The organism is Actinomadura sp. 9N215 (assembly GCF_044326345.1).
Lineage (GTDB): Bacteria > Actinomycetota > Actinomycetes > Streptosporangiales > Streptosporangiaceae > Spirillospora.
The window spans coordinates 1-230,686 of sequence record NZ_JBIRBA010000005.1; the positions used below are offsets into that span (position 1 = coordinate 1).

Here is a 230,686-nt window from a genome sequence, read left to right on the forward strand (position 1 = left end):
CCGCCCCGCCGAACGTCCAGGTGTGGCTCGGCTCGCAGTGGTTCACGGTCGTCGGGATCCTGAACCCGAACCGGCTCGCGCCCGAGCTGGACTCCGCCGCCCTCGTCGGCTGGGACGCCGCCGCGGCCCGCCTCGGCTTCGACGGCCACCCGACCACCGTCTACACGCGGGCCCGCAAGGACGCCGTCGAGAAGGTGCAGGGCCTCCTCGCCGCGACCGCCAACCCGCAGGCGCCGAACGAGGTCGAGGTCAGCCGCCCGTCGGACGCGCTCGCCGCGCAGAACGCCACCGACCGGGCGTTCACCGGCCTGCTCCTCGGCCTCGGCGGCGTCGCGCTGCTGGTCGGCGGCGTCGGCGTCGCCAACACGATGGTGATCTCGGTCCTGGAGCGCCGCGCCGAGATCGGGCTGCGCCGCTCGCTCGGCGCGACCCGCGGCCAGATCAGGCTCCAGTTCCTCACCGAGTCGCAGCTGCTCGCCGCGCTCGGCGGCGCCGGCGGGGTCGCGCTCGGCATCGCCGTCACCGCGGTCTTCGCCGTGACGCAGGGCTGGCCGACGGTCGTCCCCGCCTGGGCCATGGCCGGCGGGATCCTCGCCACCCTGCTCATCGGCGGCGTCGCCGGCCTCTACCCCGCGATCAGGGCCGCCCGCCTCCCCCCGACCGAGGCGCTCGCCGCGCCGTGAGCGCGTATGCGAACATATGTTCGTGTCGAGCGCCGCCACCATCCTGCATGCCGACCTGGACGCGTTCTACGCGTCGGTCGAGCAGCGCGACGATCCCGGCCTGCGGGGGCGGCCGGTGATCGTCGGGGGCGGGGTGGTGCTGGCGGCCAGCTACGAGGCGAAGGCGTACGGGGTGCGGACGGCGATGGGCGGCGGGCAGGCGCGGCGGCTCTGCCCGCGCGCGGTCGTCGTCCCGCCCCGCATGAACGCCTACAGCGCGGCGAGCAAGGCCGTGTTCGCGGTCTTCCGGGCCACGACGCCGCTGGTGGAGGGCCTGTCGATCGACGAGGCGTTCCTCGACGTGGACGGCCTGCGCCGCCCCCCGGTGGACGTCGCCGTGCGGCTCCGCCGGGAGATCGCCGAGGAGGTCGGGCTGCCGATCACGGTCGGGGTCGCGCGCACCAAGTTCCTCGCCAAGGTCGCCAGCGGGGTCGCCAAGCCCGACGGGCTCCTGGTCGTCCCGCCGGACGGCGAGCTGGAGTTCCTGCGCCCGCTGCCCGTGCGGCGGCTGTGGGGGGTCGGGCGGGCCACCGCCGAGAAGCTCGCCCGCTTCGGCGTCACGACCGTCGGCGACGTCGCCGACATGCCGGAGTCCACGCTGGTGACACTGCTCGGCCCGGGCGCGGGCCGCCACCTGCACGCCCTGGCCCACAACCGCGACCCGCGTCCGGTGCGGACGGGGGTGCGGCGCCGGTCGATGGGCTCGCAGCGGGCGCTCGGCCGCCGCCGTCGCTCGCCCGAGGAGCTGGACGTCATGCTCGTCGGGCTCGTCGACCGGCTCGGCGGGCGGCTGCGCAAGGCCCGCCGGGTCTGCCGGACGGTCACGCTCCGCCTCCGCTTCGACGACTTCGCCCGCGCCACGCGGTCGCACACGCTGCCGCAGGCCACCGCCGACACCGACCGGCTCCTGGAGACGGCCAGGGAGCTCCTCACGGCCGCCGCGCCGATGATCGAGAGCAGGGGGCTGACGCTGATCGGCGTCTCGCTCGGCAACCTCCACGACGACCGGGCCGTCCAGCTCGCGCTGCCGTTCGACCAGGCCATGCAGGTGGACGGCGCCGTCGACGGCGTCCGGGCGCGGTTCGGGTCGTCCGCGATCACCCGCGCGGTCCTGCTGGGCCGCGACCAGGGCATGTCGGTCCCGATGCTTCCGGACTGAGCGGCCCGCCCGACGGTCAGGACGGCTCGGCCGGCCCCGCTAGGAGGGCTCTGCGGCGCCCGTGTTGTCGACGATCCCGAGGCCGTCGGCGCCGACCTGCACAGCCGACTCGTCCAGCACCGAATCGTTGATCGGCTGGATGCGCCCGTCCAGGTCGAGGACCGGACTGGCCTCCTTGTACCAGGACTCGATGACCGCGTTGCCCCAGAAGTCGCGGCGGCGGTCGTCGTGCACGTTCCACCGGTACGTCTCGTGGTCGGGGTCGCCGGTGTAGTAGTCGGACGTGTAGATCTCCACCCGGTGCCCGTCGGGGTCGCGGAGGTACACGTAGAAGGCGTTGGACACCCCGTGCCGCCCGGGGCCCCGCTCGATGTGGTGCTCCTTGCGCAGCGACCCGAAGATGTCGGCCGTGTGCAGGACCTGGTGGGACTCGTGCGTCGCCACCCCGAGATGGTGCAGGCGCGGCCCGGCGCCGCCCGTGAACGCGACGTCGTGGACGGTCTGCTTCCGGTACATCCACGCCGCGTACAGCTCGTGCTCGTCGCCCTCGATCGTCTCCGAGCAGCCGAACCCGAGCGACTTGTAGTGGTCGTAGGCGGCGGGGATGTCGGGCGTGCAGATGTTGAAGTGGTCGAGCCGCGCGATCTGCGCGCCGCGGTGCAGGTCGTAGCGCTGGATGAGGCGCTCGCCGCGGGCGATGTCGTGGAAGAACTCGACGGTGAAGCCGAGGGGGTCGATGGCGCGCACCGCGTCGCCGACGCCGTGGGTGCCCTCCCCGGCCGGGACGCGCCGGACGGGCCGCCCCAGCTCGGTGAAGAACTTCTCGGCCCGGTCGACGTCCTCGGGGGTGCGGACCCGGTAGGCGAGGTGGTCGAGCGCCGCGACCGGACCCGCGCGCAGCACCAGCGAATGGTGGGTCAGCTCGTCGGTGCCCCGCAGGTAGAGGGCGCCGGCGTCCTCGTGCTGGACGTGCAGCCCCAGCATGTCGACCCAGAACCAGCGGGCCGCGGCCAGGTCGGTGACGACCAGCTGCGCGTACGCGGAGCGGACGACGTCGGGAGGTGTGCTCATCAGTGCTCCTGAACGCCGAAGCGAGGCGTGTGCACCTCGCCGAGCATCACATGAACGATCTTGGACTCGGAGAAGAAGTCGATGCTGTGCGCGCCGCCCTCCCTGCCGACCCCCGAGTCCTTCATGCCGCCGAAGGGAGTGCGCAGGTCACGGACGTTGTGGGAGTTGACCCAGACCATACCCGAGGCGACTCCGTGCGCGATCCGGTGGCCGCGGCGAAGGTCGCTCGTCCACACGTAGGCGGCGAGGCCGTAGCGGGTGGCGTTGGCGAGTTCGAGCGCCTCGTCCTCGTCGTCGAACGGCGCGAGCGCCACGACCGGGCCGAAGATCTCCTCCTGGAAGATCCGGGCGTCGCGGGGGACGTCGGTGAACACGGCGGGCTGCAGGTAGTTGCCCTCGGGCAGGTGCGCGGGACGTACGCCGCCCGCGATCAGCTTGGCCTCCCGCTGCCCGATCTCCACGTATCCGAGGACGCGCGCGTAGTGCTCGGGGTGCACGAGCGCGCCGACCTCGGTGGCCGGGTCGGACGGCAGCCCGACCCTGACCCGCTCGGCCCGCTCGGCGATCCGCCGGGAGAACTCCTCGTAGACGGGCCGCTCCACCAGCACCCGGGACCCGGCCGTGCAGCGCTCGCCGTTCAGCGAGAACACGCCGAAGACGACCGAGTCGAGGGCCTCGTCGAGGTCGGCGTCGGCGAACACCACGACGGGCGACTTGCCGCCCAGCTCCATCGACAGCGCCTTCAGGCCGTCGGCGGAGCAGCGCATGATGTGCCGGCCGGTGTCGGTGGAGCCGGTGAACGACAGCACGGGCACGTCCGGGTGGTCGACCAGGGCCTGGCCGGCGACCTCGCCGATGCCGTGCACGATGTTGACGACCCCGGCGGGCACCCCGGCCTCGGTGAAGATCTCCGCCCACAGGGTCGCGGACAGCGGCGTCCACTCGGCGGGCTTCAGCACGAGGGTGCAGCCGGCCGCGATCGCCGGGGCGAGCTTCCAGCTCTCCAGCATGAACGGCGTGTTCCACGGCGTGATCAGCCCGGCGACGCCGGCGGGCGTCCGGACCACGTAGTTGAGCTGCTGGTCGCCGACGCGGTACGACTCCTCGCCGAGCGCGACGATCACGTCGGCGAAGTAGCGGAAGTTCTCGGCGGCGCGACGGGCCTGGCCGCGCGCCTGCGTGATCGGCAGCCCGGAGTCGAACGACTCGAACGCGGAGAGCCGGTCCTCGCGCGCCTCGACGGCGTCGGCGATCCGGCCCAGGATCGTGGCGCGCTCGCGGTTGCCGATGGCGGACCAGGCGGGGAACGCCGCGCGGGCCGCGGCGACGGCGCGGTCGACGTCGGCGGGACCGCCCGCGGCGGCGGTGGCGTAGGGGGCGTTGGAGACGGGGTCGAGGACGTCGAAGACCGCGCCGTCGGCGCTGTCGGCGAACTCGCCGCCGATCCAGTGCCGGATGCGCTCCGGGAGTCCGTCAGGGCGGGCGGGGGAGGAGGGGAGGGGCATCGTGCTCTCTTCCGGTTCGGTGTGGGACGGCGCTGGGCGCGGGTCTGGGCGCGTGGTCCGCGTCAGATCCCCGCGGTGAGGTCGCCGCCCTGGTCGAGCAGGGCGCGGATGCGCGCCTGGGCGTCGCCGGACGGCGCGGCGAGCGGCGGCCGGACGTGCCCGGACGGGATCCGGCCCTGCCGCTCCAGCACCCACTTGGCGGGCGCCGGGTTGGTCTCGACGAACAGCAGGTCCACGAGGGGATGCAGGCGGTAGTGCAGGTCACGGGCGGCGGCGTGGTCGCCGGCCGTCCACAGCTCGTACATCCGCGCGACGGCGGTGGGCGCGAGGTTCGTGACGGCGCTGATGAACCCCGCGCCGCCGAGGGCGAGCAGCGGGAGGCACAGCAGCTCGATCCCGGACCAGACGAGCAGTTCGGGCCCGCAGGCGTGCAGGACGCGCGAGAAGTGCTCGAAGTCCTTGGTCGTCTCCTTGATCCCGACGACGTTGCCGAAGTCGGCGTACAGCCGCCGGACGGTCTCCGGCGCGATGTCCACGGCCGTCCGGGACGGCACGTTGTAGATGACCAGCGGCAGGTCGGGGAACTCGCGCGCGACGGTCGCGTACCAGTCGTAGAGGGCGCCCTGCGTGGGCCGCGCGTAGTACGGGGTGATGATCAGGGCCGCGTCGGCGCCTGCCTCGCGGGCCGCGGCGGTGATCTCCAGGGTCTCGTCGAGCTTGGCGGACCCGGTGCCGGGCAGGAACGGGACGCGGTCGGCGACCTCGTCGGCGGCCGTCCGGATGGCGGCGATGCGCTCGGCCGGGGTCTGCGCGCTCGGCTCGCCGGTCGAGCCGCCCAGGGAGATCCCGTGCGAGCCGGACTCCAGCTGCCAGCGGATCAGGCCGCGCAGCGCGTCGTGGTCGACGGCCCCCCCGGCGGTGAACGGCGTGACGACGGGCGCGATGGACCCGCGGATCGTGGCCGGGTCGGTGCGGAACTTCAACGTCTGCTCCTCAGTGGTCTGAGCTGTGGTCTCAGCTGTGGTCGCGGCGCCAGGTCTCGTAGGCCTCGCGCCAGCGCGGCCCGAGGGGGTACAGGCCGTCGACGGTCTCGCCCTCGGCGACGCGCTCGGTGATGAAGCGCTCCTGCGCCTCCTGCTCGGCGGCGTCGGCGGCGAGGCCCTCGACGATGTCCGGGGGGATGACGACGACGCCGTCCGCGTCGCCGACGAGGACGTCCCCCGGCTGGACGAGCGCGCCGCCGCAGGCGATCGGCAGCCCGGTGTCCCAGGGGACGTGGCGGCGGCCGAGCACCGCCGGGTGCGCGCCCGCGTGGAAGACGGGCAGGTCCATTCCGGCGACGGTCGCGCTGTCGCGGAGCCCGCCGTCGGTGACGACCCCGGCGGCGCCGCGCCGCTGGGCGCGCAGGGCGAGGATGTCGCCGATCGTCCCGGACGAGGAGTCGCGGCGCGCGTCCATCACCAGCACCTGGCCGGGGCGCAGCTCCTCGATGGCGCGTTTCTGCGCGTTCATGCCGCCGCCGTACCGCTCGAAGAGATCCTCGCGGAGCGGCAGGTAGCGGAGCGTGTGCGCGGTGCCGACCATCTTCACGCCGTCGCCGCCCGCCGGGTGGACGCCGTCGATCGACATGTGCTGGAGGCCCCGCTTGCGCATCTGGGAGCTGAGTGTGGCGGTCGAGAGGCCGCGCAGCGCCTCGGCGACGGCCTCGTCCAGAGTGGGCTTCGCCACATAGGCGGAACCCCAGGCGTCGGCGCGGGTGGCGTCGTCCACGCGGGGCATCGCGCCCCAGCGGTCGAGCGGGCCCGCCTCCGTGATCGTGTTGGACAGCCGTCCGGTCGAATCGGAGCTCGTGGTCACCTCGACCTCGACGGTGTCGCCGGGTTGCGCCACCGAGGCGCCCGCCGGGGTGCCGGTGAGGATGACGTCACCGGCTTCGAGTGTGACCGACCGGGACAGGTCGGCGACCAGCGTCGCGAACGGGAACAGGAGTGTGTCGCTGGTGTCGTCCTGGACGATCTCGCCGTTCACCCAGGTGCGGACGCGCAGCGCCGCCGGGTCGAGGCCGCGGGCGTCGAGGAGCCGCGGGCCGATCGGGGTGAAGCCGTCCGCGCCCTTGGACCGCAGGTTGGAGCCGCGGTCGGCGTACTTCAGGTCGTGCACGCCCGCGTCGTTCGCGGCCGTCACCCAGCCGACGTGGTCCCACGCGTCCTCGGGGGCGACCCGGTGCGCGCGACGTCCGATGACCAGGGCGATCTCGCCCTCGAACGTCATGAGCTCGCAGCCGGACGGGCGGGCGAGGGGATCGCCGGTCCCGGCGAGGGAGGACGGCGGCTTGAGGAAGTACGAGGGCTCGGCGGGGATCCGCCCGCGCTCCCTGGCGCGGGACGGGAAGTTGAGGTGGACGGCGATGATCTTCGAGGGCCGGTCGCCCAGCGGGTGCGGCACTGCGAGCTCTCCTGTGACGGTACGGGAACGGACCCGGCAACGGGCCTGAGCAAATCGTATATGAAGTCATGCACGATGACGAGGGTGCAATGTGTCTTGCTTCTACCGTTCCAACCCGTGGGACGGCCGAGAGCCGGATGCGAAGTTCCCGTGCAGTATGATCGCAAATCGTATGCGAAATCCTCTAGGAGGTGCTTGACGGATGGTCGACCTCGCCGTTCGCACGTTCGCGTCCGCTAATCCGGTGGACGCGCCGCCCGTGCTGCTCGTGCACGGCTTCTGCTCGGACGGGGAGGCCGACTGGGTCGGGACCGGCGTCGCCGACGCCCTCGCCGCCGCCGGGCGGACGGTCTTCGTACCCGACCTGCCCGCCCACGGGCAGAGCCCGTCGCCCGCCGCCTCCGCGGAGGTCACCGCTCCGGCCATCGCCGCCGACCTCGTCGCCGTCATGGACCGCGCCGGGGTCTCCGCCTTCGACGCGGTCGGTTACTCGCTGGGTGCCAGGATCGCATGGGAGCTTCCCGCGGCCGCGCCCGGGCGGGTGGAACGCACCGTGCTGGGCGGGTTGAGCCCCGCCGAGCCGTTCACCTCCGTCGACGTCGACCAACTGCACCGCGCGGTCCGCGAGGGGACCGAGCCCGCCGACCCGTTCACCGGCATGATCGCCGGCATGGTGAGGTCGCACGGCGACCGCGCCGCAGGGCTCGCGCTCTGCGTCGAGGGGCTGCGCGCGACCCCCTTCGCCGGAGGCGCGTGGAACGCGAAGGTTCCTCCCGTCTTCGTCGTCGGAGACAATGATGAGCTGACACGAGGAATCGAGGGCCTCGCCGGAGAGATCGGCGAGGCGCGACTGGTCACCGTGCCGGGCGCCCACCACGAGGTGCTGGGAGGGGCGGACTTCCGCGCCGCCGTCCTGAGCGCGCTGTCACGGTGACAGTGCCGTTCCGGGGGTGCGGGGGGTCGTCCCCCCCGCAGGCGACGGGGCCGGCGAACACGACCGGGGGGTGCGGGCCGATGATGAGGAGAACCGGGTGAACTCCGCGAAGAAGCAGGACCAGACCAAGGAGAGCAAGGCCGAGTTCTGCTACGAGCTGCTGCGGTCGCGCATTCTGGAGGGCACCTACGTGCCCGGATACCGGCTGGTCATCAACCAGCTCGCCCAGGAGACCGGCGTCAGCACCATTCCGCTGCGCGAGGCGCTGCGCCGCCTGCAGTCCGACGGGCTCGTCGAGGTGGTGCGCAACGTCGGCGCCCGCGTCGCGGTCTTCGACGCCGAGCAGGTCGAGCACACGCTGCAGATCCTGGCGCGGCTCGAGGGCTACGCCACCGCCATCTCCGCGCCGTTCATGAAGTCCGGCGAGATCGGCCGCTCCCGCAAGATCAACGACCGCATGGTCGAGGCGCTGGAGGAGTTCGACCCCACCGCGTTCACCGCGCTCAACCGGGAGTTCCACTTCTCGATCTACGAGCACTGCCCGGACGCGCACCTGAAGGCCCTCTTGGAGGCCGAGTGGACGCGCCTCGACCACATGCGCCGCTCCACCTTCACCTACGTCCCCGGCCGCGCCCGCCGCTCGGTCGTCGAGCACGAGCGGATCCTGGAGCTCATCGCCAAGGACGCCGACCCCGCCGAGATCGAGCGCATCGCCTGCGCCCACAAGAACGCCACGGCAGACGCCCTCCACAGCGCCGTCCCCCATAAGTGAGCCGAACGCCGAACGCGCCGTCCCCCAACAGAGGACGGCGCGTTCGGCCATCTCCGATGCTCTGAGACCAGCCGGGGCCACGGGTCGTGCGGCCGGAGGCGCCCGGCGCCGGAGGTCGCACGACCCGACGGGCGGCGGGCCGTTTCACGAGACGCGCCAGCGGCTCGGGAAACGGTTCGCCGCCCGCAACGGGGGTTCCAGGGGGTCGCCCCCCTGGGAGATCAGGTCAATAGCTGGCCGCCGTCTACCTGGATGATCGCGCCGGTGATGTGGTTCGCCTGGTCGGAGGCCAGGAACAGGACCAGGGGGGCGATGTCGTCCGTGGTGGCGATCCTGCTCAGCGGGATGCGGGACTCCCAGGCCGCGCGGGCCTCGGCGTTCTCCATGAGGCCGGCCGTCATCGGGGTGTGGACCGGTCCAGGCGCGACGCCGTTGACGCGGATGCCGTGGCCCGCGAGCTCCAGGGCGGCGGTGCGGGTGAGGGCGTCCACGGCCGCCTTGGTGGCCTCGTAGTGGCCGAGGCCGGGGGTCGGCTGCCGGGCGCCGATCGAGCTGATGTTGACGATGCGGCCCTTGGTGCCGTGCTCGATCATCTGGTTCGCCACCGCCTGCGTGACGGTGAACGTGCCGCGCAGGTTGACGGCGACGACCATGTCGAAGACCTCCATCGGCAGGGACGTCAGCGGCCCGCCGCCCGCGACGAGGCCCGCGTTGTTCACCAGGATCTCGACCGGGCCGACGGTCTCGGCGACGTGCGCGACCCCGGCGGCGACCGCGTCCGGGTCGGTGATGTCCACGGTGACGGCGTGGCCGTTCACCTCCTTGGCGGCCTTTGCGGCGGCCTCGGCGTCCCGGTCGGCGATCACGACCCGGTCGCCGGCGGCGGCGAACGCGGCGGCCACCCCGCGGCCGATGCCGCTCGCGCCGCCGGTGACCAGGACGACGCGTCCCGTGCTCATCGGGCCTCCGCGATGATGATGCGCGGGCTGCCGGGCAGCGCGCGGGTCTCCACGGGCTCCCAGCCGGCGGCGGTCAGCCAGCCGCGGACCTCGGACTCGGGGTAGACGACCGTGCCGTCGATGACCAGGTACTCGCCGGCGTGGAGGGCGTCGATGACGCGCTGGTCCGGGTCGTCGTCGAGGAAGAAGTCGAGCAGGACGAGGGTCGCGCCGGGCGCGGCGGCGCGGCGGGCCTTCTCGATCAGGGTCCTGTTCTGCTCTACGTCGAAGCGGTGCACGACGTGCTCCAGCAGGACGCAGTCGAACCCGTCCGGGATCTCGCCCGTCAGCGGGTCGGACTCGACGACGTTGCTGCGGTCGGCGAGGCCGGCGTCGTCCAGGGCCTTGCGGGTGAACTCCAGGAAGTCGCCGGGCGCGACGAAGGTGCCGTGCGCCTTCTCGGCCGTGCGCAGCGCCTCGACGAGGAAGGCGCCGGACAGGCCGCCGAAGTCCAGGATGCGGGAGAAGGGGGTGAAGTCGAAGTTCTCCGCCAGCATCTTGGCGTGCAGCGCGTTGTAGGTCATCACGCCGGTCATGAACGTCTGCATCCGGTCGCCGGAGAAGTCGAGCGGCTGCGGCTCCGCGCTGGCCGTGGTGGCGCCGAAGCCGAGCCAGTGCGGGTAGCTGATCGCGTCGAGGAAGGCCAGGAAGGGGCGCAGGTCGACGCCGTCCTCGCCGCCCGCGAGGTACGCGGCGGTGGCGGGGGAGTTGGCGTAGCGGCCGTTCTCGCGGGTCAGCAGGCCGAGGCCGGACAGGGTGTCGGCGAGGATCCGGGCGGTGCGTTCCGGCAGCCCGGCCCGGCCGGCCAGCTCGGCCGCCGTCGCGGGGCCGTCCGCGAGCGCGGCGAACACGCCGGCCTCACTCGCCGCGAACAGCTGCTTGGCGGCCATGTAGCCGGTGGCGACGCCGAGGATGGACGAGGGGTCGGCGCCCGGGGAGGGATGCGACATCAAAATGTCTCCTTCGCGGTAAGAATATGCAGGATGCTATACGATCTAACATCGAGACGGCCAGGGGTCCGCCCGGGGCCGACCACCCCCTCATCGGAGGTCACGATGGAGTTCGCAGAACGGGTGCCCAGGCGGCGACTCGGCGTGCACGGCCCTGAGGTCCCGCTCCTGTCGCTCGGCTCCTGGAACACCTGGGACCGCATGGACCGCGAGGACGCGGCGGAGCTCGTCCGGCTCGCCGTCGACCGCGGCGTCGACATGTTCGACGTCGCCCACTACAACTTCGGCCCGCACTCCGAGAACGCCGTGACGGACGTCCTTTTCGGGCAGGCGGTCCGGGATGCCGGAATCGCCCGCGAAGACTACCTTCTGTGCGGGAAGCTCTGGCTGTGGGAATACCCGGCGTCGTCGTTCGCCGAGCAGCTGAAGGTGTCACTCGGGCGCATCGGCACCGACCGCGCGGACACGGCCGTGGTCGGCGACTTCATGGAGCGGCCCGACCTGCAGGCCGTGGTGACGGACGTGTCCGAGCTCGTCCGGGCCGGGCGGCTCAAGTCCTGGGGCGTGAACAACTGGTCGGCCTGCGACGTGCTGTTCGCCTGCCGCTTCGCCACCGCCGAGGGCCTGGTGCCGCCGACGTTCGCCCAGCTCAAGTACAACCTGGCCCGGCGCTCGGTGCCGGAGGGCGCGCTGTACGCCAAGCTGTTCGCCGAGGAGGGCCTCGCGCTGCAGGCGTCGGACGTGCTGGAGGGCGGCATCCTCGCCGGCAGGCTCGACCCCGAGCGCAAGATCGGCGCCGACCCCGGCGGCATCCGTGACCGGATCCGCGCCGCCCTTCCCGAGATCCGCCGCATCGCGGACGGCTTCGGCGCCACCCCGGCGCAGCTCGCCATCGCGTTCTGCCTGGCCCACCCGGCGGTCGCGAACGTCCTGGTCGGCGTCTCCAGGGCCGAGCAGCTCGAGAACAACCTGGCCGCGCTCGGCCTGTGCGCCCGGCACGGCGACGAGCTGCGCGACGCCGCGGCCGGGCTGTGGCTGGACGAGGGCGTGGTGGACCCCGCGGCCTCCTGGGGGACCGACGCGCCCACCGCGGTCCTCCGCGAGGACGCCGTCCCGTGCAGCTGACGGCCCGCTGATCCGGCGGGCCGCCGACCCGGCCCGCCCAGCGCGTCCAGCCCGTCCAGGGCGTCGAGCCCGTCCAGGGCGTCCGGCCCGTCCGGGGCGTCCGGGCTCAGGGCGTTCAGGCCTCGTATACGATCTCGCCGTCCAAAACGGTCATCCGGACCGGCACCGACGGCAGCGCGTCCGGTTCGGCGCCGTACAGGTCGCCGTCGAGGACGCAGAGGTCGGCGACCTTGCCGGGCTCGATGGAGCCCTTGACGTCCTCCTCGCCGTCCTGCCACGCGGGCGTGATCGTGTAGGCGCGCAGCGCCTCGGCGAGCGCGAGCCGCTGCGCCTCCCCGCGGACGGAGCCGTCCAGGCCCCGGCGGGTCACGGCCGCCGCGACCCCGGCCCGCCAGTCCGGGGTGAGCACCGGGGAGTCCGAGCTGAGGCTCAGCCGGACGCCGGAGTCGAGCGCGTCGCGGGTCGGCCACGCGTCCCTGAGTGCGTCCTCGCCGAGCGCGTCCACGAGCATGGGCTCGGTCGCGACCGGGATCCCGGCCTGGGTGTTGAGCCCAATCCGGGCGGCGGACATGACGGTCAGCGTCCGCGGCGCGAGCAGGTCGCCGTGGATGATGTAGTGCCGGGCGTCGCGCTCGTCGCGGCGGAGCGCCGCCGCCAGCGCGTCGGCCACGACCCGGGTCGTGGCGTCGCCGGTGGCGTGCACGCCGATCTGGTGCCCGGCGTCGTGCGCCGCGTCGATCATCATGCGCAGCGCCTCCTCCCGCCTGGCGTCCGAGCGGCCGTCGACCAGCAGGGCGCCGTGGGTGCCGTCGGTGTAGGGACGGTCCGTCCACGCGGTGCGCATCGGCGGGATGCCGTCGGCGAAGATCTTCACGCCCGCGATCCGGAAGCGGCCGGGCACGCCCGCGGGCGGCTTGAAGTCGCGCAGGCCGTCGAGCAGGTCCTTGGCCGTGCTGCGTCCGTCCAGCTCCCCGAACAGCAGCAGCGCGGTGACCCGCGCCTTGAGCCGGCCCTGCGCGGCCAGCTCGGCGTAGTCGTGCAGGGCGGCGGAGCCGAAGCAGCCGGTGGCGCCGTCGTCCTCGCCCGGCCCGAGGCCCGGCTCGGTGTAGCTGGTGATCCCGAACGAGGCGAGCAGGTTGGCGGTGCGCAGGATGGCGCGGCGGCGGTCCTCGGCGGTCTCCAGCCGGGACGGTCCGGGCTGGCCAGGCTGGCCCGGCGGGGGCTCGTGGGAGTGGCCGGCGCCGGATCCGGCCAGCTGGTCCATGAGCAGATTGGGCCACATCGCCCCCAGCCACATACCGTGCAGGTGGGAGTCGTTGATGCCGGGCAGGACGGACCGTCCTTCCAGCCGGACGACCCGCGTGTCCGGCCCGGTCAGCGAGGCGATCTCCTCGGCCGCGCCCACGCGCGCGATACGGCCGCCGCGGACGGCGACCGCCTCGGCGACGCGGTCGCGCGCGTCGACCGTGTAGACCCTGCCACCGGTAAAGACAAGGTTCGCGAAGGAAACATCCTGCATATCGTGCTCCACCTCTGGACACCGTCGATGAGATGCAATTAACGTACACGGAATCAGATACGATTTTGGAGTGTCCGGCCCACGGGCACGGACACACCGGGCCTTCGGAGGTAAACGATGCCCCTGGATCCCGAGGCGCAGCGGATCATCGACCGCACCCCTGCCGAGGACCCGAACGCATCAGGACCGCTCGACGTCGTAGCCATGCGCGAGGGGTTCCGCCAGATGTGGGTCATGCCGGACGACCTGCCCGAGGTGGGCTCCGTCGCCGACACCAGGATCCCCGGCCCGGCCGGCGAGCTGCCCGTCCGCGTGTACACCCCCAAGGGCGCGGGCCCGTTCCCCACGTTCGTCTGGTACCACGGCGGCGGCTGGACCATCGGCGGCCTCGACGAGAACGAGTACTCGTGCCGCGCCGTCTGCGCCGCCGCCGACACGATCGTCCTCTCCGTCGACTACCGGCTCGCCCCCGAGAACCCCTTCCCGGCCGCGGCCGAGGACGCCTACGCGGCCGTCGCCTGGGTCGCCGAGCACGGTAAGGAGATCGGCGCCGATCCCTCCAGGATCGCCGTCGGCGGGGAGAGCGCGGGCGGCAACCTCGCCGCCGTCGCCGCTCTCAAGGCCCGCGACCTCGGCGGTCCCGAACTGGCCCTGCAGGTCCTCGTGTCGCCCGTCCTCGGCCACCCGGACGACGGCCGCCCCTCCTACGCCGAGTTCGCCGAAGGCTACTTCCTCTCCAAGTCGAGCATGGACTGGTTCTTCACCACCTACCCGGCCGATCCTAGCGATCTTGACGATCCGTATCTGCTGCCCCTGCGCTCCGACGACCTGAAGGGCCTCGCGCCCGCGCTGGTCCTGGAGGCGGAGTGCGACGTGCTCCGCGACGAGGGCGAGGAGTACGCGGCCCGGCTCAAGGAGGCGGGCGTGGAGACCGAGCTCGTCCGCTACGACGGCATCATCCACGCGTTCTTCGGCCCGCTCGCCACCGAGCTGACGGCCGCCAAGGAAGCCCAGGCCAAGGCCGCCGCCGCGCTCCGCGCCGCGTTCGGGACGGACGGCGCCTGATGACCGCTCCGGCTCTCGCCCTGGACGGCGTCAAGGTGAACCGGGCCGAGGTCCCGATCGTCCACGACGTCACGCTCGACGCGGCCCCGGGCGCGGTCACCGTCGTCCTCGGCGCGAACGGCGCCGGGAAGACGACCCTCATGGACGGAATCGCCGGCCTGGCCCCCGTCAAGGCCGGCACGATCCGGCTGGACGGGACCGCCATCGAGAAGCTCGCCCCCTACAAGCGGGCCCGGGCGGGGCTCGGCTACGTCGAGCAGGCCCGGACCACGTTCCGGACGCTCACCGTCGAGCAGAACCTCATCGTGTCCCAGTCGGGCGACGGCGACCTCGCGACCGTCTACAAGCTCTTCCCCGAGCTGGACAAGCGGCGCAGCCTCCAGGCCGGTTACCTGTCGGGCGGCGAGCAGCAGATGCTCGTCCTCGGCCGGGCGCTGGTGTCGGCGCCGAAGGTCGTCCTGATCGACGAGATGTCGCTGGGCCTCGCGCCGATGGTGGTGCGGCGGCTCATGGGGACGGTCGGCGAGCTGGCCGGGATGGGCATCGCGGTCGTGCTGATCGAGCAGTTCGCGAACCTGGCCCTCGACATCGGCACCCACGTCCACGTGCTGCGCAAGGGCGGCGTGGTCTTCTCCGGCCCGTGCGAGGAGCTGCGCGGCGACGAGCAGCGCCTCCACCGGCTCTACTTCGGCGGGCCGCCGCTGAGCGCGGCCGCCGGAGAGGACGCCGGCACGACAGAGAGCGAGCTTGAATGAACGTGCTGGACAAGCGGAGCCTCGGCACCGGCGTCGGCGCCGCGGTCCTCGCGTGCGCGGTGCTGCCGGTGGTGCTGCCGCCGTACTGGGTCTACCTGGCGATCAGCGCGGCCATCAGCGCGGTGATCATGCTGAGCTTCGGCGTGATCGTCGGCCGGGCCGGCGTCATGTCGCTGTGCCAGATGTCGTTCGCGGCGATCGGCGCGTGGGTCATGCTGCGGCTGAACGTGGCGGAGGCGCCGGGCGGCTTCTACCTGTGGCTGCTGCTCGGCGGGCTCGCCGCGGTGCCCGTCGGCGTCGCGATCGGGCTGCCCGCGCTGCGCATCCGCGGCGTCAACCTCGCCGTGGTCACGTTCGGGTTCGCGGTGTCCACCGACATCGTCCTGAACGTCAACGAGTTCCCGGGCGCCGACGACCTGACGACGCTGGACCGGCCCGCCCTGTTCGAGACCGACGGCGGCTACTTCGTCTTCTGCATGATCGTGTTCACCGTGCTGGCCGTCGCGCTCGGGATCATCGGCAAGACCCGGCTCGGGCTGTCCTGGTACGAGCTGCGGCACTCCGAGCGGTCCGCGGCCGCGCACGGCATCTCGGTGGCGCGCAGCAAGCTCGCCGCCTTCGCGATCAGCGCGTTCGTCGCCGGGATCGGCGGCGGGCTGCTGGCCGGCCAGCTCAGCCTGGTGGTGCCGCAGAACTTCGCGATGGGCCAGTCGCTGGCGCTGTTCGCGGTCGCCGTCATGATCGGCCCGCACCACCCGGAGGGCGCCGTGATCGGCGGGATCTTCGGCGCGATCATGGGCACGATCATGGAGAAGGTCTCGCTGCCGCAGGACTTCGGCGGCGTGCTGTTCGCCGTCGGCGCGCTGCTCGCGCTGCGCAGCGGGCTCAGCCACACCGACCTCACCCGGCTGCGCAAGCGGGAGGCCGGCGCTCGCAAGCTGCTGAAAGCCGCGGAGGAGACCTCCGGGGAACAGGCCGGCAAGGCCGCCGCCGACGGGCAGGCGGCCGACGGGAAGGCCGAGGCGGCCAAGGCGGCCGAGGCGGCCGCCGGCGTGCTCGCGCCGCGTCCCGCGGGCGACCGGGAGCCCCTGCTCACCGTGCGGGGGATGACCGTCAGGTTCGGGGAGGTCGTCGCGCTCGACGCCGTCGACCTGACCGTCCCGGAGGGCGGCGTCGTCGGGCTCATCGGCCCGAACGGCGCCGGCAAGTCCACGTTCATCGCGGCGGTCAGCGGCTTCGTCGGCTACCAGGGCGCGGTCGAGCTGGCCGGGCGGCCGCTGGACCGGTTCTCCCCGAACAAGCGCGCGACGCTCGGGCTGCGCCGCACCTTCCAGACCACCGCCATCGCGCCCGAGCTCAGCCAGTACGAGTACCTGACGATCGGCGCGGGCCGGCGGCTGACGCAGGCCGAGGCGGACGAGCTGCTGGAGTTCTTCGGCTGCCCGCCCGGGCAGGTCCCGGTGTCCATCGTGGACGCCGGCAGCCGCAGGCTCCTCGACGTCGCGGCGGCCGTCGCGGCGCGCCCCAAGGTGGCGCTGCTGGACGAGCCCGCCGCGGGGCAGTCCGCGGCCGAGACGCTGGCGCTCGGCACCAGGCTCGCGGCCGTCCCCGAGGCGTTCGGGGTGTCGATCCTGCTGGTCGAGCACGACATGGAACTCGTCCAGGCGGTGTGCGAGCAGGTCACCGTCCTGGATTTCGGGAATGTGATCGCTTCAGGCCCCACCGGCGAGGTCCTGGAGGACCCCGCCGTCAGGGCCGCCTACCTCGGGGCCGCGGACGTTCCGGCGTCCTGACCCCTTCCGTCGACACCACCCACCTTCTCCGCGAAACAAGGGCCTCTACGATGAAACGCACATACACGCGCACAGCCACGGGGGCGGCCGCGGCCGCGCTCCTCATCTCCATCGCAGGCGTCGGCTGCTCGGACTCGGGCGGCACCGACGGGCCGATCAAGGTCGGCGCCATCAACGGCATCACCGGACTGTTCCAGACGCCGGAGGTCCCGAAGGCCGTCAAGGCGGTCTTCGACGAGGTCAACGCGGCCGGCGGCGTCAACGGCCGGAAGCTGGAGCTGGTCAGCAAGGACGACGCCATGGACCCGGCGCGTTCCAGCCAGGCCGCCCGGCAGCTGATCAAGTCGGAGAACGTGGTCGCGCTCGCCGGCTCGTCCAGCGCGGTGGACTGCGGCGTCAACCGCGCCACCTACAGCAAGGAGGACATCGTCTCGGTGCCGGCGATCGGCGTCGACCCGTCCTGCTTCACCAGCCCGAACATCGCGCCGGTGAACCCCGGCCCGTACACGCTGACCACGGCGATGCTGTACTACGCGTCGGAGACGCTGAAGCGCGACAAGGTCTGCATCGCCTACACCGTCCTGCCCGGCAGCGGCGGCGGCATCGAGGCCGCGATCAAGGAGTGGACGAACCTCACCGGCAAGACCCTCGCGCACAAGAACCTCGCCGTCGGCCAGGGCGACCCGACCCGCTACCTGGTGGGGCTGAAGAACGCCGGCTGCCAGGCCGTCGCCTACAACTCGCAGGTCGGGCCGTGGTTCCAGCAGGCCAAGACGCAGGGCATGCAGAACGTCGACTTCATCCTCGCGGCGAACAGCTACACCGACGCCAACGCCAAGGTGATCCCGCCGGACATGAACGCCTACGCCGGCACCGAGTGGCAGCCGTACACCGACCCGTCGCTGCCCGGCAACGAGCGCTGGTCGAAGATCATCGAGAAGAACGGCATCCAGAAGACCGCGTTCAGCCAGGGCGCGGTGATGTCGGCGGACGTGTTCGTCCAGGTCCTCAAGGGCATCAAGGGCGACATCACCCGCGAGTCGGTGACCAAGGCGTTCAAGGAGATGAAGCCGATCAACTACCCGATGGTCGGCACCCCGTACGTGTTCGGCCCCGGCAAGGAGCACAACCCGATCAAGGGCAGCCAGTTCGTCAAGGCGGACAAGGGCGGCTGGAAGGTCCTGCCCGGCGGCTTCACCGTCCCGACCAAGAAGTAGCCGTGCGCACCGGGCGCGCGGGCCAGTCCCGCGCGCCCGGGCCCACCGGAGGTATCCGATGCTGAACTCTGTGATCGCCGGGCTGACCAGCGGCGGCGGTTACGCCCTGCTCGGCCTGTGCGTCGTGCTGACCTACCGGCTCGTCGCCGTCGTCAACTTCGCGATGACGGCCGTCGGCGCGATGGGCGCGTTCGTGATGGTGTCGCTCACCGACGAGGGCGTGAACGTCTGGCTCGCCCTGCTGATCGGCGCGATCTCCGCGGCGGCGCTGTCCGGCGTGTTCGGCGCGGCGCTCGTCCGCTGGTTCTCCGGGCACCGCGAGGGGACGAAGGCCGCCGTCACGGTGGCGCTGTTCGTGGCGCTGACCGCGATCGGGCTGCGGCTGTTCGGCGGCACCACCACCGGCGCGCGCCAGTTCCCGGACCCGTTCAGCGACCCCGTCTTCACCGTCGGGAGCGTCGTCGTCCCGCAGTCGGTGCTGGTGTCGCTGGCGTTCGCGGTGCTCATCACGGTGGGCGTCGGGCTGATGCTGACCCGCACCCGGCTGGGGCTGAAGCTGCAGGCGCTGTCGGAGCGGCCGGGCACCGCCGAGGTCGTCGGCATCCCGGCGCCGCGCCTCGCCGTCGGGGTCTGGGCCGGCGTCGGCGCCATCACGATGCTGGTGATCGTGCTGGTCGCGCCGCGGCTCGGCGGCGACTTCGGCACCCTGGCCGGGCTGATCAGCACCGCGCTCGCGGTGGCGATGGTCGGCGCGTTCCGCAACCTGCCGCTGACGCTGGCCGGCGGCCTCATCGTGGGGTGCCTGGAGGGCATGTCGTCCTCCGTCGACTCCATCCAGAAGTACCAGGGCGTCGTGCCCTTCCTGGTGATCCTCGTTCTCCTGTGGTGGCGCAGCCGCCGCGAGGTGTGGGACACCGCGCACAGCCGCTGAACGCGGCGCGGAAAGAGAAACGAGGAAAGATGCTCCACCCGACCTCTACCAGGGCCGCCGTGCTCCGCGAGCACGGCGCGGACCTGAGCATCGAGGAGCTCCCGCTGCCCGCCGAGTGCGAGCCGGGCGCGGCGCTCGTCCGGGTCGACTGCGCCACCCTGTGCGCGACGGACGTGCACCTGTGGTCCGGCGCCATGGCGTTCCCGGAGATGCTGCCGATCGTCCTCGGCCACGAGACGATGGGCACCGTCTGCGCCGTCGGCCCCGGGACGCGCGACGCGCTCGGACGGGACGTCAAGGTCGGCGACCGCATCGGATGGTCGGAATCGGTGTGCGGGCACTGCTACGGCTGCACCGTCCTGCGCAACCCCGTCGCGTGCTCCGAGCGCGGCTACGGGTTCCTGCTGCGCGCCGACCGCTTCCCCTACGCGACGGGCGGGCTCGCCCAGCACAACTACGTGACGCCGGGCGCGCTGAAGCTCGTCCTGCCCGACGAGGTGAAGGACACGTGGGCGGCGTCCGCGGGGTGCGCGGTCAAGACCGTCCTGCACGCCTTCGACCGGGCCGGGGGAGTGCGGCCCGGATCGTCCGTCGTGGTGCAGGGCGCGGGCGCGCTCGGCATCGTCGCGACGGCCGTGGCGAGCCTGTCCGGCGCCGGCAAGGTGATCACGATCGGCGCGCCGGACGACCGCCTCGACCTGGCCCGCCGCTTCGGCGCCGACGAGACCATCGGGCTGGACGGCGGCGCCGACGCCCGGGTCGCCGCCGTCATGGAGGCCACGCAGGGCCGCGGCGCCGAGCTCGTCCTCGACCTCGCCGGGGCGCCCGGCGTCGGCGCGGAGGCCGTCGGGATGGCCGCGTTCGGCGGCCGGTTCGTCATCGTCGGCAGCACGGGACCGAAGCCGGACGAGATCGTCCTCGGCGCGATCATGGGCAAGGAGCTGAACGTGCTCGGCTCGCTGAACGGCGACGCCGGCGACCTGTACCGCAGCGTCGAGTTCCTGCGCGGGTCCAGGGACCGCTTCCCCTGGGACGACCTGTTCAGCGCCCCCGACGGCCTCGCCGGGGCGTCCGGCGCGCTGTCGGCCATGTCGCGGCTGGAGCAGGTCAAGGCCGTCATCAACCCCAACAGGTAAAGGAAACTCCCCCCATCGTGTCTGCGCAGAAGGTCCCCCACCGCCGGCTCGGCTCCGCCGGGCCCGAGGCGTCCGTCCTGTCCCTCGGCTCCTGGCACACCTACGACCGGATGGACTTCGGCGACGCCGTGAAGATGCTCCGGCACGCCGTCGACACCGGCATCAACCTGTTCGACGTCGCCGTCTACGGGATCCCCGGCGTGCATCCGCCGGTGTTCACCGACGTGCTGTTCTCCGCGATGGTCCGCGCCGCCGGGGTCGCACGGGACGACTACCTGCTGTCCACGAAGCTGTGGCTGGAGGGCTACCCCGAGCACTCGATGCGCGACCAGCTGACCAACGCGCTGTTCCGGGTCGGCGCCGACCACGCGGACGTGGCCGTCCTCGGCGACATCCGCAGCGACGACCTCGACCTCAAGGTCCTCGCCGAGGACCTCGCCGCGCTGGAGCGGGAGGGCCTGCTCGGCTGCTGGGGCGTCAACAACTGGTCGGCCACCGCAGTCCGGACGATCCGCGAGCACGCCCTGGCCGCCGGGTCGCCGGGCCCGCAGCTCGCGCAGCTGAAGTACAGCCCGTGCCGGCGCTCCATCCCCGACGGCGAGCCGTTCGCGGCCGTCTTCGCCGAGGGCGTGTCGCTGCAGGCGTCGGACGTCCTGGAGGGCGGCATCCTGGCCGGCAAGTCAGGGGAGTCCCGGCAGATCGGCCGCGACCCGGGCGACATCCGCCCCCGCATCCAGGAGGCCGCCGCGGGCCTCGCCGAACTGGGCAAGGAGCTGGACGCCAGCCCGGCGCAGCTCTGCATCGCGTTCACGCTGACGCACCCGTCCACCAGCACCGTGCTGTTCGGCTCCACGAGCATGCAGCAGCTCAAGGACAACATCGCGGCGCTGGACGTCCTGGACCGCGTCGGCGCGTCCCGCCTCCGCTCCCTCATGGACCCGTTCTGGGTCGACCGCGACATCGTCGACCCCGAGGGCCCGTAGCACCGCGCGCCGGGGCCGGTCACCGGCCGGTCCCGGCGGCCGCCCGCCCCGCCCCGCGCCGGTGCGAGAGCGCGGCGCCCGCGGACGCGGCGGACACGCAGCCGATGGCCAGCCAGTCCGTGACCGCGAGGCGCTCGCCCAGCAGGATCAGGCCCGCGAGCGCGCCGGCGGCGGGTTCCAGGCTGACCATCACCGCGACCACCCGCTCGGGGAGCCGGCGCAGCGCCGCCATGTCCAGCGACCACGGGACGACGGCCGAGAGCAGCGCGAGGCCGAGCCCGGCGAGCAGGACGCCCGGCCGCAGCAGGGCGTCGCTGGCCAGCGGCGCCAGCGGCAGGACGAGGAGCGCCGCGAACGCCACCGCCCAGGCGAGCGGGGCGCCGTCCAGCGTCCCGGCGCGCTTGTTCAGGACGAGATACGCCGCCATACAGGCACCGGACGCGACGGCGAGCACGACCCCGGCGATCGGCAGCGACGCTCCGGACGGGCTCGACAGCAGCACCACGCCGCCGCCCGCGAGCGCGGCCCACAGCAGGTCGGCCGCCCGCCGCGCGCTCACCAGTGCGAGCGTCAGCGGCCCGAGGAACTGCAGCGTCGACGCGACCCCGACCGGCAGCCGCTCCATCGCCGGATAGATCAGGTGCATCCCGACGATGGCCGCGCCCAGCGCCGCGATCAGGCCGAGCGAACCGCGCCGCGGCAGGCTCGGACGCCGGAGGACGAGCAGCGAGAGCGCCGCGAACACCAGCCGCAGGACGATCACGCCCGGCACCCCGGCCATCCCGAACATCGCCTTGCCCGCCGTCTGGCCCGCCTGGATCGAGACGACGCTGCCGACGATGAGCAGCGGCGCCGGCACCCGCCGCGCGCCGCCTTCGCCGTCCGCGCGCTCAGCGCGTGCGGTGGGCTCCGTTCCGATCGCCATGCGGCCAGTCTGGGAAGCGGCGACCGTTCGGGTCCATCGAAAGATTCCGCACGGCATCGTGTTGAATGGCCACATGATCGACCATCGCCTGCAGACGCTGCGGGTGCTGCGCGAGCGCGGGACGGTGACCGCGACCGCCGAGGCGCTGCACCTCACGCCGTCGACGGTGTCGCAGCAGCTGCGGCAGCTCGCCCGCGACCTCGGCGTCGAACTGCTGGAGGCGCAGGGGCGGCGCGTACGGCTCACCGCCGCCGCGCACACGGTGCTGCGGCACGCCGACGTCCTGTCCGCCCAGTGGGAGCGGGCCCGCGCCGACCTCGCCGGGCACCGGGCCGGGACGTCCGGCCAGGTGCGGATCGGCAGCGTGTCGAGCGCGCTCGCCGCCCTGGTCGCCCCCGCCGCGGCGCTGCTGCGCGCCGAGCATCCGGGCCTCGCCGTGCACATGAGCGAGAAGGAGAGCGAGGACGCCGCCCACCTGCTCCTCGCCCGGCTCTGCGACATCGCCGTGGTGATCCCCAGCGCCGAGACCCCGGCCCCGGACGACCCGCGGTTCGCGCAGCGGCCCGTCCTGGACGAGCCGCAGGACCTGCTCGTCCCTGCCGGGCACCCGCTCGCGGAGCGCGGGACGGTCCCGCTCGCGGACGCCGCGTCCGAGGCGTGGATCGGCTCGCCCGGCCGCCCCGACCAGCACCAGCTCATGCTCGCCTCCTGCGCGGCCGCCGGGTACACGCCCCGCGTCGCCCACGAGGCCAACGAGTGGTTCGCCGTGTCGGCCCTCGTCGCGCGGGGGTTCGGCGTCGCGCTGGTGCCCCGGCTCGCCCCGCTGCCGCCCGCGGACGAGGTCGTCCGGGTGCCGCTGAGCGGCGGGATGGCGCCGTCGCGGCGCATCGTCGCCTGCGTCCGGAGCGGCAGCGAACGTCAGCCGCCCATCGCGCGGGCGCTCGCGGCGCTCCACGAGGCGTCCCGGACCCGCCGCGCGCCGAGCTAGCCCCTGTCAGCGCCCGGTCAGGGCGGCGACGGCCTGCTCCTGCGTCTCGTGGGCGATGAGGTGGCGGTCCAGGCCGCTGCGTTCGATGATCGTGCGGAACCGCCGCTCCGGGCGGGCGAGGACGAGTTCCCCGCCCGCCCCGCGCGCGGCCTTCCACAGCACGATCAGGGCGTTGAGCCCGGACGAGTCGCAGAACCCGACCCCGCCGATGTCCAGCACGACCCGCGGCGGCCCGTCGAGCCCGCGCATGTCCGCGAGGACGCGTTCGCGCAGCAGGTCGGCCGTGCGGAGCGTCAGCTCGCCGTCCGCCTCCACGAGCAGGCAGGGCCCGCGGACGCCGCTGCGGATCAGCAGCGGCTCGGGATCCGCGGCGCCGGACCGCGCCTCCGCGTCGTGCGGCACTCTGATCACCTTCTGTCCTCCGGGCAGGCGACTCGCGTACCCGCGACAGCGCAGGTCATGCAGCGTGGGCGTCGCCGGTTCAGAGGCCGACGGCGGCGGCGAGGAGGTCGACCTGGTCCGGGTCGGGGTCGTTGCCGGTGAAGATCAGTTCGTCGCAGCCGATCCGGGCGAACGCGTCGACGGCCGTCCTGATCCGCTCGGCGGAGTCGTACGCCAGGGAGACGCCGTACTCGGCGTACTCCGGCCCGGCGAATGAGTAGTACGGGCCGATGGCGTCGCTGAGGGACCGCCCGGCCCGCGGCCCGAGCGCGAACATCACCGACGCCACCAGCCGCGGCGACCCCGGCCTGCCCGCCTCCGCCCAGGCCTTCCGCAGGCCGGGCGCGAACTCCTGGACGTCCTCCACCGTCGCGTCGCCGGCGATCCATCCAGTGCCGCGGGTCGCGACGCGGCGGATCGCGGCAGGCGAGTGGCCGCCGAACAGCAGCGGCGGACCGCCCGGGGTGGCGGGGGCCGGCCCGACCGGCGCGTGCCCGTCCACGCCGCCCCGGCCGGCGACCTCGGCGAGGCGGTCCAGCAGCGCGTCGAACTGGCGGCCGCGGGTGCGGTAGTCGACGCCGCCCGCCGCGAAGTCGTCCTCCCGGATGCCGGGGGCGAGGCCGAGCCGGAGCCGCCCGGGCCCGGCGACCTGGTCGAGCGTGGTGACGGCCGTCGCGAACAGCGCGTGGTCGGCGCGCAGCGGCGCCAGCAGCACGCTGGTGAGCAGCCCGATGCGGGAGGTCGCCCCGGCCGCCGCGGCCAGGGTGATCAGGGGTTCAGGGGTCGTCCACACGAGGCGGTCGCTGGCGCTGAGCGTGGCGAAGCCGCGGCGCTCCGCGCGGCGCGCCCACTCGACCAGTGCCCTGCCGTCGGTCCACGGTGCGTGGCCGGGCAGTCCGATGCCGATGTCCATGCGGTCGAGACTGCAACCTCGACCACGGTCGAGGTCAACGCCCTGTCGCCCGAGGGCGCCCTTAACGTGCGGTTTAGCTTAGGCTAGCCTCATCTTGTGCTGTCCCCCGTGCGCAGGCGCCCGCCGCGAACCCCGGTGAAGGCGGACGGGACGCGCGGCCGCCGCACACACCCCGCGTGGCTGGCGCTGCTGACGGCCGTTCTCCTGCTGACGATCGTCGCGAGCCTCGCGATCGGGGCCGGGGACGTCCCGTTCGGACGCGTCCTCCCCGGCGTGTTCTCCCCGGACGGCACGTCGCGCCCCGACCTGATCGTCCACGAGCTGCGGCTGCCGCGCACGCTCCTCGGCATCGCCGTCGGGATGGCGCTCGGGCTGGCCGGCGCCGTGATGCAGGCGCTCACCCGCAACCCGCTCGCCGAGCCGGGCCTGCTCGGCGTGAACGGCGGCGCGGCGCTCGCGGTCGTCATCGTCATCGGATCGACCCAGGTGGACGAACCGCTCGTCTACGTGTGGGCCGCGTTCGCGGGCGCGGCAGGCGCGGCGGCGCTCGTCTACATGATCGGCGCGCGGGGGCGGGGCGGCGCGTCGCCCGCGCGGCTGGTGCTCGCCGGGGCCGCCGTCGAGGCCGTGTTCACCGCGCTCACGGCCGGGCTGATGCTGCTCAGCCCCAGCAGCTTCGGCGGCTTCCGGTTCTGGCAGGTCGGCAGCCTCGGCGGACGGGAGATGTCCGTCTTCCTCCGCATCCTGCCGTTCGTACTGGCGGGAACGATTCTGGCGCTGCTGCTGGCCCGTCCGCTGAACGCGCTGGGCATGGGCGACGAGGCGGGCAAGGCGCTCGGCTCCCGCCCGGGACGGACGCGTGCGCTCGGCGCGCTCGCCGTCGTGGTGCTGTGCGGGTCCGCGACGGCGGCGGCGGGGCCGATCGTGTTCCTCGGGCTGGCCGTGCCGTTCATCGTCCGGACGGCGGTCGGCCCCGACCAGCGGCTCGTGCTGCCGTACTCGCTGCTGCTCGCGCCCGTCCTGCTGCTCGGCGCGGACATCATCGGCCGGGTCATCGCTCCCGGCGAGCTGGAGACCGGGATCGTCACCGCGTTCCTCGGGGCGCCGCTGTTCGCGGTGATGGTCCGGCGGGGGAGGACGCGCGACCTATGAGAGTGATGCGCGCGGGCGCACTGTCGGTGCGCTGGGAGCCGCGGGCGGCGGCGGTGTGCGGGACGCTGGCGCTGGTCGCGGCGTCCGCGGCCGTCCTCGTCGTCGGGTCGGGCGAGTTCCCGATCTCGCCGCCGGACGTGGTGCGCGCCCTGATCGGGCAGGGCGACCAGGCCACCGAGTTCATCGTCACGACGCTGCGGCTGCCGCGCGCCGTCACCGGGCTGCTCGCCGGGCTCGCGCTCGGCCTCAGCGGCGCGATCTTCCAGAGCATCTCCCGCAACCCGCTCGGCAGCCCCGACCTGATCGGCTTCACCACCGGGTCGGCGTCCGGGGCGCTGCTGCAGATCCTCGTGTTCGGCGGCGGCGCGGTCGCGATCACGGTCAGCTCGGTCGCGGGCTCGGTGCTGACCGCGCTGGGCGTGTACCTGGTCGCGTACCGGCGGGGCGGCGGCGTCCACGGCGTCCGGCTGGTGCTGATCGGCGTCGCGGCGGCGGCGATGCTGCAGGCGCTGAACTCCTACCTGATCACCCGCGCGGAGCTGCGCGAGGGGTACGAGGCCGCGTTCTGGCTGACCGGCAGCCTGAACGGGCGGGACTGGGACCAGGCCGTCCCGCTCGGGATCGCGCTGGCGGTGCTCGTCCCGGCGGCGCTGCTGCTCGCCCGCCCGCTCGGCATGGGCGAACTGGGCGACGACGCCGCGCAGGCGCTCGGCGTGCCCGTCCAGCGGACGCGGGCGCTGCTCACGGTCGTGGGCGTGGGCCTCGTCGCGGCCGCGACGGCGGCGGCCGGGCCCGTCCCGTTCGTCGCGCTGGCCGCGCCGCAGCTCGCCCGGCGGCTGACGCGGCGGCCCGGCGCGCAGCTGCTGCCCGCCGCGCTGACCGGCGCGGCGCTGCTCGTGCCGGCGGATCTCATTTCGCTCCACCTGCCGGTCGCGATGCCGGTGGGCGTCGTCACCGGCGTCCTCGGCGGCGCGTACCTGGCCTGGCTGCTGTCGACCACCGGACGGAAGGGGATGGCGTGACAGAGCCGATGACACGGCTGCGCGCGGACGACCTCACCCTCGCGTACGAGCGGCGCGTCGTCGCCGAAGACCTCAGCGTCGAGATCCCCGACGAGTCGTTCACCGTCATCGTCGGGCCGAACGCGTGCGGCAAGTCGACGCTGCTCCGCGCCCTCGCCCGGCTCCTGCGCCCCCGTGCGGGCACCGTCTACCTGGACGGCGCCCCGATCTCCGCCCTCCCGCCGAAGCGGCTCGCGCGGCGGCTCGGCCTCCTGCCGCAGTCGCCGCTGACGCCCGAGGGCATCACGGTCGCCGACCTCGTCGCGCGGGGCCGCTACCCGCACCAGGGCCTGCTGCGCCAGTGGTCCCGCGAGGACGAGGCCGCCGTCGACGAGGCCATGGCCGCCGTCGGCGTCACGGACCTCGCCGGACGCGTCGTCGACGAGCTGTCCGGCGGCCAGCGGCAGCGGGTGTGGCTGGCGCTCGTCCTGGCCCAGGAGACCGGCGTCATGCTGCTGGACGAGCCCACGACCTTCCTCGACATCGCGCACCAGATCGAGGTGCTCGACCTGTGCGCGCGGCTGCACGAGGAGGGCCGCACGCTCGTCGCGGTGCTGCACGACCTCAACCACGCCTGCCGGTACGCCACCCATCTGATCGCGATGCGCGGCGGCGAGATCCTCGCGGAGGGCCCGCCCACCGAGATCGTCGACGCCGATCTGGTGGAGCGCGTGTTCGGCCTGCCGTGCCGCGTGATCCCCGATCCGGAGACGGAGACGCCGCTGATCGTCCCGGCCGACCGGCGGCGGGCGTTGACGGCCGGAAAACCTCTCAATTAGGTTTGCCTTACCTAAACTGAGGGGAGTGCCGTGCCGACCGCTCTGACCTGGGAAGACCTGCACGCCGCGCTGATGGACGTGCTCGGCGGGCCCGCGGAGGCCGACGACAACCTCATCGAGCTCGGGATGGACTCGATCCGGCTCATGCAGCTGACCGGGCGGCTGCGCCGCCGCGGCGTCGAGATCCGGTTCGCCGAGCTGGCCCAGCGCCCCACGCTCGCCGGCTGGTGGCACCTGCTCGCCGAGAGGGGCCAGGTCGAGCCGTCCGCCGGACCCGCCGGACCCGCCGGACCCGCCGGACCCGCCGGACCCGCCGGACCCGCCGGACCCGCCGAGCCCGGCAGCGACCCGGCGGACCTCGACCCGGCCGAGATCGAGCCCGACGGGCCGTTCCCGCTCGCGCTGATGCAGCACGCCTACTGGATCGGGCGCGACTCCGGCCAGTCGCTCGGCTCCGTCGCCGCGCACCTGTACGTCGAGCTGGACGGCCGCGCCGTCGACCCCGCCCGGCTGGAGGAGGCCGTCCGCGGCCTGGTGGCGCGGCACCCGATGCTCCGCGTCGCCGTGTCCGACGACGGCACGCAGCGCATCCTGCCCGAGCGTCCGGGGCCCGCCGTGACCGTCCACGACCTGCGGGCGTCCGACGATCCCGAGGCCGGGCTGGAGGCGATCCGCGCGGAGATGTCGGAGCAGCGGCTCCCGATCGAGGACGGTCGCGTCTTCGACGCCCGCCTGAGCCTGCTGCCCGCCGGGACGTCCCGCCTCCACCTGGACGTCGACATGGTCGCCGCCGACGCGATGAGCTACCGCGTCATGCTCGACGACCTCGCCGCCCTGTACGAGGGCGGGACGCTCGCGCCGATCCGCTACGGCTACGCCCGCTACCTCGCCGACGACCCCCGCGCCGAGGCCCGCGAGCAGGACCGCCGCTGGTGGTCCGGCCGCCTCGCCGACCTGCCGGGGCCGCCGGAGCTGCCCGTCGTCCCCGAGCCTGGGAACCGCGTCGAGCGCAGGCACCACTGGCTCTCCCCGGACGACAAGGGCCGCCTCATCGCCCGCGCGCACGCCGAGGGCGTCACCCCGGCCATGGCGCTCGCGGCGGTGTTCGCCGAGGTCATCGGCGCGTGGTCGGCGACGCCCCGGTTCCTGCTGAACCTGCCGCTGTTCCACCGCGAGCCCGTCCACCCCGACGTCGACAAGGTCGTCGGCGACTTCACCGGCTCCGTCATGCTGGAGGCCGACCTCACCGAGGACCTGACCTTCATCGGACGCGCCCGCGCCCTCCAGGCGAACCTGCACACGGCCGGGGCGCACAGCGACTACTCCGGCCTGGAGGTGCTGCGCGACCTGTCCCGGCTGCGCGGCGAGCAGGTCCTCGCCCCGATCGTCTACACGAGCGCGCTCAACCTGGGCGAGCTGTTCGGCGACCGCGTCCGCGGGCACTTCGGCGAGCCGGGCTGGATCGTCTCGCAGGGCCCGCAGGTGCTGCTGGACGCGCAGGTCACCGAGGTGTCCGGCGGCCTGCTGCTGAACTGGGACGTGCGCCGTCCCGCGTTCCCGGACGGCGTCGCCGACGCGATGTTCGCCGCGTACACGTCCGCGATCACCCGGCTCGGCGCGCCCGGTGCCGACTGGGACGCGCCCCTCGGCGTCGCCGCGCCGCCGTCGCAGCTCCGCGTCCGGCACGCACTGAACGCGACCCCGGCGCCGCCGCCGCGCACCTTGACCGAGGGCTTCTTCGAGCACGCCCGGCGCCGTCCGGGCGCCCCGGCGCTGCACTGGGGCGACGACGGGACGCTCACCTACGGCGAACTCGCCGACCGCGCGCTGCGCATCGCGTCCGGGCTGGTCGCGGAGGGCGTGCGGCCCGGCGACCGGGTGTCGGTCGAACTTCCGAAGGGGCCCGACCAGGCCGCGGCCGTCCTCGGCGTGCTCGCCGCGGGCGCCGCCTACGTGCCCATCGGCTCCGAGCAGCCCGAGGCCCGCCGCGCCAGGATCCGCGCGACGGCCCGCGTCGCCGCATCCCTCACCCCGGGCCGGGTCGCGGACGCCGAGCCGCTGGACGAACCGGTCGAAGTGCGCCCCGAACAGGTGGCGTACGTGCTGTTCACGTCCGGGTCGACGGGCGAGCCGAAGGGCGTCGAGGTGCCGCACGGCGCGGCCATGAACACCATCGGCGACCTCGTCGAGCGGTTCGCGCTCGGGCCGGACGACGTCACGTTCGGGATCTCCGCGCTCGACTTCGACCTGTCGGTGTTCGACCTGTTCGCGCCCTGGTACGCGGGCGGCGCGGTCGTCCTCCCGGACGAGGACGAGCGCCGCGACGCCGCACGCTGGGGCGACCTCGTCCGGCGGTGGTCGGTGACGGTGCTGAACTGCGTCCCGTCCGTGCTGGAGATGCTGCTGCGCGCCGGCCGCGCCGAGAGCCTGCGGCTGGTCCTGCTCGGCGGCGACTGGGTCGGCACGCACCTGCCCGCGCTGCTCGACGACCGCGCCCCCGGCTGCCGGTTCGTCGCGCTCGGCGGGACGACGGAGACCGCGATCCACTCCACCGTCCAGGAGGTCGCGGGGGAGGTGCCGCCGGACTGGCACGCCGTCCCGTACGGGGTCCCGCTGCGCGGCGTCGCCTGCCGCGTCGTGGACGAGCTGGGCCGCGACCGTCCCGACTGGGTGGCGGGCGAGCTGTGGATCGGCGGCTCCGGCGTCGCGGACGGCTACGCCGCCGACCCCGGGCGCACCGCCGACCGGTTCGTCGTCCACGACGGGGCCCGCTGGTACCGGACGGGCGACCTCGCCCGCTACCGCCCCGACGGGACCCTCGAATTCCTCGGCCGCCGCGACCACCAGGTCAAGGTCCGCGGGTTCCGGATCGAGCTCGGCGAGGTCGAGGCCGCGCTGCGCGACCATCCCGGCGTGGGCCGGGCCGTCGCGCTGCTGGCGAACGGCCGCCTGTCCGCCGTCGCCGAGGCCCCGGACGGTCTCGACCGGGACGCGGTGCTCGCGCACGTCCGGGACCTGCTGCCGCCGCACATGGTCCCCGAACTCCTCGTCCGCGTGGACGAGCTTCCGCTCACCGCCAACGGCAAGGTCGACCGGAAGGCGCTCACCGCCCTGGCCTCCGCCGAGGCCGGAGAGGCGGCGGGCGCCTACGCCGAGCCGCGGACGCCGCTGGAACGGGTGCTGGCCCGGATCGTCGCCGGGGTGCTGGGGGAGGAGCGCGTCGGCGCGGACGCCGACTTCTTCGCGCTCGGCGGCGACTCCGTCCTCGCCACGACCGTGATCGCGCGGCTGCGGGAGGCGCTCGACACGACCGCGCTGCCCGTCCGGGTGCTGTTCGCCGAGCGGACCGTCGCGCGCGCCTGCCGCCGTTTCGCCGAGCTCCAGGACACGCCGGGACGCCTGGAGGCCGTCGCCGCGATCTGGCTGGAGGTCGAGGACCTGAGCGAGGAGGAGCTCGCCGCCCGCCTCACCTGACGGATCACCCCGGCTCGGGTTCCGGCTCGGCCTTCGCCACGGGTCTCGCCTCCGCCTCCGGTTCGGGCTCCGGTTCGGGACGGAGCGTCGCCGTCCGGAGCCCGCCGAGGGTCAGCGCCAGGCACAGCGCGAGAACGGCGCTGACCGTCCCGTAGACGACGATGGCCGCACCCGGCGCGAGGTACCGGCCGAGGGCCCCGGCGCCCAGCGACCCGACCGCGCCGCCGCCCGTCTCCTGCGCGGCCCACAGCGCGTTGACCCGTCCGAGATGCGAGTCCGGCGTATGGGACTGGATCAGCCCGTACCGCAGGATTTCCTCGATCGACTGGGCGAACCCGAACGCGAACAGGATCGCGACCGCGAGCGCCGGATGGCGCGCCAGCCCCAGGCAGGCGAGCGCCGCGAACCCCGTGACGGACGCGACCAGCAGCGCCAGCCCAGGCGCCCGCACCGACCCCGCCCACCCGCTCGTGACGGACGCGAGCACCGCCCCGCACGCGGACGCCGCGAACAGCAGCCCGACCGTGGTCGCGCCGCCGTCCAGGCTCCGGGTCGCGAACGCGGGCATCAGCACCGGGATGCCGCCCGCCACCATGAACAGCAGCCCCAGCAGCATCAGCGACCCGACGACCCGGTGCGACGCGACGAACCTGAACCCCTCCCCGACGGCCTTCAGCGGGTTCGCCGGCTTCTCGTCCCCGAGATCGGGCCTGAGCGACGGCAGCCCGGTCAGCAGGCCGAGCGTGCCGAGCGTCCCGGCCGCCGCGGCCGCGTAGTTCCAGCCGACGCCGAACGCCGACACCACGACCCCGCCGAGCGCCGGGGACGCCATCGACCCGAGCCGGACGGTCAGCGCGTTCAGCGCGCCCGCGGCGACCAGCTTGTCCGGCGCCACCAGCGCGGGCGTCGCGGCCAGCAGCGCGGTGACGCTGACGCCGGTCGCGAGCCCGTCCCAGGCCGCGAGCACGTAGATCGCCGGAAGCCACGGCGACGGCAGGAACGCGTTCAGCGCCAGCAGGACGAACCCGGCCCCGGCGGCCGTCCGGGCGTGCAGCATCAGCCGCCGCCGGTCGTACCGGTCGGCGAGCACCCCGCCCCACAGGAACCCGGCCAGCAGCGCGAACCCCTCCGCCGCGGACACCGCGCCGACGTGCACCGTCGACCCCGTCAGGTCGTAGACCTGCACCGGGACGGCGACCGCCAGCATGCCGATCCCGAACACCGAGACGGTGCGGGCGATGAACACGTCCCGGAACGGCCTGCTGTCGCGGAGCGGGCCGACGTCCATGGCCAGTCGGCGGGCGAGTCGCCGGAGCATCCTCGGGGTTCTCCTCTGCCGGGGGGAATGGCTAAGGTAAGCCTAGCCTTAGCTGGTCTCGGGAAAGAGGGCGTACCGGTGCAGCGCATGCTGATGAACGGAAAGATCCACCGTGCCACGGTCACCCAGGCGGACCTGCACTACGTGGGCTCGCTGACCATCGACGCGGACCTCATGGCCGCCGCCGACATCGTGGAGGGCGAGCAGGTCCACCTCGTCGACATCACCAACGGCTCCCGTCTCGTCACCTACGCCATCACCGGCGAGGCGGGCAGCGGCGTCATCGGGATCAACGGCGCGGCGGCCCGCCAGGTCCAGCCCGGCGACCTGGTGATCATCATCACCTACGCGTCGGTGGCCGAGACCGACCGGCCCCGGCACCGTCCCCGCGTCGTCCACGTGGACTCCGCCAACCGCATCGTCGCGCTCGGCTCCGACCCGTCCGAGCCGGTGCCCGGCGCCCCGGCCCAGCTCGCCGGACGGTGACCCGCATGGACGGCTTCACCCCCTGGCCGGACGACTTCGAGACCCGCTACAAGGCCGAGGGCTACTGGGGCGACCGCGTGCTCGGTGACGTCCTGCGCGGCGACCCGGGCAAGACCGCCCTCGTCGCGGGCGGCGACCGGCTCACCTACGCCGAACTCGACGACCGCGCCTCCCGCGCCGCCTCCGGGTTCCTGCGCCTGGGCATCGGCCGGGGCGACCGCGTCGTCGTCCAGCTCCCCAACACCACCGGCTTCGTCGTGACGTTCCTCGCCCTCGTCCGCGTCGGCGCCGCGCCCGTCCTCGCGCTGCCCGCGCACCGCGAGAGCGAGATCCGCTACCTGTGCGAGCTGTCCGAGGCCCGCGCCTACGTCTGCGCCGACCGCGACGGCGACTTCGACTACCGCGCGATGGCCCGCGCCCTCCCCGTCGAGCACGTGATCGTGGACGGCGACGCCCAGGAGTTCACCGCGCTGTCCTCCGTCGACGCCGACCCTGTCGAGCTGCCCGGGCCCGGCCCGTCCGACGTGGGCGTCTTCCTCCTCTCCGGCGGCACCACGGGCCTGCCGAAGCTGATCCCCCGGACGCACCGCGACTACGTCTACAACCTGGAGGCCAGCGCCGAGGTCTGCGGGTTCACGTCCGCGACCGTCTACCTGGTCGTGCTGCCCGCCGCGCACAACTTCGCGCTCGCCTGCCCCGGCCTCCTCGGCGTGTTCGCGAACGGCGGCACGGTCGTCCTGGCCCCGTCGGGCTCCCCGGACGACGCGTTCCCCCTCATCGAACGCGAGCGCGCCACGGTCTGCGCGGTCGTCCCCCCGATCGCCCTGCTCTGGCTGGACGCGGTCACCTGGCAGGACGAGGACATCTCCGCCCTCGAACTCCTCCAGGTCGGCGGCGCCAAGTTCGCCGCCGAACGCGCCGCCGAGGTCCCGGACGCCCTGGGCTGCCAGGTCCAGCAGGTCTTCGGCATGGCCGAGGGCCTCCTCAACTACACCCGCCTGGACGACCCCCGCGACCTCGTCGAGCAGACCCAGGGCCGCCCCCTCTCACCCGCCGACGAGATCCGCGTCGTCGACGCCGAGGGCGAGGAGGTCGCACCGGGCGAGACGGGCGAGCTCCTCACCCGCGGCCCGTACACGCTCCGCGGCTACTACCGCGCCCCCGAGCACAACGCCCGCTCGTTCACCCCGGACGGCTTCTACCGGACGGGCGACCTCGTCCGCCGCCTCCCCTCGGGCCACCTCATCGTGGAGGGCCGCGAGAAGGACCAGATCAACCGCGGCGGCGACAAGATCTCCGCCGAGGAGCTGGAGAACCACCTCCTGGCGCACCCGGCCGTCCACGACGCCGCCGTTGTCGGCCTCCCCGACCCGATGATGGGCGAACGCACCTGCGCGTTCCTCATCATCAGGGACGGCGAGAAGACCCCGGACCTTCGCGAGCTGAAGGAGTTCCTCCGCACCCGCGGCGTGGCGGCCTACAAATACCCCGACCGCCTCGAAACGACCGATGCCTTCCCCCGCACCCCCGTAGGCAAAATCAGCAAGAAGACCCTCGCCGCCCGCCTGTGACCTAGCCGCTCTGTCCGGCCTCCTGGGCGAGGCGTTCGTCCAGGAGACGGAGCGTGAGAGCGGTCGCCGACGGTTCCGCGCCGGGAGCCACGCCGCTGCCGCCTCGGGCCAGCTTGTCTCGCGCCATGCGCAGGTGGTTCCGTACCGACCGCGCGGACACGTTCAGGTCGTCCGCGATCTCGCTGACGCCGAGACCGAACGTGGCCATGCCCACGACCTCGGCCTCACGATCCGACAACTGGTACCCGGGCGCATGGGGCCGAGCTTGGGCGGCGGGCACGGGAGCGTCCCCGAAAAGGCGCATCCACCCTTCGACCCTGAGCTTCTTGACTGTGCAGGCCACGGACTCGTAATCGGCGGGGTTCACCTGGCCGGGGCCGTGGGCGATGACGGATTCGTAGACGAACTGCGAGGTGATGAACCCGAGGTCGGCACCGGTCGAGGCGAGCCGGTCCTTCAGCGGCCGGGCGTCCAGGAGCCGGGCGGTGCGGATCAGGGCCCAGCCTGACACACCGGGCGGGTCCGGCATCACCGGGCCCACGTGGGCGGCGACCCTGAGCTGGATGCGAAGGGCCCGGCTGGAACGGTGATTGTGGCGCCGCAGCCGCGCCGCCAGCCAGGTGATCGCGGGGTCGATCACAGCGGCGGTCGGCACGTCGGGCGGGACGATGATGAGCGCGCCGTCGCCGCGGTCCTCAATGTGGCAGCTGTCCCACGGCACCTTCGACACGTCGAACGCCTCGCGCAGGACCTCGTACATCGTGCGCCGGATCTCGAGCCGGTCGACGTCGTCGCGGTCCGGTGAGCTGAACCCCGCGATGTCGGTATAGAAGATCGTGCAGTTCTGCCCGGCCCAAGAAGGAGCGCCCACGGTCGCCCCCGCGTCCTTGCCCGGTGCCACGGGCGGTGGCGGTGGCGGTGGCGGGACGTGAGGCGGAGGGTGGCCGGAGGCGGTCTGCTCGGTCATCCGGTCGTACAACTCGCGTTCCAGGACGGCCACCACGCGCGGGTTGTCGCTCAGGTAGGAGGCGAACTGCCGCGTGCTCATGCGCAGGCCGCGGACGGTGTCCATGGCGACGACGGTGGCCGACCGCTGCCCCAACAGCAGGGCCGCCCGTTCGCCGATGATGTCCCCGGAGCCGCGGAACGCGAGGATCCGCTGGCGCCCTTCGCGCTCGACGCTGACCCTGACCGAGCCCGAACGGATCACGACGGCGTCGTCCGCGGCCTGGCCCTCCTGCCACAGCACTGTGCCGACCGGGTAGACGACATCGTCGGCGGACGTGGCGAACGAGGCCCGCTCGTCGTCGGTGAGGGACTGCCAGAAGCCCGACCCGGTGGAGTGAGCGGCGCCCGGCATCGGCAGCGGGACGCCCGGCGACGGCGGGCGCGGGACGGCGGTGGTGTCGCCGCGATGGCCGTGCTCCAGCTTGACCCGCTCCCACACCTCCATCCAGGTGGCGATCTCGTCGGGATGGGCGCCGCACGCCCGCAGATACGCCTCAAGCGTCCATTTTCTGGGCATCCGGCGCCCGGCCAGCATGTCGGCGATCGTCGACCTTGGCAGGGGGGACCGGGACCGCCTGGCGGCGGCCTCAAGCTGGCGATAGGACGGCATGCCCGCACGGATGTGGAACGCCTTGAGCGCGGCGGCGAACTCCTCGGGAGCGGTCACCGACTCCAGGTCCGGCTCGTTGTCCCCGCCTCGGACCGGCGGCGGCGAGGTGTCCCCGCCGGACGGCGAGGCCGCCGCCGACGCCGGGTCACGGCGGGCGATGCTACTCATCAAGTGGCCCCTCCTCGCCGTCGGCGCCGTGGCGGGGGAGTGCGAGGTGGATGCGCCGCCAGGCGGTCGCCCACCGCTGCGCCTCCTCCTCGTCCCCGCCGCAGCCGCGGACGAACCCGCACAGGTAGCCCAGGCTCAGGTGCGGCTTCTTGGACCCGCCGCGCAGCAGCTTGCTCGCCGTGGTGTGGCAGAAGGCCCCGTGGGACGACTCGGCCACCTTGCGCGTGGACGGGGACCCGCTCCACTGCCAGTACAGCCGCAGTCTCTCCTCCAGTTCCGCCATGCTGCGGGCCGTCAGCGGGTCGGGTTTGAGGACATGGCCGGGGAGGTCCGCCACCACGGGCGGCAGCCGCCGGTCTCGGTCTCGTGATGTCACCGTCGGCTCCTGCGATCAGGCGCGGAGCCCGGCGACGAACGCGGTGACCTGGCCGTAGCCGCTCACGACCGCGAGCTGGACGGCCTCGCTCAGGGCCAGCTGATGCCCGAGCGCGATGTACAGGATCGCGGCGGCCGAGGTGACCGCCGACAGGACGGCGAGCAGCCTGGGCCCGCCCTCCACCGAGAATGTGATCTTCACGAACGTGCGCCTTCCGGTGCTGGGATCCGACGTCGACCTGCGCGCGGCCCCTCACGGTGCGTGACCGGCCCGGAGCCCGGTCTGCCAACCGGTTCCAAGCCCGCTCGCGGGACGCGCTCGCATGGTCATAATCCACTCCCGCACCCCGGCGGGCAAAGCGCATCCCCACAATTAGTCGTCAACTGGCGGCCTTCGCCATGGATGGACAGCGATGTACAGTGCCTCGGCGCGGCACGAGCCGTTCCGGGGGCCGGCGCTTCCGTCAAGGAGCGGTGAGCACTGTCCGAACCTGTCCAGACTCGTCCGGGACCCTGGCCGGACACCTCCGCGCCCCCCGATCCTGGGACGGTGAGATGGCCACGGCCACCTCCATCCCCGTGACCGGCTCGGTATGGGATCCGACAGCGACCGGGGAACGGCCGGCTCGGCTGCCACCGAGCCGGCCTCCAAACCTCCACGCTCTCCGGGGGATCAGGTGCGGGTGGGGCGGCGGGCGGTGGTGTCGCGGGGGATGAGGCGGTGGCTGAGGGCGGTGGTCTCGGCGGGGGCCGTGGCGGACTCCGGGGGAGTGTCGATGATGTGGCGGGCGGCCATGGCGCCCATCTCGTAGAGGGGGAGGCTGACCGTCGTCAGGCCGACGAACTGGGCGACGCGGAGGTCGTCGATGCCGGCCACGGAGACTTCGCCCGGCACGTCGATGCCCGCTTGGCGCAGCGCGTTGAGCGCGCCGACGGCGGCCTCGTCGTTGGCGGCGACGATGGCGTCGGGCAGGGGCGGGCGCGCGATGAGCCGCATGGTCGCGGCGTGCCCGGACTCGAAGTCGAACCCGCCGGGGAGGCACTGGGCGTCGTCGGCGAGGTCGGCGTTGCTCATGCAGGCGAGGAAGCCGTCCCGGCGCTGCCGGGTGGCGACCATGCCCTCGGGACCCTCGATGAACGCGATCCGGCGGTGGCCGAGCGAGACGAGGTAGTCGGTGATGTCGTACGCGGCGGCCTGGGCGTCGGCGGCGAAGACGGGGCAGCCGATGTCGCGGGTGGTGAGGGACACGGCGTGGATGCCCTGCTCCTGCGCCTGCCGGACGGCCTTCGCGAGCTCCGGCTCCCGCGGGTCGTCGACGTAGCCGCTGCCCGCGAAGATGACGCCGGCGGCACGGTAGTCGCGCATCGTCCGGACGCGGGTGATCTCCGTGGTGGTGCGGCGGTCGACGTTGCACAGCATGGTGACGTAGCCGGCGCGGCTGGCGACGTCGTCCACCCCGCGGGCGATGACGGAGAAGTACGGGTTGACGATGTCGCTCACGAGCACGCCCATGAGCCGGCTGCTGCGCGAGACCAGCGCGCGGGCGAGCGCGCTGGGGGAGTAGCCGAGCCGCTCGGCGACCTCGACGACCCTGGCGCGGGTCTTGGCGGAGATGGGGTGGCTGGACCCGGTCAGCACCCGTGACGCGGTGGACACCGACACGCCCGCAGCCCGGGCGACTTCCGCGAGTGAGCTCACGGCCACCTTCCTAGGAGAACGTTTTCCTGATTATGGCACGGGCCGCCGGTGGCGACAACGGATCCGGGCTGGACCAGGCCCATGTTTCTGGGAATCGGCCTTGACATTTCTGTGGTACGGCTCACTACGATGCGGCACAAGGAATACGTTTGCCTAGTCGATTACCTCGGCTTTCGAGCAAAGCCGGGGAGAAGCGGCGCGATCCGAAGGAGGAGGCTGTGTACGCCGGGAGACATCTCAGACGGCTTGCCGCACTCGCGACCCTCTTCACCCTGGCCGCGTGCGGAGGCGGAGGCGCGGCCGAGACCAACGGGGACGGGACGCTCTCGTTCAAGGTGGCGGTCACCGAGCCGGACATCACGACCGTGCCGATCCTCGCCGCGCTCGACGACCTGCGCGGGCAGGGCCACAAGATCAAGGTGGTCGAGCTGGCGGAGCCGGAACTGTCCATCGAGGGGCTCGCCAAGGGCGACTACGCGCTCTCGGCCGAGGCGACGAGCCCCGCCCTGCTCGCGGTCGAGCAGGGCGCCCCCATCAAGATCATCGCCGATGCCATCGGGAACCAGTGGGCGGTCTACGGCAAGCCCGGCGTCTCCTCCTGCGACCAGCTGGACGGCAGCCCGTTCGGGATCTTCAGCGAGGGCGCGACCGCGACCGCGATGGTCAAGGAGTGGGTGAAGTCGACCTGCTCGCCGGGCAAGCGGCCCAAGTACCTGACGATCGGCGGCTCCGACGTCCGCGCCCAGGCCCTCGTCACCGGCCGGATCGCCGCGACCGCGCTGGAGGTCTCCGACGTGGTCGCCCTGGAGTCCAAGGGCGGAAAGTTCGCCAAGATCGCCGACTTCGCGCAGAGCCTGCCCGACCTGCGCCCGCAGACCGTGTACGCCAACGGCGACTTCATCACCGAGCACAAGGACGTGACGCAGGCGCTGGTCACCGCGCTGACGCGCCAGCACGCGAAGATCAACGCCGATCCGAGGTACCTGGTGGGGCTGGCCGCCAAGTACCTGCCGGAGGAGGACGGCGCCGACATGGCGAAGGTCGCCGACCGGTACGCCAAGGCGCGGCTGTTCGACGCGGCGGCGCTGACGGAGAAGAACATGCAGGGCACGATCGACTTCTTCGTCCGGGCGGGCGTGATCAAGAAGGGCATGACCGCGCGGGACGCGGCCGACCTCACGTTCGTCAAGGGGGCGCGATGACCGCGGCTGAGCGAGGATCTTCGGGCCTCCGGCCCGGGGGCCTCCCCTGGAAGGGCGGGGCCCGATGACCGCGGCGACGAGGTCCCGGTCGCCGCGCCGGACGGGGGCGCCGACCGGGCCGCGTCCCGCGCGGCGTCCCGGCCTGCTGCGCCGGGTCGCCGACCGGAATCTGCCGTACCAGCTGCTCACGTTCGCCGTCTTCGCGGCGGGCTGGGAGCTCTACGTCCGGCAGCGCGGCGGCCTGCTCATCCCGAGCTTCACCGAGACCGTCGAGGCGACCGTCGAGCTGCTCGGCAGCGCGGAGCTGTGGCGGGCCATGTACGTCAGCAACCAGGCGCTGGTCATCGGCTTCGGCATCACCGTCGTCGTCGGCGTGCCGGCCGGCATCCTGCTCGGCCGGTTCCGCACGCTGGAGCGGCTCGCGGACGTGTACCTCAACATCCTGCTGGTCACCCCGATGGCGGCGATCATCCCGCTGCTGGTGATGTCGGTGGGCTTCGGGCTGGCGTCCCGGGTCATCCTCGTCACGGTCTTCTCGGTCGTGATGGTGGTGGTGAACGCCCGGGCCGGGGTCCGGCAGGTGGACCCGTCGCTGATCGAGATGGCCCGCTCGTTCGGGGCGGACGAGCGGGCCATCTGGACGCGGATCCTGCTGCCCGGCGCGCTGCCGGCGATCATGACGGGCATCAGGCTGGGCCTCGGCCGCGCGGTCACCGGCATGGTCATCGTCGAGCTGCTCATGGTCTCCGACGCGCTCGGCGGGCTGATCCTGGAGTACCGCGGCCTGTTCAAGGCCCCGCTCCTCTACGGCACCATCGTGATCATCCTGGCGGAGGCGCTGCTGCTGATCTCCGTCGCGCGGTGGGCCGAACGCAAGCTGACCCGATGGGCACGCACCACCACGGCAAGGAGCGTTCGATGATCGAGATCCGCGGGTTGCGGAAGACGTACGTCGGCCAGGACGGCGGCCTCGTCGAGGCGCTGCACGACGTCGACCTCGACGTCCGCGCCAACGAGTTCCTGACCGTCCTCGGGCCGAGCGGCTGCGGGAAGACCACCCTGTTGAAGACGATCGCGGGCCTCATCCCGTGGGACGACGGCGACATCCGCATCGACGGCGCGCCGGTGCGCGGGCCCGGCCCCGACCGCAGCATGGTGTTCCAGAACTTCGCGCTGCTCCCGTGGGCGACCGTGCTGGACAACGTGGCCTTCGGGCTCCGGATGCGCGGCGTCGGACGCGCCGAGCGCGAGGAGCGCGCCCGCGCGCTGATCGGCACCGTAGGCCTGGCGGGGTTCGAGACCAAGCGGCCCGGTGAGCTGTCCGGCGGCATGCAGCAGCGCGTGGGCCTGGCCCGGGCGCTCGCCGTCCAGCCGCAGGTGCTGCTCATGGACGAGCCGTTCGGCGCCGTCGACGAGCAGACCCGCCGCCTGCTCCAGGAGGAACTGCTGTCCATCTGGGAGGAGCGGCGGCTGACGGTCGTGTTCATCACGCACAGCATGGAGGAGGCGGTGCTGCTCGGCGACCGCGTGGTGCTGATGAGCGCGCGGCCCGGGCAGATCGCCGAGATCGTGCCCGTCCCGCTGGAGCGGCCGCGTTCGAGCGACGTCGGCGCGCTGGAACGCTCCGGGGAGTACGTCGACCTCACGGCGTACCTGTGGGACAGGCTGCGCGACATGCACGCGGAGCACCGTCCGGCCAAGGCGGCCGGATGAGCGCGGTCGTGGAACGCCAAGGCGGTGCGCGGGCGCGCGGGCGCTCGTCCTGGCGGCGGCTGCCGGCGGCGCCGGTCAGCCTGGCCGCCGCCGCGGCGGCCTGGGAGCTGGTCGGGCACCTGGCGGACGCGTCGTTCTTCCCGCCGCTGAGCACGGTGCTGGACCGGCTCGCCGACATGGCGTCCAGCGGGCTGATCTTCAGCAGCCTGCGCGACAGCCTGATCAACCTCGTCCTGGGCTTCGCCGTCTCGCTCGCCGGGGGACTGGCGATCGGGGTGGCGATGGGCCGCTACCGCAAGGTCGAGGCGGCGCTCGGCGTGTACGTCTACGCGCTGCTCACGGCGCCGTCGCTGGTCTTCGCGCCGATCTTCTTCTCGCTGCTCGGCGAGGGCCGCGGCTCGATCGTCGCCGTCGTCGTCATGTACGCGATGTTCGTCATGATCATCAACACGGCGGCGGCGATCCAGGCGGTGCCGGGGCACCTGGTGGAGATGGCGCGCTCGTACGGCGCGAGCGAGGGGAAGGTGCTGCTGCGCGTCATGCTGCCCGCCGCCGCACCCATGATCATGGCGGGCGTCCGGCTCGGCGTCGGACGCGCCGTCACCGGAATGATCAACGGCGAGATGTTCATCGCCGTGGTCGGCCTGGGCCGCGTCGTGACCCAGGCGGGCGGGCGCTTCGACGGCGCGAGCGTCCTGGCGGTGCTCCTGGTGATCATCGCCGTCGCGCTCGGCGCGGTGGCCCTGGTGCAGGCCGTCGACCGGAGGATCACCCGCTGGGTGCCGCGGACATCACGAGGAGACCGATGAAGATCGACGCCTACAGCCACATCCTGCCCGAGCCGTACTTCGCGCGGATGCGGGAGATCGCCGACCCGGCCGCGTTCAAGCGCTGGCTGGAGCTGCCGGCGCTGCACGACCTGGACGAGCGGCTCCGGATCATGGACGAGTTCGGCGACGGCTACCAGCAGGTGCTCACGCTGTCCTCGCCGCCGATCGAGCTGATCGCCGGGCCGGGTGAGTCGCCGGCGCTGGCCCGGCTCGCCAACGACTCGATGCGCGAGCTGTGCGACAAGCGCCCCGACCGGTTCCCGGCCTTCGTCGGCTCCCTGCCGATGGACCACCCGGACGCCGCGCTCGCCGAGCTGGCGTACGCGGTCGACGACCTCGGCGCCCGCGGCGTGCAGGTGTTCACCAACGTCAACGGGCGGCCGCTGGACGATCCCGCGTTCGCCGGCGTGTTCGCCGAGATGGCCGCGCGGGACCTGCCCGTCTGGATGCATCCGGCCCGCACGGCGGCGTTCGCCGACTACGCCACCGAGGACGCCTCCCGGTACGAGATCTGGTGGGCGTTCGGCTGGCCGTACGAGACCAGCGCGGCCATGGCCCGGCTGGTGTTCTCCGGCCTGTTCGAGCGGCACCCCGACCTCAAGATCATCACGCATCACATGGGCGCGATGATCCCGTACCTGGAGGGCCGGATCGGGGTCGGCTGGGGCCCCCAGCTCGGCAGCCGCACGTCCGGCGCGGACTTCGAGCGCCTCCGGGACGCGCCGCGGCGGCCGCTCGACCACTTCCGCAAGTTCTACGCCGACACGTCGCTGTCGGGCTCCGACATCGGGACCCGGTGCGGCCTGGACTTCTTCGGCGCGGACCATGTCGTGTTCGGCACCGACTGCCCCTTCGACCCCGAGGGCGGCCCCCTCTACATCCGGGAGACCATCCGCGTCCTGGACGCCCTCGACATCCCGGACGGCGAGCGCGACCGCATCTACCACCGCAACATCCTGCGCCTGATGCGGCTCTCCGACGGGTGACGCCGCCGAACGGCTGTGCCGCCGTCCCGGGAGGTCCGGGACGGCGGCACGGCCATGGCCTGCGCGCGGCGCGGGTGTCAGTCGTGCGAGCCGTCGTGGACGCTGCCGAGCAGGGCCCGCAGCGCGGACGTCTTGCGGCCGAACTCCTCGGCGCGCATCGTCGCGGAGTAGTCGCGGTCGAGCGGCAGGTCGACGTCCAGGATCTCCGCGACGCGGCCGGGGCGGGCGGTCATCGCGACGACGCGGTCCGACAGGTAGACCGCCTCGGCGACGGAGTGGGTGACGAGGAGGACGGTGGTCCCGGTCTCCCGCCAGATCCGCCGCAGCTCGACGTTCATCGCCTCGCGGGTCAGCGCGTCGAGGGCGCCGAACGGCTCGTCCATGAGCAGCACCGACGGCCGGTGCAGCAGCGCCCGGCACAGCGACGCCCGCTGCTGCATCCCGCCGGACAGCTCGTGCGGCATCGCGTCGGCGAACTCCAGCAGTCCGGTCATCTCCATCAGCTCGCGGGCCCGCCGCTCGACCTCCTTCTTCGGCATCCGCCGCATCTCGCCCTGGAGCGTGATGTTGCGGCGGACCGTGCGCCACTCCAGCAGCGCCGCCTTCTGGAACACGAAGCCGATCTCCGCGCTGGTCGCGCGGACCCGCTCGCCGCGCAGCGTCAGCTCGCCCCCGGTCGGCCGGACGAGCCCGGCGACCAGCTTGAGCAGCGTCGACTTGCCGCACCCCGACGGCCCGACGATCGAGACGAACTCCCGCGGCCGGACGGAGAACGACGCGTTCTCCAGGGCGACCGTGGTCTTGCTCTTCGTGGTGAACCGCACCGTCACGTCGCGGATCTCGATGTCGTCGCGCGTGCCGTCCGCCACGGCCGTTCCCTCCTTCGTCCTGCGTCGCGGGCCGGTCATCGGCCGACCGGCTTCCAGTAGGTGGCGGCCGGGCGGGCCGACTTGAGGACGCCGAGACCGGCGAACAGCTTGATGGTGTCGTTCCAGTCGGCCTCGTCGTTGACGCCCGGCGCCGCCGACCCGGTCCGCTGGGTGTGCAGGAGGCGGGAGGCGCGCTTCCACTGCTCGGCGAGCACCTTCTGCGCGGGCAGGCTCGGGCTCGCGCCCTCCATCGACGCGACGGCGGCGTCCGGCTCCTTGACGGCGGCGGCGAACGACTCGCTGGTGGCCTTCCAGAGCGACGCGGCCAGCTTCGAGTCCTTGGCGAGCGCCCGGTCGGACGCCACCAGCCCGGCGCCGAGCGTCTTCACGCCCCAGTCGGAGAACAGCAGGTAGCCGGTCGGCTTGCCGGTCTTCTCCGTGATGGTCGGGCCCTGGTCGCTGATGAAGCCGACCAGCGCGTCGGCCTTGCCGCTGATCACGGCGGCGATCTTGGCGGCCGGCTGCACGTTCACGGTCTTGACCTCGCCCGCCGGGACGCCGTTGGCCTTGAGGAACGCGGGCAGGACGTCGGCGTACGGGTCGCCGGAGGTGAGCGCGACCGTCCTGCCCTTCAGGTCCTGCGGCTTCGCGATGCCGGACCCGTTGAAGAACTGCACCGCGGACGGCGAGGTCTGGAAGAACGAGCCGATGCTCTTGACCTTGACGCCCGCGTCGACGCTGGTGAGGACGGCGGCGGTGTCGACGACGCCGAAGTCGGCCTTGCCCGCGGCGACGGCCTGCGCCACCGCGTTCGACCCCTTGCCCGGGACGATCTTGAGGTCGATGCCGTGCCTGTCGAAGATCCCCTTCTTCTTCCCGAAGTAGTACGGCACGTGGTCGCCGTACGGGTAGAAGTTCAGCATCAGCGTGACCTTCTCCTTGCCGCCGCCCTTGGCCCCGGCGGCGTCGCCGCAGGCGGCCGACGTGAGGACGACGGCGAGACCGGCGACGACCGCGGCGGACGACGTGAGCATGCGTTTCATGGGTTCTCCCCCCAGGGGTTCTGCGATGGGCCGGCGATGTCCGGCGGAAGGTGGCGTCCGGCGGAGGGCGTGGTGCGCGGAGGACGAGGTCCGGCGGACGGTCAGGTGGCGGTGGTGTCGCCGGGTTGACGGCGCGAGCTGTGCCACGGCATCAGCAGCCGCTCGGCGAGTTCGACCAGCATGAACAGCACCACGCCGATCAGCGACAGCAGGATCAGCGCGGCGTAGAGCATCGCGGTGTCCACGTTGCCGGTGGCCTCGACGATCACGTAGCCGAGCCCGCTGTCGGCGCCGACGAACTCGCCGACGACCGCGCCGGTGACGGCGAGCGTGACCGCGACCTTCAGCCCGCTCATGATGAACGGCAGCGCCGCCGGGAAGCGGAACCGGACGAACGCCTGCAGCCGGGTCGCGTTCATCGTCGCGGACAGCTCGATGAGGTCCGGGTCGATCGACTTCAGGCCGGTGAACCCGGCGACGACGACGGGGAAGAAGGCGATGAACGCGGCCATCAGTACCTTCGGCGAGAAGCCGAAGCCGAGCCACACCACGAACAGCGGCGCGACGGCGATCTTCGGCACGACCTGGGCGAAGACGAGCACCGGGTACACGGTCTTCTCCAGCGCGGGGGCGTAGGCCATCAGCAGCGCCGCGAGGAGCCCGAGGACGACGGCGGCCGCGAAGCCCGCGAGGGTCTCGGCGGTCGTGACGAGCGAGGCGTCCCAGAGGTAGCCGGCGTTGTCGGCGAACCGGTGCCAGGTGTCCATCGGGGCGGGGACGAGGTAGCTCTCGACGAGCCCCAGCGCGGTGACGGCCTTCCACACGGCCAGGACCGCGACGAGCAGCAGCGCGGGCCGCCACACGGCCGCGGCCCACCCCCAGCGGGGCCGGCGGAGGCGGGGACGGCGGAGGAGTGCGGAGTTCGCCATGGCAGACCCTAACGGTAAGCGCTTTCAATTTCAGGCGCTGGCAATGTATGCAGGTGATGAGACTCACGTCAAGGGTCAGAGTTGTAAGCGCTTACGGATTCCGCCACGATGTGGCGGACCGGGCCGTTGCGAGGGACGATCCCCGCACCCCGGAACGGACCCGCACCCGGGAGGAACCGACACCCATGGCCGATCGCAATCTGGTCCGACTGCAGGACGTCGCCGCGCGCGCCGGCGTCTCGATCGCGACCGCGTCGCGGATGCTGAGCGATCCGAACTACGGCGGCCGGGTCGCGCTCCGCGAGCGTGTCCTGGCCGCCGCGGCCGAGCTCGGCTACCGGGTCAACCCGCACGCCCGCGCGCTCGCGACGTCGTCCTCGACGAGCGTCGGGCTCGTCGTCCACGACGTCCGCGACAGCTACTTCGCCCTGCTCAGCGGCGGCGTCATCACGGTGGCCGAGCGCGAGGACCTCCTCGTCAACATGGTGTGCACCTACCGCGACCCGGCCCGCGAGCTCGAATACGTCAAGCGGCTCATCGACCAGCGGGTGCGGGCGCTGATCCTCGCCGGCAGCGCGTTCCGCGACACCGCCCACAACGCCGCCATGCGCGCCGAGCTGCGCGCCTACCAGGAGTCGGGCGGCTCGGTCGTGTCGGTGACGCGCGGACGCGACATCGGGCACCTCGTCCAGATCGACAACGCCGGCGGCATGCGCGAACTGGCCCGCGCGATGGTGGAGCTCGGGCACACGTCGTTCGGCGTCGTCGCGGGCCCGCTGCGGCTGCTCACCGTGCGCGACCGGGTGCAGGGCCTCAAGCAGGGCCTGAAGGACCACGGCATCGTCCTGCGCCGCGACGACATCGTCTACGCCGACCTGTCGCGCGAGGGCGGGCTGACCGGCGCGCAGACGCTGATGACCCGCCGAAACCCGCCGCGCTGCCTGATGGCCGTCGCCGACGTCATGGCGCTCGGCGCGCTGTCGTGGCTGCGCGCGAACGGGACCTCCGTCCCGGACGAGGTGTCGGTGACCGGGTTCGGCGGCCTGCCCGCGGCGCTCGACGCCGTACCGCCGCTGACCACGGTGGAGATCCCGCTGGAGCGGGTCGGCGAGACGGCGATGGACCTCGCGTTGCGTCCGCCGTCCCCCCGGCACGTGGTGGAGATCGAGGGGAAGCTCGCGCTCCGCGAGAGCGCCGTCGCGCCCACATAGGGGAGGGCAGGCCGGCGCGCCCGGCGAGCCGCACGGCTCACCGGGCGCGACCCGCCCGGTCAGGGCAGGACGTGGCGGGGGAAGCCCGCGACGACGGACGCGAGGACGTCGTCGGGGTCCGCCGCCCACACCTTCTCGTTGAAGATCTCCACCTCGATCGGGCCGTCGAACCCGGCGGCGCCGACGGCGCGGGTGATCGAGCGGAGGTCGATCGCGCCGTCGCCCGGGAGCCCGCGCCCGAACGTCGGATGCGGCTGCGGCACCAGCCAGTCGCACACCTGGTAGCCGATGATCCGGCCGGCCGCGCGGGCCAGGGACGCGTGGAGGCCGGGGTCCCACCACACGTTGTAGGTGTCCACGGCGAGCCCGACGTGCGCGGGGTCGAACCCCTCGACGACGTCGAGCGCCTGGTCGAGCGTCACCGTGACCGACCGCTCCGCGCACATCATCGGATGCAGCGGCTCGACCGCGAGCCGGACGCCCGCCGACGCCGCGTACGGCACCAGCTCCGCGATCCCCTCCACCACGGTGGCGCGCGACCGCTCCAGGTCCAGGTCGTCGCGGACGCCGCCGCTGACCAGGTAGAGGACGTCCCCGCCGATCGCCGCCGTCAGCTCGACGGCGCGGCGGTTGGCGTCGTGGTCGAGCCCGCCGCCGTCCGGGTTCTTGCCGGTGAAGAACCCGGCGCGGCACATGCTGGACACCCGTATCCCGTGGTCGCGCAGCAGCGTCGCCGCGCGCTCCGGGCCGTACTCCTCGACGGGCCCGACCCAGGCGCCGAGCCAGCCGATCCCGTGCCGCGCGAGCCCGCGCACGGTCTCCTCGAAGGACCACCCCTTCACCGTGATCTGGTTGATCGCGAGCCGTTCCAGCTGTTCGGGCCGTTCGGGCTGCTCGGGTCGTTCGGCGCTCATGTGGCGCTCCTTCCGTCGATCCCGGCCGTCGCGAGTACGGCGAGCATGCGGTCGGCCGCGAGCTCGGCGTCCTCGACGAGGCCCGCCTGGTCGGCGAGCCGGAACAGGCGGGCGAGATGGCCGATCGTCCGGGCGCCCTGGTGCCCGCCGAGCATGACGAAGTGCGGCTGGAGGCCGCGCAGGTAGGCGAGGAACACGACCCCGGTCTTGTAGTGGTACGTCGGGGCCTCGAAGATCGCCCTCGACAGCGGGACGGTCGGCGCCAGCACGCGGTCGAAGCCGTCCGCGTCGCCGTCGTCGAGCAGGGCGAGGGCCTCGGCCGCCAGCGGCGCGATCGCGTCGAAGATCCCGAGCAGCGCGTCGCTGTGGCCCTGGTCGTCGCCCCTGATGAGCTCGGGATAGTTGAAGTCGTCCCCGGTGAACATCGTCGTCCCGGCGGGGAGGCGGCGGCGCAGCGCGATCTCGCGTCCGGCGTCGAGCAGGGAGATCTTGACGCCGTCGACCGCGCCCGCGTTCTCCGCCATCAGCCGGACGACGGTGTCCGCCGCGGCGTCGAGGTCGGCGGAGCCCCAGTAGCCCGCCAGCCTCGGGTCGAACATGTCGCCGAGCCAGTGCAGGATCGCCGGACGCGACAGCGAGCCGAGCACCTTCCCGTAGACGGCCAGGTAGTCGTCGGCCGAGCGCGCCGTCCGGCAGAGCGCCCGGCTGGCCATCAGCACGACCTGGCCGCCCGCGTCCTCGATCCACCGGCACTGGCGCAGGTAGGAGCGCTCGATCTCCGCGAGGGTCGCGGGACGGTCGGCCGGGAGGTCGTCGGTGCCCGCGCCGCAGGCGATGGCCGCGCCGCGCCCCGCCGCCTCCCGGCACGACCGCTCGATCAGCTCCGGGACGAGCCCGGGCGGCAGCCCCATGCCGCGCTGCGCGGTGTCCATCGCCTCCGCGACGCCGAGGCCGAGGTCCCACAGGTGGTGCCGGAAGCTCAGTGTCGCGTCCCAGTCGACGGCCGGGTCGAGCACCGGGTCGGCGGTGGCGAGCGGGTCGGCCACGACGTGCGCGGCCGCGTACGCCCGGCGCGTGCGCGGCGCGTCCCGGCGGCCCGGGAGGGGCCGGGGCGCGCCGCGCATCGTGTACTTCTCCAGCGCGGCGCCGGAGGCCGAGGCCGAGGGCGAGGGCAGCAGCAGCGAGGTCACGCCGGCCCGGCCGTCAGCTCGGGCACGTCGATCCAGCGGCGCTCGCGCGACGACCGCAGCGCCAGCTCGGCGAGCTGGACGCCCTTGGCGCCTTCGAGGAGGTCCCAGCCGAACGGCGCGTCCTCGACCACATGCCGCAGGAACATCTCCCACTGGACGCGGAAGGCGTTCTCGAACTCCTCGTTGTCGGGCACCTCCTGCCAGCCCGCCCGGAAGTCGATCGGGTTCGGGATGTCGGGGTTCCACACCGGCATCGGCGTGTTCGCGCGCGACTGCGTCCGGCACTCGCGGAGCCCGGCGATCGCGCTGCCGTGCGTGCCGTCGAGCTGCCACTCGCCGATCTCGTCGCGGTAGGGGCGGGTGGCCCAGGACGTCGTGAACTGCGCGGTGACGCCGTTCTCCAGCTCGAACAGGCCGTAGGCGGCGTCCTCGGCGGTGGAGTCGTAGGGCCTGCCGTCCTCGTCCCAGCGCTTCGGGACGTGGATCGCGCTGTGGCACAGCACCGACCTGATCGGCGAGACGGTGTTGTCGATCAGGTAGCGCCAGTGCGGGTACATGTCCAGGACGAGGCCGCCGCCGTCCTCGGCGCGGTAGTTCCACGACGGGCGGTTGAGGTGCTGCCAGTCGCCCTCGAACACCCAGTAGCCGAAGTTCAGCCGGAAGCTCAGCATCGTGCCGAAGAAGCCGCCGTCGACGAGCCTCTTCAGCTTGCGGATGCCGGGCAGGAACAGCTTGTCCTGGACGACGCCGTGCTTGACCCCGGCCGCGTCTGCGAGCCGGGCGAGGTCGAGGGCCTCGTCGAGCGAGACGGCCGTGGGCTTCTCGCAGAAGATGTGCTTGCCGGCGGCGATGGCCTTGCGCACCGCCTCCGCCCGCAGGTTCGTCGTCTGGGCGTCGAAGTAGATCGCGTCGTCGTCGTTGGCGAGGGCCTCGTCGAGGCTGGTCGTCCAGCGTTCGACGCCGTAGCGGCGGGCGAGGTCCTCCAGCTTGGCGGGGTTGCGCCCGACGAGGACGGGGTCGACGACCAGCCGGCGGCCGTCCCGGAGGACGAGCCCGCCCCGGTCCCGGATCGCCGTGATCGAGCGGTCGAGGTGCTGCCGCGTCCCCATGCGCCCGGTGACGCCGTTCATGATGATGCCGATCCGCACCTGGTCCATGGAACCTCCCTGATTTCTGTAAGCGCTTTCTATTTCATGCGATTCGGGACTGTCAAGGCGCGGCGGCCGAGCAGCCCGGCGGCGGCGCCCCCGAGGACGTCCTCGCGCTGGGCCCCGCTCAGGCCCGGCGCCGCCGCCACCGCCGCGACCGCATCCGGATCGCCGGTGGGGAAGGGATAGTCGCTGCCGAGCAGCACGTGGTCGCTCCCGGCGAAGTCGACGAGCCACGCCAGCGACGTCGCCGAATGGGTGAGCGAGTCGTAGTAGAGCCGCCGCAGGGCCGTGCTCGGCGGGACGCGGTCGTCGGTCCAGTCGGCGCGGAGCCTGGCGATCGCGTCGAGCCTGCCGGCCTGGTAGGGGAGGAACCCGCCCCCGTGGACGACGCAGAGCCGCAGACTGGGAAAACGGTCGAAGACGCCCGCGAGGACCATGGCGGCGACGACCGCCGTGGACTGCGCCGGGTTGTCAACGATGTCGCCGAGCCGGTCGGCGCGCAGGCCCGCCGGCGACGCCGCCCGCCAGGGGTGGAGGAGGATCAGCGCGCCCGTGTCGGCGGCGGCCTTCCAGAGCGGGTCCCAGCGCTCGTCGTCGAGCCGGGGACCGGGCCCGCCCGCCGCCAGCTCGCCGCCCGCGAAGCCGGGCCTCGCCGCCGCGTGCCTGAGCCGGACGGCCGCCGACACCGGGTCGTGCCGGTCGAGCAGGGACAGGGCGAGCAGCCGGTCGGGACGCATCGCCACGACCGCGGCCATGGCCTCGTCCAGGGCGTTCAGGAAGCCGGTCGCGGCGTCGGGGGCGAGCTCGTCCGGGCTCAACTCCAGCCAGGGGGACACGACCTGGACGTCCACGCCGGTGCGGTCCATCTCCGCGATGCGGGTGCGCACGTCGGTGAGGGCGTCGGCGACGGGCGGGGTCAGCCGGGCGCCGAACCGCACGCGCCGGTCATCGGTGAGAACGGGCAGCTCCGGGCCGCGCCCGCTGCGTTCGCCGCGCCCGCCGCGCTCCAGCTCGGCGAGCAGGGCGGCGGGCACGGCGTGCGCGTGAACGTCGACGACGCGTCCGCCGAGGCTTCCGCCGCCCGGGTCACGGAGGGGGCTTGAAGTGGTCATCACGCTGTGAGATGGTAACCGAAAATTGAAAGCGCTTACAGGAGTTGGTTATGCCGGATCGAAACGAGTCGGGTCCGCTGCACGGCCGGGTGGTCGCGGTCACCGGCGGCGGGCGGGGCCTCGGACGGTCGATCGCGCTGGCCGCCGCGGCCGCCGGCGCCGACGTCGCGATCGCCTACCGGGAGAGCGAGGCCGGGGCGAAGAGCGTCGCCGATGAGGCCCGCTCCCTCGGCGCCGAGGCGGACGTCCACCGCTGCGACGTGACCGACCGCGACCAGGTGTTCGGGTTCGTCGCGGCGGCCGAGCGGCGGTTCGGCCGCGTCGACGGCCTGGTCAACAACGCGGGCATCATGCCCGAGACGCCGTTCCTCGAGACGTCCGCGGACGAGTGGGACCGCGTCATCGCCACCGATCTGACCGCGGCGTTCCACGCCAGCCAGGCGGTGCTGCCCGGGATGCTGGAGCGCGGGTCCGGCAGCATCGTGAACATCGCGTCCCGCCTCGGCCAGGTCGGCTGGCCGCACGTCGCGCACTACGCCAGCGCCAAGGCCGGGCTGATCGCGCTCGCCAAGTCGATCTCCCGCGAGTTCGGGCAGCGCGGCGTACGCGCGAACAGCGTGGCGCCCGGCGTCACCAACACCGACATGGGCCGGACCGTCATGGCGGGCGAGGTCGGCCGCAAGCGGATGGCCGAGCTGCCGCTGGGCCGGTTCGGCGAGCCCGGCGAGGTCGCCGACTGCGTGGTCTTCCTGCTTTCGGACGCGTCCGCGCTGCTCATCGGCCAGACCCTCAACCCCAACAGCGGGGGGCTGATGCCATGAGCCCGGCCATCGGGACCGTCCAGGACGCGCTCGCGCTCGTCCGCGACGGCCACGCCGTCTGGGTCGGCGGATCGGGCGCCGGGCACGGCGTGCCGCAGGCGTTCATCGACGCGCTCGCGGCGCGGTTCGCCGAGACCGGCCACCCGCGCGACCTGACCACCGTCCGCGTCGTCGGCATCGGCGACTTCGCCGACAAGGGGTTCTCGCAGCTCGGCCTGCCCGGCCTCGCGCGCCGGACCATCGGCAGCAACATCGGCAACGAGCCCCGGCTCGGAGCGCTGGTCGCGGACGGCGCGCTGGAGGCGTACTCGCTTCCGCAGGGCGTGCTCTCGGCGCTGTGCCGCGACATGGCCGCCGGGCGCCCCGGCCACATCACGCACGTCGGCCTCGGCACCTACGTCGACCCGCGGCAGACGGGCGGCAGGCAGAACGCGCGCACCACCGAGGACCTCGTCGAGGTGGTCGAGCTCGCCGGACGCGAATGGCTGCTCTACCGCGCGCTGCCCATCGACGTCGCCGTCCTGCGGGCCACCACGGCGGACGAGGACGGCAACCTCACGTTCGAGCACGAGCCGATCCTCGGCGACTCGCTCGCGCTGGCGATGGCCGCGCACAACAACGGGGGCAAGGTCGTCGTCCAGGTCGAGCGGCTGGCGGCGCGGGGCTCGCTGCGCCCGGCGGACGTCCGCGTCCCCGGCGCGCTCGTCGACCTCGTCTACGTGGACGCCGCCCAGCGCCAGACCTACGCGACGGCGTACTCCCCGTACTACTCGGGGGAACTGCGCGCCCCGTCCTCGGGCGTCGCGGCCTCACCGCTGGACGTCCGGAAGGTCATCGCGAGGCGGTCGCTCATGGAGTTCCGCCGCGGCGACATCTGCAACCTCGGCTTCGGGATCTCGCAGCAGATCGGGTCCGTCGCCGCCGAGGAGGGCGTCGCGGACGTGCTGACGCTCACCGTCGAGCAGGGCGTCTTCGGCGGGGTGCCGGCCTTCGGCGGCGACGGCGGCGCGGGGCACGGTTACCAGGCGCGCCTCGAACAGCCGTCGATGTTCGACTTCTACGACGGCGGCGGGCTCGACATCGCCAGCCTGTCGTTCGCGCAGGTCGACCGGCACGGGAACGTGAACGTGCACGCGTTCGACGACCGTCCGCGCGGGCCCGGCGGGTTCGTCAACATCAGCACGCGGACGCGGCGGCTCTGCTTCGTCGGCACGTTCACCGCCGGAGGGCTCCGCGTCGCCGTCGACGACGGGGCCCTGACGATCCTGCGCGAGGGACGCCACCGCAAGTTCGTCGACGCGGTGACGGAGATCAGCTTCAACGGGCGGCTGGCGGCGGAGAAGGGCCAGTCGGTCAGGTACGTCACCGAACGCGCCGTGTTCGAGCTGACGCCCGACGGACTGGCGCTGATCGAGGTCGCGCCCGGCGTCGACGTGGACAAGGACGTCCTGGCCCACATGGACATCGCGCCCGCCGTCCCCGCCACGCCCGCCCTGATGGACCCGCGCCTGTTCGCCGCCGCGCCGATGGGCCTGGCGGCCGACCTCACGGAGAAGGAGGCCGCGACATGACCGGCGACGGCGACCGCGACGGCGGCGGGAAGGACCTCGTGCACCTGGTCCCGGGGGCGTGCGCGGAGATCGTCCTGGACAACCCGCCGATGAACGTGGTGTCGCGCGAGCTGACGCGGCAGCTGCGCGCGGCGCTCCACGCGGTCGCGCGCGACCCGCGGGTCAGGGCGGTCGTCGTGCACGGCGCCGGGGGCAGGGCGTTCTGCGCCGGGTCCGACATCGCCGAGTTCCGCGACCTGCACGGCCGGGTCGCCGAGGACAAGCTGCTGCTGGAGCGTCTGGTCTACCGGCAGCTCGCCCGGCTCCCGGTGCCGACCGTCGCGGCGATCGAGGGCCACGCCCTCGGCGGCGGCCTCGAACTAGCGCTGTGCTGCGACTTCCGGATCGCGACCCGCCGGTCCAAGCTCGGGATGCCCGAGCTGAAGCTCGGCGTGACGCCGGGCAGCGGCGGCACGCAGCGGCTGCCGCGGACGATCGGGCTCGCCCGCGCCAAGGAGATGATCCTGCTCGGCGAGCCGGTCGACGCGGCGGCGGCGCTCGCGATCGGCCTGGTCACCCGCGTCGTCGACGACGGGCAGGCCGTGGACGCGGCACGCCGCATGGCCGGGACGCTCGCCTCGCGCGGGCCCGTCGCGATGCGGGTCGCGAAGCGGCTGCTCGACCTGTCCGCCGAGACCGCTCTGGAGGACGGTCTCGCCGACGAGCTCGACGGCTCCGAGACCGTGTTCGCGACCGACGACGTCCTGGAGGGCGCGGACGCCTTCCTCGCCAAGCGCCCCGCCCGGTTCACCGGCCGGTGACCACGACAGACTGGAGAAGCTGATGCGCACAGTCGCCCTCTTCGGCCGTCCCTTGCGGAGACGGCACTCGGCGGTCATGCACAACGCGGCGTTCGAGGCGGCGGGCGTCCACGCCCGGTACGAGCTGCGCGAGGTGGACGAGGCGGGCCTCGCCGAACAGGTGGCCGAGGCGCGCCGCAACGGATGGATGGGCTTCCAGATCACCGCACCGTACAAGCTGCTGGTGATGGACCTGCTCGACGAGATCGAGCCGGGCGCCCGCGCCATCGGCGCGGTCAACAGCGTCGCCGCCTCTGAAGACGGACGCCTGATCGGATTCAACACCGACGTCGTGGGCTTCATGGCGGGCGTCCGCGACTGCCTGGGCGGGGACGTGAAAGGACGGTCCGTGGTCGTCGCGGGCTCGGGCGGCGTCGGCCACGCGGCCGTCTACGGCCTGGCCACCGCGGGCGCGGGCCGCCTCACCGTCCTGGACCTCGACGCCGACCTGCCCCGACGCCTCGCGGACGATCTCGGCGACGCCGCGTCGATCGAGCCCCTCGCCTTCGACGACCCGCGCGCCCGCGACCGCCTGGCGGACGCCGACCTGTTCGTCAACGCGACCTCCGTGGGCATGCTGTCGCCGGGCCCGGTCGTCGACGTCGGCCTCCTCGCCCCGTCCGCCGCCGTGTTCGACGTCGTGTACATCCCGGCGGAGACCGAGCTGGTGCGCCAGGCCCGCGCCCGCGGCATGCGAGCGTCCAACGGCGACGGGATGCTGGTCGCGCAGGCGGCCGCCGCATGGTGCCGGTGGACGGGCCTTCCCGACCCGACCGAGACGATGCGGCGGGCCGTGGCCCCGCTGCTCGCGGAGGGAGACCCGCGCCCGTGACGCTCCGGGTGGTGCTGGCGCCCGACTCGTTCAAGTCGACCCTGACGGCGGCGAAGGCCGCCGAGGCGATGGCCGAGGGCTTCCGGCGCGTGCGCCCCGACGTGGTGACCGAACGCCTGCCCCAGGCGGACGGCGGCGAGGGCACGCTCGACACAGTGCTGGCCGCGCGCCCGGACGCGTCCGTCCACACCACGACGGTGACACTGCCGAAAGGCCCGCACACAGCGCGATGGCTCATGCTCGACGACGGCACGGCGATAGTGGAATTGGCGGAATGCTGCGGGCTGCCCCTAGTCGGCACCGACGACCCGTCCGGCGCCGACAGTGCCCCGCTCGGCACCGTCCTCCGCGAGGCCCTCCGCATGTCCGCCCGAAGGATCGTCGTCGGCCTCGGCGGCTCCGCCTCCACCGACGGCGGCTCCGGCTGCCTGCGCGAACTGGGCCTCCGCACGACCGGCCCGCACGGCGACGACGTCCCGCCGGGAGGCGCCGGGCTCCTGGCGGTGACCCGCGCCGACGCCGCTGACCTGCTGGATCCTCCGCCGGACGGCGTCCTCCTCCTCTGCGACGTCGAAGCGCCCCTCTTCGGCCCGCGCGGCGCCGCCGCGGTCTTCGGCCCGCAGAAGGGCGCCGACCCCGCGCTGGCGCGGGTCCTCGACGGCGCCCTCCGCCGGTGGGCGGACGTCGTCGGCGCCGACCCGGACGCCCCCGGAGCGGGCGCCGCGGGCGGGATCGGATACGGCCTGGCGGCCTGCTGGGGCGCCACGATGGCGTCCGGCGCCCGGCACCTGTCCGACCTGAGCGGCCTCCCGGACCGTATCCCCGGCGCCGCGCTCGTCGTCACGGGGGAGGGCCGCCACGACGAGCAGTCCTACACCGGCAAGATCACAGGCCACGTCCTCGGGCTGGCGCAGCGGCACGGCGTCCCGGCAGCCGTGATCGCCGGAACCACGACAGCCGGCCGCCCGGACGTGGCGACGATCAGCCTCGCCGACCTCGCCGGATCGGAACGGGAGGCGATGGAACACCCCGAGCACCACCTCCGCCGCGCCGCCGGACGCCTCGCGGCCGGCCTGCCCGGTTCCGGGGCGTAGCCGCGCCCGCGAGCCCTCCCCTCGACGTCACGGGAGGGGGACGATGTGGGGGGCGATGCTGGCGAGTTTTTCGCAGGTCTCCTCGTATTCGCGGTCGGGGGTGGACGCGTCGACGATGCCCGCGCCGGCGCGGAGCCAGGCGTGGCCGTCGCGGTTGTAGAGGGCGCGGAGGACGAGGGCCGAGTCGAGGGCGCCGTCGTGGGAGACGGTGAGGACGGCGCCCGAGTACAGGCCGCGGTGCTCGTCCAGGCGGGTGATGGCGTCGATCGCCTCGGGCTTGGGGATGCCGGACGCGGTGACGCCGGGGAAGAGGGCGTCCAGCGCGTCCCACGAGGTGCGGCCGGGCGCGAGGGCGCCGCTGACGGTGGAGCCGAGGTGCTGCACGCTGCCGCGCTCCTTGACGGCCATGAACCCGGTGACCTGCACGGACGCGGGATCGCAGACCCGGTACAGCTCGTCCTGGGAGGTGCGGACCGACACGGCGTGCTCGTAGATCTCCTTGGGGTCGGTCTCCAGGTCGCGGCGGGTGTGGGCGTCGGCGTCGGCGCCCAGGCCGAACGCGCGGGTCCCGGCGAGGGGCTGGGTCATGACGCGTCCGGCGGCGTCCACGCTGACGAGGACCTCGGGGCTGAAGCCGGCGGCCTGGAAGCCGCCCAGATCGAACAGGAAGGAGCGCGCGGGGGTGTTCGCGCGGCGGCCCCGTACGAACGTCGACACGGTATCGACGGGGTAGGGGATGTCCAGCCGCCGCGACACGATCACCTTCTGGTAGCGACCGGCCTTGATCTCCGCGACGGCCTCGGCGACCTGGGCGCGGTAGCGGCCGTCCCCGACGCGGACGTCGACCGGCGAGGGCGTGCCCACGGTGAGCGCGTCGGCCTTGGCCAGCAGCTTCGCGACCTGTTCGGCCTCGTAGGCGTCGACGCCGGTGACGCGGGCGCGGCCGGCCTCGGCGCGGACCTCGACGCGGGGGACGATCAGGTGCGCGAGCCGGCCCCGGGGCGGCGACGCGGCGAACTCGAACGCGATCCAGCCGTAGGCGTTCCAGGCGGGCAGCGGGACGTCGGCGAACACCTCGCGGAGCGCGTCGGCGGGCCGTCCCTCCGTCCAGGTCCTGGTGGCCGGGGGCCGGTCGGGCCACCGGACCCGCACCTCGCCGGCGTCGAGGACGACCTCGCCGAGCAGGCCGCCCGCGAACGTCCAGGCGCCGGGGCGCTCGTAGACGACGTAGTCGTCGAACAGGCCCGATCCGGCCAGCCTGGCCATCAGCGCGAGCGGGTCCGCGGTGTACTCGACGACCAGCTCGACGGGGTTCGCATATGCGCGCAGACCGGAGTACAAGGTAGCCAACTCCCTCTCATGGGCCGGAACGGTCCAAACTTAGGTAAGGCTAACCTTGTGGGATTTTAAGAGGCAAGGCTAACCTAACCGACGGCGGTGAAGCCGACAACGGAGAGGCGAGCGTGCAGGAGCAGACGACGACGGCACGGCGACGCGAACTGATGCGGCGGATGATGGCCGAGGCCGGGCTCGGCCCGGACACCGCCGGGCCGGCCCCGCGGGGATCGGACGGACCGGCGCCGCTGTCCTACGCGCAGCAGAGCATGTGGCTGCACCATCGCACGTTCCCGGACAGCGCCGCCTACAACGTCTGCCTCCTGATCCGCATGTCGGGGCCGCTCGACGCCGCCGCGCTGCGCGAGGCCCTGCGCGGGCTGATCCGCCGGCACGCGGTCCTGCGCACCGTCTACGCCGACGAGGGTCCCGTGCAGGTCGTGACCGATGACGACTCGCTGGAGCTGACGCCGGTCGCCTGCGCCGATCCGGACGCGCGGGCGGCGGAGCTGGCGGCCGTGCCGTTCGACCTGCGCCGCGAGCGGCCGATCCGGCTCGAACTGCTCGGGCTCGGCGGCGCGGACGAGCACGCGCTCGTCCTGGTCGTGCACCACATCGCCTGGGACGGCATGACGTGGGGCTCGCTGTCGCGCGACCTGTCGGCCCTCTACCGCGCGGCCCTCACGGGGGAGCCGGACGGGCTGCCCGCATTGGACGTCCAGTACGCCGACTACGCCGAATGGGAGCAGCGGCGGCCCGTCGACGAGGACGACCTCGCGTACTGGCGCGAGCGCCTCGACCCGCCGCCCGCGCCGCTCGACCTGCCAGCCGACCGTCCGCGGGGCGCCGCCGTGTCCGAGCGCGGCGGGCGGCGGGCGCGGCGCTTCGACGACGCCGTGACGGAAGGGATGCGGAAGCTCGCCGCCGAGGAGAACCTCACCCCGTACATGGTGATGACGGCCGGTTACGCCGTCCTGCTGCACCGCTACACGGGCGCCGTCGACGTGGCGATCGGGTCGGCGGTGATGAACCGGGAGCATGCCGAGATCGAGCGGCTCGTCGGCAATTTCGGCAACACGCTGGTGATGCGGACCGACCTGTCCGGCGCGCCGACGTTCCGGGAGGCGCTGCACCGCGTCGGCCGGACCGTCACCGGGGGCTTCGCGCACCAGGGCCTGCCCTACGACCGCATCGTGCAGGAACTCCGCCCGTCGCGGGGACGCGGACGCTCTGCGTTCTTCGACACCATGCTCCTGTTCCTCGCCCAGGAGATCGGCGAGCTGGACCTGCCCGGCGTCACGTCGAGCTGGACGCACGTCCACAACGGCACCACGCACTTCGACCTGTCGCTGGAGGCGTTCGTCCGGCCGCGGGGCATGACCGTCGAGGCGACGTTCCGCCGCGAGCTGTTCGACGACGCGCGCATCGACGCGCTGCTCGGCCACCTGGAGACGCTCCTCGGGGACGCGCTCGCCGATCCGGATCGTCCGATCGGCGCGCTGGAGCTCATGGACGCGGGCGAGCGCGCACTGATCGAACGCGCCAACGCGACCGAACGCGCTCTGCCGGACGCTCATGTCGTCGCGCTGTTCGAGGAACAGGTGGCCCGCACACCGGACGCGACAGCGGTCGAAGCAGGAGACCAATCCCTTACGTACGCCGAATTGGACGAACTTTCTTCGGCGCTCGCCGCGCACCTTCGGGCGAGGGGCGCGGGCCCGGAGCGTGTCGTGGCCCTGGCGGTGCCGCGCACGACGGAGCTGGTCGTCGCGCTGCTCGGCGTCCTGAAGTCGGGCGCCGCGTACCTGCCGCTCGACCTCGGCCATCCCGCCGACCGGCTCGCCTACATGCTCGACGACGCCGGGCCGATCTGCGCGATCGCCACGGACGAGACCGCGAGCCTGCTGCCCGACACGGCGGACCTCCTCGTCCTCGACGGCGCGCTGGAGGAGGCTGCGGCGGAGCCGTCCCACGAGCCGCGACGCGACGATCTCGCCTACGTCATCTACACCTCCGGCTCGACCGGACGCCCCAAGGGCGTGGCCGTCCCGCACGGCGCGCTCGCGAACTTCCTGCTCACGATGCGCTCGCAGCTGAGACTCGGCGCGGGCGACCGGCTCGTCGCGGTCACGACGATCGCGTTCGACATCGCCGCGCTGGAGGTGTTCGGGCCGCTGATCAGCGGCGCGACCGTCGTCCTCGCCGGGAAGGAGGCCGTCCGCGATCCGGTCGCGCTCGCCGCGCTGCTCGCGGACGCCACCGTCGTGCAGGGGACGCCGTCGCTGCTCGGCACGCTCGACCCGGCCGCGCTGAAGGGGCTGCGGGTCCTCGTCGGAGGGGAGGCGCTGCCCGCCGCGCTCGCCGACTCCCTGCACGCGTCCGCGTCGCTCGCGACCAACCTCTACGGGCCGACGGAGGCCACGATCTGGGCGACGTCCGCCGACCTGCCCGCGTCCGGCATCGGCGGGCCGTTCTGGAACACGCGTGCGCATGTCCTGGACGCGGCGCTGCGTCCCGTGCCGCCGGGCGTGCCCGGCGAGCTGTATCTGGCGGGCGCGCAGCTCGCCCGCGGCTATGCCGGACGCCCCGACCTCACGGCGGAGCGGTTCGTCGCCGACCCGTCCGGACCCCCGGGGGCGCGCATGTACCGGACGGGCGACCTGGCGCGGCGCGCCCGCGACGGGTCCATCGAGTACCTGGGCCGCACCGACGACCAGGTGAAGATCCGCGGCTTCCGGATCGAGCCCGCGGAGGCGCAGGCGGTGCTGGCGGCGCGGCCGGGCGTCGCGCAGGCCGCCGTCGTGGTCCGCGACGACCGGCTGATCGGCTACTACGTGCCCGACGGTGACGGCGACGGCGTGGACGAGGCCGGGCTGCGCGACGCGCTCGCCAGAGCGCTGCCGGAGTACATGGTGCCGTCCGCGCTCGTCGCCCTGGACGCGCTGCCGCGGACCGTCAACGGCAAGCTCGACCGCGCCGCGCTCCCCGCCCCCGAGGCCCCGCTGTCCGGTGGGGCGTCCGGACGGGCCCCGCGCGACCCCCGCGAGGCCGCGCTCTGCGCGATCTTCTCCGAGCTGCTCGGCGTCGACGGGATCGGCGTCGACGACGACTTCTTCGCGCTCGGCGGCCATTCGCTGCTGGCCACGCGCGTGGCGGCCAAGGCCCGCGCGGTCCTCGGCGGGGCGCTGTCCATCGCGGACGTGTTCGAGGCCCCGACCGTGGCCGCGCTCGCGCCCCGGCTGGTGACGGCGGAGACGGCGGCGGTCCGCGTCCGCGACGTCGCGCGGCCGGAGATCGTCCCGGCGTCGGCGGCGCAGCGCGGGCTGTGGCTGGAGGAGCGGCTGCGCGGGCCGTCCGCCTCGTACGCGCTGCCGCTCGGCCTCCGGCTCCGCGGCCCGCTGGACGAGTCCGCGCTGGACGCGGCGTTCGCCGACGTCGTCGTCCGGCACGAGGCGCTGCGCACGCTGCTCGTCGAAGGGCCGGACGGGCTGCCCGTCCAGCGCGTCCTGGAGCCGGACGTCCCCGTGCACCTCGCCGTCGCGGGCACCGAAGGCGAAGCCACCGGGCACGTCTTCGACATCGGCCGCGACCTCCCGATCCGGGGCAGCCTCATCCGGAACGGCGACGAGGACTGGTCGCTGATCCTGCTCCTGCACCACGCCGCCGCGGACGAGTGGTCGTTCACGCCGCTGCTCGCCGACCTGGCCCGCGCCTACGAGGCCCGGCGGGACGGACGCGAACCCGGGTGGGAGCCGCTGCCCGTCCAGTACGCCGACTACGCGGCCTGGCAGCGGGACGGCGCACCCGACGCGTCCGCGCAGCTCGACTACTGGGAGGAGGCCCTGGCGGGGCTGCCGGAGGAGACGGTCCTGCCGTTCGACCGGCCGCGTCCGGCGGAGGCGAGCCACCGCGGCGGGCTCGTCCCGTTCCGGCTCCCGGCCGCGGGGGCGCGGCGGCTGGCCCGCGACACCGGGACCAGCGTGTTCATGGTCCTGCACGCCGCCGTCGCCGCGCTGTTGCAACGTTCCGGCGCGGGCGACGACGTGGCGGTCGGGTCGCCGATCGCGGGACGCCCCGACGAGGACCTCGCCGACCTCGTCGGCGTGTTCGTGAACCCGCTCGTGCTGCGCACCGACCTGTCCGGCGATCCGTCGTTCGCCGAGCTGCTCGACCGGGTGCGCGGGGCCGACCTCGCCGCGTTCTCGCGCGCCGACGTCCCGTTCGAGCGGGTCGTGGACCGGCTCGCCCCCGAGCGGTCGCTGGCCCGCAGCCCGCTGTTCCAGGTGATGATCGTCCACCAGCGGCTGGACGACGTGCGCCTCGCGCTGCCGGACGTCCGCGCGGAGCCGTTCCTGCCGGAGACCGGCGGCGTCAAGTTCGACCTCGACGTCTACTTCGCCGAAGGCGACCAGGAGATCGAGGGGTTCGCCGCGTACGCGACCGACCTGTTCGACGCCGCGACCGTCGAGCGCCTCCTGGACGGCCTGAACGACCTCCTCGCGCAGGTCACGGCCGATCCGCAGCGCAAGCTGTCGTCGCTCGGCGCGCGAGTCGAGCACCCCGACACGACACGCGAGTTCCCCGTCCGGACGGCCGCCGCCCTCATCGAGGAGCAGGCCGCGCGGACGCCCGCCGCGACCGCCGTGGTCTTCGGCGACACCGTCCTGACCTACGCCGAACTCGACCGCCGCGCCGAGGCGCTCGCCGACCGGCTGGCCGCCGCGGGCGCCGGTCCCGAACAGGTCGTGGCGCTCGCGCTGCCGCGCTCGGACGAGTTCGCGGTCGCGCTGTACGCCGTGCTCAAGACGGGCGCCGCGTACCTGCCGATCGACCTGTCGTACCCGCCCGCGCGGGTGGAGGCGATGCTGGACGCCGTCCGCCCGCTGCTCGTCCTCGGCCGCGACGAGCCGCCGCCGGACGCGCCGCCCCGCGAACGGCCCGGGCTCCACCCTGATCACCCGTCGTACGTCATCTTCACGTCCGGCTCGACCGGGACGCCGAAGGCCGTCGCCGGGACGCAGCGCGCCCTCGCCAACCGGCTCGCCTGGGGCGCGGATCTCGCGCAGCCGGGCGTCCGCGTCGCGAAGAGCTCGCCCGCGTTCATCGACGGCACGACCGAACTCCTCGGCGGCCTCGTCGCCGGGGACGCGGTCGTCATCGCCGACGACGCGACGGCCACCGACGCCGTCGCGCTCGCCGCCTTCATCAAACGGCACGGCGCCCGGCTCGTGACCCTCGTCCCGAGCCTGCTCTCCGCGCTCGTGGAGAACGGCCTGCCGCCCTCGGTCACCACCTGGATCAGCAGCGGCGAGGCGCTGCCCGCCGCGCTGGCCGAGCGGGTCCCGGTCCGGCTCGTCAATCTGTACGGATGCTCGGAGGCCGCGGGCGACAGCCTCGTCGAGGAGGCCGGCGGGCTGGTCCCCATCGCCAACACGCGCGCGCACGTCCTGGACGCCGCGCTCCGCGAGGTCCCCGTCGGCGAGCTTTACCTCGCGGGCGACGGGCTCGCCCGCGGCTACCTCGGCGACCCGGCCCGCACCGCCGAGCGGTTCGTCGCGAACCCGTTCGGACCGCCCGGCTCCCGCCTCTACCGCACCGGCGACCGCGTGCGGCGCCGTCCGGACGGCGGGCTCGACTTCCTCGGCCGCGCCGACGCGCAGCTCAAGATCCGCGGCTTCCGGATCGAGCCGGGCGAGGTCGAGGCCGTCCTCGCCGCGCAGCCCGGGGTGCGGCGCGCCGCCGTCGCCGCGCGCGGTTCGCGGCTCGTCGGCTACGTCGTCGGCGACGTCGACGCCGAGGCCCTGCGCGACGGGCTCCGCGCGCTGCTGCCGGACTATCTCGTCCCGGCCGAGCTGGTCGTCCTGGACGAGCTGCCCCTCAACCCGAACGGCAAGGTCGACCGCCGCGCGCTCCCCGAACCGGGACGCCCCGCCGCCGGACGGGCGCCCGCCACGGAGCCGGAACGCGTCCTCGCCCACCTGGCCGCGACCGTCCTCGGACGCGACTCCGTCGGCGCCGACGACGACTTCTTCCGCGCCGGCGGCGACAGCATCAGCGCCGCGCTCCTCGTCGCCCGCGCCCGCCGGGCCGGGCTGTCGTTCACCGTCCGCGACGTGTTCAGACTGCGCACCGTCGAGGCCCTCGCGCGGACGGCCGCGCCCGCCGCCGCGGCCCCCGCGCGGGCGTCGGAGCAGGCCGGGGAGCTGCCGCTCTCGCCGCTCCAGGAAGGGCTTCTGTTCCACCTGATGCTGGCCGGTGAAGGCCGCGACATCTACGTGCAGCAGGCCGTGGTGACGCTGTCCGGGCCGGTCGACCCGGCGCGGATGGCGGACGCGGCTCGTGCCGTCCTGGACAAGTACCCCAACCTCCGCGCCGGGTTCCGGACGGACGGCGACCGCGCCGTCCAGTTCGTCCCGGACGACTTCGACACCCCCTGGACGCACGCCCGCGTGGCCCCGGACGGCCTGGACGCGTTCATCGACGCGCAGCGCGCCGAGCCGTTCGACCCGGGCGAGCCGCCGCTGATCCGGTTCGCGCTCGCCACCCTCGCCGACGACGACCACCGCCTGATCCTCACCTCCGAGCTGATCCTGCTGGACGGCTGGTCGGGCGGCCTGCTCGTCACCTCGCTGCTCGACTCCTACACCGACGCCGCCGCCGAAGCGGCTCGTCCCGTCGCGCCGTTCCGCGCGTTCCTCGACTGGGTCAACGACCGTGACAAGGCCGCCGCCGTGGAGGCGTGGCGCCGCGCCCTCGACGGCTTCGACGAACCGGCGCTCGTCCGGCCCGGCCTGGTCGACCGGCCCGCCGACCTCGCGACGGCGGGGGAGGTGCACCGCACGCTGCCGACCGGCCTCGCCGACCGGCTCGACGCCGTCGCCCGCGACCACGGCGTGACACCCGGCACGCTGTTCGAGACCGCGTGGGGCCTCGTCCTGATGAGCCTGACCGGACGCGACGACGTCGTCTTCGGCGCCTCCGTCTCCGGACGCCACCCCGACGTCGACGGCGTCGACGCCATGGTCGGCCTGCTGTTCAACACGATCCCCGTCCGCGTCCAGGCCGGAGCGGCGGACCCGCTCACCGCCGTGCTCGACCGCGTCCAGGCCGCCCAGTCGGAGCTGTTCGACCACTCGTTCGTCGCGCTCGCCGACGTCCAGCGCGCCACCGGCCTCGGCACGCTCTTCGACACGCTGTTCGTCTTCCAGAACTTCCCGGGCATGCCGACCGGCCGCGGCTTCGGCCCGGACGGCGCCGTCCGCGTCCGCGGCCGCGAGGTCCGCGACGCCACCCACTACCCGATCACCATGGTGGTCGAGCCGGGCGCCGGGCTGCGCGTCATGTACCGGGGCGACGCGTTCACGCGGGCCGAGGCCGACCGGATCACCGACCGCTACGTGCGGGTCCTGCGGACGCTCGCCGAGTCGCCCGCGACGCCCTGCCACCGCCTCGACCTGCTCGTCCAGGAAGAGCACGAACGGCTGCGCCGCGACTGGGCGGAGGCGCGACGTCCCGTCCCCGAGCTGACCGTCGCGGAACTGCTCGCCGAACGCGCCGCCGAGCAGCCCGGAGACCTGGCGCTCGTGTCGCTCCCCGACGTCCGCCTCACCTACGGCGAGCTGAACGCCGAGGTCAACCGGCTCGCCCGGCTCCTCATCGCCAACGGCGCGGGCCCGGAGCGGGTCGTCGCGCTCGCGCTGCCCCGCTCCGCGCAGATGGTCGTCGCGCTGTTCGCCGTCCTGCGGACGGGCGCCGCCTACCTGCCGCTCGAACTCGACTATCCGGCGGAACGCCTCGACTACATGCTCCAGGACGCCGCCCCCGCCTGCCTGCTCTCGCACCGCGACATCGCCGCAGGCCTGGCCCACCCCGGCGTCACCCTCGCCCTGGACGACCCCGACCTGGCGCGCACCCTCGCCGACCTCCCCGGCGCCGACCTCACCCCCGACGAACTGCCCGGCTTCGCCCCCGGCACCCCCGGCCGCCTCGACCACCCCGCCTACGTCATCTACACGTCGGGCTCCACCGGACGTCCCAAGGGCGTGGTCACCCCGTACCGCGGCCTGACCAACATGCAGTTCAACCACCGCGCCAACATCTTCGACCCGGTCGTCGAGTCCGCGGGCCGCCGCCTCCGGATCGCGCACACCGTCTCGTTCTCCTTCGACATGTCGTGGGAGGAACTGCTCTGGCTCATCGAGGGCCACGAGGTGCACGTCTGCGACGAGGACCTGCGCCGCGACGCCGAGGCACTCACCGCCTACCTGCGGCAGCACAGCATCGACGTCATCAACGTGACCCCCACCTACGCCCAGCAGCTCCTGGACGAAGGACTCCTCGACGGGGAGCACCGGCCGCCGCTCGTCCTGCTCGGCGGCGAGGCCGTCCCGGGCTCGGTGTGGGACCGGCTCGCGCAGGCCGACGGCGTCCTCGGCTACAACCTGTACGGCCCGACCGAGTACACGATCAACACGCTCGGCGGCGGCACCGAGGACAGTGCCACGCCGACCGTCGGCAAGCCGATCTGGAACACGCGCGGCTACGTCCTGGACGGATGGCTCCGTCCCGTCCCGCCCGGCGCGCCCGGCGAGCTGTACATCGCGGGCGCCGGACTGGCCCGCGGCTACCTCGGCCGCGCCGACCTGACCGCCGAACGCTTCGTCGCCGACCCCTTCGGCGGCGATCCGGGCGGGGGCGGGCGCATGTACCGGACGGGCGACCTCGTCCGGGTCCGCGCGGACGGCAACATCGACTTCCTCGGCCGCACCGACGACCAGGTCAAGATCCGCGGGTACCGGGTCGAGCTGGAGGAGATCGAGACCGCGCTCGCCGCCGAGCCCGGCGTCGGGCAGGCCGCGGTGGTCGCCGCGGACACCGAGGTCCCCGGCGTGAGGCGGCTCATCGGCTACGTCGTCCCGGACGGGACGCGCGAAGGCGCCGCCGACGAGCAGCTCGCCGAATGGCGGCAGATCTACGACGCCGAGTACACCGAGGTCGGGACCGTCGTCCACCAGGAGGAGTTCGCGGGCTGGAACAGCAGCTACGACGGCGAGCCCATCCCCCTGGACGACATGCGCGAATGGCGCGCGACGACCGTCGACCGCATCCGTGGGCTCCGCCCGCGCCGCGTCCTGGAAATCGGCGTCGGGGCCGGGCTCGTCCTCACCCGCCTCGCGCCCGAGACCGACGAGTACTGGGGGACCGACTTCTCCGAACCCGTCATCGCCAAACTCCGGCACGACCTCGGCCCGGAGTCGCACGTCCGGCTGAGCTGCCGGCCCGCGCACGACACCGGCGGCCTGCCCGAGGCGTACTTCGACACCATCGTGATCAACTCGGTGGTGCAGTACTTTCCGGGCGCGGCCTACCTCCAGGACGTCATCGCCAAGGCGATGCGGCTGCTCGCGCCGGGCGGGGCGCTGTTCGTCGGCGACGTCCGCGACCTGCGGACGGTCCGCTGCCTGCACGCCGCGATCCAGCTCGGACGCGGCGGCGGCGACCTGGACGCGGTCGAGCGCGCCGTCCGCATGGAGAAGGAACTGCTCCTCGACCCGGCCTTCTTCACCGCCGCCGCGTCCGCCTTGGACGGCCCTACCCGGGTGGACGTCCTGATCAGGCGCGGCACGCACCACAACGAGCTGACCCGCCATCGCTACGACGTCGTCCTCCGCAAGGACGCCGCCCCCGCCCCCGACACGCCGGTCATCGACTGGAGCACCCTCGACGACCTCGACGAACGACCACCCGGCCCCCTCCGCGTGAAGGGCATCCCCGACGCGAGGCTGACCGGCGAGCTGGCCGCCCTCCACGCCCTCCAGAACGGCGCCCCGCCGGACGCGCCCGAAGGCGTCGAACCGGAGACTCTGCACGCGCTGTTCCCGGACGTGGTCCTCACCCCGTCCGACCGGATCGGATGCTACGACGCGGTGTTCGGCGGGGGAGCGGCCTGCCTTCCGGCCGAGCCCGGACGCGCGCCCGCGTCCTACGCGAACAACCCGGTCGCCGCCCGCGACCACGGGGTCCTGGCGGCGCGGGTCCGGGAGGCGCTGAAGGGACGGCTGCCCGGCTACATGGTGCCGAGCGCGATCATGACGCTGGACGCGCTGCCGCTGACCGTGAACGGCAAGCTCGACCGCCGCGCCCTCCCCGACCCCGGCCGGGACGGCCCGCGCCGCGCCGGACGGGCGCCGCGCACCCCCGTCGAACGCCTGCTGTGCACGCTGTTCGCCGAGGTCCTCGACGCGCCAGGCGCGAGCGTCGACGACGACTTCTTCGACCTCGGCGGCCACTCCCTCCTCGCGACCCGGCTCGTCGGGCGAGCCAGGGCCGTCCTCGGCGCGGACCTCGCGATCCGCGACCTGTTCGAGGCGCCGACGGTCGCGGAGCTGGCCGAACGCGTGCACCGCAACGCGACCCCCGCCGGGGCCAGGCCCGTCCTGGAGCCGAAGGAGCGGCCGGAGCGCGTCCCGCTGTCGTCCGCGCAGCGCCGCCTGTGGCTGCTCGACCAGCTCCTCCGCGAGGAGGACTGGCCGGGCGGAGCTCGTCGTTTGACTGGTGGTGGGCGGGGGCTGGAGGACGGTGGGCCGCGCGGCGCGTACCACCTGCCGCTCGCCGTCCGGCTCCGCGGCGACCTCGACCTCGCGGCGCTCGAAGCCGCGGTCGCGGACGTCACCGCCAGGCACGAGAGCCTCCGCACCGTCTTCCCCGAGCACGACGGCGCCCCCTACCAGCGGATTCTCCCCCCGGAGGAGGCGCGGCCCGCGCTGGAGGTGGCGACCTGCGCGCCGGAGGACGTCATCGCCAGGCCGTTCGACCTCGCCAAGGACATCCCGCTTCGCGTCGCGGTGTTCCCCGAAGGGGACCGCGAGCACCTGCTGCTCGCCGTCTTCCACCACATCGCGTTCGACGAGTGGTCGTTCGGGCCGTTCGCGCGGGACGTCGCCGAGGCGTACACGGCCCGCCTGGACGGGGAGGCCCCCGGCTGGGAGCCGCCGCCCGTCCAGTACGCCGACCACGCGCTGTGGCAGCGCGAGCTGCTCGGCGACCCGCTCGACCCCGGCAGCGTCCACGCCCGGCAGCTCGACCACTGGGCGCGGGCCCTCGCCGATCTCCCGGAGGAGATCCCGCTGCCGGTGGACAGGCCGCGTCCCGGCACCGTCGGGCAGCGCGGCGGGACCCTGACCGCCGATTTCCCGCCCGGCCTGACGCGGCGGCTCCGCCAGGTCGCGCGCGACGGGAACGCCAGCATGTTCATGGTCTGCCAGGCCGCCGTCGCCGCGCTGCTGCACCGCGCCGGCGCGGGCGACGACGTCCCGCTCGGCAGCCCCGTCGCCGGACGCGCCGAGGAGGCCGCGCGGGACCTCGTCGGCTTCTTCGTCAACACGCTCGTGCTGCGCGCCGACGTGTCCGGCGACCCCGCTTTCGCCGAGCTGCTCGGCCGCGTCCGGGAGGCCGACCTCGCCGGGCTCGCCAACCAGGACCTGCCGTTCGAGGCGGTCGTCGAGGCGCTGCGCCCGCGCCGCGTGCCCGGCCGCAACCCGCTGTTCCAGGTGATGGTCGGCTACGAGAACCAGGGCGCCGGCGACGTGCGGTTCCCGGGCCTTGAGCAGCGCGAGGCGCTGTTCGGGCCGGGCGCGGCGAAGTTCGACATCGACTTCATCTTCCGCGAGGGAACGGACCCGGACGGCCTCCGCCTGATCGTCGACTACTCCGCCGACCTGTTCGACCGGGACACGGTCGCCGCTCTCGCCGACGGGCTGATCGCGCTGCTGGACGCCGTCGCGTCCGACCCCGGCGTGCGGGTGAGCGCCCTGCCCGCGCCCGCGGCGCTGGCCGCCCGCGCCGTAACGGCCGCGACGGCGGTGCCCGCGGTGCGGAGCGGCGGCGACGACGATCGGGAGGCGGTCCTGTGCCGGATCTTCGCCGAGGAGCTCGGCGTCGCCGAGGTCGGCCCGGACGACGACTTCTTCGACCTCGGCGGCCACTCGCTGCTCGCCATGAAGCTCGTCCGGCGGATCAGGAGGGAACCCGGATGCGAGTCCGTGAAGATCGCGGCCCTGATGGCCGCGCCGACGGTGGCGGGATTGCTCGCCGGAGTCCCGCCTGCCCCAGCCTTGCACGGTTAGGTGAGCCTAACCTAAGATCTCGGTCGATAAACCCCCGGAAAACCTGGAAGGACACCGGTCCTCTATGCGCACCATGATGCGGCGTCTGGCCGTCACCGCCGCGCTCGTCCTGAGCCTGGGTCTCGTCGCCGCGTGCGGCGACGACGAGCCCGCGGACGACGCCTCGGGCGGCAAGGCCGGAACCGGCGCGTTCCCGGTCACGATCACCCACAAGCTCGGCACCGCCAAGGTCGAGTCCGCGCCGAAGCGGATCGTCGCGCTCGGCGAGGTCGACCAGGACGCGCTGCTCGCCCTCGGCGTCACGCCCGTCGGCATGGCCGAGCTGACCGGTGTCCAGCCCGACGGGCTCGCCCCCTGGAGCGCGCCCAAGCTGACCGGCGGGAAGCCCAAGCTGCTCAAGGCCGGGGAGGCCGGGTTCAACCTGGAGGAGGTCGCGGCGCTGCGCCCCGACCTCATCCTCGCCGCCGGCGACTTCTACATCGACAAGGAGTACGGCAAGCTCTCCAAGCTGGCCCCGACCGTCGCGTACCAGACCGGGCCCGCCGAGGACGCCTGGCAGCAGATCACCATGCAGGTCGCCACCGCCGTCGGCAAGCCCGACGAGGGCCGCGCCCTGATCGGCAGGCTCGACACCAGCCTCGCCGCCGTGAAGACGCAGCACCCCGAGCTGAACGGCAAGCAGTTCGCGTTCACCAGCGTCTTCCCGAACGGGAACATCGGCGTGATGAAGGCCGACAACGACACCAGCGTCAAGCTGCTCAAGCAGTTCGGGATGGTGCTGCCCGAGCCCGTGAAGAAGCTGCCGGGCGAGGGCTTCGCCGCCGAGCTGAGCATGGAGAAGATCTCCATCCTGGACGTGGACGTCCTGCTCAGCCACTACAACGACGACCCGGCCACGCAGAAGAAGATCGAGGGCAACAAGCTGTTCGCCGACCTCGGCGCCGTCAAGCGCGGCTCGTACGTGGCGCTCGACCTGAAGTCGTTCTGGCCGCTGCGCACCCCGACCCCGCTGTCCGTCCCGTACGTGATCGACCAGATCGTGCCGAAGATCGTCAAGGCCGCCGCAGCGGCGAAGTCCGCCTGAGGCCCGCCTGATGCCGGAGGAGCGCATGCAGACCCCCGTCCATGACGTGGTGGGCATCGGGTTCGGCCCGTCCAACCTGGCGCTCGCCGTCGCACTCGACGAAGCGGACCGCGCGAGCGGCGGGGACGGGGCGGCCGGGGCGGCCGCGGACGCGCTGTTCTTCGAGAAGCAGCCGGAGTTCGGCTGGCACCGGGGCATGCTCATCGACGGCGCCACCATGCAGGTCCACTTCCTCAAGGACCTGGTGACGCTGCGCAACCCCGCCAGCCCGTACTCGTTCCTGGCGTACCTGCACGCCAGGGGCCGCCTCGTCGACTTCGTCAACCACAAGACGATGTTCCCGACGCGGGTCGAGTTCCACGACTACCTCGAATGGACGGCCGCCGCGTTCGCCGACCGCGTCCGCTACCGCTCCGAAGTGGTCGCGATGCGCCCGCACGACGACGACACCCTCGAAGTCGTCGTGCGGCGCGACGACGAGCTGGAGACGCACCTGACCCGCAACGCCGTGATCGGCGCCGGGCTCGAACCCGTCCTGCCGGAGGGCGTCCGGGCGGGCGAGCGGATCTGGCACACCGAGGACCTGCTCACCCGCCTCGCCGAACGTCCGGGCTGGAGCCCGAAGCGGCTCGTCGTGGTCGGCGCCGGGCAGAGCGCCGCCGAGGCCGTCGAGTACCTGCACCGCACGTTCGGTGACGCCGAGGTGTGCGCCGTCTTCGCCCGGTACGGCTACTCGCCCGCCGACGACAGCTCGTTCGCCAACCGCATCTTCGACCCGGAGGCCGTCGACCACTACTACACGGCCCCCGACGACGTGAAGCGGATGCTGTTCGAGTACTCCCGCAACACCAACTACTCGGTGGTCGACCTCGACCTCATCGACGAGCTGTACCGGCGCTCCTACGCCGAGAAGGTCGCGGGCGCCGAACGGCTCCGCATCCTCAACGTGTCGCGCGTCGAGGACGTCCGGGAGGAGCCCGGGGGAGTGCGGGCCCAGGTCCGGTTCATGGCGACCGGCGACGTGACCGACCTGGACGCCGACGCGATCGTCTACGCCACCGGCTACCGCGAGCGCGACCCGCTCGACCTGCTCGGCGAGGCCGCCCGGCACTGCCGGACCGGCCCGGACGGGCGCCCCGTCGTGGAGCGCGACTACCGCATCGCCACCGAGCCCGGCCCGCGATGGGGCGTCTACCTGCAGGGCGCCACCGAGCACAGCCACGGCATCGCGTCGTCGCTGCTGTCCATGACCGCCGTGCGCACCGGGGAGATCGTCCGCTCCATCGCCGGCCGCGCCGTCGCCCGCCGCTCCGTTCCCGTCGCCCAGGAGGCCTGAGATGACCAACCCGTTCGACGACCCCGACGGCACGTTCCTCGTCCTCGTCAACGACGAGGGCCAGCACTCCCTGTGGCCCGAGTTCGCCGACGTCCCCGCCGGCTGGACGACCGCGTTCGGCCCCGCGTCCCGGCCCGACTGCCTCGGCTACGTGACCGACAACTGGACCGACCTCCGTCCGCGGAGCCTCACCACCTGACGCCCCCGGCGGCGCGCCCCGCGCCCCGCCCCCACTGGTCCCGGGGAAGCCGCGCCGGGACGTCCTGCCTGGTAGACCACTATGACGGCCGGTCGTGTGACATTTCACGGCGGGCGGGCGCTGTACGGAGTGGGAGCCGGAGAGCGACGCCGCCGGCGGGCCGTGCAGGAGGGGGGCCCGCTCGGCGGGCCGGACGCACCGGCCACAGCCGGCGGGCTGGACGGTCCCGCGGTGCCGGGGCGGACGCCGCGGGACCGTCCCGCCCGCCGGCTCGGGGCACTCTCACGTCGACGGCGTCAGACCGTCGCGGGCCCCTTCCTTTACCGCACTGATTCCTTCACCGCACCGATTCGGCCGCTTCTTCGCGGCCCTCCGAGGCGTGCTCACCGGCGCCGGCGGCAACGCAATAAACAGGTTCTGGTCGTTGCTATGCCTGACGGGGAAAGATGATCGGTAGTGGGCGGGTGTGACGGACGAGGCGGGAGGGCGCGTTGATCCGGTCCGAAGCGGTCGCGGCCGGCGCGGAGGAGGCCGGTGAGGAGGACGCCACCGGGGGAAGAGCCGCCGCGGCGGCCCGCGAGGTCTCCGCCGCACTGGTCGTCCTGGCCGTCTACCTGACGTTCACCCACGTGTTCACCGGTCCCCGGGAGGTCAGCGACGCGCACGGGCGCTCGCTGCTCGACTTCGAACGCTGGGCGCGCCTGGACATAGAGCGCCCGCTCAACGACGTGCTCGTCCGGCACGAGTGGCTGGGCGCGGTCGCGGCGTGGGAGTACGCGACGACGTACGCGCTCGGCACGTTCGGGTTCCTCGCGTACCTGTGGTGGCGCAGGAGCCCGGCCTATCCGTGGGCCCGCAACACGCTGATCTGGCTGACGCTCATCGCGATCTGCTGTTTCGCGCTCTGGCCGACGACGCCGCCCAGGCTGCTGCCGGACGAGGGCTACACCGACATCATCGCCGTCCACCACCCGCCGGCGACCTGGGGGACCGGCGTGGTGTCCGCGGGCGCCAACCCGTACGCGGCGATCCCGAGCCTGCACATCGGATGGGTGGCGTGGATCGGCGCGGCGGCCGTCCGGGCCAGGAGCGGCGCCTTCGTCCTGTGGCTGTGCGGCCTGCACCTGGTCGTGACGGCCCTGGTCATCGTGTCGACCGCCGCCCATTACGTCGTGGACATTCCCGCCGGGCTGCTGCTCATCCCGGCCGCGGCGGGCGCCGAGCGGCTCCGCGTGAGCCTGGTGCGGCGGCGGCGCCGTCCGTCCGGCATCGTCCCCGGCGGCCCGCCCCGAGCCGCCCGCGGGGAGCAGCAGGTGGCCGCCGCCGACGCGTTCTTCCTGCACGTCGAGAGCGAGAACGTGCCGCAGGTCGTCGGCGGCGTCGCCGAGTTCGCCGGGCCGGGCCCGGCGGCAGGGCGGATGCGCGACCTCATGGCCGAGCGGCTGCCGCACCTCCCGCGGCTCACCCAGCGGATCGTTCCGGCGGGCCGGTTCCGGCGGGCCCGCTGGGTCGAGGCCGGCGCGATCGACCTCGATTGGCACGTCCAGGAGGTCGACCTTCCCGCGCCGGGCGGCCGCCGCGCGCTCGACGACCTCGTCGCCCGGCTGGTCGCCGACCCGCTCGACCACGACCGGCCGCTGTGGCGATTCTGGCTCGTCCGGGGCGGGACGCGGGGGCCGGACGCCGTCGTCATCCTCCTCCACCACGCCATCGCGGACGGGATCGGCGTCGTCGACATCCTGCGCGGCATCCTCGAACCCCACCTCCCCGACGCGGAGCCGATGCGGGGGCCCGGCGGGTTCGCGCGCGCCGCCGCCGTCGTCCCCGGCCTGGTCCTGCTCGGCCTGGACGGCGCCGCCCCGACCGTGTCCGTCTCCGGCAGGCTCGGGCCTGAACGCGCCTTCGAGACGGTGACGCTGCCGCTCGACCAGGTCCGCGACACCGCCAGGGCCGCGGGCGTCCGCGTCACCGACGTGCTGCTCGCGCTGGTCGGCGAGGTCGTCGCCGACGTGCTGGCCCACCGCGGCGAGCGGGCGGGCGGACGGGCCCTGCGCGCCGCCGTCCCGATGACGCTGCGCGCCCCGGCGCCGCCCGACCGGGGCCGGACCGCCGTGCCCGGCAACCTGACGGCCGCGCTGCGCCTGGACGTCCCGGTCGACCCGATGCCCGTCCGCGAGCGGCTCGCGGCCGTGCACCGGTCCGCCGAACGGCGCCGCAGGTCCGGGCGGGCGGTCGCCAGCACCGCCGTGCTCGCGTTGATCGGCGTGCTGCCGCCGCGCCTGCACGCCCGTGCCGCGCGCGGCACCTACCGGGCCCGGTTCTTCGGTGGAATCGTCTCCAACATGCCGGGACCCTCGGTGCCGATGTCGATGGCGGGCTCGCCGCTCGGCGACGTCCACCCGATCCTGCCGCTCGCGGACGGCGTCCCGTTCGCCGTGGGCGCGCTGAGCTGGAACGGGGCGCTGCACGTCGCGGTGACCGCCGAGCCGAGGCTGCTGCCCGAGGCGGCCGCGTTCACCGGCGGGATGGTCCGGGCTTTCGGGGAACTGGCCGCCGCCGCCGAACGGGAACGGGAACGCGCCAAGTCCGGCGAACACGGAGAACAGGGCGAGCAGGGCGAGCAGGGCGAGCGCGGTGCGGACGGCGGCGCGCGGGCCGGAACGCCCTGATGGCGTGGTCGGCCGGGTTCAGCCTGCTCGCCGCGTTCCTGTTCGCCGGGGCCGCCGCGCTGCAGTACCGCGCGGCCAGGCGCGCCGTGCACGGCGGCTCAGATGCCACCGCCGCGCACGGCCTGATCCGCCGCCTGGTGCGGGACCCGGTGTGGCTGACGGGGTGGGGCGTGAACCTGGCCGGGTTCTGCGCGCAGGCCATCGCGCTGCACTTCGGCTCGACCGCGATCGTCCAGCCGCTGCTGGTCACCCAGCTCGTCTTCACGATCATGCTCGGCACGGTCGGCACCGGCCGCCGCCCCGCGCGGATGGACCTGCTCGGCGGCGTCGCCGTGTCGGCGGGGCTCGCCGTCCTGTTCACCGTGCCGGGCGCGATCCCGCCGGAGGGCGAGCCGTCCCGGCCGCGGCTGTTCCTCGCCGGGCTGATCGCCGCGCCGCTCATCGTCGTGCTGTCCCGGGCGGCGTGGCTGCGCAGGGGCCCGGTGCGGGCCGCGCTGCTCGGCGTCTGCGCCGGGCTGTGCTTCGCCGCGACCGCCGTGCTGATCAAGCTCACCACCGCCAGCCTCGTCGACCACGGCGTCGCCGCCACCGCCGTCGACTGGCCCGGCTACGCCCTCGCCGGGAGCACGCTGCTCGGGCTCGTCATCGAGCAGCGGGCGTTCGCCGCCGGGTCGCTGCCCGCCGCGATGACCGCGATGACGATGACGAATCCCATCGCGTCCTACCTGGTCGCGGTGCTCGCCTTCCAGACCATGCCGCCGCGCACGGTGTCGGCGTTCGTTGCCGTATCGTTCACTGCCATGCTCCTGACCGCGGGTGTCGCCCTGCTCTCCCGCTCCGCGGCCGCCACCCGGAGAGAGGCCGCCGGCGCGAGGGAGCCGCGTTGATCACGAGACGGGCGCTGCTCGGCGGCATCGGCGGCCTGGGGGCCGTCACGGCGACGGGCGGCGCGGGGTACGCGCTCGTCCAGAACGGGTCGCTGCCCGGCAGGGTCCGCCTCGACCGCGCGCTCGGCCGGTGCGGGGACGTCCAGGAGCCGCCGCCCAGGCCCGTCAAGATCGAGTTCGTGACGTGGCGGTCGGCGCGCCGCCGGACCGCCGTCACCGCCGCCATCGTCCCGCCCGCGGACGGCCGCTCCCTGCGCGGGCTGCCGGTCGCGGTCGCGCTGCACGGCACCGGCGACACGGCGACGTCCGCGGTGGCGAACCTCAACCTGCACCACTACCTGCCGGACGCCGTCGCGAACGGCGGCGTCCCTCCGTTCGTCCTCGTCGCCGTCGACGGCGGCAGGGACTCCTACTGGCATCCCCGCGCGGACGGCGCCGACCCCATCGGGATGATCACGGACGAGCTGCTGCCCCGCCTGCGCGACCGCGGCGCCAGGACCGACAGCGTCGGCGCCATCGGCTGGTCGATGGGCGGCTACGGCGCGCTGGTCCTCGCCCGCCGGCTCGGCGCCGCGCGGACGGCGGCGGTCGTCGCCTCGTCCCCGGCCCTGTTCGCCTCCTACGAGGACGCGCGCGCCACCAACCGGCGCGCGTTCGACGGCCGCGCCGACTTCGCCCGCAACGACGTCTTCGCCTCACTGGACGCGCTCAAGGGCGTCCCCCTCCGGGTCGACTGCGGGAACAGCGACCCGTTCGCGGGAATGGCGCGCCGGTTCCGCGACCGGGCCCGGCCGGAAGGGGCGATGAGCGGCGGATGCCACGACGGAGCGTTCTGGCAGCGCCTCCTGCGCCCGCAGCTCGCCTTCCTCGGGCACCATCTCGCGTCCCGCTGAGGTCGGGCTCGGGTGGATCGGCCACGCCTCAGGCGAGGACGCGCACGCCGTCATGGCCCGTCCGGGGACGACGCCGCGCCGTCACGCGCCGTCCGAGCCGCTGGGCGGGACGCTCGACGTAGCGGTGCGCCAGCGCCGCGGAGCCGAGGACGGTCGTGACCAGCACCACCCCCCACATCATCCGGATCGGGCCGGGAAGGGCGCCGGGGTCGCGTCCCGCGGCGTGCCAGATCGCCTGGATGACCAGCGGATGCAGCAGGTACAGCGAGTAGCTGACGAGCCCCGACCACACCAGCGCGCGGGGCATCGGACGGTGCCGCAGCGCGAGCCCGGCGAGGAACGTCAGCCACGCGGCCCCCACCGCGACGGACCAGTCGACGCCGAGCGGGTTCGGGTTGGCGTTCACGGCCAGGGACGTCGGGGTGCGCATGCCCGCGACCAGCGAGAACGCGGGGACGACCGCGACCATCGTGACGGCGGGCCAGGCGCGCAGCCGCCCCTCCTGGATGCCGCGGACGGCCGTCCCGGCGAACATCGTCGCGATGATGCAGAGGCTCTCGATGGCGCCGATGCGGCTGTCGAGGACGAGCAGCCCGAGCGCCAGCGCCGCCACGACCGCGACCCCCGTCCGGCGGATGGCGCGCCGGCGGCTGACCATCGCCGCGAGCCCGCCGGCCAGGAACAGCGCGGCGGCGAGGATCGTCCCGCCCGGCCACCGGGACGCCAGCAGGCTCGACGGCAGCGCGACGCCGAGGATCGCGGCGCCCACGCCGAACCCCAGCGCGACCCGCGCGCTGGAGCGGTGCACGCCCGCGACGAACATCGCCGTCACGAGCAGATAGAAGACCATCTCGTAGGAGAGCGTCCAGTAGACGTTGACGGCGTTGGGCACGCCCAGGAGGTCCTGCAGCATCGTCATGTGCGCGAGCGCGGACGCCCACGGACGCTCCCCGAGCGCGGCGGGCAGCCCGTACGACATCCCGGCCGCGCCGAGCAGAAGCGCCAGCAGCATCGACACGCACCAGGCGGGGTACAGCCGGAAGAACCGCCCGGCCCAGAACCGCCGGACGCTCCCGCGCCGCTCCAGCGAGAACGGCACGACGTACCCGCTGACGAGGAAGAACACGAACACCCCGTACCGGCCGAAGTCGAACCACGGGCTCGCCGCGCCGCGCACCTCGGGCAGGAGCACGTCGAGGGAGTGCTCGAACACCACCACCAGCGCCGCGAGGCCACGCAGGGCGTCCAGCCAGTCCAGGCGGGGCGCCTTCTCCGGACGGGAGCCGATCTGCGTTTGCGGCGGAGTCAGGGTGTTCGTCGGCATTCGGGCCACCCTAGGGGCGGCGCGCTCGCGTTCTCCAACCGGTGAGTGACATTTCAGTTAACTCGGTGCACCGGCGGCTGACTCAGCGTGATGGCCGCGGGGGACCCGCGCGACCGGTGGAACAGGGCCGCGGTGACCTTGGCGACGTCGCTCCGCACCGGCGGCCGGTGTGACCAACTCCACAACTCCGGGACGGGTCAGCGCAGCCCGACCGCGCCGTACATGATCGGCTCGTGGCCCGCGCGGTACGTCCCGCCGAGCGCCCCGGCGGTGAGCGGGACGACCCCGGGGGAGACCGCCCGGAACGGCCCGAGCAGCCGCGCGACCTCGACGGCGCCGCGCGGGATCAGCGGGACGTCGCTCGCCTCCAGGTAGAGCCGCGCGGCCTCGGTGATCGCGACGGGCGCGAAGTCGGCGGTGACGTGCGAGACGAGCAGGGCGCTGCCGGGCGCGGCCGGGGCCGCCAGGGCGGCGACGAGGTCGGCCGCGCCGGGCAGGAAGTGCAGGACGGAGGAGAACACCAGCGCGACCGGCTCGGCCGGGTCGATGAGGCGGCGCACCTCCGGGCTGTCCAGGATCGAGCCGGGGTCGCGGAGGTCGGCGCGCAGGGCCGCGATGTTCCCGCCGTCCATGAGGAGCGCGCGGGCGTGCGCGATGACGAGCGGGTCGTTGTCGACGTAGACGATGCGGGTGCCATGGACGTGCCGGGCGGCTAACTCGTGCAGGTTGCCGGCCGTGGGCAGCCCGCAGCCGAGGTCGACGAACTGCCGGACGCCGCGGCCCGCGACGAGCCGGACGGCGCCGGCGAGGAACTCGCGGGCGGCGCGGACCGCGTCCGCCGCCTGCGGCAGGACCTTCAGGAGCCGGTCGCCGAGCTCGCGGTCGGCGGCGTAGTTGTCCTTGCCGCCGAGGAGGTAGTCCTGGACGCGCGCCGGGCCCGGCCTGTCCAGGGCGAGCCGCGTCTCCGGCACCCGTGTGCCGACCGTCGTCATTCGCTTCACCTGTCGCCTTCACGAAGAGGGGCGCGGGGGCGTGGCTCACCCTCGACGGTAGGCCGCGGAGGTCGCCGGAAGGTTGAGGCGCCGCGCGGCCCGCCCGAAAGGCGCCCGCGGCATGGCCGCATCGGGACAGCCGCGTTTGGCGGCCTCCGGCCGGTTCCGGCGCCGCGGGTGACGATGATCAGGAACGCGGCGGGCGAGCGGACGGTCGCCGACCGCATCACCGCCGCGCGACCCGTTCGGCCAAATGGCCGCTTCCGGCCATGACACGGACTTAACCGCCTCGCCGAATCGTTGTCGGACTCGATCAGGACCCCCGCCCCGGGGCGCGCCACATGAGCCAGACCGGCGGGGCTCCCCTGCCCGGCAGCCCCAGTTCCCGCGTCACCGCGAACCCGAACCGCTCGTAGTACGGCACGTTGTCCTCTTTCGAGCTCTCCAGGTAGGCGGGGACGCCCTCGGCGTCGCAGTGGTCGAGCCGGGACCGCAGCAGCGCCCCGCCGAGGCCGTTGCCCTGCGCGGGCGGATCGGTGCCGAGCACCGCCAGGTACCAGTGCGGCTCGCGGGGATGGTGCTTCTCGATCGCGCCGAGCGTGCGCAGCGAGGTCGGCGTCCGCGCGCCGAGGACCCGCAGCAGCGGCACGGCCTGCGCCACCTGCATGCGGAGCGGCACGCGCCACTGGCCGGGCGGGTCCCACAGCGCCGCCGCCTCCGTGCGCCCGTCGCGTCCCGCGAGCTCCGTGCCGCCGTGCGGGAGATGCACCTGGCGCAGCATGAGCTCGAACAGCCCCGTCAGCCGCCGGACGCGGGACGCGTCGTCCGGCAGCAGCCACCGCCAGACCGGGTCGTCGTCGAACGCGCGCCCGAGGAGCGCCGCGATCTCTGCGGCGTCGGGCGCCGCAGCCTCGCGGACGGCGGGCGGCGACGGCTGGGGCTTGTCTGTCATGGACACGGCTCTGTCATGGACACGGCCTCCTGAGGGACGCGCCGATCTTCACGGTCCACCCATGGTCCCGTCAAGGACCCCCGATCATGTCATGGATCCTGGACCACGCCGGGCCCCGCTCAGCGGCGCCCGCGGCGCCCGGCGCGGGCCTGCCCGAGCTCCTCCAGGACGAGGGCGGACCCGATGCCGAGGAGCCAGAAGTCCTTGGCCAGCGGAATGCCCTGCTGGGTGGGGCGCAGCCCGCCGGGCTCCCGCATGCCGGGCAGCCGCAGGTACAGGCCGGTCAGCCCGCCCGCGAACGCCGTGAGCGCGGCGCCCGCGAGGAGCGACGGCACCAGCGGCACCATCAGCGCGGTGCCGAGCGCCACCTCCGCGGTGCCGAGCATGCGGGTGAAGTCCCGCGGATCCTGGGACTCCAGGAACGGGTAGGCGGCCTTGGCCGTGCCGTGGGTCTGCTCGGCCGCCTCGTCCCCGCCCTTGAGCTTCGACAGCCCCGAGTTCACGACGAACGCCCCCACGCTGAGCCTGGCGGGCATCTGGTGCGCACGAGCCAGAAATCGCATCGTTCCTCATCGATGTCGGAAGATCGGGCGCAGTGGTTCATTCCCGTCATCCGCGCGCTACACCGGGCGGGCGGGTCAAGTCTCGGCATCCGGGGCGTCCGGTCGGCCCGTCGGAACGGAGGTCAGTGACGCATGTAGACGCGGACGGCGGTGCCGTCCGGGCCGGTGTGCATCCGGACGAGGTCGGCGAGATGGTTGACCATCAGGATGCCGCGGCCGCCGTCCGGGCTCATGTCGGCGGGGCGCCGCCCGGCCAGCGGGTCGGTGATCGTCCCGGCGTCGCGGACCTCGCAGACGACCTGGCCGTCCTCCGACCACAGCCGCGCCGTGCCCGCCCCGCCGCCGTGCAGGCACGAGTTGGCGGCCAGCTCGTTGGCGGCCAGCTCCAGGTCGCCGACCGCGCGCGGGCCGAGGCCGAGGCGCGCCGCCCACCGGGTGACGAACTCCCGGACGAGGGGCAGCGCGTCGAGGTCGAAGCTCATCGCGACCGCGGCGGACGGCTCCGGCAGCGGCCGGTTGTAGGCGCTGATGACGCGGTCGGGCGCGTAGTCGCCGCTGACGTGCTCGCCGTGCTGGTCGATCAGGACGGGGTGGGTGGCGCGGGCGTCGGCGATCGCGACGTCGTCCAGGCCGCTCACGTCGTAGGGGCACAGGATCGACACGCCGCGCCCCTCGAACGCCAGGTTGATCAGCGCCTCGTGCTGGGCGCAGGCGGGGTACTCGGTGGCGGAGCGGCCCGGCCACACCGGCTCGCCGATGATCCGCACCCGTCCGGCCTCGTGCCGGTCGGCGAAGTCGCGCAGCACGCCGGGGATGATGCGGCCCGGGTTGCGTCCCGCCTCGGACATGTCCAGCCAGGACACGTCCTCGGCCGCCCGGCCCACCGCGTCGCGCAGCGTGCGCAGCCGGTCGCCCGGCACCGCGACGGCGACGGGCTCGCCCGCCTCGCGGCCCGCCCGGATGAACGGCACGGTGCCCGCGAGGTACTCCTCGTCGTCGCGGTAGAAGAGGGCAGGGTGGACGAACGAGTCGCGCGGTGTCGTGCCCGGCCCCCCGGGCCCTGGGCTCATCGCGCGGTCACTCCGTTCGGGGCGGCGGTGGAATGCACGTGCATCGGGTCGAGGGTACGCGCCGTGAGCCGCTCGTGCGAGGCGACCCGTGCGCCGCGTCCCCCGGGGTCGGATGGGTCGCTTCGTCGAACTCTGGTCAACGTGACGATTACCCGCGCATGACCTCCGAAAAACAGGCGAAATCCGTAAAATCCTGGTTTCGAGTGCTGAAAGCGCTTCCGCGCGCCGTCGAATCGCTCCCGCCGTGCCGGCTCCGGAGGGCTCAGCGGTCGTGCAGGATCGCGGCGTCGACCACGTCGGTCAGCCGGCCGCGCCGCCGGTAGGCGCCGCGCTGGCGCTCCGCGCCCGTCCCGCCGGTGAGCAGGCGGCGCACGCCGCGCGTGACGGCCCCGAGGTCGCCGTTGTCGCGCAGCGCGGGCAGGACGTGCGCCAGCAGGTCGCCGGCCTGCTCCCGGAACCCGGCGGGGCGGCCCGTGCGCACGTCCACGCCCTTCCCGGCCAGGCCGTCCCGCGCGGCCAGCCAGTACGCGGCGCGCAGCAGCTCCTGCGGCGGGTCGGGCGCCCGCTGGCCCGCGTCCACCGCGGCGGCCGACACCTGCACCAGCGCCCGGATCAGCGCGGCGAACACGGCCGCGTCCGCGGCGGTCGGGGCGACGTCGCCGAGCCGGATCTCCACGGTCGGCAGCCGCGCCGACGGGCGCACGTCCCAGAAGATCGTGCCGGTGTCCATCAGCGCGCCGCAGCCGAGCAGCGTCGCGACGACGTCCTCGTAGTGGGCGGACGACTCGAAGAACGGCGGCGGGCCCGCGACCGGCCACCGCGCCCACGCCATCACCCGCCAGCAGGCGTGGCCGGTGTCGCGCCCCGCCCAGTACGGCGAGTTCGCCGCCAGCGCCAGCAGCGTCGGCAGCCACGGCCGCAGATGGTTGCTCACCTGGACCGCGCGCTCCCGGTCGGGCATCTCGACGTGGACGTGGCACGAGCAGATGCTCTGCTCGTCGTCCAGGCCCCGGTAGGTCGCGCGGCTCTCGGCGTAGCGGGCGCCCGCGCCGATCGGGGCGGGGAAGAGGTCGCCGAGCACGGGCGTCCCGGTCGCGGCGAGCCGGACGCCCTCGGCCGCCGCCGCGGACGCCATCGCCGCCCGCATCGCGCGGATCTGCTCGCCGAGCTTGTCGAGGTCGTCGCACGGCGCGGTCTTGGCCTCGGCGAGGAAGTCGACCAGCTCGGTGGAGGCGCGCTCGCCCAGCTCTGCCGCGGCCCGCCGCACGACGGCGGCGGCGCGCGGGACGACCTCCCGGGAGACCGGATCGACGACGAAGTACTCTTCCTCGATGCCGAATCGCAGGGCCATCCCACCACCTCGGGCTCGGGGGAGACGCAGGCGGCCGCTTCCCTTCGACCGTACGTGGCCGCCGTCCGGTTCGCATCTGCCGGACGGGCGCTAACCCGCCGCACGGGATGTCCTTGAAGCTCTTTTGACCCGTCTGACCAGCGTTGTTGTACCTGCGCGCCGTTACGGGCGCGGCACTACTGGCGGGCGTTGCCGGCGGGCGTCACTGGCGCGGCTCGTCGACGACGACGTCGGTCATGATGTCGACGGCGAGCGCGACGATGCCGCCGATCACGGTCACCGCGACGCCAGCCCCGAACACGATCCAGTCGGGTCCCATGACGAGGCCCACGCCGCCGACGATGAAACCGACGAAGATGATGGTCACCGCGACCCAGGACTTCGGGCGCCCGGCGTGGCTGCCAGTCGACATGCGTTGGTCTTCCTCTGCGGGATCCGTTGGGGCCTCGACGCCCGAACTCTAGCGACGCCCGAACTCTAGCAACGGCCCTCGCCATGGGGCCTTCCGGGGTCAGACGAACGCGCCGTGCCCCGTCGCCGCGCGCCCGACGATCAGCGTGTTGATCTCCCGGGTGCCCTCGTAGGAGTAGAGCGCCTCGGCGTCGGCGACGAACCGGCCGATGTCGTAGTCGAGGACGATCCCGTTGCCCGCCATCAGTTCCCGCGCCCAGCCGACCGCCTCGCGCATGCGGGTGGTGCAGTACGCCTTGGCCAGCGCCGAGTGCTCGTCGCGGTACAGGCCGTCGTCCTGGAGCTGGGCGAGCCGCACCACCATGCCGAGCGAGGCCGTCGCGTTCCCGAGCATCCTGACCAGCAGGTCCTGGACGAGCTGGAACCTGGCGATCGGCCGTCCGAACTGCTCGCGCTCCACCGCGTAGTCGCGGGCGATCTCGTAGGCGGCGAGCATGACGCCGACGGCCTGCCAGGCGACGCCGCTGCGCGTCCGGCGCAGGATGGCGGCGGTGTCCTTGAACGTGTTCGCCCCGGCGAGCCGGTCGGCCTCCGGGACGCGGCAGTCGGCGAGGGTGATGTCGGCGTTCTGCACGGTCCGCAGGGCGATCTTGTTCTCGATGCGGGTGGCGGTGAACCCGGGCGTGCCCTTGGCGACGACGAAGCCCTTGACCTGGTCGTCGGCCTCGTCCCTGGCCCAGACGACGGTGTGGTCGGCGAACGTCGCGTTCCCGATCCAGCGCTTGGCGCCGTTCAGCACCCAGTGGTCCCCGTCGCGGCGGGCGGTGGTGCGCAGGCCGAGCGCGACGTCCGACCCGCCCTCCGGCTCGGTGAGCGCGAACGCGCCGATCTTCTCCATCCGTCCCATCGCGGGCAGCCAGCGCTCGCGCTGCTCCGGGGACCCGCACCGGCCGATGCTGCCCATCGCCAGCCCGGCGTGGACGCCGAAGAACGTGGCCATGGACGGGTCCACCCGCGCCATGTCCATCGCGAGGAACCCGGTCAGCAGGCTGCTCGGCTTCTCGCCAGGGCACTCGTCGTGGGCGAGCCCGGCGATGCCGAGCTCCCCGTACTGCGGGATCAGGTCGAACGGGAACTCGGCCCGCGCCCAGCAGTCGTTCGCGATCGGCGCGACCTTCGACTCCAGGAAGTCCCGCACCCGCCCCACGATCTCCTTCTCGCGCTCGTCGAGGAGCTCCTGCATGTGGTAGAGGTCGCCGGGGAGCGCGTCGAGGGCCATGGCCTGGTCCTTCCCGGGCGCCGCACCGCTAACCGGGAAGCGCGCGCGGGGCGTCTTCTGGTCAGCGGGACCCGCTTTAGAGCCGCGTTCGGCCGCTCGCCTACGATCCAGGACATGACGGTGCCGCCAGAGGAGCTCGAACTCGCCGCCGTATTCCCCCCGGCCGACCGGGACCGGTGGCGGGAGCTGGTGAAGGGGGTCCTGCGCAAGTCCGGCGCGGCGGCCGAGGACACCCCGCTCGACGAGATCGAGGGCCTGCTGACCCGTGAGTCCTACGACGGGGTGCCGATCGCGGCGCTCTACACCCGCGACGACGCCCCGCCGGGACGGCCCGGGCTCGCCCCGTACGTCCGCGAGGTGCGGCCCGGCGGCGAGGGCATCGCGGGCTGGGACGTCCGCCAGCAGCACGCGCACCCCGACCCGGCGGTCACCCGCGAGGCGATCCTCGCCGACCTGGAGAACGGCGCCACGTCCGTCTGGCTGCGGCTCGGCGGCGGAAGCCCGCCCGTCGGCGCGCTGGCCGAGGTGCTGCGCGGCGTCCTGCTCGACCTCGCGCCCGTCGCGCTCGACGCGGGGACGGGGACCGCCGAGGCCGCGGACGCGTTCCTTTCCCTCGTCGTCGAGCGCGGGAACGCGGCGGACGCGTCCGGCACCCTCGGCGCCGACCCGCTCGGGCTGGCCGCCCGCACCGGGACGCCCGGCTCCCTGGACGAGGCGGCGGCGCTGGCCGTCCGGTGCGTCCGGGAGTTCCCGAAGCTGCGCGCCGTCGTCGCCGACGGCACCCCGTACCACGACGCGGGCGGCTCCGACGCGGAGGAACTGGGCGCGGCGGTCGCCGCGGGCGTCGCCTATCTGCGCGCCCTCACCGGCGCCGGGCTGAGCGTGGACGAGGCGTTCGGGCAGATCGAGTTCCGCCTCGCCGTCGGCGCCGACCAGTTCGCCTCGATCGCCAAGCTCCGCGCCCTCCGCCGCCTGTGGGCGCGGGTCGCCGAGGTCAGCGGCGCCGCCGAGGGGACGTCCGCGCGGATCCACGCGGTGACGTCGGCGGCGATGATGACGCGGCGCGACCCGTGGGTGAACATGCTCCGCACCACCGTCGCCGCGTTCGCCGCCGGGGTGGGCGGCGCGGACGCGGTCACCGTCCGGCCTTTCGACGCCCCGCTCGGCTTGCCTGATGGGTTCGCGCGCCGCATCGCCCGCAACACCCAGACCCTGCTGCTGGAGGAGGCGAGCCTCGCCCGCGTCGTCGACCCGGCCGGCGGGTCCTGGTACGCGGAGAGCCTCACCGAGGGCATCGCCCGCGCGGCCTGGGCCTGGTTCACCGGGATCGAGAAGGCGGGCGGCCTCTCCGCCGCGCTCGAATCGGGCCTCGTCGCCGACCGGATCGCCGCGACCTGGGCGCGCCGCCGCGAGGACATCGCCCGGCGCAAGGCCCCGCTCACCGGCGTCAGCGAGTTCCCCAACCTCGCCGAGACCCTCCCGGAGCGGGAGGCCGCCCCGGAACGGCCCGGCGCCTATGAGCACTTCACCTCGCGGGCCCGCCTGCCCGTCGTGACCTACGCGCAGGACTTCGAGGCCCTTCGCGACCGCTCCGACGCCCACGCCGAGACGACCGGTGCCCGTCCGAGGGTGTTCCTTGCCACGCTCGGGCCGGTCGCCGTCCACACGGCGCGGGCGTCGTTCGCCGCCAACCTGTTCCAGGCGGGAGGGATCGAGACGGTCACCGGCCCGCCCGAGGAGTTCGCGGCGTCCGGCACGGCCGTCGCCTGCCTCTGCTCCAGCGACAGGGTGTACGAGGAGCGGGCCGCGGACGCGGCGCGGGTTCTCCGCGACGCGGGTGCTGTGAAGATCTGGCTCGCGGGTAGAGGTACCTATGAGGGCGTCCCCGCAGATGTCACGGCCGGCGTGTACGCGGGATGCGACGCGATCGAGGTGCTGGAGACCGCCCTCCGCGATCTGGGAGTGAACGAATGATCCCCGACTTCAGCGAGATCGAGCTCGGGCCCGCGCCCCCCGCGGACGAGGCCGCCAAGCGCTGGCGCGCCGCCGTCGCGGACGCCACCGGCCAGGACCCCGGCGCCCAGACCTGGGACACGCCCGAGGGCATCGGCGTCAAGCCCCTCTACACCGGCGACGACCTGTACACCGGCGAGGACGGGGCCGGGCTCGACTTCCTCGACACCTATCCGGGCATCGCGCCCTTCCTGCGCGGCCCGTACCCGGCGATGTACGCGACGCAGCCGTGGACGATCCGGCAGTACGCCGGGTTCTCCACCGCCGAGGAGTCCAACGCGTTCTACCGCCGCAACCTCGCGGCCGGGCAGAAGGGGCTGTCGGTCGCGTTCGACCTGGCCACGCACCGCGGCTACGACTCCGACCACCCGCGCGTCGCCGGCGACGTCGGGATGGCGGGCGTCGCGATCGACTCGATCTACGACATGCGGCAGCTCTTCGACGGCATCCCGCTGGACAGGATGAGCGTGTCGATGACCATGAACGGGGCCGTCCTGCCCGTCCTGGCGCTCTACATCGCCGCCGCCGGCGAGCAGGGGGTGGAGCCGGAGGCGCTCGCCGGGACGATCCAGAACGACATCCTCAAGGAGTTCATGGTCCGCAACACCTACATCTACCCGCCGCGGCCGTCCATGCGGATCATCTCCGACATCTTCGCGTTCACGTCGCGGCGGATGCCGAAGTACAACTCCATCTCGATCTCCGGCTACCACATCCAGGAGGCCGGGGCGACGGCCGACCTGGAGCTCGCCTACACCCTCGCCGACGGCGTCGAGTACATCCGCGCCGGGCGCGACGCGGGCCTGGACGTCGACGCGTTCGCGCCCCGCCTGTCGTTCTTCTGGGCGATCGGGATGAACTTCTTCATGGAGGTCGCCAAGCTCCGCGCCGCCCGCCTGCTGTGGGCGAGGCTCGTGAAGGGATTCGACCCGAAGAACCCGAAGTCGCTGTCGCTGCGGACGCACTGCCAGACGTCCGGCTGGTCGCTCACGGCGCAGGACGTCTACAACAACGTCGCCCGCACCTGTATCGAGGCGATGGCCGCCACGCAGGGGCACACGCAGTCGCTGCACACCAACGCGCTGGACGAGGCCCTCGCCCTCCCGACCGACTTCTCCGCCCGGATCGCGCGGAACACGCAGCTCGTCCTGCAGCAGGAGTCCGGGACGACCCGCACCATCGACCCGTGGGGCGGCAGCGCCTACGTCGAGCGGCTCACCTACGACCTCGCCCGCCGCGCCTGGGGCCACATCACCGAGGTCGAGCAGGCCGGAGGAATGGCGAAGGCGATCGACGAGGGCCTGCCGAAGCTGCGCATCGAGGAGGCCGCGGCCCGCACGCAGGCCCGCATCGACTCGGGTCGGCAGCCCGTGATCGGCGTCAACAAGTACCGCCCGGACGCCGTGGACGAGGTCGACGTCCTCAAGGTCGACAACGCGTCCGTCCGCGCGCAGCAGATCGACAAGCTGCGGCGGCTCCGCGAGGAGCGCGACGAGCCCGTGACGCTGGCCGCGCTGGACGCCCTGACCCGCGCCGCCGGCGCCGCCGAGAACGGCACCCGCGAGGCCGGCCTGGAGCGGAACCTCCTGGCCCTCGCCATCGACGCCGCCCGCGCCAAGGCCACCGTCGGCGAGATCTCGGACGCGCTGGAGAAGGCCTACGGGCGGCACGCCGCGCAGATCCGTACGATCTCCGGTGTGTACCGGGAAGAGGCGGGGCGGGTGAGCGCCATCGAGCAGGCGCGCGCCGCGGCGGCCGCGTTCGAGGACGCCGAGGGCCGCCGCCCCCGCATCCTCGTCGCCAAGATGGGCCAGGACGGCCACGACCGCGGCCAGAAGGTGATCGCGACCGGCTTCGCCGACCTCGGCTTCGACGTCGACGTCGGCCCGCTGTTCCAGACGCCGGCGGAGGTCGCGCGGCAGGCGGTGGAGGCCGACGTGCACATCGTCGGCGTCAACTCGCTCGCCGCCGGGCACCTCACGCTGGTGCCCGCGCTGCGCGCCGAGCTGGCCGCGCTGGGCCGCGACGACATCATGATCGTCGTCGGCGGGGTCGTCCCGCCCCAGGACTTCGACGAGCTGCGCGCCGCCGGCGCCGCCGCGATCTTCGGGCCGGGCACCGTCCTCGCGGACGCGGCTGCCGGCCTGCTGACCGACCTGACCACGAGACTCGGCCACGGAGAGCAGTGAAGCCGGGCCTGGACGACTACGCGGCCGGGGTGCGGGACGGGTCGCGGGCCTGGATCGCGCGGGCGATCACGCTCGTCGAGTCGACCCGTCCCGACCACCGGGAGCTGGCGCAGAAGCTGCTGGTCGAGCTGACCCCGCACACCGGGGACGCCCGCCGCGTCGGGATCACCGGCGTGCCCGGCGTCGGCAAGTCCACGTTCATCGACGCGCTCGGCACCCGGCTGACCGGCGACGGGCACAAGGTCGCGGTGCTGGCCGTCGACCCGTCCTCGACGCGGACGGGCGGCAGCATCCTCGGCGACAAGACCCGCATGCGGCGCCTCGCCGTCGACCCGGACGCGTTCATCCGCCCGTCGCCGACGGCCGGGACGCTCGGCGGCGTCGCCAAGGCCACCCGCGAGGCGATGGTCGTCATGGAGGCCGCCGGGTACGACGTCGTCCTCGTCGAGACGGTCGGCGTCGGGCAGTCCGAGACGACCGTCGCCGAGATGGTCGACACGTTCCTGTTCCTGACGCTCGCCCGCACCGGTGACCAGCTCCAGGGCATCAAGAAGGGCGTCCTGGAGCTGGCCGACGTCATCGCCGTGAACAAGGCAGACGGCGAGCACCAGCTGGAGGCCAAGCGCGCCGCCCGCGAGCTGTCGGGCGCGCTGCGGCTGCTGCGCAGCGACGAACGCGTCCGGGACACGTCCGTCCTGACCTGCAGCGCCAAGGAGGGCACCGGGCTTGACGCGGTGTGGAGCAGGCTCGCCGAGCACCACGACAGGCTCCGCGAGTCCGGCGAGCTGGAGGAGCGGCGCCGCCGCCAGCAGGTCGGCTGGACGTGGGCGATGGTCCGCGAACGGCTGCTCGGCGAGCTGCACGCGCACCCCGAGGTCCGCAGGCTCGCGCCCGGGCTGGAGAAGGAGGTCGCGGAGGGCGCCCTCACCCCCGCCCTGGCCGCCGAACGGATCATGGAGGCGTTCTCGCGGGGCCGCTGACCCTCGTTCGCGCCGACCGAAACCCCCGCGTTGCCCCGGGCGGCCGGTCGCGCCGTGCGGCGATCAGGTACAACAGTCGAATGGACGTCATCGCGCTCGATGATCCGACGGAGGCGCAAATCCGGGAGTGGCACGACGTGCTCACCGCCGTCCACGCCGCCGACCCCGGCGGGGACCCGGCCCCCGACCCCGAGCAGACCGCGCGACTGCTCGGCCCCGAGTCCGGCTCGCGGCGGCGGCTGTGGGCGGCGGCCGACGGCGGCCGGCTGGCCGGGGTGGCCGCGGTCCGGCTGCCCGGCGAGCCGGGCGCGGGGCGTCCCGCCGAGATCGACATCCAGGTCCGGCCGCCGCTGCGCCGCCGCGGGCTCGGCGGGGCGCTCCTCGCCGCCGCCGCGGACGGGTTGCGCGCCGACGGCCGCACCAGCGTGATCACGCAGGTCTTCGCGGGGACGCCCGCCGTCCCGTTCCTGGAGTCGCACGGCTTCGAGTGCGTCCTGACGCTGCGCGGCATGCTGCTGCGGCTCGACGACGTCCCGCCGGAGCGGCTCGCGCGGCTGCTGGCGGCCGCGCCCGCCGGGTACCGGCTCGTCCGCTGGCGGGGCGTGGTGCCGGACGAGCACGCGTCCGCCCTGGCCCGCGCCAAGCACGCCATGGCCGACTTCGCCGAGGTCGACGGCACGCCCTGGGACGCCCACCGCGTCCGCGAGACGGAGGAGGTCGTCGCCAAGCGCGGCGACGACCTGTACACGGTCGCCGCGCTGGCGGGCGACGTGGTCGCCGGGTTCACCGAGGTCGTCGTCCCGCACGACGACGCCCGCCGCGCCGCCCAGTACGACACGGCCGTCGTGCCCGAGCATCGCGGCAGGCGGATCGGCATCTGGGTGAAGGCGGCGATGCTGCGGTGGCTGGCCGAGGAACGCTCCGAGGTCCGCGAGATCGAGACCGACAACTCCGACGACAACGCCCACATGCTCGCCGTCAACGAGGAACTCGGCTTCCGCATGGAGCGCGAGTCCATGGAATACCAGGCCTTCGTGGACGCCCTCCCCACCCGCTGACGCCGCGCCGCGGCCCGAAAATGCGTTGCCCCGGGCGCCCCCGCGTCGGCACCCTTATGGAGGCTTCCGGGAAATGCCCGGAAGCCGGATAATTGCCGGAACATTTCCTCGTGGTTCAACGGAAGAACGCCGCACCGTTAATGCGGATATCCAGGTTCGAATCCTGGCGGGGAGCGGCACGGGCTAGGGAGGTGACCCGGTGAACGTGCTCGTCCTGAACGCGTCGTACGAGCCACTGCAGAAGGTGGATCTGCGGCACGCCATCCGGATGCTGGTCCGCGAGGTGGCGGTCGTCGAGGAGGCGGAGGAGGGCCGCACCTTCGGCCGGTTCCCGGTGCCGCGCGTCCTGCGGCTGGTCCGGTACGTCGCGATGCGCTGGCGGCACGGACGGCGCCCGCCGTGGAGCAAGCGCGGCGTCTACCTGCGCGACCGCGGCCGCTGCTGCTACTGCGGCAGGCGCGGCAACACGATCGACCACGTCCACCCGCAGTCGCGCGGCGGCGGCGACACGTGGGAGAACACCGTCCTGGCCTGCGGTAGGTGCAACAACCGCAAGGGCGACCGCACGGTCGCCGAGGCGGGCCTGCGGCTGCTGTCCGAGCCGCGGATCCCGCGCTGGGACGAGCTCGTCGGCCCGTGACCCGGCCCGTCACCCGACCCTGGGGCCGCACCGCCGGACACGGTGGTGCGGCCCCTTACGCGTGTAGCCTTTATGTCACTCTATGTGTTTTCTGTAAGCGTCTGAGGCTAATTGGACGATTGTGGTAGCGTGCCGCCAATCTTGAGCTTTGTTATCTGGGAGTGATCTGTGGCGGCCCTCGACCCCCTCGGCACGGCGGCCCGTTCGGGCCCACGGCGGAAGGGCGCACGGCGGACGGCCGCACGGCGCCTCGCCGCGCTCGTCCTCGCGGTGGGCGTCTCGGTGGCGCTGCCGGCCGCGTCCGGGAGCGCGGCGGGCCTCCCGCAGGCGCCGAAGGACCCGAAGAAGAAGTACGCCGAACTCCAGAAGCGCGCCGCCAAGCTGTCGAAGGAGTACCGCGGCGAGCTCGTCACCCTTGAGGAGACGAAGAAGGCCGCCGAGCGCGCCGCCGCCGACGCCGCGCGGACCGACCGCGAGTACGACGCCGCCCGCGCCGACGTCGCCCGGCTCGCCTCCACCGCCTACATGACGGGGCGGCTCGGCGTCGTCCCGATCATCTCCGCCGCCGAGCCCGGCGCCGCCGTCCACGACGCGGCCGTCGTCGAGCACATCAGCCGCAACAACGGCCGCCGCCTCCAGGCGCTGCAGGCGCTGAACGCCAGGGCGACGCAGTCGCAGGCGACGGCCGCGAAGAAGCTGGACGCGGTCGAGAAGGAGATCAAGGACCTGGAGAGCCAGCGCACCCGCGTCAGGAAGCTGCTCGCCAAGTACAAGCCCGAGGTCACCAGGACCCAGGCCCCCGCGGGCCGCCCCGACGGGGTGAGCGGCTCCAAGTCCTCGATCATCGGCAACTCGATGACCGCGCGGATGCGCACCGCCCTGCTGGCGATCGACGGGCGGTTCGGACCGTTCCCCGCCATCGGCTGCTCCCGTCCGGGCGACCCGCAGGACCACGGCTCCGGCCGGGCCTGCGACTTCATGGAGAGCACCGGCGGGAAGATGCCGAGCGCGTCCGCGCAGGCGCACGGCGACCAGGTCGCCCAGTACGTGATCAGCAACGCGTCCCGGCTCGGGATCAAGTACGTCATCTGGAAGCAGCGCATCTACGACATGCGCGGCAGCGGCGGCTGGCGCCAGATGGAGGACCGCGGCAGCATCACCGCGAACCACTACGACCACGTCCACGTCTCCGTCCTCTGACGGGACCGCGTCACTGATCGTCGAGGTCGACGACGGCGCGGTCGGCGGCGGAGCGGGCGGCCGCCTCGACGACCTCAAGCCCGGTGATCGCGTCGGCCAGCGTCACCTGAGGGGGCGTCCCGTCGGCGAGGGCGCGGGCCACGGACGCGTAGAAGTCCTGGTAGGCGCCCGGAGAGGTGGGCTCGGGACGCTCGTCGCCCGGCGTGCCGAGCAGGCCGTACGCCTCCGGCGGCGCCATCCCGTAGCCGGGGTCCTTCGGGGTGAGGCCGGTGCGGAGCTGCTCCTCCTGCACGTCCATCCCGGACACGACGTACGACGCGCGGCCGCCCAGCACCCGAAACCGCGGGCCGAGCTGCGCCGCCGCCGCGCTCATCCACAGGTGGGAGCGGACGCCGCCGGGGTGGGACAGGGCCACGAACACGTCGTCGGGCGCGGCCGCGCCGGGGCGCCGCGCGTCGATCTCCGCGTACACCGTCGCGGGACGCCCGAACAGCGCGACCGCCTGGTCGATCAGGTGCGTGCCGAGATCGAACAGGATGCCGCCCGCGTCGCGCGGATCGGTGCTCTCCTTCCAGCTCTTCCCGACCTCGGGCCGCCAGCGCTCGAAGCGCGACTCGAAGCGCAGGACGCCGCCGAGCGCGTCCGCGCCGATCAGCCGCCGCGCGGTCTGGAAGTCGCCGTCCCAGCGCCGGTTGTGGAACGGGAACACCGGCAGGCCCCGGACGGCGCTCAGCGCGGCCAGCGACCTGGCGTCCGCGGCGGAGGCGGCGACCGGTTTGTCCAGGACGACGGGGAGGCCCGCGGTGAGCGCCGTCCTGGCCAGCGGGACGTGCTGCCGGTTCGGCGTCGTGACCACCACCAGGTCGTACTCGCCGGACGTGCCCCAGAGGCGGTCGGCGCCGTCCACGACCTCCGCGTCCGGGTACCGCTCCCGCACCGCCGCCTGCCGCTCCGGGTTCCCGGTGACGACCGCGGCGAGCCGCATTCCGGGGACGGACGAGATCAGCGGCGCGTGGAACACCGAGCCGCCGGTGCCGTATCCGATCAGCGCAACACGCAGGTCCATGCCTCGATCATGACCGATGCCGTGGTGGCGGCCCGGCTCCGGGGTACGGGGGGCGACGTAGGCTTTCGTGCAGGGATGTCCAGGAACGAGGGGGCCCGTTGCCCAAGCCAGTGCTTCTGACGGTCGACGACGACCCGGGCGTGTCCCGGGCCGTGGCCCGCGACCTGCGGCGCAGGTACGCCGAGTCGTACCGGATCGTGCGCGCCGAGTCCGGCCCGCAGGCCCTGGACGCGCTGAGCGAGCTGCGGCTGCGCGGCGAGGACACCGCCGTCCTGCTCGCCGACTACCGGATGCCCGAGATGAACGGCGTTGAGTTCCTCGAACACGCCATGGACCTGTACCCGTACGCACGCCGCGTCCTGCTCACCGCCTACGCCGACACCGACGCCGCGATCCGCGCGATCAACGTCGTCGACCTCGACCACTACCTGCTCAAGCCGTGGGACCCGCCGGACGAGAAGTTCTACCCGGTGATCGACACCCAGCTCGACGCGTGGGCGCGGACCGACCGCCGTCCGCCGCGGGAGCTGCGCGTCGTCGGGCACCGCTGGTCGGCGCGATGTTACGAGGTCCGCGACTTCCTGGCCCGCCACCAGGTGCCCTACCACTGGCTGATGGACGGCGACCCGGAGGGCGCCGAGCTCGTCGCCGCGGCGGGCTCGCCCGAGCTGCCGCTGATCGTGACCGCGGACGGGAATACGCTGTGCGCCCCGTCCGACGCGGAGCTGGCGTCCGCGATCGGCCTGTCGACGACGCCGTCCACCGGGTTCTACGACCTGATCGTCGTCGGCGGGGGGCCGTCCGGGCTGGGCGCGGCCGTGTACGGCGCGTCGGAGGGCCTGAACACGGTCGTGGTGGAGCGCCGCGCGCTCGGCGGCCAGGCCGGGCAGAGCTCCCGCATCGAGAACTACCTCGGCTTCCCCGACGGGGTGACCGGGGCGCAGCTCGCCGAGCGGGCCCGCCGCCAGGCCGACCGGTTCGGCGCCGAGCTGCTCCAGGCGGGCGAGGTCACGGCGCTGGAGGCGCGCGGCACGGCCCGCGTCGCCCGGCTGTCGGACGGCACGGAGATCGCCGCGCACGCCGTGATCCTCGCCACCGGCGTGTCCTACCGCCGCCTCAACGCCGGGGGCGTGGACGACTTCGTCGGACGCGGCGTCTACTACGGCGCCGCGCTGACCGAGGCGCCGTCCTGCGCGGACGAGGAGGTCGCCGTCGTCGGCGGCGCGAACTCCGCCGGGCAGGCCGCCGTCCATCTCGCGAAGTACGCCAAGAAGGTGCACATCATCGTCCGGGCCGACGGGCTGGAGCGGTCGATGTCGCACTACCTGATCGAGCAGATCGCCGAGACGCCGAACATCGAGGTCCACACCGGCAAGACCGTCTGCGCGGCGGAGGGCGCCGACCGGCTGGAGCGCCTCACGTTCGCGTGGCCTGGCGGGAAGAAGACGATCGACGCGCACTGGCTGTTCGTGTTCATCGGCGCCGAGCCCGGCACGGACTGGCTCGGCGGCTTCGTCGAACGCGACCCGCGCGGCTACGTGCTGACCGGCCCCGACCTCGTCGCCGGAGGGCGCAGGCCCGCCGGGTGGCCGCTCGTCCGCCAGCCCTACCACCTGGAGACCAGCGTCCCCGGCGTGTTCGCGGCGGGCGACGTCCGCGCGGAGTCGATGAAGCGCGTCGCGTCCGCGGTCGGCGACGGCGCGATGGCCGTCGCGCTCGTCCATCGTTACCTGGAGCAGGCATGAGCACCACATCGCCGGAGGAGCTGCGGCAGCTGTTCCTCTTCGAGGACCTCGACGACGACAAGCTGGCCTGGCTGACGGAGCACGGGACGGTCGAGGTGATCCCCGCGGACGGCGTGATCTGCGCGCAGGGCGAACCCGCCGAGTTCCTGTACGTGCTTCTGGACGGCGAGATGGTGCTGTCCACGAACGTCCGGGGCCACATCGTCGAGGTGACCCGGACGTCGCGTCCCGGCACCTACGGCGGCGCCGTCCAGGCGTACCTGGGCGACAAGATCGAGCAGATCTACCAGCACTCGCTCCGGGCCGTGCGGGACTGCCGGATGTTCGTGCTGCCGGCCCGCAAGTTCGGCAAGTCCGTCCGCAAGTGGTTCCCGATGGCCGCCCACCTGCTGGAGGGCATCTTCTTCGGGATGACCAACAACCGGCGGGTCGTCGACCAGCGGGAGCGGCTCACCGCGCTCGGCACGATCACCGCCGGGCTCACCCACGAGCTGAACAACCCGGCGGCCGCCGCGGCGCGGGCCAGCACCGAGCTGGGCGAACGGCTGCTCGGCGCGCAGAAGAGCCTCGCCGACCTCGCGGCGCAGGGCGTCGACTGCAGGCATCTCAGCGCGCTGGTCGCGCTGCGTCCCGCGCTCCAGCCGCAGTTGGCCAGGCGGAGCCCGCTGGAGGTCAGCGACGCCGAGGACGAGCTGGGCGACTGGCTGGAGGAGCACGGCGTCGGCGACGCCTGGGACCTCGCGCCCGGCCTGGTCGCCGCCGGGATCGGCGTCGAGCAGGCCGAGGAGGTCGCGGCGGCGGCGGGCGACCACCTGCCGGGCGCGATGCGGTGGCTCACCGAGGTGGTGGAGGTCGCGCAGCTCCAGGCGGAGATCTCCGAGGCGATGGGCCGGATCACCGCCCTGCTCGACTCGGCGCGCCAGTACTCCCAGCTCGACCGCGCCGCGCACCAGCGCGCCGACCTGCGCGAACTGCTCGACAGCACGCTCACCATGCTCAAGCGCAAGATCGGCCAGGACGTGGTGGTGAAGACCGACTACGACCCCGGCCTGCCGCCCGTCCCGGTCTACGCGGCGGAGCTGAACCAGGTCTGGACGAACATGATCGTGAACGCGCTGTACGCGATGCAGGGGTCCGGCACGCTCACGATCCGGACCGCGCGCGAGAACGACCAGGCCCTCGTGGAGATCGGCGACACCGGGACCGGCATCCCGGAGGAGAACCTCGGCCGGATCTTCACGCCGTTCTTCACCACGAAGCCGGTCGGGCAGGGCACCGGCCTGGGCCTGGACATCTCGTGGCGCATCGTTGCGAACCGGCACGGTGGCGACATCCGGGTCGAGTCGCTGCCCGGCGACACCCGCTTCCAGGTGCTGCTGCCGCTCACCGAGCCGACCGACGAGAACGCGGACTAGCGGGCTAGTCGAACAGGTCGGGCTGCTCGCGGGTGATCTGGTCGTAGAGCGGCTGGTAGTTGATCCAGCCGACCAGGTCGTTGCCGATCTGCTCGTGGGTCAGGACGGCGTTGTCGTGCTCGATCGGGACGACCTGCCCGGCGGCCTTCGCGAGGAGCTGCACCTGGCACGAGCGCTCCATTGTGATGAACCACCAGGCGGCGGCGTCGACGGTGTCGCCGACCGTGAGCAGCCCGTGGTTGCGCAGGATGACGGCCTTGGCGCCGCCGAGCGCGGCGGCGATGCGCTTGCCCTCCTCCAGGTCGGTCACGACGCCGGTGTAGTCGTCGAACAGGCCGTGGTCCTGGTAGAACGCGCACACGTCCTGGGTGATCGGCTCCAGCTTCTGGCCGAGCGCGGAGATCGCGCGCCCGTACGTGGAGTGGCTGTGCGCGGCGGCGACGACGCCCGGTCTGGCCTGGTGGATCTGGGAGTGGATCGCGAACGCGGCCTCGTTGACGGGGTAGCGGCCCTCGACGACCTTGCCCTCGTGGTTCACCAGGATCAGGTCGCTGACCCTGATGTGCTTGAACGACATGCCGAACGGGTTGACCCAGAAGTGGTCGGTCCGCTCCGGGTCGCGGGCCGTGATGTGCCCGGCCACGCCCTCCTCGAAGCCGAACTTCCCGAAGACGCGCAGCGCGGCGGCGAGGCGCTCCTTGCGGTGGCGGCGCTCGTCCTCGGCGTCGTCGAACGCCGGCGGCAGCTTGAAGATCAGGTCGGTCGGCAGCTTCTCCAGGAACTCGTCCTCGTCGGACATCGGCGTACTCCTCGACTCGTCTGCCACCACCGAACACCATTCGCGGGCGTTCCGGCTAGACCGGGACGATCCAAGCGCCGGACGCCCGGTTGTCCAGATCGGACAACCCGGGCGCAGAATGGGGGGATGGAGCCCACCGACGGCGACCGGTTCCTGCGGCTGCTGATCGAGCACGGCGACGACCCGGCGCTGCTGGAGGCGACCGTCCGCGCCGCCCGCGGCAGGTCGGAGCTGGTCGCGGCGCTGCCCGAGGAGGAGACGAGGCGGCACACGCGGGCGCTCGTGCGGGGCGTGCTCGCCGCGCTGGAGGGCGGCGGACCGGGCGCGCTGGACCCCGGCGGGCCCGCCGGGGACGTCCTCGCCGCGGCGGAGCGGCTCGGCTCGGACCGGGCACGGCAGGGCGTCCCGGTCGAGGCGTTCCTGGACGGCTTCCAGGCGGGCCGCGCCCATCTCGTCCGGGCGATCGTCGCCGAGGGCCGCCGGCTGGGCGTCCCGGACGCGGCGCTCCTCGACGGCGTCACCCGCATCGACGAGATCACCACCGCGCTCGTCCACCGGATGGTCCACGCGCACCGGGTCGCCGAGTTGGAAATGGCCCGCACGATGCGGGAGGGCCGCGTGCAGATGCTCCGGCAGCTCCTGCACGGCGAGGCCGTCCCGGTGCTCGCGCCGCTCGACCCGTCCGGTGCGTACCGCTGCGTGGTGTCCGACGTCAGCGACCCGGCGGTGGCGGCGCGGCTGGAGGCCGAGCTGACGGCGGCCGGTCCCGGCCTGTGCGGGCTGGTCGACGGGCGCCTGGCCGCGCTGGTCGCCCGCCTTCCGGAGCCGCGCGCCGTATCCGGTCTCCTGTGGAGGGACGACCCCCCACACCCCCCGGAACGGCCCGAGCCGCTGCTGGTGGCGGCCCCGCCCGCGCGTCCCGGCGAGGTCGCCCCGATGTACGAGCTGGGACGGCGCGCGCTGCGCGCGGGCGCGGCCGCCGCGCTCACCGGGATGCGGGACCTCGCCGACCTGGCGCTGCTCACCGCCACCGAGGCGGAGCCAGAGCTCGGCGGCCTGCTCGCGGGCGCGCTGCTGTCCGGCCTCGACCGGGACGACCCCTTCCACCGCGAGTTGGCCGAGACAGGCCTCGCCTACCTCGACCACGGCGGCCGGATCGAGCCGACGGCGGCGGCGCTGCGCGTCCACGGCAACACGGTCAAGTACCGGATCCGGCGGCTGCGGGAGCTGACCGGGCGCCCGCTGCTGGACCCGTCCGGCGGGGCGGCGGTGTCCCGCGCCGCGCACTGGTGGTGGGCCCTGCACCGCTGGCTCGCCCGCCCGCTCCCGTGATTCTGTTTGGATGGACGTTCCGTCCAGGAACGTCCGGGACGAGAACGGAGGGGGACCGGTGACCGCACCGAGGATCGGCACCGTGATGTGGCCCATGCAGTCCTGGCCGGAGGCGGGGGAGCTGTGGCGGCGCGCCGAGGAGCTCGGGTTCCGGCACGCCTGGGTGTACGACCACATCGCGTGGCGGGGCACGACGCCCTGGTACGACGCGTACACGACGCTGGCCGCGGCCGCCGCCGTCACCGCGCGGGTGCGGATCGGCACCCTGGTCACCTCGCCGAACTTCCGGCATCCCGTCCCCACCGCGCACGCGATCAAGACGATCGACCACGTCGCGGGCGGGCGGCTCGCGATCGGCATCGGGTCGGGCGGCACCCGCCGCGCCTCCGACGCGGGCGTCCTCGGCGGGGACGACTGGACGCCCGCCGAGCGCGCCGCCCGCTTCGCCGAATGGGTCGAGCTGCTCGACCGCCTGCTGCGGCAACCGGAGACGACCTTCGAGGGCGAGTATTACACGGCGCGGGAGGTCGTCGAGGAGCCCGGGTGCGTGCAGCGTCCACGGGTGCCGTTCGTCATCGCCGGGAACGGTCCGCGCGGCATGCGGGTCGCGGCCCGGCACGGCGCGGGATGGGTGACCAGCGGGCGTCCCGAGGGCGGGACGCCGCACGACACGGTCCGCCGGCGGCTGGCGGCCCTGGACGCCGCGTGCGAGGCGGAGGGCCGCGAGATCGAGGAGAGGATCCTGCTGACGGGGTTCAGCGGGGAGCCGTGGCTGGAGTCCGCCGGCTCGTTCGACGACCTCGCGGGCCGCTACGCCGAGCTCGGCATCACCGAGATCGTGCTGCACTGGCCGCGTCCCGGCACCCCGTTCGACGCCGATCCGAAGGTCTTCGAGGCCGTCGCGGAGAAGTACGGCGGGCCGGCGGCGCACGGCGAGCCGGCGGGGCACAGGGAGCCGGGGGAGGGCCGCTGATGCCGTTCGTGCTGCTCACGCTCGCGATCGCGTTCGAGGTCACGGCCACGCTGTCGATGCGCGCGTCCGAGGGGTTCACCAAGCTCGGGCCCGCGGTCGTGGTCGTCGTGGGGTACCTGATCTCGTTCTTCTTCATGGCGAAGGCGCTGACGTCCCTGAACGTCGGGCCCGTCTACGCGATCTGGTCGGCGCTCGGCACGATCGGCGCCTTCGCCGGCGGCGTCCTGCTGTTCGACGAGCAGGTCAAGCCGCTCACCATCGCCGGCGCGGTGATCATCGTGGTGGGCGTGATCGTGATGAACCTCGGCGGCGGCGTCCACCAGGGGTGAGCGGCCAGGGGTGAGCGGCCCGGCGGTCTCAGACGGGCTCGGCGAGGGTGGTGACGCGCTGCTGCTCCAGCTGCCCGCCGATCAGCTCGCCGGGCGTGCAGCCGGACAGCGCGCGGAACTCGCGGTTGAGGTGCGCCTGGTCGTAGTAGCCGCAGGCGGACGCGGCGTCGGCGAACCCGGCGCCGCCGGTCAGCAGCCCGATGGCGCGCCGGAAGCGGATCACGCGGGCCATCACCTTGGGCGGCAGCCCGGCCTGCTCCCGGAACCGGTTGGTCAGGTGCTTGCGGCTCCACCCGACGTCGGCGGCGATGTCGGCGACGGTGACGCCGAGGTCGCCGTTCAGCAGCCGCCACGCCCTGGCGACCTCGGGGTCGGGCACGGGACCGGCGTCCAGGCGGCGCAGCAGGAACCCGTCCAGAATGTCGAACCGCTCGCCCCAGGACGGGGCGGCCGCGAGCCGCTCCACGAGCGTCCGCGCGCCGCGTCCGAGCAGGTCGGGCAGGCCGACGGCGGCGTTGGTGAGCTGGGCCATCGGGACGCCGAGCAGCGTGTACGCGCCGAGCGGCGTCACGTCGAGCTGGATGCCGCGCTGCCCGCCGGGGCTGAGGTACATGCCGTGGCCGTCGTGCATCCCGGCGACGAACGACCCGTACTCGCGGCCGTGGACGCCGGTGTCGGGGACCTCCAGGTAGAGCGGCGGCCCCAGGTTGACGATCACGACGGTGGTGCGGGTGGGCAGGGTCCGCATCCGGGTCGGGACGATCTCGGTCTCCCAGTACCCGTCGTAGGAGCGCAGGAACGGGCGCAGGGCCGGGTGGGGGAGGGCCTGCGCCAGCCACCAGCCGCCCCGGTCGGCGACCTGGACCGGTCTGTCGCTCATGTCCCCAGTCCTACCACGCCGTCCGGACGTTTCCGGGGCGCGGGACGCTACTCGTACACCTGCCCGCACACCGCGATGCGCGCCAGGTCGTCCCAGGTCATGGTGGTGATCGTGCGGACGTAGGAGCGGGCGGGCGGCTCGCCCGGCCGGGCGGGCAGCGGGACGCGGGCGCCGTCGGTGGCGTCCCACCCGCCGAGGCTGCCCGCGACGGCGCACTCCAGGTACGTCGCCGGGTCGAAGTTGTACCAGCGGGCCGGGGTGGCGCGGGCGCCGGAGCCGGGCGGGCGCGGGGCGTCCGCGCCGAACCTGGCCTGCGGGCCCGGGGGAGCGGCCAGGAAGTCCTCCAGGTCGGCGATCTGGGAGAGCAGGACGCGTTCCCAGTCGGCGTACCCGTCCGGATCCTCGCCCGGGAGCGACAGGTCCTTGCCGCTCCACGCGGGGTCGAAGGCGGCGGGCGGCGTGATGGACGCGGCCGCGAACATTGCCGCCACGTCGTCCGGCTCCAGCCGCGTCCGGTCACTGAGCGGAGCGCTGACCTTCCACAGGGCGCGCAGGAACGCCGACAGCGACCAGGACGCCGCCCTGGCCTCCTGGCCGAGGTGCAGGAAGACCAGATAGAGGTCGCGGTTGGTGCGGACGGCGGGCCCCGGCGGCCCCTCCACGCGGTACGCCTGCCCGTTCGCGGGATCGCTCCGCAGCACCAGGACCTGCGCGAGCGCCGAGATCCGCGAGTCATGCGCGGCCACCTGGACGGTGTCGCCGAGGTCGTCCTGGCGCATGACGTCCCAGGTCTGCATCCGGCTCCTCCACGGTCAGCGGTGCGGTTTTCACGCCCCCCGCTTAAAAAGTGTCCCATTCTGGAAGCCGACCGCCAGTAGTGGAGATATCACTTTCCGGACTCGAAGTAATGACTTTCTGTACATAAAGTCCGTGGCGGAAAATGGTGTCCGCTCAGTTCTTCGACCGGTGGACGACCTGGAGCTCGGTGAACCCGTACAGGCCCCACGGCCCGTTCTCGACGCCGACGCCGCTGTGCTTGAACCCGCCGAACGGCTGGTGCGGCGCGAGCGCCAGATGCGTGTTGACCCAGGCGGTGCCGCATTCGAGGCGGCCGGCGATCTCGGCGGCACGGTCGGCGTCCGCGCCCCACACCGAGCCGGACAGCCCGAAATGGGTGCCGTTGGCGCGGGCCAGCGCGTCCTCGACGCCCGCGTACCTGACGATCGGGAGCGCGGGGCCGAACTGCTCCTCGTCCACGATCCGGGCGCCGTCGTCGACGTCGGCGAGGATGGTCGGCGCGAAGAAGTAGCCGGGGCCGTCGACGGGCCGCCCGCCCGCCGCCGCGCGGGCACCGCCCGCGAGCGCGTCCGCGACGAGCTCGCCGACCCGCTCGTACTGCGGCCGGTTGTTGATCGGCCCGTACTGGACGCCGTCGTCCATGCCGTTGCCGATCCTCGCCGCCCTCGCGCGCTCGGCGAGGGCGTCCACCAGGTCGGCGTAGAGGGCGTCCGGGACGTACACGCGCTTGATCGCCGAGCAGACCTGGCCGTTGTTCTGGAACGCGGCGGCGAACAGCCGGTCGGCGACGGCGGCGGGGTCGGCGTCGTCGAGCACGATCGCCGGGTCGTTGCCGCCGAGCTCCAGGGTGACGCGCTTGAGGTCGGGCGCCGCGGCCGCGGCGACCCGCCGTCCGGTGGCGACGCTGCCGGTGAAGCTGATCTTGCGGGGGACGTCGTGCGCGGTCATCGCGGCGCCGAGCGCGTCACCGCCGCTGACCACGTTCAGCACCCCGGGCGGGAGGACGTCCCGCAGCGCCGCGCCGAGCATCAGGCTGGACAGCGGCGTGAACGGGGACGGCTTGAGCACCACCGTGTTGCCCGCCAGCAGCGCCGGGGCGAGCTTCCAGACCGCGAGGAGCAGCGGGTAGTTCCACGGGGTGATCGCGGCGACCACCCCCATCGGCCGCCGGACGACCTCGACCAGCGCGGCCGCGTCGTCCTGGATGACCTCGCGGGGCAGCTCCAGGCCGGCGAAGTACCGCAGCCACACGCCCGCGCCGACGACCTCCCTGATCGCGTCCCGCAGCGGCTTGCCCTGCTCCAGGGTCAGCACCCGGCCGAACTCCTCCGACCTGGCGAACATGATGTCGGCCGCCGCGAGCAGCGCCTCGCGCCGCGCCGCCTCGTCGCCCCGCCATCCCGGGTAGGCGGCCTCCGCGGCGGACATCGCGGCGTCCAGCTGCGCCGGGGACGCGTCGGGAGCCCGCTCGGCGACCTCGCCGGTCGCCGGGTCGATCACGCCGAAGGTCGCGGTGGCGTCCGCCGCCCGGCCGCCGATGGTCATCGAGAAGTCCTCGGGCACCGTCGCTCCCTTCGCTCCCCGCGTACCGAACGCCATTCAGTATCGCCCTTTCGCGGCCGTCTGACGAGGGGGCACGCACGATCGGCGGGTCGCGCGCGGGCGCGGCAGCGTGACCGGATCCGGCGGGCGCGGCGGCGTGACCGGATCCGGCGAGTTTCCGCCGATCACCGGAGACTCGGGCGATGATCTCTCCATGCGCTCACGTAGTACAGCTGTATTAGCCCTCGCGCTCTCCGCCGTGCTCGCCGCGTCCGGCGGCGCGACGGCGGCCGCGGCGCCCACGCCTCCGTCCGCCCCGCACCGGCCCGGGCCGGTGCTGGCCGACCCCCACCCCTGCGCCGGGAAACCCGGCTACACCTGCTCCTTCCTGACCGTCCCCCTCGACCACCGCCGCCCGGGGAGGGAGACCCTGAGGCTGCAGGTGGCGACGGCGGACAACGTCGAGGCGCCCAAAGGCGTCCTGCTCTTCCTGACCGGCGGGCCCGGACAGCCCGGCGTCCCGTTCGTCGACGGCGTCGCCGCGCGGCTGCCCGAGGTCGCGAAGAACTACCGGCTCGTCATGATCGACCAGCGCGGCACCGGCGAGTTCGGCGCGATCGACTGCCCAGGACTCCAGGCGCAGGTCGGCACCAGCGACATCGAGCCGCCGACGCCCGAGGCGATCGACGAGTGCGCCCGCGTCCTCGGCGACCGGCGGCACTACTACACCACCGACCAGACCGTCGGCGACCTGGACCTGCTGCGCCGCGCGCTGGGCGTCCGCCAGTGGACGGTGGACGGCGTGTCCTACGGGACGAAGACCGGCGCGCACTACGCCGCCTTCCACCCGGAGAACGTCCGCAGGCTCGTCCTCGACTCGGTCTTGCCGCACGTGGACCAGGGCCGCGACGACCTGCTGTACGCCGCCAGCCTGCGCGCCACCGGACGGGTGCTGCGCGACGCCTGCCGGACGGCCCCCGCCTGCGGGTTCGACCCGGCCAAGGACCTGGCCTGGCTCGCCGGGCACCGCAAGGACGCCGTCCTCGTCTGGGACATGCTCGTGACCTACGAGTTCGTCGACCCGACCTTCCGGGACGCCGGCGCCCTGCCGGGCGGCGCGGGCGACGCGGTCGCGGCGGTCCACGAGGCGCGGCACGGCGACCCGGCGCGGCTCGACCGGCTGCTCCAGATCCTGAACTCCGGCGGCGAGGACCGCAGGATCTACAGCGCGGGCCTGCACATCGCCACGGCCTGCGGCGACGGATGGTTCCCGTGGGGGACGTCCGAGACACGCCCGGCCCGCCGCGCCGCCGCCCTGGAGCGGGTCCGCAGGACGCTCCCGGCACGCGCCACCTGGCCGTTCACCGCCGACACGGCCGTGGGGAACGGGTTCGTCCAGGAATGCCTCCGCTGGCCCTGGGCGCGGCACACCACCGAGGCGCCGCCGAAGATCTCCGTCCCGACCCTGCTGGTGAACGGCGACCGCGACCTGTCCACGCCGCTGGAATGGGCGTACGAGGAGCTCCGCCGCATCCCGCGCGGCGAGCTCGTCGTGGTGAAGGGCTCGGCGCACTCCATCCAGTACGGCGAGCGGGGGACGAAGGGCCGCGAGGCGGTGAACCGCTTCCTGAACGGCTGACACCGACCGGCGGCACGGCTCGGCTCAGGCGTCGATGACCCGGTTGAGCAGGTCGCGGTAGCCGCGCAGCGCCAGGCGGAGGCGCTCCGTGTCGGCGCGCCCGCCGGTGTCCGCGCCCTCCTTGACGTCTTCGGCGAGGGTGCGCCGGTGCGCGGCGATCGCGCGGCCGAGCGCGTCGACGGCGTCGGATGCGAGGCCGTCCGCGCGGCGGACGGCCTCGCCCGGGTCGTCGACGAACGCGGCCTGCACCTCGCGCCAGCGGTCCCGGAACCGCTCGGCCTCGGCCGGGTCGAGCAGCCGCGCCGCCGCCTCCGCCGGGAGCGGGGGCTCCGCCGGAGGCGGGGGCTCCGCCGGAGGCGGCGGGGCGGCCGGGCCGGGCAGGTCCATGACGGGCGGCTTCGGCGCGGGCCCGGCGACGTGCGTGTCGCCGGCCACGCCGGGGTCCGCGGTCCCGGCGGCGCGGGCGCGCTTGTCGGCGCCGAGCCCGCCGCCGGAGCCCGGCGCGCTGCCCTCGGGTCGCCTGTGCTCCATCGAGGTCAGCTCCTCGGCGTCCGGTCGTCGGCGCGGCCCGCCTGCTCGGCGCGGTTCGCCCGCTCGGCGGGGCCCGCCGGCTCGGCGGTTCCGGCGGCGGGGGCGGCGAGCAGCTCGTCGAACAGGGCGCGGTAGTGCACCATGGCCTGCCGCAGGTCCTCGGTGGACGCGTCCCTGGACGCCGCCCGCTCGCTGATGGTGTGGGCGCGGCGGTAGTGGTCCATCGTGCGGCCGTGCTCCACCGACAGGTGGGCGACCTTCTCCTCGAAGCCGCGCGTCGGGTAGCCGCGCTCGCCCATCACCACGGTGACGAGGCCGTCGGCCTGCTCGACCGCCGCCTCCGGGGCGTCGACGAAGCGCTCCTGGACGCCGGTCCACTGCTCGCGGTACTGCTCGCGGCGGTGCGGGTCGAGCTCGTGCAGGTCGAGGTCCTCGTGGCGCTCCTCGCGGGAGCGCAGCTCGCGCTCGGCGGCCGAGCGGCCGCCCTCGCGCTCCACCGTCCGGTCGTACTCGGGGCCGAAACGCCGCTTGAGCCGCCGCGTCCGGGCCCCGGACCAGGCCAGGTACGCGGCCCCGGCCAGGGCGGCGACGATGACGATGACGACCAATATCGCGGTCGACATGGTGGTTCCTCCAACGTGCGTCGGATCGAATGGAACGCCGATGCCCGCGTGCCGGCGTTCAAAACGAACCACCACGAATCGGCCATGCCAGGGTCAGGTCCCGCGCGGGACAAGGCAGACCAGGCGGCCGACGGGCCGGTCGCCCTCGTACCCGGCGCTCCGCAGCAGCGCCAGGCCGCGCCCGTCGCGGCGGTTCGCGCACGCCACGTCCACTTTCGTGCGCGCCAGCGCCGCCGCGACCTCGGCCGCCGCCGGCTTGCCGCCCCGCGCCGGGCGGACGGCCGCGGACAGCACCTTCCGGTCGCGGATGAACCGCTCCGGAACCGGCAGCAGCTTCAGGTAGTGGCCGTTCGGGTTGACGGCCTGCGTGCGGACGGTCAGCAGCGGCACGACCCGCATGACGCCGCCCGGCATCAGCACCAGCCCGTTCCTCCCGGCGAGCGCGACCACCTCCCGCGCCGTGCCGACGGTGTCCGCGGGGACCTTCCACGCCGGACGCGACGCCACGAACGACCCGTTCGACTCCGACCACACCGGCGTCCCGCCCGCGACCATCGCCACGGCGAGCGCGGCGGCCGGGACGCCCGCCGCGGCGGCGCCCGCCGGCTCCGGCCACCGTCCGGCGGGGATCCGCACCGCGGCGAGCAGCCCGATCAGCGCGGGCGCGGGAACGGCCCACATCGTCCGCCAGAGCACCTGGCCGGCGCCCGACGCGTCCGCGGCCGCCTCCAGGACGCCGGGCACGATCAGCACCGCCAGCGTCGCGGCCACCCCGGTCGCGATCACGGCGGGGACGCCGCGGCGCGCCGTCCACGGCGACAGCCAGACCGCGCACCCGCCGATCACGCCGAGCGCGGCGTGCAGCAGGACCCACCGGTAGCTGCCGGGCGCGTCGTGCACCCTCCCGACCACGCTCGTCTCGCCGTAGAGCAGCTTCACCGCGAGGGCCGTCCCGATCGGATAGACCGCCGCCGCGCACGCGACCACGCCGGTCCGGACGCGTCCGGCGGCGATCAGCGCTACCGCGGCGGCGCCGACGATCAGCGGGACGACGAAGACGGCGGACGAGGTGAGCCCCACCGCCGCGACCCCGGCGGCGGCGAGGAGCGCGAGGTCGCCCCGGGACCGCCGCTCGGCCCACCGGGTCAGGTACACGAACAGCAGCGGCACCAGCGCCGACACCAGCACGGCCTTGCCCTGCCACATCCGCAGCAGATGGAACGAGCCGAGCGACGCCCCGCCCATCCCGCTCCACAGCAGGTACACCGCCGCGACCGCGAAGCACAGGGTCGCGCGGCGCGGCGCCCACGCCCTGACCAGCCGCCACAGCGCCCAGACCGCGACGAACGTCACCGCCGGCAGCAGCAGGTACCACACGAACGAGGCCGCGTGGACGCCGAGCACCCGCGCCGCCGCCCCGGCGAGGACCTCGATCGACGCGACCGGCGGCTCGCCCGAGATCTCGTCCGCCGTGCCCGGGGTGAAGATCACGTCCTTGAGCGGGATCTCCCCGATCGTGGCCGTCGCCACGGACCGCGAGACGAAGTAGGCGTCGTCGCCGTCGGTGTTCACGATGAACAGGGACGCGATCGCGAACCCTGCGCCGGTGAGGAGCGCGAGCGGCGTCCCCCACCGGGTCTCGTCGGCCGGGGAGGCCTCCGCCGGATCCTCGTCCGGGCTGCGGCGGAGCAGCAGGCACGCGGCCGACGCGGCGGCGCTCACGAGCCCCGGGACCCACGCGCACCACCACGGGACGCCGGACGGGTGCAGGCCCGCGCACGTCCCCGCCACGATCCCCGCGACCACCGAGACGGCGACCAGCGACCGGGGCGCGGATGCCACACGAACCCCCATCCCGGACGCGCGAGCGGCAAGCGGCCCGGACGGCTCCCGCCACGGCGTCCCGGCCCACCAGTCGCGCCGCGCCGCGTACAGCGCGCCGATCACGACCGCGCCGGCGAGCCACATCAGCAGCAGCGCCCAGGTGGGCGGGTGTAAGAGGAGCCCGAGATGGTAGACGGCGGTCCACGCCGCGAAGAGCAGTGCCGCCCCGTCGGTGAAGCCGTCCATCAGCCGTGTCGCCCGCGTCGGCCCCGCCTGGCCGCTGGTGCGGGCGGTGCGGTCGAGCTCCTGGATCACCTGCGTCCCCCTACGCCCGTGTGTGCCCCGTGCCCGGCGTCTCCGCCGCGGGGGGTAGGCGGAGAGCCGACGAAGGGACGGTGCCCCTCATCGATCTTGTTATGTGTACGACGTCGCCCGCGTGCCCGGAGTTGTCGCCGCCGCCGTCACCGGGGGTGACAACCCGCTCGCCTCCGTTATTGGACGGATTTACTGCGCTATGCCCGGTGCGGATGGTGTGATTGGGGCCGATATCGGAACGAATGGATGTGATGCGAGGTGCGCCACGCGTTCGGCTTCGTCCTCGGCGTCCTGCTGACACCAGGGCTGGTGTACGGCGCGGCCTGGGGCTACGTGCAGGCCGGTCAGTCCTTCGACGGCACGGGGCAGGAGATCACCGACCGCACCCGCATCTACGGCGCGTTCGCCCTGCTGGCCGCCGTGGGCCTGGTGATGGGCGTGATCATCGTCGCGCGCTGGGCGTCGCCGCTGGTCTCGCTCGTCCCCGCGCTGGCGCTGCTCGGCTTCTCCGCCTGGTTCCTCATCGACCCGGACGGCGTCCTCGACCTGCCGGGCAAGGTGCCGCCCTCCGGCGACATGGACTTCGGGCTGCGGATGCTCCTCGGCTCCGGCGTGTACGGGATGATGGGCCTCGCGCTGCTCATGCCGGCGTGGGCGCCGCGCCGCTGGGGCTCCGGACGCGACGAGGACGCCGCCGACATGGACTTCTACTCCACCGTCCAGCGCTGACGCGCCGCCGCCGCGCCGCGCGCCGCCCGCCGCGCGGGCGAGTACGCGTGGTCGCCGCGGTAGAGGCCGGCGAGGACGTCCTCGATCCCCGCCTCCCGCAGCGAGATGTCGCGGACGTCGTGGCTGCGCGCCAGCTCGGCCACCACCGCCGCCGCGTTCGCCGACCGCGGCAGCCGCAGCCACTGCCGCGGCCCCTCCACCCGCTCCGCCTCGATGCCGTCCAGCGCGATCGGCGGGACCGGCCGGTCCAGCTCGACGACCAGCAGCCGGTCGGCGTCGACGGTGCGGCGCAGCTCGTCCAGGCCGCCGTCGTAGGCGAGCCGCCCGTGGTCGATGATCAGGACGCGGCGGCAGAGCCGCTCGATGTCGCCGAGGTCGTGCGTGGTCAGCAGGATCGTCGTGCCGCGCTCGGCGTTGATACGTTCCAGGAAGTCGCGGACGGTCGCCTTGCTGACCACGTCCAGGCCGATCGTCGGCTCGTCCAGGACGAGCAGCTCCGGGTCGTGCAGCAGCGCGGCGGCGAGGTCGCCGCGCATCCGCTGCCCGAGGCTGAGCTGCCGGACCGGCGTGTCCAGGAACGGCTCCAGCTCCAGCAGCGCGGTCAGCTCGGCGAGCCGCTCCCGGTGCGCGGCAGCCTCGACCCGGTACAGCCGCCGGACGAGCGCGAGGGAGTCGCGCAGCGGCAGGTCCCACCACAGCGTCGTGCGCTGCCCGAACACCACCCCGATCCGGCGGGCGAGCGACGTCCGCCGCCGCGACGGGTCGAGCCCGCACACCCGCAGCCGCCCGGACGACGCCGTGAGGATCCCGGTCAGCATCTTGATCGTCGTGGACTTCCCGGCGCCGTTCGGGCCGAGGTACCCGACGAACTCGCCCCGCCGGACGGCGAACGACACGCCGTCCACGGCGCGCAGCGGCGTCCGCGTCCGGCGCAGCCCGCCCGACCTGGTCCGGACGGTGAACGACTTGACCACGTTCTCGGCCTCGATCATCGGCATCAGCTCCCTGTCGATCGGTAGTGCCGCAGCCCCGCCCGCCACGCCACCGCCGCCGCCCCGCACAGCGCGGCGGCGACCAGCGGGGACGCGAACCGCGCCGCGTCCGGGAGCCCGAGCGGGTCGGGCCGGTCCAGGACGTACAGGGCGGGCTGCCAGTTGACGAACGCCAGCGGCACGACGAACGTCACCCCGCGGACGAAGTCGCGCGCGAACATGGTCATCGGGTACTGGGTGAGGAACCCGCCGCCGTAGGTGAGCGACTTGCTCGCGCCGTGGACGTCCACGATCACGAACTGCACCGCCGCCGTCAGCACCCACAGCGCCCCGAAGATCGCCGCCCCGGACAGCACCATGGCCGGGATCATCGCGACGCGGCCGGGCGTCCACGCCACGTCCACCCGGGCCAGCGCGAACGCGAGCACCGCCGCCGCCGGGACGAGTTTGCCGAAGCGGCGCGGCGTGAACTCCTCCGTCGCGATCTGGACGAGCGGGCTCACCGGCCGCACCAGCATCGCGTCCAGCGTCCCCCGCCGCACGTGGTAGCCGAGCCGCTCGGTGGTGCCGAGCACGATGTCGGAGATCCCGAACGACAGCGCCGACGTCCCGTACAGGAACAGGACCTCGGACGCGCCGAACCCGGCGATGCGCGGCGCCTGCGAGAACAGCAGCACGATCGCGGCGGCGTCCAGGCCGGTGACGACCGCAGTCGACAGGGCCAGCAGCACCATCGACACCGGGTACTGGGCCGCCGCCCGGGTCCACGTCCACACGAGCAGGCCGTACATCCGCGCGGCGTCAGTCACCATGGGTCACCGTCGGCCACCGAAGGGCACCGTCAGCCACCGTGCACCACCAGCTTCCGCCGCGCCGCCCGCGTCGCCAGCGCGCCCGCCCCGAGCAGGACGGCCGCCCACCCGGCCTGGAACGCCAGCGCCCCGGCCAGCCCGGCGCCGCCGTACCGGCCGAGGAACACGTCCGCCGGCACCTGGATCATCGCCGCCCACGGCAGCGCCCGCGCGACGCCGCCGAGCGCGCCGGGGAACACGACCAGCGGCAGGATCATCCCGGAGAAGAACAGCGACATCACGAGCGTGACGGCGCTGAGGCCGCGGTCGTCGTGCAGCCAGAACATCCCCATCGCCACCAGGTAGCGCAGCCCGAAGCTCACCGTCACCGCGAGGAGCAGCGCGGCCGCGAACGCGGCGAGGTTCGCCGGCGCCGGCGGGCGGAACGGGAACACCAGCGCCCCGGCCAGCAGCGGCGGCCCGGCGCGCAGCAGCAGGGAGCCCGCCGCGCGGCCGAGGTCGTCGGCCAGCCACCAGCCCTGCAGCCCGGCGGGGCGGTGCAGGTCGATCGCCACGTCGCCGTTGCGGATCCGCTCGGTCAGGTCCATCCCGCCGAAGATCTGGACCGGTCCGATCAGTGCCTGCGTGATGAAGCAGAAGGTGACGGCGTCGACCTCGTCGTAACCGCCGAGGGCCGGACGCGCCTGCCACAGCGCGATCAAGACGTACGCGCGCATGAACCCGAAGACGGTGTTGGTCACGGCCTCGGTGGCGGAGCCGAGCGGATAAGCCGTGTGACGGCGGACGCCGTACCACCACACCCAAGGAAGAACACCCACTTGCCGAGAGACTAAACAGGCGGGCCCGCCACCACTACGTAATTTCGCACAGAATGCGCGATACGGAAACGGGCCCCGGCGCGTTGGCCGGGGCCCGTCTTCTCGTGCCGGTGCTACGACTCTCCTCCTACCGGTGCCATGACGCTCCTCGCGCCGGTGTCACGACGGGAGGGCGGGCTTGATGGGGGAGTACAGCCAGTCCTTGAAGAACGCGTCGAGGTCCTGGCCGGAGATCTGCTCCGCCATGCGGGTGAACTGCTCCGTCTCGGCGTTGCGGTGGTGGTACCGGGCGAGCCAGGTCCGCGTGAGGGTGAAGAACTTGTCGTCGCCGATCTTCTCGCGGAGGAACTGGATCATCAGCGCGCCGCCGTTGTAGACCCGGTCGTTGAACATCGTGTCGCGCTTCGGGTCGCCGAGCACGACCGACCAGAACGGGCGGCCCTCACGGTCGGGGAACGGCCGCGCCGCGTACGTCGCGCGGGCCTGCGTGGCCGCGGAGCTGCCGCCGTGCGTCTCGTTCCAGTGCCAGGTGACCCACGTCGCGAAGCTCTCGTTCAGCCAGATGTCGTCCCACTCCTTCGGCGACACCGAGTCGCCGAACCACTGGTGCGCCAGCTCGTGGACGATCGTGCCCGTGCTGCGCACGGCCGAGTACACCGGCTTGCTCTGGGTCTCCAGCGAGAAGCCGAGCGGCTGCCCGTTGAAGCGGGCGTCGTCGGCGATGGCGCCGGTGCTGCTGAACGGGTAGCGGCCGTAGATCTTCGCCAGCCCGTCGGTGACCTCGTTGGTGGTGTTGTAGAAGAAGTCCAGCGCGTCCGGCTGGTTCGCCTTCAGCACAGGGTCGACGAACGTGTAGTTAGGCACCCCGCCGGGCGTGCGGCCCTCCTTGACGTCCCACTTGCCGATGTCGATCGTCGTGAGGTAGCTCGCCATCGGGCTGTCCTCGTGCCACTTGAACACCTCGGCGCGGGTCTGCGCGCTGCGGCGGCTGAACGAGGCGATCGAGCTGCGGTGCGAGGTGAGCCGCCCGTTGGCGACGGCCTTAAGGCCCTGCGGCACCGTGAGGGTGTAGTCGTAGGTCGCCTTGTCGCTCGGATGGTCGTTGACCGGGAACCAGGTGCTGGGCCCGTTGGGCTCGCCGCCGACGAACGCGCCGTCCGGGGTGTGCAGGAACCCGTACGGGGAGCCGAACACGATCGGCGATCCCACGATCGTCTGCGGCACGCCGCCGTACTTCACGACCGCCGTGAACACCGAGCCCTTCCGCAACCCCTTGCGCGGCGTGATCGTCAACTCCTGGCCGCGGCGCTTGTAGTCGGCCCGGCGCCGGTCGACGGTCACCCCCTCGACGTCCATTCCGGACAGGTCCAGGTTGAACGCCGACAGGTTCTGCGTGGCCCGCGCGGTGACGGTCACCGTGCCGTCCAGCTGGTCGTAGTCGGGGTCGTAGCTCAGGTCGAGCGAGTAGTGCAGGGCGTTGTAGCCGCCGTTCCCCTCAAGCGGGAAATAGGGGTCGCCCACACCGGAGGCGCCAGGGGTGTAGCGCCCTCCTCCGTGTCCGCTGCCGGCGGCGGACGCGGCGGGCGCGAGCGCCACGACGCTCACGGCGGCGACGGCGATCGGCAGCATTCGCCCAGGGATCGCCCGGGACGGAATGAACCGGGGGTGACGCGCCATCAGAGATCCTCTCCCTCGAGTGATCAACAGCGCGCTCACGATCCACCCAATTTCGGTCAATGTCGAGATCCGTTGCCGGATGTGGCCGAAACGGGGGATCACCGACCGTCACACCAGGTGGATCGGTGCGGCCGGTGGTGGCCAGAAGGCCCCCGCGGGTGTAGGGACGCGGGGGCCTCCTGCTCAGGGGATCAGCCCGGAGGGGCGGATCGGGACCGGTTCGGGGCCGGTTCGGGGCCGGTCCGGGGCCGGTCCGGGATCAGTGGAACTGGCCCTCTTCCGTGGAGCCCTTCAGCGCCGTGGTGGACGAGTCGGGGCTGATCGCGGTGCTGACGAGGTCGAAGTAACCGGTGCCGGCCTCGCGCTGGTGCCTGACCGCCGTGAAGCCGCGCTCCGCCGCCGCGAACTCGCGCTCCTGCAGGTCGACGTAGGCCGTCATGCCCTCGCGGGCGTAGCCGTGGGCCAGGTCGAACATGCCGTAGTTGAGCGCGTGGAATCCGGCGAGGGTGATGAACTGGAACGTGTAGCCCATGTGGCCGAGCTCGCGCTGGAACTTGGCGATGGTGGCGTCGTCCAGGTGCGCCTTCCAGTTGAAGGACGGCGAGCAGTTGTAGGCCAGCATCTGGTCGGGGTAGTCGGCCTTGACGGCCTCGGCGAACGCGCGGGCCACCTCCAGGTCGGGGGTGCCGGTCTCCATCCAGATCAGGTCGGAGTGCGGCGCGTACGCCTTGGCGCGGGCGATGCAGGGCTCGATCCCGTTGCGCACCCGGTAGAAGCCCTCGGCGGTGCGGTCGCCGGTGATGAATTCGCGGTCGCGCTCGTCCACGTCCGTCGTGATCAGGGTCGCGGCCTCGGCGTCGGTCCGCGCGATGATCAGCGAGGGCACGCCGCAGACGTCGGCGGCGAGCCGGGCGGTGTTGAGGGTCTTCACGTGCTGCGAGGTCGGGATGAGGACCTTGCCGCCGAGGTGGCCGCACTTCTTCTCGGAGGCCAGCTGGTCCTCCCAGTGCACGCCCGCGGCGCCGGCCGCGATCATGCCCTTCATCAGCTCGAAGGCGTTCAGCACGCCGCCGAACCCGGCCTCGGCGTCGGCCACGATCGGCGCGAGGAAATGGGTGTCCCCTTCGCCCTCCGCCCACTGGACCTGGTCGGCGCGCAGCAGCGCGTTGTTGATGCGGCGGACGACGGCCGGGACCGAGTTCGCCGGGTAGATGCTCTGGTCGGGGTAGGTCTGGCCCGCGAGGTTGGCGTCCGCCGCCACCTGCCAGCCGGACAGGTAGATGGCCTTCAGGCCAGCCTTCACCTGCTGGACGGCCTGGAGCCCGGTCAGCGCGCCGAGCGCGTTGACGTAGTCCTCGTCGTGCAGCAGCGTCCAGAGCCTCTCGGCGCCGAGGCGCGCGAGGGTGTGCTCTTCCTGGACCGAACCGCGAATGCGCACGACGTCCTCGGCCGTATAGGTCCGCTCGACGCCCGTCCAGCGCGGGTCGGTCTCCCACTGCCGCCGCAGCTCATCGGCTGCGCCCTTGAGGCGACTGTCAGTCATCGTCTTGCCCTTCCGTGTCGTCCCCTGGGTGCTTGTGCTCGACTATGCCCCGGCCGCAACCCCCTGATGAACCGACGGGTAACGAAAGAACTGCGAAATTTCCGCTACGATGAAGCCGTGACGACCTTGCGGCCAGAAGAACCCCTCAACTTGACGAGTGACGTAGATCTCGTCACCTTCGGGCAGCGGCTCCGCCATCTCCGGCGCGGCCGCGGGATGACGCTGTCGGAGCTCGGCGGGCGCGTCGGCCGCGCCCCGTCCCAGCTGTCCCTGCTGGAGAACGGGCGGCGCGAGCCGAAGCTGTCGCTGCTGCAGGCCCTCGCCGCCGCCCTGGAGTGCCCGGTCGAGGAGCTGCTGCGGCGCCAGCCGCCCAGCCGCCGCGCCCAGCTGGAGATCCAGCTGGAGGAGGCGCAGCGCGACCCGCTGTACCGGACGCTCGGCCTCTCCCACCTCAAGGTCGGCAAGCGGATGCCCAACGAGGTCATCGAGCACATCCTCGCCCTGTACGGGGAGCTCAAACGCAGCCGGACGAAGCCGACCGCGAGCCCCGAGGAGGCGCGCAAGGCCAACGCCGAGCTGCGCCGCCAGATGCACGAGCGCGGCAACCACTTCCCCGAGATCGAGCGGATCGCGTCCCAGACGCTCGACTCCGTCGGGTACCGGCGCGGCGCGGTGTCGCAGGGGCTGCTGATGACGCTGGTCGGGCACTTCGGGTTCAGCCTGCAGTACGTCCAGGACCTGCCGCGCTCGGTCCGGTCCGTCACCGACCTGCGCAACCGGCGGATCTACCTGGAGCGCGAGCAGCTCGGCATGCACACCCCCCGGACGATCCTGCTCCAGACCCTCGGGCACATCGCGCTCGACCACGACCAGCCCCGCGACTTCGCCGACTTCCTGCGCCAGCGCGTCGAGGCCAACTACTTCGGCGCCGCGATCCTGATCCCGGAGCGCAGCGCGGTCCCGTTCCTGCAGGAGGCCAAGGCCGCGCGGGAGCTGTCGGTCGAGGACCTCGCGGACGTCTTCGCCGTCTCCTACGAGATGGCCGCGCACCGCTTCACCAACGTCGCCACCCACCACCTCGACCTTCAGCTGCACTTCACCAAGAACGACGAGAACGGCACCATCTACAAGGCGTACGCCAACGACGGCCTGAACTTCCCGCAGGACGAGGACGGCGCCATCGAGGGCCAGCGGATGTGCCGCGAATGGGCCGGACGCCACGTCTTCGGCGCCGCCGACCGCTTCTCCGTCTACTACCAGTACACCGACACCCCGAGCGGGACGTACTGGTGCCTGTCGCACATCGACCCCAGCCACGAGCGCGACTTCGCGATCACGCTGGGCGTCCGGTTCGAGGACTCGCGCTGGTTCCGCGGCCGGGAGTCGACCCGGCGGCGCAGGTCGTCCTGCCCGGACGGCGACTGCTGCCAGCGGCCCCCGCGGGAGCTGTCCGACCGGTGGGAGGGGATGGCGTGGCCGTCCGCCCGCGCGCACTCGCACGTCCTGTCCGTGCTGCCGCCCGGCGCCTTCCCGGGCGTGGACGAGGCGGACGTCTACGAGTTCCTCGACAGGCACGCCGCCCAGTGACCGGCGTGCCGAGCGGAGCTCGTCCGTTGGACGGCGGCGGGTGGGGGCTGGAGGACGGTGTGTCGAGCGGAGCTCGTCGGTTGAATGGTGGTGGGTGGGGGCTGGAGGACGGTGTGTCGAGCGGAGCTCGTCCGTTGATTGGTGGTGGGTGGGGGCTGGAGGACGGTGTGTTGTCGTCCTGTTAACTCTTCGGGCCTGTCCGGTTCCGTGGTGAATGTTCTGGCAGGATCTGGCGTTCCCTAGAAGGTAGGGGGACGCCGGGTCCCGGACGGCCCGCACGGGAGGGAGAGCGCGTGCTGCCAGAGGTCGCTGACTGGGTGGCCCGCCGCACCAGCGCGGCGGGGGACTGGCCGCCGCGGCTGCTGCTCGCCGCCAAGGGCGACGCGCGGATCAGCGTCGTGCTGCCCGCGCGCGACGAGGAGGCGACGGTCGGCGCCATCGTCGCCGCCGTCCGGACCGACCTGGTCGAGCGGATCCCGCTGGTCGACGAGATCGTCGTCGTCGACTCCCGCTCCGCCGACCGGACCGCCGCCGTGGCCGCCGCCGCCGGTGCCGACGTGGTCGCGCAGGACGCCGTCCTGCCCGAGCACGGCCGCATGTCGGGCAAGGGCGAGGCGCTGTGGAAGTCCCTCGCCGTGACGTCCGGCGACCTGATCGTGTTCGTGGACGCCGACCTGCGCGAGTTCACCTCGTCCTACGTGACGGGCCTGCTCGGGCCGCTGCTGACCGACCCGTCCGTCGGCTACGTCAAGGGCTGCTACGACCGTCCGCTGGTGGACGGTGAGCGCCGCGTGGAGGGCGGCGGCGGACGCGTGACCGAGCTGGTCGCGCGCCCGCTGATCAACCTGCACTGGCCGCTGCTGGCGGGGGTGATGCAGCCGCTCGGCGGCGAGTACGCCGGGCGCCGCGCGCTGCTGGAGCGGCTCCCGTTCGTCACCGGCTACGGCGTGGAGCTCGGCCTCCTCCTGGACGTCTTCCAGGACTCGGGCCTCGACGCCATCGCGCAGGTCGACCTCGGCCGCCGCGTCCACGCGCACCAGTCGACCGAGGCGCTCGGGGCGATGTCCGGCCAGATCATGCTCACCGCCTGGTCGCGGCTGGAGCGGCACGGCCGGATGATGCCGCTGGAGGCCCCGTCCACCGCGCTCACCCGGTTCCACCGCGCCGCGGACGGCCACGACGCCCGCACGACCGACGTCGCCGTGGGGGAGCGCCCGCCGATGATCGGGATCCCCGGCTACGCCGCCGCGCGCTCCATCTCCCCTGGTTACCCGCGGTAACACGGGCCGGCGCCGGGTGGTGCTACCGTTGGTAACAGCGATATTGGAGAAAGGGTCAATTGGCAATGACGAGCGCCGCACCGACGCCGTTCTCGCTGGAGCCGAGCGAGGACGTCCGCGAGGTCAGGGACTGGGTCCACGAGTTCGCCAGGGACGTCATCCGTCCCGCCGCCGAGGAGTGGGACGAGCGCGAGGAGACCCCCTGGCCGCTGATCCAGGAGGCGTCCAAGGTCGGCATCTACTCGCTCGACTTCTTCGCCACCCAGTGGCTGGAGCCGACCGGCCTCGGCATCCCCGTGACGTTCGAGGAGCTGTTCTGGGGCGACGCGGGCATCGGGCTGTCCATCACCGGCACCTGCCTCGCCGCCGCGTCCATCGCCGCCGTCGGCACCGAGGAGCAGACGGCCGAGTGGGTCCCGCAGATGTTCGGGACCCCGGACGACATCCGCCTCGGCGCGTTCTGCGCGTCCGAGCCCGACGCCGGCAGCGACGTCGGCGCTATCCGCACCCGCGCCGTCTTCGACGAGGCCAAGGACGAGTGGGTGCTCAACGGCGCCAAGACCTGGGCGACCAACGGCGGCATCGCCGACGTCCATATCATCGTCGCATCGGTGCACCCGGAGCTCGGCAGCCGCGGCCAGGCCAGCTTCATCGTCCCGCCCCGCACCCCCGGCCTGCGGCAGGGCCAGAAGTTCAAGAAGCACGGCATCCGCGCGTCCCACACCGCCGAGGTCGTCCTGGACGACGTCCGCCTTCCCAGCGCCAACATCGTCGGCGGCAAGGAGAGGTTCGACGAGCGCGTCGCGCGGACCCGCGAGGGCAAGAGCTCCAAAGGCCAGGCCGCGCTGAAGACGTTCGAGACCACCCGCCCGTCCGTCGGCGCGATGGCCCTCGGCATCGGCCGCGCCGCCTACGACTACGCCCTCCAGTACGCGCGCGAGCGCGAGCAGTTCGGCCGCAAGATCGGCGACTTCCAGGCCATCGCGTTCAAGCTGGCCGACATGAAGTGCCGCCTGGACGCCGCCCGCCTCATGGTCTGGCGCGCCGCGTGGATGGCCCGCACCGGCAAGGACTTCCAGAACGCCGAGGGCTCGATGGCCAAGCTGATGGCGAGCGAGATGGCGGTGAACGTCACCGAGGAGGCCATCCAGATCCTCGGCGGCAACGGCTACACCCGCGACTACCCGGTCGAGCGCATGCACCGCGACGCCAAGATCTTCACCATCTTCGAGGGCACCTCGGAGATCCAGCGCCTCGTCATCGGCCGCACCGTCACCGGCCTCCCCGTCAGATAGCAGCCGACCTGCCCGCCGTCCCAGACCACTGGGCCCGGCCGCCGCGCCCTTGCCACGATCGACAGACTCAGGCCCGTCAGGTCCAGTCGTGCTCGCGCGGACGCCAACCGAGTCGCTCGCGCACCGTGACCAGTCCAGCTCCCCGGCCGCGCCGGAGACTCGTTCGACGCATCTGCGGTGCCGTGGATTGACGAGGCTGAACTCGTAGAGCCCACCCTCATGCGGATCGTCGAGTGGTGGCCGCATCCGGACAGGTTTCATCCGTGCGGGTCCACCGGGCGAATCCAGAACGCGGACGATCACGGAGGGAAGGCCATGTCCGGGTTCGGGTTGGTGACGACGCGACGGCCATTGGTGGGCCAAGGTGACGTGCTCGCCGGACTTGAAGCCAATGCGCCATCTCTGCCAGGTAAATCGAACCATGGGCCGGCCGGCGCCCGCGGCGAGCCGATACCTCGGGTCAGTGGGGCCGCCCGCTTCCGGTATTACGTCCGTCTCGAAACCGCTCGGCCAACGCGCCGAACCATCTGGCCGCGTTCACGCGGGCCGCCCATGGAAAGCCCGGCTGAAGTCCAGTAGTGGGCGATCAGCTGGTTCCGAGAGGGTGGGGGCGATCCGTCCCCTCCACCCCGCATCTGGGACGACATGGCAACTCGCCGCCGCCCTTTCAGGAAGCTGCGCCTCGTCCAGGGGATTACCGCAGAAGAAACGAGCTTCAACTGCACCGAGCCAATTCGTATATCGAATCGGGAGACACGATGACAACCATCAACAAGTGGGGAACCACGCTGCTGGCGGCGCTGGCGACGTTCACACTCGTCCCGGTGACGGCGGCTTCGGCCACCCAGCACAACCACGAGACCGGCACCTACCAAGCCTCCCTGGACGTGGCGGCGACGACCGGCCTGCCCAGGTCGGCAGGGCCCGTGAAGGCCGTGCTGCTGGACGGATACTGCCTCGACAACACGCCGCTGCGGGTGCTCCCCAACGAGACAAGCGCTGTACAAGGCACCTGCCAGCGGGCCCACAGCATCGACGTGACCTGCTACAAGCTCAACAGCGGAACGCCGCCGCCGTACACCTACGGCCTCGTCAACGACAGGACGATCAACAAGGTCGGCTATGGTCGCGGCGACCGAATCTATGTGCAGCAGCTTCCACCCGAGTGCCCCTGACCCGGATGCGGCGGCGCCCCGACGTATATGACGCCGGATGACGCCGCCTTACCATCGATCCACCAAGGCCCGCCGGGGCACAACCGGCGGGCCTGCTTAAAGTAGCTTGAACTCGTAGTGCCCGGCACGCCTATGAGGGTTCGGTGGTTAGGCGGGTCTTGGCGAGGCAGCCGTCAATGTGGTGGGCTCCCAGTGACTCCGGAAACCGGTTGGCCGCGAGTGTGCTTCTCAGCGATGTCCGCGCCAAGGCGCCCGATGTCCCGTGCTCGCCGGATTCTCCGGCCGGCCGTCAGGCGCGCACTGTGCCTGCCGCGGTGTCGTACACGGTGGCGGAGCCGGAGGACTTCACTCGCGCGCAGGCCGGCGTCAGCGTGGTCTTGGTGACGATGTAACTCCGTTTGTAGATGCCGTAGCGGATGTACTGGTTGTAGGGCCTGGTGAGCGCGGTGACGGAAATGGATTGCCCCCTCGAAATCGTGGCGGTGATCTGCATCGATAGATGAAGCTTCGAGTTGATCCCGACGACGACGAGATTTATTCTCAGCCTCGTGATTCAGGGTGGAGACGGTACGGCAGGTCGGCCAGGGTGAAGACCTTCCAGAAGTAGGCGTCCGCCGCGTGCTGGTCGCCGGGGTAGTTGATCGCCTCGGCTATGCGGCCCTCCTCGATGCGGAAGGCCAGCGCCCAGGTGATGTCCAGTCCCCTGGGTTTCGTGCTCCACCCGCGGTGCAGGTCGACCACCCAGTCGCCGTCCGCGGCCAGGAAGATCGTCTCGGCCTTGAAGCCCGCCCGGCCGAGCGCCTTGAAGAAGGCCAGCACCTCGTCCGGCCCCTCCTTCGTGCCGGCCAGGGGATGGTGTCCGGGGATGGTCCAGGTGATGTCCCGGGCGAAGAACCTCGTGCGCAGCGCTTGGAGATCGCCCTTTCCGTAGGCCTCGTAGTACTCGCGGATCAGGGTGACGTTCGGATGCTCGCGAGGTTCGCCGGCGGGCGCCGCCGCGGCCGGTTCGGGGCCCGCGATGGTCGCGGCGGCCGCGGCCGCCGCGGTGACGCCGGCGGCGCGCAACAGACTCGCGCGAGAGATCTCGGTCATGAGGAACTCCTTTCGGAAACGGGGACGGCGCTTGTCCCGCTCATGCGGCGGTCGGAGGGAAGGACGGCGATGGCCAGCGCGCCCAACGCCGCCCGGCTGACGGATTCGGAGACGTTCCCCTGCCGGGAGGTGAGTTCAGCGGTCGCGTGAGCTCCAGTTGCGAGTGAGCTGTCTCCATTGGCTCCATGGATCGCGGGCTTTCCGCGCGCCGCATACCAGCGGCTCAGTAGCGGCCGACGACGTCGCGGATCAGCGCGTCCTGGATTAGGAATGCGTACGAGAAGCTCTCGCCGCCGCCCCCGCTCGTCTTGAAGTCGTAGTTCACGACGTACCGGTCGCCGTCCCAGCGGCTCCCGGTGGCCGTGTAGTGGCCGCCGACGTCGAGTACTTCGGGAATGAGGAAGCGATTCATGATGTCCGCGCGCGACGGGTAGATGCGGCCGACGCTGTCGAAGCGGGCGTTTTCCACGAAGGTGGCTTCGACCCCTTTCGCGTCGCCCGCGTTGGCCGCGTCCACGAAGCGGCGCGCGACGCGTTCGGCCTCCGCCTTGTCGACGGGCACGGCGATGGCGGACGCCCGAGGGGAATCCGAGGCACCCGCCCCTGTGCGGGCGCCCGCGGAACGTTCCGGCGAACCGCCGGTCTCGCCCGCTCCACCGCAACCGGTGAGTAGTACCGCCGCCATCATTGCGAGGCAAATGTGCTTGCGAAAGCGCATGACGGAATCTCCAGCTCCTGCCATTTTCTTTTCCTTCGGTTCCCGGCCGATGAGCGGACCCTGTGCCCCTTCCCTGGCGAGCGCGGGGTTGCCCGCCGGGCCGAGGGGAGGCCCTCCGCTGCCGGAAGGCGTCCGCTGGGCTCAGCAAAGCGCGGGCTCCCCGCGCGAGTCCAAGACCTTTGCCTATGCAAAAAGCGCATGGATGCCCAAGGACGGCGTCCCACCCGCTCAAGGCCGACGCCCGAGGTCACCCCCTGTAGCGGGCATGGTCTGCCGGTGAACCGGTTTCCGCCACCGAAGCCGTCGTGGCGCCGATCAGGGTCCCTTTCCGAGGCGGCAAGGGAGCGCGAAACCTATGCCCATACAGTTAACGCATAGATCAGCCCTTGGGTCAGGGAGGACTGCGCATGGACGTGGACACGCGGTCCCTGCGGTATTTCATCGAACTCGCCGAACGACTGAACTTCACCCGCGCCTCCGAACGGCTCTTCGTCTCCCAGCCCGCACTGAGCCGCAGGATCCGCCAGCTTGAGGAGGACCTGCGCACGCCGCTGTTCGAGCGGACCGGTCGCGAGGTCCTGCTGACCGCCGCGGGCGAGGCCCTCCTCCCGCTCGCGCGGCAACTCGTCGCCGACTGGCAGGCGGCCCAGCGCACTGCGCGCGTCGTGGCCGCGGCCAGATCCCGCATCCTGCGAGTCGGATTCGAGGCTTCGGGCGCCGGGACGATGGCCACCCAGGCCTATACCGAGTTCATGCGGCGGCACCCCGATTCCTCCGTCGAGCCCAAGCGCCTCGAGTGGGGCGGGGAGGTGATGGCGCTGCACGAGGGCCTGGTCGACGTCGCCTTCGTCTGGCTCCCCGCCGACACCACCGGACTGCACACCGAGGTCGTGGCCGTCGAGCGGCGGATGGCCGGGCTTGCCGCCGGACATCCGCTGGCCGGACGGGACACGATCTCGATCCTGGAGCTGAACGACGAGCCGATCGTCTGGACCCGGCAGGCACCGAGGGACTGGGTCGACTGGTGGGCGGTGAACCCGCGTCCCGACGGACGGGAGCCGCTGTGGGGACCGGAGAACGACAACGTCGAGGAGATGCTCGAACACGTGGCCTCCGGCCGGGCGATCTGCATCAGCCCCGAGTCGATGACTCTGCACTACAGCCGTCCGGATCTGGCGTGGCTGCCCGTGAACGACGTCTCACCGCTGCGCATCGCCCTCTGCTGGCCGGTGAGCACCACCAACCAGTCCGTCGCCGACTTCGCCTCCGTGGTCAGGCGCCTGTCCGGCTCGGCCCGTCCTCCGATCCCCGGGGAAGCTCGCGGGACCGGCGATTGACACGGACGGACGCCGTTCCGCTCCAGAACTCCGGAGTCATGGTGCTGGTCAACGAATACGTGTTCCTGGCCACGGCTCGGCAAGCTCAAGGATCCCGGCAGTTCGCTGCCCTGGCCGGTGCCGGCATCCACGCGGTGCGCACCCGAGCGGCGTCAGGTGGCGGCGGAGCGGAACCCTCCGAGCGTGTGTCCGTGTGCTTTCTAGAGTGGGATCTTGTGGCAATGCCACATGATCGCCTTCAGCGCGCTCGGGTCTCTCTTTCCGGCCTGGCCCTCGGGGACGCACTCGGATCCCAGTTCTTCGTCCCCGCCAACCGCCGGCACCTCTCCGCCCGGACGCTCCCGCCCGCACCTTGGCAGTGGGCTGACGACACCGAGATGGCCTGCTCGGTCTATCTGACCCTGGCCCTCCACCACGCCATCGACCAAGACGTCCTCGCAGCCTCCTTCGCCCAGCGGCATGACTTCGACCGCGGCTACGGCCCGGCGACCAACCGGTTGCTCCGCCTGGTTCGTGACGGCGGTGACTGGCGAACCCTGGCTACCGACTTGTTCGACGGCTCTGGCTCCTGGGGCAACGGATCGGCCATGCGCGTCGCCCCACTCGGCGCCTTCTTCGCCGACGACCCCGAACAGGCAGCCCACCAAGCGGCCCTATCGGCAGCCGTCACCCATACTCACCGCGAGGCGATTGCCGGAGCCATCGCCGTTGCCGTCGCAACGGCACACGCCGCCCACGGATCCCTGTCTCCAGGGGTGTTCATTGACCGGATTCTGGAACACGTCCCTACCGGCAAGGTCCACGACGGTATTCAGGAGGCACGCCGGCTGCTGACGGTGAGCGATCCAGAGACTGCTGCGTACTTTCTCGGAGACGGCCGCACCGTCGCCGCCCACGACACCGTTCCCTTCACCCTCTGGGCCGCCGCTCACCACCTCACCGATTACCCGCAGGCTATCTGGACCACCGCGGCAGCTGGCGGAGACATCGACACCACCTGCGCCATAGTCGGCGGCATCACCGCCACCGCAGCAGGTCTCCACGCACTACCCGAGACTTGGCGGCGAGCAGCAGAGCCGCTCCCAGACTGGATCCGGACCACCTGAAGAGGTGAGTCGCAGATCCGCTTATGATCAACCGGCTCTCAATCCTCGCATCCTGTCGATCTGCATCACGTTGGGCGGGACAATCCAGCGGGACCCGTCCCGGCATACCTGACGCACCCCAGCTCATCTGCGTCAGGTTCGACGGGACGCAACAGCCACGCCCGCGTCCGGCACCGCGGACTGCAAAAGATCGCCCCCGCCTGACGCTCGGCGCCGACCATCCACTCGGTTCCGCACTCCGCACACACCGCCCGGGCCGCCGGCGAACCGTCCAGGATCACCGCCACCCGGGCCCGGCTCGCCGCACCCACCGCCACTGCCGAGCCCGCCACACCGCACTACAGAACCGGGCATCCTGCCGCAACCAGCCCGGAAGCGACTCCCCGCCCCCCGGACACCGCCGGACCTCGCCCTAGGCCACGCCACCAGCGTGAGCGCCTCAGCCAACCCGCCAAGCAGTGCGGTCCAGGAGGTGCGGCCGGTCCCCAGCGCTGCGACGAAGGAGTACGGCCAGCCGGGAATCATCTGGTGCCTGGCCTTTCGCTGCGGCCGTAGGTGTGGCAGGACGCCCGGCCAGGTGAAGTGTCGGCGTCCGGGCGCAGCCACGGCGACGCATCGACCGCCAGCACGATCCGGCCATCGCTCGCCCGAGGCAACGGCAGCGCGGCCAGCGCCCACCGCAACCTCGTCACATTGATCCCGCCATGGTTCAACGCGTCATACATCGCCCCGTGACCACGACGATGCTCGGGCGCCAGCGACAAATCCACCAGCGACCTGACCGGCCCGTCGGTGCACAGCGCCGCGTCCACCAGCTCGAACAGCGCGTCCGCCCGCGCGGTCAGGCATCCGTGGAACTCGGTCCGGAAACCGGACAACACCCTCAGCTCCTCGACACGCACCGCGCATCCAGAAGAATCAACCCCTCAACGGCCTTCGTCGTGATCAGTTCTTCTTCGCCGGAGCACATGATCACGCGGAGGCCGTTGCACTGTCCGCGAAACCCTCAACCCGCGCACAAACCATGACCTTCCGATCACGCAGGCAGAACTCAGGATCAGGACCAGAGGATAATCGTCAAGCTCAGCAGCGTGGCCGCTCCGGCCAGGTTCGCGAAATGCCTCGGCATCAGCACTCCCGTTCACAAACGGGTTCGGTGCCGGTTCCGATGGGGGCTGCTGAGTGGGGTCGACCAGCCAAGCAGCTGGCCGGCTCTCGAGACCCTATGTAAGATACTTATCTATGGATGAGGTGAGAGTCACGCTCGCTGTAGCCACCGTGCTGCGCGTCTTCCTCGATGACGTCGCGCAGCCACGCTACGGCTATGAGCTGATGCAGCTGACCGGGTTCCCAAGCGGGAAGCTCTACCCGCTGCTGGCCAGGCTTGAGCGGGCGGGCTGGCTTACCAAGGAGATCGAAAACGTCGAACCGGCTGCGGCGGGCCGTCCCGCCCGCCGCATGTACCGGCTCAGCGAGGAAGGGACGCAGGCGGCACGTTACGAGCTGGCCAAGCTCAACGAACAACTCCGGCCCTCCGAGTCGGTCACATCCCGGCTGCGACCCGAAGGCGGGCGGGCATGACGGTGCTCTGGACGGCCCTGTTGTCGAGCGTTGGCGTGCTGGCAGTCGGCGTCGTCGTCAGCGCGCTGGGAGACGAGGCCCGCGGTCGCCTGGATCAACTTCCATATGCGCTACTTCGACTTGCAGGGCATCGCCTGCCACATGACGTCCGAAGCGACCTGATGGAGGAGTGGGAAGCCGAACTCGACGCCATCCTCATTCCGGCCGCCGGACTCCCGATCACTCGTTTAGTCGTGGGCACACGGTACTCGCTGGGCCTGCTGAGGGTGGGCCCCAGGGTGGCGGGCGAACTCACGGACGGCACCCCTTCTGTGCTGCCGCTTCGCGCTCGGCTGTATGTGGGTGGTGTGGTCGGCTTGGCCGCTACCGTGATCGGCACCTCATCGATCGGTGCTTCCTGGCAGACCGTGGCCTCGCTGGCGGCGTTGTTCCTGGTCTGCGAGTCCTTCGCCAAGCTCAACTTCGGACGCGTCGGTGTCTCGCCTGGGTACGCCGCGGGCCTTGCTTCCGTGGTCCTGCTCGGCCCGGCGGGGGTCGCCCTTGTGGGCGCCACCGCCACAATCAGCAGGCAGCGGATGTTCGCGCCCGTGAAGCGGCTGTTCAACGGTGCCCAATTCGCCCTCAGCGGGTACGCAGCCAGCGTCGCGTTTCAAACACTGCACAACGCCTCGTATCAGCCCGGTCGGCCGACATGGCTGGAGCACGTCATCGGCCCCTTCCTCGGCGCGCTGGCCACTTTCGTGTCGGTCAACCTGCTGCTGGTGGCAGGGATCCTGCTGCTCAGCCAGCAGGTTGCCTGGCGGGGTCTGCCGCGCGGGAGCTGCTATCTGATGATCGGCGTCCTCGGCGACGGCATGACCGGTCTGCTCATCGCCGGGCTGTGGGACAACATCGGCGTGTTCTCTGCTCTCTTGGTGCTGCTTCCGCTGGTGATTGCGCACTGGGCGATTGCCCGGACTCACGGGAAGCACCGGGCGCAGACCGGTGGGTCTGTCTGATCGGAATCGACCCACAGGGTGCCCTCCACCGGACGCGCCGCTCAGCTTGAAGAATCACACACGGCAACAGTCCGATTCGGCGCCCTTGCCTCACACGCGAAGATCAGAGGTTAACGTCAAGCTAAGTGGGTGTTGAAAAGCCCCTCGATCGGCTTGATCCTGAGTGACGGAGGGTAGCGATACGGGGCTGTCGTGCCGGTCCTTTGGGCCGGTCTGCTCACGTAGCTCGAACTTCGTCCGAACCGCACGTCCACGCAGCTCAACGGAATACTTTCGCTGGGTGTGTCATAGCCTTCACGCTGTAACGAACGACGTCTCCGGCGGACCCCGGGTACTCCTTGTCCTTGCTGGTGATCATCACCCGGTGCCTGGGTCGGACGTAACCGCCGGACCTAGCAAGGATGCAGCGATGGCAATGCTGACCCACATGCCGATCCATCGACGGACTCGCCTGCGACGAGTGGCAGCAAGGCTGTGTACGGTGTAGTTCAGCGGCTTTGTGCATACCGGAATTGGACCGGCCAGCGGCGCGCAGGACTATCGTCTGCCGGTCTTTCGACCAAGTAGCGCCGACCTTCGTACGACCAGTACCCCCGTGCTCCCCAGAAGTTCGTGCGGTGCGAAAGAGTGGTCCACTGATTCTGCTCGAGAACGGTGGCCATCGAAGTAATCCCTCTCGGCTCGAAGCCTTCCTGCCCGAGATAGGCGTTCTCTCGGTGCGAGGGCGGTCAGGGCAACACCCATCATCCGGGCGGCCGGTCGGGACCCCTCCCGTGGCGGGGGCCTCAACACCCAGCGATCGTCTCGCTGGACAACGGGGCTGGCACTCAGCCGCGGTCGGACCTATGGACTTCCGCAGGTCGCGTGTGGGAGAGCGGCAGGCAGACGAGGCTCTTGGCGGCGGTGGTTTGCACCGGCATCGGTTCCCGGTTCGGTAGTAGTGGCGTGCGGCGGTGTCGACGCTGACGTCCAGGCCGGCGGCGATTTCTGCCCAGGTGGTGCCTGCGGCGCGGTCGGTGGCGACGGCGGCGGCCAGCACGGTGCGGGCCTTGGCGAGCAGGGGCAGCGCGGCGGCCGTGTAGCCGACGCCCCGATTCGTGGGCGGCACGATCAAGTTCGACGGGCGACCGGGCGGCGGCCTGTGGGGCTGCCCGACGGCATGACTGATCTCTTGTGTTGCTCAAATCTCGCCCGGTCCGGGTCCCCGGGCAGGCCGAATGCCCTGCTCCGCGCGCATCCTTACAAGGCATGTCATCCGCGGATTGTTTGTTAGTTGAGCAGGTGCCGGAACCAAACAACTCCGGAGTGCTAGACCGGACGAAGTACAGCGCGGACGCTCGGACGCCGTGATCGGAATACGGGAGACGCAGGTCAAGAACGCCGTCTACGAATTCAGGGTGCCGCATAAGGATGCACGGGGTCATGACCCCATCCATCGGCACTCAGCAGGCCCGGAAGGTGGATCATGGGCGACTCACAGCACGGATCGTCGCCCGGCCGGCCCGGCGGCGGGATCGGGGCACGCGGCGAGCAGGGCGGAGGACGTGACGCGCCGTCGCTGTCGCTGCCGACGGCCGGCGGTGCGATCCGCGGCATGGGTGAGAAGTTCTCCGCCAACCCGGTGACCGGGACGGCGTCGATGTCGGTTCCGTTGGCGCTGTCCCCCGGAAGGGGCGGCGTCTCTCCCCAGCTCACCCTGAGCTATGACTCCGGTGCCGGGAACGGGCCGTACGGTCTGGGCTGGACCGTGGATCTGCCGTCGATATCCCGCACCACCGACCGGGGGCTGCCCCGTTATCTCGACGACGAGGACACCTTCCAGCTCAGCGGCGCGGACGACCTGGTCACCGCGCTCTCCCCGGACGGCCGCCCAGTGCGGCGCAGCGAGGGACCGTACGACATCCGTGCGTACCGGCCCCGGACCGAGGGGCTGTTCGCCCGCGTCGAACGGTGGCGGCACACGGCCTCGGGCGAGACGCACTGGCGGGTGACGACCAAGGACAACGTCACCAGCGTCTTCGGCCGGGACGCGTCGGCGCGGATCGCCGACCCGGCCGCCCCGGCGCGGGTGTTCCGGTGGCTGCTGCAGGAGACCCGCGACGACCGGGGCAACCTCGTCGTCTACACCTACAAGCGGGAGGACACGGCCGGCGTGGACGCCGGCGCACCCCACGAACGCAATCGTCTCGGCGACGGCGCCGCGAAGGCTCAGCGCTATCTCAAGCGCGTCCGGTATGGAAACGTCGAGGACGACACGGACTTCTGTTTCGAAGCGGTGCTCGACTACGGCGAGCACGACGACGAGAAGCCGACCCCCGAGGAGGACCGGCCGTGGCCAGTCCGCCGCGACCCGTTCTCCGCCCACCGGGCCGGCTTCGAGTTGCGGACCTACCGGCTGTGCCGGCGGGTGCTGATGTTCCACCAGTTCGACGAACTCGGCGATGATCCCGTGCTGGTGCGCTCCACCGACCTGGGCTACCGCCATGATCCCGCGCTGACCTACCTCACGTCGGTGGTACAGAAGGGTTTCGTACGCGACGGTGACGGCTATCGAGAGGCGGAGGTGCCGCCGCTGACGTTCGGCTACACCGAGCGTTCGGTCTCCGCCCAGGTCCGCCCGCTGGCCGGCGGCCATGGCGAGTCGCCGGCCCGGCTGGACGCCGCCTACCAGTGGGCCGATCTTGACGGCGAAGGCGTCTCGGGAATCCTCACCGAGCAGGCCGGCGCCTGGTTCTACCGGGCCAACCTCGGCGGCGGCGCGATCGACGCCCCGAAGACCGTGGCGTCCCAACCGAACGGCGCGGGCCTGGCGGGTCGCGGTGGCCTGCCGGGCGGGGGGAGCACACCGGACGGCCCGGTGAGGACGCGGCAGCTGATGGACCTGGCCGGAACGGGCATTCCGGATCTGGTCGACCTCGGCGGTGCCGTACCCGGCTACCACGCCCGCACGCAGGCGGCCGGCTGGCAGGACTTCGCCCCGTTCGCCGGCCTGCCGTCGCTGAGCTGGACCGATCCCAACCTGCGGTTCGTCGACCTCACCGGCGACGGTCTCACCGACGTCCTGCTGACCGCCGACGACGGCCTCACCTGGTACCCGGGCGCCGGTCACGACGGGTTCGGCGACGCCCGGCAGCTCGGCCTCGCAGCCACCGAGGAGCACGGCCCGAGGCTCCTCCTGGCCGATCCCGAGCAGAGCGTCCATCTGGCCGACATGACCGGCGACGGCCTCACCGACCTGGTACGGATCAGGAACGGCGAGGTCGCGTACTGGCCCAATCTCGGCTACGGACGGTTCGGCGCGAAGGTCGCCATGTCCGGTGCTCCGCTCTTCGATCACCCCGACCGGTTCGATCACCGCCGCCTGCACCTGTTCGACGTGGACGGCAGCGCCCCCGCCGATCTGCTGTACGCGGGCTCGGACGGCGTACGGCTCTGGTTCAACCAGGCAGGCAACTCCTGGAGCCCGCCCCAACACGTGGACGTACCGGTCGACCGCGCCACCGGCGTGAGCGTCGCCGACGTCCTCGGCAAGGGAACCGCCTGCCTGGTCCTCGCGCAGCCGGGGCCGGACACCGAGCCGCAGGTCCGGTACGTGGACCTGATGGCGGCGGGCAAGCCGCATCTGCTGACCGCGCTGGACAACCACAGCGGGCTACGGACGACCATCACCTACGAGTCGTCCACCGCGTACTACCTGGCCGACAAGGCGGCGGGCAGACCGTGGGCCACCCGGCCCAACTTCCCCGTGCACGTGGTCGCCGCGGTGCAGACCCGGGATTCGGTCGCCAACACGACGCTGGTCACGACCTACGCGTACCGGCACGGCTACTACGACGGGACGGAACGGGAGTTCCGCGGATTCGGCTACGTCGAGCAACGCGACGCGCTGCGCAAGGCCCGTCCCGGCGATCGGCGGGACGAGCTCGTCCAGCCGCCGGCGCTGGTCAAGCGGTGGCAGCACACCGGCTGGTACGCGGGGCGCGACGCCGTCGCCCGGCAGTTCGAGGACGAGTACTGGCCCGGCGACGACGGATCCGGCGACGGGTTCCGGCTGCCCGACACGGTCCTGCCGGACGGGCTCAGCACCGACGAAGAACGTCAAGCCTGCCGGGCCTTACGCGGAAACGTGCTGCGCACGGAACTGTACGCCGAGGACGGCGGCCCCCTGGAAAAGGTCCCGTACCAGGTGTCAGAACACAGCTACACGCTGCGCCTGATACAACCCGCGCAGTCAACGCACTACGCCGTCCTGTTCGCGCACCACGCGGAGACACTGAGCGTCCACACCGAACGCCGATCCGATGACCCCCGCGTGGCGCACGAGTTCACCCTCCAGGTCGACGCCTACGGAAACCCCGTCCGCACGGCGACCGTCGCGTACCCGCGCGCCGGCGGTGATCCCGCACAGCAGCGGCTGTGGATCACCGTCCAGGAGCGCGACGTGGTCAACGACGTCGACACGACCGCACGATGGCGCATCGGCACAGAGATCGAGACCCGCGCGTACGAGATCGGCGGCGTCACACGGAACGCGGCCGTCTTCACCGCGGCCGTGCTGGACGCGGGTCTGGCCGCCGCCGCCCGAAACGAGGTCCCCTACCAGGACGACCTGTCAGGGACGATCCCGCAGCGGCGGCTGATCGCGCGGACGGCCACCACCTACCACTCCGACGACCTCGAGACCGAGCTGCCGCACGGCCGGCTCGGCGAGCGGGCGCTGGTGTGGCGGACCTACCAGCAGGTGTTCGCGCCTGGACAGGTTGCCGCGCTGTTCGGCGAAGGCCGGGTCACCGACGCGACGCTGACACAGGCCGGCTATGTCCGGCGGGCCGATGACGGCGTGTGGTGGGCGCCCTCGCATCGCGCGGTTCCCGACCCGGAGTGCTACTACCAGCCGGTCGAGCTGATCGACCAGTTCAGCGCGGCCGCGACCATCGAGTATGACCAGTACTGCCTGCTACCGGTCCGCACCCGCGATGCGCTCGGCAACACGACCCAGGTCCGGATCAGTTATCGCGTACTGAAGCCCTGGCTGCTGACAGATCCCAACGGCAACCGGTCCGGCGTCCGTTACGACGCGCTCGGCATGGTGACGGCGACGGCCGTGCTCGGCAAGGAGGGCGCGTCCGAGGGCGACCACCTCGACCTGTCCACTCCGGAGAGCTCAAGCACCGACGACCCCACCGTCGAGATGGTCTATGACCTGGTGAGTGTCCCGGTGTCCGTGCACACCATGGCCCGGGAAGAGCACGGAGCGGCCGAGCCGCGCTCGCAGGAGACCCGCGCCTATGTGGACGGCATGGGACGAGTGATCCTCACCAAGACGCGGGCCGAGCCGGGCATGGCCCCCGTCCGCGGCCCGGACGGAAAGCTGATACGCAACCCGGACGGCACGCTGCGCCTGCAACCGACCGACCGGCGATGGGTGGGCACCGGCCGGACCGTCTACGACAACAAGGGCGACCCGGTCCGGCAGTACGAGCCGTACTTCGCCCCGGACGAGCGCTTCGACACCGAGGACGACCTGGTCAGATACGGCGTCACGCCGATCCTGCGGCACGACCCGCTCGGCCGTCTCGTCGAGACCGAGCACCCCGACGGCTCCGCGTCCCGGATGGTCTTCGACACCTGGCGGCAGGAGGCATGGGACCGCAACGACACCGTCCGGAACAGCCGCTGGTACGCCGAGCGAGTCCCGCCGACCTGCCGGAGACCGACCCGCGGAACCGCGCCGCCCGGCAGGCGCTCGCGCACGCCGGCACACCGACCGAGACTCGGCTGGACTCGCTCGGCCGCGTGCACGTCACCGTCACCGACAACGGCGGCGGCCAGCGGTTCGAGGTCACCGTCGAGCTGGACGTCCAGGGCAACGAGCGCGCCGTCACCGACGCCCGCGGGATCAGGGTGCTCCAGCAGCGGTTCGACATGCTCGGGAACCCGGCGCACACCCGCAGCGCCGACGCGGGCGAGCGGTGGGTCCTCCTGGACGTCGCGGGCAACCCCGTCTACGCCCGGGACAGCCGGGGCAGCGCATTCCGCTGGGCTTACGACGTGCTGCGCCGTCCGACCCACGCCTACGCCGCCCCGGCGGGCGGCGCCGAGCGGCTGCGGCTGCGCATCTACTACGGCGAGACCCTGGGCGACGGCGCGGCGCGCAACCTGCGCACCCGTCCCTGCCTGGACTTCGACGGCGCGGGCGCGGTGCGGACGCTGCGCGCCGACTTCAAGGGCAACACCCTGGCCACCGAGCGCCGCCTGGCCGCCGACCCGCTGACCGAGCCCGACTGGACCGTCATCGCCCAGGCCAGGACGCCGGAATCGGCGCTGACCCGGGCCGCCGCCCTGCTGGAGCAGACCGCGCACGCGACGACCACCGCGTACGACGCGCTGAACCGGCCGACGCTGATCACCGGCCCGGACGGCAGCCTGACCCGGCCGGCCTACAACGAGGCCGGACTGCTGGAGAAGGCCGAGGCGCAGACCGACAGCGTGGCCGGCTGGACGCCGTTCGTCGCGGGCATCGACTACAACGCGCGCGGGCAGCGCGTCCTCATCGAGCTGGGCTGCGGCGCCAGGACGGAGTACGGCTACGAGCCCGACACGTTCCGCCTGTCCTCGGTCGAGACCCAACGGCCGGACGGCAAACGCCTGCAATCTCTGAACTACACCTACGACCCGGTCGGCAACGTCATCGTGGCGGCCGATCCGCTGAACGAGACGGTGTTCTTCGCCAACGCCGCCGTGGGAAGCACCCGGACGTACCGCTACGACCCGATCTACCGGCTCGTCGAGGCCAAGGGCCGCGAGCACATCGGCCAGACGTCCGGCCAACCTGGGCCTTACGACGTGCGCCCGGGGAGCATCCCGCAGCCCGGCGACGCCGCCGCGATGCGCGCCTACACCGAGTCGTACGCCTACGACGAGGCGGACAACCTCCTCAGCGTCGCGCACGCGGCGGCGAACGGGTCCTGGACGCGGCGCCACCAGATCGCCGCCGATTCCAACCGCCTGCTGGCCAGCAGCATCCCCAGCGACGACCCAGGCCGTCACTCGGCCGCGTACGGCCATGACGCGGGCGGCAACATCACCTCGATGCCGCACCTCGCGACCCTGGACTGGGATCCCGACAACCGCCTCTCGCGCGCCGACCTCGGCGGCGGCGGGAATGCCCACTACCAGTACGACGCCGCCGGGCAACGGGTCCGGGCGACGATTCGCAAAGGCGGCATCACCGAAACCCGGGTCTATCTGGGTCTCAGCGAGCGCTACCAGAAAACGGTCAACGGAACGCTGCGCACCGAGCGCCGAACGCTGCACGTGATGGACGGCGTCCGGCGCGTCGCCGCGGTCGAGACGACGACCGTCGACACCGGGCTCCTCGCGGCGGAGACCGTCCACCGATATCAGCTCAGCGATCACCTCGGCAGCGTGACCGTCGAGGTGGACGGGAACTGCGCGGTGCTTTCCTACGAGGAATATCACCCCTACGGCACGACGTCCTTTCATGCCGCCAAAGGCGCGGCCGAAGTCAGCCTGAAGCGCTATCGCTTCACCGGCAAGGAAAAGGACGCCGAAACCGGGTTCACCTATCACGGCTCCCGCTATTACGCGCCATGGCTCGGACGCTGGACGGCGCCGGACCCGGCCGGATTGGTCGATGGGCCGAATCTTTACGCCTACGCACGGGACAATCCCGTCCGGCTGACCGACCCGACCGGACAGCAGTCCACCGAAGACCGGCCGTCGCCCCCGGACAAGGAGCGAACCCTGCTGCGCGACCACCGCTCCGAGATCAAGCAGGCCGCGCAGGCCCTCCTCGACGCGCGTAAGGGTAAGGATCGCATCGCCGCGTTCAGCGACGACATCGCCCGCCAACTCGAGTCCGTCACTGACGCCCCCGACGACGTTCCATTGCCCGAGGTGCTGAACCTCGGCATCGCCAGGATCGTCCAGCGCATGGTCGACAAGGCGCGGCAGCGCCGCGATGCCGGGGCCAAGGGCGTGGACTTCACCATCGTCAGCCTGACCCGCTCCACGGACAAGGAGAAATCTCCGCACAAGAAGGGGCGAGGTCTGGACATCGGCCGCTATGCCGGAAAGGACCTCTCGATAAGCAAAGGGGACGAGCAGCTCGACGCGGTCCTGAAATTCTATTCGGACATGATCGGGGACGCCGCGAAGGGGGAGAAGCCGGTCAACGCCAGGTTCGCCCTCGGCCTGCCGCGCAATCCCCGGACGACGGGAGAAGGCGCGGTCACGGACGCGACAAAGGCCGACAAGCGCCATATGTACGACTGGGACATCATTCCCGGATACGGCCCGAAACCAGCCCTCAAACGGGAATTCCGATTCGACGACGTCTTCTTCGACCGTAATGAGACACCGAACAACGCTCCGGAAATCAAAGGATCGAAGAAGTCACTCCTCAACCAGAACATCACCTTGCTTCAACCGGCGGCCGCGCAGGGATTCGCCGACCTGCAGAAGCTGGACACGACAGGGATCCTGCGATTCCTGATGCCCGACGGCATCAACCATTTCCACGTGCAGAGCCCGCCGTGACGACTCCCGTTTCCCCGCACCACCCGACCCGGAGGACTGATCATGCCTGACAGCGGGCCGCCCCCCGACGCGACGGAGCAGCACACCGTCAGCGGAACGCTGACCTTCGACGACGGCACCCCGGCGTCCGGCGTCAGGGTGATCGCGTCCGCGCGCCGGCTGCGGTCGCTGAGCCCCCTCGGCGAGACCGTCACCGGCCCCGGCGGCCGGTACCGCATCGCCTATCCGGCGACGGCGATCGGAGCGGCGCCGGCGGAGCTGGTCGTCACGGCCGCGACGAACGGACCGGACGGCGGGTCCGAGAGCGTCCGGCAGAGCCCGGGTCGGGACGAGACCGTCGATCTCACGGTGCCCGCCGACGGGACGTCCGAGTACGACCGCCTGCTCGCCGTCGTGTCGCCGCTCCTCGAAGGGGCGAGCCTGACCGAGCTGCGCGGCGCGGAGAGCGACCGCGACGACATCGCCTATCTGGCCCGCGCCACCGGACGGCCCGCCGCGCAGGTCGGTTACCTCGTCCTGGCCGACCGGCACGCCGCCGCCACCGGCCTGGCCGCCGAGCTGTTCTACGGCGTGCTCAGGCAGGGGCTCCCGGCGGACCTGTCCACGCTGGCCGGCAGCCCGGTCGGCGACGTCCGCGCCGCGCTCACCGCCGCCGCTGCGGCGGGCGTGATCGGCCCGGTGAGCGCCGAGGCGGCGGCCGGCTTCGCCGGGCAGCTGCGGGCCCGCGAGGTCGCCGCGTTCGTCCAGGGCACGACCGTCCAGGGCGCGACCGGCACGCCGTCGCCGGTCTCGCCGGTCTCGCAGATCGCCGCCGCCGCCGTGCCGGACGCTGCGATCCGCGAGCGCATCTACGACGCCTACCTCGATCACGACGGCGGCTTCGTCCGGTTCTGGGCGCGGCTGAAAGCCGACGAGCAGACCGCGCCTCACGTCGACCGGCTCCGGCTGGCGCTCCAGCTCGGTGCGATGACCGGCAACAACACCGCGCTGGTGAAGAAACTGCTGCTCCGCTTCGATCAAGGCGAGCTGACCCATCCCCGCGAGCTGGCAGCCCTGGACGACGCCGCCTGGTCGCAACTGATCGAGGACACCGGAGGCGTCCCGGGAGAGGCCGCGAGCCTGCTCGCGGCGACCGGCGAGCCGACGGCGGCGGAAACCGGCCAGCCGCCCACAAACGTCGGCACCGCGTACCGGGACCTGGTGGCCGGGCTGGTCGCCGAGGCATATCCGACAGCGCACATCCACCACCGGCTGGCGGCGAGCGACGCCTCGGCGCCCGCCGTGCGATTCCTGGACGAGAACCCCGAATTCGATCTGCTCACCACCCCGGTCAGCACGGTGTCCGTCCCCGACGAGCCGGCCCGCACCGAGCTGGCCGCCATCCAGCGCCTGACGAAGCTCACGCCCGCGTTCGACGCCGTCCAGACGCTGCGCGCACGGGGTTTCGACTCGGCGCACAGCATCGCCCGCGCCGGTCAGGACGCGTTCGCCGCCCAGGTCGCCGACGCGCTTCCGCCCGAGCAGGCCGCGGCCGTCCATGCCCGCGCGACCCACGTGCACGCCGCCGCCGTCAACCTGATCGCCGACCTGCGCACCGCGACCCAGTTCGACGTGCCGTGGCTGGCGGCGCCGCCCGAGCGGCAGGCCATGCTCGCGCAGATCCCGAACTGGGAGGAGCTGTTCGGCTCGCCCGACTACTGCGCCTGCACCGAATGCCAGTCGGTGCACGGCCAGCCCGCCTACCTCGCGGATCTGATGCTGTTCCTGCGCAGCATCGGCCTGTACGGCGACCCGCCGCCGGAGGGCAGCGAGGGATCGGTGGCCGACGCGCTGTACCGGCGCCGTCCCGACCTGTGGGACGTCGAGCTCTCCTGCGACAACACCAACCTGCCGCTCCCGTACGTCGACCTGGTGAACGAGCTGCTCGAAACGGTCATCGTCGAACGGTCCACCAAGGTCGGCGCGAAGCAGCGGCAGACCAGCGGCGATCCCGCGCGACTGCGGGTGCAGCCGCAGCATGTGAACCCGGCCGCCTACGAGGCGGTGCGCAAGGCCGTCTACCCGTGGAGCCTGCCGTTCGACCTGTGGGCCGACCAGACCCGGACCAGCCTCGCCCACCTGGGCGTACGCCGCGACCGGCTGATGGCCGTGCTGCGTCCCTCGGCCGCGGACGACGTCGCCGTGTCCGTCGAGGAACTCGGGCTGCCCTCGGTGGCCGGACGGATCATCACCGGCCAGCCCCTCAGCCCGGGCCGGACGCTCGCCGAGTTCTACGGCCACCCGGCGGACACCACCGCGGACGAGCTGGTGGACGACCTGTCCCAGGTGCGGCACATGCTGGACACCGCCGGCCTCCGCTACTCGGAACTCGTCGAGGTGCTCGACACCAGGTTCGTCAACCCCGGCGGCGCGATCCAGATCGTGAGCGACGATCCGGACCACCCCTGCGACACCAACCTCATGTCCCTGCGAGGGCTGGACTTCTACGCGCTCGACCGGCTGCACCGGTTCGTCCGGCTACAGCGGGCACTCGCGGGCGGCGAACCCGGCAGGTCCGCCGTCGAGCTCGACCGGGTGCTGATGGCCAGCAATAACCAGGGACGTCTGGACGCCGCCGGGCTCCGCTCCGTGCTGGCCGTACGGCGGCTGGCCGCCCGGCTCGACCTCGCGGCCGACGAGGTGCTGGCGTTCTACGGCCCGCTGCCCACGCACCGGTACGCGACGGCGACCGAGCCGCCGCTGTACGACCGGCTGTTCCTCGACCCGTCGGTGGTCACGCTGCCGCCGGGCCAGGCCAGCCCGTTCGAGCTGAACGCGGCGCGCACCGAGCTGCGGGTCGTCGGCAGTCTGGTCGATCCGGCGGTCACCGCCGCGCTGCTCGGCATCCTCGAAGTGACCGACGCCGAGCTCGCCGCGCTGGTCACCGGCCGCCGGTCGGTCACCCCGAACCGGCTGCTGAACCTGGCCAACCTGTCCGCGCTGTTCCGCACGGTACGGCTGGCGCGGGCGCTCGGCCTGTCGATCGAGGACCTGCTGCGGCTGATCGAGCTGTACGGCGGCGGAGGTCCGTTCCCCGTCCCGCCCGAGGCGTGGTACGGCGGGGAGCCCGAGCTGCCGTCCGGGATTCCGATGAGGCTGGCCGCGGTCCCGCTCGTCCCGCCGCCGGTCGGAGGCGGCGACCCGGAGCTGACGTCCGGTGGGCTCATGCGTCCTCCGGCGCACCCGGACGGGCCCGCCGCCGGCGTCGCCACCGTCGACACGTCGATCGGCGCCACCGAGCGATTCCTGGACGCGGTGGCCGAGATCCTGGCGCGCGGGTTCACCGTCGCCGAGCTGGACGCCGTGCTGACCGCGACGCTGCCCGCCCACGACGGGCCGCTGCCCGACGACACGGCACTGGCCGCCACGCTCACCACGCTGCGGACGGCGCTCCAGGCCGTCTACCAGCAGACCGCCCAGACCAGCGACGAGAAGGGCGAGCTGACCCGCAAGGATCTGGCCCTGCTCGGCTGGGACGCCGCGCTCGTGCAGGAGGCGGTCACCACGCTGCTCGGCACGGTGGTGTACGCCGCGCCGCTGGACGCGCTGCCGCCCGGGATCACCCTGCCGCCGTCGATGCGGTTCGAGGCGCCCGCCGAGGGCGAGCCCGGGCCGGGCCGGCTGCTGTGCACCGGGCCGATGTCCGCGTCCCAGCGGGCCGCGCTCACCCGCGTGCCCCCCCGCCACGCCCGCGTTCGTCACCGCGGTAAACGCGCTGCACCAGGCGCCGCGCACGTTCGTGGCGACCAAGATGAAGGCGCTGCGGATTCCGGTCTACTCGGCGCCGCTGGCGGTGCTGCCCATCGACCTGAAGCTGCCGGCCGCGCTCGCAGGGAAGGTCTTCTACGACGTCGGCGAGCACACCCTGCGGTCGCGCGCGTACCTGTCCGCCGAGGAGCTCGACGCGCTGCGCGCCGCGTCGGCCGACGCGAAGTTCCGCGAGGCGGTCGACGCGCTGGAACTGGCGCAGCAGGCCCCGCCCGCGCAGGACAACGCCTTCCTGTCCGCGGACGACGCCTCCGCGCTGTTCGACCCGGACGGCCGGTCCCCGGCCAGCCGGTTCGGCTACGTGCTGACCAAGCTCAACCCGTACCTGCGGCGCGTGCTCAGCGAGATCACCGTGAAGCAGCAGCTCGGCGCGGCCACCGGCCTGGACGCCGCCAGTACCGACGTGCTGCTCGGCACCTGGTTGCGCTCGCCGTCCAAGCCGCTGGCGCTGCAGGACTTCCTCACCCCGAGGTACGTCGGCAGCGATCCGGCCGTGGTGATCACCAGGGACGGTTTCCTCGAACAGTTCAGCACCCTGTCGCTGCTCTACCGCGTGTCCATCGTGCTGTCGCGGTTGCAGATCAGGGCCGACCAGATCCCGTGGGTCTTCGAGTACGCGGCGAGCGCGGGCTGGCTCGACCTCAACACGCTGCCGGTCACCCCCGCGCCGGGGGCGTCGCCGCTGTTCCCCCGGTTCGTCCGGCTGCTGCGCCTGGCCCGGCTCCGCGACGGGACACCCGGCCGTGGCCGGACGCTGCGCGCCGTGTTCGCCGCGGCCCGGGTCCCCGGCGCGACCGTCGGCGACGTGCTGGCGGAACTCGCCGCGCAGACGTCGTGGGACCGCGCCGATCTCGACACCCTCTGCGGCCCCGGCATGCTCGACGTCTCCACGGCGTCCGGCCTCCAGGGCGAGGAACGGCTGCTGGAGCTGCTCGAAGCCGTCCGCCTGCTGGGCAGGCTCGGGGTTTCGGCGGAACGCGCGGCCGGGTGGCTGCCCGCAGACGTGACCTCGGACGCGGCGCAGGCGGCGTGGCAGGCCGCCAAGGCCCGGCACGCCCTGGCCGACTGGCCGGAGATCGGCGGGACGCTGCGGGACCGGCTGCGCGACCGGCAGCGAGCGGCGCTGGTGGACTACCTGATCGCCAATCCGCTGCGGTCGGATTCCGGGCCGTACTGGCATGACGCCAACACCATGTACGACTACTTCCTGCTGGACGTCGAGATGGGCGCCTGCCAGCAGACCACCCGCATCGCCCAGGCGATCTTCAGCGTGCAGCTCTTCGTCCAGCGCGTCCAGCTCAACCTCGAATCGGTCTCCGCGCGCGACGACGCGGACATCTGGAAGCAGTGGGAGTGGATGAAGTCCTACCGGATCTGGGAGGCCAACCAGAAGGTCTTCCTCTACCCGGAGAACTATTTCCAGCCCGAACTGCGCGCCGCGAAGTCGCCGATATTCGAGGCGATGGAGAACGAGCTCATGCAGAAGGAGCTGACCGCTGACAACGTCGAGGACGCACTCCGGCACTACCTGGAGCAGCTCGACCGGGTGTCGCGGCTGCGTCCGATCGGCGCGTTCACCGACGACACGGTCTGGCCGCCGACCGTCCTCGTCGTCGGGGGCACCGCGGCGAAGCCGCGGGAACACTACTTCCGCTCCTGGGTCAATAAGAACGAGTGGACGCCGTGGCGGAAGGTCGAGCTCGACATCGACAGCGACACGGTCGTCCCGGTCGTCTGGAACCGGCGGCTGCATCTGTTCTGGCCCACCTTCAGCCTGGCGACCGAGCAGTCGCAGGTCAGGATGCCGCAGGGCACCGACCCCATGCCGGAGCCGAGAAGGTTCTGGAAGGTGCGGCTCAACTGGAGCCGGTACGTCAACGGCCGCTGGGAGCCCAAGAAGGCCACCAAGGTATTCCTCAAAATCGAGCAGGGATCCTCCTATGACCCGGACTGGATGGAGATCGATTACTCGGATCTCATCACTCGCATCGTCACCCAATTCCGGGAATACCATTTCCGTCCGAAGGTCGACCCGATCAGCGGGGATCTGGTCATCTGGTGCGTCGACGACTTTCTCCGCAGGGAAGGCGACGATTCCTTCACCACCAAGTCCGGGTTCTTCCGGTTCAGCGCCGGGCTCGACGAAGTCACCGTCGAGCAGATCAAGGACCGCACCGCCGGCTACGCGGCGACCGTTCCGCACGTCAATTACGGCGACTACAGCCTCGATGAGAATCACGAGCGAGTCGAATATGTGGACCCGGACTCCGAGCTCAGCGGGAAGGTGCACATCGCCGACCCGACGAAACGGAGCTACGAACCGGAGAACTCGTTGCTGGCGCTGAACCAGACCCCAGGCGACCAGCTCTACCGGGTGCTCAACCTCATGCAGCATCCGATGGACTGGGAGCGGTTCGTCGCCTTCTTCAGCGACGGCAGGCGCAGCTACCTGGTCGATCCGTACCTGGTCTCCCTCCCGACGCTGCGCGAGCGGCCGAGCTCCGCGCCCGGACGCGACCGGCGGGTGCTGCGGGCCGGGCAGGAGTTGGCGGCGCTGGCCGCTCCGAGCGCCGAACGTACGCCGAACGCCGAGAACGCCCTCGTCCTCCCCCGGGACCTCGCGCTTCCCGGCAGCAGGGTGGCCGCCAGCACGCTCGGCACCGGACGAGTGCACGCGGACCTGGCGGTGGCCCCCAAGCTGAGCTTCCGCCGCTTCTATCACCCCCATGTGCGCAGTTTCGCGGGCGAGCTGAACCGGCTGGGCGTGGACGGCCTGTTCAACCGGCGGCTCCAGACCCGGCCGGAGATCTACACCGGGCCGTTCAACTTCACCGAGCACTACAAACCGGACATCTCCAACGTGCCCGAAGCGCCGGGCGAGCCGGTGGAATTCGCCTTCGGCGACGCGTACGCCGAATACAACTGGGAGCTGTTCTTTCACGCGCCGCTGCTGGTGGCGCAGCGGCTCTCGGCCAACCGGCAATTCGAGCAGGCGCAGCGCTGGTTCCATTTCATCTTCGACCCCACCAACCGGAGTGACGACGGCGATCCGCCGCAGCGGTACTGGATCACCAAGCCGTTCTTCGAGGCGACCGGCGACACCTACGCCCAGCAGCGGATCGAGGCGATCCTGAAGAAGCTGGCGGAGGGCGACCCCGACACCACGCGCGCGGTGGAGCGGTGGCTGGCCAACCCGTTCCAGCCCGACGTCGTCGCCAGGCTGCGCACCACCGCCTACCAGAAGGCCGTGGTGATGAAATACCTGGACAACCTGATCGCCTGGGGCGACCACCTGTTCCGCCAGGACACGCTGGAGTCGATCAACCAGGCCACCCAGCTGTACATCCTGGCCGACGAGCTGCTGGGCAGGCGGCCGGAGGAGATCACCGGCCGCGCGGACCCCGCGCCGCAGAGCTTCCGCCAGCTGCTCAGCGGCCGTCCGGCGGACGCGGCCGTCGCGGCGGCGGAGAACCTCGTCCCGGTCCCGGCCGGCGACGTCCAGCCGGGCATCCGGCCCGGGGTGAACCTCGCCTGGCTGAACTACTTCCGGGTGCCGCGCAACGACAAGCTGGTCGGCTACTGGGACACCGTCGAGGACCGGCTGTTCAAGATCCGGCACTGCCAGAACATCGAGGGCGTCCGCCGCCAGGTCCCGCTGTTCGGCGCGCCGATCGACCCGAACCTGCTGGTCCGCGCGGCCGCCGCCGGGGTCGATCTGGCCACCGTGCTGGACGACATCAGCGCGCCGTTGCCGCACTACCGGTTCGGGCCGATGCTCGCCAAGGCCAAGGAGCTCGCCGCCGAGGTGACCGCGTTCGGCAACGCGCTGCTCGCCGCGTTGGAGAAGCGCGACGCCGAGGCGCTGGCCCGGCTGCGCTCCGGCCACGAGCTGGCGGTGCTGGACGCGGCCCGGGAGGTCCGCCACCGGCAGGTGAAGGAGGCCGACGAGGCGCTCGCGGCGCTGGACCGGTCGCGCGAGCTCGCGAGGGACAGGAACCGCTACTACGCCGAGCAGCTGAGGGAGCCGCTGAACGCGTACGAGAAGGCACAGACCCGGCTGCACGAGGACGCGCTCGACCAGCAGGACCTGGCCGCCCTGACCGACATGGCGGCGGCCGTGGTCGGCTACATCCCCGACTTCAAGATCGGTTCGCCGACCACCGTCGGCGGCACGTACGGCGGCAGCAACATCCTTTCCATGCTCAGGGGCCTGTCCGGCGCGTTCGGCACGAACGCGTCCCGGGCGAGCAGCCAGGGATCGCAGCAGCTCACGCTCGCCGGCTACACGCGGCGCGCGCAGGAGTGGACGTTCCAGGCAGGGCAGGCCGACATCGAGACCGCCCAGTTCGACAAGCAGATCCTGGGCGCGCAGATCCGGCAGGCGATCGCGGCCAAGGAACTGGAGAACCACGACCTGCAACGGGAGAACGCCCGCGAGGTCGACCGGTTCATGCGGGACAAGTTCACCAGTACCGAACTGTACGACTGGCTGGCGGGTCAGCTGTCCACCTCGTACTTCCAGGCGTATCAGCTGGCCTACGACGTGGCCAAGCGGGCCGAGCGGTCGTACCGCCACGAGCTCGGCGTCGCCGACTCCGGCTTCATCAATTTCGGCTACTGGGACAGCCTGCACAAGGGCCTGCTGGCCGGTGAGCGGCTTTCGGCGGATCTCAGCCGGATGGACGCCGCCTATCTGGAGGCCAATTCCCGCGAATTCGAGCTGTCCAAGCGCATCTCGCTCGCCCAGCTCGACCCGACGGCGCTGCTCCGGCTGAAGGAGACCGGAAAGTGCTTCGTCTCGCTGCCGGAGGCGTTCTTCGACCTGGACGCGCCAGGCCATTATCTGCGGCGGATCAAGAACCTCGCCATCACCGTCCCGTGCGTGGCCGGGCCGTACACCTCGGTGAATCTGACCGCGCGGCTGTTGCACAGCACCGTCCGGATCGATCCGGTGGTCGGTGACGGCAAGAAGTACGCCAGAGGGACGGCCGACCCGAGGTTCCGGGACTACACCGGCCCGGTCCAGTCCATCGTCACCAGCACCGGGCAGGACGACAGCGGCCTGTTCGAGACCGACCTGCGCGACGAGCGATTCCTGCCCTTCGAAGGCGCGGGCGTCATCAGCGAATGGCAGCTGTCGTTGCCGGATACGTTCCGGCAGTTCGACTACGAATCCATCACCGACGTCGTGCTGCATGTGCGCTATACGGCGCGAGACGGCGGCGACAACCTGGCCGAGCGCGCGGTCGGCGAACTGCACGACGCGCTCAAGGCGTGGTTGCACAGCGGTGAGAAGTCGCTCTACCGGGTGTTCAGCGCGCGCCGGGAGTTCTCCGACCAGTGGAGCAGGTTCCTGGCGCCCACCGGCGCCGCCGACCCGGCCGCCGTCTTCACGATCGCCAAGGACCGCTTCCCCCGCATGTTCCACGGCGAGAAGCTCACCATCGCCAAGCCGTCGGTGGTGCTGGTCCTCTCCCAGGAGCCCACCCCGGACGGCTCCGGCCGTTACCTGGACGCCTACCCGGACGGACAGCAGTTGACAGCCGAAGTGACCACCCCGACGCATCAGACGGCCACGGCCAGGCTCACCGCCGACCCGGTCCTCGCCGGCCAGCCGCGCTGCGCCGTCACCGTCGCGGGCGGCCAGGTCCACGAGCCCGGCCAGGAGTGGACCGTGTCGCTCTCCCGCGAGGAGGTCGAACGGCTCCCGCAGGTCCTCGTCCGCGACGGCAGGCTCAACCCCGACGCCGTCCTGGACCTGCTGCTGATCTGGCAGTACACCGTTCAGCCCGCCTGATGGCGGCCAGATCGAATCCCGAACCGCATCCGAACCACGGAGGAATCGCGATGACCAGGTCCGACCCCTTCACCGGCGGCAGCAGCACGCTCGCGATGCTGCCCGCGCCGGATGTCCCGCAGGGTGCCGTGCCGGTCGCGGCCGTCGGCAGCTGGACCGCCGCCAAGGACATGCCCACGGCCGGCTACTGGGCGCTGCCCGGCGACGGAGCGACCCTGCTCGACGACAAGACCGTACTGGTCGCCGGCGGCGAGGACGGGGCCCGCAACGCCAAGAACGACTGCGCGCTGTTCAAGCCCGGCCCCGGCGAATGGGAGACCACTGGCTCGCTGACCATCAGCCGGCGGCTGCACACCCAGACCAGGCTGGCCAACGGCCAGGTCCTGGTGGTGGGCGGGATCACCGGGCCGTTCTCGCAGCCGCTGGCCCCGGTCGCCGCCGCGGAGATCTATGACCCGGGGTCCCGTTCCTGGACGGCCACCGGCGCGCTGCACCAGGCCCGGTTCTCCCACTCGGCCACCCTGCTGCCCAACGGGACCGTCCTGGTCGCCGGCGGCATCGCCCCCAGGGACACGCAGTCGATCACCGCGCTGGCCTCCGCCGAGATCTTCGACCCGCAGACCGGCGAGTGGACCGAGATCGCGCCGATGCACGACGCCCGCGGCGGCCACCCGGCGGTGCCGCTCCGGAACGGGAAGGTGCTGATGGTCGGCGGTATGACGGCCATCGGCCGGGCCCTGTTCAGCGGCCAGGCCTTCTGCGAGATCTTCGACCCGGCGGTCGACCCGACGGTCAGCCCGTGGACGCCGACCGGCAGCATGGCCACCGTCCGCAAGAGTCACCAGGCCACGCTGCTCGCCGACGGCACCGTACTCGTCACCGGCGGCGACAGCCAGGGCCTGCGGCAGGACTGGACGTACAGCCCGTACAGCCAGTGGACGACCGAGCGCTTCAACCCGGGGACCGGGGTGTGGGCGCCGGCCGAGAACATGCCGACCGGCCGCAGCCATCACCGGGCCGTCGCCATGAAGTCGGGCAAGCTGCTGGTGATCGGCGGCACCGACGAGTCCACGTTCGACGTCGGATACCAGAACGCCGCCGTCTACGACCCCGGGGCGCGGACCTGGAGCGACACCGGCGGCATGGTCACCGGCCGCTGGGCGTTCGCCGCCGTCGGGCTGGACGACGGCCGGGTACTGGCGGCGGGCGGCATGACCAGGTCCGGCGCGGCCGTCCCCGACTCGGCCGATGTCGTCACCGCCACGTCCGAGATCTTCACGGCCTAGCGGCCCGGCGTCCAGAGAACGGAGCCTGTGTCATGACACGGTCCACCCAGTTGCTCGCGGGCGGAAAGCCGACCGCCGGCGGCGCGGCGGCCGCCGGGGGCTGGTCCCCGGCCGGCGACCTGCCCTCCGCCCGCCAGTGGTTCAGCGCGGGCGAGTCGGCGGTCCCGCTGAACGACGGGTCGGTGCTGGCCGCCGGCGGAGCGGTCCTCCGCGGCAAGGCCACGGACGAGTCGTTGCTGTTCGACCCGGCCGCCGGGGAATGGACGCAGACCGGAAAGCTGACCACCGGCAGGCTGTCGCACACGCTCACCAAACTGGACGACGGCCGGGTGCTCGCGGTCGGCGGCATGCCGGAAACCAACCGGTCGCCGTTCACCTTCCTGCGCACCGCCGAGATCTACGATCCCGGCGAGCGCACGTGGACGCCCGTCGCCGAGATGGGAACGGCCCGCAGCCTGCACTCGGCCACCCTGCTGGCCGACGGCAGGGTTCTGGTCACCGGGGGTACCGGCTACCAGAAGCCGGGCGTGCTGCGCACTTTCCGCACGGCCGAACTCTACGACCCCGTCAAGAACATCTGGACGGACGTCGCACCGATGACCGACGCCCGGCTCGCCCATCCGGCGATCCGGCTGCCCGACGGCAGGGTGCTGGCCGTCGGCGGCGAGACCGGCATCGACCAGTACCGGGGCATCGGCCAGTCGTTCTGCGAGCTCTACGATCCGGTCGCCGGCCGCTGGACCCCGACCGGAAGCATGCACGTGCCGCGCCGCAACCATCAGGCCGTGCTGCTGCCGGACGGCTCGGTCTTCGTCGCCGGCGGCGACGGGCCCGGAATCATCACCGAACGCCGGCTGGCCCCGCACAGCCAGTGGCGGACTGAGCGGTACGACCCGGCGACCGGATTCTGGAGCCCGGGCCGGAACATGCCGACGGGCCGCACCTTCCACCGGATGGTGGCGCTGCCCGCCGGAAAAGTCCTGGTCGTCGGCGGCACGGATGCGGCCACCTACGACGTCGGGTACGCCAATGCCGCCGTCTACGATCCGCTCGCCCAGACCTGGGCGCCCACCGGAGGCATGACCACCGGCCGCTTCTACTGCTCGGCCACCGCCTTGGCCGATGGCCGGGTACTGGCCGCCGGCGGAACCGTGCGCGCCGGTTCGGCCAACCCGGCCCGCGGCCAAGACCTGCTGACCGCCACCACGGAGATCTTCACGCTCTGAGCCTGTGTCAGCCCGTCGCGCACGGGTCGTGGTGGGGGACGCCGCGGAAGTAACGGTTCCATTCGGCGCCGCTGATGCCGGCGGCTGCCTGGGCGCAGATCCGGGCGGTGATCCGGCCGAGGTCGGTTTCCCAGAGCTTGACGCTGTAGTCGTTGCTGCCGGTGGCCAGGGTGTGTCCGTCCGGGGCGAAGGCCAGGGCGGGCACGTCGGAGGTGTGGCCGGAGATGGTGCCGATCAGGGTGGGGCGATGAGGGGCGCCGAGGTTCCAGAGTTTGGCGGTGCCGTCGGCGCTGCCGGTGGCCAGCCGGCGGCCGTCCGGAGTGAAGGCGGCGGCGTGGACCGTGCCGGAGTGGCCGGTCAGCAGCGCGACCTGTCGTGGGTTGCCTAGGTCGCGGACGTCGACCAGCCGTACCGACTGGCGATCGGCGATGGTGGCCAGCAGTGTGCCGTCGGCGCTGAATGCGTGGCTGGGGATCTCGTCTGCGCCGAACCGGAAGGACAGTTCGCGCGGTACGGCCGGATCGGTCACGTCCCACAGCCGGGCCGGTCCGGGGCCGCCGCTGCTGGCGAGCACCCGTCCGTCCGGGCTGAAGCTGGCGCTGCGCAGCCCCTTGCCGTAAGCGGCGACCCGGCTCAGCCTTCGAGGCGACGCGGGTTCGGTGATGTCCCACAGACTGATCGCGCGCGCCGATCCGACGGCCAGCAGGCGCCCGTTGGGGCTGATCGCGACCGCGGTGACTTCGGCGTCCCGGGCGGGGATGGCGGCGAGCAGGCGGGGACGGCGCGGGTCGGCGACGGAGTAGAGACGCGCGTTGCCGTCGTCGCTGCCGCTGGCCAGCAACCGGCCGTCCCGGCTGAAGTCCACGGAGCGGACGAAGCCGCGGGCCTCGGCGAGCACGGTCAGCTGGCGGCGCCGGTGGCGAGTGGCGACGTCCCACAGACGTACTGTGCCGTCCCAGCCGGCGGAGGCCAGAGTCCGCCCGCCGGGGCTGAAGGCGACCGCCGCGACGACGTCGCGGTGATCGGCGAGCGGTAACTCCCGTACGTCCTGCAGCCGTAGTCCGGCGCGGCCGGGCACCGCGATCGTGGTGCCGTCCGGGCTGAACGTCGTGGTGTAGGCGCCGCCGGGCAGGACGGCCAGCTCCGTCGCCCGTCGCGGGCGGGTGACGTCCCAGAGCCGGAGAGTACGGCCCTGGCTGGCGAGGGTGGCGCCGTCCGGGCTGAAGGCCACGGACCAGACCAGCGCGTCGTGGCCGGTCAGCACTTGCAGCAGCTCGGGGTCGCCTGGTCGGCCGACGTCCCACAACCGGACGGTGTGGTCCCAGCTGGCGGTCGCCACCACCGGCGCGCTGGGGCTGAACGCCGCGCCGGCCACCACGCCGGTGTGGCCGGTCAGCCGGCCGAGCGGCCGGGGTGAGCGGCGGTCGCCGACGTCCCACAGCCGGGCGGCATTGTCGCCGACGGTGAGCAGCCTGCGGCCGTCCGGGCTGAACGCCGGTTTTCCCAGCGGACCGTCGTGGGCCTGGAAGCCGGCCAGCGAGATCGGCCGGCGCGGATCCGCGAGATCCCACAGCTGGGCGGTCCCGTCCTGATGGCCGGTCGCCGCGATCTGGCCCTCCGGCCCGAAGACCACGCTGCTGACCGGCCCGGTGGCGTGGGTGAACGTCGAGACCCGGGCCGGCCGGGCGGGGTCGGTGACGTCCCACAGCTGGGTCGCGGGGCCGGCGGCGGTGGCCAGCAGACGGCCGTCGGGGGAGAAGGACACCGCTTTGACGCTCTCCGGCAAGGTGAGGGTGGCCAGCCGGTGTGGCCGGTGGATGTCCCTCACGTCCCAGAGCATCGCGGTGCGGTCCCAGCTCGCGGTGGCGAGCACCGGCCTGGACGGGTGGTAGGCGACGTCGACCAGGTCACTGGTGTGACCGGCCAGTACCGTCGCGTACGGCGCGGCGTAGGCGCTGAACAGACTGTCCCGAGTGGCCTGTGACGGCGCCAGCCGATGTGCGGCCAGGGTCAGCTTCAGTGCCAGCGGAGGATTCTCGTCCCGCATCGCGGCCGCCTGCGTGATGACGTTGTTCGCCAGCGCGTGGTTACGCTGATCGGCGGCCAACTGCCGCGAATGCACGGCGTAGCCGACGGAGGCCACCGCCACCAGCAGCAGGCAGGCGAGCAGCACCACGGCCTGCCGAAGCCGCCTGGCACGGGTGGCGGCCGCGGCGTGTTCGGCGGCCTCGGCGGCCTCGCTCGCATCGAGGAACCGGCGCTCCCGGCCGGTGAGCGCGCCGTCGTTGCAGGCCGCCCACTCCCTGGCCCTGGCCAGCCGGGTGCCGCGGTAGAGCGTGTCGGGATCCTCCCGCAGGGTCTCCCAGGTCTCGGCGGCCGCGCCGAGCTGCTGGTGCAGCCGCAGGCCCTCCCGGTCGTCGGAAAGCCAGTCGCGTAACCGCGGCCAGCAGCGGATCAGCGCCTCGTGGGTGATCTGCACGCCGTGGTCGTCGATCTGGATCAACCGCGCGGCGGCCAGCCTCTCCAGCACCGTGGTCACGGTGCCGGACTCCCCGAACGTGTGCAGGTCGGCGCGGCGCCCGGTGTCCTCGGTGTCCCTCCCCACCCTGACCAGGCGCAGGAAGATCCGCTTGGCCGCCGCCCGGCCGTCGGAGTCCAGCGCGGAGTAGACCTCCTCGGCGGTTCGGGCGATGGCGTGCTGGATCCCGCCGGCCTCCTCGTACCCCTGCACGGTCAGCCGGGTGCCGCGCCGGCGCCGCCAGGTCTCCAGCAGCGCGTGGGACACCAGCGGCAACGCCGCGGGCTCGGCGGCCGCCTCCGCGATCAGCCGGGAGACCAGCGCCGACTCGATCACGTACCCCGCCGTGACCGTCGGCTTGGTGATCGCCTGGTGCAGCTCCGCCGCGCTCATCGGACCCACCAGGACGTGCCCGTCCTGCAACGCGGCCGCCAGCTCCGGGTACCGGCCGCAGTGGCCGTAGAAGTCGGCCCGCACTCCCAGCACGACCCGTACGCCCCCGCCCTCGGCGCCGGCGGCGTGCACCAGCGCCGCGACCAACCAGGCGCGCTCGGACTCGTCCTCGCAGAGGGTGAAGACCTCCTCGAACTGATCCACGATCAGCAGGGGCGCGGCGTGCGGACGCTCTGCCTGCAGCGCCCGGCGGAGCTGCCGGTGCAGGTTCGCCGGGTCGGCGGCCAGACTCGCCCGGACCTGACGGGCCGATCGCCCGGTGCCGTGCGTCAGCCACCGGGCGAACTCCTCCACCGGGTGGGGCCCGGGCGTGACGACCATGGCCGGCCGGTTCCCGGCCCGGGCCAGCAGACCGGCCCGCAGCAGTGACGACTTGCCGGAACCGGAGGCGCCGAACACGCCGACGAAGCTGCGCTGCCGTACCCTCCGCTGGAGCTGGTCGATCAGCTCGTCGCGGCCGAAGAACCGGTCGGCGTCGGCGGCCTGGAACGGCACCAGGCCGAGGAACGGCGGCCGCCGGCCCCGCTGGGCGGGCGTGGCGGCGTCCGCCGATTTCAGATCGTCGGCGACGACGTGCCACCGGTCGCGCCATTCGTCGACGTCTCCGCCGCAGGCGTCGACGTACGCCAGGGTCACCGCCAGGCTCGGCAGCTTCCGGCCCGTGGCGGCCTGGGACAGCACGGTGACCGAGTAATGCGCCAGCTCGCTGAGCTGCCGGTAGGTCGGCTTGCCGGCCTTCTCACGGAGCAGCCGCAGGTCGGCGGCCAACCTGAACAACGACGGGCTCTCCGAGGACAGCGGGCGTTCCGGTCGCGGCATGAGCTACCTCCTCGGCTCCCCAGACAGGCCGAATGCCCTGCTCAGCGAGCATCCTTACAAGGCAGGCTATCCACGGATTGTTTGTCAGTTGAGCACAACCCGGAACCAAACAACTCCGGAGTGCGAACGACGCCGTCGCGCTGCCACGGGACGGCTGGCCGCGGTCGCCGGAACCGCCGCCCCGGGTGGGCAGGGCGCGGGACGCCGCCGGCGCGCCGCCCGGACAGTACGCCGAACTGCCCTCGTCCACCTCGGACGAGGAGGAGGTTCCGGTGCGTAGCGGAATTAACTGGTCGATAGAAGCACATTTACTGCTAGGCCGCCGATGACGAGACTGGAAACGAGGCCGGTCACGACTTGGCCGCGTCGCCCTGTGACGAACCGTCCGAGCATTGCTCCGCTGACCGCCAGAGACACGAACCAGCTGGCCGAAGCGGCGAAGATCGCCGCGATGTAAGCGCCTGTGGTGACCGGGTTCGCGCCTATCTTGTCCTGCTGGCTGACCACGAGGCTGGTGAAGTAGATGATCGTGAATGGGTTCAGGAGGGTCATTCCCAGAAAGCCGACATAGGCGCCCGCCGGCTTGGCGAGGACGCCTCGGTATGGCGGTCTGGTGTCTTGTTCGCGCTGGCGCCGTATCGCCGTGAGGCCGATGCGAGTGGCTAGGGCGGCGAGTATCAGAGCAGCCAGATAGCGCAGGGGGACGGTGAAGGGCTCGATCACGTCGGTCGCGGCCGCTCCTCCCAGAACTGCCACCACCGCATAGGTGCCGTCCGCGGTGGCGATTCCCAAAGCCGCTGCGATACCGACGCGAAGGGAGGTGTGGGCGGCGAGACTCACCATCAGTGCCGCAATGGCGCCGATGGGCAGCGCCAGCGCGTACCCGGCGACAAGGCCGGAAAGAATTGCTCCGCTCATGGCCCGCACCCGTTTCCCTGGTTCGGGGGTCGGATCGGCGGGCCATCGAGCCAGTGCAGGAGTATGCGTTTTCCGCAATTTGGGTTGGCGGCGTGAGGAGCGTCCGTGCTGGTTCTGGCGCGGGCGACTGGGAAGTTTCCGGGCATTGCGGTGGTCTCCCATGAGGGAATGCGCCCACCGCGAGCGCTGAGGATCAGCCGGTGGGCGAGGCGAAGTGGACAGCGTCTGGCGCGCATGCCAAGGCGCACCGCACAGATGCGGCGTTCACCAGCAGCGCCTCCTGCACTTCGCCGGGAAACTCATCCCGGCACCTACCGGGCATACTCGCCCACGGCTCGATCACCATCAACCCCTGCTCCGGTTGGGACGAGGCCGAGGGCGCCGGTCTTACGGCAAGCTCAGGGATCCGAGGTAAGGCCGGTGGGTGCGGGGCGGAGCAGGCGGCTGATGGCGGTGCGGGCTGTTTCACGGGGGATCGGGATCGGCATGCCCGCCATGCGGTTCGAGGCGAAGCCCTCACGCAGGATGAGGTCGGTCAGGGCGGTGGTCGCCGCGCTTCGTGCGGTGAGGCCGGTCGGCAGTCCGGTGCGGGTGACGAGATCACGAGTGGCCGGGCCGAGCCCTTCGTCACCGGCGTTCAACAGGTTCCGGAGGGCCGGAACAAGCGGGTGGACGGTCTCGGTGTCGGCGGCGTGTTCGACGAGCGGCGCGATCCAGATCAGGTGAAGGGCGCAGGCGTGTCCGTGCGGCACGCCGAGCCGGGCGGTGAGCGGATAGGCGAAGGCGTGGGCGGCCGTGGTCCTGGTGATGTCGATGGCACGGCCGGCGAGGGTCGCCGCCCGGCTCAGAGCGTCGCGACCGGCGGCGGTCGGGACCGGGCCACCGGCCCTGAGCACCGGGACGAGGGTCTCCAGAGCGCGCGCGGCGAACTCGCGCGAGCGCGGGGTGGCGCGGGTCGACCAGAACGACTCGACGGCATGGGCGAGCGCGTCGAGAGCGCAGGACCAGGTGAGCCATGGCGGACAGCCGTCGGTGAGCGCGGGATCGACGATCGCGACATCGGGCCGGACTCCGTCCGCGTCGAGGGAGACCTTCCGTCCGTCGTGGTAGAAGGTGGCGAACCGGGTGACCTCGCTTCCCGTCCCGGCGGTCGTCGGCACCGCGAGCAGAGCGGCCGGGCTCGGTGCGGGCCGGACGGTCCCGGTGACGGCTCGGCGGGCGGCCTGGGGATCGGGCGGCAGTGCCCTGGCGGCCTTGGCGATGTCGAGTGCTGAGCCGCCGCCGATGCCGATCACCAGGTCGGCTCCGGTCCGCGCCCGCAGCTGGGCTGCCCGTACGGCCTGCGACAGATCCGGATTGGGGGTGAAGGCGGAGAACACGACCGCCTCGGCCGGGAGCCGTTCGGCGAGACCCGAACGCTTGAGGGCGTTCGGTGACGCCACGACCATGACCCGGCGACCGCGGGCGGCCTCCGAATCGAACCGGGCGAGGCTGCCTCGCCACGCCAGGACTCGCGGCGCGGAGGCGTTCATCGGGACCGGATCTCCTTTGCGAAGCGGTCGGCGAACGAGATCGGTGTGCCCGACGCGGTCGCCCTGGGGGCGACCTCACCGGGAGCGGTTCGCGTCCTGACCACGCAGAGGACCGGCCCCTTCGCGGCGAGGACGGTCCGGAACGTCGCCTCCAAGACCGACCTGCGCTCGCAGAGGACGGTGGCGCGGTAGCCGAGCCCGGTTCCGAGGGACGCCCAGTCGAGGACGCGGGACGTGCTCGGCTGCCCTCCGGTCGACTCGTAGCAGCCGTTGTCGACGACTATGTGGACCAGGTCCGTTCCGCGATCGGTGATCGTGGACGCCGTGCCGAGGTGCATGAGAAACGCCCCGTCGCCGTCGAGGACGACCACGCGCCGGCCGGGCCGCGCATCGCCGACGCCGAGGGCGATCGCGGCGGCGTGCCCCATCGACCCCTGCATGTAGAAGGTGCCGGGCCGGTCGGCGGTCGCGTGGACCTGGCGCGAGAGGTACCCCGTCGTGGTGACGAGCGGTTCGTCGCCGAGGAGGGACATCAGGGCGGTCACGACGTCCGGACGGGTCGGCGCCTCGTCGGGCGGAGCCGGCTCCGGTCGCCCGGGGGGACCGCTGATGGAGCCGCGCGGCACCAGCAGGAAGAACGGGCGGCGCTCGGCCGTGGCCGCGGCGGCCGCGGCGAGCGCCGGGCCGAGTCCGGCGCCGGGGTCGAGCACGGCGTACGGCACCGAGAGGGCGTCCAGAAACCTGCTGGTGACGGCGCCCATGACGGAGTGCTGGGTTTCGTCCGACGCGGGGTCGGGCCAGCCGCGCAGCGACATGGCGACCAGGACCGGGATCCCGTACGGCAGCACCAGCGAGGTGAGCGGGTTGATCAGATTGCCGAATCCGGAGTTCTGGCAGAGCACGACGGCCCGGGTGCCGGCCAGTTCCATACCGGACGCGATGGACAGCGCCGCGCCCTCGTCGGCGGCCGGGACGAGATCGCCGGACCGGTCGAAGAGTTCCCACGGCCCGGCGAGGTGGCCGCAAGGAACCCCGGTGGCCTTCCGGACACCGAGCGTGTGCAGCCCCCGCGTGAACGTCTGCGCGTCCATCGGCATCATTGTTCGAAGTCCAGCCACTGCTTCAGGCGGGACAGCTCGAAGATCTCGTCGATCGTGGCTATTCGCGGCTCGACTTCGGCGCAGGCGCCCGTGGCGAGTACGGACCGCCAGGTCTCGCGGATCGCCTGGACCATGGAACGCAGTCCTTGGTTGGCGTAGATGACGGCGTCGGCGCCGGCTTCGGCGGCCGCATCGGCGGACCAGGACGCATAGGTGGTCGGGACGACGACGACCGGGGCCCGGCGCCGCCACCGTCCGAGGAAGGCCAGGATCTCCTCTGGACCAGGCTGTTTGGAGTGGACCAGGACCGCGTCGGCGCCGGCGTCCACGTACTGGTGGCAACGGCTGAGCACCTCGTCCACGCCGCGCCCGCAGACGAACGCCTCGGTCCTGGCGATGAGAACGGTCGCGGGATCGCAGCGGGCCCGGGCCGCGGCCTCGATCTTGACCGCGAACTCGCCCGGGGGCACCAGCTCATGGCCGGCCGGCATGAAGCTGTTGCGTTTCGGAAAAGCCTTGTCCTCGATGGAGATCGCGGAAATGCCTGCCGACTCGCAGCGCCTCATGGCGTGGACCGCGTTGAGCGGCCCACCGAACCCGGTGTCGCAGTCGGCGATGACGGGAACGTCGACCGTGTGCCGTATCGTCGTGGCGGCGCTGAGGAGTTCGGCCAGACCGAGCAGGCTCATATCGGGTACGCCGTGGGCGGCGGAAATCTCGAAACTCGAAGCCCATACGCCGTCGAAGCCCGCTTCTTCCGCGAGCCGGGCGGTGAGCCCGTCGTGCGCCCCCGCTATTCGCAGCAACCGCCGATCGGCGAACGCCTGCCGCAGTTCGAACCCGCCCTTGTTCTTCACGGAACCACCCAACGATTACGCGGACGTCGATGGATGCTAACCCGCGAGGCCCTCGGGAACTCATGTCGAAAATCAAGATCAGGTGCGCGTCCGCGGGATATCTCGCACATGGCTCCGGGCGTTAATCGACTTCTGCCGGAATCTGGGGATGCCGGCAGAAGTATCGGAACGACTGTTGTGACCACGGTACGCAGCGGATCGTCCGGCCGCCCGAAGTCGCGTTGGCCGAAAACGGCCATGGCAGGGTGCCGGGCGGAATCGTAGAATCGGGCGACGGGAGTCGTGATGGCGGTGCAGTCGAGGAATGGCGGTCGTCCGGACGAGCCGGTCGTAGTCGTCGGGGCGGGGCTTGCCGGATTGGCGGCCGCGATGCGGCTCCAGGGGCATCCGGTTCTCGTCGTGGAACGCGACGACGCGGTGGGCGGAAAGGCCAGAAGCCGGGAAAGGGACGGATACACCTTCGACCTGACCGGCCATTGGCTGCATCTGCGAGAGCCGGATCTGCGCGATCTCGTCTTCGGGCTCCTGGGCGAGGAGAGCCTGAATCGGCTGGCGCGCAGGGCCACGGTCTGGCTCGACGGGAGGGTCATCACCTACCCTTTCCAGGCTAATATCAACGGGCTTCCGCTGGGGGCCAGGGTGCGATGTCTGGGGAGTTATCTGGCCGCGCGGCTGCGCGGCGGGAACGGCGATCCCGCCCAGATGCGGTTCGAAGACTTCATCGTCGAACGTTTCGGACGCGGAATGGCCCGGCACTTCTTCATCCCCTATTACTCCAAGAAGTTCCATGGGATAGCGCTGGACGAGCTGCGCACCGAATGGCTGAAGGACTATTTCCCGATGCCGACCACCGCGCAGGTCATCCGGGGCGCCTTCGGGCGCGATCACCGGATCGGGTACAACTCCCGCTTCCTGTATCCGGAACGAGGCGGCATCGGAGTGCTCCCCGAAGCGATGCTCAAGGCATGCGCCGGCCGCGCTGGTTTCGAGCTCCGGCTGGAGACCTCCCTGGAAGAGATCGACCTGGCCGGGCGGCGGCTCAGGCTGAGCGACTCCCCGCGGTGGAGGCGCTGGGGCGCGATCATCTCCACGATGCCGCTGGCGGATCTGCTCGACAGCGTCACCGTGCTTCCCGAGGAGATCAGGGACGCCCGCAGGGCGCTGCGCTCCAGCGCCATGCGCTACGCCGACGTCGCGCTGCGCGCCCCGTCGCCGATACGGGAGCACTGGGTCTACACCCCGGGACCGGAGATCCCCTTCTACCGGATGGGCGTGTACACCAACGCCGCGCCGCTCATGGCCCCGCCGGGAGGAGCCAGCCTCTGGGTCGAGATCGCCGGTCAGGCCGGCCCGGTCGCGGACTCCGAGATCATCGAGGCGCTCGTGCGGATCGGCGCCGTCGCCGCGCCCGAAGACGTGCTCTTCGTCGACCAGCACAAGGTCGAGCATGCTTACGTCGTTTTCGACGACGCTCGCGAGAAGGCCATCGGCACGATCCTCCCGTGGCTCGCCGGGCAGGGGATCCATTCCTGCGGCCGCTACGGACGATGGGGCTACGGTTCGATGGGCGACGCGATCAACGATGGGTTCTCGGCCGCGGCACTGGTGGCCGGGGCGGCGGACGGAGTGTGACGGAGGACGGATGTTCCAGCCGATGACCGATCGTGAGCTCCGCTCCCACCGCGCGGAGACCGACCCACCTGAGGACCTGGCCGACTTCTGGGGCAAGACGCTCGCGGAGGCCGCGCAGTTCCCGCTCGCGGTGACCGCCGAACCCGTCGCCGAGACCCCGCTGCGTACGGTCTCCGTCTACGACGTGACCTTCGCCGGCTTCGGGGGGCAGCCGATCAGCGCCTGGTACCTCGTCCCCCGGCAGGTGGAGCCCGGCACCGCGACGATCATCGAGTTCATCGGCTACGGCGGGGGCCGGGGGCTGCCGCACGAACTGCTCTTCTGGTCGGCCGCGGGGCACCCGCACCTGATCATGGACAGCCGGGGCCAGGGAAGCTCCTGGCGGGTCGGGCACACCCCCGACACCGGGACGGCGGGCGCCCCCAGGGTCCCCGGATTCCTGACCGACGGATTGACCTCCCGGGAGGACTACTACTACCGGCGGCTCTACGTGGACGCGGTACGGGCGGTGGACGCCGCGGCGCAACTGCCGCACAGCGACCCCGCGCGGCTCGTCACGACGGGCACCAGCCAGGGCGGCGCGCTTTCGCTGGTCACCGCCGCGCTGCACGGCGGGGTGGCGGCGGCGATGCCGAACGTCCCGTTCCTGTGCGACATCCGGGCCTCGGCGCGGCTCGCGGTCACGGGGCCGTACCCCGAGCTGGTCAAGTGGTGCCGGACCCATCGGGAACGGGCCGAGTCCGCGTTCGAGGTGCTCTCCTACTTCGACGTGGTCGACCTGGTCCGGTCGGCGAGCTGTCCCGTCCACTTCGGGGTCGCGCTCCTCGACGAGACGTGCCCGCCGCAGGGCGTCTACGGCTGCTTCAACGCCTACCCCGGGCCGAAGGAGATCACCGTCTACCCTTGGAACGGGCACGAGAGCGGCGAGGCGCATCACCTGGCCGACCAGCATCGCTGGCTGCGGCGGGAGGCCGGGCTTGGCTGACTTCGTCGAGGAGATCGTCGCCGAGCGCGTGGTGTTCCGCGGACGCAAGCTCGCCGTCGCCGAACGCGACATCCGGGTCGCCGAAGGTCAGGTCGTCACCCGGGAGATCCTCAAGAAGGACGACAGCGTCGCGGTCCTCGCGCTCGACGCCGAAGGCCGGGTCCACCTGGTGGAGGAGTACTTCGCCGGGACCGGAGAACGGGCGCTCTGCCTGCCGAAGGGGAGCGTCGACCCGGGGGAGGACCCGGCGGACGCCGCGCTCCGGGAGCTGCGCGAGGAACTCGGCCTGCGCGGTGACCTCGAACCGTTGTGCACGCTGAACGTGAGCCCCGGCTATCTGTCGCAGCGCACCCGGATCTACGTCGCGCGCAGGTTGGTCCGCGACCCGTTGCCGGGTGATGAGGTCCACAGTCTCAAGCCTGTTGTCGTCGGTCTCGACGAGGCGATCCGGCTGTGCGAGGACGGCGTCGTCCAGGAGGCGCGGACCGTCGCCGCGCTGCTCCTGGCCCGATCCCGGGAGCCGGGATGAGCGCGGGCCTGGCGGTCGTCCTGACCGACAAGTTCCGCGGATCCTTGACCGGGGGCGAGGTCGCCGGCGCGGTCGCCGCCGCGTTGACCGCGCACGCCCCGCGGCTGGAGGTCCTCGCGATGCCGCTCAGCGACGGCGGGAGGGGCACGCTCCGGCTGCTGGCGGACCGTACGGGCGCCACGCCGAGCCGGGCGACGGTCACCGGCCCCTACGGGAGCCCGGTATCCGCCGCTTGGGCGGTCCTTCCGGACGGTACGGCGGTGATCGAGTCCGCCGAGGTCTGCGGATGGGACCAGGCGGGGGATCGGCGGGGCCCGCTGCGGTCCACCACGAGAGGCGTGGGCGAGCTGGTCGCGCTGGCGGCCGCCGGACACCGGCGGATCCTGGTCGCGATCGGGGACACCGTGACGATCGACGGCGGGCTCGGCGCGATCGAGGCCCTCGGGTGGGCGCCGGTCGACGCCGAGGTCCTCGTGGCGGCCGACGTGGACCTGCGATTCACGGACGCCGCCCGGGGCTTCGGCCGGCAGAAGGGCGCGAAGGAAGCCGACCTGCCGGTTCTCGACGCCCGGCTCGAAGCGCTCCGCGCCCGCTACCGCGCGGTCACGGGAAAGGACGTCGACGACGTGCCCTGCGGAGGCGCGGGCGGCGGCCTGGCCGGCGCCCTGGGCGCCTTCGGGGCACGGTGCGCGCCCGGCTTCACCGTGCTGAGCGAGGTCCTGGGCCTGGCCGGCCCGCTGGCCCGTGCCGACATCGTCGTCACCGGTGAGGGACGCTTCGACCGGACGAGCCTGCTCGGCAAGGGCACCTTCCACCTGCTGACCCGCGGATCGCGGACCGCTCGCCGGGGCCTGATCGCAGGATCGGTCGAACGATGCGCCGCACATGCGCTCCGCCGTGACACCGTGGTCGTGCCTTTCACCCGGTACCGCCCGGCAGAGGCGGAGGCGATCCGGGACGCGCGGGCCGTTCTGGCCCGGGCGGCCGCCGACCTCGTCGCCGGCCTTCTCCGCTCGCCGTGACAAGACGCATTTCGGAGCGCCCTGATGCAGGAACCCGCAGAGCCGGTCGACGAGGAGGGCTTCCGCCTGCGGGCCGCCGCTCTCCTGCGCGGCGCCGCCAACGACCTCAAGCGCGACGACCGCGCGGCGGCGGCGGACCTGGAGATCAGTGCCGCGGACTTCGCCGCCTATGCGGACGGCAGCCGCGCCATCCCGGCCGAACTGCTGCGCAAGGCCGCCGCGGTCTGGCCGGTCAACGAGTCCGATCTGCTGCCGTGGCGGGACGACTGCCCGGACGGCATCCTGGTGCGCACCGCAGCCGAGGCCGCGGCGACCTCCCGTGTGCTGCGGCGCGGCGGGACCGACTACTACGAGTACCGCGACACGGCGATGTCACGGCTGGCCGGCTTCCGCCCGGAATGGATCAGGATGCTGGCGGTGGTGGACGACGACGACCCGGCGCATCCCGCGGTCCGCTGGAACAGGGGCCACCTGCTCTACCAGTTCACCTACTTCGTCGGCCCGGTGAACTACTACCACCGCGAGCCTGACGGCGACCGGATCCTTCGCATGAGCACCGGAGACTCGGTCTGGGGCCTGCCCTACGCCCCGCACACCTTCACCTCACGGAACTCCGCGGAGGACGCGTACATCCTCGCGCTCACCTACGGCGGAGAGCTGCTCGGCGACGTGCAGCGGGAGCTCGCCGCCCTCGGCCCCGCGAGCGCCGGGTGCTTCCCCCGGTCGACGGCCGCGGGCGCCTTCGCGGCGCTTCTCCGGGATTTCCTGGACGCCGCCGCCCTGCCGCCCGGCGAGCTCTCCGCCCGGACGGGCTTTCCGGCCGAGCGGCTGGCCGAGTTCCTCGAAGGGCTCGCCGATCCGGACCCGGCCGAGACCGAGGCCCTGGCGCGGGCGCTGCGCGTGCCGCCGAGGGAGCTGATGCCCGTGGTCACCGACGGCCCCGGCATGATCCGTCACTGCCCCGCCCGCGCGGCCCGCGAATGGCTCCACCCGTCCGCGGACCGGGCCGCGTACCGGATCCGGGAGCTGGCCGGAAGCAGCCTCCACCCCCACACCCGGGCCTTGGAGATCATCCCGGTGCCGGGCGCCGCACCGCATGACCTGCGCACCTACCAGCACCAGTACCTCTACAACGTGGGCGGATCTCCAGCGGAGGTGCACTGGCGGCATGGCGACCGCTCCGGCACGGCCCGACTCGCCCACGGCGACTCGGCATACCTCAAACCCTTCACCGGCTTCGCCCTCACCGCCGAGTCGGCCGGCTGCCGCGTCCTGAGCCTGCGCATCGGTGGCCGCGTCACCACCGAGAGCCGCTTCGCCCTCGGCGGCATGTACCCGGACAGCCTGCCCCGCTATCTGCGCGAGACGGGCAGCTGGTACTGACGGGTCGTCTTCCCGTGCTCTGACCAGCACGAAGGCCATCGCGGCCAAATTTTCGGAGTTTCCTCCCGCTCGATGTCGATCCCGGGCGGCCTCCTTCGTCGGTGGGGCGAATCCACCCAAGAGAGAGGCAAGGACGATGTCGGACACCGAGTACCTGACCGCCACCGTGACCGTCGACCAGACGCCGGAGCAGGTCCTTGAGGCCATTGCCGACGTCCGCGGCTGGTGGAGCGAGAACCTCATCGGCCACTCTGCCGCCCTGCACGACGAGTTCGTCTTCACCGACGACAGCGAATACGCCGGTGAGACCGTCCGAGCCAAGAAGGGCATCCGTTTCGCCCGGTTCCAGATCACCGAGCTCGTGCCCGGCCGGCGGGTGGTCTGGCACGTCGTGGACTCCGACAACACCGGCCTCGACGACCGTGACGAGTGGACCGACACCAACGTCGTCTTCGACATCACCACCGACGCGCAGGGCACGACGCTGCATTTCACGCACGAAGGTCTCACCGCGGCGGAATCCGCGTGCTTCGAAGCGTGCCTGCGCGGCTGGACCTTCTTCATCACCAAGAGCCTGCCGCAGCTGCTCACCACGGGCACCGGCCAGCCAATTGCGAGCTACCGCCGGTGAACCCCGCGAGCTGAGAGGAAACCGAACCCGTGTCTGACACGCAAAGCCCCGTGGACACTGCCGCTGGTCCGCTGACCTCCGCGCGCCAGCGGAAGCCGGGTCCTCGCCAAGGGCTCGTGCTTGTACTGGCCTGCGCCGCCATGGCGATGGTGGGCCTGGACATCGCCATCGTGAACGTGGCCCTGCCCTCGATCCAGCGAGACCTCAGAATCAGCCAAGGCGGTTTGCAGTGGATTGTGGTCGCCTATGGTCTCCTGCTCGGCGGATTCCTCCTCGTCGGTGGCCGGATGACCGACCTGCTGGGACGACGCCGCGTCCTGCTCGCCGGCCTTGGCCTGTTCACCGCCGCGTCGCTGGCGGCGGGCGTGGCGCAGCACGGCGGCGTGCTGATCGCGGCGCGCGGGCTCCAGGGGTTGGGCGGGGCCCTCATCGCACCGGCGGCCTTGTCGCTGCTGGCCGTCGCCTTCCGTGAAGGGCGGGAACGCAATCGGGCCCTCGGCATCTTCGGAGCCGTCGCCGGAGCAGGCGGAACGGTGGGCGTTGTCGCGAGCGGTCTCATCGCCGCCGGTCCGGGCTGGCGGTGGGCGTTCTTCATCAACGTTCCCGCCGGCCTCGCGATCATCGCACTCGCCATCACGTGCCTTGCGGCCGATGAGCCCCGGGGCGGTTCCGGACGGCTCGATGTCGCAGCTGCCGGCACGGTGACCGGCGGACTGCTGACCTTCGTCTACGCGCTCCACCATGCCTCCACCCATGGATGGACCTCCGCCGGCACGCTGGCGTGGTTCATCGCTGCCGGAGCGCTGATGGCCGTGTTCGTGTGGTCGGAGAGGCGTTCACCGGCCCCGCTCGTGCCGGCCAGGGCGCTGAGGAACCGTACGCTCGTCGCGGCGAACCTCACCGCGCTGCTCGCGTTCGGCGCGCTCTTCTCGTTCATCTTCCTCGGATCGCTGCTGATGCAGCAGAAACTCGGGTACTCGGCGACGCGAACAGGTCTGGCGTGGCTGGCCACGACGACGACCTCGTTCGCCGTCTCGTGGGCCGCCGGCCGCCTCGCAGCCGCCGTGGGCGTCCGCCGCCTGCTGGTGACCGGCCTGACGCTTTTGACCGTCGGAATGGCGTGGCTGACTCGGATCGCCGCCGACGCGGACTACTTCACCGACCTGCTTCCGGCGCTCCTGCTCGCCGGACTCGGCTTCGGGGTCTGCGGGCCCTCGCTCCAAATCGGCGCGCTGTCCGGTGTCACCGAATCGGAATCAGGACTCGCATCGGGCCTGCTGGAGACGATGCGCGAGATCGGCGGCGCGGCAGGCGTCGCCGCCGTATCGACGGTTCTCGTAGCCGGAACCGGCCTCGACGGCTTCCACACCGCATTCGCCGCCATCGGTGTCCTCGCCGGTCTCGGAGCCGTCATCGCGGCGACCGGCTTCCGGCGCGGCACCTGACCGATCGCCGCCCCGGCCGACGCCCGCACACGCTGGGTCACCGGGCTGCCCGTCCGCTGGCGTCCCGGGGTCCGAGCAGGACCGCGGCGAGTGCCGGGAGTATGCCTTGGGTCTCCTCGACGGGGAACGTCCGCCGCATCGCGTCGAGGACGCGGGGAGGGTAACGCAGCGTGGCCAGGACGTGCGCGACCCGGTACGGGACGTCGTGGTGCGCGTCGCGTGCCGTCCAGTAGGGGCGCAGGGCGGTCTCGGTGTCCTGCCGTCCGGTGAGCGCCCGGTGCGCGCAGGGGGCGAGCATGGCGGCCTGCTCGAAGGCGTCCGAGATGCCGCTGGCCGTGATCGGGTCCTTGCGGTGCCCGGCGTCGCCGGCCAGGGCCCAGCCCGGCCCGGCGGCGGCGCGGAAGAACCCGGTCTGGTTGGCGCTGCCGTAGAAGCGCTCGGTGCGCCTGAGCCTCGTCCCGGCGGCGGCGAACTCGGGGATCAGCGCGGCGGCGGCCGTGAGGTACTCGTTCTCGATGTCGCGCCGGATGCGCGGCAGTTCGGTCCGCGGCCAGAGGATGCCGACGCAGGTGGCGCCGCCGTGCGTGGGGACGGCCAAGGCCGCCCGGCGGTCCTGGACGGTGAAGCTCATCGGGCCGTCCAGACCCGTCCAGTAGGTGTAGTAGACGCAGGTCAGGGCCGGCAGCTCGCGGTAGGCGCGGGCCCGGACGAGGCGGGCGACGGTCGAGTTCGCGCCGTCGGCGCCGATGACGAGCCGGGCTTCGATCTCGGTGCGGGCGCCGTCCGGCCGGGTGGCGACGACGCCGGTGACGGCGGGGCCCGTCCGGATGAGGGCGCGGACGCCGGTGCGCTCGCGGAGCCGCGCGCCCGAGGCCGTGGCGGCCCGGGCGAGGAGGCCGTCGAGGACGTGGCGGCGCGGGCCGTAGGCGGCGACGCGCCGGTCGGGACCCGAGACGTCTTCGAGCGTGACGCCCTCGATCGACTGGCGGGACGCGGTCAGCGCCGGGCAACCGGTCGCGCGGAGGTCGTCCAGCAGCCCCCACTGGTCGAGGCGCCGGATGCCCGAGCGGTGGACGTAGTGCGTGGACACGACGTCGTCCCCGACGCGGCCGCGGTCCAGCAGCAGGACGGAATGCCCCTCCCGCGCCAGGAGCATCGCGACGGACGCTCCCGCGCAGCGGGCGCCGACGACGATCACGTCGAAGCGCTCCCTCATGTCGCGTCCAGGGGTCAGGCGGCTTCGGCGGGGGCGGGGCACGCGGCGAGGACGGCGAGCACCAGGGACCGGACCAGGCGCTCCGGCTCGTACAGCTCTTTGCCGTGCCACAGCGGGGTGCGGACCGGGTGGCCGGGCGCGGCGTCCTGATTGCGCGCCAGGAAGCCTGCGGCCGCGCGGACGGCCTGGGCGGGCGGCGAGCGGTCGTCCGGCACGGGGCGCCCGTGGCGGGCGAGGAGGAACTGGGCGGCGTGGGCGGTCTCGTCGAGGGTGGGGCACCAGATGCCGAAGGAGCCGTCGGGGCGCTGAGTGGCGAGGACCCATCGCTCGGTGCGGTCCACGGCCGCGCGCGATGAACGTCCGCCGTGCCTGCCGAGGGCCATGGCGGCGGCGCAGGAGGCGTAGTACGGGGACGCGTGCCACTTGTCGTCCCAGGTCCCGTCCGGGCTCTGGGTGTCCAGGAGCCAGTCGCGGGCCTTCGCCGTCCCGCTGTGGGGAGGACGGCCCGCGCGTGCCGCGCTCCAGGCGCCAAGCGCTTCCAGCACGTGGGCGTTGACGGAGGCGGAGGCGGTGCGTTCGCCGCGATAGGCGGCGTACCGGGTGGCCTGCTCGAACGGGTCGAGCGGCGCAGGGTCGGCGGGACGTCGCAGGTGGGCCAGGGCGAGCAGCATGTTGGCGGTGACGTCCGCGTCGGGCGGCAGGCCAGGGCCCAGCGGGGCCGCGCCGCGGGCGAGGGCGCGGGAGAAGTACCGGACGAGGGCGCGCGCCAGGTCGCCGGGGACGGGGTGGTCGAGCCGGGCCAGGCCGGCCACCGTCCAGGAACGTTCCATCGCGGCCATGGGAGCGATCGCCGGCATCGCTCCGCCGGGCTGGCGCGCCTGCATGCCGGTGAGGTAGCGGACGGCCCCGGCGGGGTCGGCGTGCGCCCGCCAGGACAGCACCGCGCAGGTGGCAGCGGGTGAACAGCCGACCGGTCCGCCGCCCTCGCCGAACGCGGGGTGCCCGGCGGGAGGCCGGGTGAGCACTTCGAGGGAGAAGGCGAGCTGCCCGGGGAGGGAGCCGCCCGCGCCGGCGCGGGCGCGGAGATCGGCGAGCCGCTGCCGCTCGGGGCGCATGGCGTCCAGGAGCCGGTCCGCCACCGACCGCGGGAGGACTGGACTCCGGCCGTCCGGGCCCGGCGCCGTCGCCTCACCGGGGGAGCCGATATGCGCGCCGATGTCTTCGAGCAGGGCCGGCAGGAGGTACTCGACGGCGACGGTGTCCGGACCGTCCGGGGCTCCGAGCTCGTCGGCGTGGTCGGCGAGGAAGCGAAGTCCGCGATGGACGGCGTCCCGCACACCGGCGGGCGAACCGAGCCTTGGACGCGCCGCGTCGACGGCCAGCAGCCCGCAGAGCGCTCCGAGGGTGGGAACGAAGTGGTACGGGACCGGTGCGGCGGCCGGCCCCCAGCTGCCGGACGGATTCTGCCGCCGGAGCAGCGCACCCAGCGCTCCCTGGCCGAGCTCGGGCGGGAACAGCCCCGGTGCGCGCGCCCACGCGCGAACGAGCAGACCGGTGTCGTGATCGGCCGGCGAGATCCGGCCCCAGGGATCCGCCAGGCTTTCGGCGAGGACGTCGCCGAGCGCCCGCTGAGGGTCCGCGATGGTGGTCGGGTCGGTCATGGGCCTTCCGATCGAGGCGGCTTCGGGGGCGGGCTCGGGGGACGGTCACCACCGGACGAGGAGCCGGGTGGGAGAGCGCAGGGCGGATCCGATCCTCCAGGGCACGTCCTGGCCGGGTACGGCGAGACGCAGTTCAGGGAACCGGCCGAGGAGGCAGCTCAGCGCGACCTGGAGCTCCATCCTGGCCAGCTGGGCGCCGACGCAGCGGTGAGGGCCGTGTCCGAAGGCGAGATGCTGCTCGCCCCGCCGGGCCAGATCGAGGACGTCGGGCGAACGGAACACCGTGGCGTCCCGGTTGGCCGAGGGCAGCGCGAACAGGACCGCCTCACCGCGGCGGATCAGGACGCCTCCGACCTCGACGTCCCGGGTGGCGACGCGGGCGAACTCGGCCGCGGCGGGCATGGGCGTGAAGCGCAGCAGCTCCTCGACCGCCGGCTCGATCCGGTCGAGGCGGCGGCGCAGCCAGTCCAGCTGGGCGGGACGGCTGAGCAGCACGTAGGCGAAGTTCGCGATCTGGCAGGCCGTCGTCTCCCAGCCGACGACCATCAGCGTGACGGCGAGGTCGATCAGTTCGCCCTCGGTGAGGCGGCCCTGCGCGTCGCGGGCCGCGACGAGGCCGCCCAGGAGATCGTCGGCGGGGCGGTCGCCGGCGGGCCGGTCGCCGGCGGGCCGGTCGCCGGCGGCGAGGCCCCCGGCGGGCCGGTCGCGCCGCTCCTGGATCAGCGAACCCATGTGGTCGGCCAGCTCCCGCCGGGCGGCGGTGATCTGCCCGTCGGTGTGGGAGGTCGTGGCCAGGACGGTCCGGGCGGCGGCGATCAGGGCCGGATGATCGTGATGGGCGACTCCCAGCACCTCCAGCAGAACCGTGATGGACAGCGGCTGCGCGTACTGTTCGACCAGGTCACCGGGTGCCCCGCGGTTCTGGATCCCGTCCAGGAGGCCGTGCGCGACGCGGGTGGCGCGCGCACGCCACCGTTCCGCCCGCCGGGCGGTGAACTCCTTGGCGATCAGGCTCCGCACCCGGGTGTGCTCGGGCGGGTCCATCGCGATGATCGACGTCGCCTTGGCGGGCTGGGGCCTCGTCCGGGGAATGTCCCTGCCGGCCGCCTCGGCACGGCTGAACCGCGGATCGGCCAGCACGGTCTTGACGTCCTCGTAGCGGGTGACCAGCCAGCCCTCGCCGCCGAAGGGCAGCCGGACCCGGCTGACCGGCTCGGACGAGCGCAACAGCGAGTAGCCGGGATGCAGATCGAGCCGCTCGGGCGGCCCGAAGGGATAACGGCGGGCCGAGGGGGCGCCGGCCGTCATCGGGACGGTCCACCGCCTCCGGGACCGGGCGCGGGCGGGCCGCCGGGGCCGACGGCGGCGCGCCGCCCGGCACCGTGGAGACGCGGTGATCGGCGTCCGTTCTGGAGGATTCCTGGCGAAATGTCGCCCATGTGATCTAGATACCCGCGGCATCGCGGGCCGGAACCCGGGACCGGCTGCCGGGTCGCCGCCGACCGTGCTCCGGCCGCTCGGCGGCGGCCCGGGGTGACGCCTATTCGGGCGGGGTCTCGTCGTCGTAGAGCCTCGTCTTGATCTCGCCGTCCTTCGTCACGTAGCCGTTGATGATCCCCTTGGTGCTGTGGGGCGCCGCGAGGGTGCCCCGGGCGTCCAGCGCGATCGCGCCGCCGGTCGCGCCGAGCGCCGGGATCTTCTGGTTGACGACCGTCGCGGCCGCCTTGGTCACGGGCATGCGCGCGTACTCCATGAGGGCGGACACGTCGTGCGCTGCGACGCCGCGGATGAAGACCTCGCCGGTGCCCGTGCACGAGATGGCCATGGTGCGGTTGCTGGCGTACGTCCCGGCGCCGACGACGGGGGAATCGCCCACCCGGCCGACCTGCTTGTTGGTCAGCCCTCCGGTGGACGTCGCGGCGGCGACGTTGCGGCCGCCGTCCAGGGCGATCGCGCCGACCGTCCCGCCGACCTCGTGCCCCTTGCCCTGCGCGCCGGCGGCGGGCGGGTTGCCCTTGGCGGCCATGAGCTGGTCCCAGCGGCGCTGCGTCCAGAAGTAGTCCTGGGTGGTGTAGGGCACGCCGTTGCGGAGCGCGAACTCGTCGGCGCCCTTCCCCGCCATGAAGACGTGCGGCGACTTCTCCATCACCAGCCGGGCGAGGGAGATCGGGTTCTTCGTGTGGTGGACGCCGGCGACCGCGCCCGACCTCTGGTCCTCGCCGTTCATGATCGAGGCGTCCAGCTCGTGCTCGGCGTCGGTGTTGAACACCGCGCCCTTGCCCGCGTTGAAGTTCGGGTCGTCCTCCAGGACGTTCACGGCCTTCTCGACCGCGTCCAGTGCGGGCTCGCCGTCCTTGATGAGCTCGTATCCGGTCCGCAGGGCCCTGGTGAGGCCGTCGCGGTAGGCCTTCTCCTGCTCGGGCGTCAGGCTGCCGCGCGGCAGCGAGCCCGCGCCGCCGTGCACCGCGAGGACGACGCCGCGCACGCCGGAGCCGGGAGCCGGGGCCCGGGCGGGGACGGCCGCGCCCGTGACGGCCGCGCCCGCGGCGAGCTGGGAGCCGGACAGGCCGATGACCAGCGCGGCGAAGCCCGCGGAGATCAGGAGGGGACGCTTGGGGGACGACATCGGGAACCTCCTCGGTGATGACCTTGGTCGTCCCCGGGCGCGCTCCGGCCACACCCGCAATTCCTGCCAAACCGGGCACCGGACCCAGAGGGGCATTCGGAGTGCGTCTTCGGTGCAGGCCAGGCGGTGTTGTCACCGGGTAACACCGCCGATACCGTGCTGTCCATGACGAGACCGGGGGGCGTGGCGGCGGGTTCCGGACGCGACCCCGGGCGCCGCCGCGCACTCCTGGAGGCGGCCGACCGGGTCATCCAGCGGGAGGGGCCCGAGGCGTCGATGGCCGCGATCGCCGCGGAGGCGGGGATCAGCAAGCCGATCCTCTACCGCCACTTCGGCGACAAGAGCGGCCTGTACCAGGCGCTGGCCGAGCGGCACACCCGCAAGCTGATCGACGGCATCCGGGAGGAGTTCTCCCGCGACGACCCGATCCGGGCGCGCACCCGCTCCACCATCGACACCTACCTGGCGACGATCTCCAAGAACCTCAACCTCTACCGCTTCCTGATGCACCGGGCCAGCGCCGAGGACACGGCCACCCACAGCGCGATGAGCACGATGATCCGCGACGTCAGCCGGGAACTGGCCGAGGTGATGATCGCCGAGGGCGAGATGACGGACCGGACCCGCGCCTACGTGTGGGGCCACGCGATCGTCGGCATGGTGCAGACGGCCGGCGACTGGTGGCTCGACCACGACGCGGACGTCCCGCGCGAGGCCGTCGTGGACGGTCTCGCCGACCTCGTCCTCGGCGGGCTGCCGGCCGCCGCGTCCGGCGCCCGCGGCCCGCAGCCGTCCGACGAACCACGACCCCCGAGGTGACCGTGCAGACCGACGCCCGCCCCGACGTGCGCCCCGAGCCCGACACGCGCCCCGACCAGGACATGCTCCCCGACCAGGACATGCTCCCCGACCAGGAGATGCTCCCCGAGCCCGAGGTGGAGACCGAGCGGCGGCCCTGGGGGAGCTTCGAGCGCTTCACGCTCAACGAGCCGTCCACCGTGAAGATCATCCACGTGGCGGCGGGGCAGCGGCTCAGCCTGCAGCGGCATCGCGACCGCGACGAGCTGTGGGTGGCGCTCGATCCGGGCGCGGTGTTCGAGGTGGCCGGGCGGCGCATCCTGCCCGCGGTGGGGGAGCGGGTCCTGATCCGGGCCGGCGACACGCACCGGCTCGGCTCGGACGGCCCGCCGGTCCGCGTCATGGAGATCGCGTTCGGGCACTTCGACGAGGACGACATCGAGCGCCTCGAGGACGAGTACGGCCGCGCCTGACCAGGGCGTCCGGCCGGGGGCGGCGTCCGGTCGGTGAGGGCGGGGAAGGGATCGGCCCGGCCGTCCGGGGGAGCGGACGGCCGGGCCGTGCTGTGCGGAGACCGCTACTGGAGGAGCCTCCAGTAGCCGTCCGTCCGGCCGGGCTCCCTGCCGCTGCCCGCCCGCGTCGCGACGAACAGCTCGCCCTGGTGCCGCACCAGGTCGCCGGACTCGTAGGACTCACTGCCCTGCCAGCCGGTCACGCCGACCGGCGAGATGCGGCTGGTGCGCCCGTCCGCGCTGCGGGTGCGGGTCAGCACGACGTCGCCGACCTTCACCGGCCCGCTGTACGGACGCCAGGACCGCCCGTCCGTCGAGTACTCGATCGCCATGCCCGGGTTGCGGACGTTGGCCGACAGCGTCCCGCCGGAGAGCTTCGCCCCGGGCAGCGGGACGCGGTAGTTCACGCCCTCGCCGCCGAGCCCGACCGGCTTGTAGAACGACAGCAGCGGGAACGTCTTCTGGCCGAGCGTGTTGTTGAAGACGTTCCAGGCCTCGTTCATCTTGTCGGGCGCCGGGGTGTCGCGGTTCCAGGCCCGCTCGGCCGCGCCGAGGAGCTTGGGGAACGCCTGGTACTCGCGGATCCCGGGGGCCTTGCCGTTCTCGGCCCACAGCTGGGCCTCGAGGCCGAGGATGTTCTTCCTGCCCTCGGGGGTGAGCTTCGTCCAGTTCGGGTTCTGCGGGACGGGGTTGCCCCAGCGGTCCTTGGTCGCGTTCGCGTACACGTTGTACGGCTGGTACGTGAACGTGCTCTTCTCGTCCACGAGGGCGGCCCAGTAGTAGCCGGGCTCGTCCGGGTCCTTGTTGTAGGCGAGGTCCATGTAGAGGTTCGTCGCGTGGGCGAGGATCACCGGGGTGCCCTCGTTGGCGAACCGGTACGCCCAGTCCTCGCGTCCCCAGCCCCACACGTTCTGCCACGGCAGCGGGGCGAAGCCCTTGAGGCGGAACCCGTGGGTCGGGTCGGTGATGTCCTCCCACCCGGCCGTGTTGGTCGCGTACTTGTGCGCGATGTCGTTCCAGCGGGTGAAGAAGAGCTGCTTCAGCTCCTCACCGGACTTGCCCGCGGTGTCGGGGTTCTTCTTGCACGCCGGCGACCCGGACCACCAGCCCTCCGGCGGTCCCGGCGGCTCGTCGCCGCCGAGGTTCAGCCGGTTGAACGGGACGCCCGCCCGCTCGTACATCTTCGACACCTCGGACGCGACCTTGTTCAGGAACGTGTACGTGCTGCCCAGGCAGGGGTTCGCGAGGTTGTCGGTGTAGTACTGGACGCTGGTGTGGTCGCTGGTGTCGTCCGGGTCGAGCAGCCGGTAGGTGGCGTCCTTCGTCCGCTGGTGGCGGCGCTCCATCGACTGGACGGCCGCGCGGGCGTGCGCCGGGAAGTTGAGCTCGGGGATGACCTCGATGTGCCGGTCGGCGGCGTACCGGAGGATCTCCTCGAAGTCGTCCGCGGAGTAGTGGCCGCTGCCCTTGCCGACGAAGTTCAGGGTGTTGTTCTCGTAGCCCTGGTAGGCGGGCCGGCGTCCGAGGTTGGCCTCGGTCTCGTCGCGCGCCTTGCCGGCTACGCCGTCGCCGCCGCCGAGGTCGTTGACCGACCCCATGCCCTGGTGCAGCGCGCCCTGCTCCTTCAGGTCGAGCTCGCGCTTGGAGCCGAACTCCGTCAGCTCCGGCAGCCCGGGGATCTCCAGCCGCCAGCCCTCGTCGTTGGTGATCCCGAGGTGCAGCTTGTTGAGCTTGGTGAAGCTCATCAGGTCGAGGAACTTCTGGACGGTCTGCTTGGTCTCGAAGTGGCGTCCCGTGTCGATGTGCAGGCCGCGGTAGCCGAACAGCGGCGCGTCGGCGATCTCGGCGCGGGGGACGTCCACGGTCCGCGCGCGGTGGCCGCCCGCCGCGGCCTTGTAGCCGCCGGCCGGGATGAGCTGCCGCAGCGTCTGGATGCCGTACAGCACCCCGGCCCGGTCGGCGCCGACGATCCGGACGCCGTCGCGGGTCGTGCTGAGCGTGTACCCCTCGGCGTCGGCCTCGCCGTCGCCGTCGACGTCCAGCCGCGGGTCGACGCGCAGCGAGATCGGGGCGCCGCTGCCGCGCGTGACGTCGTTCAGCGCGGAGCGCAGGTAGCCCGCCTCCTTGCTCAGCTCGCGCGGCGCGGTGACCTGCGACCGGCCGCCGATCGCGACCGTGCCGCCGGACGCCTTCGCCGACAGCGGCTGCGGGACGAGGCTCTGCCGCAGCGTGAGGTCCAGCTTCGGCGAGGTGTTCTCGGCGTACCGGGTCGCCGCCGTCTCGACGGGGCGCTTGTCGCCGGAGAACGCGGTCGTCTGCTTCGGGTCGGTCGGGTCGAGCAGGGACTTGGCGGGCACCCACGCGGGCTTCCCGCCGCCGTACTGGATCGTCCAGCCGCTGGGGGCGTCCGACTTGTGGACCGCCCAGACCTCGAAGTAGACGTCGATCTCCCGGCGCTCGCCGGGGCCGATCGCCTCGAACCCCTCCAGGGGCCTGAGGGAGTAGAAGTCGCCGCTCTGCGCGGCGTCCGCGCGGGCCACGGCGAGGCCCTGGTCGTTCAGCTGCTTGCGGCCGATGTCGCCGACCTCGCCCGCGAGGACGGCGGTGGGCTGCCGCACGCCGTTGAAGTACATCGCCCATCCGGCGTTGTTCAGGGCGCAGCTGCTGTCGTTGTTGTCGATGGTCAACCGCGCGAGGTGGTACTTCGCGTCGGCGACGGTGTGGTCGACCGGTTGGTAGGTGACCATGAGGTCGCGGGGGTCAGGGTTGCAGGCCGCCGACGCCGCGCTCGACGGGACGGCCGCCAGTAGGGCCGCGGTGAGCGCGGCGGCCGTCAGTGCGGCCGCTGGTCTTTTCGGCATAAATAGGAAACTATCCTAATAGTTTGCCAAGATCCCCGGCTCTGACCTGGTCGTTTGTGAAGCCGCAGGTGGTGCCGGTGGCCGCCTCCGGTCAAGCTTCGGATCTTGACGGGGACGATCTCCGGGGTGTTCGATCACCGGTCAGCCTGGGTCGAATCAGCGGCCGCGCCACCCGCCGCCCACCCGGAGGTGAGCGGCGGACGGACCCCGGTCGGGCGCTGCCGCATGGGCGCCGTCCCGGCGCACCGGCCAGGCACCGGCCAGGCACCGGCCAGGCACCGGCCAGGCACCGGCCAGGCACCGCCAGGCGCCTGCCAGGCGCCTGCCGGGTGCCGGTCAGGTGCTGGCGGCCAGCTCGATCTCCTTGACCTTCGGGTCGCCCTCGTCGGCGACGTAGTCGGACGTGCGGGTGGCGTCCGCGCCGTCCGCGAGCCCGGCGGCCCTGCAGACCACGGTGCCGATCACCGCGACCGCGACGTTGACGGCGAGCGCCAGCATCCCGGCGTACATCGTCATGTCGGTGTCGAGGCCGAGGTCGCTCAGCGGGTAGGCCGAGCCGCCGAAATGCTCCTTGCCCTTCGCCGGGTTCGGGACCTGGTACAGCATCCACAGCCCCGCCGCGATGCCGCCCGCCCAGCCCGCGATGAGCGCGCCCCGGTGGAACCAGCGCGTCATCAGGCCGAGCGCCACCGACGGCAGCGTCTGCAGGATGATCACGCCGCCGATGAGCTGGAGGTCGATGGAGAACTCCGGGTCCAGCGCGAGGATGCACGCCACCGCGCCCGCCTTGACGATCAGCGACACCAGCTTGCTGACGGTGGCCTCCTGCTTCTCGGTGGCGTCCGGCCTGATGTACTCCCGGTAGATGTTGCGGGTGAACAGGTTGGCCGCCGCGATCGACATGATCGCGGCCGGGACGAGCGCGCCGATGCCGACGGCGGCGAACGCCACCCCGGCGAACCAGTCCGGGAACATCTGGTCGAACAGCACCGGGACGGCCGTGTTCACGTCGGGCTTGCCGTCGGTCGTGACGGGCTTCACGCCCGCGGCGATGGCCAGGTAGCCGAGCAGCGCGATCAGGCCGAGCACCAGGCTGTAGGCGGGCAGCGCCGCCATGTTCCGCTTGATGCAGTTGCGGTTCCGGGCGGCGAGCACGCCGGTGACGCTGTGCGGGTACAGGAACAGCGCCATCGCCGAGCCGAGCGCCAGCATCGCGTAGTTCAGCTGGCCGCTGCCCGCGATCGTGATCCCGTCGCCGGGCGCGGGCGTCGCGTCGAACTTGGCCTTCGCGGCGTCGAAGACGTCGCCCCAGCCGCCGAGCTTCGCCGGGATGTACAGCACCGCCACGATGATCACCAGGTAGATCAGCACGTCCTTGACGAAGGCGATCAGCGCCGGCGCCCGCAGCCCCGACTGGTAGGTGTAGGCCGCGAGGATCACGAACGCGATGATGATCGGCCAGTGGCCGTGCACGCCCATCGCCTTCAGCACCGCCTCGATGCCGACCAGCTGCAGCGCGATGTAGGGCATCGTCGCGACGATCCCGGTGACGGCGACGAGCAGGGCCAGCGTCGGTGACCCGAACCGCGCCCGGACGAAGTCGGCCGGCGTGACGAACCCGTGCACGTGCGACACCGACCAGAGCCGGATGAGGAACAGGAACACCATCGGGTACACGACGACCGTGTACGGGACGGCGAAGAACCCCGCCGCGCCCGCCCCGAACACCAGCGCGGGGACGGCCACGAACGTGTAGGCCGTGTAGAGGTCGCCGCCGATCAGGAACCAGGTGACCCAGCTGCCGAAGCTGCGGCCGCCGAGGCCCCACTCGTCCAGGTTGTCCAGGGTCGCGGCCCGGCGCCACCGCGCCGCGACGAAGCCCATCCCGCTGACCACCAGGAAGAACAGGGAGAAGACGACGATCTCGGTGATGTGGTCGCTCGCCATCGCGGCTCAGCCCCCCTTCCGGGTCATCCGGTAGACGACGACCGTGCCGGTCACGCCGAGCAGGATGAACGACAGCTGGATCCAGTAGAAGGCGGGGAAGCCCGCCAGGCGGGGTTCGTCGCTGTTGTAGAGGAACGTCATCAGCGGCACCGCGACCGGAACGAGCAGCAGCCAGTTCCAGGCGCTCCGGTCGGAGCGGCCGCCGGACGGCGGGTGCGGGCCCGTGTTCGGATCGTTCGCGTCCGGATCCTTCGCGTCCGGATCTCTGGAGCCCGGATCTCTGGAGTCCGGGTCTTTCGGGGTGTCGGGAGCCAAGGGGGTCCTCCTCGTCGTGCGTCGCGGGCACGGCCGTCCGGATCGCGTGACGGTACCGTGCCGGAGAGTTGCGGCCGGGCGAGGGTACACGCCGGACGATCACGGTGTGATCTCGGCCACGGCACGACTGGGCGGACCGTTCCACCAAGAACGGGCGAGGTCAGGGCCGTCCGGACGCGGGTCAGACGGTGCGGTCGGCGGCGGTCCTCGGCTCGTGCCGGACGTCGTCCGGCCGGTCCAGCTCCCGGGTCCAGGCGGCGAACTCCACGAGGATCCCGTCGGGGTCCTTGAAGTAGATGGAGCGGACGAACACGCCCTCGTGGTTCTCGGGCGCGACGCCGAACTCGCTGTCGTCGTGGTTGAGCAGCACCCCGACCTCGACGCCCTTGGCGATCAGCCGGTCGCGGTACTCCTCGATCCGCTCGGGCGGGACGTCGAACGCGACGTGGTTCATCGACCCCACGGCCGACAGCAGCTCGCCCCGCTCGGGCAGGTCCTTCGGCGCGGACACGCCGGGGACGGCCTCGGGCGCGTCCGGGAACCAGAAGAAGGCGAGGGCGTTCCCGCCGCCGCAGTCGAAGAAGAAGTGCTGGCCCCAGCCGAGCGGCAGCTCGATCGTCTTGATCAGCGGCATGCCGAGCACGCCCTGATAGAAGTCCACCGTCCGCTCCATGTCGCTGCAGACGAGCGCGAGATGGTTGACGCCGCGCAGTTCGAACTCGGTGTTCTTCCTGGTCATGGGAGCCCGCTCCGTGACGTAAGTGATCCCTTTCGGTCCTGCCCATGGTAGCCTCGCGGCATGCGAACCGCAGCCTCCCAGTGGTGGTGGCGCCGCTGAGGCGGTGCCGGTTCGTGCGTGTTCAGATCAGGCGACCGTCCTCACCGGCGGTCGTTTCGCGTTTCCCCGCCTGGTGAGGGCCCGACATGAGGGGCCACCGCGGTGGAGACCGTCTCACAGCAGCCGCTGACCAGCGAGTTCGTCACGTCCGGGGGCGTACGGGTGACCCGTACCGCCACGCCGGTCGACTCCGAGCGCAAGTCCGACGTGCTGAACGCCCTCGTCGCCGCCGTGGGGGAGCGGCGCGGCGGTGTGCTCAGCTCGGGGATGGAGTATCCGGGCCGCTACAGCCGCTGGCACATGGCCTACGCCGACCCGTGCGCGGAGATCGTCGCCCGCGGCCGGACGGTCGCCGTGCGCGCCCTCAACGGGCGGGGACGCGTCGTCCTGCCCGCGATCGCGGCGGTGCTCCGCGACGTCGGCGAGGTCCGGTCCGACGAGCCCGGCGTCTTCGAGGTGTTCGTCCCGCCGGCGGAGGGGTTCTTCACCGAGGAGGAGCGCAGCCGCCAGCCGACCGTCTTCACCGCCCTGCGCGCGGTCGTCGGCCTGTTCGGCTGCGACGACCCGCACCTCGGCCTGTACGGGGCGTTCGGGTACGACCTGTCGTTGCAGTTCGAGCCGCTGCGGACGCGCCTTGAGCGCCCGGACGACCAGCGCGACCTCGTCCTGCACCTGCCCGACGAGCTCGTCGTCGTCGACCGCAAGCGCGAGACCTCGCACCGGCTGTCGTACGACTTCGCGGTCGGGGAGGCGAGCACCGAGGGTCTGCCGCGCGCGACGGAGCCGACGCCCGTCCCGGTGCGGGCCGAGCTCCCGCCGCAGCCCGTGCCCGGCGTGTACGCGCAGACGGTGCGGGACGCGAAACGGAAGTTCATCCGCGGCGACCTGTTCGAGGTGACGCCCGGGCACGCCATGTACGGGCGCTGCGACGCTCCCGCCGCGTTCTTCGAGCGCCTCCGCGAGACCAACCCCGCCCCGTACGAGTTCATGTTCAACCTGGGCGACGGCGAGTTCCTGGTGGGCGCGTCGCCGGAGATGTTCGTCCGGGTCGGCGGCGACCGGGTGGAGACGTGCCCGATCGCGGGGACGATCAAGCGCGGCGCCGACGCGCTGGAGGACGCCGACCAGATCCGCGCGATCCTGTCGTCCGCCAAGGACGAGTCCGAGCTGACCATGTGCACCGACGTGGACCGCAACGACAAGTCGCGGATCTGCGTGCCGGGCAGCGTGCGCGTCCTCGGCCGCCGGCAGATCGAGATCTACTCCCGGCTGATCCACACCGTCGACCACATCGAGGGGCGGCTGCGCCCCGGGTTCGACGCGCTCGACGCGTTCCTCACCCACATGTGGGCGGTCACCGTCACCGGCGCGCCGAAGGCGTGGGCGATGCAGTTCATCGAGGACCACGAGGAGTCGCCCCGCCGCTGGTACGGCGGCGCCGTCGGCTGCGTCGGCTTCGACGGGTCGATGAACACGGGCCTGACGCTGCGGACGGCGCAGATCCGCGACGGCGTCGCGACCGTCCGGGCCGGGGCGACGCTGCTGTACGACTCCGACCCCGACGAGGAGGAGCGCGAGACGCACCTCAAGGCCAGCGCGCTGCTGGGCGCGCTCGCCGACTCCCAGGACGGCGGCGCCGACGGCGCGCCGGGGGACGAGCCGCGGGCGGCTCGTCCGGGGGACGGCGTGAAGGTGCTGCTCGTCGACTTCGAGGACTCGTTCGTCAACACCCTCGCCGACTACTTCCGCCAGGAGGGCGCCGACGTCGTCACCCTCCGGCACGGGTTCCCGACGCGGATGCTGGACGAGCACGCCCCGGACCTGGTCGTCCTGTCTCCCGGCCCCGGCCGTCCGGAGGACTTCGCGACCCGCGCGCTGCTGGACGCGCTGGACGACCGGAGCCTCCCGGTCTTCGGCGTCTGCCTCGGCCTGCAGGCGATGGTGGAGCACGCGGGCGGCGAGCTGACGCTGCTGCCCGAGCCGTCCCACGGGAAGCCCGGCCAGGTGAAGGTGACCGCTGCGGGGGGAGCGCTCTTCGAGGGCCTCCCGGACGAGTTCACCGCCGCCCGCTACCACTCGCTGCACGCCACGCCCGGCCAGGTGAAGGGCTTCCAGGTGACGGCGCTGACCGGCGACGTCGTGATGGGGATCGAGGCCCCGGAGCGCCGCCGCTGGGCCGTGCAGTTCCACCCGGAGTCGATCCTCACGGCGGCGGGCGGCGCCGGGCGCCGGATCGTGGCCAACGTCCTGAGGCTGAGCCGGTCCTAGTCCCAAAGCAGGAGGGCGGACGAGCCGAAATGGTACTGAGGGGCCTGTCGCGGCCGGGCGCGCACGGGAAGACTCGTGACCGGCCACGGCGCCGCCCTTCCGCGACGCGGTGATCGCCGTTATCCCGGCGGAGGGGGGAGCGATCCCCTCTCCGCATAACGGGGGTCATAACGGTTAATTCGGTCAACCAATATCACGGTGCCAGTTTCCGGGCGTTCTCCGCGGGGATCCCGCCGGCCATGATGACGATTCTGTGGCTCATCGCCGTGATCCTGGTGATCGCCGGGATCTACGTGATCCTCGCCCGCCGCGAACTGCTCTGGGGCGCCGTCCTCATCGTGGTCGGGCTGCTCGTCGGCCCGGGCGGGGTGAGCATCTTCACCTGACCCTCCTCTCCGGCCCCGGGGGACGGCGGGCCGCGCCGCGCCGGGAACGCTGACACGGGTTGTCAGGTTTCGGTGCCAGCATCGTCCCCATGAGCACTGCCACGACAGAGAACACCCCGCTCGCGGGGAAGATCGCCCTGGTCGCGGGCGGGACGCGCGGCGCGGGCCGCGGCATCGCCGTCGAGCTCGGCGCCGCGGGCGCGACCGTGTACGTGACGGGACGGTCCACCCGGTCGAACCGGTCGGAGATGGACCGTCCCGAGACCATCGAGGAGACCGCGGAGCTGGTGACGGCCGCGGGCGGCGAGGGCGTCGCCGTCCGGGTCGACCATCTCGACCCGGAGCAGGTCGGCGCGCTCGTCGCGCGCATCGACGCCGAGCGGGGCCGGCTGGACGTCCTCGTCAACGACGTCTGGGGCTCGGACCGCTACTTCGAGTTCGGCAAGCGCCTGTGGGAGCAGTCCCTCGACGACGGGCTGCGGATGCTGCGGCTCGGCATCGAGACCCACGCGATCACCAGCCACCGCGTCCTGCCGCTGCTGATCCGCGAGCCTGGCGGGCTCGTGATCGAGATGACCGACGGGACCGCCGAGTACAACGCGGCGTACCGCAAGGACGTCGGTTACTTCTACGACCTCGTCAAGAGCGCCGTGATCCGGATGGCGCTCGCCCAGTCCGAGGAGATCGCGGAGTACGGGGCCACGGCCCTGGCGCTGACGCCCGGCTGGCTGCGCTCGGAGGCGATGCTCGACAACTTCGGCGTCACGGAGGCGAACTGGCGCGACGCGACGGAGAAGGTCCCGCACTTCGCGATCTCGGAGTCCCCGGTGTTCGTGGGACGCGCCGTCGCCGCGCTCGCCGCCGACCCGGACCGGGCCCGCTGGAACGGCGCGTCGCTGTCCAGCGGCGGGCTCGCGCAGGAGTACGGGTTCACCGACGCCGACGGCAGCCGTCCGGACGCCTGGCGCTACATCGTCGAGGTGGAGCACGCGGGGCTCCCCGCCGACGTCACCGGCTACCGCTGACGCCGCTGTCAGCGGCCGAGGTGTTCAGCGGGGGGCGTACAGCTCCGCGAGGCGGGCGGCGCCCTCCGCCATCCGCTCCCGCAGCTCAGGCGGCGCGAGGACCTCGACCTCGGCCCCGAACCGCGTCAGCTCCGACGCCGCGACCGTCAGCGACTCGACGGGAAGCGTGGTGACCACCCACCCCTTCCCGTCGGGCTCCCCGGCGTCCTCCGCCGCCCGCCGCGCCGCGTACGGCTCGACGGCGTACCGCAGGATCCGCAGCCCGGCCGGCGACAGCCGGACCGTGACCTCCTCGCGCAGCATCGAGCGCACGAACGCGGCGGCCTGCTCCCGCCAGTGCGCGGCGAGGTCGAAGTCCTCGTCGCGGTCGAAGCGGGCGCCGGTCGGCCGGACGTCCGCGACCCGGTCCACGCGGTAGGTGCGGGGCCTGCCGCCGACCCGCGCGACCAGGTACCAGGTGCCGTTCTTCAGGACGAGCCCGTACGGCTCCGCCGTCCGCGTGACCTCGGTGTCCTTGCGGCGGTAGCGCAGCTCGACCGACTCGTCGTCCCAGACGGCCCGGGCGAGGTCGCGCAGCAGCGGGGGCGGGCCCGACTCGCCGAACCAGCCGGGCGCGTCCAGGTGGAACCGCTGGCCCGCGCGCGACGGCGCGTCCCGCAGGGAGGCGGGCAGCGCCGCGAGGACCTTCAGCTCCGCCGCGGCCACCGCGTCGCCGCGCCCCATGTCGTCGGCGGGGCCCGGCAGCCCGGACAGGAACAGCGCCTCCGCCTCCTCGCGGGTGAGCCCCGTCAGCCGCGTCCGGTACCCGCCGACGAGCCGGTACCCGCCCGCGCGGCCCTGCTCGGCGTACACCGGGACCCCGGCCGCGGACAGCGCCTCCATGTCCCGGTAGACGGTGCGCTCCGACACCTCAAGCTCCCGCGCCAGCTCGCCCGCCGTCATCGTCTCCCGCGACTGCAGGAGCAGCACCATCGAGATCAACCGAGCCGCCCGCACGCCCCTTGTCTACCAGGAACGCCGTCCTCGGGGCGTTCTTGACAATTTCGTGGTAGGTTCGCCCGGATTCGGTTCCGGGCCGGGCTGCCGGGCTGTTAGCTTCGCGGCGTGCTCACCGAAACCGCCTCCATCGAAGCGTTCATCGACGCCCTGCCGAAGGTCGAGCTGCACGTCCACCTCGTGGGCTCCGCCTCCGTCCCGACCGTGCTCGAACTCGCCCGCCGCCACCCCGACGGGCCCGTCCCGGTCGACGAGCGCGAGCTGCGCGCCTTCTACGAGTTCCGCGACTTCCCGCACTTCGCCGAGGTGTACGAGTCGGTGTCCAGCCTCGTCCGGACGCCGGAGGACGTCGGCACGCTCGTGCTCGGCGTCGCCCGCGACCTCGCCGTCCAGAACGTCCGGTACGTCGAGCTGACCGTCACCCCGTACACGCATCAGCGGGCCGGGATGCCGATGGCCGCGGTCACCGAGGCGCTCGACCACGCGGTCCGCGAGGCCCGCGAGCGGCTCGGCATCCGCGTCGCCTACATCTTCGACATCCCCGGCGAGTTCGGCGCGGAGGGCGCCCGCGGCACCCTCGACCACGCGCTCCGGCACCCGCCCGAGGCGCTCGTCGGGTTCGGCCTGGCCGGCATCGAGCAGATGCGCCCGCCGCACCGGGACGCGTTCCGCGACGCGTTCGCCGCCGCCCGCGCCGCCGGACTGCGCAGCCTCCCGCACGGCGGCGAGATGTCAGGTCCCGAGACGATCTGGGAGGTCGTCGAGGGCCTGCACGCCGAGCGGATCGGCCACGGCATCAGCTGCCTGGACGACCCGCGCCTCGTCGCGCACCTCCGCGAGACGCAGATCCCGCTTGAGGTGTGCCCGACGTCCAACGTGTGCACCGGGCAGGTCGCGTCCATCGGCGCGCACCCCCTGCCGCGGATGCTGGACGAGGGCCTGTTCGTCACGCTGAACAGCGACGACCCGCCGATGTTCGACACGACCCTCACCGGCGAGTACCGCGTCGCCGCCGAGGTGTTCGGCCTCGGCCGGGACGGGCTGGCGGACCTGGCCCGCAACGCCGTGCTCGCCTCGTCCCTGGACGAGGACGGCCGCCGCGCGATCATCGCCGACATCGACGCCCTGGCCTGACCCCGGGGCCGCTATCCCCAGGCCATCCGGCGCCAGGGGCTGCCGGGGTCGTCGGCGAGGACGCGGTGCCCGGTGAGGGAGCGGTCGTACCACTCGCCGAACTCGCCCTCGTCGAACCGCAGCATCCGCCCCAGGATGTACCCGGCGGAGAACGAGCCCCAGGACGAGTAGACCTGGTTGGCGCGCTGCCCGGCGGTGAGGACGCACTTCTCGGCCTCCTCCGCGTCGCAGAACCCGGCGTTCAGGCCCCAGCGGGCCATGTTCACCGCGCGGCCGAAGTCGTAACCGTAGACGCTCTCGACCCGTCCTTCCGGGCGGAGGAGGCCGTCCGCCCGGAAGCGCGACTCGTACCGCAGGACCTGGCCGGAGATCTCGACGACCTCCTGCACGGTCTGATCCGCGATGTCCCGCTCCCGGCACCAGGCGACGATCGCCTCACGCCACGCCCGCTGGTCGGTGCCGCGGCCGCGCCGGTCGAGGACCATCTGGATGGCCGGGTCGCTGTTGCGGGCGTCGAGGAGCGCGTCCATCTGCTTGCGCCAGCTCTCGTGGTCGGTGACGCCCCAGTCGCGTTCCAGCAGGACGCGGTCGCCGCCGGGGTCGTCGTGGTCGGCGAGCGTGTTCCACGCGACCCCGTTCCCGACGGCCAGGTGCGCGCCGACGGCGAGGGCGGCGGCGAGACGTCCCCAGGCGGCGCTGTCGGGGTCGGTGATCAGGACGTCGTGGTCGCGGTCGGGGCGCCGTTCCGCGTCGGCCAGCAGCTTGGCGACCTGCCGGTGCCCGTCGCCGCCCGGCGGCAGCTGCGCCATCAGCTCACGCAGCGGCCGCAGCGCCTCCCGCGGACCGGCGTCCTTCACGATGAGCCGCGCCGCGTGGACTCCGGCGGCGTCGGCGCGCTTGGCGTCGTGCAGCGACCAGAACCCGCTCATCGCCGACCAGGCCCGCCGCGCCGCCTCGCCGGTGCGGCCCGCGGCGGCCATGACGTGCGCGGCCTGCGCGTCCAGCCCGGCGCGGACCCCGGCGGGCATGGACGCGGCGGCGCGGTCGAGGGTGTCGAGGAGCCGCTGCGCCTCGCCCGTCTTCCCGGCGGCGGCGAGCGCCCGCGCGCACCGCGCCCGCACCGCGACGGCGGACGTCCAGTCGCCGCGCGCCTCCATGGCCTCGGCGGCCTCCGCGTAGGCGGCGGCGGCCTCCCCGGGCCGCCCCTGCCGCTCGAACTTCCTGGCCCGGTCGAGTATGGGCTGATTCGTCATGGTCCCCTCCGCGCGCCCCACCGTACCGGTCCGGATCAGGCTTCGGGGAGCCCGGTGATCTCGACGCGGGTGTCGTGGAAGACGGGGCCGCCGCCGAGGTCGGTGTCGCGCTCGTCCACGACGGCGTTGGCGTTGGCGCCGCCCGCGAGCTTGGCCCACAGCCCCTTCGTCGTCGCCGCGACGCCCGGGCGCACCTCGTCGGTGATCTTCAGCGCCGCGTCGAACGCGCCGCGGTCGTTGCCGACCCGGACCCGCTGCCCGTCGGCGAGGCCCCTGGCCTCCGCGTCGTCCTCGTGCACGCGGACGGTCAGGCCGCCCGCCCGCCGCCGCAGCTCGGCGTTGTTGGCGAACTGGCTGTTCAGGAACTCGTGCGACGCCGCCGAGATCAGGGCGAGGGGATAGCGCGCGGCGCGTTCCTCGTCGGCGACCTCCGCGGGCGGGACGTATCCGGTGAGCCCGGCGGTGGGGGAGCGGAACTCGAACCGTCCGGACGGCGTCGGGAACCCGTCCGCGTAGGGCAGGAACGGGTCGGGGACGGACATCCGCGCGAACCCTTCCTTACGGAGCCGGTCGAGCGTGATCCCGGCCAGCCACGGATGGTCCGACGCGAGGAGCTGCTCGGCGAGGCTCTCGTCGGAGTCGTAGAGGCCGGGCTCGTTCAGGCCCATCCGCCGCGCCAGCCGCCGGAACAGCTCGGTCGACGGCAGGCATTCGCCGGGCGGCGCGACCGCCGGCTCGTTCCAGGTCAGGTACAGGTGGCCGTAGCCCTCGTGCAGGTCGGCGTGCTCGTGCTGGATCGTCGGCGGCAGGACGATGTCGGCGTAGTCGGCGGTGTCGGTCGGGAACGGGTCGACGACGACCGTGAACAGGTCGTCCCGGGCCAGGCCGCGCCGCACCCTGTTCTGGTGCGGGTTGCTGGCCGCCGGGTTCGCGGCCATGACGAACAGGGCCTTGACGGGCGGATCCTGCGTGTCGAGGAGGCCGTCGCCGAGGCGGCTCATCGACAGCGTCCGCACCGGGCCGGGACGCAGGTCGTCCCGCCACAGCGCGGCCTTGTTCAGATGGACGTGCCCGGACGTCGAGAACGCGACCCCGCCGCCACGCCGCGCCCAGTCGCCGGTCACGGCCGGGATCCCCGCGATGACCCGCAGCGCCGCGCCGCCGCCCGCGTGCCGCTGCAGCCCCTGCGTCGCGCGGATGGCGATGGGACGCGTCCGCGCGATCCGCTCCCCGAGCGCGACGATCCGGTCGGCCGGGACACCGGTGATCTTCGCGGCCCGCTCCGGCGGGAACTCCGCGATTCGGGTCTGGAACTCGTCCCAGCCGAGCGTGTGGCGCCGCAGGTACTCCTCGTCCTGCGCGCCGAGGCGCACCACGACGTGGAGGAGGGCGAGGGCTAGCGCGGCGTCCGTGCCGGGCAGCGGGGCGAGGTGCTCGTCGGCCTGCCGGGCCGTCCGCGTCCGGACGGGATCGATCGCCACCAGACGCGCGCCCGCCTTGCGCGCCTCCTGCACGAACTTCCACAGGTGGTGGCCGCTGGTGAGCGGGTTCGTGCCCCACAGCAGGATCAGCTTGGCGTGCGCGAGGTCCTGTGGGTCCATGCCGCCGGGCGTTCCCATCGCGGCGGTCATGCCCGCGGCGCCCGCCGCCGAGCAGATGTTCGCGTCGTGCGCCGACGCGCCCAGCACGTTGAAGAACCGCCGCCCCGAATACCCTTCGAGGCCCTGCAGATAGCCGAGCGTCCCCGAACCCCAGAACGGCCAGATCGCCTCCCCGCCGTGCTCGCGGACGACGCCGTCCAGCCGCTCCGTGATCTCGTCGAGCGCCTCGTCCCAGGTGATCCGCTCGAAGCGGCCCTCGCCCTTGCGGCCCGTCCGGCGGAGCGGGTGCAGGATCCGGTCGGGCTGCCCGGCACGTTCCAGCCACCGGTTGACCTTCGCGCACAGGGCGCCGCGCGTGTACGGGTGGGCGGGGTTGCCGCGCATCCCGACCGCCTCGCCGTCCCGGACCGTGACGACCCAGGAGCAGCCGTCGGGGCAGTCCAGCGGGCATGCGCCGAGCACCTTCAGTTCCGACGGCATCGAACCCTCCCAGGCCACGTCAATCCCTCCAGTGTGCGCCAAAATGCTCATGAGTGTCACCCCAGACGCTCATTACGTGACACCGTCGTGCCCAGGTCGCGGCCGTCCCGCCCGGAGTGGTTTCCTAGGGGCGACGGAAAAGAGCGAGGGGGATACGAGAGTGAAGAGCGTCGAACCCGAGGTGTTCCTCGTCGCGCGGCCCGAACTGGACTACGACGAGGTCGCCCGGTACCTGCGGGACGTCGGCGGCGAGAGCTGGCTGGAGCGCCTCGACCGGGGCGGCCTCGACGAGGAGCTGAACGACCCGCAGAACCTCGCCGAGTTCGCCGGGCGGCTCTGCTACCGCTCGTGGGAGCCCGGCCTCAACCCCAACGTGAAGAAGATCCGCACGGACTCGGGCGAGTACCTGGAGAACATCCTGCGCAGCCTGCACGGCTCGGTGCTGGAGCACGTCAGCTTCAGCTTCGTCCTGCACAACGTGAGCCGCGTCCTCACCCACGAGCTCGTGCGGCACCGTCCGGGCGTGGCGATCTCGCAGGAGTCGATGCGGTTCGTCCGGCTCCAGGACCTCCCCTTCTGGTTTCCCGAGTGGGCCCGCGAGGACGCCGAGCTAATGAAGCGCGCCACCGCGATGCTGGAGCAGATGGAGGAGTTCCAGACGTGGATGGCCGGGCACTTCGGCCTGGACGACGAGGGCGTGCCGTTCAAGGAGAAGAAGCACAAGACGTCGTTCATGCGCCGGTTCGCGCCCGAGGGCGTCGGCACCGGCCTGGTCTGGACGGCCAACGTCCGCACCCTGCGCCACACCCTGGAGAACCGCACCGCGCCCGGCGCCGAGGAGGAGATCCGGCTCCTGTTCGGCAAGATCGGCGAGGTGATGCGCGCGGAGGCCCCGGACCTGTTCGGCGACTACGTCGTCGAGGACGGCGCCTGGATCCCCAAGTGGCGGAAGGTCTAGGCGGCCCAGGCGACCTAGGCGGCCCCTTTACCCGGGACGTAATCGTGGCCGTGACCGGCGCGCGGGTAACGTCGGGACGGTGACGACGGCGTTGAGCGACGTGAGACCGGTCGGGGACCAGCTGCGCGCGTGGCGGCAGCGGCGCAGGCTGAGCCAGCTGGAGCTGGCGTCGGAGGCGGACGTGTCCACCCGGCACCTCAGCTTCGTGGAGACCGGCCGCTCGGCGCCGAGCCGCGAGATGGTGCTGCGGCTGGCCGAGCACCTCGACGTCCCGCTGCGCGACCGGAACCTGCTGCTGGTGGCGGCCGGGTACGCGCCGGTGTTCGGCGAGACGCCGATCGAGGAGCCCAGGATGGACACGGTCCGCGCCGCGCTGAGGCAGGTCCTGGACGGGCACGAGCCGTACCCGGCCGTCGTCGTCGACCGGTTCTGGAACCTGATCGACGCCAACGGCGCCGCCGGGCTCTTCATGGAGGGCGCCGCGCCGGAGCTGCTGGAGCCGCCGCTGAACGTGCTGCGCCTCAGCATGCACCCGGACGGGCTGGCCAAGCACATCCTGAACCTGGCCGAGTGGCGCGCCCACATGATCGACCGGGTGCGGCGGCACGTGGCGCTGACCGCGGACGCGGGCCTCGCCCAGCTCTACCGGGAGCTGCGCAGCTTCCCCGGCGACGTCGGCGAGGCGATCGCGCCGCCGTCCGGCCACGAGGTGTTCGTCCCGCTGCGGCTGCGGGTGGACGGACAGGAGCTGTCGTTCTTCAGCACGATCGCGACGTTCGGGACGCCGGTCGACATCACGGTGGCGGAGCTGGCGATCGAGTCGTTCTACCCGGCGGACGCGCGGACGACCAGCTTCCTGCGGGAGCGCGCGGGGTGGTGACGGCCGTCCCGGCGATGGCCCGGGGCCGCTCGCCGGTGGCGCGGGGGTGCTCGTCGTCGGCGTCGAGCAGGTCGTGGTGGACGCGGTCGAGCGGCATCCCATGGCGTTGCAGCGCGGTGACGGTGCCGCGGACGAAGGGCACGGGCCCGGCGACGTAGGCGTCGTAGGCGTCATGGGTGCCGCGGTCGTCGTGGTCGTCCCGGCCGGGGAGGCCGTCTAGGAGGCCGGGCAGGACATCGGGCAGGCGGCCGTGCAGCACGTTCGCCCCCGGGCCCGGCGCCGCGTCGGGCTCGCGCGGCCGCGACAGGGCCGGGATCACCCGCAGCCGCGCGTAGGCGGACTCCAGCAGGCGCAGCTCGTCGAGATCGTAGAGGTCGCGCTCCTCGCGGGTCGCGACGACCAGCCGGACGTCCCGTCCCGGACAGGACGTCACGGCCTGCTCGGCGAGCGCCTTCATCGGGGCGAGGCCGGTGCCGCCGCCGATCAGCAGCAGCCCGCGGCCAGAGCCAGAGCCAGAGCCGGAGCCAGAGCCGGAGCCGGAGCCGGTGCCGGAGTCCGGGGCGAGCGTCATCGAGCCCGCGGCCGGGCCGAGCAGCACGGTGTCGCCGGGCGCGGTGTGCCGCACCAGCGCGCCGCTCACCCACCCGGCGGGACGGGCGCGGACGTGCAGGCGCAGCATCCCGTCGGAGCGGGGCGCGTTGGCGATCCAGTACGGCCGCCAGACGCGCGGCCAGCGGGGCGTCTGGACGCTCACGCGCTGGCCGGGCAGGAACGGCAGCGGGCGCTCGGGCCGCAGGGTGAGGACCGCGAGGTCGCCGGCGCGGCGGTCGTGCCCGGCGACCTCGGCGACCCACCACGGCGGGGCGTCCGCCGCGTCCCGCTCCGCGGCCTCGATCATGGTCGCGGCGGCGGCGCGGTAGGCGGCCGTCCAGGCGTCCTCGGCCTCGGCGGTCCACACGTCGGCGGCGAAGGTCCGCAGCGTCGCGAGGAGCGCGGCCTCGACGGCGGGGTAGTGCTCGCGCAGGACCCCGTGCTTGCGGTGGTCGCGGCCGAGCCGTCCGAGGTGCCGGGCGAGCTCGTCCGGGTTGTCCTGGCTCCAGACGAGCCGGGTGAGCGCGTGGAAGAACCGGTCGTGCTGGGCGCCCATGGCGGGCGGGAAAAGGGCGCGCAGCCGCGGTTCCGCCGCGAATAGGCGGCCGTAGAAATAGCTCGTCGCGCCCGCCGGATCGGATTCGAGGCGGGTGAAGGTCTCTTTGACGATGCGGGGTTCCGGTGCCATTCGCCAGCTCGCCCCCTGGGGCTTTGTGAAGCCGGACCCGGGCATTTCACGGCGCATGCGCCACGGTTGATGCCCGGCTTGGTGAGATTCTCCCACCAGCCTTCGCAGGCCTTCAACCAGGACGTCTCGCAGGCGCCCTCCGCGGTGCGGAGCGTAATCGGTCCAGAATTCTCTGTAACCGAAAAATCCAAAATAAGCGGACGCATACTGATCAGTACCGACTTGGTCTGATGCGACGTCTTGTGGCGGGGCCCGGCGAGGGGAGATGATCCTCCTCCCGGGTGGAAGATTTCCGGATTCGCCGGAGTTTCCGCTCGGGGAGCGCGCCGGTCCCGGCGTCCCGGAGGCCCGGCCCGCATTGGCCGTTCTCGCCGTTTGGGACTGCGAAGATCCGCCCCGTGCGGCAAGCTGACCGGGACGAAGGCCCCGGGGCGGGACGGACGGAGGGGAGGGTGATGCACCATGATGTGCAGTCAAGGACGGCGTATCGCCCATTTCGGAACCGTCCTGCGGCCGGTGCTCAGCAGAGGGGGAAGCACGCATGTCAGAGGCCATCCGCGGGGCCCCGGCCCCGAACGCCGGTGAGGGGCCGCCACCGCTCATCGGCGTCACCACCTACCTTGAGCCGGCCCGCTGGGGGGTCTGGGTGCGCGAGGCGGCGCTGCTGCCGGCGCCGTACGTGCGCTGCGTCGAGCGCGCCGGCGGCATCCCGGTGCTGCTGCCCCCGGCCGCGACGCTGCGCGGGCTGGGGGCCCTCGTCGCGCGGCTGGACGGCGTCGTCATCGCGGGCGGCGGCGACATCGACCCGGACCTGTACGGCGCCGTCCGGCACACCGAGACCGGGCCGCCGCAGCCGCAGCGCGACCGGTACGAGCTGGCGCTCGCCCGCGCCGTGATCGACGCCGACCTGCCGTTCCTGGCGATCTGCCGCGGCATGCAGGTGCTGAACGTGGCGCGCGGCGGGGCGCTGATCCAGCACCTGCCGGAGGCGGTGGGCCACCAGGGCCACGCGCCGGAGACGGGGATCGTCGGCTCCCATCCGGTGCGGATCAGCGGGACGAGCCTCGTCGGCAAGATCCTGGGCGAGTCCGCCGACGTCCCCACCTACCACCACCAGGCGGTGAGCCGGCTCGGGAAGGGCCTGTCCGCCGTCGCGTGGGCCGAGGACCAGGTGGTCGAGGCCGTCGAGTTGCAGGGGCACCGCTTCGGGCTCGCCGTCCAGTGGCACCCGGAGGAGGGCGACGACCTCCGCCTCTTCGAGGCCCTGGTCGCCGAGGCCGCCGGCCGCTGACCGGCGCCGTGGCGTGACCGGCGCGCGGTGGCGTGACCGGTGCCGTGGGGGTGTGACCGGTGCCGGAGTGGGTTGACGCTCCGGCGTACGGGAAGGCGATCCGGTAGATCGCGCCGCATTCCCGCCCGCCGGAGGCCGCCGCGTGCCCCTGCACCCGCAGACCGTCCGCTTCCTGGACGTCCTCGCGACCTGGACGTCCTCGCCGCCGGACGCGGAGCCCACCATCGACGAGATACGGGCCCGGACCTGCGGGCCGCCGCCCGCCGTCCGGCGGGAGCTGCCCCGGGTGCGCGACGTGGCCGTGCGCGGCCCGGACGGTCCCGTGCCGGTGCGCCTGTACCGTCCGGCGCCTCCCGGGCTGGGGCCGCTCCCGGCGATCGTGTACCTGCACGGCGGAGGGTGGGTCCTCGGCGGCCTCGACAGCGTGGACGCCGCCTGCCGCGAGCTGGCCGCCTGTACGGGCTGCGCCGTCCTGAGCGTCGGGTACCGGCTCGCCCCCGAGCATCCGTTCCCCGCCGCGCTGGACGACGCCTGGGCCGTCGTCGCGTCCGTCGCGCGCGATCCCGGCCGGTGGGGCGTGCGTCCCGGGGCCGTCGCCGTGGCGGGCGACAGCGCGGGCGGGAACCTCGCCGCCGTGGTGGCCCTGCTGGCCCGCGACCGGGGCGTCGGGCTCGTCCACCAGCTGCTGGTCTACCCGGTGACCGACACGGCGATGGACACCCCGAGCTGGCGCCGGTACGCCTCCGGCTACGGGCTGGACGCCGGGACCCTCGCCCGTTTCATGGCCCTGTACCGGGGCAGCGCCGACCCGTCCGACCCCCGGCTCGCGCCGTTGCGCGCCCCCGACCTCGCCGGCGCCGCGCCCGCCACCGTGATCACCGCGGAGTGCGACATCCTGCGCGACGAGGCCGAGGCGTACGCCCGCCGCCTCGCCGCCGCCGGGGTGCCGGTGGAGCTGCGCCGCTACGACGGCGTCGTGCACGCCTTCTTCCTGTTCCCCGAGATCTTCGACGCGGGCGCGGAGGCCATGGAGCTCGCTGTGCGACGATTGCGCGCGGCGTTCGGCGAGCGGACCGAGGAGGGAGCCGGACATGGGCAGCGGACGGTACGAGGGCTATGAGCGGCTGAAGATCGACTGGGCGGCGGACGGCGTCCTGCGGATCGTGCTCAGCACCCCGGGAAAGCTCAACGCCGTCGACCGGACCGGGCACCGGGAGCTCGGCGAGATCTGGCGGGACGCCGACGCCGACGACGCCGTGCGCGCCGTCCTCGTCCGCGGCGAGGGGACGGCGTTCTCCGCGGGCGGCGACCTCGCCATGATCGAGGAGATGATGGGCGACCACACCGCCCGCCGGACGATCATGCGCGAGGCCCGCGACATCGTGATGAACGTGCTGAACTGCTCGAAACCGGTGGTCAGCGCCGTCCAGGGACCGGCGGTCGGCGCCGGGCTCGCGGTGGCGCTGCTCGCCGACATCTCCGTCGCGGGCCGCACCGCGAAGATCATCGACGGGCACACGCGGCTGGGCGTGGCCGCCGGCGACCACGCCGCGATCGTCTGGCCGCTGCTGTGCGGGCTGGCGAAGGCCAAGTACTACCTGCTGCTCAACGACGTCCTCACCGGCGAAGAGGCCGAGCGGATCGGCCTGGTCTCGCTCTGCGTGGACGACGGGGACGTCCACGACCGCGCCCTGGAGATCGCCGCGCGGCTCGCCGCCGGGCCCGCCGAGGCGCTGTCGTTCACCAAGCACGCGCTGAACAACTGGCTGCGCCTCGCCGGGCCCACGTTCGACGCGTCGCTGGCGATGGAGTTCTTCGGGTTCACCGGCCCGGACGTCCGGGAGGGCGTCGCCGCGATCCGCGAGAAGCGCCGCCCCGACTTCGGCTGAGCCGCCGCCGATCGCCGCCCGCGCTGCCGCCCGCCGCGCCCGGCTCGCCGAAGGCCGTGCGGCGTCGTCAGCCCTTGACCGTCAGGAGCGGGCGCAGCTCCGCGACGGGCGACGCCACCCCGCCGCCGTGCAGCCCGGCCACCACGGGTCCGATGTCCTTGTAGGCCCACGGCGCCTCCTGCTTGAGGTCGCGGCGCCACGCGTCGATCACGTCCGGCCGCCGCGCCACCCCCGGGTCCCGGTGATCGAGCGGCGTCACCACGCGGAAGTCGCGGAGGAACGCGTCCAGCTCGGCGTCGTTCCCGCGCGCCGCCGCGCCCCTCGGGACGCGCCGTCCCGCGCCGTGGCACGCGCTGGAGAGCGTGCGCGGGCTCCCGTGCCCGCGCAGCACGAAGCTCGCCGCCCCCATCGACCCCGGGACGATCACCGGCTCGCCCCACATCGCGTACGGGCCGCCCGCCGTCTCGGCGTGCCCGCCCGCGGGCGTCGCGCCCTTGCGGTGCACGACCCGGTCGCCGGCGTCGTCGGGGCGGACGCCCTGCCGGGGCGCGTCCCCGGTGAGCAGGAGGCCGGGCAGGCCGTCCCTGAGGAGGCCTTCGCGCTGGGCGGGGGTGAGCGCGATCCGGCGGCCGCCCTCGAAGAACAGGTGCCGCAGGCGCCGTTCGAGCGCGTCCAGCCTCGGCCGGACGCGGTCGGCGCGCAGCGTGGTCACCTCCAGCCGCATCCCACAGTTGACGTCGTTGCCGACCGCCTGCGGGAGCAGCGCGTTCTCCGTCTCCAGGACGGTGCCGATCGGTATCCCCGCGCCCTTGTGGAAGTCGGGGGTCAGGACGAGCCGGGTGATCCGCGGCGCGGGCCCGGCGTAGTGCGGGACGGCCTCGGCGAGGCGTTCCAGGGTGGCGGCGGTGTCGAGGAGCGACAGCGCCTCGTCGACGGCGGCCGGCTCCAGCGGGACGTCGCCGCCCGCGCAGATCTCGGCGGGGACGCCGTGCGGGTTGGGGAGGCTGAGCCAGTGCTCGCCCGTGCGGGCGAGCCGGTGGTCTTGACGTGCGGGCATGCGGTTTCCTTCGAGCTGCTTCGGGCTGCTTCGGAGCGCGCACCGGCGGTGTGCGTCAGGGCGCGCGGGAGGGAGGCCGTCCACGCGCGAGGGCGCGGCGGCGGGGGAGCGGACGGTGGCCGCTCGTTCCTCGGGTTCAGCAGCCGCGAGGCGGTTCAGACGGTACCGGGCGGCACGGCGCCGGAGCCAGGGGTTTTCGCCGCGACGCCGACGTAGCGGGTGACGATCCTGGCGATGAAGTGCGCGACCTGCTCCGGCGGCCCGGACGGCAGCATGATGTGGCTGGTGGTCAGCCGCACCGCCGCGCCGGTGATCTCGGTGAGGGCGTCGCGGTCCAGGTGCGGCCAGTGGCGCAGGGCGTGCTCGGCGATGCGCTCGCTGGCGGCGAACAGCACCGGCTCGGCCTGCGTGGTGAGCAGCGGCAGCATCTCGTCGCCGCCCTCGCCGGTCAGCACCGCCTTCTTCAGCCGGTCGTCCGCGGACGTCTCCAGCGTGTACGTCACCGCGGCGACCACCGCCGAGTACAGGTCGTCGTGGTCGGACAGCACCGCGTCGATGCCGTCGAGGTAGCGCTCGTTGTGACGGATCACGACCGCCTGCGCCAGGCCCCACTTGTCGCCGAACTCGTTGTAGACGGTCTGGCGGCTCACCCCGGCGGCGGCTGCGACGTCCTGCATGCGGACGGCCCGGTAGCCGCGTTCCACGAGGAGGTCGTGGGCGGCGTCCAGCAGGGTCTCGCGCACGGAGCGTTCGGCGGTGCCCATGATGCGTCGTGCCTCCGGGTGGTGGTCGTGCGGCGGGGGCGCACGACCACCATTATCCCTCGCGGGCCCGCGAAGGATCCCGGTCAGGGCTCGAGGCGGTCGCGGGTCCACTCCTTGACGCCCGCGACGAAGGCGTCGACGTCGGCGGCCTTCCCCGACGCCATCTCGCTGAACCAGCCCGGGACGTACTGCTCGAACCGCCCGGTGCCGAGGACGTCCAGGACGGCCGCGGCCACCTCCTGCGGCGGCAGCGCGTCGGACAGGTCGCTGAGCGGCTCCTCGTTGCCGGGGAGCGTGAACAGCTCCGTCCCGGCGATCAGCGCGGGCTGGACGACGTGGGCCCGCACGCCGGTGCCGTCCAGGTCGACCGCCAGGCTCTCCCAGAACGCGGTCAGCGCCGCCTTCGACGCCGCGTAGGCCGCCTCGTGCGGGGGGCCGAGCCGCGCCGCGACCGAGCCCATCGCGACCAGGTTCCCGCTCCCGCGCCTGATCATCCCGGGCAGCAGCGCCAGCGTGAGCCGTACGGGGGACAGGTAGTTGAGGCGCATCACGTCCTCGGCCTCGGCGGGGGACAGGTCCTGGACGCGGCGCCGCTTCGGCATCCCCGCGTTGTTGACCAGCACGTCCACGCCGCCGAAGGCGCGCTCGACGTCCGCGGCGAGGTCCGCGACCGCGTCGAGGTCGGCGAGGTCGGCCGCCCACATCGCCGAGTCGGGCGCGTGCTCGCGGCACCGGGCGAGGACCTGCTCCAGCCTGTCCTTGCGCCGCGCGACCAGGCCCACCCGCGCCCCGGCGGCGGCCAGCGCCTCGGCGACGACCGCGCCGATGCCGGACGAGGCGCCGGTGACCAGCGCGGACCGTCCTGTCAGCGTCATCGTCCCGCTCCGTCCGGCCTCGTCTTCCCGATCCGCGCCGGCGTCTTCTTGGTCTGCGTCAGCATGCCGCCCAACGTCACACACCCCGGCCCCGCCGGGCAAGGCGCACCGCCGCCCGCGGGCGTCTCCGGGCCGCCGGGACGGCCCGCATCGCGCGACTTGACTCGGCCCGGTAAGGTAGTGGGTTTCGCCCCCACCCACCGCCCCTCTCGCCGCCGGAGGTCTGCACCCATGCCCGCCGAGCCCGCCCATCCCGAGGAGCCCGACGAAACCGAGCGCTCCGGCGAAGCGGCCGTCCTCGCCGCGGAGCGCGCCCACCTCGCCGAGTCCCGCGACGCGCTGCGCCGGATGCGCGAGCACGCCCGGAGCCTGTCCGCCGACGTCGCGGCCGACTGGGTGTCCAAGCAGTTCCTGGAGTCGCTGCTCGACCAGCGCGTCGCCGCGCTCGCCGACCACCCCGACGCGCCGCTGTTCTTCGGCCGGATGGACCGCGACGCCGCCGAACCCGCCGGCGACGACCTGCCCGCGGTCATGTACGTGGGGCGGCGGCACGTCCACGACGGCGACGAGGGCCGCCCGCTCGTGCTGGACTGGCGCGCCCCGGTGTCCCGGGCGTTCTACCAGGCCGGCCCCGCCGACCCCATGGGGTGGCGGCTGCGGCGCCGGTTCGGGTTCCAGGCCGGCGAGCTGACCGCGTTCGAGGACGAGCCCCTGGACGGCGGCGCCGCGACCGGCCCGACCGGTGCGACCGGCCCGTCCCGGATCCTGACCGAGGAGATCGAACGCCCCCGCACCGGCCCGATGCGCGACATCGTCGCCACCATCCAGCCGGAGCAGGACGTGATCGTCCGCGCGGACCTGCCCCGCACCGTGTGCGTGCAGGGCGCACCGGGCACCGGCAAGACCGCCGTCGGCCTGCACCGCGCCGCGTACCTGCTGTTCACGCACCGGGAGCGGCTGTCGCGGTCCGGGGTCCTGATCGTCGGGCCGAACCGGGCGTTCCTCGCCTACATCTCGGCGGTCCTGCCCGCGCTCGGCGAGGTCAGGGTCGAGCAGGCCACCATCGACGACCTGCTCGGCGCGCCCACGGCGCGGGAGCCGGACCCGGTCGCCGCGCTCAAGGGCGAGGCGCGGATGGCGGACGTGCTCCGCAAGGCGCTGTGGCTGCACGTCCGCAAGCCCGCGGAGGGCCTGGTCTTCACCCGCGGCTCGGCCCGCTACCGGCTCGCCGACCACGAGGTCCGGGAGATCGCCGCCGCGCTGCGCGGCGCCACCCGGTACGGCAGCGGCCGCGCCGCGTTCGCGCAGCGGCTCGCGCACCAGATCCTCGTCCGGATGGAGCGGCGCGGCGAGGCGCCCGACGACCGCGTCCAGGACCAGGTCGCGCGCAGCAAGCCCGTCAAGCGGATCGTCGAGGAGGTGTGGCCGAAGCTGACCGCCGAGCAGGTCCTGCACCGGCTGCTCTCGGACACCGACTTCCTGCGGAAGGCCGCCAGGGGCGTCCTGGACGACGACGAGCAGGCCGCGATCCGGTGGGCCAAGCCCGCCCGCTCCCACCGCTCTGCCACGTGGACCGCCGCCGACCGCGCCCTCCTCGACGAGCTGACCGACCTCATCGAGCGCACCGCCTCACTCGGGCACCTCGTCGTCGACGAGGCGCAGGACCTGTCGGCGATGCAGCTGCGGGCGCTGGGCCGCCGCTGCGGGACGGGCTCGGCGACCGTCCTCGGCGACCTCGCGCAGGGCACCACCGCCTGGTCGGCGCGGTCGTGGAAGGACGTCCTCGCCCACCTCGGGCAGGACGGGGACGTCACCGAGCTCACCCTCGGCTTCCGCGTGCCCGGCACCGTCCTGGACTACGCGGCCCGGCTGCTCCCGCACGTCGCGCCGGAGCTGGAGCGGCCGCGCTCGCTGCGTCCCGGGCCCGGCGCCCTGGACGTCCGTCGCGTCCCCGACCCGGTGGCCGCCGCCGTCGACGCCGTCCGCGAGGCCCTCGCCCGCCCCGGGTCGGTCGGGCTGATCGTCCCGGACGCCGCCGCGGACGCGCACGCCGCCGCCCTGCGCGCCGCGGACGTCGACCACGCGCTCCTCGGCCCCGACTCCGACGGCGCCGCCCGCCTGCTCGTCATCCCCGCGACGCTCGCCAAGGGCCTGGAGTACGACCACGTGATCGTCGCCGAGCCCGCCGCCATCGCCGCCGCCGAGACGCGCGGCCTGGCCCGCCTGTACGTGGTGCTGACCCGCGCCGTGACGTCCCTGACGGTCCTGCACCGCGACGACCTCCCCGCGGAGCTGGCGTCCTGAACCCGCGTCAGGGACGGGGGCGGAGGCCGTCGAACGCGAGCCTGAGGACGTCGTCGTGGGCCCCGGCGCGTCCGGCCGCGTAGGACATGCCCGCCAGCAGCGCGACGACCTCGCCCGCGCCCACGTCGGCGCGGACGGCGCCCGCGTCCTGCGCGCGTCGCAGCAGCATTCCGAGCGCGGCCGTCAGCCTCGGCGCCGCCCGCCCGGTCGCCGCGCGGGCGTCGACGCCCGCCTCGGCCAGCGCCTCCGTCACGGCCTGCTTGGCCGCCGCCCGCTCCACCACCCGGGTGAAGAACCCGAAGAACGCGGCTCCGGCGTCGTCGGCGGACCGCAGGCACTCGGCCTCGTCCGCGAGCCGCTCCAGCAGGGCGACCAGGACGGCCTCCAGCAGCGACTCCTTGGTCGGGAAATGCCGGAACACCGTGCCGATCCCGACGCCCGCGCGCCGCGCGACCTCCTCGGTGGAGGCCGAGGTCCCCCGGACGGCGAAGACCTCCTCCGCCGCGGCGAGGACCTTCGCGCGGTTGCGCACCGCGTCGGCGCGCAGCGGCCTCCCGGACGCGGACGACGTCATCGCGGCCTTCCGTTGACCAGTGTTGACCAGTGGAGTCGCGGCTCCTATATCTTCTTCCGGAGCACGAACTCCGATTGTAGGGGAGGGACATGTCCGAGTTCGCCAGCCCCCGGGCCGTCTTCCAGCGGCTGATCGACGCGGTGGCCGCGCGGCGGCCCGAGGCGCTGCCGCGCCTGTACGCGGAGGACGCGGTGGTCGTGCAGCCGTTCGCGGAGCCCGCCTCGCGCCTGGAGGGACGCGAGGCGCTGCGCGAGCACTTCGCCCGGCTGCTGACCCTTCCGATGGAGGTGAGGGCGCGGAACGTCGTCGTCCACCAGACCGGCGACCCGGAGGTCATCGTCGCGGAGTTCGAGTACGAGGGGCGCAACACCGAGACGGGACGCGCGTTCGTCGTGCCCAACGTCTTCGTCATGCGCGTCCACCGGGGCCGCATCGTCGAGTCCCGCGACTACGCCCACCACCACGCCTTCGAGGAGGCGTTCGCCCGGTGAACGCGGCGCCGCCCGACGCGGGCGAGCTGGAGCGGCGGGCCGGAGCGTTCCTCGCGGCGCACGACCCCGCGGCGACGGAGCCCCTGGAGTTCCTGCGGGCCCGCTTCGACGCGGGCCTGGCCTGGGTCCACTACCCGGAGGGGCTCGGCGGGCTCGGCGCGCCGCGCGCCCTGCAACCCGCCGTCGACCGGCGGTTCGACGAGGCCGGAGCGCCGACCAACCACCCGGAGCGCAACGCCATCGGGCTCGGCATGGCCGCTCCGACGATCGCCGCGTTCGGCACCGACGAGCAGAAACGCCGCTTCCTGCGCCCCCTGTGGACCGGCGAGGAGCTGTGGTGCCAGCTGTTCAGCGAGCCGGGCGCCGGGTCCGACCTCGCCGCGCTCGCGACCCGCGCCGTCCGCGACGGCGACGCCTGGACGGTCGACGGCCAGAAGGTCTGGACGTCCATGGCCCACGAGGCGCGCTGGGCGATCCTCGTCGCCCGCACCGACCCCGGCGTCCCGAAGCACCGCGGCATGACGTACTTCGTCTGCGACATGACGGCGCCGGGCGTCGAGGTGCGGCCGCTGCGGCAGATCACCGGCGAGGCCGAGTTCAACGAGGTCTTCCTCACCGGCGTGCGGATCCCCGACGGACACCGCCTCGGCGACGTCGGCCAGGGCTGGCAGGTCGCCACGACCACGCTGATGAACGAGCGGGTCGCGATCGGCGGGCACGCCGCGCCGCGCGAGTCCGGCATGATCGGCGTCGTCGCGGCCCTCTGGCGGGACCGCCCCGAGCTGCGCACCCCCGGCCTGCACGACGCGCTGATGCGCGCGTGGGTCGAGACCGAGGCGGCCCGCCTCACCGGGGAGCGGCTCCGGCAGCAACTCACCGCCGGACGGCCGGGACCCGAGGGGTCGGGCGTCAAGCTGGCGTTCGCCAAGCTCAACCAGGAGGTGTCCGGCCTGGAGCTGGACCTGCTCGGCGAGGACGGCCTGCGCTACGACGACTGGACCATGCGCCGCCCGACCGAGGTCGACTTCACCCGCCGCTCGCCCGGCTACCGCTACCTGCGCGCCAAGGGCAACTCCATCGAGGGCGGCACCTCGGAGATCCTGCGCAACATCATCGCCGAGCGCGTCCTCGGTCTGCCCGGCGAGATCCGGGTCGACAAGGATGTGCCTTGGAAGGACCTCCCCAGGTGACCGGCCTGCTCTACACCGAGATCGAGGACGACCTGCGGGCGAGCGTCCGCGACGTGCTCGGCGACAAGGCGCCCTGGACGTCCGTCCTCGCCGGCACCGAGCGGGACGACCCGTACGACGCGGCCCTGTGGCGGACTATCGCCGCCGAGCTTGGCTGCGCCGGGCTGCCCGTCCCGGAGGATCTCGGAGGCGCGGGCGCGACCTGGCGCGAGACCGCCGTCGTGATGGAGGAGCTCGGCCGGTTCGCCGCGCCCGTCCCATTCCTGACCAGCGCGGTCGTCGCGACGGCAGCGCTGATGGCCGCCGGGGAACGCGACCTGCTCGCCCGCCTCGCCGCCGGTGGGACGATCGCGGTGCTGGCCGTCCCGTTCAGCGCCGCGCCCGGCGACGAGACCGCGACGACCGTCCAGGACGGCGGCGGCGCCCTGACCGGCGAGGTGACCGGCGCCCTGACCGGCGAGGTGACCAGCGTCGCCGACGGGCTGGCCGCCGACGTCCTGCTGGTCCCGGCCGCGGGCGGCCTCTACGCCGTGGACGCCGCCGACGCCCGCCGCACCGCCGTGACCTCCCTCGACATGACCCGCCGCCTCGCCGACCTCGCGTTCTCCGCCGCGCCCGCCCGCCGCGTCGCCGAGGGGACCGGCGCCGTCCGCGCCGTTCGCGCCGCGCTGCTGGCCGGCGCGGCGATGCTGGCGTCCGAGCAGCTCGGGCTCGCCGAACGGTGCCTGGACGACACCGTCGCCTACGTGAAGGCGCGCTACCAGTTCGGCCGGCCGGTCGGCTCCTACCAGGGCCTCAAGCACCGCCTCGCCGACCTGTGGACGTCCATCACGCAGGCCCGCGCCGTCGCCCGCCACGCCGCCTCCTGCACCGCGTCCGGGGACGAGGACACGCCGATCGCGGTCGCCGTGGCCCAGGCCCACTGCTCGGCCGTCGCGGTCAAGGCCGCCGAGGAATGCGTGCAGATGCACGGCGGTATCGGCTTCACCTGGGAGCATCCCGCGCACCTCTACCTGAAGCGCGCCAAGGCCGACGCCATCGCCCTCGGCACCCCCGACCGCCACCGCGCCGCGCTCGCCGCCCTCGTCGACCTCCCCCCACCCTGACGACGGCGGCGGCCGTCGGCGGCGCCCGGGCCGCGTCCGGGAGATCAGCCGGTGATGACGGCCAGGATCCGCGCGCCCGCCGGGAACTCGCCGCGATCGGCCAATGCAAGGACGCCGAACATCATCTTCGCCGTGTAGATCCGGTCGAGGACGATCCCGTGCCGCTCGGCGAAGTCGTCGATGAAGCCGTCCAGGTCCGGTGTCCGCTTGGCGTACCCGCCGAAGTGGAACCCGCCTTCGACGCGCCAGGCTCCGCGCCGTTCCCCGTACGTCTCGCGCTGGAGCCGCTCCACCTCGCCGTCGAGGAAGTCGCCTTGCAGCACGGAGAAGCCGATGGCGCGCTGGTCGGAGCCCAGCCCGGCGGCCAGGCCCGCGAGCGTCCCGCCCGTCCCGCAGGGGCAGCACACGACGTCGTAGCCGGGGACCTCCCCACCCAGCTCCTCGCAGCCCTTGACGGCCAGTGCGTTGCTTCCGCCCTCGGGCAGGAGGTAAAAGTCACCCCATTTTCGGTGCAGCGCTTCGACGACGCCGGGCTCGTGCTTGCGGCGGTAGGCGGCGCGGTCCAGGTAGGTCAGGCGCATGCCCATGCGCTCGGCGTAGGCCAGCGAATCGTTCAGCGGCAGGTGCTCCTCGCCCCGGATCACCCCGATGGTCGCGAAACCGTAGATCTTTCCGGCCGCCGCCGTGGCCCGGACGTGGTTGGAGTAGGCGCCGCCGAACGTCAGGACCGTCCCGCTCTCCCGGGCGGGCGCGATGTTGAGCTTGAGCTTCCGCCACTTGTTGCCGGGCAGCTCCGGGTGGATCAGGTCGTCGCGCTTCAGGAACAGCCGCAGGCCCCGCCGGGCGACCCGGTCGTCGGCGAGCTCGACGACGGGGGAGATCATTGGGGCGGCGGCAGCCGGAGCCGCTCGCGCAGCGCCCGCTGCACCTCGTGGACGCCCGGCCGCGCGTCCACCGTCACCACGTACTCCTTGCGGCCGAACAGCTCCAGGATCGGGTCGGTCTTCTCGTGGTAGAGCCGGAGCCGCTCGGCCAGCGCCGCCTCCGTGTCGTCCTCCCGCGCGACCAGCCCGCCGCCGCACACGTCGCAGCGCCCCTCCTCCGTGGGACGGTCGTCGATCAGGTTGTAGTCCATCCCGCACCGGGAGCAGAGCCGGCGGGCCAGGACGCGCCGCCGGACCTCCCCGTCCGGCAGGTCCAGATGGATCACGCCGTCGATGTCGTAGCTCTCCAGGAAGAACTCCGTCTGCCTGCGGTTGCGCGGGAACCCGTCGACGACGAACCCGTAGTTCCAGTCGTGCTGGTCGAGCCGGTCCCGGACGACGCCCTCCACCAGGTCGTCGCCGACCAGCTCACCGGCCGCCATGATGCGCCGCACCTGGGCGCCGAGCTTCGTGTGGTTCTTGACGTGCCACCGGAAGATGTCCCCGACGCTGATGTGCACGATGTCCAGATCGCGCGCGAGCAGCCCCGACTGGGTCCCCTTGCCGCTGCCGAGCGGGCCGATGATCACGTACTTGCGCATGCCGAAAGCCTATGCGGCGGTTCCCGGGGCCGGGTCCCGGTCAGAGCGGCAGGCGCAGGCGGCGGCCCAGCCGGCGGAACCGGGAGTCGGGGACGTGCTCGGGCGCCTCGTCCCGCTCGATCAGGCACTCCAGCAGCGTGTCGAACGCGGGCGGGCGGACGCACACCAGCGTCGCCCTGGCGCGCCGGGCGCAGTGCAGCCGCACCGACGGGCGCAGCAGCCGCGAGAACGGGCTCCGCGTCCCGTGCCCGATGACGAGGATGTCGTCGTCGCCCGCCAGCCGCACCAGCGTGGCGCCCGGCTCGCCGACCAGCGCCAGCGCCGTCATCTCCACGCCGTCCGGCGGGCCGTCGCTCACCTCCGCGAGCAGCCGCGCGATCAGCTCGGCGCCGGACCCGCGCAGCGCCTCGGTGATGCCGCAGCCGAGCTGCCCGGCCGCCGACACGTGCGGGGGCAGCGGCGCGGCGTGGGCGACCAGCAGCGGCAGCCTCCGCAGCCGCGCCTCGCCGATCGCCCAGGAGAGGGCGCAGCGGGCGCCCGCGGAGTCGTCGACACCCACCACCACGCGGGGGCCGCCCTCCGGTCTCGCGATCACGGTCCCTCCCGAGGCCGCCGATTGATGTGCAGTCTAGGGTGCAGGCATACCCGCTGCGACGGAAGTGTTTCGCGTTCCGTAAACACCGGTTTCCCCAAAAAGCGGTTGCCCGCTTTACCCGCCGCCGCCGCGGGCGGCAGACTTCCGGGTATGGGCACACCGCACGCCAACGACACGTGTGCCGTTGCGCACGGCGACATCCCGCCCGTCACGGGGGAGCGGACGCTGGTCGCGATCTTCGCGGGCCCCGTTGCGGACCATCTCCTCCGCTACGGCGCCGACCTCGGCTACCGCACCTTCCTCGTCGACCCCGACAAGGACCGGGGCGGCGCCGCCGACCTGCCGCCCCTCGACGCGACCGCGGACGTCGTCGTCACCGACCACCACCGTCCCGAGCTCGGGCCTGTGCTGCGGGACGTCCTGACCCAGCCCGTCCGGTGGGTCGGCGTCATGGGCAACCCCCGCCACCCGGCCCCGCACATCCCGGCCCTCACCGAGCTGGGCGTCCCCGCCGCCGACATCGCCCGGGTGCACCGCCCCATCGGCCTGAACATCGGGTCCCGCACCCCCGCGGAGATCGCCATCGCGGCCCTCGCCGGGCTGATCGCCGACCGTAACGGCCGTCCCGGCGGCTTCGAGTTCTGACGCGCCCGTGGCGCGTTCCGACGCATCCCTTCCGCCGCCTCGCCGGGACCGTCTCTTCGCAGGTGCGCACGCTGGTTGACGCGTAGAATGGCGTGGATTGTGCACGTTCTGTCGGTGGGCTCGCCTACGGTCGCAGGCGACGGGGGCCCGTCGGCCCACGTCCGTCCGAGCGACGACGCCGAACGAAGGTGACGACCAACCATGGCGAACAGCACCATCGAAACAGACCGCGACTTCCAGCAACTCGCCGACCCGTACCGGCGGGAGCTCCTGGCGCACTGCTACCGCATGCTCGGCTCCATGCACGACGCCGAAGACCTCGTCCAGGAGACCTACCTGCGGGCGTGGCGCTCGTACGAGAACTTCGAGGGGCGCTCCTCGCTGCGCACCTGGCTCTACCGGATCGCCACGAACGTGTGCCTGACCGCGATCGACCAGCGGGGCAACCGGCCGATGCCGTCCGGGCTCGGGGCGCCGAGCGACGAGCCGGAGCGGCCCGTGGTCGCCTCCCCCGAGGTGCCGTGGCTGGAGCCCGTCCCCGACGCCGTCCTCGGCGCGGACGCCGCCGACCCCGCCACGATCGTCGCCGCCCGGGAGAGCACCCGGCTGGCGTTCGTCGCGGCGCTGCAGCACCTGCCCGCCAAGCAGCGGGTCGTGCTGATCCTGCGGGACGTCCTGAAGTGGCGGGCCGCGGAGGTCGCCGAGCTGCTCGACACGTCCACCGCCGCGGTCAACAGCGCGCTGCAGCGGGCGCGGGCGCAGCTGGAGGAGAACCAGCCCCTGCGCGACGAGCTCGTCGAGCCGACCGACCCGGCGCAGCGCGACTTCCTCGAACGCTACGCCAAGGCCTTCGAGGACGCCGACATCGCCGGCCTCATCGAGCTGTTCAAGAAGGACGTCATCTGGGAGATGCCGCCCCACCTCGACTGGTTCGTCGGCGCCGAGAACGTCGTGCGGCTCATCCGCACGCAGTGCGCGCCCGCGCCGGGGGACATCCGGATGGTCCCGTCCGCCGCGAACGGGCAGCCGGCGTTCGGGCTCTACATGCGGGGCGACGACGGCGTGCACCGCGCGTACCAGCTCCAGGTGATCAGCGTCACCGGCGACGGCGTCGCGCACGTCTCCGCGTTCTTCGACACGACCCTGTTCCCGCTGTTCGGGCTGGCCGAGGAGCTCTGAACCGCCCCCTCCCCTTCCACTGAGCGGAAACCCTTGTCCGGCGCTTGGGACGCCGGCTGCCAGGGTGGACTCGGCGGCGCCCGCACGACGGCCGGGAGCCGCCCGCCGAGCGGGGAATGGGAGGCACATGGACAAGGTCGCGGCGTCGACGCACCCCCCGTACCTGTACCCGGGGTACAAGAGCACCGTGCTCCGCGCCCCCGCGCGGGAACTGGTCATGCCGAAGCTCGGCCCGGACAGCGTGGAGCTGACCTCGCCGGTCTTCGGCCACCAGGAGCTCGGCCGGCGGGACTTCGACCTCACCGTCCAGCATCCCGGCGAGCCGCTCGGCGAGCGGATCGTCGTGACCGGCCGCGTGCTCGACGCCGCGGGCCGGCCGGTGCCGGGCGCGCTGGTCGAGGTGTGGCAGGCGAACGCGTCGGGCCGGTACGCCCACCTCGGCGACATCCATCCCGCGCCGCTCGACCCGAACTTCACCGGCGCCGGGCGGTGCGTCACCGACGGAGAAGGACGCTACCGCTTCATCACGATCAAGCCGGGCGCCTATCCGTGGGGCAACCACCACAACGCGTGGCGGCCCGCGCACATCCACTACTCGGTGTTCGGGACGGCGTTCACGCAGCGGCTCGTCACGCAGATGTACTTCCCCGGTGACCCGCTGTTCCCCTACGACCCGATCTTCCAGTCGATCCCCGGCGAGCGGGACCGCGAGAAGCTGATCGCCCGGTTCGACATGGACACCACCGAACCGGAGTGGGCGCTCGGCTACCAGTGGGACATCGTCCTCGGCGACATCCCGACGGAGACCTGATGACGACGTCGTTCGAGACCGGCGCGTCGCCGGTCACGCCATCGCAGACCGTGGGCCCGTTCTTCGGGTACGCGCTGCCCTACGAGGCCGGTCCCGAGGTCGTGCCGGGCTGGCGGCCGGACGCGATCCGCGTCCGCGGCCGGGTCCTCGACGGCGCGGGCGAGCCGGTGCCGGACGCGCTGCTGGAGATCTGGCAGGCCGACGAGACGGGCGAGATCCCGCGCCGGCCGGGCGGCATCGTCCGGGCCGGGCACGACTTCTCCGGCTTCGGACGCTGCGGCACCGACGCGGACGGCGGCTACTGGTTCAGCACCGTCAAGCCCGGCGCGGTCGGGGCCGGCGCGCCCTACATCGCCGTCCTCGTCTTCGCCCGGGGCCTGCTCAAGCCCGTCTTCACCCGGCTGTACTTCCCCGAGGACGAGGCCGCCCACGCGGGCGACCCGCTGCTCGGCGACGTCCCGGACGAGCGGCGCGCGACCCTGATCGCCGAGCGCGAGGGGGAGCGGCGGTACCGTTTCGACATCCACCTGCAAGGGGAGCGGGAGACGGTCTTCCTTGGCTTCTGACGAACGCGGCGCACCCGGCACGCCCGGCGAAGAGGTTTCGCCGGACGCGGGGCTGCTGTCCCCGGTCCGCGCCGGGACGGAGTCCGAGGCCGCCACGAGCGACCTCGCCTACCTGACGGCGATGCTGGACGCCGAGGCCGCCCTCGCCCGCGCGCAGGCCCGCCTCGGGATCGTCCCCGCGGACGCCGCCGAGACGATCACCGCCGCCGCCGACCCGGACCGGTTCGACCTCGTCGGCCTGGCCCGCCGGGCCCGCGGCGCTGGCAACCCCGTCGTGCCGCTGGTCGCCGACCTGCGGCGGCTCGCGGGGACGGCGGGCGAGCACGTCCACAAGGGCGCCACCAGCCAGGACATCGTCGACACCGCCGCCATGCTCGTCGCGGCCCGGACCAGGCGCGTCGTCCTCGCCCATCTCGACCGGGCCCTGGACGCGCTGGCCGGGCTCGCGGCGCGGTACCGCGACACGCCGATGGCGGCGCGCACGCTCGGCATGCAGGCGCTGCCGACGACGTTCGGCGCGAAGGCCGCGAACTGGCTGCTGGGCTGCTTGGACGCCCGCGAGCGGCTCGCCGCGGCGCCGCTCCCGGTCCAGCTCGGCGGCCCGGCGGGGACGCTCGACGCCTACGGCGACCGGGCGCTCGACGTCGTCGCGGCGTTCGCGGACGAGACGGAGCTGGCGTGCCCCGTCCTGCCGTGGCACACGCGCCGCACCCCGATCGTGGACCTCGCGGCCGCGCTGGCGCTGGTCACGGGCGCCCTCGGCAAGATCGCCACCGATGTGTGGCTGCTCTCGCAGAGCGAGGTCGGCGAGGTCGCCGAGGCGGCCGGGCCGGGGAAGGGCGGGTCGTCGTCGATGGCGCACAAGCGCAACCCGGCGCTGTCCACCCTGATCCGCTCCGCCGCCCTCCAGGTCCCGGCGCAGGTCCAGGTGCTGCTCGCCGCGCAGGCCGCGCCGCACGAGCGGCCGGCGGGGGAGTGGCACGCGGAGTGGCAGCCGCTGCGCGAGTGCCTGCGCCTCACCGGCGGCGCGGCGGAGACGGCCGCCGACCTGGTGGACGGCCTGGAGGTGTCCACGGAGCTGATGCGCGCCGACCTCGACGACCTGCTGGACGTCCTCGGCGACGACCCAGGTCCCGGCGCCGCCGCCGTCCTCGTCGGCCAGGCCCTCGACGCCTACCGCAGGAGCCGCGCGTGACCGGGCCGGACGCGACCGGGCCGGACGCGACCGGGCCGGACACGGCCGGGCCGGACACGGCCGGGGAAAGCGTGGCCGGAGGGAGGGTGCCGCGCCATCGCTGGGACGGCCCGGCGGACGCGCCCGTCGTCGTCCTCGGCCCGTCGCTCGGCACGTCCATGGACCTGTGGCTGCCGCAGCTGCCCGCGCTGACCCGGGCATGGCGCGTCCTGCGCTACGACCTGCCCGGGCACGGGAGCGAACCGCCGCCCGGCGGCCCGTTCACCGTCGAGGACCTCGCCGACGGGATCGTCCGCCTGCTGGACGACCTCGGCGTCGACCGGGTCGCCTACGCGGGCGTGTCGCTCGGCGGGGCCGTCGGCACGACGCTCGCGCTCCGCGCCCCCGAGCGCGTCGCCGGGCTGGTCCTGTGCTGCACGTCCCCGCGCTTCGGCGACCCGGGGGCGTGGCGGGAGCGGGCGGCGCTCGTCCGCCGCGAAGGCGTCGGGCCGGTGGCCGACACGGCGGCCGGACGCTGGTTCACGCCGTCCTTCACCGGCGCGGACCCGTACGTCGCGATGCTCCGCGCGACCGACCCCGAAGGCTACGCCGCCTGCTGCGACGCCCTGGCCGGGTTCGACGCGACCGGGCGGCTGGGCGGGATCACCGCGCCGACCCTGGTGATCGCGGGCGAGCGGGACAAGCCGACCCCGCCGGACGGCCACGCCCGCGTGCTCGCCGCCGGAATCCCGGACGCCCGCCTGACGGTCGTCGGCGGCGCCGCCCACCTCGCCAACGCCGAACGGCCGGGCCCGGTCACCGACGCGATCACCGCGCATCTGGACCGCACATGGAAGGGGACCGGCCGATGACCGACGCGCAGCGGACGACCGACGCGGAGCGGCACGCACAAGGCATGAAGACCCGCCGCGAGGTCCTCGGCGACGCGCACGTCGACCGGGCCGAGGCCCGCAAGGACGACTTCACCGCCGACTTCCAGGACATGATCACCCGGTACGCGTGGGGCGAGATCTGGAGCCGCCCCGGGCTGGACCGCAAGACCCGCAGCTGCGTCACGCTGACCGCGATGGTCGCCGGCGGCCACCTGGAGGAGCTGGCGATGCACGTCCGGGCCGCGCTCCGCAACGGCCTGACGCCCGAGGAGATCAAGGAGGTGCTCCTCCAGACGGCGATCTACTGTGGGGTGCCCGCCGCGAACTCGGCGTTCGCCGTCGCCCAGCGGGTACTCACCGAGCAGGAGTGACGGGCGGGACGTCCGGGCGGAGGGGCCGTGGCTGCTGGCAAGGCGGGAGAAGGCGGCGCGGGCGGCGCGCGGCCGGTCAGCGTGGCGGGCAAGGTGATGGCCATCCTGAACGCGTTCGCGCAGGGCGGCGTCCGGCTGAACCTGAGCGAGATCTGCCGCCGGTCCGGGCTGCCCCTCGCCACCGGCCACCGCCTCGTCGGCGAGCTTGCCGCGGGCGGGTTCCTGGAGCGGGTCCCGGACGGCACCTACCGCATCGGCACCCGCCTCTGGCGGATCGGCAGCCAGGCCCCGGCCGTCATGGGCCTGCGCGAGCTGGCGCTCCCGCACATGGAGGACCTGTACGAGGCCACGCACGACAACGTGCAGCTCGGCGTCCTCCGCGACGACAAGGTCCTGATCGTGGAGCGGCTGCGCGGCACCCGCTCCGTGCCGGTCGTGACGCAGGTCGGGCAGACGCTGCCGCTGCACACCACCGGCGTCGGCAAGGTGCTGCTGGCCTACGCGCCGCCGGACGTCCGGGAGAAGATCCTGCGCGGCGACCTGGACCGGCACGCCCGCCGCTCCATCACCGACCCCGGCGAGCTGCGCCGCTCGATCGAGCAGGTCCGCCGCTCCGGGTACGCGCTGACCCGCGACGAGATGACGCTCGGCGCGTCGTCCGTCGGCGCCCCGGTGCGGGACGGCGCGGGCGACGTGGTCGCGGCGATGTCGCTGGTGTCCGGCACCCGCGGCGCCGACCTGCGCCGGCTGCTGCCGCCGCTGACGACGGCGGTGCGCGCCCTGTCCCGCGACGTGGCGGCCCACTGGCACGGGGACCCCGACGTCTTCTCCGCCGAGCGGAGCACCGGCGCCTGAACCAGCGGCGATGCCCCCGGCATCGCCGGACGAACCGACGACGAATCGCCGGACGAACGGCCGACGACGACGAGGAGGGAGACCCGATGCGAACCCAGGTCGCGATCATCGGCGGCGGGCCCGCCGGGCTGCTGTTGTCCCAACTGCTGCACCGGCAGGGGATCGACACGGTGGTCCTGGAGAGCCGCGACCGCGATTACGTGGAGCATCGGCAGCGCGCCGGGATGCTGGAGCAGGGCACGACCGACGTGCTGCGCGACAGCGGCGCGGGGGAGCGGCTCGACCGGGAGGGCCTCGTCCACCACGGCCTGGAGCTGCGGTTCGGCGGCGCCGGGCACCGCGTCGCGCTGACCGAGCTGACCGGCCGGACGGTGACCGTCTACGCGCAGACCGAGATCGTCAAGGACCTCGTCGCCCGGCGGCTCGCGGACGGCGGCGACGTCCGCTTCGAGGCCGAGGTCGTCGGCCTGGACGCGTCCGCGCCGCGCGTGACGTACCGCAGCGGAGGCGAGACGCACGTCCTGGACTGCGACTACATCGCCGGCTGCGACGGGTTCCACGGCGTCAGCCGCCCGGCGGTGCCGGGGCTGCGGACGTTCTCCCGCGAGTACCCGTTCGCGTGGCTCGGGATCCTCGCCGACGTGCCGCCGTCCACCGAGGAGCTCATCTACGCCCACCACGACCGCGGCTTCGCGCTGCACAGCCTGCGCTCGCCGAAGGTCAGCCGCCTGTACCTCCAGGTGCCCCCGGACGAGGACATCGCCGCCTGGTCCGACGCCCGCGTCTGGGACGAGCTCGCGGCCCGCTTCGCCACCGCCGGCGGCTGGACGCTCCACGAGGGCCCGATCACCGACAAGTCGATCACGCCGATGCGCAGCTTCGTGGCCGAGCCGATGCGGCACGACCGGCTGTTCCTCGCCGGGGACGCGGGCCACATCGTCCCGCCGACGGGCGCCAAGGGCCTCAACCTCGCCGTGTCGGACGTGACCGTCCTGGCGCGGGCGCTCACCGAGCGGTACTCCACCGGTTCGGAGACCCTGCTGGACGGGTATTCCGACGCCTGCCTGCGGCGTGTCTGGCGCGCCGAGCACTTCTCCTACTGGATGACGACGCTGCTGCACGCCGACCCGTCGGCGAGCGCGTTCGAGCGGCGGCTCCAGCGCGCCCACCTGGACTACGTCGTCTCGTCGGAGGCCGCCGCCACGTCGCTGGCGGAGAACTACGTCGGCCTCCCGATCGCCTAAGGTCGTGACCTGTGGCCCTGACCTGCGGCGGAGCGGGCGAGACCGGACGATGAGATGGATGTCACGTAAATTGGCAGCATCTGAAATTCTGCCGAGAAGGCAAGTTCGGTCTACCGTGGGCCCGTGACGGAGTGGTCGGGCGGGGGAGCGCGGTGAGCCTTGTCGAGCAACCGCCCCACCCGGACGAGTCTCCGGCGCGGCCACCGGAGACCGGCCGACCGGACGGAGACCACCCCCCCGGAACCCCTCAACCACGCGGCCGCTCCCGCCTGAGCGAACGCTTCCGCCTGAGCGAACGCCTCGGCTTGGCCGAACGCCTCCGCCTGGACGGGCGCGTTCAGCTGGGCGGGCGCCTTCGGCTCGGCGGGCGCCTGCGGCTCGGCGGGCGCCTGCGGCCGGGCGGGCAGGCCCGGCCCGGCGGACGGCGACGGCCGCGTCCGCGTCCGCGGCCCGTCCGGGAGCTGGTGCTGATCGCCGTCCTGTTCGGGCTCTACAAGCTCGGCCGGCTGTTCTCCAGCGACCGCGTCACGGACGCGTTCGGCAACGCCCGCGGCGTCTGGGACCTCGAACGGGCCCTGAACCTGCCGGACGAGGCCGCCGTCCAGCAAGGCATCCTCCACAGCGAAGCGCTCGTCCACGCCGCGAACGGCTACTACGCGTTCGTGCACTTCCCGGCGACCGTGCTGTTCCTGCTGTGGGTCTACCTGCGGCGGCCCGTCCACTACCGGTGGATCCGCCGGGTCCTGGTGGGCCTGACGGCCGCCGCGCTCGCGCTGCACCTGCTCGTGCCGCTGGCGCCGCCGCGCATGCTCCCGGCCACCGGGCTCATCGACACCGCCGCCCGGTTCGGGCCCGCCGTGTACGGCGCGCCGGAGAGCGACATGATCGCCAATCAGTACGCGGCGATGCCGTCGCTGCACATCGGGTGGGCGGCCGTGATCGCGCTCGGGCTCGTCGTCACGTCCCGGACGCGGTGGCGGTGGCTGTGGCTCCTGCATCCGGTCACGACCGTCGCGGTCGTCGTCGCCACCGCCAACCACTACTGGCTGGACGGGATCGTCGTCCTGGCGCTGCTGTCGGTCATCGTCCTGCTGCTGCGCCCGCCCGCTCCCGCGCCCGCGCCCGCGTCCAGCGATCCGGCCTCCGCGGCGAGCGATCCGGCCTCCGCGGCCAGCGAATCCGCGTCCGCGCCGGGCGACCCGGCGTCCGCGCCGAGCGTTTCGAGCAGTTCGACGACGGGCTGAAGCTTCTCGTACAGCAGCAGGACGGGCTCGCCCGGCTCCGCGATGTCCAGCGCCGAGGCCAGGGCCCCCTTCAGGTCGCCCGCCGGGTGCGTGCGCACGTCCGGGCGCCCTTCCCGCAGCCCCTGGACGATCAGCCGGGTCATCTCGCCGGAGCGGCGGCCCCGCAGGTCCTCGTCCTCGTAGACGACGACGCGGTCGAACGTCCCGGCAAGCGCACGCGCGGTCTCGCCGACCAGCTCGTCGGACCGGTCGCCCGGCAGCGTGACCGCGGCGACGCCCCCGCCGCCGCCCCAGCGCCGCTTGACGAACGCGCCCATCGCCGCGACCGCCGCCGGGTTGTGCGCGTAGTCGACCAGAACCGGATTGGCCCCGACCTGGTACACGCAGCCCCGGCCCGGGTTCCGCAGATGCGGGTCGAACGTGCGCAGCGCCCGCGCCACCACGTCCACCGGGACGTCGAGCGCGCGGGCCGCGGCCGCGGCGGCGAGCGCGTTGGCGACGACGTGGACGGCGTGCCCCCCGAACGATCCCGCCACCTCGTCCGCGGGCAGGAGCCGGGTCCGGCGGTCGCCGCGCGCCTCCGTCAGCCAGCCGTGCTGCACGTAGTAGCCGAGGCCGCCGTCCCGCAGATGGTCCACCAGGACGGGCGTGCCGGCGTCCACCGAGAAGTAGCGCAGCACCGGCGCCCGGCCCTTGACCGCGGGCCGGCCGGCCAGAGCCGCCGTGGCCGGGTCCCCGGCGTTGAGGACGAGGTGCCCGCCGCGCCGGATCTCCTCCGCGACCAGGGCCTTGATGTCGACCAGGTCCTCCAGGGCCTCGGTGGCGTCCACGCCGAGATGGTCGCGGGTGATGTTGGTGACGACGGCGACGTCGGCGCGGTCGTAGCCGAGGCCGCGCCGGACGATCCCGCCCCGCGCCGTCTCCAGCACCGCGGCCTCCACCGACCGGTCGCCGAGCACCATCTCCGCCGACCGCGGCCCGGACGCGTCCGAGAGGTGCACCAGCCGGCGCCCCACGTACACGCCTTCGGTGCTGGTCATGCCAGTGCGGCGCCCGTCGAGCTCCAGCATGTGCGCGATCATCCGGACGGTCGTGGTCTTGCCGTTCGTGCCCGTCACCGACACGACCGGGACCCGCGACGGCGTGCCCGCCGGGTACATCAGGTCGATGATGTCGCCGGCGACGTCGCGTCCCGTCCCCTCGTGCGGCGCCAGGTGCATGCGCAGGCCGGGCGCGGCGTTGACCTCCAGGATCCCGGCGGCGCGAGTGCCCGGCGCCGGGTCGGCGGGCACCGGGGAGCCGATGTCGGGCAGCCGCAGGTCGATGCCGCACACGTCCATGCCGACCGTCGCGGCGGCCCGGACGCACAGGTCGGCGACGTCGGCGTGGACGTGGCCGGTCACGTCCCGGCTGGTGCCGCCGGTGGACAGGTTCGCGTTGCGCCGCAGCCACACCCGCTCCCCGTCCGCCGGGACCGACCGCGGCCCGTGGTTCTGCCGCGCCAGCAGCGCCAGCTCCGTCGCGCCGAGCGCCAGCCGCGTCAGCGGCCGGTCATGGCCCTCGCCCCGCGCGGGGTCGGCGTTGACCCGCTCCACCAGCTCGGCGACCGTCGCGGCCCCGTCGCCGGTCACGCACGCCGCCGTCAGCTCGGCCGCCGCGACGACGCGTCCGCCGACGACCAGGACCCGGTAGTCCTTGCCCGGGATGTAGGACTCGACGAGCGCCTCGCCCTCGTCCCCGGCCGCCGACGCGAACGCCGCCACGACCTCCGGCGCGGTCGTCAGCTCGATGTGGACGCCCTCGCCCTGGTGGCCGGACAGCGGCTTGACCACCACCGGGCCGCCGATCTCGTGCAGCGCCTCCAGGGCCTCCGCCGCCGACGCCGCCACCCGCCCCTCGGGGACGGGGACGCCCGCGTCGGCGAGGACCCGGTGCGCGAGCCGCTTGTCGCCCGCGACCTCCATCCCGATCGCGGAGGTGCCGTCGGTCATCGCGGCCCACACCGTCCGCCGGTACCGGCCGTAACCGAGCCGCAGCAGGTTCAGGCCGCCGACGCGGCGGACCGGCACGCCCCGGCGCCGCGCCGCCCGCGCCAGCGCCGACGTGCTCACCCCGAGCCGCTCCTCCTCGTGGCCCGCGGCGATGCGGTCCAGGTCGGCGGACGGGTCCGGCACCCACCCGGCGAGCGCGCCGTTCACGATCCGCAGCGCCAGCGCGATCAGCCGCTCCACCACCGGGCTGCCGGACGGCTCGTCCCGCGGGCACTCCAGGATCACGTCGTACTCGGCGGGGCCGCCCGCGCGGACCGTCCGGCCGAAGAACACCTCCCGGCCGATCAGCCCGGACAGCTCAAGCGTCACGTGCTCGGTGACGTGGCCGAAATAGGTGCCGCGCGCCATCGCGGCCAGCAGCCCGCCCGGACGGCCCGCCGAGCAGTGATGCGTCGACAGGCCCGGCAGCGCCTCCACCAGCCGCTCGGCGAAGCCGGGATGGTCGGTCGTCTCGTGGCCGGTGAGGCCCTGCAGATCGAGCCGCGCGATCGCGACGGGACGGGACAGGAAGACGTTCGGGCCGCTCAGGCGGCGCACATGATCGAGCCGCACGCTAATCCTCCTCCGGCCCGCGCATGTTGCCGATCGCCGGGAGCTTGTCGTTCATCTGGAACGCGCATCCGGCCGGCAGCAGGTGCAGCGATACGTCGAGCATCGCCATCGGCTCGTCGTCCGAGGCGGCGTAGGCGATGGTGGACTGGCCGGCGTCCACGACCGTGACGACGCCCGTCCCGACGACGTCGAACTGGCCGTCGCCGACGACGATCGCCGTGTCCTCGTCGATGCCGACGCCCAGCAGCCGCGTGTCGAGCGCGATGCCGCTCATCAGCCTCGGCAGCCGTCCGCGCTCGTTGAAATGCATGTCGATCAGCACGTTGTCGAGCAGCGCGAGCCCCGGCCCGACCTTCACGCTGGACGCGGCGACCTCGTGGCCGTGCCCGCCCAGGATCATCCAGTGGCCCATGGCGGTGGCGCCGGCGCTCGTCCCGGCGATCACGAGGCCCTCCTGGTCGAGCCGCCGCTTCAGCAGCTCGTTGGTCTTCGAGCCCACCAGGGTCCGGATCCGCGACTGGTCGCCGCCGCTGAACAGTACGCCGGTCGCCGCGTCCAGGGCCCGCAGCGTCGCCGCGTCGTCGGCCGCGGCCCGGCCCAGCAGCCGCAGCTCCCGCACCGAGGTCACGCCGAGCCGCCCGAACACGGCGGTGTACTCGTCGGCGACCTCCTCCGGCACCTCGGTCGCCGTCGTCACGACCACGATCCGCGCGTCCTCGCCGCCCGCCAGCACGACGAACGTCTCCAGCGCCCCGGACCCGCAGGTCCGGTTCTCCGCCCCACCGATGATCAGCAGCCGGCCCTTGCGTCCGGCGCCCCCGAGTTTCTCTTTCACACCGGCTTGCTACCCCTGATAACTGCTGGTAGTCGCTCAATTGCGAAGAGCGCCCGGGGCCGCGCCGGAAGCCGCCCGGCGGCCGGCGGCCGGTGGTCCGCGCGTTCGGCCGGTGGAGCGTCCCGGGCCTGTGCCATGCTGTCCGGATGAGCGGCCGCCCCGTTCCACCGGACGCCCCCGCCCGGCCCCGGTCCGACCGTCCGGCCGGGCCCGCCATGGCGCTCGCCGCCGCGTCCGAGCACTACCTGCGCGGGGAGCCGATCGAGATGTCCGCGCTGGCCGCCGAGCTGGGCGTGGGCCGCGCCACGCTGTACCGGTGGGTCGGCAGCCGGGAGCGCCTCCTCGGCGCCGTCCTCGCGGAGATGACCGAGCGCACCTACCGCGTCGCCGCGCGCGGCGTCGGCGGCGCCGGCGCGGAGCGGATCATCAAGGTGCTCGACCGGTTCATGCGCGCCGTGGTGGACGCCGAGCCGCTGAAGGCGTTCACCGAGCGGGAGACCAGGCTGTTCATCCGGCTGGCCACCATGCCAGGCACCATCGAGGACCGCGCCGCCGAGCTGCTGACCGGGGAGCTGCAGGCGGAGATCGACCGTGGCGAGCTGAGCATCGCGCTGCCGACCAGGACGCTCGCGCAGGCGATCGTGCGCGTCGCCGACTCGTTCATGTACGCGCACTACCTGGGCGGGAACCGGCCGGAGATCGACCAGGCCCTGGAGGTCATCGAGCTGCTGCTGCGGCCGTGCGGGGAATCTTCGGGCCCTCCCGAACGCTGAATCTTTTGGGCGGGTAATGACCGTTTTGTGGCATTACCTCGCCGTGAGAGGCTGACAGGCATTGGACGCATCGTCGAACAAGGGACGGTCGGGCCGTGAGTGACATCCCCCGCCGCGCCGTGACGCGGACCGCCAAGCTGGCGTCCCTGCCGCTCGGCTTCGCCGGCCGCACCGCGCTCGGGTTCGGCAAGCGGACGTTCGGACGCCCCGCCGAGGCCGTCGCGCTCGAGGTCCAGCGCCGCACCGCCGACCAGCTGTTCGCCGTGCTCGGCGAGCTCAAGGGCGGCGCCATGAAGGTCGGCCAGCTGCTGTCGATCTTCGAGGCGGGGCTGCCCGAGGAGATCGCCGGGCCGTTCCGCGCCAGCCTGACCAGGCTGCAGGAGTCCGCGCCCCCGATGCCCGCCGCGACCACCCACCGCGTCCTCGCCGAAGGTCTCGGCGGCGACTGGCGCGACCTGTTCGACGCGTTCGACGACCGGCCCGCCGCCGCGGCGTCCATCGGGCAGGTCCACAAGGCGGTCTGGCACGACGGCCGGACGGTCGCCGTCAAGGTCCAGTACCCCGGCGCCGCGCAGGCCGTGATGAGCGACTTCAACCAGATCTCCCGCCTCAGCAGGCTCTTCACACCGCTGTTCCCCGGCGTCGAGGTCAAGCCCGTGATCGCGGACCTCAAGCGCCGGCTGGAGAAGGAGCTCGACTACGTCGACGAGGCCCGCGCCCAGACCGCCTTCCACGACGCCTACGACGGCGACCCCGACTTCGTCGTCCCCGCCGTGGTCGCCCAGTCGGGCAACGTGCTCGTCACCGAATGGCTGGACGGCACCCCGCTCGCCAAGGTCATCGCCGACGGCCCGCAGGACCGGCGCGACCGCGCGGGCCTGCTGCTGTTCCGCTTCCTGCTCTCCGGACCCGACCGCTGCGAGATGATCCACATCGACCCGCACCCGGGCAACTTCCGGCTGCTGGACGACGGCCGCCTCGGCGTCATGGACTTCGGCGGCGCCGCCCGCGTCCCCGCCGAGCTGCAGTGGTCGATCGGCCGCCTGCTGCGCATCGGCACGCTCGGCGACCCCGATGACATCGTCGACGCGCTGCGCGAGGAGGGCTTCCTCGCGCCGGACGCCGACGTCGACCCGGAGGAGGTCGCCGCGCTCGTCGCGCCGCACGCCGCCCCCTTCGCCGTGGAGCGCTTCCGCTACTCCCGCGAATGGCTGCGCGAGCAGACGGCCCGCGGGCTCGGCCTCGCGTCCGACATGCGTCCCGGCGCGCTCGCCCGCCAGTTCCGGCTGCCGCCCCAGTACCTGGCCGTCAGCCGTGCCTTGTCCGGATGCGGCGGCGTCCTCTGCCAGCTGGAGGCCGAGGGCGAGTTCCGCGCCGAGGCCGAACGCTGGCTCCCCGGCTTCGCCGCCGACGACGGCCCCCACCTCGACGACGACCAAACCCAGGCCACCGCCTGACGTCCCGAAACGGGCGGGGACGGCGGATTCGCGGCGACCGGAGCGAGTGCGGCGAGTGGAGGGCGCCGCCCGCTTTCAGGAGAGGGCCCGCGCCTCCTCTTCCTCCACCTGCTGGTTCCACTCGCGCTTGCTGGACTGCCAGCCGTCCTCGTCGCGGCCGCGCCGCCAGTACCCCGAGATGGACAGCCGCTCCATCGGCAGCCCCCGGTCGATCCGCAGGTGCCGCCGCAGCGCCTTGACGAAGGTGGCCTCGCCGTGGACGAACGCGTGCACCTCGCCGTCCGGGAACTCCAACTTCTGGACGGCGTCGACCAGCAGATCCCCCACACGGGCGCCGCCCCGGTGCAGCCAGACGATGTCCGCGTCGCCCGGGGTCGGCAGGTCCTGCTCCTCCTCGGGCCCGGCGACCTCGACGAACACGCGGACGGGCGCGTCCGCCGGGATCCGCTCCAGCGAGGCGGCGATCGCCGGCAGCGCGCTCTCGTCGCCGACCAGCAGGTGCCAGCCGGCGTCGGCGCGCGGCGCGTAGGCGCCGCCCGGCCCCATGAAGTGGATCTCCTCGCCGGGACGGACGCTCGCCGCCCACGGCCCCGCGATCCCCTTGTCGCCGTGGTGGACGAAGTCGATCGTCAGCTCGACGGCCTCGGGGTCCCACGCCCGGACGGTGTAGGTCCGCGTGGACGGCCAGTGCTCCCGCGGCAGCTCCGCGCGGATCCGCTCCATGTCGAACGGCTCGGGGTAGGCGACGCCCGGCCGCGTGAACAGCAGTTTCACGTAGTGGTCGGTGAACTCTCCCGCCCCGAACCCGGCGAGGTCCTCACCGCCGATGACCACGCGGATCATGTGCGGGGTGAGCCGCTCGGTGCGCAGCACCGTCCCCCGGTTCAGCCTGCGCCCCTTGCGCGCCGGTTCCGTCGCCATGCAGCCCTCCGATGCTCCCGATGACGATACTTAGGCAAGCCTAACCTGCCGCCCGTCCGGATTGTCCCACCGCGGTCCGGCGGGCCGGCGCGGCCGCCGGGCGCGCGGGTGAACAGGGGGTGGACGGCCTGCGCCGGGTGACCCTCCGAACAGGCGCATCTGCGGTACGTTCGTGGGGCCCGCGCGCCCCCGACGCCGCCCGCGCCGCACGGAGGAACGATGTCCGTTCTCGCCCAGTTGCTCACCGCCGTCGACGACGGCACGGTGGAGATCGTCGACCTGACCGCGCCGCTGTCGGAGCGCACGCCGATCCTCCAGCTGCCGGAGCCGTTCGCCAACACGGTGCCGTTCCGGCTCAAGGAGATCAGCCGGTACGACGACCGCGGCCCCGCCTGGTACTGGAACGACATCGAGACCGGCGAGCACGTCGGCACCCACTTCGACGCGCCCGTCCACTGGGCCACCGGACGCGACGGCGAGGACGTCGCGCGGGTCCCGCCCCGGCGGCTCGTCGCGCCCGCCGCGGTGCTGGACGCGTCCGCGCACGCCGCCGCCGATCCCGACTTCCTGCTGGAGATCGAGCACGTCCGGGCCTGGGAGGCGGCGCACGGCCCGCTGCCCGACGGCGGCTGGCTCCTCTACCGCACCGGCTGGGACGCCCTGTCCGGCGACCAGGACACCTTCCTCAACGCCGACCGGGACGGCCCCCACACGCCCGGGATCTCGCCCGAGTGCGCCCGGTGGCTCGCCGAGGAGACGCCCGTCCTCGGCCTCGGCGTGGAGACCGTCGGCACCGACGCCGGCGCCGCGCACGGGTTCGACCCGCCGTTCCCGTGCCACTCCTACTTCCTCGGCGCCGGCAAGTACGGCCTCACCCAGCTCCGCAACCTCGACCGGCTGCCCGCCCGCGGGGCCGTGCTGCTCGCCTCGCCGCTCCCGATCGTCGGCGGCTCCGGCAGCCCCGCCCGCGTGCTCGCGCTGATCGAGCGATGAACGTCGCGGAGGCCGTCGGCGGGGCCCTCGCGCGGCTCGGCGCCGACACCGTCTTCGGGGTCGTCGGCAGCGGCAACTTCCACGTCACCAACGCGATGATCGCGAACGGGGCCCGGTTCGTCGCCGCCCGGCACGAGGGCGGGGCCGCCACGATGGCCGACGCCTACGCGCGGGTCGGCGGCGGCCTCGGGGTGGTGTCGGTCCACCAGGGGCCCGGCCTCACCAACGCCCTCACCGGCATCGCGGAGGCCGCCAAGAGCCGCACGCCGCTGCTGGTCGTCGCGGGCGAGGTCGCCGCCGCCGCGGTCCGCTCCAACTTCCGCGTCGACCAGGCGGCGATCGCCGCGGCGGTCGGCGCCGTCCCCGAGCGCGTCCACTCCCCGCGGACCGCGCTGGCGGACGTGACACGCGCCTGCCGCACCGCGGTCGCCGAGCGCCGCACCGTCCTGCTCGGCCTGCCCCTGGACATCCAGGCCGCCGAGCACCCCGGCCCGGCGGGGCGGTCCGCGCCGTCCGGTCCGCGCTTCGCCCAGGTGCCGGCGCTGCCTGTGCCGCCCGCCGCCGCGATCTCCGGGCTGGCCGACGTCCTGCAGGCGGCGCGGCGGCCGGTGTTCATCGCCGGCCGGGGCGCGCGGCTGTCCGGCGCGGCCGGGCCGCTCCTGGAGCTGGCCGCGCGCTGCGGCGCGCTCACCGCGACGTCCGCCGTCGCCCGCGGCCTGTTCACCGGCGACCCCTTCGGCCTCGACGTCAGCGGCGGGTTCGCCACGCCCGCCGCCGCCGAGCTGATCGGCGGCGCCGACCTGATCGTGGGCTGGGGCTGCGCGCTGAACATGTGGACGACCCGGCACGGCGCGCTCATCGCGAAGGACGCGACGGTCGTGCAGGTCGACGTGGACGCCAGGGCGCTCGGCGCGCACCGCTCCGTCGACCTCGGCCTGATCGGCGACGCGGCCGAGACGGCGCGGGCCGTCGACGCCGAGCTGGAAGCCCGCGGGCACGCCGCGTCCGGCTACCGCACGCCCGACGTCGCGGAGCGGCTCGCCCGCGAGGGACGCTGGCAGGACGTCCCGTACGAGGAGCATCCCTCCGGCGACGACCAGCCAGGACAGGCCGGGGACGCCATCGGCGGGCCCCGCATCGACCCGCGCACCCTGACGATCGCCCTCGACCGGATGCTGCCCCCCGAACGCACCGTCGCCGTCGACTCCGGCAACTTCATGGGCTACCCCGCCATGTTCCTGGACGTCCCCGACGCCGACGGCCTGGTGTTCACCCAGGCGTTCCAGTCGGTCGGGCTCGGCCTCGCCACCGCCATCGGCGCCGCCGTCGCCCGCCCCGACCGGCTCACCGTCGCCGCGCTCGGCGACGGCGGCGCGCTGATGGCGGTCGCCGAGCTGGAGACGGCCGTCCGGCTGGGCCTCGGGCTGCTCGTGGTCGTCTACGACGACGAGGCGTACGGCGCCGAGCTGCACCACTTCGGGCCCGGCGGGCACCCCCTGGACACCGTCACGTTCCCGCCCGCCGACCTCGCCGCGATCGGGCGCGGGTTCGGCTGCGCCGCGGCGACCGTCCGCCGCCCCGGCGACCTCGCCGCCGTGGCGGACTGGCTCGCCGGCCCGCGCGACCGCCCGCTGGTCGTGGACGCCAAGATCACGCGCGGACGGCCCGCCTGGTGGCTGGAAGAGGCGTTCCTCGGTCACTGACCGTGTTTTTCTGACCACTCTTGGGAACCATGAGGTCATGGTCCGCCGGGCGACCCCGTGTTCGCGGCGACCATGCCTGCCGTCACACGCCCCGGAGGTAGAGAGATGACGCGAGGGCCGAAGGTTCCCCAGCTCGCCGCGGAGATGGCCGCGGAGTTCGCCGGGACGATGATCCTGATCCTGTTCGGCGTCGGCGTCGTCGCCCAGGCGGTCGCGGGCAGCGGCCTCGGCGATCCGCAGAGCCTCGGCGGCCACGACAGCATCGCCTGGGCCTGGGGCATCGGGGTGACCCTCGGCGTGTACGTGTCGGCGCGCCTGAGCGGCGGGCACATCAACCCGGCCGTCACCTTCGCGCTCGCGGTCTTCAAGGGCTTCCCGTGGCGCAAGGTGCTGCCGTTCTGGTTCGCGCAGGTGCTCGGCGCGTTCGCGGCGGCGCTGATCGTCCGGTGGAACTACAGCGAGATCCTGCAGAAGTTCGACCCCGGCCTGACGGTCAAGTCGCACCTCGTCTTCTCCACCCTGCCCGGCAACGGGACGCTGCCGATCGGGACGTGGGGAGCGTTCCGCGACCAGGTGATCGGGACCGCGATCCTGCTGTTCCTCGTCCTCGCCCTCACCGACCTGCGCAACGCGCCGCCGCTGGCGAACCTGGCGCCGCTCATCATCGGGCTCATCGTCGTGGCGATCGGGATGGCGTTCGGCTCCGCCGCCGGCTACGCGATCAACCCGGCCCGCGACCTCGGCCCCCGCCTCGCCCAATGGCTCACCGGCTATGGATCGGACGCATGGCGGGATCAGTACGGGGACCTGTACTTCTGGGTCCCCCTCGTCGCGCCGCTGATCGGCGCCGTGGTCGGCGCGGGCCTCTACATCCTGCTGATCGGACGCAACATCCCGCGCGACGGCGAGGAGACCCTGCCCACCGGGCCCGAGCCGGAGTACGACGTCACCTGACGGGGTCCGCCCCACACGCAGAAAGGGGAGAGCCCATGGCCGACTTCGTCGGAGCACTCGACCAGGGCACCACCAGCACCCGATTCATGATCTTCGACCACGGCGGCAGCGAGGTCGCCCGCCACCAGCTCGAACACGAGCAGATCCTGCCCCAGGCCGGATGGGTCGAGCACAACCCCACCGAGATCTGGGAACGCACCCGCGCCGCCATCCAGACCACCCTGAACAAGGCGCACCTGACGTACCGCGACCTGGCCGCGTTCGGGATCACCAACCAGCGTGAGACGACGGTGGTGTGGAACCGCCGGACCGGGCGCCCGTACTACAACGCGATCGTCTGGCAGGACACCCGCACCGACCGCATCGCCTCCGCCCTGGAACGCGACGGCAAGGGCGAGACGATCCGGCATCGCGCCGGGCTGCCGCCCGCGACGTACTTTTCCGGCGGCAAGATCCAGTGGATTCTGGAGAACGTCGACGGCGTCCGCGCGGCCGCCGAGAACGGCGAGGCGATCTTCGGGAACATCGACACGTGGGTGCTGTGGAACCTGACCGGCGGGACGGACGGCGGCGTCCACGTCACCGACCCCACCAACGCCAGCCGCACCATGCTGATGGACCTGGAGACCCTCACCTGGGACGACCAGCTCCTGTCGTTCTTCGGCATCCCCCGCCAGATGCTGCCGCAGATCAAACCGTCGTCCGCGCCTGAGCCGTACGGGACGACCCGGGCGGACGGCCCGCTGGGCGGCGAGGTCCCGCTGACCGGCATCCTGGGTGACCAGCAGGCGGCGACGGTGGGGCAGGTGTGCTTCGCGCCCGGCGAGGCCAAGAACACCTACGGCACCGGCAACTTCCTGCTGCTCAACACCGGTGAGGAACTGGTCAGGTCCTCGCAGGGCCTTCTGACGACGGTGTGCTACCAGTTCGGCCAGGAAAAGCCTGTGTACGCGTTGGAGGGGTCGATCGCGGTGACCGGGTCGGCGGTGCAATGGCTGCGCGACCAGCTCGGCATCATCTCCGGCGCCGCGCAAAGCGAAGCCCTCGCCCGGCAGGTCGACGACAACGGCGGCGTCTACTTCGTGCCCGCCTTCTCCGGCCTGTTCGCCCCCTACTGGCGCGCCGACGCACGCGGCGCCATCGTCGGCCTGTCCCGCTACAACACCAACGCCCACCTCGCCCGCGCCACCCTGGAAGCCATCTGCTACCAATCCCGCGACGTCGTCGAAGCCATGCGCGAAGACTCCGGCGTCGCCCTGGACGTCCTCAAAGTCGACGGCGGCGTCACCGCCAACGAACTGTGCATGCAACTCCAAGCCGACATCCTCGGCGTCCCCGTCTCCCGCCCCGTCGTCGCCGAAACCACCGCCCTGGGCGCCGCCTACGCCGCCGGCCTCGCCGTCGGCTTCTGGACCACCACCCAAGAACTCCGCAGGAATTGGAACGAAGACCGCCGCTGGGAACCCACCTGGACCGACGACCAACGCCACCACGGCTACGCCGGCTGGAAGAAGGCCGTCGAACGCACCTACGGCTGGGTCGACGTCGACTGACCGAAAGGATCCGCATGACCGCACGCCTCGCCGCCGCCATCGCCATGACCGCCGTCGCGGGAGCCGGGACGCTCACCGCCACCGGCGCCGCGCAGGCCGGGACCGTCCAGCAGCACGCCCCGCAGAACCGGAAGGCGGAGGTCGACTTCACCGGGATCGTCGCGCTCAGCAACTGCTCGGGATCGCTCGTGCGCGGGCCGCGGTCCCGCGACGGCGACGCGGCGCTGGTCATGACCAACGGCCACTGCCTGGAGTCGGGGATGCCGGAGGGCGGCGAGGTCATCGTGGACAAGGAGTCGTCCAGGACGTTCACCCTCCTCGACCGGACGGGCGAGAACGACCTCGGCACCCTCCGCGCCACCAGGATCGAGTACGCCACGATGACCGACACGGACGTCACCCTGTACCGGCTGGACGCCACCTACGCCGCCATCCAGCGGCGGTACGGCGTTCCCGCGCTGCGCCTGTCGACCGCCAGGCCCCACGACGGAACCGGGATCCGCGTCGTGTCGGGCTACTGGAGGAAGATCTACGGCTGCAAGATCGACACGACCGTGCACCGGCTCCGCGAGGCCGGCTGGACGTGGAAGGACTCCATCCGCTACACGCCGGAATGCGAGACGATCCACGGCACGTCCGGGTCGCCGGTCGTGGACGTCCGGACGCGCCACGTCGTCGGGGTCAACAACACCGGCAACGACGACGGCGAGCGCTGCACGCTCAACAACCCCTGCGAGGTCGACCGCGACGGGAACGTCACCGTCCGCCGCGGCATCCACTACGGCCAGCAGACGTACCTGCTCGCCCGCTGCCTCGGCGAGGACAACGATGTCGTGCTGGGCGGCGCGTGCGCCCTGCCCCGCCCGTGACGCGACGCCGGACGCGGGTCAGGCGCCGTCGAGGGCGAGGAGCCGGTCCACCACCTCGACGAGGTCGTCGCCGGTCACGTCCGGCGGTGCGAAGACGTCGCCGTAGCGGCCTTCGAGACGTCCGACCCAGCCGGTGACCAGACCGGCGCGCGCGGCGCCGTGGCAGTCCCAGGCGTGCGCCGCCACCAGCGCGAGCCGGTCGGCGGGCACGCCCGTCACGGCGGCGCCGTGCCGGTACACGGCGGCGGACGGCTTCCACCGCCGCACCTCCTCGATGCTGATGACCCGGTCGACCAGGTCGGTGAGGCCCGCGCGGTCGAGGAACGCCATGGTCGTGGCGCCGGCCCCGTTGGTGAGGCACACGGCGGGGACGTCCGCCGCCGCGAGCCGCCGCAGCGCGGGCTCCACGTCCGGGTGGGCGGGGAGCCCGGCGAGGCCGTCCAGCACGCGGGCGACGGCCGCGTCGTCCGCGCGCGGCCCGGCGACGGCGCGCAGCGCCCCCTCGGCGACCCGGCGGAACGGCTCGAAGTCGCCGGTGGCCGTCAGCGCCGTGCCGTCGCGCAGCGTCCGCGCGTACCAGGTGTCCACCGCGGCGCCGGGCAGGCCGGCGTCCTCGAAGCGGGCGCGCAGCGGCTCCAGCCGCATCATCGTCTCCATCACGTCGAAGGCGACGGCGCGGGGCCGCCGGGTCACCGCTCCGCCAGCAGCCCGGCGCGGAGCCGGTCCAGCGTGCCGCGGAGCAGCCGCGAGACGTGCATCTGGGAGAGGCCGATCTGCTCGGCGATCTGCGTCTGCGTCTTGTTGCCGAAGAACCGCAGGAGCAGGATCGTCCGTTCGCGCTCGGGCAGTTCGTCGATCAGCGGGGCCAGGGCGTGGCCGTCGATGAGGGCGTCCAGCGCCGGGTCGTCCGACCCGAGGTACTCGCCGACGGTACCGTTGTCGCCGGACGCCGACCCGTCCGCCGGCGCCTCAAGGGACAGCGGGCGGTAGGCGTCGCAGGCGACGATGACCTCGACGGTCTCCTCCTGGCTGATCTCCATCAGCGCGGCGATCTCCGCGGTCGTGGGGGAGCGGCCGCGCTCGCGGGTGAACTCCTGGACGGTCTGCTGCAGCACCGGCCGCAGCTCCTGGAGGCGGCGCGACACCCGCACGCCCCACGTCTTGTCGCGGAAGTGCCGCTTCACCTCCCCGGTCACCACCGGGTAGGCGTAGGTGACGAACCGGTCGCCGATCCCGGGGTCGAACCGGTTGATGGCCTTGACCAGGCCCAGGTAGGCGACCTGCTGGAGGTCGTCGAGCGGCTCCCCGCGGTTGGCGTACCGGCGCGCCACGCCCCGGACGAGACCGGCGTGCAGGTCGACGATGCGCGCCCGCAGCCGTTCCCGCCGTGGATCGTCCTCCGGCAGCCGGTTCATCTCGGCGAGCAGCGTCTCGGTCTGTCCGTCGTCGGGCCGGGTGGTGGACCGCGCAAGCGTCATGCGTGTCGTCTCCCTCCGTGAGCGGTCGCCGGGGGCGGAGGCTCGATCGCTCGGTCCAGTCCCTTTACCCGGCGAACGGCACATGACACGGGCGCCCGCAGCGGCCGGGCGACGCGTCCTCCCAGGCCGTGACCTGGGGGACGCCGGTAGACTTGCGGGTCGCCCCTGCCTGGTAGGGAGTGGTGCCCATGGCCGCGGCCGATCGTCCCGTCGACCCCGACGTCGATCTGCGCGTGCCGCGGCAGCGGCAGGAGCTGCGGCGCGCCCCGTGGGAGACGCTCGCGGCCGTGTCGGCGGGCGGCGTCCTCGGCGCGCTCGCGCGGTACGGGCTGACCACCGCGTTCCCGTACGGTCCCGGCGACTTCCCCTGGGCGGTGTTCTGGATAAACGTCTCGGGCTGCCTGCTGATCGGCGTGCTCATGGTGCTGATCACCGAGACGTGGCGGGCGCACCGGCTCGTCCGCCCGTTCCTCGGGGTGGGGATCCTCGGCGGGTTCACCACGTTCTCCACCTACGCCGTCGACATCCAGCGGGCGGTGGACGGCGGCGCGCCCCGGGTGGGGCTCGCGTACCTCGCGCTGACGCTGGTCGCGGCGCTCGCCGCCGTCGTCGCGGGGACGCGCCTCACGCGGGCGCTCGCCCGGGCCCTGCTCCGGCGGCCCGCGGAGGGGGACGGCGAGTGACGGTCCTGCTGATCGCGCTGGGCGCCGCGCTCGGGGCCCCGCTGCGCTATCTCACCGACCGCGCCGTGCAGGCGCGGCACGACTCGGTGTTCCCGTGGGGGACGCTCACCGTCAACGTCGCCGGGTCGTTCGTCCTCGGCCTCCTGGTGGCCTGGCCCGCCCACGACGGGGTGATGGACGTCGCCGGGACGGGCTTCTGCGGCGCGCTCAGCACGTACTCCACGTTCGGGTATGAGACCGTCCGGCTGGTCGAGGAAGGAGCGCGCTTCTACGCCGTCCTGAACGCCGTGGCCAGCGTCCTCGCTGGGCTCGGCGCGGCCTACTGCGGAATGGTCGTCGCCCAGGCCGTCACAGCGTGAGCCACCCGACGCGGTGGCGCCGCGTCAGGTGGTGGCATGTGATGGCATGTGGTGCGGCCCAGGCTCGCAGTTCGGAGCACGTGCTCCGAGCCGACGAGTGGGCCGCCACGTGACTGTGCCCATCCGGTCGTTTCGGTAAACCGGTAGGTGTCTCAACTGTCACGGCGTGGGGACAGGGGCCGGACGGTCACGGGCGGCGGCGGTCGCGGGTCACGGCCACGACGGTTCCCGCGACGGGCAGACGACCATCTCCCGCACCTCGCAGCCCGAGGGCTGGGCCAGCGCGAACGCGACGGTCGCGGCCACGTCGCCCGGCCGGTTCAGCTCAGCGTCCGGGCCCGGCCTGTACCGCTCGGCGCGGTCGTCGAAGAACGCGGTGTCCATGCCGCCGGGCACGACCATCGTGACCGCGACCTTCCCGGCCAGCTCCGCGCCGAGGGCCCGGGTGAACCCGACGAGGCCGAACTCCGACGCGCAGTACGCGGTCGCGTCGCGCACGGCCCGGAACCCCAGCGTGGACGCGACGGTGACGACCCGCCCGGCCGGCTCGTTCTCCAGGTAGGGGAGCGCGGCGCGGACGACGGCGGCGGTGCCGAGCAGGTTCACCTGGACGACCCGCTCCCAGTCCTCGGCGGGGACGTCGCACAGCGTCCCGCGCGCGTCGATGCCCGCCGCGGTGACGACGGCGTTCAGGCCGCCGGCGGCGCGGGCGAGGCCGTGCACGGCGCGTTCGGCGCACCGGCGGTCGGCCAGGTCGGCCTGCATGTGCTCGACGTCGTCCTTCGGCGGGTGCCGGTCGAGGACGAGCGGGCGGCCGCCGTCGTCGGCGACCCGCCGCGCGACGGCCGCGCCCAGACCGGACGCGCCGCCCGTGATGAGAACGTTCATGGAACCGGTCCTTTCGTCGTCGAGTACGTCATGTCGTCGTCGGGTGCGTCATGCGGCCACCTCGTTCACCGCGGCGGCCCGGCGGTAGACGCCGGTGGTCTCGGCGGCGACGCGGGCCCACGAGTAGCGGTCGCGCGCCCGCTCGCTTCCCGCGAGGCCCATCGCGGCCCGCCGCGCCGGGTCGTCCAGCAGGGCGCGGATCGCCCTGGCCGCCGCGTCCGGGTCGCGGGGCGGGACGAGGACGCCGGTGACGCCGTCGGCGACCGTGTCGAGGTGCCCGCCGACGGCGCTCGCGACCACGGGCACGCCGCAGGCCATCGCCTCCAGCGGCACCATCCCGAACGGCTCGTACCGGGGCAGCGTGACGACCACACTCGCCGACCTGAGCAGTGCGGGCACGTCGGCGCGGGGGAGCCGGCCGAGGAACTCCACGCGGCCGGCGACGCCCGCGTCCCGCGCCACCGTCCGCAGCCTGCGGATCTCGGGCGCGTCGTCCGGGCCGCCGTGCGCCGGGCCGCCGGCGACGACCAGCTCCGCGTCCGGCAGGTGGGCGAGGGCCCTGATCGCGGTGTCCACGCCCTTGCGCTCGACGAGCCGCGACAGGACCACCAGCCGGTGCCGGTCACGGCCCCCGCCGCCCTCCCGCGTGTGCGGGCCCTCCGGGGTGAACAGGGCCGGGTCGACGCCGTACGGGACGACGCGGACGCGGTCGCTGGGGACGCCCATCGCGGCCAGCTCGGCGACCTCGTCCGCGCAGGCGGCGACCACGATGTCGGCGGCGTGCCCGATCGCGCGCTCCAGCCGGACCCGCGACGCCGGGCTGGTGTCCTCGGCGCCCCGGTGGCGGCGCATGACGGTGCCGAGCGCGTGGTAGCTCAGCACCACCGGCACGCGCCGCGCCGCCGGGGACTGCGCGGCCTGGATCGCGGCGAGGCCGCTCATCCAGAAGTGGGCGTGCGCGACGTCGGGCGGGTCGGCCGCCCACCGCCGCTCCAGGTGGCGGCCGAAGTCGTGCATCCACGGCAGCAGGGCGTCCCTGTCGATGTGCTCGGCCGGCCCGGCGGGGACGTGCTCGACGGTCACGCCCGGCGCGAGCCGGACCCGCTCCCGCGGGGCGGGGGAGCGCCGCCGCGTGTAGACGGTGACGTAGTGGCCCTGCCTGCCGAGCTCGGTCGCCAGCTCCGCGACGAACACGCCCTGCCCGGCGTGCTCGGAGATCATGGCTATCCTCATCGCGTCACCTCCTGGAGAGCGGCCTCCCGCGTCGTTCCTGCCTTCCCCGTCGTTCCTGCCTCCCGCGCCGTCGCGGCCTTCCGCTTCGGCGCGGCCTCCCGCGTCATCACGATCTCCAGGGCCGCGGCGACCTCGTCCGCGCCGACGGACGACAGGCAGGGGTGGCCGTCGACCGGGCACTCGCGGGCGCGGGTGTCCTTGCACGGCGCCTGCTGGTCGCCCAGCAGCGCCATCGGGACGCCGAACGGCGCCCACCTGGCCGCCGGCACGGTCGGCGCGAACAGCGACACGACGGGCGTGCCCACGGCCGCGGCCAGATGCGCGGGACCGGTGTTGCCGGCCACGACCGCGCGGGCGCCCGCCAGCACGGACGCGAGCTCCGCCAGCGTCGTGCGCCCGCCGAGGTCCACGCCGTCCTCCCCGGCGACGAGCGCGGTCAGGTCCTTCTCGTCCCCGCCGCCGGTGACGACGACGCGGTGCCCGGCCGCGCGCAGCAGCCGCACGGCGTCGGCGCAGTGCCCCGGCGGCCACGCCCGCGCGGGCACGGACGCCCCCGGATGGACGACGACGTACCCCGGCCCGCCGGTGAGGTGTCCGGTGCCGGGCAGCGGGTCGCGGATCCGCAGGCGGGCGTCGTCCGGGGACGGGAACCCGGCGTCCTCGGCCAGCGCGAGCATCCGCAGCGGCTCCGGCATGTCCTCGCCTGGACGGTGCCGCAGGTCGAGCAGGGAGCCTGGGCAGTCCTCGCTGATCCCGCCGATCCACGGCGTCCCGGCGAGGCGCAGCAGCAGCGCCAGCGGCAGCGGCGACTGCTGGGACGAGGTCAGGATCAGCGCGCGGTCGAAGCCGCGGAGCCTGCGCGTCAGCCCGTCGATCTCGCCGCGCCTGACCGGGACGGGCGCGGGGTCGATCCACGGGGCGCGCCACTCGATGACGCGGTCGACGCCGGGCAGCAGGTCGGCGGCGGCGCGCCCGCGCGGGCCGCACAGCAGCACGACCTCGTCGGCGCGGGCGGCCACCGCCCGCAGGGCGGGCCCGGCGAGGAGCACGCCGCCGAGGCCGTCCTGCCGGGAGACGAGGACCCTCATCGGCCGTGGAGGATCGCGTTGGTTCCGAGCACGCGCATGTGAGCCCCGTTCCGGCGCAGCGTTCGGCGGGTCGGCGATGCCCTCGTCGTAGACATCCGCCCTGGGCGTCTTGCCTGGACAAATCCCCTGAAGGTGCCTTCGACATTGCCGATAACCGGGGCCCTAAACGCCCGCCGGGCGCGCCACCCGGCGTCGCGGGGCGCGCTACCCGGCGTCGCGGGGCGCGGGGGCGCGGCCGCGGGCCACGAGGAGGCCCGCCACGGCGCCGAGCAGCGCCATCCCGGCGAGCGCCCAGCCGGTGCCGTACTCGGCGTGCCGGGTCGAGCCGCTGGACTCGGCCAGCGTCAGGAACAGCGTCCCGGCGGTGGCGATCCCGATCACCTGCGCGAGCTGCATCACGGTGAGCAGCAGCCCGCTCGCGTCGGCCGCGTCCGCCGCCGGGACGTGCCTCAGCGCGACCGTCATGATGATCGGCATGATGCCGAGACCGAACCCGATGATCCCCGTCAGCACCTCGTAGGCGACGCCGCCGCCCGCGAGCGGGCCGAGCCACACGTAGGCCGCCGCCGCGACGGCGAACCCGGCCGGGATAGTGCGGCGGTGCAGCCGCGCGGGCAGCCGCTGCCAGTTCAGCCCGACCAGGCCGAACGCCAGGACGCAC

185 protein-coding genes, 1 tRNA gene and 1 pseudogene (1 of these 187 cut by a window edge) are annotated in these 230,686 nt (G+C 73.1%); 106 read left to right on the top strand and 81 right to left on the bottom strand.

Features of this window, described 5'->3' with window-relative positions:
- Positions 1 to 683: ABC transporter permease (locus ACH34T_RS10355; RefSeq protein ID WP_395991803.1), on the top strand; the 683-nt coding region annotated here is incomplete at its 5' end.
- A gap of 22 nt (positions 684 to 705) precedes the next feature.
- Positions 706 to 1,881 (top strand): DNA polymerase IV, encoded by a 1,176-nt coding sequence (gene dinB, locus ACH34T_RS10360; RefSeq protein ID WP_395991804.1) that lies wholly within the window; start codon positions 706 to 708, stop codon positions 1,879 to 1,881.
- 39 nt (positions 1,882 to 1,920) lie between these two features.
- Here the strand turns inward: dinB and hpaD are convergent, their stop codons facing one another.
- From hpaD to ACH34T_RS10380, 4 genes are all read right to left on the bottom strand, one after another.
- Entirely contained in the window at positions 1,921 to 2,952 is a 1,032-nt protein-coding gene (gene hpaD, locus ACH34T_RS10365; protein WP_395991805.1) for a 3,4-dihydroxyphenylacetate 2,3-dioxygenase, read from the bottom strand.
- A complete protein-coding gene (gene hpaE, locus ACH34T_RS10370; RefSeq protein ID WP_395991806.1) occupies positions 2,952 to 4,457 on the bottom strand; it encodes a 5-carboxymethyl-2-hydroxymuconate semialdehyde dehydrogenase in 1,506 nt (501 codons plus the stop codon). The genes hpaD and hpaE overlap by 1 nt, the downstream gene beginning before the upstream one ends.
- Positions 4,458 to 4,519: 62 nt before the next feature.
- Positions 4,520 to 5,440 carry a 4-hydroxy-tetrahydrodipicolinate synthase gene (gene dapA, locus ACH34T_RS10375; RefSeq protein ID WP_395991807.1) on the bottom strand — a complete coding sequence of 307 codons (921 nt, stop codon included), beginning with the start codon at positions 5,438 to 5,440 and terminating at the stop codon, positions 4,520 to 4,522.
- A gap of 31 nt (positions 5,441 to 5,471) precedes the next feature.
- Complete coding sequence (locus ACH34T_RS10380) at positions 5,472 to 6,962, bottom strand: fumarylacetoacetate hydrolase family protein (RefSeq protein WP_395992126.1); 1,491 nt, start codon at positions 6,960 to 6,962, stop codon at positions 5,472 to 5,474.
- Positions 6,963 to 7,104: 142 nt separating this feature from the next.
- Here ACH34T_RS10380 and ACH34T_RS10385 point away from each other — a divergent pair, with 142 nt between their 5' ends.
- Positions 7,105 to 7,836: an alpha/beta fold hydrolase gene (locus ACH34T_RS10385; protein ID WP_395991808.1), complete on the top strand. Its 732-nt coding sequence runs from the start codon at positions 7,105 to 7,107 to the stop codon at positions 7,834 to 7,836.
- A gap of 97 nt (positions 7,837 to 7,933) precedes the next feature.
- Positions 7,934 to 8,608: a GntR family transcriptional regulator gene (locus ACH34T_RS10390; protein WP_395991809.1), complete on the top strand. Its 675-nt coding sequence runs from the start codon at positions 7,934 to 7,936 to the stop codon at positions 8,606 to 8,608.
- Between the two features lie 221 nt (positions 8,609 to 8,829).
- Here ACH34T_RS10390 and ACH34T_RS10395 read toward each other — a convergent pair whose 3' ends face one another.
- Both ACH34T_RS10395 and ACH34T_RS10400 read right to left on the bottom strand, forming a co-directional pair.
- Complete coding sequence (locus tag ACH34T_RS10395; RefSeq protein ID WP_395991810.1) at positions 8,830 to 9,567, bottom strand: SDR family NAD(P)-dependent oxidoreductase; 738 nt, start codon at positions 9,565 to 9,567, stop codon at positions 8,830 to 8,832.
- Complete coding sequence (locus ACH34T_RS10400; protein WP_395991811.1) at positions 9,564 to 10,556, bottom strand: methyltransferase dimerization domain-containing protein; 993 nt, start codon at positions 10,554 to 10,556, stop codon at positions 9,564 to 9,566. The genes ACH34T_RS10395 and ACH34T_RS10400 overlap by 4 nt, the downstream gene beginning before the upstream one ends.
- A 105-nt stretch (positions 10,557 to 10,661) precedes the next feature.
- Between ACH34T_RS10400 and ACH34T_RS10405 the strand changes: the two genes are divergently transcribed.
- Positions 10,662 to 11,681 (top strand): aldo/keto reductase, encoded by a 1,020-nt coding sequence (locus ACH34T_RS10405; RefSeq protein ID WP_395991812.1) that lies wholly within the window; start codon positions 10,662 to 10,664, stop codon positions 11,679 to 11,681.
- 115 nt (positions 11,682 to 11,796) lie between these two features.
- Here the strand turns inward: ACH34T_RS10405 and ACH34T_RS10410 are convergent, their stop codons facing one another.
- Positions 11,797 to 13,200: an amidohydrolase gene (locus ACH34T_RS10410; RefSeq protein ID WP_395991813.1), complete on the bottom strand. Its 1,404-nt coding sequence runs from the start codon at positions 13,198 to 13,200 to the stop codon at positions 11,797 to 11,799.
- Between the two features lie 117 nt (positions 13,201 to 13,317).
- On the opposite strand from ACH34T_RS10410, the gene ACH34T_RS10415 reads away from it, so the two are divergent.
- The 7 genes from ACH34T_RS10415 to ACH34T_RS10445 are packed head-to-tail and all read left to right on the top strand — an operon-like array spanning position 13,318 to position 21,080.
- Positions 13,318 to 14,265 (top strand): alpha/beta hydrolase, encoded by a 948-nt coding sequence (locus ACH34T_RS10415; protein ID WP_395991814.1) that lies wholly within the window; start codon positions 13,318 to 13,320, stop codon positions 14,263 to 14,265.
- On the top strand, positions 14,265 to 15,020 hold the full coding sequence (locus ACH34T_RS10420) for an ABC transporter ATP-binding protein (protein ID WP_395991815.1): 756 nt from the start codon (positions 14,265 to 14,267) through the stop codon (positions 15,018 to 15,020). The genes ACH34T_RS10415 and ACH34T_RS10420 overlap by 1 nt, the downstream gene beginning before the upstream one ends.
- On the top strand, positions 15,017 to 16,813 hold the full coding sequence (locus tag ACH34T_RS10425; RefSeq protein ID WP_395991816.1) for an ATP-binding cassette domain-containing protein: 1,797 nt from the start codon (positions 15,017 to 15,019) through the stop codon (positions 16,811 to 16,813). The genes ACH34T_RS10420 and ACH34T_RS10425 overlap by 4 nt, the downstream gene beginning before the upstream one ends.
- Before the next feature lie 50 nt (positions 16,814 to 16,863).
- Complete coding sequence (locus ACH34T_RS10430) at positions 16,864 to 18,030, top strand: ABC transporter substrate-binding protein (protein ID WP_395991817.1); 1,167 nt, start codon at positions 16,864 to 16,866, stop codon at positions 18,028 to 18,030.
- A 58-nt stretch (positions 18,031 to 18,088) separates the two neighbouring features.
- Entirely contained in the window at positions 18,089 to 18,961 is an 873-nt protein-coding gene (locus ACH34T_RS10435) for a branched-chain amino acid ABC transporter permease (protein ID WP_395991818.1), read from the top strand.
- Positions 18,962 to 18,990: 29 nt separating this feature from the next.
- Entirely contained in the window at positions 18,991 to 20,097 is a 1,107-nt protein-coding gene (locus tag ACH34T_RS10440; protein ID WP_395991819.1) for a zinc-binding dehydrogenase, read from the top strand.
- A 17-nt stretch (positions 20,098 to 20,114) separates the two neighbouring features.
- Positions 20,115 to 21,080: an aldo/keto reductase gene (locus ACH34T_RS10445; RefSeq protein ID WP_395991820.1), complete on the top strand. Its 966-nt coding sequence runs from the start codon at positions 20,115 to 20,117 to the stop codon at positions 21,078 to 21,080.
- 19 nt (positions 21,081 to 21,099) lie between these two features.
- On the opposite strand, the gene ACH34T_RS10450 is transcribed toward ACH34T_RS10445, so the two are convergent.
- Positions 21,100 to 22,005 carry an EamA family transporter gene (locus ACH34T_RS10450; RefSeq protein WP_395991821.1) on the bottom strand — a complete coding sequence of 302 codons (906 nt, stop codon included), beginning with the start codon at positions 22,003 to 22,005 and terminating at the stop codon, positions 21,100 to 21,102.
- A gap of 73 nt (positions 22,006 to 22,078) precedes the next feature.
- Between ACH34T_RS10450 and ACH34T_RS10455 the strand changes: the two genes are divergently transcribed.
- Entirely contained in the window at positions 22,079 to 22,993 is a 915-nt protein-coding gene (locus ACH34T_RS10455; protein WP_395991822.1) for a LysR family transcriptional regulator, read from the top strand.
- A 6-nt stretch (positions 22,994 to 22,999) separates the two neighbouring features.
- On the opposite strand, the gene ACH34T_RS10460 is transcribed toward ACH34T_RS10455, so the two are convergent.
- Both ACH34T_RS10460 and ACH34T_RS10465 read right to left on the bottom strand, forming a co-directional pair.
- On the bottom strand, positions 23,000 to 23,404 hold the full coding sequence (locus ACH34T_RS10460; protein ID WP_395991823.1) for an STAS domain-containing protein: 405 nt from the start codon (positions 23,402 to 23,404) through the stop codon (positions 23,000 to 23,002).
- Between the two features lie 70 nt (positions 23,405 to 23,474).
- Entirely contained in the window at positions 23,475 to 24,347 is an 873-nt protein-coding gene (locus ACH34T_RS10465) for an LLM class flavin-dependent oxidoreductase (protein ID WP_395991824.1), read from the bottom strand.
- 96 nt (positions 24,348 to 24,443) lie between these two features.
- On the opposite strand from ACH34T_RS10465, the gene ACH34T_RS10470 reads away from it, so the two are divergent.
- The 4 genes from ACH34T_RS10470 to ACH34T_RS10485 are packed head-to-tail and all read left to right on the top strand — an operon-like array spanning position 24,444 to position 30,813.
- Positions 24,444 to 25,499, top strand: coding sequence for a FecCD family ABC transporter permease (locus tag ACH34T_RS10470; RefSeq protein ID WP_395991825.1), 1,056 nt, complete (start codon positions 24,444 to 24,446; stop codon positions 25,497 to 25,499).
- Positions 25,496 to 26,521, top strand: coding sequence for a FecCD family ABC transporter permease (locus ACH34T_RS10475; RefSeq protein WP_395991826.1), 1,026 nt, complete (start codon positions 25,496 to 25,498; stop codon positions 26,519 to 26,521). Before ACH34T_RS10470 ends, ACH34T_RS10475 begins: the two co-directional genes overlap by 4 nt.
- An 8-nt stretch (positions 26,522 to 26,529) precedes the next feature.
- Positions 26,530 to 27,339 carry an ABC transporter ATP-binding protein gene (locus ACH34T_RS10480; RefSeq protein WP_395992127.1) on the top strand — a complete coding sequence of 270 codons (810 nt, stop codon included), beginning with the start codon at positions 26,530 to 26,532 and terminating at the stop codon, positions 27,337 to 27,339.
- Positions 27,340 to 27,369: 30 nt separating this feature from the next.
- A complete protein-coding gene (locus ACH34T_RS10485; protein ID WP_395991827.1) occupies positions 27,370 to 30,813 on the top strand; it encodes an amino acid adenylation domain-containing protein in 3,444 nt (1,147 codons plus the stop codon).
- Between the two features lie 4 nt (positions 30,814 to 30,817).
- On the opposite strand, the gene entS is transcribed toward ACH34T_RS10485, so the two are convergent.
- Entirely contained in the window at positions 30,818 to 32,131 is a 1,314-nt protein-coding gene (gene entS, locus ACH34T_RS10490; RefSeq protein ID WP_395991828.1) for an enterobactin transporter EntS, read from the bottom strand.
- Positions 32,132 to 32,209: 78 nt separating this feature from the next.
- On the opposite strand from entS, the gene panD reads away from it, so the two are divergent.
- A complete protein-coding gene (gene panD / locus ACH34T_RS10495; RefSeq protein WP_395991829.1) occupies positions 32,210 to 32,617 on the top strand; it encodes an aspartate 1-decarboxylase in 408 nt (135 codons plus the stop codon).
- 5 nt (positions 32,618 to 32,622) lie between these two features.
- Positions 32,623 to 34,188, top strand: a complete 1,566-nt coding sequence (locus ACH34T_RS10500) for a (2,3-dihydroxybenzoyl)adenylate synthase (RefSeq protein WP_395991830.1) — start codon at positions 32,623 to 32,625, stop codon at positions 34,186 to 34,188.
- Position 34,189: 1 nt separating this feature from the next.
- Here the strand turns inward: ACH34T_RS10500 and ACH34T_RS10505 are convergent, their stop codons facing one another.
- The 4 genes from ACH34T_RS10505 to ACH34T_RS10520 form a co-directional block, all read right to left on the bottom strand.
- Positions 34,190 to 35,974, bottom strand: coding sequence for a cyclic nucleotide-binding domain-containing protein (locus tag ACH34T_RS10505; protein WP_395991831.1), 1,785 nt, complete (start codon positions 35,972 to 35,974; stop codon positions 34,190 to 34,192).
- Positions 35,967 to 36,350 carry a hypothetical protein gene (locus ACH34T_RS10510; protein ID WP_395991832.1) on the bottom strand — a complete coding sequence of 128 codons (384 nt, stop codon included), beginning with the start codon at positions 36,348 to 36,350 and terminating at the stop codon, positions 35,967 to 35,969. The genes ACH34T_RS10505 and ACH34T_RS10510 overlap by 8 nt, the downstream gene beginning before the upstream one ends.
- Before the next feature lie 15 nt (positions 36,351 to 36,365).
- Positions 36,366 to 36,551: a hypothetical protein gene (locus ACH34T_RS10515; RefSeq protein ID WP_395991833.1), complete on the bottom strand. Its 186-nt coding sequence runs from the start codon at positions 36,549 to 36,551 to the stop codon at positions 36,366 to 36,368.
- Positions 36,552 to 37,022: 471 nt separating this feature from the next.
- Entirely contained in the window at positions 37,023 to 38,048 is a 1,026-nt protein-coding gene (locus ACH34T_RS10520) for a LacI family DNA-binding transcriptional regulator (protein ID WP_395991834.1), read from the bottom strand.
- 218 nt (positions 38,049 to 38,266) lie between these two features.
- Between ACH34T_RS10520 and ACH34T_RS10525 the strand changes: the two genes are divergently transcribed.
- The 5 genes from ACH34T_RS10525 (at position 38,267) to ACH34T_RS10545 (ending at position 42,779) form a co-directional block, all read left to right on the top strand.
- Positions 38,267 to 39,250 (top strand): ABC transporter substrate-binding protein, encoded by a 984-nt coding sequence (locus ACH34T_RS10525; RefSeq protein WP_395991835.1) that lies wholly within the window; start codon positions 38,267 to 38,269, stop codon positions 39,248 to 39,250.
- Positions 39,251 to 39,314: 64 nt separating this feature from the next.
- On the top strand, positions 39,315 to 40,172 hold the full coding sequence (locus tag ACH34T_RS10530) for an ABC transporter permease (RefSeq protein WP_395991836.1): 858 nt from the start codon (positions 39,315 to 39,317) through the stop codon (positions 40,170 to 40,172).
- On the top strand, positions 40,169 to 40,963 hold the full coding sequence (locus ACH34T_RS10535) for an ABC transporter ATP-binding protein (protein WP_395991837.1): 795 nt from the start codon (positions 40,169 to 40,171) through the stop codon (positions 40,961 to 40,963). Before ACH34T_RS10530 ends, ACH34T_RS10535 begins: the two co-directional genes overlap by 4 nt.
- The gene (locus ACH34T_RS10540; RefSeq protein WP_395991838.1) at positions 40,960 to 41,772 is read left to right on the top strand and encodes an ABC transporter permease; all 813 of its coding nucleotides are present in this window, start codon (positions 40,960 to 40,962) and stop codon (positions 41,770 to 41,772) included. Before ACH34T_RS10535 ends, ACH34T_RS10540 begins: the two co-directional genes overlap by 4 nt.
- Complete coding sequence (locus ACH34T_RS10545; RefSeq protein ID WP_395991839.1) at positions 41,769 to 42,779, top strand: amidohydrolase family protein; 1,011 nt, start codon at positions 41,769 to 41,771, stop codon at positions 42,777 to 42,779. The genes ACH34T_RS10540 and ACH34T_RS10545 overlap by 4 nt, the downstream gene beginning before the upstream one ends.
- A gap of 77 nt (positions 42,780 to 42,856) precedes the next feature.
- Here ACH34T_RS10545 and ACH34T_RS10550 read toward each other — a convergent pair whose 3' ends face one another.
- The 3 genes from ACH34T_RS10550 to ACH34T_RS10560 form a co-directional block, all read right to left on the bottom strand.
- Positions 42,857 to 43,648, bottom strand: a complete 792-nt coding sequence (locus ACH34T_RS10550; protein WP_395991840.1) for an ABC transporter ATP-binding protein — start codon at positions 43,646 to 43,648, stop codon at positions 42,857 to 42,859.
- A gap of 35 nt (positions 43,649 to 43,683) precedes the next feature.
- Complete coding sequence (locus ACH34T_RS10555; protein ID WP_395991841.1) at positions 43,684 to 44,691, bottom strand: ABC transporter substrate-binding protein; 1,008 nt, start codon at positions 44,689 to 44,691, stop codon at positions 43,684 to 43,686.
- Between the two features lie 101 nt (positions 44,692 to 44,792).
- Positions 44,793 to 45,620: an ABC transporter permease gene (locus tag ACH34T_RS10560; RefSeq protein ID WP_395991842.1), complete on the bottom strand. Its 828-nt coding sequence runs from the start codon at positions 45,618 to 45,620 to the stop codon at positions 44,793 to 44,795.
- 185 nt (positions 45,621 to 45,805) lie between these two features.
- Here ACH34T_RS10560 and ACH34T_RS10565 point away from each other — a divergent pair, with 185 nt between their 5' ends.
- Positions 45,806 to 46,831 (top strand): LacI family DNA-binding transcriptional regulator, encoded by a 1,026-nt coding sequence (locus tag ACH34T_RS10565; protein WP_395991843.1) that lies wholly within the window; start codon positions 45,806 to 45,808, stop codon positions 46,829 to 46,831.
- A 59-nt stretch (positions 46,832 to 46,890) separates the two neighbouring features.
- Here ACH34T_RS10565 and ACH34T_RS10570 read toward each other — a convergent pair whose 3' ends face one another.
- From ACH34T_RS10570 to ACH34T_RS10585, 4 genes are read right to left on the bottom strand one after another with little or no spacing between them, the layout of a single operon-like run.
- Positions 46,891 to 47,745: a sugar phosphate isomerase/epimerase family protein gene (locus tag ACH34T_RS10570; protein ID WP_395991844.1), complete on the bottom strand. Its 855-nt coding sequence runs from the start codon at positions 47,743 to 47,745 to the stop codon at positions 46,891 to 46,893.
- Positions 47,742 to 48,935: a dihydrodipicolinate synthase family protein gene (locus ACH34T_RS10575; protein ID WP_395991845.1), complete on the bottom strand. Its 1,194-nt coding sequence runs from the start codon at positions 48,933 to 48,935 to the stop codon at positions 47,742 to 47,744. The genes ACH34T_RS10570 and ACH34T_RS10575 overlap by 4 nt, the downstream gene beginning before the upstream one ends.
- Positions 48,932 to 50,092, bottom strand: coding sequence for a Gfo/Idh/MocA family protein (locus ACH34T_RS10580; protein WP_395991846.1), 1,161 nt, complete (start codon positions 50,090 to 50,092; stop codon positions 48,932 to 48,934). The genes ACH34T_RS10575 and ACH34T_RS10580 overlap by 4 nt, the downstream gene beginning before the upstream one ends.
- A 29-nt stretch (positions 50,093 to 50,121) precedes the next feature.
- Positions 50,122 to 51,198 carry an amidohydrolase family protein gene (locus tag ACH34T_RS10585; protein WP_395991847.1) on the bottom strand — a complete coding sequence of 359 codons (1,077 nt, stop codon included), beginning with the start codon at positions 51,196 to 51,198 and terminating at the stop codon, positions 50,122 to 50,124.
- Between the two features lie 50 nt (positions 51,199 to 51,248).
- On the opposite strand from ACH34T_RS10585, the gene ACH34T_RS10590 reads away from it, so the two are divergent.
- From ACH34T_RS10590 to ACH34T_RS10610, 5 genes are read left to right on the top strand one after another with little or no spacing between them, the layout of a single operon-like run.
- A complete protein-coding gene (locus tag ACH34T_RS10590; RefSeq protein WP_395991848.1) occupies positions 51,249 to 52,019 on the top strand; it encodes an SDR family NAD(P)-dependent oxidoreductase in 771 nt (256 codons plus the stop codon).
- Positions 52,016 to 53,590, top strand: a complete 1,575-nt coding sequence (locus ACH34T_RS10595) for an acyl CoA:acetate/3-ketoacid CoA transferase (protein ID WP_395991849.1) — start codon at positions 52,016 to 52,018, stop codon at positions 53,588 to 53,590. Before ACH34T_RS10590 ends, ACH34T_RS10595 begins: the two co-directional genes overlap by 4 nt.
- A complete protein-coding gene (locus ACH34T_RS10600; protein WP_395991850.1) occupies positions 53,587 to 54,390 on the top strand; it encodes an enoyl-CoA hydratase/isomerase family protein in 804 nt (267 codons plus the stop codon). Before ACH34T_RS10595 ends, ACH34T_RS10600 begins: the two co-directional genes overlap by 4 nt.
- Before the next feature lie 22 nt (positions 54,391 to 54,412).
- Positions 54,413 to 55,261 carry a shikimate dehydrogenase family protein gene (locus tag ACH34T_RS10605; protein WP_395991851.1) on the top strand — a complete coding sequence of 283 codons (849 nt, stop codon included), beginning with the start codon at positions 54,413 to 54,415 and terminating at the stop codon, positions 55,259 to 55,261.
- Positions 55,258 to 56,355 (top strand): glycerate kinase, encoded by a 1,098-nt coding sequence (locus ACH34T_RS10610; protein ID WP_395991852.1) that lies wholly within the window; start codon positions 55,258 to 55,260, stop codon positions 56,353 to 56,355. The genes ACH34T_RS10605 and ACH34T_RS10610 overlap by 4 nt, the downstream gene beginning before the upstream one ends.
- A 27-nt stretch (positions 56,356 to 56,382) precedes the next feature.
- On the opposite strand, the gene ACH34T_RS10615 is transcribed toward ACH34T_RS10610, so the two are convergent.
- On the bottom strand, positions 56,383 to 57,705 hold the full coding sequence (locus ACH34T_RS10615; protein WP_395991853.1) for a salicylate synthase: 1,323 nt from the start codon (positions 57,703 to 57,705) through the stop codon (positions 56,383 to 56,385).
- Positions 57,706 to 57,818: 113 nt separating this feature from the next.
- Between ACH34T_RS10615 and ACH34T_RS10620 the strand changes: the two genes are divergently transcribed.
- From ACH34T_RS10620 to ACH34T_RS10650, 7 genes are all read left to right on the top strand, one after another.
- Positions 57,819 to 69,815: an amino acid adenylation domain-containing protein gene (locus tag ACH34T_RS10620; protein ID WP_395991854.1), complete on the top strand. Its 11,997-nt coding sequence runs from the start codon at positions 57,819 to 57,821 to the stop codon at positions 69,813 to 69,815.
- Positions 69,816 to 69,879: 64 nt separating this feature from the next.
- Entirely contained in the window at positions 69,880 to 70,899 is a 1,020-nt protein-coding gene (locus tag ACH34T_RS10625; RefSeq protein ID WP_395991855.1) for an iron-siderophore ABC transporter substrate-binding protein, read from the top strand.
- Positions 70,900 to 70,924: 25 nt separating this feature from the next.
- Entirely contained in the window at positions 70,925 to 72,235 is a 1,311-nt protein-coding gene (locus ACH34T_RS10630; RefSeq protein WP_395991856.1) for a lysine N(6)-hydroxylase/L-ornithine N(5)-oxygenase family protein, read from the top strand.
- Position 72,236: 1 nt separating this feature from the next.
- Complete coding sequence (locus tag ACH34T_RS10635) at positions 72,237 to 72,434, top strand: MbtH family protein (RefSeq protein ID WP_395991857.1); 198 nt, start codon at positions 72,237 to 72,239, stop codon at positions 72,432 to 72,434.
- A 491-nt stretch (positions 72,435 to 72,925) separates the two neighbouring features.
- Positions 72,926 to 75,103 (top strand): phosphatase PAP2 family protein, encoded by a 2,178-nt coding sequence (locus ACH34T_RS10640; RefSeq protein WP_395991858.1) that lies wholly within the window; start codon positions 72,926 to 72,928, stop codon positions 75,101 to 75,103.
- Positions 75,103 to 75,990, top strand: a complete 888-nt coding sequence (locus tag ACH34T_RS10645) for a DMT family transporter (RefSeq protein ID WP_395991859.1) — start codon at positions 75,103 to 75,105, stop codon at positions 75,988 to 75,990. The genes ACH34T_RS10640 and ACH34T_RS10645 overlap by 1 nt, the downstream gene beginning before the upstream one ends.
- Positions 75,987 to 76,883 carry an alpha/beta hydrolase gene (locus ACH34T_RS10650; RefSeq protein ID WP_395991860.1) on the top strand — a complete coding sequence of 299 codons (897 nt, stop codon included), beginning with the start codon at positions 75,987 to 75,989 and terminating at the stop codon, positions 76,881 to 76,883. Before ACH34T_RS10645 ends, ACH34T_RS10650 begins: the two co-directional genes overlap by 4 nt.
- 28 nt (positions 76,884 to 76,911) lie before the next feature.
- Here the strand turns inward: ACH34T_RS10650 and ACH34T_RS10655 are convergent, their stop codons facing one another.
- The 8 genes from ACH34T_RS10655 to ACH34T_RS10690 form a co-directional block, all read right to left on the bottom strand.
- Positions 76,912 to 78,207: an acyltransferase family protein gene (locus tag ACH34T_RS10655; RefSeq protein ID WP_395991861.1), complete on the bottom strand. Its 1,296-nt coding sequence runs from the start codon at positions 78,205 to 78,207 to the stop codon at positions 76,912 to 76,914.
- Between the two features lie 197 nt (positions 78,208 to 78,404).
- Positions 78,405 to 79,199 carry an SAM-dependent methyltransferase gene (locus tag ACH34T_RS10660; protein ID WP_395991862.1) on the bottom strand — a complete coding sequence of 265 codons (795 nt, stop codon included), beginning with the start codon at positions 79,197 to 79,199 and terminating at the stop codon, positions 78,405 to 78,407.
- Positions 79,200 to 79,512: 313 nt separating this feature from the next.
- On the bottom strand, positions 79,513 to 80,151 hold the full coding sequence (locus ACH34T_RS10665) for a GNAT family N-acetyltransferase (RefSeq protein WP_395991863.1): 639 nt from the start codon (positions 80,149 to 80,151) through the stop codon (positions 79,513 to 79,515).
- Positions 80,152 to 80,270: 119 nt separating this feature from the next.
- Entirely contained in the window at positions 80,271 to 80,714 is a 444-nt protein-coding gene (locus tag ACH34T_RS10670; RefSeq protein ID WP_395991864.1) for a hypothetical protein, read from the bottom strand.
- A gap of 122 nt (positions 80,715 to 80,836) precedes the next feature.
- Entirely contained in the window at positions 80,837 to 81,784 is a 948-nt protein-coding gene (locus tag ACH34T_RS10675; protein WP_395991865.1) for an anti-sigma factor RsbA family regulatory protein, read from the bottom strand.
- Between the two features lie 262 nt (positions 81,785 to 82,046).
- Positions 82,047 to 83,135, bottom strand: coding sequence for a glutamate--cysteine ligase (locus ACH34T_RS10680; protein WP_395991866.1), 1,089 nt, complete (start codon positions 83,133 to 83,135; stop codon positions 82,047 to 82,049).
- A 202-nt stretch (positions 83,136 to 83,337) separates the two neighbouring features.
- The gene (locus tag ACH34T_RS10685; RefSeq protein WP_395991867.1) at positions 83,338 to 83,547 is read right to left on the bottom strand and encodes an HGxxPAAW family protein; all 210 of its coding nucleotides are present in this window, start codon (positions 83,545 to 83,547) and stop codon (positions 83,338 to 83,340) included.
- 99 nt (positions 83,548 to 83,646) lie between these two features.
- Complete coding sequence (locus ACH34T_RS10690; protein WP_395991868.1) at positions 83,647 to 84,825, bottom strand: acyl-CoA dehydrogenase family protein; 1,179 nt, start codon at positions 84,823 to 84,825, stop codon at positions 83,647 to 83,649.
- 114 nt (positions 84,826 to 84,939) lie between these two features.
- On the opposite strand from ACH34T_RS10690, the gene ACH34T_RS10695 reads away from it, so the two are divergent.
- The 7 genes from ACH34T_RS10695 to ACH34T_RS10725 all read left to right on the top strand — a co-directional run bounded on the left by ACH34T_RS10695 (position 84,940) and on the right by ACH34T_RS10725 (position 92,905).
- Complete coding sequence (locus ACH34T_RS10695; protein WP_395991869.1) at positions 84,940 to 86,799, top strand: methylmalonyl-CoA mutase family protein; 1,860 nt, start codon at positions 84,940 to 84,942, stop codon at positions 86,797 to 86,799.
- Positions 86,796 to 89,027: a methylmalonyl-CoA mutase gene (gene scpA / locus ACH34T_RS10700; protein WP_395991870.1), complete on the top strand. Its 2,232-nt coding sequence runs from the start codon at positions 86,796 to 86,798 to the stop codon at positions 89,025 to 89,027. Before ACH34T_RS10695 ends, scpA begins: the two co-directional genes overlap by 4 nt.
- Positions 89,024 to 90,007, top strand: a complete 984-nt coding sequence (gene meaB, locus ACH34T_RS10705) for a methylmalonyl Co-A mutase-associated GTPase MeaB (RefSeq protein WP_395991871.1) — start codon at positions 89,024 to 89,026, stop codon at positions 90,005 to 90,007. The genes scpA and meaB overlap by 4 nt, the downstream gene beginning before the upstream one ends.
- A gap of 80 nt (positions 90,008 to 90,087) precedes the next feature.
- A complete protein-coding gene (locus ACH34T_RS10710) occupies positions 90,088 to 91,065 on the top strand; it encodes a GNAT family N-acetyltransferase (RefSeq protein WP_395991872.1) in 978 nt (325 codons plus the stop codon).
- Between the two features lie 109 nt (positions 91,066 to 91,174).
- A tRNA-Asn gene (locus ACH34T_RS10715) sits at positions 91,175 to 91,238 on the top strand.
- A 26-nt stretch (positions 91,239 to 91,264) separates the two neighbouring features.
- A complete protein-coding gene (locus ACH34T_RS10720) occupies positions 91,265 to 91,705 on the top strand; it encodes an HNH endonuclease (RefSeq protein ID WP_395991873.1) in 441 nt (146 codons plus the stop codon).
- A 168-nt stretch (positions 91,706 to 91,873) separates the two neighbouring features.
- Positions 91,874 to 92,905 (top strand): hypothetical protein, encoded by a 1,032-nt coding sequence (locus ACH34T_RS10725; RefSeq protein WP_395991874.1) that lies wholly within the window; start codon positions 91,874 to 91,876, stop codon positions 92,903 to 92,905.
- Positions 92,906 to 92,915: 10 nt separating this feature from the next.
- Here ACH34T_RS10725 and ACH34T_RS10730 read toward each other — a convergent pair whose 3' ends face one another.
- Complete coding sequence (locus tag ACH34T_RS10730) at positions 92,916 to 93,971, bottom strand: Gfo/Idh/MocA family oxidoreductase (protein ID WP_395991875.1); 1,056 nt, start codon at positions 93,969 to 93,971, stop codon at positions 92,916 to 92,918.
- A gap of 98 nt (positions 93,972 to 94,069) precedes the next feature.
- Here ACH34T_RS10730 and ACH34T_RS10735 point away from each other — a divergent pair, with 98 nt between their 5' ends.
- On the top strand, positions 94,070 to 95,716 hold the full coding sequence (locus ACH34T_RS10735; RefSeq protein WP_395991876.1) for an FAD-dependent oxidoreductase: 1,647 nt from the start codon (positions 94,070 to 94,072) through the stop codon (positions 95,714 to 95,716).
- Entirely contained in the window at positions 95,713 to 97,131 is a 1,419-nt protein-coding gene (locus ACH34T_RS10740) for an ATP-binding protein (protein WP_395991877.1), read from the top strand. The genes ACH34T_RS10735 and ACH34T_RS10740 overlap by 4 nt, the downstream gene beginning before the upstream one ends.
- 4 nt (positions 97,132 to 97,135) lie before the next feature.
- Here ACH34T_RS10740 and ACH34T_RS10745 read toward each other — a convergent pair whose 3' ends face one another.
- Positions 97,136 to 97,930 (bottom strand): class II aldolase/adducin family protein, encoded by a 795-nt coding sequence (locus ACH34T_RS10745; RefSeq protein ID WP_395991878.1) that lies wholly within the window; start codon positions 97,928 to 97,930, stop codon positions 97,136 to 97,138.
- A gap of 126 nt (positions 97,931 to 98,056) precedes the next feature.
- Here ACH34T_RS10745 and ACH34T_RS10750 point away from each other — a divergent pair, with 126 nt between their 5' ends.
- The 3 genes from ACH34T_RS10750 to ACH34T_RS10760 are packed head-to-tail and all read left to right on the top strand — an operon-like array spanning position 98,057 to position 100,564.
- Positions 98,057 to 99,262, top strand: a complete 1,206-nt coding sequence (locus ACH34T_RS10750; protein WP_395991879.1) for a helix-turn-helix domain-containing protein — start codon at positions 98,057 to 98,059, stop codon at positions 99,260 to 99,262.
- 58 nt (positions 99,263 to 99,320) lie between these two features.
- Entirely contained in the window at positions 99,321 to 100,235 is a 915-nt protein-coding gene (locus tag ACH34T_RS10755) for an LLM class flavin-dependent oxidoreductase (RefSeq protein WP_395991880.1), read from the top strand.
- Positions 100,235 to 100,564: a DMT family transporter gene (locus ACH34T_RS10760; RefSeq protein ID WP_395991881.1), complete on the top strand. Its 330-nt coding sequence runs from the start codon at positions 100,235 to 100,237 to the stop codon at positions 100,562 to 100,564. Before ACH34T_RS10755 ends, ACH34T_RS10760 begins: the two co-directional genes overlap by 1 nt.
- 28 nt (positions 100,565 to 100,592) lie before the next feature.
- Here the strand turns inward: ACH34T_RS10760 and ACH34T_RS10765 are convergent, their stop codons facing one another.
- The 3 genes from ACH34T_RS10765 to ACH34T_RS10775 all read right to left on the bottom strand — a co-directional run bounded on the left by ACH34T_RS10765 (position 100,593) and on the right by ACH34T_RS10775 (position 103,805).
- On the bottom strand, positions 100,593 to 101,444 hold the full coding sequence (locus ACH34T_RS10765) for a helix-turn-helix domain-containing protein (RefSeq protein ID WP_395991882.1): 852 nt from the start codon (positions 101,442 to 101,444) through the stop codon (positions 100,593 to 100,595).
- A gap of 47 nt (positions 101,445 to 101,491) precedes the next feature.
- On the bottom strand, positions 101,492 to 102,241 hold the full coding sequence (locus tag ACH34T_RS10770; RefSeq protein ID WP_395991883.1) for a hypothetical protein: 750 nt from the start codon (positions 102,239 to 102,241) through the stop codon (positions 101,492 to 101,494).
- 154 nt (positions 102,242 to 102,395) lie between these two features.
- Positions 102,396 to 103,805 (bottom strand): aldehyde dehydrogenase family protein, encoded by a 1,410-nt coding sequence (locus ACH34T_RS10775; RefSeq protein WP_395991884.1) that lies wholly within the window; start codon positions 103,803 to 103,805, stop codon positions 102,396 to 102,398.
- Positions 103,806 to 103,998: 193 nt separating this feature from the next.
- Between ACH34T_RS10775 and ACH34T_RS10780 the strand changes: the two genes are divergently transcribed.
- Positions 103,999 to 105,423: an alpha/beta hydrolase gene (locus tag ACH34T_RS10780; protein ID WP_395991885.1), complete on the top strand. Its 1,425-nt coding sequence runs from the start codon at positions 103,999 to 104,001 to the stop codon at positions 105,421 to 105,423.
- Positions 105,424 to 105,447: 24 nt separating this feature from the next.
- On the opposite strand, the gene ACH34T_RS10785 is transcribed toward ACH34T_RS10780, so the two are convergent.
- From ACH34T_RS10785 to ACH34T_RS10795, 3 genes are all read right to left on the bottom strand, one after another.
- Positions 105,448 to 105,954, bottom strand: a complete 507-nt coding sequence (locus ACH34T_RS10785) for a hypothetical protein (RefSeq protein ID WP_395991886.1) — start codon at positions 105,952 to 105,954, stop codon at positions 105,448 to 105,450.
- 5 nt (positions 105,955 to 105,959) lie between these two features.
- The gene (locus tag ACH34T_RS10790) at positions 105,960 to 106,577 is read right to left on the bottom strand and encodes a hypothetical protein (protein WP_395991887.1); all 618 of its coding nucleotides are present in this window, start codon (positions 106,575 to 106,577) and stop codon (positions 105,960 to 105,962) included.
- A 93-nt stretch (positions 106,578 to 106,670) separates the two neighbouring features.
- A complete protein-coding gene (locus ACH34T_RS10795; protein WP_395991888.1) occupies positions 106,671 to 108,716 on the bottom strand; it encodes a DUF6077 domain-containing protein in 2,046 nt (681 codons plus the stop codon).
- 258 nt (positions 108,717 to 108,974) lie between these two features.
- On the opposite strand from ACH34T_RS10795, the gene ACH34T_RS10800 reads away from it, so the two are divergent.
- Positions 108,975 to 109,445 (top strand): hypothetical protein, encoded by a 471-nt coding sequence (locus tag ACH34T_RS10800; RefSeq protein ID WP_395991889.1) that lies wholly within the window; start codon positions 108,975 to 108,977, stop codon positions 109,443 to 109,445.
- Here the strand turns inward: ACH34T_RS10800 and ACH34T_RS10805 are convergent.
- From ACH34T_RS10805 to aceA, 5 genes are all read right to left on the bottom strand, one after another.
- Positions 109,424 to 110,437: an ATP-binding cassette domain-containing protein gene (locus ACH34T_RS10805; RefSeq protein ID WP_395992128.1), complete on the bottom strand. Its 1,014-nt coding sequence runs from the start codon at positions 110,435 to 110,437 to the stop codon at positions 109,424 to 109,426. The genes ACH34T_RS10800 and ACH34T_RS10805 overlap by 22 nt on opposite strands.
- Positions 110,438 to 110,442: 5 nt before the next feature.
- Positions 110,443 to 111,249: an ABC transporter permease gene (locus ACH34T_RS10810; RefSeq protein WP_395991890.1), complete on the bottom strand. Its 807-nt coding sequence runs from the start codon at positions 111,247 to 111,249 to the stop codon at positions 110,443 to 110,445.
- 29 nt (positions 111,250 to 111,278) lie between these two features.
- Positions 111,279 to 112,067: an ABC transporter permease gene (locus tag ACH34T_RS10815; protein ID WP_395991891.1), complete on the bottom strand. Its 789-nt coding sequence runs from the start codon at positions 112,065 to 112,067 to the stop codon at positions 111,279 to 111,281.
- 159 nt (positions 112,068 to 112,226) lie between these two features.
- On the bottom strand, positions 112,227 to 113,696 hold the full coding sequence (locus ACH34T_RS10820) for a M1 family metallopeptidase (protein WP_395991892.1): 1,470 nt from the start codon (positions 113,694 to 113,696) through the stop codon (positions 112,227 to 112,229).
- A 307-nt stretch (positions 113,697 to 114,003) separates the two neighbouring features.
- On the bottom strand, positions 114,004 to 115,287 hold the full coding sequence (gene aceA / locus ACH34T_RS10825) for an isocitrate lyase (protein ID WP_395991893.1): 1,284 nt from the start codon (positions 115,285 to 115,287) through the stop codon (positions 114,004 to 114,006).
- 150 nt (positions 115,288 to 115,437) lie between these two features.
- Here aceA and ACH34T_RS10830 point away from each other — a divergent pair, with 150 nt between their 5' ends.
- From ACH34T_RS10830 to ACH34T_RS10845, 4 genes are all read left to right on the top strand, one after another.
- The gene (locus ACH34T_RS10830; RefSeq protein ID WP_395991894.1) at positions 115,438 to 116,874 is read left to right on the top strand and encodes a helix-turn-helix domain-containing protein; all 1,437 of its coding nucleotides are present in this window, start codon (positions 115,438 to 115,440) and stop codon (positions 116,872 to 116,874) included.
- Between the two features lie 293 nt (positions 116,875 to 117,167).
- On the top strand, positions 117,168 to 118,154 hold the full coding sequence (locus tag ACH34T_RS10835) for a glucosyl-3-phosphoglycerate synthase (RefSeq protein WP_395991895.1): 987 nt from the start codon (positions 117,168 to 117,170) through the stop codon (positions 118,152 to 118,154).
- A 65-nt stretch (positions 118,155 to 118,219) separates the two neighbouring features.
- The gene (locus ACH34T_RS10840) at positions 118,220 to 119,449 is read left to right on the top strand and encodes an acyl-CoA dehydrogenase family protein (protein ID WP_395991896.1); all 1,230 of its coding nucleotides are present in this window, start codon (positions 118,220 to 118,222) and stop codon (positions 119,447 to 119,449) included.
- Between the two features lie 758 nt (positions 119,450 to 120,207).
- The gene (locus ACH34T_RS10845; protein WP_395991897.1) at positions 120,208 to 120,624 is read left to right on the top strand and encodes a hypothetical protein; all 417 of its coding nucleotides are present in this window, start codon (positions 120,208 to 120,210) and stop codon (positions 120,622 to 120,624) included.
- Between the two features lie 289 nt (positions 120,625 to 120,913).
- Here ACH34T_RS10845 and ACH34T_RS10850 read toward each other — a convergent pair whose 3' ends face one another.
- The 3 genes from ACH34T_RS10850 to ACH34T_RS10860 form a co-directional block, all read right to left on the bottom strand.
- Positions 120,914 to 121,117: a hypothetical protein gene (locus ACH34T_RS10850; RefSeq protein WP_395991898.1), complete on the bottom strand. Its 204-nt coding sequence runs from the start codon at positions 121,115 to 121,117 to the stop codon at positions 120,914 to 120,916.
- Between the two features lie 47 nt (positions 121,118 to 121,164).
- Positions 121,165 to 121,716, bottom strand: a complete 552-nt coding sequence (locus ACH34T_RS10855) for a nuclear transport factor 2 family protein (RefSeq protein WP_395991899.1) — start codon at positions 121,714 to 121,716, stop codon at positions 121,165 to 121,167.
- 223 nt (positions 121,717 to 121,939) lie between these two features.
- On the bottom strand, positions 121,940 to 122,434 hold the full coding sequence (locus ACH34T_RS10860) for a hypothetical protein (protein WP_395991900.1): 495 nt from the start codon (positions 122,432 to 122,434) through the stop codon (positions 121,940 to 121,942).
- A gap of 407 nt (positions 122,435 to 122,841) precedes the next feature.
- On the opposite strand from ACH34T_RS10860, the gene ACH34T_RS10865 reads away from it, so the two are divergent.
- Both ACH34T_RS10865 and ACH34T_RS10870 read left to right on the top strand, forming a co-directional pair.
- The gene (locus ACH34T_RS10865; RefSeq protein WP_395991901.1) at positions 122,842 to 123,771 is read left to right on the top strand and encodes a LysR family transcriptional regulator; all 930 of its coding nucleotides are present in this window, start codon (positions 122,842 to 122,844) and stop codon (positions 123,769 to 123,771) included.
- Between the two features lie 38 nt (positions 123,772 to 123,809).
- Positions 123,810 to 124,877 carry an ADP-ribosylglycohydrolase family protein gene (locus tag ACH34T_RS10870; RefSeq protein WP_395991902.1) on the top strand — a complete coding sequence of 356 codons (1,068 nt, stop codon included), beginning with the start codon at positions 123,810 to 123,812 and terminating at the stop codon, positions 124,875 to 124,877.
- Positions 124,878 to 125,398: 521 nt separating this feature from the next.
- Here the strand turns inward: ACH34T_RS10870 and ACH34T_RS10875 are convergent.
- Complete coding sequence (locus ACH34T_RS10875; protein WP_395991903.1) at positions 125,399 to 125,758, bottom strand: transposase; 360 nt, start codon at positions 125,756 to 125,758, stop codon at positions 125,399 to 125,401.
- 361 nt (positions 125,759 to 126,119) lie between these two features.
- Between ACH34T_RS10875 and ACH34T_RS10880 the strand changes: the two genes are divergently transcribed.
- The 8 genes from ACH34T_RS10880 to ACH34T_RS10915 all read left to right on the top strand — a co-directional run bounded on the left by ACH34T_RS10880 (position 126,120) and on the right by ACH34T_RS10915 (position 148,134).
- A complete protein-coding gene (locus tag ACH34T_RS10880) occupies positions 126,120 to 126,458 on the top strand; it encodes a PadR family transcriptional regulator (RefSeq protein ID WP_395991904.1) in 339 nt (112 codons plus the stop codon).
- On the top strand, positions 126,455 to 127,456 hold the full coding sequence (locus ACH34T_RS10885) for a hypothetical protein (RefSeq protein WP_395991905.1): 1,002 nt from the start codon (positions 126,455 to 126,457) through the stop codon (positions 127,454 to 127,456). Before ACH34T_RS10880 ends, ACH34T_RS10885 begins: the two co-directional genes overlap by 4 nt.
- A 1,465-nt stretch (positions 127,457 to 128,921) precedes the next feature.
- A complete protein-coding gene (locus ACH34T_RS10890; protein ID WP_395991906.1) occupies positions 128,922 to 133,730 on the top strand; it encodes a SpvB/TcaC N-terminal domain-containing protein in 4,809 nt (1,602 codons plus the stop codon).
- Positions 133,731 to 134,548: 818 nt separating this feature from the next.
- Complete coding sequence (locus ACH34T_RS10895; RefSeq protein WP_395992129.1) at positions 134,549 to 136,018, top strand: RHS repeat-associated core domain-containing protein; 1,470 nt, start codon at positions 134,549 to 134,551, stop codon at positions 136,016 to 136,018.
- A gap of 42 nt (positions 136,019 to 136,060) precedes the next feature.
- The gene (locus ACH34T_RS10900; protein ID WP_395991907.1) at positions 136,061 to 141,007 is read left to right on the top strand and encodes a hypothetical protein; all 4,947 of its coding nucleotides are present in this window, start codon (positions 136,061 to 136,063) and stop codon (positions 141,005 to 141,007) included.
- Complete coding sequence (locus ACH34T_RS10905; RefSeq protein WP_395992130.1) at positions 140,952 to 145,622, top strand: neuraminidase-like domain-containing protein; 4,671 nt, start codon at positions 140,952 to 140,954, stop codon at positions 145,620 to 145,622. The genes ACH34T_RS10900 and ACH34T_RS10905 overlap by 56 nt, the downstream gene beginning before the upstream one ends.
- 50 nt (positions 145,623 to 145,672) lie before the next feature.
- A complete protein-coding gene (locus tag ACH34T_RS10910) occupies positions 145,673 to 146,908 on the top strand; it encodes a kelch repeat-containing protein (RefSeq protein ID WP_395991908.1) in 1,236 nt (411 codons plus the stop codon).
- 32 nt (positions 146,909 to 146,940) lie between these two features.
- Positions 146,941 to 148,134, top strand: a complete 1,194-nt coding sequence (locus ACH34T_RS10915; RefSeq protein WP_395991909.1) for a Kelch repeat-containing protein — start codon at positions 146,941 to 146,943, stop codon at positions 148,132 to 148,134.
- A 7-nt stretch (positions 148,135 to 148,141) separates the two neighbouring features.
- Here ACH34T_RS10915 and ACH34T_RS10920 read toward each other — a convergent pair whose 3' ends face one another.
- The 5 genes from ACH34T_RS10920 to ACH34T_RS10940 all read right to left on the bottom strand — a co-directional run bounded on the left by ACH34T_RS10920 (position 148,142) and on the right by ACH34T_RS10940 (position 156,331).
- Positions 148,142 to 151,924: an AAA family ATPase gene (locus tag ACH34T_RS10920; RefSeq protein ID WP_395991910.1), complete on the bottom strand. Its 3,783-nt coding sequence runs from the start codon at positions 151,922 to 151,924 to the stop codon at positions 148,142 to 148,144.
- Positions 151,925 to 152,209: 285 nt separating this feature from the next.
- Positions 152,210 to 152,842 carry a LysE family transporter gene (locus tag ACH34T_RS10925; RefSeq protein WP_395991911.1) on the bottom strand — a complete coding sequence of 211 codons (633 nt, stop codon included), beginning with the start codon at positions 152,840 to 152,842 and terminating at the stop codon, positions 152,210 to 152,212.
- A gap of 398 nt (positions 152,843 to 153,240) precedes the next feature.
- Positions 153,241 to 154,374 (bottom strand): phosphonoacetaldehyde reductase, encoded by a 1,134-nt coding sequence (locus ACH34T_RS10930; protein ID WP_395991912.1) that lies wholly within the window; start codon positions 154,372 to 154,374, stop codon positions 153,241 to 153,243.
- On the bottom strand, positions 154,371 to 155,465 hold the full coding sequence (locus ACH34T_RS10935) for a thiamine pyrophosphate-dependent enzyme (protein WP_395991913.1): 1,095 nt from the start codon (positions 155,463 to 155,465) through the stop codon (positions 154,371 to 154,373). The genes ACH34T_RS10930 and ACH34T_RS10935 overlap by 4 nt, the downstream gene beginning before the upstream one ends.
- 5 nt (positions 155,466 to 155,470) lie before the next feature.
- Positions 155,471 to 156,331 (bottom strand): isocitrate lyase/phosphoenolpyruvate mutase family protein, encoded by an 861-nt coding sequence (locus tag ACH34T_RS10940; RefSeq protein WP_395991914.1) that lies wholly within the window; start codon positions 156,329 to 156,331, stop codon positions 155,471 to 155,473.
- Positions 156,332 to 156,616: 285 nt separating this feature from the next.
- Between ACH34T_RS10940 and ACH34T_RS10945 the strand changes: the two genes are divergently transcribed.
- From ACH34T_RS10945 to ACH34T_RS10975, 7 genes are all read left to right on the top strand, one after another.
- Complete coding sequence (locus ACH34T_RS10945) at positions 156,617 to 157,963, top strand: protoporphyrinogen/coproporphyrinogen oxidase (protein WP_395991915.1); 1,347 nt, start codon at positions 156,617 to 156,619, stop codon at positions 157,961 to 157,963.
- A 22-nt stretch (positions 157,964 to 157,985) separates the two neighbouring features.
- Positions 157,986 to 158,948 (top strand): acetylxylan esterase, encoded by a 963-nt coding sequence (locus ACH34T_RS10950; protein WP_395991916.1) that lies wholly within the window; start codon positions 157,986 to 157,988, stop codon positions 158,946 to 158,948.
- Positions 158,941 to 159,477, top strand: coding sequence for an NUDIX domain-containing protein (locus tag ACH34T_RS10955; RefSeq protein WP_395991917.1), 537 nt, complete (start codon positions 158,941 to 158,943; stop codon positions 159,475 to 159,477). The genes ACH34T_RS10950 and ACH34T_RS10955 overlap by 8 nt, the downstream gene beginning before the upstream one ends.
- Positions 159,474 to 160,499 carry a glycerate kinase gene (locus ACH34T_RS10960; RefSeq protein WP_395991918.1) on the top strand — a complete coding sequence of 342 codons (1,026 nt, stop codon included), beginning with the start codon at positions 159,474 to 159,476 and terminating at the stop codon, positions 160,497 to 160,499. The genes ACH34T_RS10955 and ACH34T_RS10960 overlap by 4 nt, the downstream gene beginning before the upstream one ends.
- Before the next feature lie 24 nt (positions 160,500 to 160,523).
- Positions 160,524 to 161,882, top strand: coding sequence for an XRE family transcriptional regulator (locus tag ACH34T_RS10965; RefSeq protein WP_395991919.1), 1,359 nt, complete (start codon positions 160,524 to 160,526; stop codon positions 161,880 to 161,882).
- 136 nt (positions 161,883 to 162,018) lie between these two features.
- Positions 162,019 to 162,513 carry an SRPBCC domain-containing protein gene (locus ACH34T_RS10970; RefSeq protein ID WP_395991920.1) on the top strand — a complete coding sequence of 165 codons (495 nt, stop codon included), beginning with the start codon at positions 162,019 to 162,021 and terminating at the stop codon, positions 162,511 to 162,513.
- 140 nt (positions 162,514 to 162,653) lie between these two features.
- On the top strand, positions 162,654 to 163,958 hold the full coding sequence (locus ACH34T_RS10975) for an MFS transporter (protein WP_395992131.1): 1,305 nt from the start codon (positions 162,654 to 162,656) through the stop codon (positions 163,956 to 163,958).
- 37 nt (positions 163,959 to 163,995) lie between these two features.
- Here the strand turns inward: ACH34T_RS10975 and ACH34T_RS10980 are convergent, their stop codons facing one another.
- The 4 genes from ACH34T_RS10980 to ACH34T_RS10995 all read right to left on the bottom strand — a co-directional run bounded on the left by ACH34T_RS10980 (position 163,996) and on the right by ACH34T_RS10995 (position 169,461).
- A complete protein-coding gene (locus tag ACH34T_RS10980) occupies positions 163,996 to 165,174 on the bottom strand; it encodes an NAD(P)/FAD-dependent oxidoreductase (protein WP_395991921.1) in 1,179 nt (392 codons plus the stop codon).
- Positions 165,175 to 165,188: 14 nt separating this feature from the next.
- Positions 165,189 to 166,835 carry a prenyltransferase/squalene oxidase repeat-containing protein gene (locus ACH34T_RS10985; RefSeq protein ID WP_395991922.1) on the bottom strand — a complete coding sequence of 549 codons (1,647 nt, stop codon included), beginning with the start codon at positions 166,833 to 166,835 and terminating at the stop codon, positions 165,189 to 165,191.
- 45 nt (positions 166,836 to 166,880) lie between these two features.
- Complete coding sequence (locus ACH34T_RS10990; protein ID WP_395991923.1) at positions 166,881 to 168,143, bottom strand: cytochrome P450; 1,263 nt, start codon at positions 168,141 to 168,143, stop codon at positions 166,881 to 166,883.
- A gap of 232 nt (positions 168,144 to 168,375) precedes the next feature.
- Positions 168,376 to 169,461 (bottom strand): isoaspartyl peptidase/L-asparaginase family protein, encoded by a 1,086-nt coding sequence (locus ACH34T_RS10995; RefSeq protein ID WP_395991924.1) that lies wholly within the window; start codon positions 169,459 to 169,461, stop codon positions 168,376 to 168,378.
- A gap of 165 nt (positions 169,462 to 169,626) precedes the next feature.
- Here ACH34T_RS10995 and ACH34T_RS11000 point away from each other — a divergent pair, with 165 nt between their 5' ends.
- Together ACH34T_RS11000 and ACH34T_RS11005 are read left to right on the top strand one after the other, a co-directional pair.
- A complete protein-coding gene (locus ACH34T_RS11000) occupies positions 169,627 to 170,280 on the top strand; it encodes a TetR family transcriptional regulator (RefSeq protein WP_395991925.1) in 654 nt (217 codons plus the stop codon).
- Positions 170,277 to 170,732 (top strand): mannose-6-phosphate isomerase, encoded by a 456-nt coding sequence (locus tag ACH34T_RS11005; RefSeq protein ID WP_395991926.1) that lies wholly within the window; start codon positions 170,277 to 170,279, stop codon positions 170,730 to 170,732. Before ACH34T_RS11000 ends, ACH34T_RS11005 begins: the two co-directional genes overlap by 4 nt.
- A 104-nt stretch (positions 170,733 to 170,836) precedes the next feature.
- Here the strand turns inward: ACH34T_RS11005 and ACH34T_RS11010 are convergent, their stop codons facing one another.
- From ACH34T_RS11010 to ACH34T_RS11025, 4 genes are all read right to left on the bottom strand, one after another.
- Positions 170,837 to 173,632, bottom strand: coding sequence for a family 20 glycosylhydrolase (locus ACH34T_RS11010; protein WP_395991927.1), 2,796 nt, complete (start codon positions 173,630 to 173,632; stop codon positions 170,837 to 170,839).
- Positions 173,633 to 173,968: 336 nt separating this feature from the next.
- On the bottom strand, positions 173,969 to 175,579 hold the full coding sequence (gene mctP / locus ACH34T_RS11015; protein WP_395991928.1) for a monocarboxylate uptake permease MctP: 1,611 nt from the start codon (positions 175,577 to 175,579) through the stop codon (positions 173,969 to 173,971).
- Between the two features lie 6 nt (positions 175,580 to 175,585).
- A complete protein-coding gene (locus ACH34T_RS11020; RefSeq protein ID WP_395991929.1) occupies positions 175,586 to 175,894 on the bottom strand; it encodes a DUF3311 domain-containing protein in 309 nt (102 codons plus the stop codon).
- A gap of 181 nt (positions 175,895 to 176,075) precedes the next feature.
- Positions 176,076 to 176,633, bottom strand: coding sequence for a VOC family protein (locus ACH34T_RS11025; protein ID WP_395991930.1), 558 nt, complete (start codon positions 176,631 to 176,633; stop codon positions 176,076 to 176,078).
- Positions 176,634 to 176,834: 201 nt separating this feature from the next.
- Here ACH34T_RS11025 and ACH34T_RS11030 point away from each other — a divergent pair, with 201 nt between their 5' ends.
- The 3 genes from ACH34T_RS11030 (at position 176,835) to ACH34T_RS11040 (ending at position 180,411) form a co-directional block, all read left to right on the top strand.
- Positions 176,835 to 179,000 carry an anthranilate synthase component I gene (locus tag ACH34T_RS11030; RefSeq protein ID WP_395991931.1) on the top strand — a complete coding sequence of 722 codons (2,166 nt, stop codon included), beginning with the start codon at positions 176,835 to 176,837 and terminating at the stop codon, positions 178,998 to 179,000.
- 239 nt (positions 179,001 to 179,239) lie between these two features.
- Positions 179,240 to 179,386 carry a GPGG-motif small membrane protein gene (locus ACH34T_RS11035; RefSeq protein ID WP_395991932.1) on the top strand — a complete coding sequence of 49 codons (147 nt, stop codon included), beginning with the start codon at positions 179,240 to 179,242 and terminating at the stop codon, positions 179,384 to 179,386.
- 89 nt (positions 179,387 to 179,475) lie between these two features.
- Positions 179,476 to 180,411, top strand: coding sequence for an SDR family oxidoreductase (locus ACH34T_RS11040; protein ID WP_395991933.1), 936 nt, complete (start codon positions 179,476 to 179,478; stop codon positions 180,409 to 180,411).
- 24 nt (positions 180,412 to 180,435) lie between these two features.
- On the opposite strand, the gene ACH34T_RS11045 is transcribed toward ACH34T_RS11040, so the two are convergent.
- A complete protein-coding gene (locus ACH34T_RS11045; protein ID WP_395991934.1) occupies positions 180,436 to 181,407 on the bottom strand; it encodes a helix-turn-helix transcriptional regulator in 972 nt (323 codons plus the stop codon).
- A 108-nt stretch (positions 181,408 to 181,515) separates the two neighbouring features.
- On the opposite strand from ACH34T_RS11045, the gene add reads away from it, so the two are divergent.
- Positions 181,516 to 182,541, top strand: a complete 1,026-nt coding sequence (gene add, locus ACH34T_RS11050; protein ID WP_395991935.1) for an adenosine deaminase — start codon at positions 181,516 to 181,518, stop codon at positions 182,539 to 182,541.
- Between the two features lie 11 nt (positions 182,542 to 182,552).
- On the opposite strand, the gene ACH34T_RS11055 is transcribed toward add, so the two are convergent.
- Both ACH34T_RS11055 and ACH34T_RS11060 read right to left on the bottom strand, forming a co-directional pair.
- Entirely contained in the window at positions 182,553 to 183,794 is a 1,242-nt protein-coding gene (locus tag ACH34T_RS11055; RefSeq protein WP_395991936.1) for a DUF1266 domain-containing protein, read from the bottom strand.
- A gap of 35 nt (positions 183,795 to 183,829) precedes the next feature.
- Positions 183,830 to 185,875: a molybdopterin-dependent oxidoreductase gene (locus tag ACH34T_RS11060; RefSeq protein WP_395991937.1), complete on the bottom strand. Its 2,046-nt coding sequence runs from the start codon at positions 185,873 to 185,875 to the stop codon at positions 183,830 to 183,832.
- A gap of 160 nt (positions 185,876 to 186,035) precedes the next feature.
- Between ACH34T_RS11060 and thyX the strand changes: the two genes are divergently transcribed.
- Both thyX and ACH34T_RS11070 read left to right on the top strand, forming a co-directional pair.
- Positions 186,036 to 186,833, top strand: a complete 798-nt coding sequence (gene thyX, locus ACH34T_RS11065) for an FAD-dependent thymidylate synthase (RefSeq protein ID WP_395991938.1) — start codon at positions 186,036 to 186,038, stop codon at positions 186,831 to 186,833.
- A gap of 79 nt (positions 186,834 to 186,912) precedes the next feature.
- A complete protein-coding gene (locus ACH34T_RS11070; protein ID WP_395991939.1) occupies positions 186,913 to 187,713 on the top strand; it encodes a helix-turn-helix domain-containing protein in 801 nt (266 codons plus the stop codon).
- Here the strand turns inward: ACH34T_RS11070 and ACH34T_RS11075 are convergent.
- The gene (locus ACH34T_RS11075; protein ID WP_395991940.1) at positions 187,628 to 188,992 is read right to left on the bottom strand and encodes a globin domain-containing protein; all 1,365 of its coding nucleotides are present in this window, start codon (positions 188,990 to 188,992) and stop codon (positions 187,628 to 187,630) included. The genes ACH34T_RS11070 and ACH34T_RS11075 overlap by 86 nt on opposite strands.
- A gap of 541 nt (positions 188,993 to 189,533) precedes the next feature.
- On the opposite strand from ACH34T_RS11075, the gene ACH34T_RS11080 reads away from it, so the two are divergent.
- The 3 genes from ACH34T_RS11080 to ACH34T_RS11090 all read left to right on the top strand — a co-directional run bounded on the left by ACH34T_RS11080 (position 189,534) and on the right by ACH34T_RS11090 (position 192,172).
- Entirely contained in the window at positions 189,534 to 190,283 is a 750-nt protein-coding gene (locus tag ACH34T_RS11080; RefSeq protein ID WP_395991941.1) for a gamma-glutamyl-gamma-aminobutyrate hydrolase family protein, read from the top strand.
- A gap of 142 nt (positions 190,284 to 190,425) precedes the next feature.
- Positions 190,426 to 191,403, top strand: coding sequence for an alpha/beta hydrolase (locus tag ACH34T_RS11085; RefSeq protein WP_395991942.1), 978 nt, complete (start codon positions 190,426 to 190,428; stop codon positions 191,401 to 191,403).
- A complete protein-coding gene (locus ACH34T_RS11090; protein ID WP_395991943.1) occupies positions 191,375 to 192,172 on the top strand; it encodes an enoyl-CoA hydratase/isomerase family protein in 798 nt (265 codons plus the stop codon). Before ACH34T_RS11085 ends, ACH34T_RS11090 begins: the two co-directional genes overlap by 29 nt.
- Before the next feature lie 67 nt (positions 192,173 to 192,239).
- Here ACH34T_RS11090 and ACH34T_RS11095 read toward each other — a convergent pair whose 3' ends face one another.
- From ACH34T_RS11095 to ACH34T_RS11105, 3 genes are all read right to left on the bottom strand, one after another.
- Positions 192,240 to 193,229 carry an RtcB family protein gene (locus ACH34T_RS11095; RefSeq protein WP_395991944.1) on the bottom strand — a complete coding sequence of 330 codons (990 nt, stop codon included), beginning with the start codon at positions 193,227 to 193,229 and terminating at the stop codon, positions 192,240 to 192,242.
- A gap of 155 nt (positions 193,230 to 193,384) precedes the next feature.
- On the bottom strand, positions 193,385 to 193,993 hold the full coding sequence (locus ACH34T_RS11100; protein WP_395991945.1) for a TetR family transcriptional regulator: 609 nt from the start codon (positions 193,991 to 193,993) through the stop codon (positions 193,385 to 193,387).
- 83 nt (positions 193,994 to 194,076) lie between these two features.
- A complete protein-coding gene (locus tag ACH34T_RS11105) occupies positions 194,077 to 194,868 on the bottom strand; it encodes an SDR family NAD(P)-dependent oxidoreductase (RefSeq protein ID WP_395991946.1) in 792 nt (263 codons plus the stop codon).
- Positions 194,869 to 195,099: 231 nt separating this feature from the next.
- On the opposite strand from ACH34T_RS11105, the gene ACH34T_RS11110 reads away from it, so the two are divergent.
- A complete protein-coding gene (locus ACH34T_RS11110) occupies positions 195,100 to 197,172 on the top strand; it encodes a HelD family protein (RefSeq protein WP_395991947.1) in 2,073 nt (690 codons plus the stop codon).
- A gap of 7 nt (positions 197,173 to 197,179) precedes the next feature.
- Here the strand turns inward: ACH34T_RS11110 and ACH34T_RS11115 are convergent, their stop codons facing one another.
- Positions 197,180 to 197,746: a TetR/AcrR family transcriptional regulator gene (locus ACH34T_RS11115; RefSeq protein ID WP_395991948.1), complete on the bottom strand. Its 567-nt coding sequence runs from the start codon at positions 197,744 to 197,746 to the stop codon at positions 197,180 to 197,182.
- A gap of 89 nt (positions 197,747 to 197,835) precedes the next feature.
- Between ACH34T_RS11115 and ACH34T_RS11120 the strand changes: the two genes are divergently transcribed.
- The 3 genes from ACH34T_RS11120 to ACH34T_RS11130 are packed head-to-tail and all read left to right on the top strand — an operon-like array spanning position 197,836 to position 200,533.
- Positions 197,836 to 198,237: a nuclear transport factor 2 family protein gene (locus ACH34T_RS11120; protein ID WP_395991949.1), complete on the top strand. Its 402-nt coding sequence runs from the start codon at positions 197,836 to 197,838 to the stop codon at positions 198,235 to 198,237.
- On the top strand, positions 198,234 to 199,427 hold the full coding sequence (locus ACH34T_RS11125) for an acyl-CoA dehydrogenase family protein (RefSeq protein ID WP_395991950.1): 1,194 nt from the start codon (positions 198,234 to 198,236) through the stop codon (positions 199,425 to 199,427). Before ACH34T_RS11120 ends, ACH34T_RS11125 begins: the two co-directional genes overlap by 4 nt.
- Positions 199,406 to 200,533: an acyl-CoA dehydrogenase family protein gene (locus tag ACH34T_RS11130; RefSeq protein ID WP_395991951.1), complete on the top strand. Its 1,128-nt coding sequence runs from the start codon at positions 199,406 to 199,408 to the stop codon at positions 200,531 to 200,533. Before ACH34T_RS11125 ends, ACH34T_RS11130 begins: the two co-directional genes overlap by 22 nt.
- A gap of 44 nt (positions 200,534 to 200,577) precedes the next feature.
- Here ACH34T_RS11130 and ACH34T_RS11135 read toward each other — a convergent pair whose 3' ends face one another.
- Genes ACH34T_RS11135 through ACH34T_RS11145 form a run of 3 tightly spaced genes read right to left on the bottom strand, consistent with a single transcriptional unit; the run spans position 200,578 to position 202,653 of the window.
- Positions 200,578 to 201,417: a 1-aminocyclopropane-1-carboxylate deaminase/D-cysteine desulfhydrase gene (locus tag ACH34T_RS11135; protein ID WP_395991952.1), complete on the bottom strand. Its 840-nt coding sequence runs from the start codon at positions 201,415 to 201,417 to the stop codon at positions 200,578 to 200,580.
- On the bottom strand, positions 201,414 to 202,058 hold the full coding sequence (locus tag ACH34T_RS11140) for an adenylate kinase family protein (protein WP_395991953.1): 645 nt from the start codon (positions 202,056 to 202,058) through the stop codon (positions 201,414 to 201,416). Before ACH34T_RS11140 ends, ACH34T_RS11135 begins: the two co-directional genes overlap by 4 nt.
- A 40-nt stretch (positions 202,059 to 202,098) precedes the next feature.
- Positions 202,099 to 202,653 (bottom strand): universal stress protein, encoded by a 555-nt coding sequence (locus tag ACH34T_RS11145; protein WP_395991954.1) that lies wholly within the window; start codon positions 202,651 to 202,653, stop codon positions 202,099 to 202,101.
- Positions 202,654 to 202,803: 150 nt separating this feature from the next.
- Between ACH34T_RS11145 and ACH34T_RS11150 the strand changes: the two genes are divergently transcribed.
- From ACH34T_RS11150 to ACH34T_RS11195, 10 genes are all read left to right on the top strand, one after another.
- Positions 202,804 to 203,298: an XdhC family protein gene (locus ACH34T_RS11150; protein ID WP_395991955.1), complete on the top strand. Its 495-nt coding sequence runs from the start codon at positions 202,804 to 202,806 to the stop codon at positions 203,296 to 203,298.
- 201 nt (positions 203,299 to 203,499) lie between these two features.
- Positions 203,500 to 204,477 carry a sigma-70 family RNA polymerase sigma factor gene (locus ACH34T_RS11155; protein WP_395991956.1) on the top strand — a complete coding sequence of 326 codons (978 nt, stop codon included), beginning with the start codon at positions 203,500 to 203,502 and terminating at the stop codon, positions 204,475 to 204,477.
- Between the two features lie 127 nt (positions 204,478 to 204,604).
- Positions 204,605 to 205,288, top strand: a complete 684-nt coding sequence (gene pcaH, locus ACH34T_RS11160) for a protocatechuate 3,4-dioxygenase subunit beta (RefSeq protein ID WP_395991957.1) — start codon at positions 204,605 to 204,607, stop codon at positions 205,286 to 205,288.
- Positions 205,288 to 205,854 carry a protocatechuate 3,4-dioxygenase subunit alpha gene (pcaG, locus tag ACH34T_RS11165; protein ID WP_395991958.1) on the top strand — a complete coding sequence of 189 codons (567 nt, stop codon included), beginning with the start codon at positions 205,288 to 205,290 and terminating at the stop codon, positions 205,852 to 205,854. The genes pcaH and pcaG overlap by 1 nt, the downstream gene beginning before the upstream one ends.
- Positions 205,844 to 207,049: a 3-carboxy-cis,cis-muconate cycloisomerase gene (gene pcaB, locus ACH34T_RS11170; protein ID WP_395991959.1), complete on the top strand. Its 1,206-nt coding sequence runs from the start codon at positions 205,844 to 205,846 to the stop codon at positions 207,047 to 207,049. Before pcaG ends, pcaB begins: the two co-directional genes overlap by 11 nt.
- Positions 207,046 to 207,900 carry a 3-oxoadipate enol-lactonase gene (pcaD, locus tag ACH34T_RS11175; RefSeq protein WP_395991960.1) on the top strand — a complete coding sequence of 285 codons (855 nt, stop codon included), beginning with the start codon at positions 207,046 to 207,048 and terminating at the stop codon, positions 207,898 to 207,900. Before pcaB ends, pcaD begins: the two co-directional genes overlap by 4 nt.
- Positions 207,897 to 208,292 (top strand): 4-carboxymuconolactone decarboxylase, encoded by a 396-nt coding sequence (gene pcaC / locus ACH34T_RS11180; RefSeq protein ID WP_395991961.1) that lies wholly within the window; start codon positions 207,897 to 207,899, stop codon positions 208,290 to 208,292. The genes pcaD and pcaC overlap by 4 nt, the downstream gene beginning before the upstream one ends.
- A 27-nt stretch (positions 208,293 to 208,319) precedes the next feature.
- The gene (locus ACH34T_RS11185; RefSeq protein ID WP_395991962.1) at positions 208,320 to 209,147 is read left to right on the top strand and encodes an IclR family transcriptional regulator; all 828 of its coding nucleotides are present in this window, start codon (positions 208,320 to 208,322) and stop codon (positions 209,145 to 209,147) included.
- 86 nt (positions 209,148 to 209,233) lie between these two features.
- Complete coding sequence (locus tag ACH34T_RS11190; protein ID WP_395991963.1) at positions 209,234 to 210,391, top strand: 4-hydroxybenzoate 3-monooxygenase; 1,158 nt, start codon at positions 209,234 to 209,236, stop codon at positions 210,389 to 210,391.
- Positions 210,392 to 210,696: 305 nt separating this feature from the next.
- A complete protein-coding gene (locus tag ACH34T_RS11195; RefSeq protein WP_395991964.1) occupies positions 210,697 to 211,635 on the top strand; it encodes a phosphatase PAP2 family protein in 939 nt (312 codons plus the stop codon).
- Between the two features lie 26 nt (positions 211,636 to 211,661).
- Here ACH34T_RS11195 and cphA read toward each other — a convergent pair.
- Positions 211,662 to 214,238: pseudogene (gene cphA / locus ACH34T_RS11200) on the bottom strand (cyanophycin synthetase); the annotation flags it as partial.
- 1 nt (position 214,239) lies between these two features.
- On the bottom strand, positions 214,240 to 215,073 hold the full coding sequence (locus ACH34T_RS11205; RefSeq protein ID WP_395991965.1) for a cyanophycinase: 834 nt from the start codon (positions 215,071 to 215,073) through the stop codon (positions 214,240 to 214,242).
- Positions 215,074 to 215,219: 146 nt separating this feature from the next.
- Between ACH34T_RS11205 and ACH34T_RS11210 the strand changes: the two genes are divergently transcribed.
- On the top strand, positions 215,220 to 215,846 hold the full coding sequence (locus ACH34T_RS11210) for a QsdR family transcriptional regulator (RefSeq protein WP_395991966.1): 627 nt from the start codon (positions 215,220 to 215,222) through the stop codon (positions 215,844 to 215,846).
- Positions 215,847 to 215,941: 95 nt separating this feature from the next.
- A complete protein-coding gene (locus ACH34T_RS11215) occupies positions 215,942 to 217,303 on the top strand; it encodes an ABC1 kinase family protein (RefSeq protein ID WP_395991967.1) in 1,362 nt (453 codons plus the stop codon).
- A 75-nt stretch (positions 217,304 to 217,378) separates the two neighbouring features.
- Here ACH34T_RS11215 and ACH34T_RS11220 read toward each other — a convergent pair whose 3' ends face one another.
- On the bottom strand, positions 217,379 to 218,224 hold the full coding sequence (locus ACH34T_RS11220) for a siderophore-interacting protein (protein WP_395991968.1): 846 nt from the start codon (positions 218,222 to 218,224) through the stop codon (positions 217,379 to 217,381).
- A 219-nt stretch (positions 218,225 to 218,443) separates the two neighbouring features.
- On the opposite strand from ACH34T_RS11220, the gene ACH34T_RS11225 reads away from it, so the two are divergent.
- The 5 genes from ACH34T_RS11225 (at position 218,444) to ACH34T_RS11245 (ending at position 224,296) form a co-directional block, all read left to right on the top strand.
- Positions 218,444 to 219,217 (top strand): cyclase family protein, encoded by a 774-nt coding sequence (locus ACH34T_RS11225; RefSeq protein ID WP_395991969.1) that lies wholly within the window; start codon positions 218,444 to 218,446, stop codon positions 219,215 to 219,217.
- Positions 219,214 to 220,920 (top strand): thiamine pyrophosphate-binding protein, encoded by a 1,707-nt coding sequence (locus ACH34T_RS11230; protein WP_395991970.1) that lies wholly within the window; start codon positions 219,214 to 219,216, stop codon positions 220,918 to 220,920. The genes ACH34T_RS11225 and ACH34T_RS11230 overlap by 4 nt, the downstream gene beginning before the upstream one ends.
- Before the next feature lie 105 nt (positions 220,921 to 221,025).
- The gene (locus ACH34T_RS11235) at positions 221,026 to 221,874 is read left to right on the top strand and encodes an MIP/aquaporin family protein (RefSeq protein ID WP_395991971.1); all 849 of its coding nucleotides are present in this window, start codon (positions 221,026 to 221,028) and stop codon (positions 221,872 to 221,874) included.
- 35 nt (positions 221,875 to 221,909) lie between these two features.
- On the top strand, positions 221,910 to 223,427 hold the full coding sequence (glpK, locus tag ACH34T_RS11240) for a glycerol kinase GlpK (RefSeq protein ID WP_395991972.1): 1,518 nt from the start codon (positions 221,910 to 221,912) through the stop codon (positions 223,425 to 223,427).
- Between the two features lie 14 nt (positions 223,428 to 223,441).
- Complete coding sequence (locus tag ACH34T_RS11245) at positions 223,442 to 224,296, top strand: serine protease (RefSeq protein ID WP_395991973.1); 855 nt, start codon at positions 223,442 to 223,444, stop codon at positions 224,294 to 224,296.
- 18 nt (positions 224,297 to 224,314) lie between these two features.
- On the opposite strand, the gene ACH34T_RS11250 is transcribed toward ACH34T_RS11245, so the two are convergent.
- Both ACH34T_RS11250 and ACH34T_RS11255 read right to left on the bottom strand, forming a co-directional pair.
- The gene (locus ACH34T_RS11250) at positions 224,315 to 224,989 is read right to left on the bottom strand and encodes a haloacid dehalogenase type II (RefSeq protein WP_395991974.1); all 675 of its coding nucleotides are present in this window, start codon (positions 224,987 to 224,989) and stop codon (positions 224,315 to 224,317) included.
- Complete coding sequence (locus ACH34T_RS11255; RefSeq protein ID WP_395991975.1) at positions 224,986 to 225,774, bottom strand: SigB/SigF/SigG family RNA polymerase sigma factor; 789 nt, start codon at positions 225,772 to 225,774, stop codon at positions 224,986 to 224,988. Before ACH34T_RS11255 ends, ACH34T_RS11250 begins: the two co-directional genes overlap by 4 nt.
- A 188-nt stretch (positions 225,775 to 225,962) precedes the next feature.
- On the opposite strand from ACH34T_RS11255, the gene ACH34T_RS11260 reads away from it, so the two are divergent.
- Together ACH34T_RS11260 and crcB are read left to right on the top strand one after the other, a co-directional pair.
- Positions 225,963 to 226,457, top strand: a complete 495-nt coding sequence (locus ACH34T_RS11260) for a fluoride efflux transporter FluC (RefSeq protein ID WP_395991976.1) — start codon at positions 225,963 to 225,965, stop codon at positions 226,455 to 226,457.
- Complete coding sequence (gene crcB, locus ACH34T_RS11265) at positions 226,454 to 226,816, top strand: fluoride efflux transporter CrcB (RefSeq protein ID WP_395991977.1); 363 nt, start codon at positions 226,454 to 226,456, stop codon at positions 226,814 to 226,816. The genes ACH34T_RS11260 and crcB overlap by 4 nt, the downstream gene beginning before the upstream one ends.
- Positions 226,817 to 227,026: 210 nt before the next feature.
- Here crcB and ACH34T_RS11270 read toward each other — a convergent pair whose 3' ends face one another.
- The 4 genes from ACH34T_RS11270 to ACH34T_RS11285 form a co-directional block, all read right to left on the bottom strand.
- Positions 227,027 to 227,704 (bottom strand): SDR family oxidoreductase, encoded by a 678-nt coding sequence (locus ACH34T_RS11270; RefSeq protein ID WP_395991978.1) that lies wholly within the window; start codon positions 227,702 to 227,704, stop codon positions 227,027 to 227,029.
- 48 nt (positions 227,705 to 227,752) lie between these two features.
- Positions 227,753 to 228,937 carry a glycosyltransferase gene (locus ACH34T_RS11275; protein ID WP_395991979.1) on the bottom strand — a complete coding sequence of 395 codons (1,185 nt, stop codon included), beginning with the start codon at positions 228,935 to 228,937 and terminating at the stop codon, positions 227,753 to 227,755.
- Positions 228,934 to 230,025 carry a glycosyltransferase family 9 protein gene (locus tag ACH34T_RS11280; RefSeq protein ID WP_395991980.1) on the bottom strand — a complete coding sequence of 364 codons (1,092 nt, stop codon included), beginning with the start codon at positions 230,023 to 230,025 and terminating at the stop codon, positions 228,934 to 228,936. Before ACH34T_RS11280 ends, ACH34T_RS11275 begins: the two co-directional genes overlap by 4 nt.
- Before the next feature lie 204 nt (positions 230,026 to 230,229).
- Positions 230,230 to 230,686 carry the 3' portion of an MFS transporter gene (locus ACH34T_RS11285; protein WP_395991981.1) on the bottom strand. Its footprint extends 986 nt past the window's final position, so 457 of the gene's 1,443 nt are visible here — the last part of the coding sequence; the start codon falls outside the window, past its right edge; it ends in the stop codon at positions 230,230 to 230,232.

Bases quoted from the DNA above. Each gene is read 5' to 3' on its own strand.
- ACH34T_RS11275 (WP_395991979.1), bottom strand. From the start codon at position 228,937: ATGAGGATAGCCATGATCTCCGAGCACGCCGGGCAGGGCGTGTTCGTC.
- ACH34T_RS10840 (WP_395991896.1), top strand. From the start codon at position 118,220: ATGACGAGCGCCGCACCGACGCCGTTCTCGCTGGAGCCGAGCGAGGAC.
- ACH34T_RS10595 (WP_395991849.1), top strand. From the start codon at position 52,016: ATGAGCCCGGCCATCGGGACCGTCCAGGACGCGCTCGCGCTCGTCCGC.
- ACH34T_RS11000 (WP_395991925.1), top strand. From the start codon at position 169,627: ATGACGAGACCGGGGGGCGTGGCGGCGGGTTCCGGACGCGACCCCGGG.
- ACH34T_RS10420 (WP_395991815.1), top strand. From the start codon at position 14,265: ATGACCGCTCCGGCTCTCGCCCTGGACGGCGTCAAGGTGAACCGGGCC.
- ACH34T_RS10440 (WP_395991819.1), top strand. From the start codon at position 18,991: ATGCTCCACCCGACCTCTACCAGGGCCGCCGTGCTCCGCGAGCACGGC.
- ACH34T_RS11210 (WP_395991966.1), top strand. From the start codon at position 215,220: ATGAGCGGCCGCCCCGTTCCACCGGACGCCCCCGCCCGGCCCCGGTCC.
- ACH34T_RS10535 (WP_395991837.1), top strand. From the start codon at position 40,169: ATGATCGAGATCCGCGGGTTGCGGAAGACGTACGTCGGCCAGGACGGC.
- ACH34T_RS10965 (WP_395991919.1), top strand. From the start codon at position 160,524: ATGCAGGAACCCGCAGAGCCGGTCGACGAGGAGGGCTTCCGCCTGCGG.
- ACH34T_RS10950 (WP_395991916.1), top strand. From the start codon at position 157,986: ATGACCGATCGTGAGCTCCGCTCCCACCGCGCGGAGACCGACCCACCT.
- ACH34T_RS10895 (WP_395992129.1), top strand. From the start codon at position 134,549: ATGCCGCACCTCGCGACCCTGGACTGGGATCCCGACAACCGCCTCTCG.
- ACH34T_RS10750 (WP_395991879.1), top strand. From the start codon at position 98,057: ATGGAGCCCACCGACGGCGACCGGTTCCTGCGGCTGCTGATCGAGCAC.
- ACH34T_RS11280 (WP_395991980.1), bottom strand. From the start codon at position 230,025: ATGAGGGTCCTCGTCTCCCGGCAGGACGGCCTCGGCGGCGTGCTCCTC.
- ACH34T_RS10820 (WP_395991892.1), bottom strand. From the start codon at position 113,696: ATGCTGCCGATCGCCGTCGCCGCCGTGAGCGTCGTGGCGCTCGCGCCC.
- ACH34T_RS10565 (WP_395991843.1), top strand. From the start codon at position 45,806: ATGGCCGATCGCAATCTGGTCCGACTGCAGGACGTCGCCGCGCGCGCC.
- ACH34T_RS10920 (WP_395991910.1), bottom strand. From the start codon at position 151,924: ATGCCGCGACCGGAACGCCCGCTGTCCTCGGAGAGCCCGTCGTTGTTC.
- ACH34T_RS10695 (WP_395991869.1), top strand. From the start codon at position 84,940: ATGACGGTGCCGCCAGAGGAGCTCGAACTCGCCGCCGTATTCCCCCCG.
- ACH34T_RS10455 (WP_395991822.1), top strand. From the start codon at position 22,079: ATGATCGACCATCGCCTGCAGACGCTGCGGGTGCTGCGCGAGCGCGGG.
- ACH34T_RS10435 (WP_395991818.1), top strand. From the start codon at position 18,089: ATGCTGAACTCTGTGATCGCCGGGCTGACCAGCGGCGGCGGTTACGCC.
- ACH34T_RS10505 (WP_395991831.1), bottom strand. From the start codon at position 35,974: ATGAGTAGCATCGCCCGCCGTGACCCGGCGTCGGCGGCGGCCTCGCCG.
- ACH34T_RS10880 (WP_395991904.1), top strand. From the start codon at position 126,120: ATGGATGAGGTGAGAGTCACGCTCGCTGTAGCCACCGTGCTGCGCGTC.
- ACH34T_RS10985 (WP_395991922.1), bottom strand. From the start codon at position 166,835: ATGACCGACCCGACCACCATCGCGGACCCTCAGCGGGCGCTCGGCGAC.
- ACH34T_RS10900 (WP_395991907.1), top strand. From the start codon at position 136,061: ATGCCTGACAGCGGGCCGCCCCCCGACGCGACGGAGCAGCACACCGTC.
- ACH34T_RS10655 (WP_395991861.1), bottom strand. From the start codon at position 78,207: ATGCCGACGAACACCCTGACTCCGCCGCAAACGCAGATCGGCTCCCGT.
- hpaE (WP_395991806.1), bottom strand. From the start codon at position 4,457: ATGCCCCTCCCCTCCTCCCCCGCCCGCCCTGACGGACTCCCGGAGCGC.
- ACH34T_RS10385 (WP_395991808.1), top strand. From the start codon at position 7,105: ATGGTCGACCTCGCCGTTCGCACGTTCGCGTCCGCTAATCCGGTGGAC.
- ACH34T_RS11035 (WP_395991932.1), top strand. From the start codon at position 179,240: ATGATGACGATTCTGTGGCTCATCGCCGTGATCCTGGTGATCGCCGGG.
- ACH34T_RS11075 (WP_395991940.1), bottom strand. From the start codon at position 188,992: ATGGCACCGGAACCCCGCATCGTCAAAGAGACCTTCACCCGCCTCGAA.
- ACH34T_RS10605 (WP_395991851.1), top strand. From the start codon at position 54,413: ATGCGCACAGTCGCCCTCTTCGGCCGTCCCTTGCGGAGACGGCACTCG.
- ACH34T_RS10765 (WP_395991882.1), bottom strand. From the start codon at position 101,444: ATGAGCGACAGACCGGTCCAGGTCGCCGACCGGGGCGGCTGGTGGCTG.
- ACH34T_RS11190 (WP_395991963.1), top strand. From the start codon at position 209,234: ATGCGAACCCAGGTCGCGATCATCGGCGGCGGGCCCGCCGGGCTGCTG.
- ACH34T_RS10400 (WP_395991811.1), bottom strand. From the start codon at position 10,556: ATGTCGCATCCCTCCCCGGGCGCCGACCCCTCGTCCATCCTCGGCGTC.
- ACH34T_RS11220 (WP_395991968.1), bottom strand. From the start codon at position 218,224: ATGGCGACGGAACCGGCGCGCAAGGGGCGCAGGCTGAACCGGGGGACG.
- ACH34T_RS10945 (WP_395991915.1), top strand. From the start codon at position 156,617: ATGGCGGTGCAGTCGAGGAATGGCGGTCGTCCGGACGAGCCGGTCGTA.
- ACH34T_RS10560 (WP_395991842.1), bottom strand. From the start codon at position 45,620: ATGGCGAACTCCGCACTCCTCCGCCGTCCCCGCCTCCGCCGGCCCCGC.
- ACH34T_RS10785 (WP_395991886.1), bottom strand. From the start codon at position 105,954: ATGGAGCACAGGCGACCCGAGGGCAGCGCGCCGGGCTCCGGCGGCGGG.
- ACH34T_RS10890 (WP_395991906.1), top strand. From the start codon at position 128,922: ATGGGCGACTCACAGCACGGATCGTCGCCCGGCCGGCCCGGCGGCGGG.
- ACH34T_RS11105 (WP_395991946.1), bottom strand. From the start codon at position 194,868: ATGACGCTGACAGGACGGTCCGCGCTGGTCACCGGCGCCTCGTCCGGC.
- ACH34T_RS10600 (WP_395991850.1), top strand. From the start codon at position 53,587: ATGACCGGCGACGGCGACCGCGACGGCGGCGGGAAGGACCTCGTGCAC.
- ACH34T_RS10865 (WP_395991901.1), top strand. From the start codon at position 122,842: ATGGACGTGGACACGCGGTCCCTGCGGTATTTCATCGAACTCGCCGAA.
- ACH34T_RS10680 (WP_395991866.1), bottom strand. From the start codon at position 83,135: ATGGCCCTGCGATTCGGCATCGAGGAAGAGTACTTCGTCGTCGATCCG.
- ACH34T_RS10790 (WP_395991887.1), bottom strand. From the start codon at position 106,577: ATGTCGACCGCGATATTGGTCGTCATCGTCATCGTCGCCGCCCTGGCC.
- ACH34T_RS10740 (WP_395991877.1), top strand. From the start codon at position 95,713: ATGAGCACCACATCGCCGGAGGAGCTGCGGCAGCTGTTCCTCTTCGAG.
- ACH34T_RS10430 (WP_395991817.1), top strand. From the start codon at position 16,864: ATGAAACGCACATACACGCGCACAGCCACGGGGGCGGCCGCGGCCGCG.
- ACH34T_RS10780 (WP_395991885.1), top strand. From the start codon at position 103,999: ATGCGCTCACGTAGTACAGCTGTATTAGCCCTCGCGCTCTCCGCCGTG.
- ACH34T_RS10500 (WP_395991830.1), top strand. From the start codon at position 32,623: ATGGACGGCTTCACCCCCTGGCCGGACGACTTCGAGACCCGCTACAAG.
- glpK (WP_395991972.1), top strand. From the start codon at position 221,910: ATGGCCGACTTCGTCGGAGCACTCGACCAGGGCACCACCAGCACCCGA.
- ACH34T_RS10910 (WP_395991908.1), top strand. From the start codon at position 145,673: ATGACCAGGTCCGACCCCTTCACCGGCGGCAGCAGCACGCTCGCGATG.
- ACH34T_RS10850 (WP_395991898.1), bottom strand. From the start codon at position 121,117: ATGCAGATCACCGCCACGATTTCGAGGGGGCAATCCATTTCCGTCACC.
- ACH34T_RS10885 (WP_395991905.1), top strand. From the start codon at position 126,455: ATGACGGTGCTCTGGACGGCCCTGTTGTCGAGCGTTGGCGTGCTGGCA.
- ACH34T_RS10690 (WP_395991868.1), bottom strand. From the start codon at position 84,825: ATGGCCCTCGACGCGCTCCCCGGCGACCTCTACCACATGCAGGAGCTC.
- ACH34T_RS11090 (WP_395991943.1), top strand. From the start codon at position 191,375: ATGGGCAGCGGACGGTACGAGGGCTATGAGCGGCTGAAGATCGACTGG.
- ACH34T_RS10770 (WP_395991883.1), bottom strand. From the start codon at position 102,241: ATGCAGACCTGGGACGTCATGCGCCAGGACGACCTCGGCGACACCGTC.
- ACH34T_RS11270 (WP_395991978.1), bottom strand. From the start codon at position 227,704: ATGAACGTTCTCATCACGGGCGGCGCGTCCGGTCTGGGCGCGGCCGTC.
- ACH34T_RS10745 (WP_395991878.1), bottom strand. From the start codon at position 97,930: ATGTCCGACGAGGACGAGTTCCTGGAGAAGCTGCCGACCGACCTGATC.
- ACH34T_RS10845 (WP_395991897.1), top strand. From the start codon at position 120,208: ATGACAACCATCAACAAGTGGGGAACCACGCTGCTGGCGGCGCTGGCG.
- ACH34T_RS10630 (WP_395991856.1), top strand. From the start codon at position 70,925: ATGCAGACCCCCGTCCATGACGTGGTGGGCATCGGGTTCGGCCCGTCC.
- ACH34T_RS10645 (WP_395991859.1), top strand. From the start codon at position 75,103: ATGGCGTGGTCGGCCGGGTTCAGCCTGCTCGCCGCGTTCCTGTTCGCC.
- ACH34T_RS10530 (WP_395991836.1), top strand. From the start codon at position 39,315: ATGACCGCGGCGACGAGGTCCCGGTCGCCGCGCCGGACGGGGGCGCCG.
- ACH34T_RS10855 (WP_395991899.1), bottom strand. From the start codon at position 121,716: ATGACCGAGATCTCTCGCGCGAGTCTGTTGCGCGCCGCCGGCGTCACC.
- ACH34T_RS11055 (WP_395991936.1), bottom strand. From the start codon at position 183,794: ATGACGAATCAGCCCATACTCGACCGGGCCAGGAAGTTCGAGCGGCAG.
- ACH34T_RS11040 (WP_395991933.1), top strand. From the start codon at position 179,476: ATGAGCACTGCCACGACAGAGAACACCCCGCTCGCGGGGAAGATCGCC.
- ACH34T_RS10540 (WP_395991838.1), top strand. From the start codon at position 40,960: ATGAGCGCGGTCGTGGAACGCCAAGGCGGTGCGCGGGCGCGCGGGCGC.
- ACH34T_RS10450 (WP_395991821.1), bottom strand. From the start codon at position 22,005: ATGGCGATCGGAACGGAGCCCACCGCACGCGCTGAGCGCGCGGACGGC.
- ACH34T_RS11115 (WP_395991948.1), bottom strand. From the start codon at position 197,746: ATGACGTCGTCCGCGTCCGGGAGGCCGCTGCGCGCCGACGCGGTGCGC.
- ACH34T_RS10930 (WP_395991912.1), bottom strand. From the start codon at position 154,374: ATGAACGCCTCCGCGCCGCGAGTCCTGGCGTGGCGAGGCAGCCTCGCC.
- ACH34T_RS11230 (WP_395991970.1), top strand. From the start codon at position 219,214: ATGAACGTCGCGGAGGCCGTCGGCGGGGCCCTCGCGCGGCTCGGCGCC.
- ACH34T_RS11235 (WP_395991971.1), top strand. From the start codon at position 221,026: ATGACGCGAGGGCCGAAGGTTCCCCAGCTCGCCGCGGAGATGGCCGCG.
- ACH34T_RS11140 (WP_395991953.1), bottom strand. From the start codon at position 202,058: ATGCGCAAGTACGTGATCATCGGCCCGCTCGGCAGCGGCAAGGGGACC.
- ACH34T_RS10730 (WP_395991875.1), bottom strand. From the start codon at position 93,971: ATGGACCTGCGTGTTGCGCTGATCGGATACGGCACCGGCGGCTCGGTG.
- ACH34T_RS10480 (WP_395992127.1), top strand. From the start codon at position 26,530: ATGACACGGCTGCGCGCGGACGACCTCACCCTCGCGTACGAGCGGCGC.
- ACH34T_RS10925 (WP_395991911.1), bottom strand. From the start codon at position 152,842: ATGAGCGGAGCAATTCTTTCCGGCCTTGTCGCCGGGTACGCGCTGGCG.
- ACH34T_RS10990 (WP_395991923.1), bottom strand. From the start codon at position 168,143: ATGACGGCCGGCGCCCCCTCGGCCCGCCGTTATCCCTTCGGGCCGCCC.
- ACH34T_RS10685 (WP_395991867.1), bottom strand. From the start codon at position 83,547: ATGTCGACTGGCAGCCACGCCGGGCGCCCGAAGTCCTGGGTCGCGGTG.
- ACH34T_RS10935 (WP_395991913.1), bottom strand. From the start codon at position 155,465: ATGGACGCGCAGACGTTCACGCGGGGGCTGCACACGCTCGGTGTCCGG.
- ACH34T_RS10975 (WP_395992131.1), top strand. From the start codon at position 162,654: ATGGCGATGGTGGGCCTGGACATCGCCATCGTGAACGTGGCCCTGCCC.
- ACH34T_RS10960 (WP_395991918.1), top strand. From the start codon at position 159,474: ATGAGCGCGGGCCTGGCGGTCGTCCTGACCGACAAGTTCCGCGGATCC.
- ACH34T_RS10870 (WP_395991902.1), top strand. From the start codon at position 123,810: ATGGTGCTGGTCAACGAATACGTGTTCCTGGCCACGGCTCGGCAAGCT.
- ACH34T_RS10970 (WP_395991920.1), top strand. From the start codon at position 162,019: ATGTCGGACACCGAGTACCTGACCGCCACCGTGACCGTCGACCAGACG.
- ACH34T_RS11100 (WP_395991945.1), bottom strand. From the start codon at position 193,993: ATGGGCACCGCCGAACGCTCCGTGCGCGAGACCCTGCTGGACGCCGCC.
- ACH34T_RS10415 (WP_395991814.1), top strand. From the start codon at position 13,318: ATGCCCCTGGATCCCGAGGCGCAGCGGATCATCGACCGCACCCCTGCC.
- ACH34T_RS10980 (WP_395991921.1), bottom strand. From the start codon at position 165,174: ATGAGGGAGCGCTTCGACGTGATCGTCGTCGGCGCCCGCTGCGCGGGA.
- ACH34T_RS10710 (WP_395991872.1), top strand. From the start codon at position 90,088: ATGGACGTCATCGCGCTCGATGATCCGACGGAGGCGCAAATCCGGGAG.
- ACH34T_RS10585 (WP_395991847.1), bottom strand. From the start codon at position 51,198: ATGACCACTTCAAGCCCCCTCCGTGACCCGGGCGGCGGAAGCCTCGGC.
- ACH34T_RS10410 (WP_395991813.1), bottom strand. From the start codon at position 13,200: ATGCAGGATGTTTCCTTCGCGAACCTTGTCTTTACCGGTGGCAGGGTC.
- ACH34T_RS11010 (WP_395991927.1), bottom strand. From the start codon at position 173,632: ATGCCGAAAAGACCAGCGGCCGCACTGACGGCCGCCGCGCTCACCGCG.
- ACH34T_RS10590 (WP_395991848.1), top strand. From the start codon at position 51,249: ATGCCGGATCGAAACGAGTCGGGTCCGCTGCACGGCCGGGTGGTCGCG.
- ACH34T_RS10635 (WP_395991857.1), top strand. From the start codon at position 72,237: ATGACCAACCCGTTCGACGACCCCGACGGCACGTTCCTCGTCCTCGTC.
- ACH34T_RS10475 (WP_395991826.1), top strand. From the start codon at position 25,496: ATGAGAGTGATGCGCGCGGGCGCACTGTCGGTGCGCTGGGAGCCGCGG.
- ACH34T_RS10915 (WP_395991909.1), top strand. From the start codon at position 146,941: ATGACACGGTCCACCCAGTTGCTCGCGGGCGGAAAGCCGACCGCCGGC.
- ACH34T_RS10660 (WP_395991862.1), bottom strand. From the start codon at position 79,199: ATGACGACGGTCGGCACACGGGTGCCGGAGACGCGGCTCGCCCTGGAC.
- scpA (WP_395991870.1), top strand. From the start codon at position 86,796: ATGATCCCCGACTTCAGCGAGATCGAGCTCGGGCCCGCGCCCCCCGCG.
- ACH34T_RS10805 (WP_395992128.1), bottom strand. From the start codon at position 110,437: ATGATCGAGGCCGAGAACGTGGTCAAGTCGTTCACCGTCCGGACCAGG.
- ACH34T_RS10810 (WP_395991890.1), bottom strand. From the start codon at position 111,249: ATGGTGACTGACGCCGCGCGGATGTACGGCCTGCTCGTGTGGACGTGG.
- ACH34T_RS10425 (WP_395991816.1), top strand. From the start codon at position 15,017: ATGAACGTGCTGGACAAGCGGAGCCTCGGCACCGGCGTCGGCGCCGCG.
- ACH34T_RS10860 (WP_395991900.1), bottom strand. From the start codon at position 122,434: ATGCGCTTTCGCAAGCACATTTGCCTCGCAATGATGGCGGCGGTACTA.
- pcaG (WP_395991958.1), top strand. From the start codon at position 205,288: ATGACGACGTCGTTCGAGACCGGCGCGTCGCCGGTCACGCCATCGCAG.
- ACH34T_RS10995 (WP_395991924.1), bottom strand. From the start codon at position 169,461: ATGTCGTCCCCCAAGCGTCCCCTCCTGATCTCCGCGGGCTTCGCCGCG.
- ACH34T_RS10465 (WP_395991824.1), bottom strand. From the start codon at position 24,347: ATGGACATCGGCATCGGACTGCCCGGCCACGCACCGTGGACCGACGGC.
- ACH34T_RS11110 (WP_395991947.1), top strand. From the start codon at position 195,100: ATGCCCGCCGAGCCCGCCCATCCCGAGGAGCCCGACGAAACCGAGCGC.
- ACH34T_RS10570 (WP_395991844.1), bottom strand. From the start codon at position 47,745: ATGAGCGCCGAACGACCCGAGCAGCCCGAACGGCCCGAACAGCTGGAA.
- ACH34T_RS10675 (WP_395991865.1), bottom strand. From the start codon at position 81,784: ATGAGCCCAGGGCCCGGGGGGCCGGGCACGACACCGCGCGACTCGTTC.
- mctP (WP_395991928.1), bottom strand. From the start codon at position 175,579: ATGGCGAGCGACCACATCACCGAGATCGTCGTCTTCTCCCTGTTCTTC.
- ACH34T_RS11095 (WP_395991944.1), bottom strand. From the start codon at position 193,229: ATGCCCGCACGTCAAGACCACCGGCTCGCCCGCACGGGCGAGCACTGG.
- ACH34T_RS11225 (WP_395991969.1), top strand. From the start codon at position 218,444: ATGTCCGTTCTCGCCCAGTTGCTCACCGCCGTCGACGACGGCACGGTG.
- aceA (WP_395991893.1), bottom strand. From the start codon at position 115,287: ATGACTGACAGTCGCCTCAAGGGCGCAGCCGATGAGCTGCGGCGGCAG.
- ACH34T_RS10580 (WP_395991846.1), bottom strand. From the start codon at position 50,092: ATGGACCAGGTGCGGATCGGCATCATCATGAACGGCGTCACCGGGCGC.
- ACH34T_RS11080 (WP_395991941.1), top strand. From the start codon at position 189,534: ATGTCAGAGGCCATCCGCGGGGCCCCGGCCCCGAACGCCGGTGAGGGG.
- ACH34T_RS11120 (WP_395991949.1), top strand. From the start codon at position 197,836: ATGTCCGAGTTCGCCAGCCCCCGGGCCGTCTTCCAGCGGCTGATCGAC.
- ACH34T_RS10555 (WP_395991841.1), bottom strand. From the start codon at position 44,691: ATGAAACGCATGCTCACGTCGTCCGCCGCGGTCGTCGCCGGTCTCGCC.
- ACH34T_RS11155 (WP_395991956.1), top strand. From the start codon at position 203,500: ATGGCGAACAGCACCATCGAAACAGACCGCGACTTCCAGCAACTCGCC.
- ACH34T_RS11260 (WP_395991976.1), top strand. From the start codon at position 225,963: ATGGCCGCGGCCGATCGTCCCGTCGACCCCGACGTCGATCTGCGCGTG.
- hpaD (WP_395991805.1), bottom strand. From the start codon at position 2,952: ATGAGCACACCTCCCGACGTCGTCCGCTCCGCGTACGCGCAGCTGGTC.
- ACH34T_RS10625 (WP_395991855.1), top strand. From the start codon at position 69,880: ATGCGCACCATGATGCGGCGTCTGGCCGTCACCGCCGCGCTCGTCCTG.
- pcaC (WP_395991961.1), top strand. From the start codon at position 207,897: ATGACCGACGCGCAGCGGACGACCGACGCGGAGCGGCACGCACAAGGC.
- ACH34T_RS11150 (WP_395991955.1), top strand. From the start codon at position 202,804: ATGGGCACACCGCACGCCAACGACACGTGTGCCGTTGCGCACGGCGAC.
- ACH34T_RS11255 (WP_395991975.1), bottom strand. From the start codon at position 225,774: ATGACGCTTGCGCGGTCCACCACCCGGCCCGACGACGGACAGACCGAG.
- ACH34T_RS10665 (WP_395991863.1), bottom strand. From the start codon at position 80,151: ATGACAGACAAGCCCCAGCCGTCGCCGCCCGCCGTCCGCGAGGCTGCG.
- entS (WP_395991828.1), bottom strand. From the start codon at position 32,131: ATGCTCCGGCGACTCGCCCGCCGACTGGCCATGGACGTCGGCCCGCTC.
- ACH34T_RS11025 (WP_395991930.1), bottom strand. From the start codon at position 176,633: ATGACCAGGAAGAACACCGAGTTCGAACTGCGCGGCGTCAACCATCTC.
- ACH34T_RS10395 (WP_395991810.1), bottom strand. From the start codon at position 9,567: ATGAGCACGGGACGCGTCGTCCTGGTCACCGGCGGCGCGAGCGGCATC.
- ACH34T_RS11135 (WP_395991952.1), bottom strand. From the start codon at position 201,417: ATGATCTCCCCCGTCGTCGAGCTCGCCGACGACCGGGTCGCCCGGCGG.
- ACH34T_RS11060 (WP_395991937.1), bottom strand. From the start codon at position 185,875: ATGCCGTCGGAACTGAAGGTGCTCGGCGCATGCCCGCTGGACTGCCCC.
- ACH34T_RS10760 (WP_395991881.1), top strand. From the start codon at position 100,235: ATGCCGTTCGTGCTGCTCACGCTCGCGATCGCGTTCGAGGTCACGGCC.
- ACH34T_RS11245 (WP_395991973.1), top strand. From the start codon at position 223,442: ATGACCGCACGCCTCGCCGCCGCCATCGCCATGACCGCCGTCGCGGGA.
- ACH34T_RS10405 (WP_395991812.1), top strand. From the start codon at position 10,662: ATGGAGTTCGCAGAACGGGTGCCCAGGCGGCGACTCGGCGTGCACGGC.
- pcaH (WP_395991957.1), top strand. From the start codon at position 204,605: ATGGACAAGGTCGCGGCGTCGACGCACCCCCCGTACCTGTACCCGGGG.
- ACH34T_RS10670 (WP_395991864.1), bottom strand. From the start codon at position 80,714: ATGCGATTTCTGGCTCGTGCGCACCAGATGCCCGCCAGGCTCAGCGTG.
- ACH34T_RS10545 (WP_395991839.1), top strand. From the start codon at position 41,769: ATGAAGATCGACGCCTACAGCCACATCCTGCCCGAGCCGTACTTCGCG.